This is a genomic window from Micromonospora sp. NPDC049048, from assembly GCF_043197615.1.
In the GTDB taxonomy this organism is placed as follows: domain Bacteria; phylum Actinomycetota; class Actinomycetes; order Mycobacteriales; family Micromonosporaceae; genus Micromonospora.
In genome coordinates, this window is the sequence record NZ_JBICTM010000002.1 from 1 (window position 1) to 225,304 (window position 225,304).

General features: G+C 73.1%; 208 protein-coding genes, 4 tRNA genes, 1 other RNA gene and 1 pseudogene (1 of these 214 cut by a window edge). 86 read left to right on the plus strand and 128 right to left on the minus strand.

Going from position 1 to position 225,304, the window contains the following annotated elements:
- Positions 1 to 374: 374 nt before the first annotated feature.
- Complete coding sequence (locus ACGFIG_RS05385; protein ID WP_392999485.1) at positions 375 to 1,607, minus strand: cytochrome P450; 1,233 nt, start codon at positions 1,605 to 1,607, stop codon at positions 375 to 377.
- Positions 1,608 to 1,846: 239 nt separating this feature from the next.
- On the opposite strand from ACGFIG_RS05385, the gene ACGFIG_RS05390 reads away from it, so the two are divergent.
- Together ACGFIG_RS05390 and ACGFIG_RS05395 are read left to right on the plus strand one after the other, a co-directional pair.
- Complete coding sequence (locus tag ACGFIG_RS05390; protein ID WP_392999487.1) at positions 1,847 to 2,710, plus strand: 3-hydroxybutyryl-CoA dehydrogenase; 864 nt, start codon at positions 1,847 to 1,849, stop codon at positions 2,708 to 2,710.
- A gap of 1 nt (position 2,711) precedes the next feature.
- Positions 2,712 to 3,197 carry a pyridoxamine 5'-phosphate oxidase family protein gene (locus ACGFIG_RS05395; protein ID WP_392999489.1) on the plus strand — a complete coding sequence of 162 codons (486 nt, stop codon included), beginning with the start codon at positions 2,712 to 2,714 and terminating at the stop codon, positions 3,195 to 3,197.
- Positions 3,198 to 3,225: 28 nt separating this feature from the next.
- Here ACGFIG_RS05395 and ACGFIG_RS05400 read toward each other — a convergent pair whose 3' ends face one another.
- The 7 genes from ACGFIG_RS05400 to ACGFIG_RS05430 form a co-directional block, all read right to left on the minus strand.
- Positions 3,226 to 3,858 carry a hypothetical protein gene (locus ACGFIG_RS05400; protein ID WP_392999491.1) on the minus strand — a complete coding sequence of 211 codons (633 nt, stop codon included), beginning with the start codon at positions 3,856 to 3,858 and terminating at the stop codon, positions 3,226 to 3,228.
- A 2-nt stretch (positions 3,859 to 3,860) separates the two neighbouring features.
- The gene (locus ACGFIG_RS05405; RefSeq protein ID WP_392999493.1) at positions 3,861 to 5,585 is read right to left on the minus strand and encodes an acyl-CoA dehydrogenase family protein; all 1,725 of its coding nucleotides are present in this window, start codon (positions 5,583 to 5,585) and stop codon (positions 3,861 to 3,863) included.
- 97 nt (positions 5,586 to 5,682) lie between these two features.
- The gene (locus tag ACGFIG_RS05410; RefSeq protein WP_392999495.1) at positions 5,683 to 6,732 is read right to left on the minus strand and encodes a methyltransferase; all 1,050 of its coding nucleotides are present in this window, start codon (positions 6,730 to 6,732) and stop codon (positions 5,683 to 5,685) included.
- Entirely contained in the window at positions 6,729 to 7,472 is a 744-nt protein-coding gene (locus ACGFIG_RS05415) for an N-acetyltransferase (protein WP_393001315.1), read from the minus strand. Before ACGFIG_RS05415 ends, ACGFIG_RS05410 begins: the two co-directional genes overlap by 4 nt.
- 19 nt (positions 7,473 to 7,491) lie before the next feature.
- A complete protein-coding gene (locus ACGFIG_RS05420; RefSeq protein ID WP_392999497.1) occupies positions 7,492 to 8,250 on the minus strand; it encodes a leucyl/phenylalanyl-tRNA--protein transferase in 759 nt (252 codons plus the stop codon).
- A complete protein-coding gene (locus tag ACGFIG_RS05425) occupies positions 8,250 to 11,264 on the minus strand; it encodes an amino acid adenylation domain-containing protein (protein ID WP_392999499.1) in 3,015 nt (1,004 codons plus the stop codon). Before ACGFIG_RS05425 ends, ACGFIG_RS05420 begins: the two co-directional genes overlap by 1 nt.
- A 244-nt stretch (positions 11,265 to 11,508) precedes the next feature.
- A complete protein-coding gene (locus ACGFIG_RS05430) occupies positions 11,509 to 12,420 on the minus strand; it encodes a LuxR C-terminal-related transcriptional regulator (protein WP_392999501.1) in 912 nt (303 codons plus the stop codon).
- A 166-nt stretch (positions 12,421 to 12,586) separates the two neighbouring features.
- On the opposite strand from ACGFIG_RS05430, the gene ACGFIG_RS05435 reads away from it, so the two are divergent.
- Complete coding sequence (locus tag ACGFIG_RS05435) at positions 12,587 to 13,528, plus strand: isopenicillin N synthase family dioxygenase (protein WP_392999503.1); 942 nt, start codon at positions 12,587 to 12,589, stop codon at positions 13,526 to 13,528.
- Between the two features lie 60 nt (positions 13,529 to 13,588).
- Here ACGFIG_RS05435 and ispH read toward each other — a convergent pair whose 3' ends face one another.
- Both ispH and ACGFIG_RS05445 read right to left on the minus strand, forming a co-directional pair.
- On the minus strand, positions 13,589 to 14,533 hold the full coding sequence (gene ispH / locus ACGFIG_RS05440) for a 4-hydroxy-3-methylbut-2-enyl diphosphate reductase (RefSeq protein WP_392999505.1): 945 nt from the start codon (positions 14,531 to 14,533) through the stop codon (positions 13,589 to 13,591).
- 232 nt (positions 14,534 to 14,765) lie between these two features.
- Positions 14,766 to 15,350 (minus strand): TetR/AcrR family transcriptional regulator, encoded by a 585-nt coding sequence (locus ACGFIG_RS05445; protein ID WP_392999507.1) that lies wholly within the window; start codon positions 15,348 to 15,350, stop codon positions 14,766 to 14,768.
- 93 nt (positions 15,351 to 15,443) lie between these two features.
- On the opposite strand from ACGFIG_RS05445, the gene ACGFIG_RS05450 reads away from it, so the two are divergent.
- Positions 15,444 to 16,835 (plus strand): MFS transporter, encoded by a 1,392-nt coding sequence (locus tag ACGFIG_RS05450; protein WP_392999509.1) that lies wholly within the window; start codon positions 15,444 to 15,446, stop codon positions 16,833 to 16,835.
- Between the two features lie 166 nt (positions 16,836 to 17,001).
- On the opposite strand, the gene ACGFIG_RS05455 is transcribed toward ACGFIG_RS05450, so the two are convergent.
- The 3 genes from ACGFIG_RS05455 to ACGFIG_RS05465 form a co-directional block, all read right to left on the minus strand.
- Positions 17,002 to 21,342, minus strand: coding sequence for a trypsin-like peptidase domain-containing protein (locus ACGFIG_RS05455; RefSeq protein ID WP_392999511.1), 4,341 nt, complete (start codon positions 21,340 to 21,342; stop codon positions 17,002 to 17,004).
- A 32-nt stretch (positions 21,343 to 21,374) separates the two neighbouring features.
- Complete coding sequence (locus ACGFIG_RS05460; protein ID WP_392999513.1) at positions 21,375 to 21,725, minus strand: CU044_2847 family protein; 351 nt, start codon at positions 21,723 to 21,725, stop codon at positions 21,375 to 21,377.
- Between the two features lie 515 nt (positions 21,726 to 22,240).
- Positions 22,241 to 22,316, minus strand: a tRNA-Lys gene (locus ACGFIG_RS05465).
- Positions 22,317 to 22,503: 187 nt separating this feature from the next.
- Here ACGFIG_RS05465 and ACGFIG_RS05470 point away from each other — a divergent pair.
- A complete protein-coding gene (locus ACGFIG_RS05470) occupies positions 22,504 to 23,778 on the plus strand; it encodes an Ig-like domain-containing protein (protein WP_392999515.1) in 1,275 nt (424 codons plus the stop codon).
- Between the two features lie 388 nt (positions 23,779 to 24,166).
- Positions 24,167 to 25,480: an Ig-like domain-containing protein gene (locus ACGFIG_RS05475; protein WP_392999517.1), complete on the plus strand. Its 1,314-nt coding sequence runs from the start codon at positions 24,167 to 24,169 to the stop codon at positions 25,478 to 25,480.
- Between the two features lie 51 nt (positions 25,481 to 25,531).
- On the opposite strand, the gene ACGFIG_RS05480 is transcribed toward ACGFIG_RS05475, so the two are convergent.
- Positions 25,532 to 25,604 (minus strand) — tRNA-His (locus ACGFIG_RS05480).
- Positions 25,605 to 25,716: 112 nt separating this feature from the next.
- Complete coding sequence (gene orn / locus ACGFIG_RS05485; RefSeq protein ID WP_392999519.1) at positions 25,717 to 26,307, minus strand: oligoribonuclease; 591 nt, start codon at positions 26,305 to 26,307, stop codon at positions 25,717 to 25,719.
- Positions 26,308 to 26,383: 76 nt separating this feature from the next.
- On the opposite strand from orn, the gene ACGFIG_RS05490 reads away from it, so the two are divergent.
- Positions 26,384 to 27,658: a glycosyltransferase 87 family protein gene (locus ACGFIG_RS05490; protein WP_392999521.1), complete on the plus strand. Its 1,275-nt coding sequence runs from the start codon at positions 26,384 to 26,386 to the stop codon at positions 27,656 to 27,658.
- A gap of 213 nt (positions 27,659 to 27,871) precedes the next feature.
- On the opposite strand, the gene ACGFIG_RS05495 is transcribed toward ACGFIG_RS05490, so the two are convergent.
- The 4 genes from ACGFIG_RS05495 to ACGFIG_RS05510 form a co-directional block, all read right to left on the minus strand.
- Entirely contained in the window at positions 27,872 to 28,945 is a 1,074-nt protein-coding gene (locus ACGFIG_RS05495; protein WP_392999523.1) for a hypothetical protein, read from the minus strand.
- 137 nt (positions 28,946 to 29,082) lie between these two features.
- Complete coding sequence (locus ACGFIG_RS05500) at positions 29,083 to 29,814, minus strand: YcnI family protein (protein WP_392999525.1); 732 nt, start codon at positions 29,812 to 29,814, stop codon at positions 29,083 to 29,085.
- A gap of 16 nt (positions 29,815 to 29,830) precedes the next feature.
- Complete coding sequence (locus ACGFIG_RS05505) at positions 29,831 to 31,495, minus strand: copper resistance CopC/CopD family protein (RefSeq protein WP_393001317.1); 1,665 nt, start codon at positions 31,493 to 31,495, stop codon at positions 29,831 to 29,833.
- A gap of 192 nt (positions 31,496 to 31,687) precedes the next feature.
- The gene (locus tag ACGFIG_RS05510; RefSeq protein WP_392999527.1) at positions 31,688 to 32,332 is read right to left on the minus strand and encodes a zf-HC2 domain-containing protein; all 645 of its coding nucleotides are present in this window, start codon (positions 32,330 to 32,332) and stop codon (positions 31,688 to 31,690) included.
- Between the two features lie 107 nt (positions 32,333 to 32,439).
- Between ACGFIG_RS05510 and ACGFIG_RS05515 the strand changes: the two genes are divergently transcribed.
- Genes ACGFIG_RS05515 through ACGFIG_RS05530 form a run of 4 tightly spaced genes read left to right on the plus strand, consistent with a single transcriptional unit; the run spans position 32,440 to position 35,464 of the window.
- A complete protein-coding gene (locus ACGFIG_RS05515) occupies positions 32,440 to 33,030 on the plus strand; it encodes a sigma factor-like helix-turn-helix DNA-binding protein (protein WP_392999529.1) in 591 nt (196 codons plus the stop codon).
- 31 nt (positions 33,031 to 33,061) lie between these two features.
- On the plus strand, positions 33,062 to 33,586 hold the full coding sequence (locus tag ACGFIG_RS05520; RefSeq protein ID WP_392999531.1) for a MauE/DoxX family redox-associated membrane protein: 525 nt from the start codon (positions 33,062 to 33,064) through the stop codon (positions 33,584 to 33,586).
- The gene (locus ACGFIG_RS05525; protein WP_392999533.1) at positions 33,579 to 34,295 is read left to right on the plus strand and encodes a DsbA family protein; all 717 of its coding nucleotides are present in this window, start codon (positions 33,579 to 33,581) and stop codon (positions 34,293 to 34,295) included. Before ACGFIG_RS05520 ends, ACGFIG_RS05525 begins: the two co-directional genes overlap by 8 nt.
- Positions 34,292 to 35,464, plus strand: coding sequence for a hypothetical protein (locus ACGFIG_RS05530; RefSeq protein WP_392999535.1), 1,173 nt, complete (start codon positions 34,292 to 34,294; stop codon positions 35,462 to 35,464). Before ACGFIG_RS05525 ends, ACGFIG_RS05530 begins: the two co-directional genes overlap by 4 nt.
- Before the next feature lie 38 nt (positions 35,465 to 35,502).
- On the opposite strand, the gene ACGFIG_RS05535 is transcribed toward ACGFIG_RS05530, so the two are convergent.
- From ACGFIG_RS05535 to ACGFIG_RS05550, 4 genes are read right to left on the minus strand one after another with little or no spacing between them, the layout of a single operon-like run.
- Positions 35,503 to 36,261 carry an energy-coupling factor ABC transporter ATP-binding protein gene (locus ACGFIG_RS05535; RefSeq protein ID WP_392999537.1) on the minus strand — a complete coding sequence of 253 codons (759 nt, stop codon included), beginning with the start codon at positions 36,259 to 36,261 and terminating at the stop codon, positions 35,503 to 35,505.
- The gene (gene cbiQ, locus ACGFIG_RS05540) at positions 36,258 to 37,028 is read right to left on the minus strand and encodes a cobalt ECF transporter T component CbiQ (RefSeq protein WP_392999539.1); all 771 of its coding nucleotides are present in this window, start codon (positions 37,026 to 37,028) and stop codon (positions 36,258 to 36,260) included. Before cbiQ ends, ACGFIG_RS05535 begins: the two co-directional genes overlap by 4 nt.
- Before the next feature lie 7 nt (positions 37,029 to 37,035).
- Positions 37,036 to 37,428 carry a PDGLE domain-containing protein gene (locus tag ACGFIG_RS05545; RefSeq protein WP_392999541.1) on the minus strand — a complete coding sequence of 131 codons (393 nt, stop codon included), beginning with the start codon at positions 37,426 to 37,428 and terminating at the stop codon, positions 37,036 to 37,038.
- On the minus strand, positions 37,425 to 38,141 hold the full coding sequence (locus tag ACGFIG_RS05550) for an energy-coupling factor ABC transporter permease (protein WP_392999543.1): 717 nt from the start codon (positions 38,139 to 38,141) through the stop codon (positions 37,425 to 37,427). Before ACGFIG_RS05550 ends, ACGFIG_RS05545 begins: the two co-directional genes overlap by 4 nt.
- A 157-nt stretch (positions 38,142 to 38,298) precedes the next feature.
- Here ACGFIG_RS05550 and bcp point away from each other — a divergent pair, with 157 nt between their 5' ends.
- The 3 genes from bcp to ACGFIG_RS05565 all read left to right on the plus strand — a co-directional run bounded on the left by bcp (position 38,299) and on the right by ACGFIG_RS05565 (position 39,554).
- The gene (gene bcp, locus ACGFIG_RS05555; protein WP_392999545.1) at positions 38,299 to 38,775 is read left to right on the plus strand and encodes a thioredoxin-dependent thiol peroxidase; all 477 of its coding nucleotides are present in this window, start codon (positions 38,299 to 38,301) and stop codon (positions 38,773 to 38,775) included.
- 100 nt (positions 38,776 to 38,875) lie between these two features.
- Positions 38,876 to 38,958: transfer RNA gene (locus ACGFIG_RS05560), tRNA-Leu, on the plus strand.
- A gap of 68 nt (positions 38,959 to 39,026) precedes the next feature.
- On the plus strand, positions 39,027 to 39,554 hold the full coding sequence (locus ACGFIG_RS05565) for a GNAT family N-acetyltransferase (RefSeq protein ID WP_392999547.1): 528 nt from the start codon (positions 39,027 to 39,029) through the stop codon (positions 39,552 to 39,554).
- A 239-nt stretch (positions 39,555 to 39,793) separates the two neighbouring features.
- Here ACGFIG_RS05565 and ACGFIG_RS05570 read toward each other — a convergent pair whose 3' ends face one another.
- A complete protein-coding gene (locus ACGFIG_RS05570) occupies positions 39,794 to 40,612 on the minus strand; it encodes an MOSC domain-containing protein (RefSeq protein WP_392999549.1) in 819 nt (272 codons plus the stop codon).
- 75 nt (positions 40,613 to 40,687) lie between these two features.
- On the minus strand, positions 40,688 to 41,521 hold the full coding sequence (locus tag ACGFIG_RS05575; RefSeq protein WP_392999551.1) for a class I SAM-dependent methyltransferase: 834 nt from the start codon (positions 41,519 to 41,521) through the stop codon (positions 40,688 to 40,690).
- A gap of 159 nt (positions 41,522 to 41,680) precedes the next feature.
- On the opposite strand from ACGFIG_RS05575, the gene ACGFIG_RS05580 reads away from it, so the two are divergent.
- Positions 41,681 to 42,730 carry an LCP family protein gene (locus ACGFIG_RS05580; protein WP_392999553.1) on the plus strand — a complete coding sequence of 350 codons (1,050 nt, stop codon included), beginning with the start codon at positions 41,681 to 41,683 and terminating at the stop codon, positions 42,728 to 42,730.
- Positions 42,731 to 42,806: 76 nt separating this feature from the next.
- Here ACGFIG_RS05580 and ACGFIG_RS05585 read toward each other — a convergent pair whose 3' ends face one another.
- Both ACGFIG_RS05585 and ACGFIG_RS05590 read right to left on the minus strand, forming a co-directional pair.
- On the minus strand, positions 42,807 to 44,270 hold the full coding sequence (locus ACGFIG_RS05585) for a sugar transferase (RefSeq protein WP_393001319.1): 1,464 nt from the start codon (positions 44,268 to 44,270) through the stop codon (positions 42,807 to 42,809).
- Between the two features lie 198 nt (positions 44,271 to 44,468).
- Positions 44,469 to 45,548, minus strand: a complete 1,080-nt coding sequence (locus ACGFIG_RS05590; protein ID WP_392999555.1) for an endo-1,4-beta-xylanase — start codon at positions 45,546 to 45,548, stop codon at positions 44,469 to 44,471.
- A gap of 255 nt (positions 45,549 to 45,803) precedes the next feature.
- On the opposite strand from ACGFIG_RS05590, the gene ACGFIG_RS05595 reads away from it, so the two are divergent.
- Genes ACGFIG_RS05595 through ACGFIG_RS05615 form a run of 5 tightly spaced genes read left to right on the plus strand, consistent with a single transcriptional unit; the run spans position 45,804 to position 50,990 of the window.
- Positions 45,804 to 47,261 carry a lipopolysaccharide biosynthesis protein gene (locus tag ACGFIG_RS05595; protein ID WP_392999557.1) on the plus strand — a complete coding sequence of 486 codons (1,458 nt, stop codon included), beginning with the start codon at positions 45,804 to 45,806 and terminating at the stop codon, positions 47,259 to 47,261.
- A 36-nt stretch (positions 47,262 to 47,297) separates the two neighbouring features.
- The gene (locus tag ACGFIG_RS05600; RefSeq protein ID WP_392999559.1) at positions 47,298 to 48,317 is read left to right on the plus strand and encodes a glycosyltransferase; all 1,020 of its coding nucleotides are present in this window, start codon (positions 47,298 to 47,300) and stop codon (positions 48,315 to 48,317) included.
- Positions 48,314 to 49,270 carry an NAD-dependent epimerase/dehydratase family protein gene (locus ACGFIG_RS05605; protein WP_392999561.1) on the plus strand — a complete coding sequence of 319 codons (957 nt, stop codon included), beginning with the start codon at positions 48,314 to 48,316 and terminating at the stop codon, positions 49,268 to 49,270. Before ACGFIG_RS05600 ends, ACGFIG_RS05605 begins: the two co-directional genes overlap by 4 nt.
- Complete coding sequence (locus ACGFIG_RS05610) at positions 49,267 to 50,283, plus strand: GDP-mannose 4,6-dehydratase (RefSeq protein WP_392999563.1); 1,017 nt, start codon at positions 49,267 to 49,269, stop codon at positions 50,281 to 50,283. The genes ACGFIG_RS05605 and ACGFIG_RS05610 overlap by 4 nt, the downstream gene beginning before the upstream one ends.
- Positions 50,280 to 50,990 carry an NDP-sugar synthase gene (locus tag ACGFIG_RS05615; RefSeq protein WP_392999565.1) on the plus strand — a complete coding sequence of 237 codons (711 nt, stop codon included), beginning with the start codon at positions 50,280 to 50,282 and terminating at the stop codon, positions 50,988 to 50,990. Before ACGFIG_RS05610 ends, ACGFIG_RS05615 begins: the two co-directional genes overlap by 4 nt.
- 37 nt (positions 50,991 to 51,027) lie before the next feature.
- Here the strand turns inward: ACGFIG_RS05615 and ACGFIG_RS05620 are convergent, their stop codons facing one another.
- The 3 genes from ACGFIG_RS05620 to ACGFIG_RS05630 form a co-directional block, all read right to left on the minus strand.
- Positions 51,028 to 51,888: a glycosyltransferase gene (locus ACGFIG_RS05620; protein WP_392999567.1), complete on the minus strand. Its 861-nt coding sequence runs from the start codon at positions 51,886 to 51,888 to the stop codon at positions 51,028 to 51,030.
- A gap of 318 nt (positions 51,889 to 52,206) precedes the next feature.
- A complete protein-coding gene (locus ACGFIG_RS05625; protein WP_392999569.1) occupies positions 52,207 to 53,976 on the minus strand; it encodes an O-antigen ligase family protein in 1,770 nt (589 codons plus the stop codon).
- Positions 53,976 to 55,238 (minus strand): trypsin-like peptidase domain-containing protein, encoded by a 1,263-nt coding sequence (locus ACGFIG_RS05630; protein WP_392999571.1) that lies wholly within the window; start codon positions 55,236 to 55,238, stop codon positions 53,976 to 53,978. Before ACGFIG_RS05630 ends, ACGFIG_RS05625 begins: the two co-directional genes overlap by 1 nt.
- A gap of 4 nt (positions 55,239 to 55,242) precedes the next feature.
- Between ACGFIG_RS05630 and ACGFIG_RS05635 the strand changes: the two genes are divergently transcribed.
- From ACGFIG_RS05635 to hutH, 7 genes are all read left to right on the plus strand, one after another.
- Positions 55,243 to 55,569: a hypothetical protein gene (locus ACGFIG_RS05635; RefSeq protein ID WP_392999573.1), complete on the plus strand. Its 327-nt coding sequence runs from the start codon at positions 55,243 to 55,245 to the stop codon at positions 55,567 to 55,569.
- 442 nt (positions 55,570 to 56,011) lie between these two features.
- Positions 56,012 to 56,863 (plus strand): MurR/RpiR family transcriptional regulator, encoded by an 852-nt coding sequence (locus ACGFIG_RS05640; RefSeq protein WP_392999575.1) that lies wholly within the window; start codon positions 56,012 to 56,014, stop codon positions 56,861 to 56,863.
- Between the two features lie 17 nt (positions 56,864 to 56,880).
- Positions 56,881 to 58,542 carry a urocanate hydratase gene (hutU, locus tag ACGFIG_RS05645; RefSeq protein WP_392999577.1) on the plus strand — a complete coding sequence of 554 codons (1,662 nt, stop codon included), beginning with the start codon at positions 56,881 to 56,883 and terminating at the stop codon, positions 58,540 to 58,542.
- A complete protein-coding gene (locus ACGFIG_RS05650; protein ID WP_392999579.1) occupies positions 58,539 to 59,738 on the plus strand; it encodes an allantoate amidohydrolase in 1,200 nt (399 codons plus the stop codon). The genes hutU and ACGFIG_RS05650 overlap by 4 nt, the downstream gene beginning before the upstream one ends.
- Positions 59,739 to 59,850: 112 nt before the next feature.
- On the plus strand, positions 59,851 to 61,209 hold the full coding sequence (locus ACGFIG_RS05655) for a formimidoylglutamate deiminase (RefSeq protein WP_392999581.1): 1,359 nt from the start codon (positions 59,851 to 59,853) through the stop codon (positions 61,207 to 61,209).
- The gene (hutI, locus tag ACGFIG_RS05660; protein ID WP_392999583.1) at positions 61,206 to 62,408 is read left to right on the plus strand and encodes an imidazolonepropionase; all 1,203 of its coding nucleotides are present in this window, start codon (positions 61,206 to 61,208) and stop codon (positions 62,406 to 62,408) included. The genes ACGFIG_RS05655 and hutI overlap by 4 nt, the downstream gene beginning before the upstream one ends.
- Positions 62,405 to 63,940: a histidine ammonia-lyase gene (gene hutH, locus ACGFIG_RS05665; RefSeq protein ID WP_392999585.1), complete on the plus strand. Its 1,536-nt coding sequence runs from the start codon at positions 62,405 to 62,407 to the stop codon at positions 63,938 to 63,940. Before hutI ends, hutH begins: the two co-directional genes overlap by 4 nt.
- Before the next feature lie 52 nt (positions 63,941 to 63,992).
- Here hutH and ACGFIG_RS05670 read toward each other — a convergent pair whose 3' ends face one another.
- From ACGFIG_RS05670 to ACGFIG_RS05715, 10 genes are all read right to left on the minus strand, one after another.
- A complete protein-coding gene (locus ACGFIG_RS05670; RefSeq protein ID WP_392999587.1) occupies positions 63,993 to 64,907 on the minus strand; it encodes an AEC family transporter in 915 nt (304 codons plus the stop codon).
- A 22-nt stretch (positions 64,908 to 64,929) separates the two neighbouring features.
- The gene (gene rdgB, locus ACGFIG_RS05675) at positions 64,930 to 65,547 is read right to left on the minus strand and encodes an RdgB/HAM1 family non-canonical purine NTP pyrophosphatase (protein ID WP_392999589.1); all 618 of its coding nucleotides are present in this window, start codon (positions 65,545 to 65,547) and stop codon (positions 64,930 to 64,932) included.
- Positions 65,544 to 66,272 (minus strand): ribonuclease PH, encoded by a 729-nt coding sequence (gene rph, locus ACGFIG_RS05680; protein WP_392999591.1) that lies wholly within the window; start codon positions 66,270 to 66,272, stop codon positions 65,544 to 65,546. Before rph ends, rdgB begins: the two co-directional genes overlap by 4 nt.
- A gap of 65 nt (positions 66,273 to 66,337) precedes the next feature.
- Positions 66,338 to 67,084, minus strand: a complete 747-nt coding sequence (locus ACGFIG_RS05685; protein WP_392999593.1) for an MBL fold metallo-hydrolase — start codon at positions 67,082 to 67,084, stop codon at positions 66,338 to 66,340.
- A 330-nt stretch (positions 67,085 to 67,414) separates the two neighbouring features.
- A complete protein-coding gene (locus tag ACGFIG_RS05690; protein ID WP_392999595.1) occupies positions 67,415 to 68,380 on the minus strand; it encodes a PLP-dependent cysteine synthase family protein in 966 nt (321 codons plus the stop codon).
- 14 nt (positions 68,381 to 68,394) lie between these two features.
- Positions 68,395 to 68,745 (minus strand): MoaD family protein, encoded by a 351-nt coding sequence (locus tag ACGFIG_RS05695; RefSeq protein ID WP_392999597.1) that lies wholly within the window; start codon positions 68,743 to 68,745, stop codon positions 68,395 to 68,397.
- 73 nt (positions 68,746 to 68,818) lie between these two features.
- Entirely contained in the window at positions 68,819 to 69,307 is a 489-nt protein-coding gene (locus ACGFIG_RS05700; RefSeq protein ID WP_392999598.1) for a Mov34/MPN/PAD-1 family protein, read from the minus strand.
- A 53-nt stretch (positions 69,308 to 69,360) separates the two neighbouring features.
- Positions 69,361 to 69,855, minus strand: coding sequence for a DUF2017 domain-containing protein (locus tag ACGFIG_RS05705; protein ID WP_393001321.1), 495 nt, complete (start codon positions 69,853 to 69,855; stop codon positions 69,361 to 69,363).
- A 2-nt stretch (positions 69,856 to 69,857) separates the two neighbouring features.
- Positions 69,858 to 70,148, minus strand: coding sequence for an ATP-dependent Clp protease adapter ClpS (gene clpS / locus ACGFIG_RS05710; protein ID WP_089001780.1), 291 nt, complete (start codon positions 70,146 to 70,148; stop codon positions 69,858 to 69,860).
- A gap of 148 nt (positions 70,149 to 70,296) precedes the next feature.
- Positions 70,297 to 71,841, minus strand: coding sequence for a hypothetical protein (locus ACGFIG_RS05715; RefSeq protein ID WP_392999600.1), 1,545 nt, complete (start codon positions 71,839 to 71,841; stop codon positions 70,297 to 70,299).
- 201 nt (positions 71,842 to 72,042) lie between these two features.
- On the opposite strand from ACGFIG_RS05715, the gene ACGFIG_RS05720 reads away from it, so the two are divergent.
- The 3 genes from ACGFIG_RS05720 to ACGFIG_RS05730 are packed head-to-tail and all read left to right on the plus strand — an operon-like array spanning position 72,043 to position 76,620.
- Positions 72,043 to 74,721: a LuxR C-terminal-related transcriptional regulator gene (locus ACGFIG_RS05720; protein ID WP_392999602.1), complete on the plus strand. Its 2,679-nt coding sequence runs from the start codon at positions 72,043 to 72,045 to the stop codon at positions 74,719 to 74,721.
- A 16-nt stretch (positions 74,722 to 74,737) separates the two neighbouring features.
- On the plus strand, positions 74,738 to 76,024 hold the full coding sequence (locus tag ACGFIG_RS05725) for a nicotinate phosphoribosyltransferase (protein WP_392999604.1): 1,287 nt from the start codon (positions 74,738 to 74,740) through the stop codon (positions 76,022 to 76,024).
- A 14-nt stretch (positions 76,025 to 76,038) separates the two neighbouring features.
- On the plus strand, positions 76,039 to 76,620 hold the full coding sequence (locus ACGFIG_RS05730) for an isochorismatase family protein (protein WP_392999606.1): 582 nt from the start codon (positions 76,039 to 76,041) through the stop codon (positions 76,618 to 76,620).
- Between the two features lie 166 nt (positions 76,621 to 76,786).
- On the opposite strand, the gene ctaD is transcribed toward ACGFIG_RS05730, so the two are convergent.
- On the minus strand, positions 76,787 to 78,547 hold the full coding sequence (ctaD, locus tag ACGFIG_RS05735) for a cytochrome c oxidase subunit I (RefSeq protein WP_392999608.1): 1,761 nt from the start codon (positions 78,545 to 78,547) through the stop codon (positions 76,787 to 76,789).
- 156 nt (positions 78,548 to 78,703) lie between these two features.
- Positions 78,704 to 79,813 (minus strand): FAD-dependent monooxygenase, encoded by a 1,110-nt coding sequence (locus tag ACGFIG_RS05740; protein ID WP_392999609.1) that lies wholly within the window; start codon positions 79,811 to 79,813, stop codon positions 78,704 to 78,706.
- Between the two features lie 304 nt (positions 79,814 to 80,117).
- Between ACGFIG_RS05740 and ACGFIG_RS05745 the strand changes: the two genes are divergently transcribed.
- A complete protein-coding gene (locus ACGFIG_RS05745) occupies positions 80,118 to 81,242 on the plus strand; it encodes a cellulose binding domain-containing protein (RefSeq protein ID WP_392999611.1) in 1,125 nt (374 codons plus the stop codon).
- A 98-nt stretch (positions 81,243 to 81,340) separates the two neighbouring features.
- Here the strand turns inward: ACGFIG_RS05745 and ACGFIG_RS05750 are convergent, their stop codons facing one another.
- Positions 81,341 to 82,303, minus strand: a complete 963-nt coding sequence (locus ACGFIG_RS05750; protein WP_392999613.1) for an N-acetylmuramoyl-L-alanine amidase — start codon at positions 82,301 to 82,303, stop codon at positions 81,341 to 81,343.
- 351 nt (positions 82,304 to 82,654) lie between these two features.
- A complete protein-coding gene (locus ACGFIG_RS05755) occupies positions 82,655 to 83,443 on the minus strand; it encodes an aldo/keto reductase (protein WP_392999615.1) in 789 nt (262 codons plus the stop codon).
- A 95-nt stretch (positions 83,444 to 83,538) separates the two neighbouring features.
- Between ACGFIG_RS05755 and ACGFIG_RS05760 the strand changes: the two genes are divergently transcribed.
- Together ACGFIG_RS05760 and ACGFIG_RS05765 are read left to right on the plus strand one after the other, a co-directional pair.
- Positions 83,539 to 84,603, plus strand: coding sequence for a DNA polymerase ligase N-terminal domain-containing protein (locus ACGFIG_RS05760; protein ID WP_392999617.1), 1,065 nt, complete (start codon positions 83,539 to 83,541; stop codon positions 84,601 to 84,603).
- A gap of 16 nt (positions 84,604 to 84,619) precedes the next feature.
- On the plus strand, positions 84,620 to 85,813 hold the full coding sequence (locus ACGFIG_RS05765; RefSeq protein WP_392999619.1) for a threonine synthase: 1,194 nt from the start codon (positions 84,620 to 84,622) through the stop codon (positions 85,811 to 85,813).
- 7 nt (positions 85,814 to 85,820) lie between these two features.
- Here ACGFIG_RS05765 and ACGFIG_RS05770 read toward each other — a convergent pair whose 3' ends face one another.
- The 4 genes from ACGFIG_RS05770 to ACGFIG_RS05785 form a co-directional block, all read right to left on the minus strand.
- A complete protein-coding gene (locus tag ACGFIG_RS05770; protein ID WP_392999621.1) occupies positions 85,821 to 87,617 on the minus strand; it encodes a glycoside hydrolase family 15 protein in 1,797 nt (598 codons plus the stop codon).
- Positions 87,618 to 87,667: 50 nt separating this feature from the next.
- Entirely contained in the window at positions 87,668 to 88,060 is a 393-nt protein-coding gene (locus ACGFIG_RS05775; RefSeq protein WP_089001794.1) for a cupin domain-containing protein, read from the minus strand.
- A gap of 343 nt (positions 88,061 to 88,403) precedes the next feature.
- Entirely contained in the window at positions 88,404 to 88,811 is a 408-nt protein-coding gene (locus tag ACGFIG_RS05780; protein ID WP_392999623.1) for a hypothetical protein, read from the minus strand.
- Positions 88,812 to 89,003: 192 nt separating this feature from the next.
- Positions 89,004 to 89,483, minus strand: a complete 480-nt coding sequence (locus ACGFIG_RS05785) for a septum formation initiator (protein WP_392999625.1) — start codon at positions 89,481 to 89,483, stop codon at positions 89,004 to 89,006.
- 101 nt (positions 89,484 to 89,584) lie between these two features.
- On the opposite strand from ACGFIG_RS05785, the gene ACGFIG_RS05790 reads away from it, so the two are divergent.
- From ACGFIG_RS05790 to ACGFIG_RS05805, 4 genes are all read left to right on the plus strand, one after another.
- Complete coding sequence (locus tag ACGFIG_RS05790; RefSeq protein WP_392999627.1) at positions 89,585 to 90,280, plus strand: response regulator transcription factor; 696 nt, start codon at positions 89,585 to 89,587, stop codon at positions 90,278 to 90,280.
- The gene (locus ACGFIG_RS05795; protein WP_392999629.1) at positions 90,277 to 91,551 is read left to right on the plus strand and encodes an ATP-binding protein; all 1,275 of its coding nucleotides are present in this window, start codon (positions 90,277 to 90,279) and stop codon (positions 91,549 to 91,551) included. Before ACGFIG_RS05790 ends, ACGFIG_RS05795 begins: the two co-directional genes overlap by 4 nt.
- Before the next feature lie 207 nt (positions 91,552 to 91,758).
- Positions 91,759 to 92,271, plus strand: a complete 513-nt coding sequence (locus ACGFIG_RS05800; RefSeq protein ID WP_392999631.1) for a PepSY domain-containing protein — start codon at positions 91,759 to 91,761, stop codon at positions 92,269 to 92,271.
- A 125-nt stretch (positions 92,272 to 92,396) separates the two neighbouring features.
- On the plus strand, positions 92,397 to 93,500 hold the full coding sequence (locus ACGFIG_RS05805; RefSeq protein ID WP_393001323.1) for a hypothetical protein: 1,104 nt from the start codon (positions 92,397 to 92,399) through the stop codon (positions 93,498 to 93,500).
- Positions 93,501 to 93,558: 58 nt separating this feature from the next.
- Here the strand turns inward: ACGFIG_RS05805 and ACGFIG_RS05810 are convergent, their stop codons facing one another.
- The gene (locus ACGFIG_RS05810; RefSeq protein WP_392999634.1) at positions 93,559 to 93,840 is read right to left on the minus strand and encodes an adhesin; all 282 of its coding nucleotides are present in this window, start codon (positions 93,838 to 93,840) and stop codon (positions 93,559 to 93,561) included.
- A 374-nt stretch (positions 93,841 to 94,214) separates the two neighbouring features.
- On the opposite strand from ACGFIG_RS05810, the gene dacB reads away from it, so the two are divergent.
- Positions 94,215 to 95,798 (plus strand): D-alanyl-D-alanine carboxypeptidase/D-alanyl-D-alanine-endopeptidase, encoded by a 1,584-nt coding sequence (gene dacB, locus ACGFIG_RS05815; RefSeq protein ID WP_392999636.1) that lies wholly within the window; start codon positions 94,215 to 94,217, stop codon positions 95,796 to 95,798.
- 37 nt (positions 95,799 to 95,835) lie between these two features.
- Here dacB and ACGFIG_RS05820 read toward each other — a convergent pair whose 3' ends face one another.
- The 4 genes from ACGFIG_RS05820 to ACGFIG_RS05835 form a co-directional block, all read right to left on the minus strand.
- On the minus strand, positions 95,836 to 96,150 hold the full coding sequence (locus ACGFIG_RS05820) for a hypothetical protein (RefSeq protein WP_392999638.1): 315 nt from the start codon (positions 96,148 to 96,150) through the stop codon (positions 95,836 to 95,838).
- Positions 96,151 to 96,302: 152 nt separating this feature from the next.
- Positions 96,303 to 96,647: a DUF1330 domain-containing protein gene (locus ACGFIG_RS05825; protein ID WP_392999640.1), complete on the minus strand. Its 345-nt coding sequence runs from the start codon at positions 96,645 to 96,647 to the stop codon at positions 96,303 to 96,305.
- A 102-nt stretch (positions 96,648 to 96,749) separates the two neighbouring features.
- Positions 96,750 to 97,697 (minus strand): hypothetical protein, encoded by a 948-nt coding sequence (locus tag ACGFIG_RS05830; protein WP_392999642.1) that lies wholly within the window; start codon positions 97,695 to 97,697, stop codon positions 96,750 to 96,752.
- A gap of 223 nt (positions 97,698 to 97,920) precedes the next feature.
- Entirely contained in the window at positions 97,921 to 98,514 is a 594-nt protein-coding gene (locus ACGFIG_RS05835) for a pentapeptide repeat-containing protein (protein ID WP_392999644.1), read from the minus strand.
- Between the two features lie 70 nt (positions 98,515 to 98,584).
- Here ACGFIG_RS05835 and ACGFIG_RS05840 point away from each other — a divergent pair, with 70 nt between their 5' ends.
- Together ACGFIG_RS05840 and ACGFIG_RS05845 are read left to right on the plus strand one after the other, a co-directional pair.
- On the plus strand, positions 98,585 to 99,817 hold the full coding sequence (locus ACGFIG_RS05840) for a serine hydrolase domain-containing protein (protein WP_392999646.1): 1,233 nt from the start codon (positions 98,585 to 98,587) through the stop codon (positions 99,815 to 99,817).
- Between the two features lie 133 nt (positions 99,818 to 99,950).
- Entirely contained in the window at positions 99,951 to 100,592 is a 642-nt protein-coding gene (locus ACGFIG_RS05845) for an NAD(P)-dependent oxidoreductase (protein WP_392999648.1), read from the plus strand.
- Between the two features lie 54 nt (positions 100,593 to 100,646).
- Here ACGFIG_RS05845 and ACGFIG_RS05850 read toward each other — a convergent pair whose 3' ends face one another.
- Complete coding sequence (locus tag ACGFIG_RS05850) at positions 100,647 to 101,111, minus strand: PPOX class F420-dependent oxidoreductase (RefSeq protein WP_392999650.1); 465 nt, start codon at positions 101,109 to 101,111, stop codon at positions 100,647 to 100,649.
- A 57-nt stretch (positions 101,112 to 101,168) separates the two neighbouring features.
- Positions 101,169 to 101,810: a DUF6642 family protein gene (locus ACGFIG_RS05855; protein ID WP_392999652.1), complete on the minus strand. Its 642-nt coding sequence runs from the start codon at positions 101,808 to 101,810 to the stop codon at positions 101,169 to 101,171.
- A 304-nt stretch (positions 101,811 to 102,114) separates the two neighbouring features.
- Here ACGFIG_RS05855 and ACGFIG_RS05860 point away from each other — a divergent pair, with 304 nt between their 5' ends.
- Positions 102,115 to 102,903, plus strand: a complete 789-nt coding sequence (locus ACGFIG_RS05860; protein ID WP_392999654.1) for a D-Ala-D-Ala carboxypeptidase family metallohydrolase — start codon at positions 102,115 to 102,117, stop codon at positions 102,901 to 102,903.
- A 148-nt stretch (positions 102,904 to 103,051) separates the two neighbouring features.
- Here ACGFIG_RS05860 and ACGFIG_RS05865 read toward each other — a convergent pair whose 3' ends face one another.
- From ACGFIG_RS05865 to ACGFIG_RS05875, 3 genes are all read right to left on the minus strand, one after another.
- Positions 103,052 to 103,495, minus strand: a complete 444-nt coding sequence (locus tag ACGFIG_RS05865; RefSeq protein ID WP_392999656.1) for a hypothetical protein — start codon at positions 103,493 to 103,495, stop codon at positions 103,052 to 103,054.
- A gap of 115 nt (positions 103,496 to 103,610) precedes the next feature.
- Complete coding sequence (locus ACGFIG_RS05870) at positions 103,611 to 104,342, minus strand: response regulator (RefSeq protein ID WP_392999658.1); 732 nt, start codon at positions 104,340 to 104,342, stop codon at positions 103,611 to 103,613.
- Positions 104,321 to 105,559, minus strand: a complete 1,239-nt coding sequence (locus tag ACGFIG_RS05875) for a sensor histidine kinase (RefSeq protein WP_392999660.1) — start codon at positions 105,557 to 105,559, stop codon at positions 104,321 to 104,323. The genes ACGFIG_RS05870 and ACGFIG_RS05875 overlap by 22 nt, the downstream gene beginning before the upstream one ends.
- A 132-nt stretch (positions 105,560 to 105,691) precedes the next feature.
- On the opposite strand from ACGFIG_RS05875, the gene ACGFIG_RS05880 reads away from it, so the two are divergent.
- Genes ACGFIG_RS05880 through ACGFIG_RS05890 form a run of 3 tightly spaced genes read left to right on the plus strand, consistent with a single transcriptional unit; the run spans position 105,692 to position 108,124 of the window.
- Complete coding sequence (locus tag ACGFIG_RS05880; protein WP_392999662.1) at positions 105,692 to 106,588, plus strand: ABC transporter ATP-binding protein; 897 nt, start codon at positions 105,692 to 105,694, stop codon at positions 106,586 to 106,588.
- Positions 106,585 to 107,379 (plus strand): ABC transporter permease, encoded by a 795-nt coding sequence (locus tag ACGFIG_RS05885; protein ID WP_392999664.1) that lies wholly within the window; start codon positions 106,585 to 106,587, stop codon positions 107,377 to 107,379. Before ACGFIG_RS05880 ends, ACGFIG_RS05885 begins: the two co-directional genes overlap by 4 nt.
- A 1-nt stretch (position 107,380) precedes the next feature.
- Positions 107,381 to 108,124, plus strand: coding sequence for a hypothetical protein (locus tag ACGFIG_RS05890; protein ID WP_392999666.1), 744 nt, complete (start codon positions 107,381 to 107,383; stop codon positions 108,122 to 108,124).
- Between the two features lie 66 nt (positions 108,125 to 108,190).
- Here the strand turns inward: ACGFIG_RS05890 and ACGFIG_RS05895 are convergent, their stop codons facing one another.
- The 7 genes from ACGFIG_RS05895 to ACGFIG_RS05925 form a co-directional block, all read right to left on the minus strand.
- Entirely contained in the window at positions 108,191 to 108,871 is a 681-nt protein-coding gene (locus ACGFIG_RS05895; protein ID WP_392999668.1) for a 4Fe-4S cluster-binding domain-containing protein, read from the minus strand.
- Entirely contained in the window at positions 108,864 to 109,883 is a 1,020-nt protein-coding gene (locus ACGFIG_RS05900) for a helix-hairpin-helix domain-containing protein (RefSeq protein ID WP_392999670.1), read from the minus strand. The genes ACGFIG_RS05895 and ACGFIG_RS05900 overlap by 8 nt, the downstream gene beginning before the upstream one ends.
- Positions 109,867 to 110,049, minus strand: a complete 183-nt coding sequence (locus ACGFIG_RS05905; protein WP_392999672.1) for a DUF2997 domain-containing protein — start codon at positions 110,047 to 110,049, stop codon at positions 109,867 to 109,869. The genes ACGFIG_RS05900 and ACGFIG_RS05905 overlap by 17 nt, the downstream gene beginning before the upstream one ends.
- A 29-nt stretch (positions 110,050 to 110,078) precedes the next feature.
- On the minus strand, positions 110,079 to 110,531 hold the full coding sequence (locus ACGFIG_RS05910; protein WP_392999674.1) for a hypothetical protein: 453 nt from the start codon (positions 110,529 to 110,531) through the stop codon (positions 110,079 to 110,081).
- Positions 110,532 to 110,561: 30 nt separating this feature from the next.
- Positions 110,562 to 112,205 carry an AAA family ATPase gene (locus ACGFIG_RS05915; protein ID WP_392999676.1) on the minus strand — a complete coding sequence of 548 codons (1,644 nt, stop codon included), beginning with the start codon at positions 112,203 to 112,205 and terminating at the stop codon, positions 110,562 to 110,564.
- 146 nt (positions 112,206 to 112,351) lie between these two features.
- Positions 112,352 to 113,824, minus strand: coding sequence for a serine hydrolase domain-containing protein (locus ACGFIG_RS05920; protein ID WP_392999678.1), 1,473 nt, complete (start codon positions 113,822 to 113,824; stop codon positions 112,352 to 112,354).
- 107 nt (positions 113,825 to 113,931) lie between these two features.
- Positions 113,932 to 114,444 (minus strand): ArsR/SmtB family transcription factor, encoded by a 513-nt coding sequence (locus ACGFIG_RS05925; RefSeq protein ID WP_392999680.1) that lies wholly within the window; start codon positions 114,442 to 114,444, stop codon positions 113,932 to 113,934.
- Positions 114,445 to 114,550: 106 nt separating this feature from the next.
- Here ACGFIG_RS05925 and ACGFIG_RS05930 point away from each other — a divergent pair, with 106 nt between their 5' ends.
- From ACGFIG_RS05930 to ACGFIG_RS05940, 3 genes are all read left to right on the plus strand, one after another.
- Positions 114,551 to 115,483, plus strand: coding sequence for a ParA family protein (locus tag ACGFIG_RS05930; RefSeq protein ID WP_392999682.1), 933 nt, complete (start codon positions 114,551 to 114,553; stop codon positions 115,481 to 115,483).
- The gene (locus tag ACGFIG_RS05935; RefSeq protein ID WP_392999684.1) at positions 115,480 to 115,905 is read left to right on the plus strand and encodes a Rho termination factor N-terminal domain-containing protein; all 426 of its coding nucleotides are present in this window, start codon (positions 115,480 to 115,482) and stop codon (positions 115,903 to 115,905) included. Before ACGFIG_RS05930 ends, ACGFIG_RS05935 begins: the two co-directional genes overlap by 4 nt.
- Before the next feature lie 62 nt (positions 115,906 to 115,967).
- Positions 115,968 to 116,504: a DUF1697 domain-containing protein gene (locus tag ACGFIG_RS05940; RefSeq protein WP_392999686.1), complete on the plus strand. Its 537-nt coding sequence runs from the start codon at positions 115,968 to 115,970 to the stop codon at positions 116,502 to 116,504.
- A gap of 39 nt (positions 116,505 to 116,543) precedes the next feature.
- On the opposite strand, the gene ACGFIG_RS05945 is transcribed toward ACGFIG_RS05940, so the two are convergent.
- Together ACGFIG_RS05945 and ACGFIG_RS05950 are read right to left on the minus strand one after the other, a co-directional pair.
- Positions 116,544 to 117,533 (minus strand): MBL fold metallo-hydrolase, encoded by a 990-nt coding sequence (locus ACGFIG_RS05945; protein WP_392999688.1) that lies wholly within the window; start codon positions 117,531 to 117,533, stop codon positions 116,544 to 116,546.
- 154 nt (positions 117,534 to 117,687) lie between these two features.
- Positions 117,688 to 118,722, minus strand: a complete 1,035-nt coding sequence (locus ACGFIG_RS05950) for a serine hydrolase (RefSeq protein WP_392999690.1) — start codon at positions 118,720 to 118,722, stop codon at positions 117,688 to 117,690.
- A 58-nt stretch (positions 118,723 to 118,780) separates the two neighbouring features.
- On the opposite strand from ACGFIG_RS05950, the gene ACGFIG_RS05955 reads away from it, so the two are divergent.
- The 4 genes from ACGFIG_RS05955 to ACGFIG_RS05970 all read left to right on the plus strand — a co-directional run bounded on the left by ACGFIG_RS05955 (position 118,781) and on the right by ACGFIG_RS05970 (position 122,104).
- Positions 118,781 to 119,737, plus strand: a complete 957-nt coding sequence (locus ACGFIG_RS05955; protein ID WP_392999692.1) for a LysR family transcriptional regulator — start codon at positions 118,781 to 118,783, stop codon at positions 119,735 to 119,737.
- Positions 119,738 to 119,891: 154 nt separating this feature from the next.
- On the plus strand, positions 119,892 to 120,107 hold the full coding sequence (locus tag ACGFIG_RS05960; protein WP_392999694.1) for an NADPH-dependent FMN reductase: 216 nt from the start codon (positions 119,892 to 119,894) through the stop codon (positions 120,105 to 120,107).
- Positions 120,108 to 120,245: 138 nt separating this feature from the next.
- On the plus strand, positions 120,246 to 121,256 hold the full coding sequence (locus tag ACGFIG_RS05965) for an ATP-binding cassette domain-containing protein (protein ID WP_392999696.1): 1,011 nt from the start codon (positions 120,246 to 120,248) through the stop codon (positions 121,254 to 121,256).
- Positions 121,253 to 122,104, plus strand: a complete 852-nt coding sequence (locus ACGFIG_RS05970; protein WP_392999698.1) for an ABC transporter permease — start codon at positions 121,253 to 121,255, stop codon at positions 122,102 to 122,104. The genes ACGFIG_RS05965 and ACGFIG_RS05970 overlap by 4 nt, the downstream gene beginning before the upstream one ends.
- Positions 122,105 to 122,164: 60 nt before the next feature.
- On the opposite strand, the gene ACGFIG_RS05975 is transcribed toward ACGFIG_RS05970, so the two are convergent.
- Together ACGFIG_RS05975 and ACGFIG_RS05980 are read right to left on the minus strand one after the other, a co-directional pair.
- A complete protein-coding gene (locus ACGFIG_RS05975; protein ID WP_392999700.1) occupies positions 122,165 to 123,463 on the minus strand; it encodes a hypothetical protein in 1,299 nt (432 codons plus the stop codon).
- Entirely contained in the window at positions 123,460 to 123,984 is a 525-nt protein-coding gene (locus tag ACGFIG_RS05980) for a SigE family RNA polymerase sigma factor (RefSeq protein WP_392999702.1), read from the minus strand. Before ACGFIG_RS05980 ends, ACGFIG_RS05975 begins: the two co-directional genes overlap by 4 nt.
- Before the next feature lie 716 nt (positions 123,985 to 124,700).
- On the opposite strand from ACGFIG_RS05980, the gene ACGFIG_RS05985 reads away from it, so the two are divergent.
- Complete coding sequence (locus ACGFIG_RS05985; protein ID WP_392999704.1) at positions 124,701 to 127,253, plus strand: hypothetical protein; 2,553 nt, start codon at positions 124,701 to 124,703, stop codon at positions 127,251 to 127,253.
- A 23-nt stretch (positions 127,254 to 127,276) separates the two neighbouring features.
- Here ACGFIG_RS05985 and ACGFIG_RS05990 read toward each other — a convergent pair whose 3' ends face one another.
- From ACGFIG_RS05990 to ACGFIG_RS06000, 3 genes are all read right to left on the minus strand, one after another.
- Positions 127,277 to 127,780: a hypothetical protein gene (locus ACGFIG_RS05990; RefSeq protein WP_392999706.1), complete on the minus strand. Its 504-nt coding sequence runs from the start codon at positions 127,778 to 127,780 to the stop codon at positions 127,277 to 127,279.
- Positions 127,781 to 128,121: 341 nt separating this feature from the next.
- Positions 128,122 to 129,498 carry a M23 family metallopeptidase gene (locus ACGFIG_RS05995; protein WP_392999708.1) on the minus strand — a complete coding sequence of 459 codons (1,377 nt, stop codon included), beginning with the start codon at positions 129,496 to 129,498 and terminating at the stop codon, positions 128,122 to 128,124.
- A gap of 178 nt (positions 129,499 to 129,676) precedes the next feature.
- The gene (locus tag ACGFIG_RS06000; RefSeq protein ID WP_392999710.1) at positions 129,677 to 131,005 is read right to left on the minus strand and encodes an AAA family ATPase; all 1,329 of its coding nucleotides are present in this window, start codon (positions 131,003 to 131,005) and stop codon (positions 129,677 to 129,679) included.
- A gap of 204 nt (positions 131,006 to 131,209) precedes the next feature.
- Between ACGFIG_RS06000 and ACGFIG_RS06005 the strand changes: the two genes are divergently transcribed.
- Genes ACGFIG_RS06005 through ACGFIG_RS06015 form a run of 3 tightly spaced genes read left to right on the plus strand, consistent with a single transcriptional unit; the run spans position 131,210 to position 136,374 of the window.
- Entirely contained in the window at positions 131,210 to 134,509 is a 3,300-nt protein-coding gene (locus ACGFIG_RS06005) for an NACHT domain-containing protein (RefSeq protein WP_392999712.1), read from the plus strand.
- A 33-nt stretch (positions 134,510 to 134,542) separates the two neighbouring features.
- Positions 134,543 to 135,715 carry a sensor histidine kinase gene (locus ACGFIG_RS06010; RefSeq protein ID WP_392999714.1) on the plus strand — a complete coding sequence of 391 codons (1,173 nt, stop codon included), beginning with the start codon at positions 134,543 to 134,545 and terminating at the stop codon, positions 135,713 to 135,715.
- Positions 135,712 to 136,374 (plus strand): response regulator, encoded by a 663-nt coding sequence (locus ACGFIG_RS06015; protein ID WP_392999716.1) that lies wholly within the window; start codon positions 135,712 to 135,714, stop codon positions 136,372 to 136,374. The genes ACGFIG_RS06010 and ACGFIG_RS06015 overlap by 4 nt, the downstream gene beginning before the upstream one ends.
- 51 nt (positions 136,375 to 136,425) lie before the next feature.
- Here the strand turns inward: ACGFIG_RS06015 and ACGFIG_RS06020 are convergent, their stop codons facing one another.
- Positions 136,426 to 136,773: a DUF6223 family protein gene (locus ACGFIG_RS06020; protein ID WP_392999718.1), complete on the minus strand. Its 348-nt coding sequence runs from the start codon at positions 136,771 to 136,773 to the stop codon at positions 136,426 to 136,428.
- 288 nt (positions 136,774 to 137,061) lie between these two features.
- Here ACGFIG_RS06020 and ACGFIG_RS06025 point away from each other — a divergent pair, with 288 nt between their 5' ends.
- On the plus strand, positions 137,062 to 137,382 hold the full coding sequence (locus tag ACGFIG_RS06025; protein WP_392999720.1) for a GYD domain-containing protein: 321 nt from the start codon (positions 137,062 to 137,064) through the stop codon (positions 137,380 to 137,382).
- Between the two features lie 46 nt (positions 137,383 to 137,428).
- Here ACGFIG_RS06025 and ACGFIG_RS06030 read toward each other — a convergent pair whose 3' ends face one another.
- From ACGFIG_RS06030 to ACGFIG_RS06055, 6 genes are all read right to left on the minus strand, one after another.
- Positions 137,429 to 139,162, minus strand: a complete 1,734-nt coding sequence (locus ACGFIG_RS06030; RefSeq protein ID WP_392999722.1) for an HNH endonuclease — start codon at positions 139,160 to 139,162, stop codon at positions 137,429 to 137,431.
- Positions 139,163 to 139,328: 166 nt separating this feature from the next.
- Positions 139,329 to 140,156 (minus strand): peptidase, encoded by an 828-nt coding sequence (locus ACGFIG_RS06035; protein WP_392999724.1) that lies wholly within the window; start codon positions 140,154 to 140,156, stop codon positions 139,329 to 139,331.
- Positions 140,153 to 141,463, minus strand: coding sequence for a VWA domain-containing protein (locus ACGFIG_RS06040; protein WP_393001325.1), 1,311 nt, complete (start codon positions 141,461 to 141,463; stop codon positions 140,153 to 140,155). The genes ACGFIG_RS06035 and ACGFIG_RS06040 overlap by 4 nt, the downstream gene beginning before the upstream one ends.
- Before the next feature lie 706 nt (positions 141,464 to 142,169).
- Positions 142,170 to 142,487, minus strand: coding sequence for an amphi-Trp domain-containing protein (locus ACGFIG_RS06045; RefSeq protein ID WP_392999726.1), 318 nt, complete (start codon positions 142,485 to 142,487; stop codon positions 142,170 to 142,172).
- 206 nt (positions 142,488 to 142,693) lie between these two features.
- Positions 142,694 to 143,773 carry an FAD-binding oxidoreductase gene (locus ACGFIG_RS06050; protein WP_392999728.1) on the minus strand — a complete coding sequence of 360 codons (1,080 nt, stop codon included), beginning with the start codon at positions 143,771 to 143,773 and terminating at the stop codon, positions 142,694 to 142,696.
- Positions 143,770 to 144,063: a hypothetical protein gene (locus ACGFIG_RS06055; RefSeq protein ID WP_392999730.1), complete on the minus strand. Its 294-nt coding sequence runs from the start codon at positions 144,061 to 144,063 to the stop codon at positions 143,770 to 143,772. Before ACGFIG_RS06055 ends, ACGFIG_RS06050 begins: the two co-directional genes overlap by 4 nt.
- A 318-nt stretch (positions 144,064 to 144,381) precedes the next feature.
- Between ACGFIG_RS06055 and ACGFIG_RS06060 the strand changes: the two genes are divergently transcribed.
- Positions 144,382 to 145,440: a DUF5919 domain-containing protein gene (locus ACGFIG_RS06060; RefSeq protein ID WP_392999732.1), complete on the plus strand. Its 1,059-nt coding sequence runs from the start codon at positions 144,382 to 144,384 to the stop codon at positions 145,438 to 145,440.
- Positions 145,437 to 146,240 (plus strand): inositol monophosphatase family protein, encoded by an 804-nt coding sequence (locus ACGFIG_RS06065; protein WP_392999734.1) that lies wholly within the window; start codon positions 145,437 to 145,439, stop codon positions 146,238 to 146,240. Before ACGFIG_RS06060 ends, ACGFIG_RS06065 begins: the two co-directional genes overlap by 4 nt.
- A 643-nt stretch (positions 146,241 to 146,883) precedes the next feature.
- Here the strand turns inward: ACGFIG_RS06065 and ACGFIG_RS06070 are convergent.
- Both ACGFIG_RS06070 and ACGFIG_RS06075 read right to left on the minus strand, forming a co-directional pair.
- Entirely contained in the window at positions 146,884 to 147,996 is a 1,113-nt protein-coding gene (locus tag ACGFIG_RS06070) for a DUF262 domain-containing protein (RefSeq protein ID WP_392999736.1), read from the minus strand.
- Positions 147,989 to 148,588 carry a hypothetical protein gene (locus ACGFIG_RS06075; RefSeq protein WP_392999738.1) on the minus strand — a complete coding sequence of 200 codons (600 nt, stop codon included), beginning with the start codon at positions 148,586 to 148,588 and terminating at the stop codon, positions 147,989 to 147,991. Before ACGFIG_RS06075 ends, ACGFIG_RS06070 begins: the two co-directional genes overlap by 8 nt.
- A 468-nt stretch (positions 148,589 to 149,056) precedes the next feature.
- Here ACGFIG_RS06075 and ACGFIG_RS06080 point away from each other — a divergent pair, with 468 nt between their 5' ends.
- Positions 149,057 to 152,131 carry a DUF3427 domain-containing protein gene (locus ACGFIG_RS06080; protein ID WP_392999740.1) on the plus strand — a complete coding sequence of 1,025 codons (3,075 nt, stop codon included), beginning with the start codon at positions 149,057 to 149,059 and terminating at the stop codon, positions 152,129 to 152,131.
- 21 nt (positions 152,132 to 152,152) lie between these two features.
- Here ACGFIG_RS06080 and ACGFIG_RS06085 read toward each other — a convergent pair whose 3' ends face one another.
- Positions 152,153 to 152,452 carry a multiprotein-bridging factor 1 family protein gene (locus ACGFIG_RS06085; protein ID WP_392999742.1) on the minus strand — a complete coding sequence of 100 codons (300 nt, stop codon included), beginning with the start codon at positions 152,450 to 152,452 and terminating at the stop codon, positions 152,153 to 152,155.
- A 134-nt stretch (positions 152,453 to 152,586) separates the two neighbouring features.
- Between ACGFIG_RS06085 and ACGFIG_RS06090 the strand changes: the two genes are divergently transcribed.
- Both ACGFIG_RS06090 and ACGFIG_RS06095 read left to right on the plus strand, forming a co-directional pair.
- On the plus strand, positions 152,587 to 152,979 hold the full coding sequence (locus tag ACGFIG_RS06090) for a macro domain-containing protein (protein WP_392999744.1): 393 nt from the start codon (positions 152,587 to 152,589) through the stop codon (positions 152,977 to 152,979).
- A gap of 204 nt (positions 152,980 to 153,183) precedes the next feature.
- Positions 153,184 to 153,678, plus strand: a complete 495-nt coding sequence (locus ACGFIG_RS06095; protein ID WP_392999746.1) for a hypothetical protein — start codon at positions 153,184 to 153,186, stop codon at positions 153,676 to 153,678.
- A 66-nt stretch (positions 153,679 to 153,744) separates the two neighbouring features.
- Here the strand turns inward: ACGFIG_RS06095 and ACGFIG_RS06100 are convergent, their stop codons facing one another.
- Complete coding sequence (locus ACGFIG_RS06100; protein WP_392999748.1) at positions 153,745 to 154,920, minus strand: aminoglycoside phosphotransferase family protein; 1,176 nt, start codon at positions 154,918 to 154,920, stop codon at positions 153,745 to 153,747.
- A 104-nt stretch (positions 154,921 to 155,024) separates the two neighbouring features.
- Complete coding sequence (locus tag ACGFIG_RS06105) at positions 155,025 to 156,257, minus strand: multidrug effflux MFS transporter (protein WP_392999750.1); 1,233 nt, start codon at positions 156,255 to 156,257, stop codon at positions 155,025 to 155,027.
- An 80-nt stretch (positions 156,258 to 156,337) separates the two neighbouring features.
- Here ACGFIG_RS06105 and ACGFIG_RS06110 point away from each other — a divergent pair, with 80 nt between their 5' ends.
- The 5 genes and pseudogenes from ACGFIG_RS06110 (at position 156,338) to ACGFIG_RS06130 (ending at position 159,022) form a co-directional block, all read left to right on the plus strand.
- Positions 156,338 to 156,781 carry a MarR family winged helix-turn-helix transcriptional regulator gene (locus ACGFIG_RS06110; protein WP_392999752.1) on the plus strand — a complete coding sequence of 148 codons (444 nt, stop codon included), beginning with the start codon at positions 156,338 to 156,340 and terminating at the stop codon, positions 156,779 to 156,781.
- A gap of 156 nt (positions 156,782 to 156,937) precedes the next feature.
- Complete coding sequence (locus tag ACGFIG_RS06115; protein WP_392999754.1) at positions 156,938 to 157,402, plus strand: VOC family protein; 465 nt, start codon at positions 156,938 to 156,940, stop codon at positions 157,400 to 157,402.
- Between the two features lie 62 nt (positions 157,403 to 157,464).
- A pseudogene (locus ACGFIG_RS06120) lies at positions 157,465 to 157,965 on the plus strand (DUF6244 family protein); the annotation flags it as partial.
- A gap of 189 nt (positions 157,966 to 158,154) precedes the next feature.
- A complete protein-coding gene (locus ACGFIG_RS06125) occupies positions 158,155 to 158,553 on the plus strand; it encodes a hypothetical protein (protein ID WP_393001327.1) in 399 nt (132 codons plus the stop codon).
- Positions 158,554 to 158,569: 16 nt separating this feature from the next.
- Positions 158,570 to 159,022, plus strand: a complete 453-nt coding sequence (locus tag ACGFIG_RS06130) for a SitI3 family protein (protein WP_392999756.1) — start codon at positions 158,570 to 158,572, stop codon at positions 159,020 to 159,022.
- A gap of 56 nt (positions 159,023 to 159,078) precedes the next feature.
- On the opposite strand, the gene ACGFIG_RS06135 is transcribed toward ACGFIG_RS06130, so the two are convergent.
- A complete protein-coding gene (locus ACGFIG_RS06135) occupies positions 159,079 to 159,567 on the minus strand; it encodes a hypothetical protein (RefSeq protein WP_392999758.1) in 489 nt (162 codons plus the stop codon).
- A gap of 176 nt (positions 159,568 to 159,743) precedes the next feature.
- The gene (yidD, locus tag ACGFIG_RS06140; RefSeq protein WP_392999760.1) at positions 159,744 to 160,175 is read right to left on the minus strand and encodes a membrane protein insertion efficiency factor YidD; all 432 of its coding nucleotides are present in this window, start codon (positions 160,173 to 160,175) and stop codon (positions 159,744 to 159,746) included.
- A gap of 125 nt (positions 160,176 to 160,300) precedes the next feature.
- On the opposite strand from yidD, the gene ACGFIG_RS06145 reads away from it, so the two are divergent.
- On the plus strand, positions 160,301 to 160,858 hold the full coding sequence (locus tag ACGFIG_RS06145; RefSeq protein WP_392999762.1) for a hypothetical protein: 558 nt from the start codon (positions 160,301 to 160,303) through the stop codon (positions 160,856 to 160,858).
- 74 nt (positions 160,859 to 160,932) lie between these two features.
- Here the strand turns inward: ACGFIG_RS06145 and ACGFIG_RS06150 are convergent, their stop codons facing one another.
- Positions 160,933 to 162,078, minus strand: a complete 1,146-nt coding sequence (locus tag ACGFIG_RS06150; RefSeq protein ID WP_392999764.1) for a hypothetical protein — start codon at positions 162,076 to 162,078, stop codon at positions 160,933 to 160,935.
- Positions 162,079 to 162,319: 241 nt separating this feature from the next.
- On the minus strand, positions 162,320 to 164,698 hold the full coding sequence (locus ACGFIG_RS06155; RefSeq protein WP_392999766.1) for an acylase: 2,379 nt from the start codon (positions 164,696 to 164,698) through the stop codon (positions 162,320 to 162,322).
- 171 nt (positions 164,699 to 164,869) lie between these two features.
- Here ACGFIG_RS06155 and ACGFIG_RS06160 point away from each other — a divergent pair, with 171 nt between their 5' ends.
- On the plus strand, positions 164,870 to 166,393 hold the full coding sequence (locus ACGFIG_RS06160) for a gluconokinase (RefSeq protein WP_392999768.1): 1,524 nt from the start codon (positions 164,870 to 164,872) through the stop codon (positions 166,391 to 166,393).
- Positions 166,394 to 166,406: 13 nt separating this feature from the next.
- Here the strand turns inward: ACGFIG_RS06160 and ACGFIG_RS06165 are convergent, their stop codons facing one another.
- From ACGFIG_RS06165 to ACGFIG_RS06190, 6 genes are all read right to left on the minus strand, one after another.
- Entirely contained in the window at positions 166,407 to 166,691 is a 285-nt protein-coding gene (locus ACGFIG_RS06165) for a putative quinol monooxygenase (protein ID WP_392999770.1), read from the minus strand.
- Positions 166,692 to 166,719: 28 nt separating this feature from the next.
- The gene (locus ACGFIG_RS06170; protein WP_392999772.1) at positions 166,720 to 167,478 is read right to left on the minus strand and encodes a MerR family transcriptional regulator; all 759 of its coding nucleotides are present in this window, start codon (positions 167,476 to 167,478) and stop codon (positions 166,720 to 166,722) included.
- Positions 167,479 to 168,076: 598 nt separating this feature from the next.
- Positions 168,077 to 169,684 (minus strand): hypothetical protein, encoded by a 1,608-nt coding sequence (locus tag ACGFIG_RS06175; RefSeq protein WP_392999774.1) that lies wholly within the window; start codon positions 169,682 to 169,684, stop codon positions 168,077 to 168,079.
- Complete coding sequence (locus ACGFIG_RS06180) at positions 169,681 to 170,790, minus strand: hypothetical protein (RefSeq protein WP_392999776.1); 1,110 nt, start codon at positions 170,788 to 170,790, stop codon at positions 169,681 to 169,683. The genes ACGFIG_RS06175 and ACGFIG_RS06180 overlap by 4 nt, the downstream gene beginning before the upstream one ends.
- Before the next feature lie 127 nt (positions 170,791 to 170,917).
- A complete protein-coding gene (locus tag ACGFIG_RS06185) occupies positions 170,918 to 171,391 on the minus strand; it encodes a hypothetical protein (protein WP_392999778.1) in 474 nt (157 codons plus the stop codon).
- A gap of 247 nt (positions 171,392 to 171,638) precedes the next feature.
- Positions 171,639 to 171,872: a zinc-ribbon domain-containing protein gene (locus ACGFIG_RS06190; RefSeq protein ID WP_392999780.1), complete on the minus strand. Its 234-nt coding sequence runs from the start codon at positions 171,870 to 171,872 to the stop codon at positions 171,639 to 171,641.
- Between the two features lie 98 nt (positions 171,873 to 171,970).
- On the opposite strand from ACGFIG_RS06190, the gene ACGFIG_RS06195 reads away from it, so the two are divergent.
- Positions 171,971 to 172,378: a hypothetical protein gene (locus ACGFIG_RS06195; RefSeq protein ID WP_392999782.1), complete on the plus strand. Its 408-nt coding sequence runs from the start codon at positions 171,971 to 171,973 to the stop codon at positions 172,376 to 172,378.
- A gap of 118 nt (positions 172,379 to 172,496) precedes the next feature.
- Here ACGFIG_RS06195 and ACGFIG_RS06200 read toward each other — a convergent pair whose 3' ends face one another.
- The 4 genes from ACGFIG_RS06200 to ACGFIG_RS06215 form a co-directional block, all read right to left on the minus strand.
- Positions 172,497 to 173,375, minus strand: a complete 879-nt coding sequence (locus ACGFIG_RS06200; protein WP_392999784.1) for an SRPBCC family protein — start codon at positions 173,373 to 173,375, stop codon at positions 172,497 to 172,499.
- On the minus strand, positions 173,368 to 173,925 hold the full coding sequence (locus ACGFIG_RS06205) for a helix-turn-helix domain-containing protein (protein WP_392999786.1): 558 nt from the start codon (positions 173,923 to 173,925) through the stop codon (positions 173,368 to 173,370). Before ACGFIG_RS06205 ends, ACGFIG_RS06200 begins: the two co-directional genes overlap by 8 nt.
- An 88-nt stretch (positions 173,926 to 174,013) precedes the next feature.
- Positions 174,014 to 175,357: a class I SAM-dependent methyltransferase gene (locus tag ACGFIG_RS06210; RefSeq protein ID WP_392999788.1), complete on the minus strand. Its 1,344-nt coding sequence runs from the start codon at positions 175,355 to 175,357 to the stop codon at positions 174,014 to 174,016.
- A complete protein-coding gene (locus ACGFIG_RS06215) occupies positions 175,354 to 176,754 on the minus strand; it encodes an FAD-binding oxidoreductase (protein ID WP_392999790.1) in 1,401 nt (466 codons plus the stop codon). The genes ACGFIG_RS06210 and ACGFIG_RS06215 overlap by 4 nt, the downstream gene beginning before the upstream one ends.
- Positions 176,755 to 176,863: 109 nt before the next feature.
- Here ACGFIG_RS06215 and ACGFIG_RS06220 point away from each other — a divergent pair, with 109 nt between their 5' ends.
- The gene (locus ACGFIG_RS06220; protein ID WP_392999792.1) at positions 176,864 to 177,148 is read left to right on the plus strand and encodes a DUF427 domain-containing protein; all 285 of its coding nucleotides are present in this window, start codon (positions 176,864 to 176,866) and stop codon (positions 177,146 to 177,148) included.
- Positions 177,149 to 177,202: 54 nt separating this feature from the next.
- Here ACGFIG_RS06220 and ACGFIG_RS06225 read toward each other — a convergent pair whose 3' ends face one another.
- The 8 genes from ACGFIG_RS06225 to ACGFIG_RS06260 form a co-directional block, all read right to left on the minus strand.
- A complete protein-coding gene (locus ACGFIG_RS06225; RefSeq protein ID WP_392999794.1) occupies positions 177,203 to 177,760 on the minus strand; it encodes a hypothetical protein in 558 nt (185 codons plus the stop codon).
- Between the two features lie 60 nt (positions 177,761 to 177,820).
- Positions 177,821 to 178,285, minus strand: coding sequence for a hypothetical protein (locus ACGFIG_RS06230; RefSeq protein WP_392999796.1), 465 nt, complete (start codon positions 178,283 to 178,285; stop codon positions 177,821 to 177,823).
- An 80-nt stretch (positions 178,286 to 178,365) separates the two neighbouring features.
- Positions 178,366 to 180,321, minus strand: coding sequence for a VWA domain-containing protein (locus ACGFIG_RS06235; RefSeq protein ID WP_392999798.1), 1,956 nt, complete (start codon positions 180,319 to 180,321; stop codon positions 178,366 to 178,368).
- 2 nt (positions 180,322 to 180,323) lie between these two features.
- Positions 180,324 to 181,778, minus strand: a complete 1,455-nt coding sequence (locus ACGFIG_RS06240; RefSeq protein ID WP_392999800.1) for a magnesium chelatase — start codon at positions 181,776 to 181,778, stop codon at positions 180,324 to 180,326.
- Between the two features lie 73 nt (positions 181,779 to 181,851).
- Positions 181,852 to 182,820: an aldo/keto reductase gene (locus tag ACGFIG_RS06245; RefSeq protein ID WP_392999802.1), complete on the minus strand. Its 969-nt coding sequence runs from the start codon at positions 182,818 to 182,820 to the stop codon at positions 181,852 to 181,854.
- A gap of 107 nt (positions 182,821 to 182,927) precedes the next feature.
- Positions 182,928 to 183,869: a phytanoyl-CoA dioxygenase family protein gene (locus ACGFIG_RS06250; RefSeq protein WP_392999804.1), complete on the minus strand. Its 942-nt coding sequence runs from the start codon at positions 183,867 to 183,869 to the stop codon at positions 182,928 to 182,930.
- A gap of 578 nt (positions 183,870 to 184,447) precedes the next feature.
- Positions 184,448 to 184,520: transfer RNA gene (locus ACGFIG_RS06255), tRNA-Ala, on the minus strand.
- Positions 184,521 to 184,607: 87 nt separating this feature from the next.
- On the minus strand, positions 184,608 to 185,198 hold the full coding sequence (locus ACGFIG_RS06260; RefSeq protein WP_392999806.1) for a YqgE/AlgH family protein: 591 nt from the start codon (positions 185,196 to 185,198) through the stop codon (positions 184,608 to 184,610).
- Between the two features lie 150 nt (positions 185,199 to 185,348).
- Between ACGFIG_RS06260 and ACGFIG_RS06265 the strand changes: the two genes are divergently transcribed.
- Positions 185,349 to 186,152 (plus strand): S-methyl-5'-thioadenosine phosphorylase, encoded by an 804-nt coding sequence (locus ACGFIG_RS06265; protein ID WP_392999808.1) that lies wholly within the window; start codon positions 185,349 to 185,351, stop codon positions 186,150 to 186,152.
- Positions 186,153 to 186,245: 93 nt separating this feature from the next.
- The gene (gene mdlC / locus ACGFIG_RS06270) at positions 186,246 to 187,841 is read left to right on the plus strand and encodes a benzoylformate decarboxylase (RefSeq protein WP_392999810.1); all 1,596 of its coding nucleotides are present in this window, start codon (positions 186,246 to 186,248) and stop codon (positions 187,839 to 187,841) included.
- Positions 187,842 to 187,868: 27 nt separating this feature from the next.
- Here the strand turns inward: mdlC and ACGFIG_RS06275 are convergent, their stop codons facing one another.
- The 10 genes from ACGFIG_RS06275 to pruA all read right to left on the minus strand — a co-directional run bounded on the left by ACGFIG_RS06275 (position 187,869) and on the right by pruA (position 196,949).
- Complete coding sequence (locus tag ACGFIG_RS06275) at positions 187,869 to 188,834, minus strand: hypothetical protein (protein WP_392999812.1); 966 nt, start codon at positions 188,832 to 188,834, stop codon at positions 187,869 to 187,871.
- Between the two features lie 40 nt (positions 188,835 to 188,874).
- Positions 188,875 to 189,363, minus strand: coding sequence for a hypothetical protein (locus tag ACGFIG_RS06280; protein WP_392999814.1), 489 nt, complete (start codon positions 189,361 to 189,363; stop codon positions 188,875 to 188,877).
- Between the two features lie 286 nt (positions 189,364 to 189,649).
- Positions 189,650 to 190,025: a transfer-messenger RNA gene (ssrA, locus tag ACGFIG_RS06285) on the minus strand.
- Between the two features lie 104 nt (positions 190,026 to 190,129).
- Positions 190,130 to 190,609, minus strand: a complete 480-nt coding sequence (smpB, locus tag ACGFIG_RS06290; RefSeq protein WP_357455108.1) for an SsrA-binding protein SmpB — start codon at positions 190,607 to 190,609, stop codon at positions 190,130 to 190,132.
- A gap of 133 nt (positions 190,610 to 190,742) precedes the next feature.
- Complete coding sequence (gene ftsX / locus ACGFIG_RS06295; protein WP_392999816.1) at positions 190,743 to 191,618, minus strand: permease-like cell division protein FtsX; 876 nt, start codon at positions 191,616 to 191,618, stop codon at positions 190,743 to 190,745.
- 65 nt (positions 191,619 to 191,683) lie between these two features.
- The gene (ftsE, locus tag ACGFIG_RS06300) at positions 191,684 to 192,364 is read right to left on the minus strand and encodes a cell division ATP-binding protein FtsE (protein ID WP_089001878.1); all 681 of its coding nucleotides are present in this window, start codon (positions 192,362 to 192,364) and stop codon (positions 191,684 to 191,686) included.
- Positions 192,365 to 192,482: 118 nt separating this feature from the next.
- A complete protein-coding gene (gene prfB, locus ACGFIG_RS06305) occupies positions 192,483 to 193,604 on the minus strand; it encodes a peptide chain release factor 2 (protein ID WP_392999818.1) in 1,122 nt (373 codons plus the stop codon).
- A 180-nt stretch (positions 193,605 to 193,784) separates the two neighbouring features.
- On the minus strand, positions 193,785 to 194,300 hold the full coding sequence (locus ACGFIG_RS06310; protein WP_392999820.1) for a helix-turn-helix transcriptional regulator: 516 nt from the start codon (positions 194,298 to 194,300) through the stop codon (positions 193,785 to 193,787).
- A 117-nt stretch (positions 194,301 to 194,417) separates the two neighbouring features.
- On the minus strand, positions 194,418 to 195,221 hold the full coding sequence (locus ACGFIG_RS06315) for a tryptophan 2,3-dioxygenase (RefSeq protein WP_392999822.1): 804 nt from the start codon (positions 195,219 to 195,221) through the stop codon (positions 194,418 to 194,420).
- A gap of 99 nt (positions 195,222 to 195,320) precedes the next feature.
- Positions 195,321 to 196,949 (minus strand): L-glutamate gamma-semialdehyde dehydrogenase, encoded by a 1,629-nt coding sequence (gene pruA, locus ACGFIG_RS06320; protein WP_392999824.1) that lies wholly within the window; start codon positions 196,947 to 196,949, stop codon positions 195,321 to 195,323.
- A gap of 333 nt (positions 196,950 to 197,282) precedes the next feature.
- Here pruA and ACGFIG_RS06325 point away from each other — a divergent pair, with 333 nt between their 5' ends.
- The gene (locus ACGFIG_RS06325) at positions 197,283 to 198,287 is read left to right on the plus strand and encodes a hypothetical protein (protein ID WP_392999826.1); all 1,005 of its coding nucleotides are present in this window, start codon (positions 197,283 to 197,285) and stop codon (positions 198,285 to 198,287) included.
- Between the two features lie 54 nt (positions 198,288 to 198,341).
- Here ACGFIG_RS06325 and ACGFIG_RS06330 read toward each other — a convergent pair whose 3' ends face one another.
- The gene (locus ACGFIG_RS06330; protein WP_392999828.1) at positions 198,342 to 198,851 is read right to left on the minus strand and encodes a DUF6912 family protein; all 510 of its coding nucleotides are present in this window, start codon (positions 198,849 to 198,851) and stop codon (positions 198,342 to 198,344) included.
- 215 nt (positions 198,852 to 199,066) lie between these two features.
- Here ACGFIG_RS06330 and ACGFIG_RS06335 point away from each other — a divergent pair, with 215 nt between their 5' ends.
- Positions 199,067 to 199,294 carry a helix-turn-helix domain-containing protein gene (locus ACGFIG_RS06335; protein ID WP_392999830.1) on the plus strand — a complete coding sequence of 76 codons (228 nt, stop codon included), beginning with the start codon at positions 199,067 to 199,069 and terminating at the stop codon, positions 199,292 to 199,294.
- Between the two features lie 103 nt (positions 199,295 to 199,397).
- Complete coding sequence (locus tag ACGFIG_RS06340; protein WP_392999832.1) at positions 199,398 to 199,994, plus strand: Rv3235 family protein; 597 nt, start codon at positions 199,398 to 199,400, stop codon at positions 199,992 to 199,994.
- Positions 199,995 to 200,068: 74 nt separating this feature from the next.
- Here ACGFIG_RS06340 and secA read toward each other — a convergent pair whose 3' ends face one another.
- Positions 200,069 to 202,981, minus strand: coding sequence for a preprotein translocase subunit SecA (secA, locus tag ACGFIG_RS06345; RefSeq protein WP_392999834.1), 2,913 nt, complete (start codon positions 202,979 to 202,981; stop codon positions 200,069 to 200,071).
- A gap of 160 nt (positions 202,982 to 203,141) precedes the next feature.
- Here secA and ACGFIG_RS06350 point away from each other — a divergent pair, with 160 nt between their 5' ends.
- Positions 203,142 to 204,305, plus strand: a complete 1,164-nt coding sequence (locus ACGFIG_RS06350; RefSeq protein ID WP_393001329.1) for a GNAT family N-acetyltransferase — start codon at positions 203,142 to 203,144, stop codon at positions 204,303 to 204,305.
- Positions 204,302 to 205,411 carry a GNAT family N-acetyltransferase gene (locus ACGFIG_RS06355; protein ID WP_392999836.1) on the plus strand — a complete coding sequence of 370 codons (1,110 nt, stop codon included), beginning with the start codon at positions 204,302 to 204,304 and terminating at the stop codon, positions 205,409 to 205,411. The genes ACGFIG_RS06350 and ACGFIG_RS06355 overlap by 4 nt, the downstream gene beginning before the upstream one ends.
- 169 nt (positions 205,412 to 205,580) lie before the next feature.
- Here the strand turns inward: ACGFIG_RS06355 and hpf are convergent, their stop codons facing one another.
- From hpf to mtrA, 5 genes are all read right to left on the minus strand, one after another.
- Positions 205,581 to 206,213: a ribosome hibernation-promoting factor, HPF/YfiA family gene (gene hpf, locus ACGFIG_RS06360; RefSeq protein ID WP_392999838.1), complete on the minus strand. Its 633-nt coding sequence runs from the start codon at positions 206,211 to 206,213 to the stop codon at positions 205,581 to 205,583.
- A 248-nt stretch (positions 206,214 to 206,461) separates the two neighbouring features.
- Positions 206,462 to 207,124 (minus strand): ComF family protein, encoded by a 663-nt coding sequence (locus ACGFIG_RS06365; RefSeq protein WP_393001331.1) that lies wholly within the window; start codon positions 207,122 to 207,124, stop codon positions 206,462 to 206,464.
- 47 nt (positions 207,125 to 207,171) lie between these two features.
- Positions 207,172 to 208,965, minus strand: a complete 1,794-nt coding sequence (locus ACGFIG_RS06370) for an LpqB family beta-propeller domain-containing protein (RefSeq protein ID WP_392999840.1) — start codon at positions 208,963 to 208,965, stop codon at positions 207,172 to 207,174.
- A complete protein-coding gene (gene mtrB, locus ACGFIG_RS06375; RefSeq protein WP_392999842.1) occupies positions 208,962 to 210,746 on the minus strand; it encodes an MtrAB system histidine kinase MtrB in 1,785 nt (594 codons plus the stop codon). The genes ACGFIG_RS06370 and mtrB overlap by 4 nt, the downstream gene beginning before the upstream one ends.
- 12 nt (positions 210,747 to 210,758) lie before the next feature.
- Entirely contained in the window at positions 210,759 to 211,448 is a 690-nt protein-coding gene (gene mtrA / locus ACGFIG_RS06380; RefSeq protein ID WP_089001893.1) for an MtrAB system response regulator MtrA, read from the minus strand.
- Positions 211,449 to 211,647: 199 nt separating this feature from the next.
- On the opposite strand from mtrA, the gene ACGFIG_RS06385 reads away from it, so the two are divergent.
- The 5 genes from ACGFIG_RS06385 to ACGFIG_RS06405 are packed head-to-tail and all read left to right on the plus strand — an operon-like array spanning position 211,648 to position 216,905.
- Entirely contained in the window at positions 211,648 to 212,490 is an 843-nt protein-coding gene (locus ACGFIG_RS06385) for a hypothetical protein (protein ID WP_392999844.1), read from the plus strand.
- The gene (locus tag ACGFIG_RS06390; RefSeq protein WP_392999846.1) at positions 212,487 to 213,053 is read left to right on the plus strand and encodes a DUF4129 domain-containing protein; all 567 of its coding nucleotides are present in this window, start codon (positions 212,487 to 212,489) and stop codon (positions 213,051 to 213,053) included. Before ACGFIG_RS06385 ends, ACGFIG_RS06390 begins: the two co-directional genes overlap by 4 nt.
- Positions 213,050 to 214,609 (plus strand): DUF4350 domain-containing protein, encoded by a 1,560-nt coding sequence (locus tag ACGFIG_RS06395; protein WP_392999848.1) that lies wholly within the window; start codon positions 213,050 to 213,052, stop codon positions 214,607 to 214,609. The genes ACGFIG_RS06390 and ACGFIG_RS06395 overlap by 4 nt, the downstream gene beginning before the upstream one ends.
- Positions 214,600 to 215,598, plus strand: a complete 999-nt coding sequence (locus tag ACGFIG_RS06400; protein WP_393001333.1) for an AAA family ATPase — start codon at positions 214,600 to 214,602, stop codon at positions 215,596 to 215,598. Before ACGFIG_RS06395 ends, ACGFIG_RS06400 begins: the two co-directional genes overlap by 10 nt.
- Positions 215,595 to 216,905, plus strand: a complete 1,311-nt coding sequence (locus ACGFIG_RS06405) for a DUF58 domain-containing protein (protein WP_392999850.1) — start codon at positions 215,595 to 215,597, stop codon at positions 216,903 to 216,905. The genes ACGFIG_RS06400 and ACGFIG_RS06405 overlap by 4 nt, the downstream gene beginning before the upstream one ends.
- 72 nt (positions 216,906 to 216,977) lie before the next feature.
- Here ACGFIG_RS06405 and ACGFIG_RS06410 read toward each other — a convergent pair whose 3' ends face one another.
- The gene (locus tag ACGFIG_RS06410) at positions 216,978 to 217,928 is read right to left on the minus strand and encodes a stage II sporulation protein M (protein ID WP_393001335.1); all 951 of its coding nucleotides are present in this window, start codon (positions 217,926 to 217,928) and stop codon (positions 216,978 to 216,980) included.
- Between the two features lie 39 nt (positions 217,929 to 217,967).
- Between ACGFIG_RS06410 and ACGFIG_RS06415 the strand changes: the two genes are divergently transcribed.
- The 4 genes from ACGFIG_RS06415 to ACGFIG_RS06430 all read left to right on the plus strand — a co-directional run bounded on the left by ACGFIG_RS06415 (position 217,968) and on the right by ACGFIG_RS06430 (position 220,699).
- Positions 217,968 to 219,119: an RDD family protein gene (locus ACGFIG_RS06415; RefSeq protein WP_392999852.1), complete on the plus strand. Its 1,152-nt coding sequence runs from the start codon at positions 217,968 to 217,970 to the stop codon at positions 219,117 to 219,119.
- 115 nt (positions 219,120 to 219,234) lie between these two features.
- Positions 219,235 to 219,681: a hypothetical protein gene (locus ACGFIG_RS06420; RefSeq protein ID WP_392999853.1), complete on the plus strand. Its 447-nt coding sequence runs from the start codon at positions 219,235 to 219,237 to the stop codon at positions 219,679 to 219,681.
- The gene (locus ACGFIG_RS06425; RefSeq protein ID WP_392999855.1) at positions 219,678 to 220,550 is read left to right on the plus strand and encodes a tetratricopeptide repeat protein; all 873 of its coding nucleotides are present in this window, start codon (positions 219,678 to 219,680) and stop codon (positions 220,548 to 220,550) included. Before ACGFIG_RS06420 ends, ACGFIG_RS06425 begins: the two co-directional genes overlap by 4 nt.
- Positions 220,538 to 220,699: a hypothetical protein gene (locus tag ACGFIG_RS06430; protein ID WP_392999857.1), complete on the plus strand. Its 162-nt coding sequence runs from the start codon at positions 220,538 to 220,540 to the stop codon at positions 220,697 to 220,699. Before ACGFIG_RS06425 ends, ACGFIG_RS06430 begins: the two co-directional genes overlap by 13 nt.
- Positions 220,700 to 220,876: 177 nt before the next feature.
- On the opposite strand, the gene ahcY is transcribed toward ACGFIG_RS06430, so the two are convergent.
- The 4 genes from ahcY to ACGFIG_RS06450 all read right to left on the minus strand — a co-directional run.
- Complete coding sequence (gene ahcY, locus ACGFIG_RS06435; RefSeq protein WP_392999859.1) at positions 220,877 to 222,376, minus strand: adenosylhomocysteinase; 1,500 nt, start codon at positions 222,374 to 222,376, stop codon at positions 220,877 to 220,879.
- A 353-nt stretch (positions 222,377 to 222,729) separates the two neighbouring features.
- On the minus strand, positions 222,730 to 223,893 hold the full coding sequence (gene manA / locus ACGFIG_RS06440) for a mannose-6-phosphate isomerase, class I (protein ID WP_392999861.1): 1,164 nt from the start codon (positions 223,891 to 223,893) through the stop codon (positions 222,730 to 222,732).
- 3 nt (positions 223,894 to 223,896) lie between these two features.
- The gene (locus ACGFIG_RS06445; RefSeq protein WP_392999862.1) at positions 223,897 to 224,898 is read right to left on the minus strand and encodes a cation diffusion facilitator family transporter; all 1,002 of its coding nucleotides are present in this window, start codon (positions 224,896 to 224,898) and stop codon (positions 223,897 to 223,899) included.
- Between the two features lie 76 nt (positions 224,899 to 224,974).
- Positions 224,975 to 225,304, minus strand: the 3' portion of a protein-coding gene (locus ACGFIG_RS06450) for an SIS domain-containing protein (RefSeq protein ID WP_392999864.1). It continues 867 nt past the right edge of the window; the window shows 330 of its 1,197 coding nt (coding positions 868-1,197); its start codon lies off the right edge, out of view; its stop codon occupies positions 224,975 to 224,977.

Below are 225,304 nucleotides of genomic sequence, written 5' to 3' on the forward strand. Positions count from 1 at the left end.
TCGGCCTCGAACCCGGCCGCGAACTCCAACAACTCCAACAACGCATCCTCGAACACGACGCCAAAATCCAGACACCCGTACTGGTCGGCTGAACCACCGGTTCCCCGGGAGCGGGCCCGCTCCTTCGACTACCGGTCGTGGCGGCCGGCGGTGAGTGGATTCGAACGCGATCAGGCGCAGTGGCTCCCGACGGTCTCGCCGACCGTCCGGGAGCCACTGCGCCTGTTCGTCACTGCGTTTGTCGTCGCCGCGCCTGTTGCCGCTGCGCGTACCGCCACTACGCCTGTTGTCACCGACGGCGGTCCCGGCAGCGACAATTGCGCGCACCGCTGCTGCCCGGCCCGCGATCCCGGGCCGGGCAGCGCGGGGTGCGCCTACCGGTGGTTCAGCAGCACCGGCAGCGACGCCACGTCGTTCGCCATGAACGAGCGCAGCGGCTCGATCTCCTCCGGCGACACGGCCAGCGCGAGCTGCGGGAAGCGCGCGAACAGCGCCGGCACCGCCACGGCCGCCTCCAGCCGCGCCAGCCGGGCCCCGGGGCAGAAGTGCGGGCCCGCCCCGAACGCGAGGTGCTCCTTGTTGTCCCGGTCGATGTCGAACACCTCCGGGTTCTCGTGCACGGCCGGGTCGCGGCCGTGCGCCAGGTAGCTGATGAGGATGGCGTCGCCCGCCCGGATGACGGTGCCCTCGCCGAGGTCGATGTCCTCCTTCGCCCAGCGCATCGGGAGCGCCGCCACCGGGCAGTGCGCCCGCAGCGCCTCCTCGATCGCGTCCGGCCAGCGGGCCGGGTCGGCGACGAGGGTGGCCAGCTGGTCCGGGTGGGCGAGCAACTCGCGGACGGTGTGGTCGATCAGCGTCACGGTCGTCTGGCTGCCGCCGCCGATGAGCAGCAGCAGCATGTCGACCAGCTCCTGCTCGGCGAGCGGCTCCTCGCCCTCCACCCGGGCCGCCATCAGGAAGCTCGTCAGGTCGTCGGACGGCTCGCGGCGCTTGAGGTCGATGAGCGTACGCATGGCGACGTTCATGTCGACGTAGACCGCGGCCGACTCCTCCTCCGGCACCTTGTCGGTGTTGAGCACCACCCGCAGGATGCGCAGCACCTCGGGCCGCAGGTCGTCCGGCACCCCGAACAGGTCGCAGATCACCCTGGTCGGCAACTGCTGGGAGTACGTGGTGTGCAGGTCGACCGGCTCGTCCGACGGATGCGTGGCCAGCTCGTCGAGCAGCCGTCGGGCGACGAGTTCCACGTGCGGACGCATGGCGTCGATCCGCTTCGGGGTCAATGCCGGCGCCACCATCTGCCGCAGGCGCTGGTGCTCGCGGCCCTCCGCGGTGGACATGGACTGGACGTCCACCCACGGTGCCAACCACTTGATCTCGCCGGGGGTGTAGCTGGGCACGTTCTTCGTGACGTTGCGCGAGACCCCGGGGTGGGTCAGCAGGCGCCGGACCACGTCGCCACGGGTGATCGACCAGGCCAGCATGCCTTCCGGCAGCTCTACGGCCACCGCGGGGCCGGCCGCGCGGAACTCGTCAATCTGCGCGTACAGGCACTTGCCGCCGCGACTGTCGATTTGGGCGGTGGGGGCAGCGCTGAAGTCGACCATAGTGCGCCTCCTACGATGATGTGGGAACGCAAAAAAAGGTAACTGTCGATCGGGAACTGCCGGGTAACGGCCCTCTCGCACCCGCCACGAATTCGACTGGACAAAGGCGCTGATCATTGCGTCGGACCGGTGGACCAGCCTATCGTCCTTCCACGGCACGTGTCAGGGAGCGGCGATCCCGCCCTACTCACCGAATTCCGCGGCAACCCATTTGTTAACGCGTGTGCGGAGGCAGAAACATGGACAGGATTCGTCGGGTCGGCGTCGTCGGGTGCGGAGTCATGGGCGCCGGGATCGCCGAGACGTGTGCGAGGGCCGGGTCGGACGTGCTCGTCGCGGTGTCGCGACCGGCCTCCCTCGCGGCGGGCCGGGCCCGGTTGACCGCGTCGTTGGACCGCGCGGTGGGCCGGGGCAAGCTGAGCGAGGAGGACAGGGACGCGGCACTGGCCCGGGTGTCCTTCACCGCCGACCTGGCGGACTTCGCCGACCGGCAGCTGGTGATCGAGGCCGCGTCGGAGCAGGAGTCGATCAAACTCGACCTGTTCGGCACGCTCGACAAGGTCGTCGAGGACGAGGACGCGATCCTCGGCTCCAACACGTCCTCCCTGCCGATCGTGAAGCTCGGCGGCGTCACCGCCAGACCCGAGCGGGTGGTCGGCATCCACTTCTTCAACCCCGCGCCGGTGCTCCCGCTCGTGGAGGTCGTCGGCTCGGTGCGTACCGACGCGCGGACCGTCGAGACGGTCGACGCGTTCGTCACCGACGTGCTCGGCAAGCAGGTGGTCCGCGCCAAGGACCGGGCGGGCTTCGTGGTGAACGCGTTGCTGATCCCGTACCTGCTCTCCGCCGTCCGGATGGTCGAGTCCGGGATGTCGACGGTGACCGACATCGACAAGGCCATGACGCTCGGCTGCGCGCACCCGATGGGCCCGCTGCGCCTCGTCGACCTGATCGGGCTCGACATCGTGGCCGCGATCAGCGAGTCGCTCTACCGGGAGTTCCGGGAGCCGCACTACTCGCCGCCGCCGCTGCTCGCCCGCATGGTGGCCGGCGGCATGCTCGGCAAGAAGTGCGGCCGGGGCTTCTACGAGTACGGGCGCTGAGATGGCGCTCGCGGACCGGCTGCACCGCGTCCTCGCCGACGCGAAGTACCTGTCCCTGTCCACCGTCTCCCCCGACCGTCGGCCGTGGACGTCCGTGCTCCAGTACGCGTGGCTGCCCGACCCGCTGCGGTTGCTGTTCGGCTCCGCGACGCAGTCCCGGCACAGCAGACACGTGGCGGCCCGCCCGGCGGTGAGCGGGGCGCTCTTCGTCACCGGCGGCGGGCTCACCGAGGTCGACGGCGCCCAGTTCACCGGCACCTGCCGGGAGCTGACCGCCGACGAGGTACGCGCACACCACGCCACGTTCTACGACGCCCTGCTGCCGGACGAGGCGAGCAGGGCGGAGTACACGCTGCCGGTGTCGGCCCTGCTGCCGCCGGCGGAGCACCGCGTCTACCAGGTCACGGTGGACCGCGTGTGGCTCGTCGACACCAGCACCTGGATCGAGGACCGGATCGACCGCCGGATCGAGGTGGACCTGCCCTGAGTGGGGCGGGTCCACCCCGGTCCCGGGGTCACTCGGTCATCGTCGCCCAGAACACCGCCTCGTAGGCGTGCACCATCCGCGCCACGCGCAGGAGCTCCACCGCGTCGTCGCCCGCCGCCAGGCCCCTCGACACCACCCCGGCCGCCTGCTCCAGCACCTCGTCCGGGGTCTCGGCGAAGTAGCGGAAGTGCGCGACCGCCTCGTCGGAGAAGCCGTACCGGCTCTGGAGGGCGTCGGCCATCCGGGCGTAGAAGCCGCCCGACTCCTCGACGTTGACCAGCAGGGCCAGCGGGATCGCCGAGCGCGGCCCGAACACGGCGGTCCGCACGATGAAGGAGGGGTACGCCTGGGCCAGGGGCCTCGGCTCGTACGCCCGCAGCTCCTTCTCCCCCATCCCCACCGCGGCGGCGAAGGCGGGCAGCAGCCCCAGCGCCTCCTCCTCGGCGCCCGCCATGCCCAGGAACAGCGGCTCGGGGAAGCGGGCCGCCAGGAACGCGAAGCTGCTCCGGTCGCTGGACACCAGGTGGTGCAGCTCGCCGGCCAGGGCGCGCAGCCGGTCGGCCGGCACCTCACCGCGCTCCAGCAGCTCCAGGAACCGGTTGGGCGCCAGCTCCAGCGACCGCCTGCCCTGTGCCACCAGCTCTGCCACGTGCTCGTCCATGGTCACCTCCTGATCGTGCGGTGCAGGTTCGGGCCGCTCGCCGGTCCCGGTGCGGGCTCGGCGATCCACGGCCCCTCGATGGACGCGTCGAGCACGCCCTCCTCCAGCCAGGTGAAGCTGCCGCCCAGCACCCGCCGGGCGAGCACGGCGTCGTCGCCGTCGGTGTTGTCCCGCAGCCGCCGGCGCAGCTCCGCCACCCGCTGGCGGGACTGGCGGCAGAACGCGTCGGCCAGCTCGGTCGCCGTACCGCCGAGCGCCCTGGCGTACACGCAGGCGGCGGTCATCGCGTACAGCTCGGCGGCCACGTCCACGACGCGGCCCAGGAACAACTGCCGCTGGGCCACCGCCTCGCCCCACCGCCGCCGGCCGTCGGCGAGGTGCCGGGCCAGCTCGACGCTCGTCGCGTCGACGAACGACAGGTGCCCGGCCAGGTCGCCGAAGCCGGGCGGCGGCGTGACGGGCGTGGGCCGTTCGGCCGGCTCCGCCTCGTCGGCCAGCGCGTCGGTGGCGACGAACACCCGCAGCGCCTCGCTGGAGCCGTCGAAGATCCGGCCGACGCGCAGGTCCCGGAACAGCTGCTCGACAGGGACGCCGCGCTCACCGCGGGCGGCGGCGGACTCCGCCGTCTCGTACCCGCGACCGCCCCGGATCTGCAGCAGCTCGTCGGCGATCCGCCACGCCTGCTCCGACGCGAACAGCTTCGCCAGCTCGGCCTCCGTGTGCGTGTCCAGCAGGCCCGCGTCGGCGTGCCGGCCGGACACCTCGACCATGGCCTCCAGGGCGAAGGCGGTCGCCGCGATGTACGCGATCTTGCCCGCCACCGCCTCGTGCTCGCCGATCGGCCGGTCCCACTGCACCCGGACGCCCGACCACTCGCGGGCGATCTTCAGGCTCCACTTGGCGGCGGCGGCGCAGACGGCGGGCATCGAGAGCCGGCCGGTGTCCTGCGCGGCGAGCGCCACCTGGAGCCCCTGCCCCTCCGGGCCGATCCGGCGGCTCTCGGGCACCCGGACCCCGTGCAGCCGGACGACCCCGTTCTCCAGCCCGCGCAGGCCCAGGAAGGAGCTGCGGTGCTCGACGGTGACCCCCGGCGCGTCGGCCTCCACCACGAACGCGGACATGCCTCCCGGGCCGCTCTCCGACGGCGGCACCAGGGCCATCACCACGATCAGGTGGGCGATGGTGCCGTTGGTCGTCCACAGCTTCACCCCGTCGAGCCGGTAGCCGCCGTCGCCCGTGGGGGTGGCGGCGGTCCGCATCCGGAACGGGTCGTTGCCGATGTCCGGCTCGGTGAGGGCGAAGGCGGAGATCTCGCGTACGCACCTCGGCAGCAGCTCGCGCCTCTGCGCGTCGGTGCCGAACAGCCGCAACGGCTGGATGAGGCCGATCGCCTGGTGGGCGCCGAGCAGCTCACCGAGCGAGGAGTGCGCGCTGCTGACGATCATCAGGGCGCGGTGGTAGCAGACCCCCGACAGGCCGAGCCCGCCGTACTCCCGGGGGAGCTTGATGGCGAACGCGCCGAGGTCGCGCAGGCCGTCGACCACCTCGTCGGGGATCCGGTCCTCGCGCTCGATGAGCCGCCCGTCCACCTTGTCCGTGCAGAACGCGCGCAGCCGCGCGAGGAACGCCTCGGCGTCGGCGTCGATCCCGGCGTCGGGCAGCGGGTCGAGCAGGTCGATCCGCAGCCTGCCGCGCAGCAGCTCGCTGCCGAAACTCGGTCTGGACATCGTTGCCTCCCCGGTCGACGGGTGCTCTGGTGCGGGACGCGGACGGGCCACGTCCGCCCGCCGCAGCGGTGCGGACGTGGTCCGTCGTACGGGGCGGTCAGCTCGCCGGCACGGCCTTGATCAGCGACAGTGGGCCCGCGGCGCCGTGCCCGCACCACTCGACGGTGAAGCCGGTCCCGGCGAGCAGGGCCCGGAACTCGCTCTCGGTACGCTCCCGGCCGCCGGCGGTGACCAGCATGTTGATGTCCGTGTAGAACATCACCGGGTTGTCGGTGTTCGCGGTGTCCGGCAGCACCGATCCGACGATCAGCAGGGTCGCGTGGGCGGGCATGTGCGCGCGTACCGTGCTCAGCAGCTCGCGGGCCTTCTCGTCGTTCCAGTCCTGGAAGACGCTCTTGATGATGTACAGGTCGCCGCCGCCCGGCACGGACGCGAAGAAGTCGCCCGCGACGATCTCGCAGCGCTCGGAGACCCCGGCGGCGGCGAGCACACCGGCGGCCTCGGCCACGCCCGCGGCGCTGTCGAAGCACACCCCCGCGAGGTGCGGGTGGGTGCCGAGGATCGCGGCGAGCAGCGTGCCGTCCCCGCCGCCGACGTCCACGACGGTACGGACGCCGGAGTAGTCGTACCCGTCGGCGACGAGCTGGGCGGACGCCCTCGACTCCTGTCCCATCGCCACGTTGAACAGCGCGGACAGCTCGGGGTGCTCGGCGAGGTGCACGTACGCGTTCCGGCCGTGCACGTGGTCGAAGGCGCACTCGCCGGTCTCGATGGTGTGCCGCACCTGCTGCCAGGACGAGAACAGCGCGGGATTGGTGAAGAACCGGGTGAACGCCCACAGCGAGTTCGGCGAGTCGGTGCGCAACTGCTCGCCCACCTCGGTCAGCCGGAACTCGCCCGGCGTCGGCTCGGTCAGCAGGCCGATGGCCGCGAGGGTGCGCAGCAGCCGGTGCAGCGACGGCGTGTGGGTGCCCGTCGCCTCGGCGAGCTGCGCGCTCGTGACGCGGCCGTCGTGGATGTGGTCGGCGAGCTTCAGCTCGGCGGCGAGCGCGAGCGACTGCGAGGCCATGTACCCGCCGATGATCTCGATCAGCGCGGCACGGTTGCGGATCTTGGAGGCCAGGGGGGCCGGAACGGTGCTGGTCATCGGTCATGCCTTTCCGCGAGAGGGTGTCGAACCCACACGTTGGGCTCGATGTAGACGGCGTGGTCGTGGTCGACGTTCACCGCGACCGGGGTCAGGGCACCCGGCACGACGACCGGTCCGCTGGTGTCGAACGGCAGCCCGGTCCAGGCGCGCCACTGCGCGAGGCTGCCGGAGATCGTCATGGAGGCCGGGCAGACCTGGAGGATCTGCCCGCCCGCCCGGGCGTGGACGCGCAGCCACGGGTCGACCGGCAGCCCGTCGTCGCGGGTCCGGGCGGCGTACCCCGTCATCGGCGCGTGCGGCTCGGCGTGCTTGCCGCTGGGCCGGACCGGCCCCACCACGTCGCGGAGGCCGTGCCGGCGGGCGTTGTCCTTGACCGCCGCCAGGATGCGCCCCGACATGTTCCGGGCCTGCATGCCCGGCACCACGGCTATCTCCAGCGCGCACAGGGCGGTGAGCTCGCGCCCGGCGGCGGTGTCGAGCATGCTCAACCCCAGCACCGCGTCCCAGCCGGTGTCGGGCAGGCTCGCCGCGTCGCCGTCCCAGGCGAACGGCACGCTGGCCGCGCGGGCGATCACCGTGTCGTCGGCGTCGAGCACGACGAGCTGGTGTTCCGGGTACCGGTCGAGGGCCCAGCCGACCACCATCGGCTCGGGCGGGATGTAGTCGGGCCAGGACGCCTCCATCTGGAGCATCCCGTCCCGCAGGTCCGGTCGCTCGGCGAGCGTCAGCACCCGCATCGTGGTCACCTCCGTCGCCTCAGGCGGCCAGGCTGCGCGCGGGCAGCGGGTCCGCGAACATGGCGCAGTTGTCGTCGGCGTGCTTGCGCAGCAGCGCCAGGTATTCGCCACGGGGCACCGCGACCGCACCGATGAGCTTCGCGTGGTCGCCGTCGTGCTGGACGTCGACCGCCACGCCGCCGCTGTCCGCGACGCGCCGCACCAGGCACGCGACCGCCACCTTCGCGGCGCCGCTGCGCAGGGCGAACTGGGAGTCGGCGCTGAACACGCCGCCCACCCGTACGCCGAACGTGCCGCCGACCAGCTCGTCGCCCTCCCACACCTCGACGCTGTGGGCGTACCCGGCCGCGTGCAGCTCGCGCAGCGTCGACACGAGCCGGTCGGTCAGCCACCGGGGCTCGCGGCCGGCGCGGCAGTGCTGCACCACCCGGTCGAAGCAGGCGTCGAGCGTCGTCGTCCACTCGACCTTGTTGCGCAGCTGCCGCCGCAGGCTGCGCTGGATCCGGGCCCGGTCGACGTGGATGACGGGACGCGGGTCCGGCGAGCACCAGGCCACGGCGTACGGGTCGCCGCTGCCGGCGAGGACCGCGATCCGGCCGGCCGCGACGTCCGCCTCGTAGGTGAACTCGCTGACGATCTTCCGTTCCTCGGTGTCGGCCGGGAACGGGAACAGCCCGTGCCGGTACGCGTCCAGCAGCGCCGGCGCGGACAGGTCGTCGCCGAACGCGACCGGCCCGTCGGCGGGGGCGTCGATGAGGTCGAGCGTCTCCCAGCCCATCACGCGGCCCGCAGGAACTCGGTGCGGGTCAGGTAGCCGATGTAGCGGTCGAGCATCCCGGCGTCCACCGTCGGGATCTCGATGCCGCTGCCGCGCAGCGCCTGCTCCACGTTGGTGCGGGAGAAGACCGGGAACGTCGTCTCCAGGTACATCTCCGCGACGCTCATCTGGCCGGTCGCGCAGCGGTCGATGAACAGCGGCGCGAAGGGGGTCATCGGATGGTCGGGCTGCTCCACCGCGACCCGCACCATCTCGTCGAGCCACTCGGCCCACGGCACCTCGCGGATGTCGTGCCCGTGCGCCCGCAGGCGCTCGACCAGCACCGAGATGTTGACCTTCCCCGGGTTGGTGAGGTGGTAGACCTCGCCGGCGGGCCGGGACGCCCGGGCGATGTGCGCGACCGCCGCGGCGAAGACGTCGACCGGCGTGTAGTCCAGCGGCAGCTCCGCGACCGGGGCGGTGCCGGTGTCCACCACGAACTTCTTCATCGCGCACATCTCGGTGGCGATGTTCCACGCGCCGTTGACCCGGTCGCCGGAGATGTCGGCGGCCCGGTAGATCGCCACCGGCAGCCCCTGCTCCGCCGCCCGGTGCAGCAGCGCCTCGGCCACCCACTTGCTCTCCACGTACCCGACGGAGAGGTGGTCGGCGTACGCCAGCGGGGTGTCCTCGTCGACGTGCCGGACGCCGGCGGTGCCGAAGCCCGCCACGACGGCCATGGTCGAGGTGTAGTGGATCGGGACGTTGCGGTGCCGGGCGGCCATCCGGATGATCTCGCGGGTGCCGTCCACGTTCGCCGGCCGCATGTGCGAGTACGGGTAGATGAAGTTGACGGTTCCGCCGGGGTGGTGGATGACGTCGACCGTACGCGCCAGCTCGTCGAACGCCGCCTCGGAGAGGCCGAGCCCGGGTGCCGCGAGGTCGCCGGGGACGGCGACGATCCGACCCGTCGCCTGGTGACCGGCGAGGTCCTCGCCGAAGTAGTGTCGCGCGTTGGCCTGGATGCGGGCCAGTCCCTGCTCCGGGCCGTCGGCGCGCACGAGGCAGTGCACCACGGCGTCCGTGCTGTCCAGCAGCTCCCGCAGCAGGTAGATGCCGAGGAAGCCGGTGGCGCCCGTGAGGAACACGTGGCGGGGGTCCCGCCAGCGCGGCTCGTCGGGCACGTCGCGCCGGATCTCCACGTCCAGCTCCGTCTCGGCGGCGAAGTCCACCCGCTTGCGCGTGTCGTCGCCGGCGAGCGTGCCGGCCCGCGCCTCGCGTACCGCCCGGGCCAGGCCGCGCGGCGTCGCGTCCTCCAGCAGAAGGCGGATCAGCGGGCGTACCTGGGTGATGAGCACCCCGAAGGAGCCACGGATCTTCGCGAGCAGCTCGGCGGCGAGGATCGAGTTGCCGCCCTGCGCGAAGAAGTTGTCGTCGGGCAGCACCCGGGGCACGCCGAGCACCTGCCCCCAGAGCCGGGCCACGCCGCGCTCCACCAGGTCGACGGGCGCGTCGTCCACGCTCTCCGCGACGACCGCCGTGGTGTGCGGCGAGGGCAGCGCGGCCAGGTCGACCTTGCCGTTCGCCTTCAACGGCAGCTCGTCGAGGGCGACGAACGCCGTCGGCACCATGTAGCGGGGCAGATAGCGGCCGACGAACTCGCGCAGCTCCGCGACGTCCAGGGGTCGTGGGCCGGTGTGGTACGCCACCAGGCGCCGCTGGCCGTCGTGCTCGTACGTGGTGACGGCGACCGTGTCGACGCCGTCGTGTGCCGCGAGGGTCGCCTCGATCTCGCCGGGCTCCACCCGGAAGCCACGGATCTTCACCTGCCGGTCGATGCGCCCGACCACCTCGAGGTTGCCATCGGTGGTCCAGGCGCCCAGGTCGCCGGTGCGGTACATCCGCGCGCCGGGCTCGGACGCGAACGGGTCGGGGCGGAAGCGCCCCGCGTCGTCCTCGGTCAGGTATCCGCGTGCCACGCCCCGACCGCCGATGTGGATCTCACCGCGCTCGCCGGGGGCGGCCGGTCGGCCCTGCTCGTCGAGGACGTACACGACGGTGCCGGGCAGCGGCCTGCCGACCGGCGCGGGGCCCCGGTCGGGCAGCACGTCGGCGGTCAGCTCCATCAGGCAGGAGGTGATCGTGGTCTCCGTGAGCCCGTAGGCGTTGACCAGCCGCACTCCGGGCATCAGCGCCAGCGCCGTACGGCAGTCCTCCGCGTTGACCGACTCGCCGCCCACGATCACCAGCCGGACGGGCAGGTCCCCGGCCTCCGCGCCGACCTCGGCGAGGAAGCGGCGCCAGTACGCCGGGGTCAGGTCCATCACGGTGATGCCGTGGTACCGCAGCCGCTCCGGCAGCTCGCTGGGCGCCCAGCCCACGTCGGGCAGCACGAGCGTCGCGCCGCCGAGCAGCGCGACCGTGATCTGTTCGATGGAGGTGTCGAAGGGGAGCGCGCCGAACTGCAACACCCGGTCGTCGGGGGTGACGCCGTAGCGGCCGGCCAGCTCCCCGCACAGGTAGCTCAGCGATTCGTGGTTCACCACGACGCCCTTCGGCGTACCGGTGGAGCCCGACGTGTAGATGACGTAGGCGGCGTCCCCACCGCCCACCGTCACGGCCGGGGCGGTGGCGGGTCCGTCGGCGACGCTCGCCGTGAGCGCCCGGACCGGCAGGCCGGCGAAGCGCGCCACGTCCCGCTCGTGGGTGACCACGGTGGTGCAGTCGGTCTCCTTCACGAACGCCTCGACGCGGCTGTCCGGCAGCCCCGGGTCCACGGGCAGGTAGGCCCCGCCCGCCTTCCAGCTGGCGAGCAGGCCGACGATGGCGTCGATGGAGCGTTCCAGGTGGACCATGACCACGGAGTCCGCGCCGACACCCTGGTCGACGAGGTGGCGGGCCAGGCGGTTGGCCCGGCGCTCCAGCTCCGCGTAACTGATGCACGCGTCGCCCTGCACGACCGCGGTCCGGTCGGGCTGCGACGCCGCGCGGGCGGCGATGAGTTCGTGGACACGCGGTTGCGTACGGATGATCATGTTTTCCCTCGGGTGTGAGCACGGTCGTACCCGTGGATTTACCTGCCGCTGAACCAACGAATTTCGATACGGGCGACACTACTGCCTCGCGGCGGTTCCCCCGACTACCAGAATGAGCACGGTCCGGAATGGACACTACTCATGAGAGTAGTCTTCGGGACGCGGTCCACCCTTCGCCGAATTCGGCTTCGAAGGCACCGGAAAATGCGACGTGACGGATATGGTCCGGAGGGTTCGGACGGCCCTACGCCGCCGAGGAGACCGGCACGTGGCGGACGAGTTCCGCCCGCGAGGAGATGCCCAGCCGGCGGAACAGGCCGCGCAGGTGGTAGTTGACGGTGTGCGGCGACAGCCGCACCCGGGTGGCGATCTGCCGGTTGGTCATGCCCTCGGCGACGAGTCGCGCGATGGCCCGCTCGACGCCGCTGAACGACTCCCACGCGCCGCCGGTGTCCTGGCCGTGTTCCCTGACGACGGCCGCGGAGCGCAGGCCGATCCTGCGCCGCAGGTCGGCGGGGGCCACGGGCTCCGCGGACGGGTCGGCGGCGCGGGGCGCACCGGTCACGGCCCGCCGCCGGCGCAGGCGGTCACGGTCGGCGCGGAGTGCCTGCCGCACCGCGGGCGGCAGCGCGTCGAGCACCGCCCACCACACCAGCTCGTACCGGAAGGTGAGGTCGTCGCCCACCCAGTGCAGCAATCCGGCGTCGAGGAGCGCGTCGAGGTCCGGCAGCATCTGGGCGGTGTTCCGGCCGGTCATCGCCGCCAGCTCCGTGAGCCGGCAGGACCGGCCGAGCACGGCGGCCACCCGCAGCAGCTGCCAGGACCCGGTCGGCGCGCCGCGCAGCGTGGCCCGGACCACCTCCTGGATCCGCCCCGGCGTCCGCGCCCGCCCGGGCCCGTCCGTGACGCCCTCGGCGTGGATCCCCTCGGTCAGGGCGGTCAGCAGCAGGCGGTTCCCCTCGGCGGCGGCGACGAGCACGCGTACGGCCGGGTCCACCACGGCTGCGTCCGGATCGGTGGCCCGCTCCGGGGGGCGCCGGAGAGCGGCCTCCGACGGGCCGGCGACGAGCCGGCTGACGACATCTTCGGAAAGCGGGCGGCCCGCATCGGCGAGCGGCCCGACCGGCTGCGTCAACTGCTCATCCTCGTACGCCACAACACAATCGTGCACATGAATGTATGCCGGTCTCAACATTGCCTTACCGTCAGGTGCGCCGAGCAATTACCCGCACGTGGGGGGAGCGGGACAACGGGCACTTCCCGATGGGTGACTTGCGATTGCTTCCATCAATGTATTGACGTCGCGAGAGAGGCGGGCAGTTGTGGAACCCGTTGTGGTCCAGGATTTCGTACCGACGATCGACCTGTCGGGCCGCACGACCGCCGAGGGACGCGCGGCCGTCGCGGCAGCCGTCGGCAAGGCGTGCGAGGGTTCGGGCTTCTTCACCGTCGTGGGGCACGGCGTACCCCAGGACCTGGTGAACCGCATGTACGCCACCACGAAGGCCTTCTTCACCCAGCCGGAGCAGGAGAAGGACCGGAGCGCGAACCGCGGCTCCGGGGTGTCGGGGCTGCGCCGCCCGGGCGGCCCGTACGAGGCGTTCGCCGCGCACGTGACGGGCGACCTGAGCGACGAGGAGCGTGCCCGGCTCGGTACGCACCCGGCCACCTGGAAGGCGGCGAACATCTGGCCGGACGACGACTTCAAGGCGGTCTGGCACGAGTACATCGCCGCCATGACCGACCTGTCGGCGGACATCATGCGGCTGTTCGCGATCGCGCTCGGGCTGCCGGAGGACTTCTTCGACAGCAAGTTCGACGAGCACGTGTCGCTGATCATCGCCAACTACTACTACCCGGCGCCGGACGACGACGTGCTGCGGCGGGAGATGCACACCGACTGGGGCAGCCTCACGGTGCTCTACGTGGAGGACGAACTGGCCGGCCTCCAGGTACGCCGGGACGACGACGACTGGATCGACGTGCCCGCCGTCCCCGGCAGCTTCGTGGTGAACATCGGTGACCTGATGGCCTTCTGGACCGGCGGCCGGTGGGCGTCGACCGTGCACCGGGTGGTCAACCCGGAGGGGACGGACGCGCCCTCCCGCGTCTCCATCCCCTTCTTCTACCTGCCCAACCACGACACCACCATCGAGCCCATGCGTCCGCTGGCGCAGGAGAGCGCCGAGGCCGGGCTCGACCGGGTGACCGTCGGCGAGTGGTTCTCGCACAAGATGCAGTCGACGTACCAGGCCTCCGCGTAGTCGACCCTTGCAGCGCCCGCCGGACCACCCCGCAGCGGTGGTCCGGCGGGCGCCCCGGTGTCAGAGGGAGCGCACCGCGCCCGGCATGGTGAACTCGATCGTCTCGCGGGCGACCTCGCGCTCCACCACCGTCACCGGCCCGCGCGCCCGCAACGCCTCGATGACGCCCGAGACCAGGCGCGGCGGGGCGGACGCGCCGGCGGTGACCCCGACCGTGGTGACCCCCGCCAACCACTCCGGCAGGATCTGCGCCGCGTCCTCGATGAGGTGGGCCGGGCGGCCGGTGCGGCGGGCCAGCTCGACGAGCCGTTGCGTGTTCGCCGAGTTGGTCGAGCCGACCACGAGCACGAGGTCGGACTCCTCGGCGACCGTACGCAGCGCCGCCTGCCGGTTGGTCGAGGCGTAGCAGATGTCGGCCGAGGACGGCCCGCGCAGGGCGGGGAACCGTTGGCGCAACACGTCGAGCACCTGGGCGGTCTCGTCGACGGCGAGCGTGGTCTGGGTCAGGTACGACACACGCTCCGGGTCGGACACCTCGACCGTGTGCGCGTCCTGGAGCGACTGCACGAGGACCATCTGGTCCGGCGCCTCGCCCAGGGTGCCCTCGGTCTCCTCGTGCCCCGCGTGCCCGACGAGGAGGACGGTGTCGCCCCGGTCGGCGTACCGGCGGGCCTCCGAGTGCACCTTCGCCACCAGCGGGCACGTCGCGTCGAACACCTCCAGGCCCAGCCGGGCGGCCTCGGCGCGCACCACGGGCGACACCCCGTGCGCCGAGAACACCACCGTCGCGCCGACGGGCACCTCGTCGAGTTCCTCGACGAACACGGCGCCGCGCGACTCCAGCTCGGCGACGACGTGCGCGTTGTGGACGATCTGTTTACGTACGTACACCGGGCTGCCCCGGCTGGCCAGCGCACGCTCGACGATCTCGATCGCACGCTCGACACCGGCGCAGAACGCACGCGGTGCCGCGAGCAGTACCGTTACGGACTCGGCTTCGGACATCGCGCACTCCTTCCCACGCATCTCCGCAGTATCGAGCCGCGTCCTCGCAATCCGGTGGGATCCGGGTGGAGGCCCAGCCCCGGCGTCCGGCCCCGAGCCCCGCCCCGGCCAAGCCGGCGGCCGGTCCACGTCCAACGGGCCGGTCCGTATCCAACGAGCCGGTCCACGTCCAGCGGGCCGGTCCAAGCCTGCGGCCCGGCCCCGGGGCCACCGGGCCGCGTGCGGGCGTCCGCTATCCGTCGACGCGGTAGGCGGCGAGGACCGTCTCGGAGATGAGGCGCGGGGCGTCCGCCCGGTCCACCTGTCCGCTGGCCACGTCGACGGCGGCGCCCTTCATGATCTGGTAGAGGACGCTGGTCAACCAGCTGGCCGGGAGGTCGACCCGGAACACCCCCTCGGCCTGGCCCCGGCGGATCAGCTGGTCGACGCGACGCGCCGGCTCGGCGTGCAGCTCGTGTACGCGCCCGGGCGGCAGCGACGCCTGCGCCGCCTCCAGCACGGCGCTCGACTGGGCGATCAGCAGCCAGCTCGACCGGATCAGGACGCGCAGCGCATCGCGCGGATCGCCGGTCAGGTCGAGGCCCGCCAGGAGTTCCTCGCCCTCGGCCAGCACCCGGGTCAGCGCCGCCTCGACCAGGGCGTCGCGCGACGGGAAGTGGCCGTAGAGGGTCACCCGGCCGACCCCCGCCGCCTGCGCGATCTCGCTGACGCTGGCGTCGGGGTCCCGGCTCAGGCAGTTCACCGCCGCCTCCAGGATCCTCTCCACGTTGTGTTGGGCGTCGGCGCGGCGGGTCGGCCTGGCGGATGGGCGAGTCATGGAACTTCCCCTAAGTCGAACAGAGGTGCATGAGTTAACGTGTCTCCGTAACTCGAACACTACCGTTCAACTTCGCGGAGGAGCCTGGCAGCCATGGCGGAACCTGTGACCGCAACCGAAACTCCCACGCCAGCCGGTCCGCACCCCGGGCGCTGGCGGATCCTGGGCCTCGTCGGCATCGCCCAGCTGATGCTGATCCTGGACGTCACCGTCGTCGCGATCGCCCTGCCGCACATGGGGGCGGACCTGGGGATGGACCGGGAAGCCCTGACGTGGGTGGTGAGTGGCTACACCCTCACCTTCGGCGGCCTGCTGCTGCTCGGTGGCCGCGCCGCGGACCTGTTCGGCGCCCGGCGCCTCGTCCTCGCGGGACTCCTGCTGTTCAGCGTCGCGTCCCTGACCGCCGGGCTGGCGACCAGCGGCCCCATGCTGCTGGGCGGTCGCATCGGCCAGGGCCTCGCGGCGGCGATCCTCTCCCCCGCCGCGTTGTCCCTCGTCGTCACGACGTTCGACGGCGACGAGCGCAACAAGGCGCTCGGCATCTGGTCGGCGCTCGGCGGCGGCGGCGCCGCCCTGGGCGTCCTCCTCGGTGGCCTGCTCACCGCAGGCCCGGGCTGGCCGTGGGTGTTCTTCGTCAACGTGCCGGTCGGGATCATCCTGCTGCTGGCCCTGCGGATGCAGCTCCCGCCCCAGGCGCCCACGGGCGCGACGGGCCGGCTCGACGTGCCCGGCGCGGTGCTGGTGACGGCGGCCACCGGCTCGCTCATCTACGCGCTGATCCGCGCCGGCGACGTCGGCTGGGGCAACCCGACGATCGTGCTGCTGCTGGTGGCCGCCGTGGCCCTCTACGCGGCGTTCGTCGTCCGCCAGCGCCTCGCCGCGAGCCCGCTGATGGACGTACGGCTCCTGCTCCGCCGGCCGGTGGCGACGGGGGCGCTGCTGATCCTCGTCGCGACCGCGCTGATGATCACCGTCTTCTTCCTGGGCACGTTCTACCTCCAGGACTACCAGGGCTACGGCGCCCTGCGCACCGGGCTGCTCTTCCTGCCCGTGGCCATCACCACCATGCTCGGCGCGAACGCCGCCGGCCGCGTCATCGGTCGGATCGGGGCGCGCACGCTCGGCGTCCTGGGCCTGCTCATCGCGGCGGCGGGCATGGCGGTCCCCGCCGTCGTGGACGGGACCCTGGCCCTCGTCGTCGGGGTCAGCGTCGCCGCCTCCGGCACCGGCGTCCTCTTCGTCGTGGCCTCCGCCGTCGCGCTCGGTCAGGTCGCGCCGCACGAGGCCGGTCTCGCGTCCGGCATCGTCAGCACCTTCCACGAGTTCGGCGCCTCGCTCGGCGCGGCCGTCGTGTCGAGCATGGCCGCGGCCAGCATCGCGGGCACCAGCACCGAAGGCTTCTCCCGCGGCTTCACCACCGGCGCCGTCATCGCCGTCGCCGCCGCGGTCCTGGCCTTCGTCCTCACCCCCAAGCCGGCCCACTGACCCCGGCCCGGTGGCCGGCGGGGGCCCGCCCGCCGGCCACCGGGTCGGATCCCACGCACACGCCGACCGTACGCCCGGCACCGGTCCCGGCCATTGCGGCCTGAGGGTTCGCTTGCGGGTCGACCCCGCGAGTCGCTACAGGTGGCGTAGGCAGGCCGGCCGTCGGTCAACAGGGCGAACCGGCACCGATAGGGTCGAGCACCTCCCGATCGACCTCGGTGACCCCGCCGTGTGTCCGGCACACCTGCTCGTGCCAACTCCGGGGATCGGCGCTGACGCGTCCCCACCCGGCGTTGTCGTAGGACACGAGCATCTCTCCGCCCTTCGGGGAGAGCTGCTCGGCGGTACCCGCCACCGGCAGGACGACCTGCGCCGCTCCGTTCCCACGCAGCCTGTCCCACAACGGCGCGGGCTCGGTGCGCTGCACCACGAGGCCTCCCGCCGCGGACAGCGCGATGCGGCCCGGCGTCGCGAGCCAGTGCGGGTTGGTCCCGTTCAACTCGAAGCGTCGAGTGTCCCGGCCGCCATCCGTGCTTTGCAGCAGTAGCGGGCCGTCGCTGTAGGTGATCGCCAGGCGGCTCCCGTCCGGGTGCAGGGCCAGGCCGTAAGCTGACCGCCCCCGATCATCAGCGAGCGGCTGCCAGCCCCCTTCCCGGCGGCCGGCGGCAAGGTTCCACGTCTCGATGGAGTTGTCCGGTCCCGTCAGGACGAACAACACCGGCCGCGTCGGATGGGGCACCGCGAGTACGTGGCTGTCCGCGATCCGGAACGGTGCACCGCGTGGCGCGCCGGTGCGGGCGTCCCACACCGAGGTCGTTCCATTGCAGATGACCACCAGGGTCGCCCCGGAATAGGCCCAGCTCAGTGAGGGCAGGTAACCGGAAAGCGCGGTCGTGGCGGCGCATTGCGGCACGGCGATCGTCGCCAGTCGCCGCATCGTCCGGGTCTCCCACAGCGCGAGCGAGCCAGGTGCGGTCCCCGGGGTGGCGACCAGGGTGCCGTCGCCGGTGAAGGCGAGTGACTTGCCCAGCTGCCAGCTGGTGGCCCAGCCCGGCGTCGCCCGCTCGGTGCTCACCGCCCGTCGTCGACCGGTACCTCTGTCCCACACGCTCAGTACCCCGTCCTGCCCCTGCACCACGACGAACGTGTCCGTCGGGTCGTACGCGGCGGCTCGGGCGGAGGCCAGTGCGAAGTCGACGGAGTCGGCTGCGGGGAACTCCAGCACCGCGATCCCTCCGTCGCTGTTCACGGTCAACACGCCGCTGCCGTCCGGGGCGGCCCGCAGCCGCAGGAGGGAGTCGGTGCCGTCGAAGTAGCTGACGGGTGCCGGGAACGCGGCGACCTGACGGCGGGCGCGGTGGTCCCATATCTCGACAGCCTCGTCCAGCAGGTGCAGGCGCTGGCCGCCTTCCTCGAACGGTCCGTTCTCGAGCAGGGCAGTGAACCCTTGTGCCAGATCCACCGCGGCGTAGGCACAGTAGCTCGGGTCCACGGATCTGGGTACGTCGGCGAGCAGGGGCCGCTCACGACCTGTCTCCAGGTTGAGCAGCAGATAGTCCACCCGCTGGACCGAGCCGCCGCGCCCTTTCCGGGGGCGGCACAGCACAAGCTCGGAGCCGTCCGGAAGGGAGCCGACGACCTGGGTGCCGGCTGCCATCGGGGTCACCGGCCCCTGGGACGGCCGGAAGAGTCCGTAGCGGATGCCGTTCCTGTCGTCGTACGTGACGACGCCGAGGCGGCCGTCCGGACCGAGGCGGAGCGACGCACCGTGCCGCGCCTGTGGCTGCACCGGCAGGCGGGACCGCTCGCCTCGGTCGGCGCCGGTAGCAGTGTCGATCACTCCTGCCGTGTCGCCCACGACGTACCCGAGGCTGGTGCCGGTGTGGTCGAGCGCGAGCCTGACCGGTCCGTCGGTGAAGAGGTCCGCCACCGGCCGGGCCAGCGGGCGCCGGGCCACCGCCTTCCCGTTGGTCGCGTCCCACAGGGTCATGACGTTGTCGGTCAGGGTCGCGACGGTGCGCCCGTCGCCACTGATGGCAGCGGCCTTGGCCCTCGTGGGCAGGACGACGGCCTGGGGCGGGCGGCCGGCGGTCAGGGTGTCCAGCCGCCACACCTCGACCCCGCCCCCGCCGCCGTCGTAGGCCAGTTGGGCCTCCTGGTTGGCGCTGGTGGTGAGCATCTCGTGTCCGGAGCGCCAGCTTCGCGCAGGTGGTGACACCGACCGTACGTAGCGGTAGCTGCGGTAGGCATCCGCCAGAGCCTCCCGGGTCCTGGGTGTGTCTGCCCGGGTGAACGCGTCAGCCGCCACCAGCGCGCCGGTACGCCCGCCCCGGGTGAACGACGCGCGCTCCAGTAGCCCGTGGGCCGCCCCGGCCGCAGCCTGCTGCTTACTCGTCCGGTCCCGCCACCACCACAGGCCGGTGGAGGCGACCACACCGGACAGCAGCACCAGGACGACCGTGAGGGCTGCGGCCACCATCATCCGGGCGGTGCGGCGTAGGCGGGTGCTCGCCAGGACGAACTCCCGCTCCGGCACGCTGAGGTCGCCGTGATCCGCGTTCATCAGCGCCTCGGCCCGGCGTAGCTCGGTGCCTTCGAGCAATGCGGGTCGGTCGTCGGTGCCACCAGCCCAGGCGAGGACCCGGTGGCGCACGTCGCTGCGCCACCGGAGCAACTCTTGCGATTCGGTCAGCCACCCGGCCAGACGGGGCCACTGGGCCATCAGGGCGTCGTGCGTGAATTCCACTGTCTCGTTGCCGTCCACCGCGACGCGGAGCACCAGCATCCGGGTGGTGGCCAGCACCTGGGCCAGTTCCCACTGGGTCACGTCGAGTTCTTCGCGGCGGGCGATGCGGCGGGCGTGCCCACCGTCCTCGAGCGGCAGGGCCAGGTGCAGAGCGAGACGCCTCGTCTGCTCGCGCTCCTGCGGACCGAGGTCACGGCTCCACACCTCGTCCAGGTGCTGGGCGATCGGGCCGGCGCCCTGCTGGCTCTGCTGGTAGGCCTCGTGGGTGAGCAGTCCGTCGGCGGTCTGCCGTTCCCACAGGTACGTCAGGGTGGCCTGGAGAACCGGAAGACAGTACGGCTGGTCGCGTAGATCGGCGATGATCCGCTCGGCCAGTGCCGGCTCGTATCGCACCGTCCCGGCGGCGCGCACCGGCTCGGTCACGACCCGGTGCAGTTCCTCGGTGTCCATGGGGTTGACGTCGATGACGGTGGGCGCCACACGGGCGAGCCCTTGCACGGCCGCGGAGCCGTCACCGTCCGGGGACGTGCCGGTGAGGTCGGCCAGCACATCGGTACGCGAGGCGATGACCAGCCGGACGTCCGGCGGTCGTTGGGACGCGCCGACCTCGGCCAGGCGCACCAGCATGGCGAGGAAGCGCCGGGCGGTCGTCGGATCCGCCGCCGACAACTCCTCGAACTGGTCGATGATGAGAACCAGGCAGCTGTACCGGAGTCGGTGGAGCACCCCGTGGACGTAGTCCTCGGGCGGTGCGTCCCTGAGTAACGCGGCGACCCTCCCCTCCGCCTCCAGCGCTTCCGCCGGCTCCCGCCCGGGGGCGACCAGCCGCTCCATCGCCGACGCGAGCGCCAGCCATGGATCGCTGCGGGCCGCCGGGCGAACCACGACCGGAAGGTACCCGTCCCGTCCGCGCAGGGCGGGCACGATGCCCGCGTGCAGCAGTGACGTCTTGCCGGCTCCGGACGCGCCTCTCACCAGGCAGACGCGACCGGCCGAGATGGCCGCGACCGTCCGGTCGATCAGGCGTTCGCGTCCGTGGAAGTTGCCGGCGTCGGACTCTTCGAACGGTGTGAGCATCCGGAACGGACAAGCGGCGCGGACGCGGTCGGCCAGCAGTGGCCATGCGGTGAGCACCGTGTCAGCGGGCAGAGCGAATCCCTCGACCGCCACACCGCGATGTCGCCGTACCGCGCGCACCAGGCCCACGACCTGCCCACGGTGGCGGTCCCAGAGTGGGGTGCCGCTGAACCCAGGCTCCACCCGTGGCGCGTCTGCGGTGGCGTCGGGTGCGAGTTGAAGCCAGCCGTGCCGGACGACGCCTCGAATCTCGCCGACGACCCACGTGCCGATGCCCACCGTGTCCCGCGCGGAGCTGCCGTAGGCCACGAATCCGTGGCCACTGACTTCGGCCGAGCGCGCCAACGGTGTGGGATGGACGCCCTCGGGCAGGGCGCCATACAGTCGCAGTCCCGCCACATCGCCTGATTCGTCTTCGGCGATCGGCTGCCAGATCTCGACCCGAGCGGTGAGAATACGGTCCTTGGTAAGGAGCGGGAACTCCAGCAGAACCGGGGCGTCAGGCACCGAGGCCGACGCCTCGGGAAACCGTTCCGGCAGTCCCAGTGCTCGCGCTACGACATGGGCGCACGTCACCACCTCGCGGGGACCGACCAGTAGGCCGAGTCCCATGCCGTTCCTGTCCGCGTCGAGGATACGGACGATCGACGCACGCAGCGGATACGCGGAAACGCCATCGAGCATGGGCAGGCGATCTTGCTCTGATGGGGGTCGGCTCACTCGTCGTCAGCCGATCCCCCCGGCGTGACTCCGCTCCGTTGCCATTCGAAAAGGACCTTCAACTGTCCCTCGACCCCGGTCTCGGCCAACACCAGTTTGCCCTTGGCAGTCACCTTGACACCCATCTCGATGGCCACCCGCTCGGGCGGGTGGGCCTGGTTCCACGCCTGCCGGACCACCCCGGCGGCCATCGTGCGGAACCGGGCGAAGGACTCCTCGAACGACTCGGTCACGCGACCCACGACGTCGCCCGCTCGACCTGCTGAAACAACTCCCTCCACCTGCTCGGTCACTTCAGCGAGCACGACCGAGCCGTCGGGCAGGGGTACTTCAACATAGAACGCCACTTGATCAGATCCCTCCGATGACCACCGAGTGTCCGAAGCTAGCATTGTCGACGGACGCAAGAATCCGAGCGGCCGCACGGAACTTCCCGGGTCGCAGGCCGCCCCGCGGCTGAACTTGCCCAGCCCTTTCCAGCTGCGAAGTCGCAGTGCGGATGCCGCCATCCGAAAGGCGGGCAGCTCACAGACCGCACCAGTAATCGTCCGGTCAGTCGCCAGCGTGGAACACCCCTTGGATCAACAGGGCATTCCGTCTGCTCACTGATACCGCTGAACGGTTCATCGAAGACGCGTTGTCGCGGCGGTGCGATTCGTGGTGACCCTCTGCACGGGCCCATCGACTCGATGCCGGGCAAGAGCCAGTGGTGTGCGACCGTCCGCGAGGCCTGCACCCGGTCCCCGCCAATGCCGGACGGGTCCAACGGCTCCCGAGCACCCACCGCGCGGACCACCCACCACCGGCGTACACGAAAAAGGCCCCGACCTGGTGTGAACCACCAGGCCGGAGCCTCTATTGCTGGTGCGCCGCCAGGGACTCGAACCCCGAACCCGCGGATTAAGAGTCCGCTGCTCTGCCAGTTGAGCTAGCGGCGCTCGTTGGCAACGGGGAGAACACTAGCACGCCCTCCGAGCGCCGTTCCAATCAGATACCCGGCTCCCCCCTTCGGTCGAGCTTAACGGGCAGACAGGGGCAAATTGCCCGGACGGACGACGACAGGGGGCGGACAAGGTGCGTCCATGCGGCACGATGTGCGCCAGGTACGCGAGAACAGAGGTGGGGATGGGCATGTTCGCGCGGGCCGGGGCGATGGTGGGCGTCCTCGGCCTGGTGGCGTCGCTGGCCTTGACGGGCTGCGACACGGAGCAGAAGAAGAACGCGGAGTTCGTCGGCGGCACCGCGCCGACCACGTCCGCCGTACCGGGCGCCACGGGCGCGGAGCCCGGCAGCGCCCCGGCCGCACCGAGTGGCCCGCCGTTGACGGTGAGCCCGGCCGACGGGGGGAAGAACAGGCCGGTCAGCTCCGAGATCAGCGCCGAGGTGCCCGGCGGCGGCAAGGTGTCCGGCGTCACGCTGACGACCGCCAACGGTAGCCAGGTCGAGGGCCGCCTGCGCGCCGACGGCTCGTCCTGGGTGCCGTCGAAGCCGCTGAAGTACGGCACCCGCTACACGGCCACGGTGACCGCCACCGGCCCCGACGGAGTGACCAGCCAGGGTACGAGCACCTTCACGACGATGGCGAAGCCCAAGTCGGTGATCAATTCCGGTCTCTACCTCTTCGACGACAAGACCTACGGCGTGGCGATGCCGGTGGTCGCCGAGTTCCACCCGGGGATCCCGAAGAAGGACCGGGCGGCGGTGCAGAAGCGCATGTTCGTGCAGACCGATCCGCCGCAGCCGGGCGCCTGGCACTGGGTGGAGAACGGCACCCAGGCCTACTACCGCGCGCCGGAGTACTGGAAGCCCGGCACCACCCTGACCGTCCGCATCGCGCTGGCCGGCATTCCGCTGAGCAACGGCCGCTACGGCAACGTCGACCGGGCGGCGACCGCCAAGATCGGTCGGGCCTTCGAGATGAAGGTGGACAACGCCACCAAGCAGATGACGGTGTACGAGGACGGCCAGGTGGTCCGCACCCTGCCGGTGAGCCTCGGCAAGAAGAAGACCCCCTCCTCCAGCGGCACGATGGTCGTCATGGAGAAGAAGGAGTCGACGGTCTTCGACACCCGCGACGATCCGGACCCGGCGAACCGCTACGTCACGGACATCGACTTCGCCCAGCGACTCACCTGGGGCGGCGAGTACATCCACGCGGCACCCTGGTCGGAGCACGTGCAGGGCCGGCAGAACGTCTCGCACGGCTGCGTCAACGTCTCCATGGCGAACGCGCGCTGGTTGTTCGGGAAGACCAAGGTGGGCGACCCGATCACCATCAAGGGCACCGAGCGCAGGCTGGCGCCGGGCAACGGCTGGACCGCGTGGAGCCTGAGCTGGTCCGAGTTCGTCAAGGGCAGCGCCGTGCCCGTGCCCGAGGCCGGCGAGAAGCCGGCCTTCTGAGGAACGGCCCACCGATGATCCGGCGACCGGCCCGCGACCGCGGGCCGGTCGCCGTCCTCGCCCCGGTCCGGCCGGGGCGCCGGCGACGCCCGGCTGCTGGTCGCGGCGGCAGAACTTGCCCACGACCTGGGCGCGCGACGTCCAGGTCGACACGCCGACGACGCACGGGAACCAGCGCCCGGCCAGGTGCGGAAGCGCGCGCCTGACAGGCCGGGCCAGGAGCCGCGCCCACCGGGCAGAGGCGAGCAGGATTCGGCAAGGCCGCGGATTTTATCAACATCCGGACATCCCGTACGGCGTGTTTCGGTTCACCCTGCGGAACGGGTACCTGTTCCGATGCGTCAGTGAGGGACGATGGGCAACCGGGGACCACAACTGTGAGGGAATCATGCGAGCTGTCCACAACCAGCTGATCCGGCGCGACGACGGCCGGCGGGGTGGCCGACGTCGCGGGCTCGCGGCGGGGGTGCTCGCCGTGACGCTCGCGCTGGCTTCCGGCTGCACCAGCGGTGGCGGAGACAAGCCCTCGGGCTGGCAGGACGGTGGCGGCCAGCCCGCCGCGCCGAAGGCGACGGCCACCATCGTCGAGCCCAAGGCCGACGCGAAGGACGTGCCCGCGTCGACCGGCATCACCTTCACCGCGACGGAGGCCGAGCAGACCAGCGTCGAGCTGAAGGACTCCGCCGGTGCGGCCGTCGAGGGCGAACTGGCCGCCGACGGGAAGAGCTGGCTGCCCGCCAGCGCGTTGAAGTACGCCGAGACGTACACCGCGACGGTGACCGCCACCGGCGACGACGGCAAGCCGGCCACGGCGACCAGCACGTTCACCACCATGGCGAAGCCCGGCAAGCAGGTGCGGATCAGCAGCTTCCTGGGCGACGACCAGGTCGTCGGCGTCGGCATGCCGCTGATCGTCAAGTTCAGCCGGGCCATCCCCGAGGACTACCGCGACGACGTGCAGAGCCGGATGACGGTCACCTCCTCGCCGGCGCAGGAGGGGATCTGGCACTGGGTCAGCCCGACCGAGATCCGCTACCGCCCCAAGCAGTTCTGGCAGGCGGACAGCAAGGTCTCCTACCGGGTCCAGGCCGGCGGCCTCCCGCTGGGCGACGGCTGGTACGGCCGGGCGGACCTCAGCGTCGACATCAAGATCGGCCCAGCGGTGGTCATGACGGTGGACAACAAGACCAAGCGGATGACGGTGACGAAGAACGGCTCCGTCATCAAGACCATCCCGGTCAGCCTCGGCAAGAAGAGCACCCCGTCGTCCAGCGGCACCATGGTGGTCATCGAGAAGCTGCGCAAGACGGTCTTCGACACCTTCGAGGAACTGGGCCCCGAGGAGGGCTACCGCACGAAGATCGACTACGCCCAGCGGCTGACCTGGGGCGGCGAGTTCATCCACGCCGCGCCCTGGTCCGAGGGGCAGCAGGGCCGGGTCAACGTCTCGCACGGCTGCGTGAACGTCTCGATGGCCAACGGCGCCTGGCTCTTCGCCAACACCCGCGTGGGCGACCCGATCACCGTCAAGGGCACCGAGCGCAGGCTGCAGAACGGCAACGGCTGGACCGACTGGAACATGAGCTGGGAGCAGTACGTCAAGGGCAGCGCCCTGCCGTACGAGCCGCCGACCGAGGCCACCCCGGAGCCCGGGGCCACCCCGGAGCAGAGCGGCGAGCCCACGGTCACGCCGACCACCTGAGCCCGCAACGCCGAAGGCCCCCTCCGCGAGGAGGGGGCCTTCTGGTAACCGGGTGACTGATGGGAATTGAACCCACGACAACCGGGACCACAACCCGGTGCTCTGCCAACTGAGCTACAGCCACCATGCCGTTCACACCCGATGGATCCGCGCCCGGTCGATCGCCCCGGGCGGGGTGCGGACCAATAATAGCCCCACCCCCGCCCGCCACGTCCAGCGGGTTCCGCCGGGCCGACTCAGAGCCCGGCAGCGATCGCCTTCGCGGTCTCCACGTCCGGGCCCGGCAGGGGCACGAAGACGGTCCGCCGGTAGTACTCCAGCTCCCGGATGCTCTCCCGGATGTCCGCCAGGGCCCGGTGCGCGAGGCCCTTCTGCGGTTGGCCGAAGTAGACGCGGGGGTACCAGCGCCGGCACAGCTCCTTGATCGACGAGACGTCGATCATCCGGTAGTGCAGGTGCGCGTCGAGGCGCGGCATGTCCCGGGTGATGAAGCCCCGGTCGGTGGCGATCGAGTTGCCGCAGAGCGGGGCGGTGCGCGGGTCCTTCACGTGGCTGGCGACGTACTCCAGCACCATGTCCTCGGCCTCGGCGAGGGTGACGGTCGAACGCCGCACCTCGTCGGTCAGCCCCGACTTGGCGTGCATCGTCGCCACGATCTCCGGCATCGCCTCCAGCGCCGCCTCGTCGGCGTGGATCACCACGTCGACGCCATCCCCGAGCACGTTGAGGTCGGGATCGGTGACGAGCGCGGCGACCTCGATCAGCTTGTCCCTGCCGAGGTCCAACCCGGTCATCTCACAGTCGATCCAGACGAGAAGATCAGCCACCGGGACAGCCTACGCGCAGCCCACCCGGCCGCGCGCCCGCGCACCGGGGCGGGCGGTGACCGCTAGGGTTTCCCCCGTGCCAGCAGAGCCCGCCGCACCGCCCGCCGTCACCGACGACGATCCCGGTGGCCGTACGGTCCGTCGGCTCGTCGCCGTGTTGGCGCTGGCCGCCGTGCTGCCGGCGCTCTACCTGCCCGGTCTGGTGCACGACTTCTTCGACCTGAAGATCTACATGCGGGCGATGGACTGGTGGTCGGCCGGGCACCCGCTCTACGACTACGCGCAGCCCGACCGGGTGCAGGGCGAGCTCTACTTCACCTACCCGCCGTTCAGCGCGCTGCTGCTGCGCCCGTTCGCGCTGCTGCCGCTGGGCGCCACGGTGGTGATCTTCACGGTCCTGACGGGACTGGCGGTGGTGGTCACCACCCGGTGGCTGCTCGCGCCGGTGATCGCCAGGCACGGGCTGCCGCGTGTGTTCAGCCTCACTGTGGCGGTCCTGCTCGTGCTGGCCGTCGAGAGCACCCGCGAGACGATCACCTTCGGTCAGATCAACATGCTGCTGGTCGTACTGATCCTGGCGGACCTGCTCTTCGCCGTACCCCGGGCGAGCCGGTGGGCCGGCGTGGGCGTCGGCCTGGCGACGGCGCTCAAGCTCTTCCCGGGCATCTTCATCGTGTACCTGCTGGCGACCCGCCGGTGGCGGGCGGCGGTGGTGGCGAGCGTGACGGCCGCGGTGGCGACCCTGCTCGCCGCGGCGGTCGCGCCGCGCGACTCGTGGCGGTTCTGGACCCACGAGCTGTGGGCGACCGACCGGGTCGGCCGCACCGACTACACCGGCAACCAGTCGCTGTTCGGCCTGCTCAGCCGCATCACCGCGCCGGAGAAGCCCAACCAGCTGATCTGGCTGCTGCTGGTCGCCCTCGTCGCGGGGTACGGGCTGTGGCGCGCCGCGCGGGCGGCCCGCGCGGGGGACACGCTCACCGGACTCGCCCTCACCGGGCTGGTCGGTGCGCTGGTCAGCCCCATCACCTGGACCCACCACATCTACTGGTTCATCCCGGCGGTCGTGGTGCTGGTGGACGCCGCGCTGAGCGCCGACCCCGCGACCGGCGAGGGCGCCCGCCTGCGGCGTCGGCTGATGGCGCTCGCCGTCGGCACCTCCGCCCTCGTCGTGTACGGGGTGGTGACCTTCCACGACTGGGGGATCGCCCCGGTGCGTACGGACTCGCCGGGGGAGTTCCTGGTGCGCAACACGTACGTGCTGCTGAGCCTGCTGCTGCTGGTGGGCCTGCCGGTGCGGCGCGAGAACGGCAAGTCGCGTCAATTGGACAGTCTTCCCAAGCAGCCCTGATCGTGGCTAATCTGGTCGCAACTACCTCGTGCGTCTCTCAGGTAGCACCGATCCCCCGGTGAGAGCGGCCCTCCGCGTCGGCAGCGCGGAGGGCCGTTCGCCGTCCCGCTTGAGTGCGCCGGGCGGAGCCGAGGCCAGTCGCCGGCCGAACGGGGGCTCGGCCGGAGCCGGGGTCGACCCGCCGGCCCGGCGAGGCGACGGGCGGAGCCGGGGTCAGCGCGGGTTCTCGGGCGACTGCGGGCCGGCGTCGGGAGCGGCGGGGCGGTGGCCCTGCGCGTCGACCGGGTTCGCCGTCTCCTCGGGCGCGGCGGGCGGCCAGGCCAGGGTGAGGTTCACCTCGGGCTGCCGGGGCGCGGGATCGTCCCCGGCGAGGTCGGCGAGCGTCGCGGGGCGGCGGGCGGGCACCGGCCCGAGCGCCGGTGCGGTCACCGGGGCGGCGGCGCCGACCGAGGCGAGCTGACGCCCGGCGACGTGGGACCGGTCGCTGTCGCGGGTCGGCTGCGCGCCGAGGCCGCTGAGCGAGGTCACGCCGAGGCGTCCGGCGAGCACCGGCACCTGGTCGGGCTCGACCACGAAGACCACCTCGCGGGGGCGTACCGGACGCAGCAGGAGCAGGGCCAGCGCCACGGCCAGCACCCCGCCGACCAGCAGCCCGGTGGTCGCCGGGGCGGTCCAGCCGGCCCGCAGCCCCGCCCGCAGTTCGAGGCTCAGGTCGGCCCGGCCGTCGGGGCGCATCACGACCAGGCTCAGCCCCCGGTCGGCCAGCTCGGCCGGGGTCCACTCCAGCCCGCCGATCCCCTCGCGTACCCAGAAGGGTTGCCCGATCGGCCCGGGTACGGCCGACGGTGCGGGCGCGGCGGACGGCCCGGCACCGGTCGACGGCGCGGGAACGGCCGACGGGGCGGCGCCGGCGGGCTGCAACCGGACCGGCAGCGGCCCGCGGGCCAGCGCCACCCGGCGTACCTCGGCGTGCGGCACCGGGTCGAGCCAGCGCCGCACCTCGTCGGCGGGGGCCAGCCCGACGAAGGCCGGGCCGTCGGGCGTCCGCGCGTCCAGCCGGAGCCGGGTCTGCCCGGCGCGGGCGAACGGCGCCTCGGTCCGCAGCAGCTCGTCGACGTCGCGGACGACGATCGCGTGGCCCGGCGTCTGCACGGTCTCGAACCGGGCGCTGAAGGCACCCCCGGGGTCGGCCTGCCGGGCGAGCAGCGCGAGCGCCCCGCCGGCGAGCAGCGCCGTGATCCCGACCGTCAGCAGCAGCATGGCGGCGAGCACCCGCACGTTGCGCATTCGCCTTGTCCCCCTCCGTAGCCGGATACCCGGCCGACCTTACCGACGTGGGGCGGCTGATCAGCGGATATCCACGGCACGGGCCCGGAAAGCAGCCGGCCCGCCGGAACGTCCGACGGGCCGGCCAGCGGTACGGGTCACTCCTGCGACGTCGGCGCCCGCCGCGTACGCGAGAACGCGAGGCCGCCGAGCACCAGGCCGCCCACGCCGGCGACCAGGCCCGCGACCGCGAGCCCGGTGGCCACGGAATCGCTCTCGGCGTCGTCATCGTCGTCGTCGGCCTGCGGCGCGGCGGCGCCGGTGGGGGCGGTCGACGGCGAGGCCGCCTTCAGCGTGAGCACCGGGGCGGGGTTCTCCGGCTCCTCGGCGCCGGGGACCGGCTCCTCGATCCACCGCTGCACGTTGCCGTCGGAGTAGGTCTGCAACGTCTTGAAGACCATCGTGTCGACCTGCGGCAGCGGCCCCATCGACACCGGGAACTCCTGGAACTGGCCGGGCTTGACGCCCGCGTCCCCGGTGGCCGTCCAGGTGAGCTTGGAGACGACCTCGCTGAGCTGGCTGCCGTGCACCTCGACCGGCGGGTCCACCTTGCGCTTCTCCACCGCCACCGTCCAGCCGGGCACGGGCATGGTCGACACGGAGCCGACGGGCGCGTTCTCCGGCAGCACCACCTCCACCTTGGTGGTGGAGGCCGTGTCGCTCTCGTTCGGCACCCGGAAGGCGAACCGGCCGTAGCCGCCCTGGGTCGCCTCCTGCGGGTTGACCGTGACGTGGGCCGAGGCGGGCGCCGCGAAGCCGAAGACGGCGGTGGCGACGGCGCCGAGCGCCAGGGCCGCGGCGGCGCTTGCGGTACGCCGGTGACGGATCATGGTGCGAGCCTTCCTGTTACCTGATCGGCACGGTGGCGGTCACCGTGGCCTGGTCGATGTCCGACGTGCGGACGGTGATGCGCAACTGCCACTCGCCCGCCGCCGGGAAGTTGATCTCTCCGGTGGCGTGGTTGTCGGTCAGCGGCAGCAGCGGGACCTGGATCGCCTCGATCCCCGCCGCCGGCAGGGCGGCCGTGGCCCGCCACTCCACCACCGGCTGGGGCCGGTTGTCCTTCGTGTACGCGTAGAAGTGCACGGTGTTGTTGCCCCGCCGGGCCGGGTCCAGCTCGACCTGGAGGGAATAGTTCGGGCTGGTCAGCGTCGTGGAGAAGTAGCCGTCCGTCGCGCCGGCCACGTCGGCGCCGGCGGTGCGGGCCGGGGTGGTCTGCACCAGGACCGCGGACAGGCCGAGGACCACCGCCGTGATCGCCAGCTCCGCCCAGACCGCCCGCCGCATCGGCGTCGGCCGGCCGGCGGCGGTGCGCCGGCGCACCAACTGCCGGGAGTACGCGGCCACCGCGATCACCAGCACGAAGAGCCCGATCTTGGCCAGCACCAGCCGCCCGTAGGTGGTGTCGACCAACGCGCGCGGGGTGGCCACCTCGATCAACGCCTGGACGATGCCGGCGAGCAGCAGCGCCGAGACGGCCAGCGCCGCCCAGCGCGACCAGATCGGCAGGATCGCGCCCAGCTCCCGCTCGTCGGCCCGGCGCAGCAGGAAGACGGCGAGCATCACCAGCCCGCCCAGCCAGACCGCCATGCCGCCGAGGTGGACGGCGTCGACGACCACGGAGACCGCCGGGGCGGGCGAGGCCGCCGGGTGCCCGGCCAGCGGCCAGGTCACCAGCGCCGCCGCCCCGAGCACGCCCAGGATGACCAGGTCGCTCCGCTCGACCGGCCCCGCCATCAGGGGCCGGAGCAGGAACGCCGCCGCGGCCAACAGGCCCAGCCGGACCAGGTGCGCGGCGCCGAAGGAGCTGCCCAGCACCTCGCTCAGCCCCTCGCCGGTCACGTCGAACACGCCGCCGCCGGCGGTGTAGGGCACCTGGAGCAGGAGGTTCGCCACCGTGGCGACCGCCAGCAGGCCGAGCCCCGCCCAGGCCAGCCGCGCCGGTCCCCGCCTCGGCAGTCGCCGGGGCCAGAGCGCGGCGAGCACCAGCGCCGGGCCGACCAGCAGCAGCAGGCCGGTGTAGCCGGCGTACTTGGCCACCTTGACCGCGTTGCCGACGACCGGGTCGGCCCGGCTGTCGTCGCCGCTGTCGACCGGCGGCGTCGAGGGGGCGCCGACGGAGTAGGTGAACGCGCCCGAGACGGGGTGGCTGTCGGCGGAGATCACCCGGTAGCTGACCAGGTAGGTGCCGCGCTCTCCGGCAGGATCGACCGGGATGGTGACCACGGTGCCCTCGAAGGCGGGTTCGCCCCGGTCCGCGCGGGAGCCGTCCGGCGCGATCACCCGGATCTTGCCCGGCACCTTGCGTACGGACTCGCTGAACGTCAGCACGACCTCCGCCGGCCCGTTCGACACCACCGCCGAGGCGATGGGACTGCTGCTCACCAGCACCGCGTGGGCACGGGCGGGGCCGGCGGGGGCGATCAGCAGGGCGACGACGGTGACCAGCAGGCCGGCGGTGGCGATCAGCCGGGCGCTCCAGCGGCGGTTGGCGACACTCATGCCGGCAATGCTCTCGAATCCGACCGCTCCGGCGCGACTCCAACCATGCGCCGGAATCCCGCACGCCGCCCCACCGGCGTGACCCCGGCCACGCCAGTCATCACCGGCATCCACCGCACATCCGCGACTCGGGCCACGCCCGGCACCGCCGGCACCGCCGGAACCGCCGGAACCGACCCGGCCGGCCCGGTCGGTGCGGCGTCAGCCATGACGGGCCAGGAGTGCCGCCGACGGCCGCCGGTCCGGCTCGTCGCTGACCCGGCCCAGCGCCCACAGCAGCCCCGCCTGCACCACGGCGGCCAGGTGGCCGACCTCGTGCACCAGGGCCGTCGTCGAGTTCGCGATGTCCACCGCGCTGGTGCCGGCCAGGCAGACCGCCAGCACCAGCGCCACCGGCACGAACGCGCGGGCCCGCTCGGGCCGCCACGCGGCCAGCGCGAAGCCGACGGCCAGCGCCACGTCGAAGGAGGCCATCTCGCGGCTGGTGTGCGGGTCGACGGTCACGCCCAGCCCGGCGAGCAGCACCGGCAGGGCGATCGACAGCTGGGCGACCGCGGCCACCGCAACCGCCACCCGCAGCACCTGCCGGCGGGCCGTACGGGCCGCCGCGCGGGCCCGCCCGGGCGCCAGCGGATCGGCGGCGACCGCCGCCAGCACCGACGCGGTCAGGTCCGGCACGGCCACCGCCCGCACCCGGACCAGGCGGGTCACCTGCTCGGCCCGGGCCAGCCAGGCCCGGCAGCCGGGGCAGCTCTCCGCGTGCGCGTCCAGCACCGCCGGCGCCGCCAGCGGATCCTCGCCGTCCAGCCGCGCCGACAGCGCCGCGCGTACGTCGTCGCATGTCATGTGGGGATAGTCGTGCGGCGCACCCGAATAGTTCCCGAGGTGGCGCAGGCCATGGAAGGGCCGAAGGACCCTCCCGGGCCCGTCCCCGCCGCGTAACCTGGACTGTCGTGATCCCCGCCCCGCGCGAGACCCCCGCCGCCAGTCCGACCGGTGCCGCAGGCGCCGCCGCGCGGGAGTCGGCGACCGAGTGGGCCCTCGCCGCCCGCGACGGGGACCCGGTCGCCCAGGCCGCGTTCGTCCGGCTGACCCAGGCCGAGGTGTGGCGCTTCACCGCCGCGGTGGTCGATCCGGACAGCGCCGACGACCTGACCCAGGAGACCTACCTGCGGGCGTTCCGGGCGCTGCCGGCGTTCGAGGGTCGCTCCAGCGCGCGCACCTGGCTGCTGGGCATCGCCCGCCGGGCCTGCGCCGACCACCTGCGTACGGTCGTCCGTCGCCGCCGGCTGCGCGAGCGGCTCGCCGCCCACGCCTGGACCGACCGGCCGCACCCCGACCCGGTCGGCCAGTTCGGCGCCGCCGACCTGGTGCGCCGGCTGCCCGCCGAGCGACGCGCGGCGTTCGTGCTCACCCAACTGCTCGGCCTGTCGTACGCCGAGGCCGCCGCCGTGGAGAACGTGCCGGTGGGCACCATCCGCTCCCGGGTGGCCCGGGCCCGCAACGACCTCGTCGAGGCGGTCGGCGACGCCCTCGCCGAATGACCGGGAACTTCCGCCGGGGACGGGACGACCAATGATCGTGACCGCACCGCACGCCCGGGCCGCCCGCTGGCCCGTCGTCCGCCCCTGGCTGGGCGTCGCCGTCCGGCTGGGCCTGGCCGCCGTGTGGCTGGTCGCGGGCGGCAGCAAGGTCGGTGACCTGGCCGCCTCCGGCCGCGCCGTCAACGCGTACCAGGTCATGCCGTACGACCTCACGACGGTGATCGGCGCGGCGCTGCCCTTCGTCGAGCTGGCCCTGGGCCTGCTGCTGCTCCTCGGCCTGGCCACCCGGCTCTCCGCCGGGGTCTCCGCGGCGCTGCTGGTGGTCTTCATCGTCGGCATCGTCTCGGCCTGGAGCCGGGGCCTCGCCATCGACTGCGGCTGCTTCGGCACCGGCGGGCAGCTCGCCGAGGGCCAGAGTCCGAGCTACCTCCCGGAGATCCTCCGGGACCTGGGATTCCTGGCGCTGGCCGGGTTCCTGCTGATCTGGCCCCGCACCCCCGTCTCGGTCGACGGCTGGCTGGCGGGGGACGCATCCGTGGAGGACGAGGATGAGTAGTCGCAAGGGGCAGAAGGACGCGGCCCGGGTGGTCCGCGAGCAGTTGGCCCGGGAACAGCGGCGCAAGCGGACGCTCTGGATCTCCGTGGCCGCCGTGGCCGTCCTGGTCGTCGCCGGCCTCATCGGCTGGAGCGTCTACTCCAGCCAGCGCTCCGACGACTTCACGGCGCCGACCGGCTCGACCGAGGCCGGCACCGGGGTCGTCTCCGGCTCCGGCCCGGTCACCGTCGACATCTACGAGGACTTCCTCTGCCCGGCCTGCAAGCAGTTCGAGCAGACCAGCGGCCCGACCATCGACCAGCTCATCAGCGAGGGCAAGATCCGGGTCGTCCACCACCCGGTGGCCTACCTGAACCGCTTCTCCAGCACCCAGTACTCGACCCGGTCGTCGGCCGCCTCCGGCTGCGCGGCGGAGGGCGGCCGGTACCGTGAGTACGCCAAGGCGCTGTTCGACCGGCAGCCGCCGGAGGGCGGCGCGGGGCTCAGCGACGCGGAACTGGTCGACATCGCGGCCGGCGTCGGCATCGACCGGGACGGCTTCGCCTCCTGCGTACGGGAGGGCACCTTCAAGCCGTGGACCGAGCACGTGACGCAGGAGGCCAGCAAGGCCAACATCACCGGCACCCCGACGATCCTGGTCGACGGCGAGCAGATCGCCGACCGCAGCCCGGAGGGGATCAAGGCGGCGGTGGAGGCGGCCAGCAGGTGATCATCCGCAATCTGGTGACCCGCGCCGGCCTGGTGCTCGTCGGCGCGCTGACCGCGACTGTCGCGCTCGCCGGCCCGGCCGCCGCGCACGGGGCGGACGCCCCCGACGGCACCGACTACCGCGCCGAGGTCAGTGCCGTCACCCCGGCCCGGCCGGGGCTGAGCGTACGGGTGATCGAGGCGGGCGCCCGGCTGGAGCTGACCAACACCGGCGACCAGCCCGTCGAGGTGCTCGGCTACTCCGGCGAGCCCTACCTGCGGGTCGGGCCCGACGGCGTGTACGAGAACGTCCGCTCCCCCGCCACGTACCTGAACCGGACCATCGCCGGGGAGACCCGGCTGCCCGCCGAGGCGGACCCGGCCGCCGCGCCGGACTGGCGGCGGCTCGACGGCTCCGCCACGGTGCGCTGGCACGACCAGCGGGTGCTCTGGCGGGAGTCGGCCCCGCCGCCGCAGGTGCGTGCCGCCCCCGACCGGGAGCACCGGGTGCGGGACTGGACGGTGCCGCTGCGCACCGGCACCGAGACCGGGGAGATCCGCGGCACCCTCGACTGGGTGCCGCCGCCGGACGCGTACGTCTGGTGGGTGGTCGCCACGGTCGGGCTGCTGGCCGTGGGGGCGCTCGGGTTGTTGCCGGCGCGGTCGCGGCCGGGTACGCGGGCGCTGGCCGGGCTCGGCGGGCTGCTGGTGCTCGGCGGGGTGGCCGCCGTCGTGTTCACGGTGGGCCGGGAGTTGGACGCCGGCGCGCGGGGCTTGGGCGGGGTGCTGATCGGCCTGCTCGGCGGGCAGGTCTGGGCGCTGCTCACCGGGCTCGGCGCCATCGCCGCCGGGGTCTTCGCGCTGGCCCGTCGGCCGGCCGCCGACTTCGCGCTGGCGCTGGCCGGGGCCTGCCTGGCGCTCTTCGCCGGGGTGGCCAACGCCGCCGTCTTCGCCCGCGCCGTCGCCCCCGTGCCCTGGCCGGCGACGACCGCCCGCGTCCTGATCGCCCTGATCCTCATCGCGGGCGCCGGAGCCACCGCCGCCGGCGCCCTCCGCCTCCACGCCACCTCCCGCCCCCAGACCCCCCAGACCCTCCAACCCCCACCCGCTCCCCCGCCCACTTCGCGCGTCGATCATGGAGTTGTGGTGGCGGACGAGACAGAGCAGGACCGGGCAGATCGGGCACCATGAGTGCATGATCGACGCCGCCGGGCGGGGCCCGGGGCGGGTCAGGGTGCGGGGGTGAAGCCCCGGGGGAGTTCCAGGCGGTGACGGGCCAGGAGGTCGGCGTCCGCCAGGAGGTCGGCCGTCGGGGCGTCGGCGACGACCCGGCCGGCGTCCAGGATGACCGAGCGGTCGCAGAGCTCCAGGGCGTACGGCAGGTCGTGGGTGACCATCAGCAGCGTCACCGGCAGGGTGCGCAGGATGCCGGCCAGCTCGCGGCGGGCCGCCGGGTCGAGGTTGGACGACGGCTCGTCGAGGACCAGGATCTCCGGGTGCATGGCGAGCACGGTGGCCACCGCCACCCGCCGGCGCTGCCCGAAGGAGAGGTGGTGCGGGGCCCGGTCCCGGTGCTCGCCCATGCCGACCGCGGCGAGGGCCTCGTCCACCCGGGCCGACAGCTCCGCCCCGCGCAGGCCCAGGTTGGCCGGCCCGAACGCCACGTCCTCGGCGACCGTGGGCAGGAAGAGCTGGTCGTCGGGGTCCTGGAAGACGATGCCCACCCGGCGGCGTACCTCGGCGAGCGTGGCCCGGTCCTGGCTGACGGTCAGCCCCCCGACGCTCACGCTCCCCTCGCTCGGGGTGAGGATGCCGTTGAGGTGCAGCACCAGCGTGGTCTTCCCGGCGCCGTTGGGGCCGAGCAGCGCCACCCGGTCGCCGCGCGGCACCGTCAGGTCCACCCCGTCCAGGGCGACGTGCCCGTCCGGGTACGCGTACCGGACGCCACGGACGTCCAGGGAGAGGGCGGTCTGCACGGCTCTGATCATGTCAGTACGACGGCGGTGGCGGCGATGCCGGCCGCCAGGACCGGCACGGTGGCCGCGACCAGCCACTGCCCGGCGGTCGCCGCGCCCGCGCCCTGCCACACCTCCGGCATCCGCCCCGTGTAGCCGCGCGACACCATCGCCAGGTAGACCCGCTCGCCACGTTCGAACGCGCGCAGGAAGAGCGCGCCGACGCCGGCCGCGAAGCCGCGCAGCTGCCACAGGAAACGCGGATCGTCGCCCCGGGACACCCGCGCCACCCGCATCCGCCGGGCCTCGCCGACCAGCACGTCCAGGTAGCGCAGCATGAACGTGGCGATCTGGGTGAGGATCTGCGGGCACCGCAACCGGTCCAGGCCGACGATCAGGTCCCGGGTCGTGGTCGTCGCGGCGAGCAGCAGCGAGGCCAGCACGCCCAGGGTGCCCTTGGCGACGATGTTCCACGCCCCCAGCAGCCCGTCGGACGACAGGCTCAGGCCGAGCACCTCGACCCGCTCACCGGCGCCGAGGAACGGCAGCGCCACCGCGAACAGCACGAACGGCAGCTCGATCAGCGACCGGCGCAGCAGCCAGCCGGGCCCCACCCGGGCCAGCGCCGCCACCACCGCGACCAGCAGGGCGTACGCGCCGAAGGCCCAGAACGCCTCGCGGGGGGTGCCGACCACGGCGAGGGTGAACGCCACCATCGCCGCGATCTTGACCTCGGGTGGGAGCCGGTGCACCGGTGACGCGGCGTCCCGGTACAGCACGTGCGCGTGCCCGGCGCCCATCCGGTCGCTACCCCCGACCCGACGCGCCGACGGGGGTGCGGGCGTCCCCGGCCGCGTCCTCGTCCCGGGGGTCGCGGCGGCGGACCAGCCAGAAGGCCCCGCCGGCCACCGCGAAGGTGAGCAGCACGCCGACGACGCCGGACAGGCCGGTGGAGAGGAACTCGTTGTCGATCCCCGCCACCCCGTAGTCGGCCAGCGGTCCGCCGACCTCGTGCTCCTTCTCCCGCTGGGCGGGGCAGTCGCCGCCGGTGATGTTGTCGTCGGCGTCGAAGGTGCAGCCCTCGCGCAGCGACGAGTCCAGCCCGTCCGGGTGGGACGAGGCGAAGTTGCTCACCACCCCGGCGAGGAGCAGGGCCACCAGCAGCCCGCCGACGACGAATCCCCAGGAACGTTTCCTCACCGGACACCTCCGACGGCCGGGACGGCGGGCGTGGACGCCGCGCGCAGCCCGCGCAGCGCGTAGACGAGATCGGGCCGTACCTTCGCGACGGTGACCACCGTGGTCGCGGTGATCAGGCCCTCGCCGATGCCGATCAGCAGGTGCGCGACGGCCATCGTGCCGGCCAGCCCGCCCAGGTTGCCGCCCAGGTCGGTGGTGCCGCCGAGCCAGTACTGGAACACGAAGCCCATCGACGCGACCACCACGCTCACCAGCGCGGAGACGAAGGCGGTCACGCCGAGGCCGGCGGGGGTGCGCGGCAGCACCCGCAGCAGCAACGCGATCAGCAGGTACGCCGCGGCGGTGCCGAGCACCGCCATGTTGGTGATGTTGAGCCCGAGCATGGCCACGCCGCCGTCGCCGAAGACGAGCGCCTGCACGACCAGCACCACGGCCACGCAGAGCGCGCCGACCCACGGGCCGACCAGCATCGCGGCGAGCGCCCCGCCGAGCAGGTGACCGCTGACGCCGGCGGTGAAGATCGGAAAGTTGAGCATCTGCACGGCGAAGATGAACGCCGCGACGAGCCCGGCCATCGGCGCCAGCCGGTCGTCCAGGTCGCGCCGGCCGCGCAGGACGCAGAACGTCATCGCGGCCAGCGCCACCGCCGCGAAGACCGCCGCCACGGGACCGTCGATGATTCCGTTCGAGATGTGCATCGCCAGGGTTTCCACGCGACCTCCCACGCGTCGGCCGGCCCCATCAGCCGTAGGCGTCAGCCTATTTCCTGACCACGGTTGTTGCCAATACATGGCAACTTGCCCCGCGTCCGTCCACGCGCGAGCGGCGTGCCGCCCGGGGCGGGGCGGGGGCGGCACGTAGGGTCGTGCCATGACCGCGCCCGACCGCCTCTCCCCCGGTGACCCCGCGCCGGAGTTCAGCCTCCCCACCGACACCGGCGAGGCCCTCTCGCTGGCCGACCTGCGTGGCCGCAAGGTCGTCCTGTACGCCTACCCGGCGGCCATGACGCCCGGCTGCACCAAGCAGGCCTGCGACTTCCGCGACTCGCTCGCCTCGCTCCAGGCGGCCGGCTACGAGGTCGTCGGCATCTCGCCCGACAAGCCGGAGAAGCTGGCGAAGTTCCGCGAGCGCGACGCCATCACCTTCCCGCTGGTCGCCGACACCGACCGGTCCGTGCTGGCGGCGTACGGCGCGTACGGCGAGAAGCAGTCGTACGGCAGGACGGTGACCGGCGTGATCCGCTCGACCTTCGTGATCGACGAGGACGGGAAGATCGAACGCGCGCTCTACAACGTCAGGGCCACCGGCCACGTCGCGAAGCTGCGCCGGGACCTCGGGCTCGACTGAGGTCCCCGCCGCGGGAGGCCCGCCTCCGGCCGTCGACGACCGCAGGCCGTGGGCCGGGCCCACCACCGAAGCGGCGCGACACTCTAGACTCAGCGGGTCGGCGGGAGTGGCGTAATGGCAGCCGCGGTAGGTTTAGGTCCTATTGTCCGAAAGGACGTGGGGGTTCGAATCCCCCCTCCCGCACACCGAGCACCCTGTCGGGCGCGTCACGATCCCAGGTCGCGGCGGTTCCGCAGGGTCAGTATTACCGGGTGAGCCTGCGCTTCGTCCTCGACCCCGAACTGACCCCCGAGCTGCGGGAACGGATCGTCGCCCTCTGGGTCGACGTGACCAACGCCGGCGGAGCGGTCGGTTTCGTGCCCCCGGTCTCCGCCGCCGACGTCCGGCGCACGGCGGAGCCCACCTTCGCCGGCATCGCCGAGGGCCCGGACCGCCTCCTCGTGGGGTACGCGGGCGAGCGGCCCGTCGCCGCGCTGATCTTCTGCGACAACCGGTTCGACCTGAAGGCGCACTGGTGTGTGCTGAAGCGGGTGATGGTCCACCCGGACACCCAGGGCAACGGCTACGGCGCCGCGCTGATGCGCGAGGCCGAGCGGATCGGCCGGGGGACGGGGTGGGAGGCGCTGCACGTGACCGTCCGGGACGGGCTGGGGCTGGACCGGTTCTACCGGCGCCTCGGCTACCGGGAGGTCGGTCGGCTGCCCGGCGCGCTGCGGGTCGCCCCCGGTGACGACCGCGACGAGATCCTCATGTGGCTGGACCTCACGCCGACGGGCTGAGCGGAGCCCGCGAGCGCCGACAGGTCGGGCCTCGGCCGGGTCGCGCAGCGGGGCCGGGACGGCGAGGAGGGCCGCGCAGCGGGGCCGGGACGGCGAGGAGGGCCGCGCAGCGGGGCCGGGACGGCGAGGAGGGCCGCGGCGGGACGGACGGCCGCCCCGCCCGGCGGTGGACCGGGCACTGTGCGCCTTCGCCGGACGCTAACGTGCCCGTCCTCGGTCACGACGGGTCTGCCCGCCGCTCAGTCCCGCAGCACCAGTTCGTCGCCGAGCGCGACCCTGCCCGTCCCCTCGGGGACCAGGTGCAGACCGAAGAGGAGCTTCTGGTTGACGTTGCGGTACCGGCCCAGGGTGCGCAGCGGTTCCTTGCCGCGTACCCCCGTCTCCTGGTCGGTGGTGGTGACCACGCAGCGGACGCACGGCCCGGCGGCGCGGAACCCGACGGCGCCGATGCGCAGCGGGCGGCCGGCCCAGCCGTCCTCGGCCCAGGCCGGCGTGCCCTCCACCACCAGGTTGGGGCGGAACCGCGCCATCGGCACGGGCTCCTCGCCGGCCTCGCCGAGCCAGCCGTTGAGCGCGTCGAGCGAGGCGGCGGTGGCCAGCAGCAGCGGGTAGGCGTCGGCGAAACTGACCTGGTCACCGGTGTCGTGCTCCCGGTCCCCAGGCGGGATGTGCCGGCTCGGCCGCGCGAGCCAGACCAGCCGGGCGGCGCGACCCAGGAACGCGCTGACCCAGGCGTCGGCCGCCGGCCCGGCGGGGAGCGCGGGCACCGGCAGCTTCCGGTTGCGGAACGTCCGCACCGCGACCGGCTCACCGCCGGCCGGCTCGGGCACGGCCAGGTCGGCGTGGCCCTCGCCGCGCAGCAGCAGGCCGCCGTCGTGGGGCGTGACGCGCAGGGCGACCAGGCGGGTGGTCTCCCGCTGGGTGACGCCGACGCCGTCCGCGTCGACGATCATCCAGCGCCGGTCGCCGGCCAGCCCCCACGGCTCGACGCCCGCGACGTCGTGGTCGAGGCGGTGACAACCCTTGACGGGGTACGTGTGGATGGCGCTCAACCGCATGCGGTCACCCTGCCACGGCCCACGGCCGGCCGGTGCCCCGTGGGACGCGGTGCCGCCCGACCCTGAGGGGAGACCTCACCAGGCCACGCCGATGCCGTCTCCCGGATACCAGTGGTTGGCGGGGGTCTCCCGGTAGGCGAGGAACCGCCGGCCAGTGCGTTCGGCGTGCTCGGCGAGGACGTTGGTGGCGGTGACGTTGTCGGTGAGCAGGAACGCGCCCGGGGCCAACCTGCCCTCGACCGCCTCGAACTCGCGCTTCTCGTGGGCCCGGCTGTGGTCGCTGTCGTGCAGGAACAGGTCGACCGGCCGGTCCAGCGCGGCGATCGAGGCGATGGAGTCGCCCACGACCAGGTCGACCACCTCGGACCAGGGCGCGGTGCGGGCGAGGTAGCCGGCCTCGGGGTTGATGTCCAGCGAGGTGACCCGGCCGGGGTGCCCGTCGGCGGCGTTGCGCAGCAGCGCGGCGGCCAGTACGCAGCTGCCGAGCCCCTTGTCGACGCCGGTCTCGACCACGTGCGAGGGTTTCCTGGCGCGCACGATGGCGTACCAGCCGATGCGGCGGGCGTAACGCACCTGCCTGTCGGCCAGCCCCCGGCGGGCGGCACCCGCGGTGGCGGACTCGATGTGCCGGCGCAGCACGTCGTCCGACTCGATCTCGGCGAAGTACGCGCGGACCTGCTTGACGGGCACGTCGCAGACGACGCTGACGAACCAGGCGAGGTGGTGGCGGCTCAGCTTGGTCAGCTCGTACGTGTAGTTGTGGTGCTCCCGCGAGGTGACCAGCCAGCGGGCCGAGGTACGCAGCACCTTGGCGTCGTGGCGGGCGACGCGGGCCAGGCGCTTGGGAAAGGCCGCGACGGGGGCGAGCCGGGTGCGGGCGATGGCCCGTCGGAGCTTCGTTGCGTCCACGAAAGGGTTCTACCAGCCGCGAGCCGTCAGGTGTAGTGGAAGTTTCGTTCCCGCAGCCCGCCCGCGTGGCAGCGCCATACGGATCGCGAACGAGCGGTGCGTCACCGTCAGCCGGACGAGGGTACCCGCGCGCGCGGACGGATCAGTAGCATCGCCGCCATGTCCACTCCACAGTCCGTCGAGCCGGAGCCGACGGCCGACGACCCCGCGTCCCCGGAGCCACCGGCTGGGAAGCCGCGCCGGCGCTGGCGGCGGATCGTTCTGGTGAGCCTGCTGGTGGTGGCGTTGCTGGGCGTGGGTGGCGTGGTGGCCGGTGGGCTCTACCTGCGGTCCGTGGAGTCGGACATCGAGCGGGTCGACGCCTTCACGGACGTGCCGGAGGAGTCCCGCCCGCAGGCCGTGACCAAGGGCGCCATGAACATCCTGATCCTGGGCAGCGACACCCGCGACCCGGAGAGCACGTCGGGATCGCGCACCGACACGATAATCCTGGCCCACCTGCCGAAGGACCGGTCGAGCGCCCAGCTCATCTCGATCCCCCGCGACACCTGGGTCGCCGTGCCCCGCTCCCGGGACGGCAACCACGGCGGCCGGGACGCGAAGGTCAACGCGGCCTACGCGTGGGGTGGCGTACCGCTGATGGTGCAGACCGTCGAGAAGTTCACCGGGGTCCGCGTCGACCACGTGGCGATGGTCGACTTCGCCGGCTTCAAGGAGATCATCGACGCGTTGGGTGGGGTCCGGATCACCGCGGAGAAGGAATTCACCTCGATCCACCCACCGTTCCGGACCTTCGCCCAGGGTACGCAGGAGATGGACGGCGAGGCCGCGCTCGACTACGCCCGCCAGCGCAAGCAGTTCGCGGACGGGGACTTCGCCCGGATCCGCCACCAGCAGCAGGTGATCAAGGCGATCCTCGACAAGGTCTCCTCGGGCGGCATCCTCACCAACCCCGGGAAGCTGAACTCCTTCCTCCAGGCCACCTCGGACTCCGTCTCCGTGGACAAGGAGCTGTCCCTGTTGGACATGGCCACCGAACTGCGCGGCCTGCGCAGCGGGAACCTGTTCTTCCTGACCAGCCCGACGAAAGGCACGGGACGGGTCGGTACCGAGAGCGTCGTCTTCGCCGACACCGGCCGGGTGAAGTCGTTCTACGACTCGGTGCGCCGGGACGCGGTGCAGGAGATCATCAGCGGGGGCAAGCGGTAGCGGCGCACGAGCCGCCCCGGGGCACCGGCGAGGTGGCCCACCGGACGGGCCGCCGCCCGCCCGGTGGGCGCCCGGATCAGTAGGCGCCGCGCCGCGCGAGCACCACGCTGAGCGTCTTCCAGAGGATGCCGAGGTCGTAGACGAGCGACCAGTTGTCGACGTAGTGCAGGTCGAGCCGGACCGCGTCCTCCCAGGTCAGGTCGGAGCGGCCGGAGATCTGCCAGAGCCCGGTGATGCCGGGCCGGACGAGCAGCCGCCGCCGGACGTCGCCGCGGTAGTCGTCGTCCTCGGTGGGGAGCGGGCGCGGGCCGACCAGCGACATCTGCCCCATCAGCACGTTGACCAACTGGGGCAGCTCGTCCAGGGACAGCGCGCGCAGGTGCCGGCCGATGGGCGTGACGCGGGGATCATCCTTGATCTTGAAGAGCAGGCCGTCGCTCTCGTTCCGGTCGCGCAACGCCTCCAGCCGCTGTTCGGCGTCGGTGTACATGGTGCGGAACTTCCAGACCTTGAAGGCCCGCCCCTCGTGGCCGATCCGCGTCTGCCGGAACAGCACCGGCCCCCGGTCGGTCGCCTTGATGGCCAGCGCGATCCCGGCCAGCAGCGGGCTCAGCAGGATCAGCCCGACCAACGCGGCGGTCCTGTCGAGGATGCTCTTGGCCAGCAGCGAGAGGCCGGAGATCGTCGGCTCCTCGACGTTGAGCAGGGGCAGGCCCTCGATCGGACGCACGTGGATGCGTGGGCCGGTGACGTCGGTGACCTGCGGCACCACCACGAGGTCGAGCCCGGTCCCCTCGAGCTGCCAGGCCAGCTTGCGCAGCTCGTACGACTCGAGGCTGGCCGGGCCGCAGACGGCGATGGTGTCCGCGCCGAGCTGCTGCACCAGCGGCACCAGGTCCCAACCGACGTAGACCGGCACCGGCGCCGTGACCCGCTCGCCGGGCCGCGGAGAGTGCGGCAGGTGGATGGCGACCGGGCGCAGCCCGGCACCCGGGTTACGGGTCACCACCTCGTGCACGGCCAGGGCGTCGGAGAGCCGTCCGACCAGCAGCACCCGCTGCGACGCCCGCTGGCTGACCCGGCGGATGCGGCGCAGCACCACCCGGGCGCCCGCCCGGGTCACCAGGGCGTAGAACAGCAGGCAGAGGATGATGGCGGCGACCGTCGCGCGGGACAGGTCCTTCTTGAAGCCGAGCGCCAGGAACGAGACGGTGGCGGCCATCGCGACGTTGGCCCGCACCACCCGCTTGAGTTCCTCGGTGCCGCGCCCGAGCGCCCGGCGGTCGTACGCGCCGGCACCGGCGAGGATCGTCATCCACATCAACGGCACGCCGAGGTTCGCCACCAGGGCGAACGCGCTGACCGTACCGCCGAACACCCGCTGGTCCCAGAAGCCGGCGTCGGCCGAGTCGAACAGCGCCACCACGGTCCGGCTCGCTGCCAGCGCGGCGACGAAGTCGATCAGGACGAGGCAGGCCACGTACCGCCGCCGCCATCTGACCCGTGGGGCGACCGGCCGGGCGAAGGCCGACCGTGGCATGCCGTTGGAGGGGGGTGTGATCACCCCGAGGTCGGGGTCGAACCTCGGTGACTGCTGTGGCGCGACAGTCGAGAGGAACTGGGTCTGCGCGGACACGACTTTCCTTTCCACATCGCCCAGACGGGAGATCGCGACGTGCACCTTATGCTCCGCACGGTGTCCTGCCTAGTGCCAAGCCGTGGCGCGGACAAGGCCCGATCAACGCGGGGAAGGGGCGACTCGGCGGCGCAACTCGTGCAGCAACGCGTCGCGTGCGGGCTTCGGTTTCATGTCGCTGTCATAGATGCAGGCAGCGCCGTATCCCGGGTAGTGCGAGGCGATCCAGCTACTGGCGTCGGTGAAGCCCCAGACCGTGAAGGATTCGCAGGTGGACACGGCGAGGCAGGCCTTGAGCATGTGCTGGTAGAGCAGTGCCTGGTCGAGCAGCTTCTTCGTGCTGACGGGCAACTGGATCCGGACGTCGAGCTCCGTGATGGCCACCGACACGCCCAACGCGGCGAAGCGCCGCAGGTTGCTCGTCGCATCGATGGGTGCGGTGTTCGAACGCAGATGGGCCTGGAAGCCGACGCCGTGCACCGGAACGCCCTGCGCCCGCAGCTCACGAACCAGCTTGAACAGCCCGTCGGCCTTGCGGGAGCGGCCCTCGACCCCGTAGTCGTTGACGAACAACCGGGCGTCGGGGTCGGCCTCGTGCGCCCACCGGAACGCATCCGCGATGTACGTGGGCCCGAGCTTGCGGAGCCAGATCGAGTCGCGCAGTTTGCCGTCTTCGGCCAGGACCTCGTTGACCACGTCCCACGCCCAGACCCTGCCCCGGTAGCGGGCGACCGTCGTCCGCACGTGGTGCCTCAGCGCCGAGCGCAACTGCTCGCGGGACCACGATTCCGACAGCCAGGACGGCACGCTGCTGTGCCAGACCAGCGTGTGACCGTACACCGCCTGCCCGTGGGACTGCGCGAGGGCGACCACCTGATCGCTCGCGGTCCAGTCGTACCTGCCCGGCTCCGGCTGCAGGTTCGCCCACTTCATCGCGTTCTCCGCGGTGACCGCGTTGAAGTCCGTGACGAGCGTGCTCCGGTACCGGTCGTCGGAGGCGTACAGGCGCCCGTCGACCGCCGCGCCGATCCGGATGTTGGCGGGCATCAGATCACGCAGGGCGGGACCGGCGGAGGCCTGCCCGGAGGGGGCCGTGCCGGGGCCGGCCTGCCCCACACCACGTTCTCCGCTCACGTATGCTGCGCACGCGGCGAGGACCACCACCACGACCGAGAGCAGCACAGTCGCCACCCGGACGGCTCGGCGTCCCGGACGCACGCGAGGAACCACGGACGGTCTGGTGTCCTGCCCGCCGTAGGTGCGGGCGGCGGTACCGACGGCACCGGTGTGGACCTCTTCGGCCATTACCACCCCAGACGAAAGTAGCGACGCCAGCGTGACAAGGTCCAACTGATGCGCCTGAAGGATCCTACGGCGTCCGAGGGCGGGACCCCATCCACGTCCGCACCGCCAGCACAGCCCACTCTAGGCGCGGCGGTGGGCCCGGCACGCGGCACGTCCGTCGTCCGGGCCGGGGCGCTGTCGATGCTCGCGCTGGTGGCGGTCGGCGGCACCCGGCTCGTACACGGATCACTCACCAGCCATGACACCGACCGCGGCACGTACGGCCTGGTCGGCATCATGCTGGCGGCCAGCCTGGTGGCCAGCCTGCTCCTGCCCGGTGGCCTCTCCAGCGGCCTCGCCAAGTTCGTCGCCTTCCATCGGGGAGCCGGTGACCCGGCCGCGGCCTGGGCAGTGCACCGGTTCCTGTCCCGGCAGGCCCTGGTGGCGTCGGTCGTGCTCGGTGCCGGCACGGCGTTCCTGGTCCAACGGCTGTACGACCTCGGACCGTGGGACACCGCGGCGCTGGGGCTACTCACCGTGACCTACTCGCTGTACACCACGGACAAGTCCGCGATGTACGGCCACGGCCTGGTCGCGCAGTACGCCCGGATCGAACTGGGCACCTCCCTGCTGGCCGTCGTCGCCACGGTGGCCGTCGTCGTCACCGGCCAGACCGGCTACCTGCTCCCGCTCTGCCTGGGCTACGGGTTGTTCGTGCTACTGAGCCGCCGCCGGCTGCGGCTGCATCGTCGGGCGGACGGGGCGCCCGCCGGAGGGCGGTTCCCCCGGCGCGAAGTAGTCATGTATGTCGTGCTCGGCAGCGTCGGCACGCTGGCCAGCGCCGGGTTCCTCCAGGGAACGCAGATGCTCGCCGGTCAGTTCGCCGAGCCCGCCGAGGTGGCGTACCTGGTTGCCGCCGTCGCGCTGATCGCACCGTTGTACTTCCTCCCCCGGGCCCTGGCCCTGGCGCTCTTCCCCGCCATGGCGAGCGCGCACGGCGCGGGCGATGCCGGGGCCGTACGCCGGCAGGTCGACGGCGCCACCCGGGCCCTGGCCGTGACGATGATCCCGGTGTTCCTGCTGGGCCTGCTGTTGGCACCGGTCGTCCTCGTCCTCTTCGGCGGCGGCCCGTACGCCGAAGGGGCGCCGGTGCTCCGTCTCATGTTGTGCGCCTCCTTCTTCGGCATCCTCCAGGTGCCGTCGGTGAACGCCCTCGCCAGCGGTCCACCCGGGCATGCCCGGATACCGGTCGCCTCCGCGGTGCTGGGCTGCCTGGTCGGTCTCGCCCTGGTGTGGCTGACAGCGCGACCGATGGGTGCGACCGGGGTGGCGCTCGGCTACCTGGTCGGTACGGCGGTGACCGCGACGATCCCGGTCGTCGTGGTCACGCGGTTCCACCGGCTGGCCTGGGCCCCTGCCCTTCTGCGCTGCGTGGCACTGCTCGCCGTCGGCGCGTTCGTGGCAAGCCTTGAATTCATGCAGAGCTGGTCGTGGGGGGCGGGCGTGCTCGGTGCGGGCGTGCTGTGCGTCGCCGCCGCTCTGCTGTACAACGACTCCCGTCGGATGCTCACCCTCGTTCGCGCCCGCTCCGGGCAGCGCCCGGTTTCTTAGGCCAGCGGGGCGATCAGCGTGTCACGAAAGGAAGCCGTGGAGGCAACGCCCGAACCAGGGTCGCCGGCTGGCGGCCTGCGGATCCTGGCCGTCACCAATCTCTGGCCCGAGAACGGCAGCTACCGGGGAATCTTCGTGCAGCGCCAGGTGGCGGCGCTGCGCTCCCGCGGTCACCACGTAGACGTGGAGGTCGTCGCCCAGTCCCGGGGCAAGCTGGACTACTTCGCCGCGGCCCCCCGTATCCGCCGGCGCGTCCGTTCCGGCAACTACGACGTCGTGCACGTGCATTACGGCATGACTGCGCCCGCCGCCCGCTTCGCCGGTCACCCGGTCCGGGTGCTGTCGCTCTACGGCAGTGACGTCAACGCCCCGCGGCAACGCGTGATGACCCGGCTGGGCTGGGGGGGCACGCGGGCGCGGATCTACGTCTCGCAGCGGCTCGCCGCGACGGCCGGGGACGCCGCCGGTCACGTGGTCGCGAACGGCGTGGACTTCCGGCTGTTCCGGCCCGGTGACCGGCTCGCCGCCCGGCAGGCACTCGGCATCCCGCCGACGGCCAGGGTGGTCCTTTTCGGCGCTGATCCGGCCCGACCGGTCAAGGGGTACGACGTGTTCCGCGCCGTGCTGGAAGAACTGACACGGCGCGACCCCTCCGTACGCGAACTCGTCCTGTCTGCGCCCGGCCAGCCGGAGGCCGACCTGGTACGGAAGTACGACGCCGCGGACGTGCTGCTGTTCACGTCCCGTCCGGGCAGTGAGGGCTCGCCCACCGTGGTCAAGGAGGCCACGGCGATGGGGCTGCCCGTCGTCTCCGTCGACGTCGGTGACGTCGCGGACGTCCTCGACGGAGTACGACCGGGCGCGGTCGTCCGGTTCCCGCCGGGACCGCTCGCCGGTCCTGCCCGGGTCGAACTGGTGCGGGAACTCGCCGACCGGGTGGGCGAGGTGCTCGACAGCGGCCAGCGGGCCGACGGCCGGGAGAAGAGTGCCTGGCTCGACGAGCATCTCGTGGCCGACCGCATCGCGGAGATCTACCGATCGGTCCTGCGCCCGTGACGACCGCCCTGGTCACCGGCTCGCACGGCTGGGTCGGCACTCACCTGCGGCACCTCCTGCGGTCGTACGGACACCAGGTGGTCGGGACGGGTCGACGGTCGCGTACGGCGCCCGACGGGGAGCGGTACCTGCCGGTCGACCTCCGGGACGCCAGGGCGACCTCGGCCCTGGTCGACGCCGTCCGACCCGAAGTCGTGTTCCACCTGGCCGCCACCCTGCCGCAGCGCGGGCCGGACACCGAGGACCTCGTCGCGGACACGGTCCTGACGACGTACAACGTGTGTCGGGCGTTGCGGGCCACCACCGGCTCCGCGCCGGCACGGCTGATCCTGGTCGGCTCGTCGGCCCAGTACGGTGCCGTGCCGCCGGAACAGAACCCGATCACCGAGCGGACCCCGCTCCGCCCGCTCGGGGCCTACGGCCATGCGAAGGCGGCCGCGGAGTCGCTTGCCTTCGCCATGGCAGCCGACGGTCGCATCCGGGTGACGGCGACGCGCCCGTTCAACCACGTCGGCCCGGGTGCGGACACCACCACCGTGGCAGGCGCCCTTGCCATGCGGGTGGCCGACGTGCTCGCGGGCCGCCGGGACCGGCTACGGGTGGCCGATCTCGACGCGGTACGGGACTTCACCGACGTCCGCGACATCGCCCGGGCCTACGTGAAACTGGCGCAGCCCCACCGGGCCGGCGGCATCTACAATGTCTGCTCGGGAGCCGGCGTGACGGTGCGGACGGTCCTCGAAACCCTGCTCGACCTGGCCGGGCTCGACGGTGCCACGGTGGAGGTGGCCGACGGCGGGAGCGACGTCCGGTGCCAGGTGGGCTCCGCCGCCAGGTTGGCCACCGAGGTCGGTTGGCAGCCGACCATTCCCCTCCGGGTGAGTCTCCGCGACCTGCTGGCCGAGATGATCGACGGCCACCGACCGCAGACCGATGAGGAAGGTGCGGCATGACCGGGCTGACGACGAACGAGGAATGGCAGGGGCGTCGCGTCCTCGTCACGGGAGCAGGCGGGTTCATCGGCTCCCACCTCACCGAACGCCTCGTTCGTGCCGGCGCCGACGTCCGTGCGATGGTCCGTTACACCGGTCGTTCCGAGCTCGGCATGCTCGCCGACGCCGCCCCGGAGGTGCGCCGGGCCGTCGAGATCGTGCACTCGGACGTCACCGACCCGTTCGCGGTACGTCGAAGCGTCGAGGGATGCGACACGGTCTTCCACCTGGCCGCCCTGATCGCCATCCCATACAGCTACATCGCCCCCGCGTCCTACGTGGCGACAAACGTCACCGGCACGCTGAACGTGCTGGAGGCGGCGCGTGACCTGGACGTCCGGCGGGTGGTGCACACCTCCACCTCGGAGACCTACGGCACGGCCCGATACACACCCATCGACGAGCAGCACCCGCTCCAGCCGCAGTCGCCGTACTCGGCGTCGAAGATGGGTGCGGACGCGATGGCCGAGTCGTTCCACCGCTCGTTCGGCCTGCCGGTTGCCGTGATCCGTCCGTTCAACACGTACGGGCCGCGGCAGAGCGCCCGCGCCGTCATCCCGACCGTCGCCGCGCAGGTGGTGGCAGGGCGGGACAGGATCGCGCTCGGCGATCTCCGACCGATCCGGGACCTGACCCATGTCGCGGACACGGTGTCCGGGTTCCTGGCGGTCGGCTCGGCCGACGCCTGCGTCGGGCAGGTCACGAACATCGGCAACGGGCGCGGAATCGCCATCGGCGACCTCGCCCGGCTGATCGCTGACGTCGCCGGCCGTCCGGACGTCGACATCGTCGAGGACGCCCAGCGTCTCCGGCCGGCACAGAGCGAGGTGTTCGAGCTGGTCGCCGGCATCGACCGGGCCAAGGAACGGTGCGGGTGGCAGCCCACGGTGTCCCTGCGCGACGGCCTGGCGGACGTCGTGGCATACGTCCGGGCGCACCTCGACCGCTTCGACGTGGACCGGTACGCGGTATGAGGGCCGTCGTCCTGGCGGGCGGCCGAGGAACCCGGCTGCGCCCGTTCACCACCAGCTTTCCCAAGCCGTTGATGCCGGTCGGCGACATGCCGATTCTGGAGATCCTGCTGCGCCAGTTGCGGTCGCACGGCGTGACCGAGGTGACACTGATGACCGGTCACCTGGCATACCTGTTGGAGGGCTACTTCGAGGATGGCCGCCGGTGGGGCCTGAGCATCGACTACATCCGCGAGGAGCGCCCGCTCGGCACCGCGGGTCCGCTACGAAGGCTCGCCGGGAACCTCGTCGACGACTTCTTCGTGATGAACGGCGACCTGCTCACCGATCTCGACTTCACCTCGTTGATGGCCCGGCACCGTGAGGCCGGCGCACCGGTCACCGTGAGCGTCTTCAGCCGACCGGAGAAGATCGAACTTGGCATCCTGCAGCTGGACGACGACGGCGGGGTGATCGGCTACGACGAGAAACCGACCCTCAAGCTGGACGTCTCCATGGGTGCCTACGCCATGTCGCCCACCGCGCTGACCGAGATCCCCGAAGGCCCGTACGACATGCCCCAGCTCATCCTCGACCTGCTCCGCGCGGGACGGCCGGTCAGCAGCTGGCGGCACGACGGCTTCTGGCTCGACATCGGTCGCGTCGACGACTACAGCCTCGCCAACAGGATGTTCGCCGAGAATCCCACCGGCTTCCTGCCGCCAGCGTGACGCCGGTTCCGACCACGGGCGGTCGAGGAGTCGGCGCCTAACGCCCGAGGGAGGCGACCAGCCACTTGCCGATCTCGCTCGCCGTACGCACGATCTTGACAACCAGCGCGAGACCCGGCACGCGGGGCTGGCGATAGTCGTCGATGAGCCGGAACCAGACTGCCAGTCCGGCGAAGCGCTGCCGGCTGATGCTGCCGCCGTGCCGGTGGAACCGGACGATCGGGTGGGAGAGGTGCTCGAGCCGGATGCCAATGGCGAGCGCGCGCAGGACGAGTTCGACATCCACCTTGATGGGAAGCTGGTCGTCGTAGCCGCCGAGTTTGACGAGCAGTTGGCGCTCGATCGACATGCCCGAGTGCTTGAACGGTAGTCGAGGCCGGGTCAGGACCGCCCAGAGCATCCGGCGCGGTGTGTCGTACGACGGCAACCGGATCGGCCTGACGCGGTCTCCGGCTATCTCCTCGTAATCGGTGTAGACCCAGGACGCGCCGGTGGCGGCGATGAACTCCCTTACCCGGGCAAGACCGTCCTGAGTCAACTCGTCGTCCGAGTCGAGCACGGTGATCCACCGGCCTCTGGCGATCCGCAACGCGGTGTTACGTGCCGCACTGATGCCCGACGCGCGCTGGCGTACCAGCCGGATACGCTCGTCGGCCAACAGGCCCGCTTCGGCCAGGCAGTCCTGGGCGGGAACGCTGGAACCGTCGTCGACGACAACGACCTCGAAATCGTCGAAGCTGCCGGCCAGCACGCTGCGGATCGACTTGACCAGGAGAGCCGGCCGGTCTCGGACGGCTATGCAGACGGAGATCGCCGGTGCGACCTCGCGCGCGGGTTCGAGGAAGGCCACCGTCGGCGCGTCCGCGGTCGGGCTGGTCGCGGACCGCGGACGGATCACCGACCGTGCCTCGCGACTCCGATGGACAGCTGCGGGACCCGGCGCCGGGCGATCGGTCATGGCGAGCAGTGGCCGCCCGCCGGAACAGCGCCGGAGCCGGCATCGGACAACAGCAGCGGGCACCTCTTCAGGTCACCCATGTCGGTCCACCCCCGTGGTCGCCGCACTCGACGGGCGATGGCGACGTGTTCCGAGACCGCCACGTCGACAGCCGCCGGCCGCAGTCGGTCCGGCGGCATGTGGATTGTAACCGTGGCCAGTAGGCCACACCACCATTCAGATCGGGACGCCCGGCAGTCACGACGGTCGTTGGCCTGGTCATCCGGGTTGGCGTGGCGCACGGGCGAGTCGGGCCTGGGCGAGAATCTCGTCCGTCGACAGGATCTGGGTGTCCACCTCTCCGTCGACCCGGTCGACGGAGTCGGGTTCCGGGCCGTCGGGCACCGGGGCGGTCGCGGGCCGGCCCGCCGCCCACCACGCCACGCCGATGATCGTCCAGAGCAGCGGTGGAAGGAGCGGATCCTCCATCGAGGGTGAGAGGAATCCGACGAGGCAGGCGAACACCATCGCCGCGACGCCCCACACCGTTGCCTCGTCAGGGGCCCTGGACATCCGTCTGTCCCGACGAATCCGAGACACGAGCGGCCAGGTGACCATCGCCAGCCACGCCAGATAGACCGTGAGGCCGACGAGACCGACCTCCATCACCAGGTGCAGCCAGAACGAGTCGACCTGCACGGCGTGGAACCCGTACCGGTTGAATCCCTCTGGGCCGAACTTCGGATTCTTGTGCCAGTTGGGATTGTCCTTCTCGGCCACGACGCCGCCGAACTGACCGATGCCGAAGCCGAGCAGCGGCTGCCGGGGCAGGATCTGTGCGGCCTGCTGGAGGTAGAGCACCCGGATCTCGCGAACCGGCGCCGCTGGCCGGGCAGCGGCCGGGGCGGGGGTGGTCGTGGCGGTCGGGCCGGAGGGCCGGGCTGCGACGGTCGGCCGAGGGGAGGCTTCGGGCCGAGGTGAGGCCGACGATCGAGGCGAGGCTGCGGACGAGGTCGCTGGAGTCGAGGTCGGTCGTCCGCCCGTTGACGCCGTGGGTTTCGGCGACGTGACCGGCGGCCCGGTGGAGCGGTTCGGTTCGCTACCCGCCGGATTCGTCAGACCGGAGAAGGCGTTGTCGATACGCCGCTCCCACTCGGCACGGTTGTCCGGCCGCACCGCGATCTGGCCGGCGGTGCAGAGCACCACGATCAGGCAGACGGTGAGGACGCGGCGGGCGGCACGGCGGACGAGCAACGCCACCACCACACCAGCGGCGAGCACGCCGATCAGCGACTCCCGGGACTGGGTCGCCGACATCGCGACGGCCACCACGGTGGCGAGGACCCACCAGAGCGGACGGACACGGTCCCGCACCGCGACCCAGGCCACGAACCCCAGCAGGGCGAGCCCGAGCAGGTGCCCGAGATGGTTGGGATGCGGTTGCAGGCCCTGCGCCCGGCTCTGTTCCGCCCAGGTGAGGTCCACCCATCCGAGCGCGCTGTGCGCGGATCGCCCGGCGATCATCTGGACCAGGGCGAGCACCACGTTGACGCCCACGACCACGCCCACCGGCACGAGCATCCGGCGTACCAGCGTGCGGTCGAGGTCCGCCGCGCGCAGCGCGTAGAAGACGAGGACGCCCCGGAAGTAGACGAAGAGCGCCTCCCCCATCAGAGTCGTCGACGAGTCGTTGACGAACCCGGCGAGCACCATCACCAGGCCGAGGACAAGCAGGGCCAGGTCGGCGACCGTGCAGAACCTCCGCCACTGCCGGTCCAGCGCGACCTTGACCACGGTGAGCAGGGCGAGCCCGAGGTAGAGGGCGGTCTTCAACTGCTTCGGCCACTGCGCCGCGTTCTCCAGGTTGACCCGGGGGTCGCGGCTGGTCGGCCCGCTGAGGACCTGCAGCCACGTCTCGAAGAGCACATGCACCAGCAGGAGGCCCACCACGAACACCAGCACGGCGGAGAGCAGCCGGGACATCGGCCGGGCTGGCGCACCCGTCGGGCCGACCGGCGACTCCCGGGGCAACCACGACAAGCCGGTCATCACGCTCTCCTACGCCGCGTCAGGCCCACCACGAGGACGATCAGGCCGGCGACCAGTGCCGCACCGAGGCCGGCGAGCAGCACCGCCGGCCACGCCGAGCCGCCGGGTCGCACGCCCTCGTTCTGCTGTCGTTCGATCGCGTTTTGCCGGTAGGCCCGCGCAAGCAGGTTGGCCGGCGCGTTCTGGGCCACCGTCTCGAGACGGCTGATCGCCGCCGCGTGCTCTCCGGCGAAGTACGCGTCAAGGCCGCTGCGGTAGAGCTTGTCCTGCTCGCCCAAGACGTTGCCGGCGCCGGATTCCTTCAACAGACCGGCGAGTGTGGACGCCGGCAGCACCACGCGGTTGGCGCGGTCCGGCCGCGCCTGATCCTGGTCGATCATGCCGGCGACGCGCCCGCTGGGATCCAGCGCGATACCGCCGTGGGAGGCGGTGCCGACATCCTCGTTGATCCGGTGGATCGCCACCGACCCGCGACGGCCGGTCCCGGTGACGGTCACCAGTCTGGACTGTGGACGGTAGGTGGCGGTACGGAAGTCGGTGTCGCTCGTGGCGAAGCCCAGCACGAGCAGGGACGATCCCTCCGCGAGAGCGGCCGACGGGTTGAGTTCCACGGCGGGCAGGTTCCCCCGGGCGAACTTGATCAACGCGGTGTTACCGGCCTCGGTGGTCAGTGCCCGGACGACCTGGGCCGGGATGGCCGGCTCGGTCGTCAGATTGCCCTTGGCGTCGTTGAGTTGGCCGTACACCTCACTGGTCGGCTGGGTGCCCACGTCGACGCCGGTGAACCGCACCTTGCTCAGGTTGGTCCGGACGTACTCGGCGACCTCGCCTTCGTTCAACGTCTTCTCCCGCACGAGCATCCGGGCCACCGCGTCGAGCGCGATCTGACGGGCGTTCTCCTCGCTCGGTTTGACGCAGGAACTGCTGGTGAGTGCGTGCCCGTCCGGGGTCACCAGAAAGGCGCTGCAGCGGCGGGTGAAGGTGATCGGCGAGGCACGCAGCAGGGCGTTCGTCCGCGCGTTGCGGACGTAGCCGGTGAAGACCGCTTCCACGAAGACCAATGACGGCGCCGCGACCGCCAGCGCACGCTCCTCCGGGCTGTACGGTGCGGCCTGGGCCCACGGCTTGAAACCGGGGTCGACGGCTGCTGCCGTGGGTAAGGCCGTGGAAGCGGCCGTGGGAAGGGTCTGTGGCGCCTCGGTCTCCCCTTTCGACACCACCCAGGCCACGGTGCCACCGGCGAGGGCCGCGACCAGGATCAAGGCGGTGGCGAGGATCCAGAAGCCGGTACGCCGTCTCGGCGGCGCGGAGGGCTGGATCCGACGGGCCTGGTCACCGAAGGGGCTCTGCGCCGACGTGTCGGTTGGTGACGGACCGGCCTGGGCCGGCGAGTGGGGTGCGACGACGACCGGCTCGGCCGAGACGGGCTGCGCCGAGACCGGCACCCCCGACACCGGACCGGCCATCGCCCACGGCATGGCGGGTGGTCCGGACGTCGGCTGGGGTACGCCCGAGACCGGCTGCGGCACGGCCGACTGCGGGACACCGGAGACGGGGCTTTCGGTCCTGGCATCGGCGGCGACCGGGTGGTAATCCACGCCGAGCGCGCGTAGCAGTGTCTCCGCCCCCGGGCCGGCCTCGGCCGAGTAGGCGACCCAGGGCGCGTCGGCCGAGAAGTCCGCGTACACGTAGGCCTGGCCTCCGGGTTGCAGGCCCAGCGAGTCCGCGATGGCGGCGAAGGCCTCCCGCCAGCGGGTGTCGGCGGCGACCGTGCTCTCCAGAACGGCGATCGTGGCGAACCGGCCCTGTGAGTCGATGGCTGCCCATGCCTTCCCGACGATGGACCCGCCAAGCATGTGGGTAAACCTGTACGGGCCAACCGGTTGCATGCCAACTCCTCTGCTCAACCGCCGTGCGGATCCTACAGAGCCGACGCTCAGCCATCCGCCTACCCGTCGCCGGTCGGACACCCGCCCGGGATGTCAACACGCAGGCACGGTTGCTCTTTGAAAGTTTTCATGCATACAGTCACGGCATGAATGAAGGAGCTGTCGTGGTGCCCACCGAGCGGGTGCTCGACCTGTTCCAGGGGGTCCGACTCACCCCCACCCAGCGCCGCATCGCGCACTGCCTCGTGCAGCACGCGCCGACCGTCGCGTACCTGTCGGCAGCCGAGGTCGCCGAGCTGGCGGGGGTCAGCCAGCCGTCGGTCACCCGGTTCGCGGTCGCGCTCGGCCACGACGGCTACCCCGCGTTGCGCCGCCGGCTCCGCGCGCTGACCGCCGGCGTCCCCGGTGACGCCGCCGACGCCGACAACGAGCTCCAACAGGCCGTACGCGCCGAGATCGGCAACCTCGACCGCCTCGCCGGGCAGCTCGCCGACCGGGACCGGATCGCCGAGACCGGGCGGCTGCTGGCCGCCAGCCGTCCCTTGCCGGTGCTCGGCCTGCGCGCCGCCGCCCCGCTGGCCGCCTACTTCGCCTACTTCGCCGCCAAGGTGCACCCCGACGTGCGGGTGCTCGACGACGGCGGCAGCCTGCTCACCGACCGCCTCGAACAGGCCGCCGAGGCCGGGGCCACTGCCGTGCTCGCCTTCGTCCTCCCCCGCTATCCCCGGGAGACCCTGGACGCGCTGCGCGAGGCCCGCGCCGCCGGCCTCACCGTGGTGGCCATCACCGACTCGCCGGTCAGCCCCGCCACCGAGCACGCCGACGTGGTGCTGCCCGCCGCGGTCGGCGCGCAGCTCGTCTTCGACCTGCACACCGCGCCGATGACCCTGGCCATGGTGCTGCTCCAGGCGATCTGCGACGCCGCCCCCGCCGACACCCAGCGCCGGCTGGAGGCCTTCGAGGCCTCCGCCGCCCGCCGCCAGTTGTTCCTCGGATGACCCGGAGGAGAGCCGAGATGACCCAGCCCGTCCGCGCCGCACGCGGCACCGAACGTACCGCCCGTGGGTGGCCCCAGGAGGCCGCGCTGCGGATGCTGATGAACAACCTCGACCCGCAGGTGGCGGAGCGCCCCGAGGACCTGGTGGTCTACGGCGGCACCGGGAAGGCGGCGCGGGACTGGCCGTCGTACCACGCGCTGGTGCGTACCCTGACCGACCTGCGCGACGACGAGACCATGCTGGTGCAGTCCGGCCGGCCGGTGGGCGTCATGCGTACGCACGAGTGGGCGCCCCGGGTGCTGCTGGCCAACTCGAACCTGGTGGGCGACTGGGCCACCTGGCCGGAGTTCCGCCGCCTCGAACAGCTCGGCCTCACCATGTACGGGCAGATGACCGCCGGCTCGTGGATCTACATCGGCACCCAGGGCATCCTCCAGGGCACCTACGAGACGTTCTCCGCCGTCGCCGCCGAGAGGTTCGGCGGCACCCTCGCGGGCACGCTGACGTTGACCGCCGGCTGCGGCGGGATGGGCGGGGCGCAGCCCCTCGCGGTCACCATGAACGGCGGCGTCTGCCTGATCGTCGACGTGGACCGCAGCCGGCTGGACCGGCGGATGCAGGACCGCTACCTCGACGAGGTCGCCGACTCCCTGGACGACGCCGTCGAGCGGGCGCTCGCCGCGAAGCGGGACCGGCGGGCGCTGAGCGTGGGCGTGGTCGGCAACGCGGCCACGGTCTTCCCCGAGCTGCTGCGCCGGGGCGTCGACATCGACATCGTCACCGACCAGACCAGCGCGCACGACCCGCTGTCGTACCTGCCGGAGGGGGTGGAGCTGGCCGACGCCCGGGACTACGCGGCGGCGAAGCCGGCCGAGTTCACCGACCGGGCGCGGGCGTCGATGGCGAAGCACGTCGAGGCGATGGTCGGGTTCCTCGACGCCGGCGCGGAGGTGTTCGACTACGGCAACTCGATCCGGGGCGAGGCGAAGCTCGGCGGGTTCGAGCGGGCCTTCGACTTCCCCGGCTTCGTGCCCGCGTACATCCGGCCGTTGTTCTGCGAGGGCAAGGGCCCGTTCCGGTGGGCGGCGCTCTCCGGCGACCCGGCCGACATCGCGGCCACGGACCGGGCGATCCTGGAGCTGTTCCCCGAGAACGAGTCCCTCGCCCGGTGGATCCGGATGGCCGGCGAGCGGGTCGCCTTCCAGGGCCTGCCGGCGCGGATCTGCTGGCTCGGCTACGGGGAGCGGGACAAGGCGGGTGTGCGGTTCAACGAGATGGTCGCCTCCGGCGAACTCTCCGCGCCCGTGGTGATCGGCCGGGACCACCTGGACTGCGGCAGCGTGGCCAGCCCGTACCGGGAGACCGAGGCGATGGCCGACGGCTCCGACGCGGTGGCCGACTGGCCGCTGCTCAACGCGCTGGTCAACACCGCCAGCGGGGCGTCCTGGGTGTCGATCCACCACGGCGGCGGGGTCGGCATCGGCCGCTCCATCCACGCCGGTCAGGTCTGCGTCGCCGACGGCACGGCGCTGGCCGGGCAGAAGATCGAGCGGGTGCTCACCAACGATCCGGCGATGGGCGTCATCCGGCACGTCGACGCCGGTTACGACGCTGCCCGCGAGGTCGCGCAGGCCACCGGCGTACGGGTGCCGATGGCGAACAACGGGGACACCGCATGAGCGACCTCGCCGGCCGGTTCCGGGCGCTGTGGGACGAGATCGCACCGGTCGGGCGCGACGAGGGCAGCGGCGGCTACCTGCGGTACGCGCTGACCGAGCCGGAGCTGCGGTTGCGGGAGTGGTTCCGCGAGCAGGCCGACCGCCGGGGCATGCCGGTCACCGACGACGGCAACGGCAACCTGTTCGCCCGGTGGGGCGAGCCCGGGGCCGGCGACGCGGTGCTGACCGGCAGCCACTTCGACTCGGTACCGCACGGCGGGGCGTACGACGGGCCGCTCGGCATCGTCAGCGCGTTCCTCGCCGTCGACGAGCTGCGCACGGCGGGCGTCGCGCCGGCCCGGCCCGTCGTGGTCGGCGCGTTCGTCGAGGAGGAGGGCGCGCGGTTCGGCGTACCGTGCCTGGGGTCGCGGCTGCTCGCCGGGGAGATCGCGGTGGACCGCGCGGCCGGGCTGCGCGACGCCGCCGGGGTGAGTTTCGCCGAGGCGCTGGGCGCCCGGCCGGCGGGCGCGCGGCCCGAGCTGCTCGGCGGCTTCGCCGCCTTCGTCGAGCTGCACGTCGAGCAGGGCCGCGCGATGGTCGACGCCGGCGCGCCGGTCGGGGTGGCCAGCGCGATCTGGCCGCACGGCCGCTGGCGCTTCGAGTTCACGGGCGAGGGCAACCACGCCGGTACGACCCGGATGGCCGACCGCCGCGACCCCATGCTGACGTACGCCTTCACGGTGCTGGCGGCCAACAAGGAGGCGCGGCTGCGCGGCGCGCACGCCACCGTCGGCCGGGTGGCGGTGGAGCCGAACGCCACCAACGCGATCCCGTCGAAGGTGACCGGCTGGCTGGACGCCCGGGCCGCCGAGCCCGAGACGCTGACGGGGCTGGTCGACGCGGTCCGCGCGAAGGCCGCCGAGCGGGCCCGCCGCGACGGTACGGAGGTGGCGCTCACGGAGGAGTCGGCCACCCCGCTGGTCGCGTTCGACGACGGGCTGGCGGGCCGGCTGGCGACCCTGCTGGACGCGCCGGTGCTGCCCACCGGTGCCGGGCACGACGCCGGGGTGCTCGCCGCGCACCTGCCCACGGCCATGCTCTTCGTGCGCAACCCGACGGGGGTCTCGCACTCCCCGGCCGAGTCGGCCAGCGACGCCGACTGCGCCGCCGGGGTGACCGCCCTCTCCCGGGTGCTGGAGGAGCTGACATGCCGCTGACCGGGGTCCGGTGCCGCCGTTGGTGGCCTGTCGAGCTGATGTCGCAGACGACTCGCCCCCTTGGTGATCGACTGATGTCGCAGACGATTCAGCTCGACAGGGGGCGAACCAGATGACCGCGACCCGCTGGCTGGCCGAGTACGCCTGGCTGCCCGACCACGCCGAACCGACCGCCGACGTGCTGATCGAGACCGCCGACGGGCGGATCAGCGCCGTCACGCCGCTGGCCGGCGGATCCGGCGTCGACACCGGCGTCGAGGTGCTCGACGACGCCGTGCGGCTGCCCGGGCTGACCCTGCCGGGGCTCGCCAACGCCCACTCGCACGCGTTCCACCGGGCGTTGCGCGGGCGCACCCACGGCGGGCGCGGCGACTTCTGGACCTGGCGCGACCGGATGTACGCGGTGGCGCAGCGGCTGGACCCGGACTCGTACCTGGCCCTGGCCCGGGCGGTCTACGCCGAGATGGCGCTGGCCGGTGTCACCTGCGTCGGCGAGTTCCACTACGTGCACCACAACCCGGACGGCACCCCGTACGCCGAGGCGAACGCGATGGGCGAGGCGCTGGTCGAGGCCGCCGCGCACGCCGGGATCCGGATCACCCTGCTGGACACCTGCTACCTCACCGCCACCGTCGACGGGGAGCCGCTCGCCGGCCCGCAGCGGCGCTTCGGCGACGGCGACGCGCTGCGCTGGGCGGAACGGATCGACGCGTACCGGCCCGACGACGACCACGTCCGGGTCGGGGCGGCCATCCACTCGGTGCGGGCGGTCCCGGCCGGGCAGCTCGCCACCGTGGCCGGCTGGGCGGACCGGCACGCGGCGCCCCTGCACGTGCACCTGTCCGAGCAGCCGGCCGAGAACGACGCCTGCCGGGCCGTGCACGGCTGCACCCCGGCCCGGCTGCTCGCCGACCGGGGGGCGCTCGGCCCGGCCACCACGGCCGTGCACGCCACCCACCTGACCAGCGGCGACCTCACCCTGCTCGGTGACGCCGGCACGGGCGTCTGCCTCTGCCCGACCACGGAGCGGGACCTGGCCGACGGGATCGGTCCGGCCCGGCGGATGGCCGACGTCGGCCTGCCGCTCAGCCTGGGCAGCGACAGCCACGCCGTGATCGACCTCTTCGAGGAGGCCCGTGCCGTGGAGCTGGACGAGCGGCTGCGCACCCGCCGGCGGGGCCACTTCAGCGCCGCCGAGCTGCGCGACGCCGTCACCGTGGGCGGTCACGCCGCGCTGGGCTGGCGCGACGCCGGGCGGCTCGCCGTGGGCGCGCGCGCCGACCTGGTGACCGTACGGCTCGACAGCCCGCGCACGGCCGGCGTACCGCCGGTGGGGGTGTGGTTCGCGGCGGGCGCGGCCGACGTCACGCACGTCGTGGTGGACGGCCGGACCGTGGTGCGCGACGGCCGGCACCTGACGGTCGACGTGCCGGCCGAGTTGACCGCGGCGATCGAGGAGGTGGCCTCTTGAGCAGTCTGCTGGTCGACGACATCGGCGAGCTGGTGACCAACGACCTCGGGGGCGAGGACGGGCCGTTGGGCATCCGGCGCGACGTCGCGCTGCTGGTCGAGGACGGGCGGGTGGCCTGGATCGGGCCGTCCCGCGACGCGCCGGCCGCCGACCGGCGCCTGGACGCGGGGGGTGCCGCCGTGCTCCCCGGCTTCGTGGACAGCCACGCCCACCTGGTCTTCGCCGGGGACCGGGCCGCCGAGTTCGCCGCCCGGATGGCCGGGCAGCCGTACACCGGCGGCGGGATCCGGACCACGGTCTGCGCGACCCGGGCGGCCAGCGACGACGAGCTGCGGGCCACCGTGCGGCGGCTGCGCGGCGAGGCGCTGCGGCAGGGCACCACCACCATCGAGATCAAGAGCGGGTACGGGCTCACCGTCGCCGACGAGGCCCGCTCGCTGCGGATCGCCGCCGAGGTCAGCGAGGAGACCACCTTCCTCGGCGCGCACGTGGTCCCCGCCGAGTACGCCGACCGTCCCGACGACTACGTGGGTCTGGTGTGCGGGCCCATGCTGGCCGCCGCCGCGCCGTACGCGCGCTGGATCGACGTCTTCTGCGAGCGGGGCGCGTTCGACGTGGACCACGCCCGCGCGATCCTCGCCTGCGGGCAGGCCGTCGGGCTGGGCGTGCGGGTGCACGCCAACCAGCTCGGCCCCGGGCCGGGCGTCCAGCTCGGCGTGGAGCTGGGCGCGGCCAGCGTCGACCACTGCACCCACCTCACCGACGCCGACGTCGACGCGCTGGCGTCCAGCCGGCACGACTGCATGTGCGCCGACAGCCTGCACACCATCACCGTCGCCACCCTGCTGCCCGGCGCCGAGTTCTCCACCCGGTCGCCCTACCCGGACGCCCGCCGGCTGCTCGACGCCGGCGTCACCGTGGCGCTGGCGACGGACTGCAACCCCGGTTCGTCGTACACGTCGTCGATGCCGTTCTGCGTCGCGCTCGCCGTACGCGAGATGCGGATGACCCCGGCGGAGGCCGTCTGGGCCGCGACCGCCGGCGGCGCGCGGGCGCTGCGCCGCGACGACATCGGGTGGCTCGGCGTGGGGGCGCGGGCCGACCTGATGATCCTCGACGCCCCGTCCCACCTGCACCTGGCCTACCGGCCGGGGGTGCCACTGATCCGCCAGGTTCTGCGCAACGGAGTGCCGCAATGACCGTGACCATCCTGCCCACCGGGATCTCCCCCGCCGACGTGCTCGCCGTGGCGCGCGGCACCGCCAAGGTCGTGCTCGACCCGGCCACCGTGGACGCCATGACGACCAGCCGGTCGATCGTCGACGGCATCGAGGCCGCCGGCCGGCCGGTCTACGGCGTCTCCACCGGCTTCGGCGCGCTGGCGAACACGTTCGTCGCGCCCGAGCGGCGGGCCGAACTCCAGCACGCGCTGATCCGCTCGCACGCCGCCGGGGTGGGCGCGCCGATGCCCCGCGAGGTGGTGCGGGCCATGATGCTGCTGCGGGTCCGCTCGCTGGCGCTCGGCCGCTCCGGGGTCCGGCCCCTGCTCGCCGAAGCGCTGGTCGACCTGCTCAACCACGACGTGACGCCGTGGGTGCCGGAGCACGGCTCGCTGGGCGCCTCCGGTGACCTGGCGCCGCTGGCGCACTGCGCGCTGGTGCTCCTCGGCGAGGGCTGGGTGCTCGGCCCGGCCGGCGAGCGGCTGCCCGCCGCCGACGCGCTGCGCCGGGCCGGGCTGGCGCCGGTCGGGCTGGCCGCCAAGGAGGGGCTGGCGCTGATCAACGGCACCGACGGCATGCTCGGCATGCTGCTGCTGGCGATCCACGACGCCGCGCACCTGTTCACGATGGCCGACGTCACCGCCGCCCTCGCCATCGAGGCGATGCTCGGCTCGGAGCGGCCGTTCCTGCCGGAGCTGCACGCCATCCGCCCGCACCCCGGGCAGTCGGCCTCGGCGGCGAACATCCACCGGCTGTTGCAGGACTCCCGGGTGATGGACTCGCACCGCGACGACCTGGCGCACGCGGTGCAGGACGCGTACTCGATGCGGTGCGCGCCGCAGGTCGCCGGGGCGGCCCGGGACACGCTGGACTTCGTCCGCACGGTGGCCGGCCGGGAGCTGGTCTCGGTCGTGGACAACCCCGTGGTGCTGCCCGACGGCCGCGTCGAGTCGACCGGGAACTTCCACGGCGCGCCGCTCGGCTTCGCCGCCGACTTCCTGGCCATCGCCGCCGCCGAGGTGGGCGCGATCGCCGAGCGCCGGGTGGACCGGCTGCTCGACGTCACCCGGTCCCGCGACCTGCCGGCGTTCCTCTCCCCCGACGCCGGGGTCAACTCCGGGCTGATGATCGCCCAGTACACGGCGGCGGGGATCGTCGCGGAGAACCGCCGGCTCGCCGCGCCCGCGTCGGTGGACTCGCTGCCGACCAGCGGGATGCAGGAGGACCACGTCTCGATGGGCTGGGCGGCGGCCAAGAAGCTGCGCACCGTCCTGGACAACCTGACCAGCCTGCTCGCCGTCGAGCTGCTCGCCGCCGTACGCGGACTCCAACTGCGCGCCCCGCTCGACCCGTCGCCGGCCGGCCGGGCGGCCGTCGCGGCGCTCGGCGGGATCGCCGGGGAACCCGGGCCGGACGTCTTCCTGGCCCCGCTGATGGAGGCCGCCCGGGCCGTGGTGGCCGGGCCGGACCTGCGCGCCGCCATCGAGGGCGAGATCGGCCTCCTGGACTGACGGCCGCCGCCGGGCCACCGTCGCGCCACGGTGGCCCGGGTGCCCGCCGGTGTCAGCCCGCCAGCACCGCCACCCCGATCAGCACGGGCACGGCGGTCACCGTCGACAGCAGGATCGAGTCGCGCGCCAGGACCGTGCCCCGGCCGTAGCGGACCGCGTACACGAAGACGTTCTGCGCCGTCGGCAGGGCGGCGGTGACCGTGCAGGCCAGCACCAGGGCGGCCGGCAGCCCCATCGCGAAGCGCGCGACGAGGTAGGCGACGGCGGGCTGGGCCACGGTCTTGAGGACGACCGCGAGGCGTACGTCCCGACCGGTGTCGCCGGAGCCGGGCCGCGGCGCGCCGTGCAGGGAGACGCCGTACGCGATCAGCGTGGCGGGAACCGCCATCGCCGCGACGAGTTCGATCGGCCGCAGCACCGGTTCCGGCGGCAGCCACCCCGTCAGGCTGGCCGCGACGCCCAGCGCGCACGCGACGGTGACCGGGTTCGTGAGCGGCTGGAGCACCACGGAGCCGGGCGACGGTCGTCTCTTCGCCGTGGCCGCCTCGAGGAGGGCGAACGCGACCGGCGTCACCACGACCAGCTGGAACATCAGGACGGGCGCGACGAACGAGGCGTCGCCGAGGACGTAGACGGCGACCGGGATGCCGATGTTCGCCGCGTTGACGTACGACGAGGCCAGCGCCCCGATCGTCGCCTCCGCGACGGAGCGGCGCCAGCAGAGCCGCGCGACGGCCACGTACAGCGACGCCACGGCGGTGGTGCTCGCCACCGTCACGACCAGGGCGGACGAGACGATCGCGGGCACGTCGGCCCGGGCCACCGTCTGGAACAGCAGCGCCGGGGTCGCCACGAAGAACGCGACCCGGGAGAGGACGGTGGCCGCCTCCGGCCCCAGCAGCCCGCCGCGGCCGAGCGCGTAGCCGACGGCGATGACGGTGGCGATGACGGCGAAGCCCGTCAGCACCCCTTCCACCGGGGCGGGGCCGTCAGCTCGCGGGCGGCAGCACCTTGGCGACCAGCTTGGCCAGCTCCCGTAGCGCCTTGCCCCGGTGGCTGACCGCGTCCTTCTCCTGGGGCGTCAGCTCCGCGTTGGTGCGGTCCTGCCCGTCGCCCAGGAAGATCGGGTCGTAGCCGAACCCGCCGTCGCCGCGCGGCGCCCGGAGCAGCCGGCCGCTCTGCCGGCCGTCGACCAGGTGCTCCTTGCCGCCCGGCAGCACCAGGGCCACGGTGCAGACGAAGGACGCGGCCCGGTGCTCGTCGGGCAGGTCCGCGATCTGGTCCAGCACCAGCTGGAGGTTCGCCTGGTCGTTGCCGTGCCGGCCGGCCCAGCGGGCGCTGAACACCCCGGGCATGCCGTTGAGGGCCTCGACGGCGATCCCGGAGTCGTCGGCGATCGTCGGCAGGCCGGTACGCCGGCAGCCCTCCCGCGCCTTGATCAGCGCGTTCTCGCCGAACGTCAGGCCGGTCTCGGGCAGCTCCGGGTACTCCTCGACGTCGTCCAGCCCGAGCAGGGCGACGCGGTGCGCGCCGAGCGCGCCGTCGAGGATCCGCTGGAGCTCGACGAGCTTCTTACGGTTACGGGTGGCGAGCAGCACCTTGTTCATGAGAGAAGCGCCTTTCGCTGGGCTTCGGCCAGGTCCACGCAGCCGGCGACGGCCAGGTCGAGCAGGGCGTCGAGCTGCTCGCGGGCGAAGACGCCCGCCTCCCCGGTGCCCTGCACCTCGACGAACTCGCCGGCGCCGGTGCACACCACGTTCATGTCGACCTCGGCGGTCACGTCCTCGGCGTAGTCGAGGTCCAGCCGGGGTTCGCCGTCGACGACCCCGACGCTGATCGCCGCCACCGAGCGGTGCATCACCTTCTCCGGCTTGCCGACCAGCGACTTACGCCCGGCCAGCCAGGTGACCGCGTCGTGCAGCGCCACGTACGCGCCCGTGATCGCGGCGGTGCGGGTGCCGCCGTCGGCCTGGAGCACGTCGCAGTCGAGCACGATCGAGTTCTCGCCGAGGGCCTTCAGGTCGATCGACGCCCGCAGGCTCCGGCCGATCAGCCGGGAGATCTCGTGCGTACGCCCGCCGACGCGGCCCTTCACGCTCTCCCGGTCGGAGCGGGTGTTGGTGGCCCGCGGCAGCATCGCGTACTCGGCGGTGACCCAGCCGAGCCCGGAGCCCTTGCGCCAGCGGGGCACGCCCTCGGTCACGCTGGCGGTGCAGAGCACCCGGGTGCCGCCGAACTCCACGAGCACCGAGCCCTCCGGATGGGTGCTCCAGCCCCGGGTCAACGTCACAGGTCGGAGTTCGTCGGGTCGCCGCCCGTCAGGTCGTGCCATCCCTGCACCCTATGTGGTGCTCCGATCGGTGCGCCCCGGGGTGTCCCGCCCCGGGTGCCGGCGGGTCAGATCTCGTAGCTGGCACCGGGCCGGACGACCTCGAGGGGCCCGTCGAAGGCGCTGCCGGCCGACTCCACGGTGTGCGCCTCGCTGCCCCAGGCGGTCACGAGGTGGGTGAGCAGCAGCCGGCTGACCCCCGCCTTCGTCGCCGCCTCGCCGGCCTCCCGGCCGGTCAGGTGCAGGTCCGGCGGGTTCTCCACGCCGTCGAGGTAGCTCGCCTCGCAGAGGAACGTGTCGGCGTCCTGGGCCAGCCGGAGCAGCGCGTCGCAGGGCGCGGTGTCCGAGGAGTAGCAGAACACCCGTCCGCCGTGCTCCAGCCGGACGCCGTACGTCTCGACGGGGTGGTTCACCCGGTCGACGGTGACCGTGAACGGGCCGATCGGGAAGGTGCCGGGTTCGAGGGCGTAGAACTGGTAGACGTCCTCGACCGTGCTGTCCTCCTGCCCGTACACGGCGGCCAGCCGGTCCGGTGCGCCGGCCGGGGCGTAGACCGGCAGCGACGGGTAGGGGCCGTCCGGGGCGTAGCGGCGGACCACCACGTACGAGGCGGCGTCGAGGATGTGGTCGCAGTGCAGGTGGGTGAGAATGATGGCGTCCGGTGCGTGCAGCCCGGCGTAGCGCTGGAGGTTGGACAGCGAGCCGGAGCCGAAGTCGACCAGCAGGCGGAAGCCGTCCGCCTCGACGAGGTAGGCCGAGCAGGGGGACTCGGGGCCGGGGAAACTGCCCGCGCAGCCCAGTACGGTCAGTCGCATCGAGTTATCTCACTATCACGATGCGTAGTATCCGCGCCGACGGTTCCAGTCCCGATGATCTCTGCCGACGCGTACGCCACGCAGGGGAGCCTACGCGCGCCCGCGCGGCGAGTAGAGTCATCCACCGGAAGTTGTCATGAACGTGACACCCGCCCGGACCTCCCCGTCCCGCCCCGTCCTCACCCCGTGACGAGATGACGTCCGGCGGTAGCGCTGGGTGAGCGGACGCACCGCCAACGACTCGACCGACGGCAGGCCGACCGGCCGCCTCGCGGGCCGGGACGGGACGGCCGGACCACCGACGCGGGTCGATGATCCGGCCGCGAGACGTCAGGCCCAGAGCTGACCTTCCAGGGCCTCCTCCGCGTCGGCGAGCGTGCCGCCGTAGGCCCCGGTGGAGAGGTACTTCCAGCCGCCGTCGCAGACCACGAAGGCGACGTCGGCCCGCTGCCCGGCGCGGACGGCCTCGTGCGCCACCGCCAGGGCGGCGTGCAGGATGGCGCCCGTGGAGAAACCGGCGAAGATGCCCTCCACCTCGACGAGCTGCCGGGTCCGCAGCACCGCGTCGCGGGTGCCGACGGAGAAGCGCCGGGACAGCACCGACGCGTCGTAGAGCTCCGGAACGTAGCCCTCGTCGATGTTGCGCAGCCCGTAGACCAGCTCGCCGTAGCGCGGCTCGGCCGCGACGACCTGGATGCCCTCGACCTTCTCGCGCAGGTAGCGCCCGGTGCCCATCAGCGTCCCGGTGGTGCCGAGGCCCGCCACGAAGTGCGTGATCGTGGGCAGGTCGTGCAGCAGCTCCGGACCGGTGGTCTCGTAGTGCGCCCGGGCGTTCGCCTCGTTGCCGTACTGGTAGAGCATGACCCAGTCGGGGTGCTCGGCCGAGATCTGCTTGGCGGTGGCCACCGCCTGGTTGGAGCCGCCCGCCGCCGGCGAGAAGATGATCTCCGCGCCGTACATCCGGAGCAGCTGCACCCGCTCGGTCGAGACGTTCTCCGGCATCACGCAGACGAGCCGGTAGCCGCGCAGCTTGGCCACCATGGCCAGCGAGATGCCGGTGTTGCCGCTGGTCGGTTCGAGGATGGTGTCGCCCGGCCGGAGCCGGCCCGCCTCCTCGGCCGCCCGGACCATGAACAGGGCCGCCCGGTCCTTGATGCTGCCGGTCGGGTTCCGGTCCTCCAGCTTCGCCCAGAGCCGCACCGGCGGCGCCCCGTCGGGCACCGTCGGCGAGAGCCGGGGCAGCCCGACCAGGGGCGTTCCCCCGCAGGCGTCGAGGAGGCTGTCGTACCGCGCCATGGTGACCGCCGCCGTCAGCGGGCGGCGGCGGCCGACCGGGCGGCGGCCCCGCCGTGCTGGGCGATCGCGGCGGCGGCGGCGAAGCCGAACGCGCCACCGGCCACGGCCGGCAGGATGGTCACGCTGTCGCCGTCGTTGAGCTTGGCGTCCAGCGCGCCGAGGAAGCGGACGTCCTCGTCGTTGACGTAGACGTTGACGAAGCGGTGCAGCGCGCCGGCGTCGGTGACCAGCCGGGCCTTCAGGCCGGCGTGCCGGGAGTCCAGGTCGGCGAGCAGGTCGCTCAGCGTGTCGCCGGTGCCCTCGACGATCTTCGCGCCGCCGGTGTAGCTACGCAGGATGGTGGGGATGCGAACTTCGATGGCCATGGTGTCGTGCTCCTCGATGATGGTCGGGCGTGCCGGAAGGTGACGGGACGTGAACGGGTGTGACGGCGCTGGATCAGCGGCCGGAACACTCGTAGTCGACCGTCGCCGGGCTCTGCCCGAACATGTAGGACTGCACGGCGTGCGGGTCCACCCCCGCCTCCACGATCCGGACGGGCTCCTCGGTCACCACGCCGTCGACGATCCGGAAGGAGCGGATCTCCTCCGAGTCGGGCTCGCGGGTGGAGACCAGCAGGTAGTGCGCGCCGGGCTCACCGGCGAAGGCGATGTCCGTCCGGGACGGGTAGGCCTCCGTGGCGGTGTGCGAGTGGTAGATGACGACGGGCTCCTCGTCCCGATCGTCCATCTCGCGCCACACCCGCAACTGCTCCATCGAGTCGAACTCGTAGAACGTCATGGAACGGGCGGCGTTGTCCATCGGGATGTGCCGGGTGGGGGTGTCGCTGCCGGCGGGACCGGCGACCACGCCGCACGCCTCGTCGGGGTGGTCCCGGCGGGCGTGGGCGACGATCGCGTCGACGATCGACCGGTCGATGCTCAGCACGTGCTCCAGCCTAACGCGTACCTGCCGCGACCTTAAGGTGGCGGCGGTCACGCCTAGTCGATCAGGGCGTTGAGCAGGGATTCCTGGAGATAGCCGAGGTACGCGTAGACCGACAGTTGGAACACCCGGCTGGAGGCCGGGTCGACGGCGACGGCGTCGTCGAGCTCCTCGCCGAGGTCGGTGCCGTCCTTGATCTCCAGCCGGACACCCATCGCGAGCCGGGCGTCGTTGAGCGCCCGCAGCCACGCCTCGGCCGCCTCCGCGTCAAGGCGCACCTCGCCCCCGCCGGAGTCGGGCAGCGCGGCGAGGATCGCGCCCGCCTGGTCGATCTTGGCGGTCTTGAGGTCGCCCTCGGTGTAGCGGCGGAACTCGGCGGTGTCGGACGGGTCCTCCGGGTAGACCTCGGGGAAGAGCCGGCCCACCACCGGGTCGCTGTGGTCGAAGCCGTCGGTGAGCAGCCCCACCACCTCGGATGCCACCTTCCGCAGCACCCGCACCTCGTCGACGGCGAAGCTGGCGACGTAACGGTCGCCCTGGCGACGGAACATGCTCACGAGCGGTCCACCGTCGCCCACAGTCCGTACGCGTGCAGCTGCGACGCGTCGTGCTCCATCCGCTCCCGGGCGCCGCTGGAGACCACGGCGCGGCCCTTGTGGTGCACGTCGAGCATGAGCTGTTCCGCCTTCTCCCGGCTGTAGCCGAAGAGCTTCTGAAAGACCCAGGTCACGTACGTCATGAGGTTGACCGGGTCGTCCCACACGATCGTCACCCAAGGCCGGTCGGACGCCGGCACCTCGTCGGTGTCCGGCGTCTCGACAGGTGCAACCTGCGGAGCCGCCATGCCCCCCATCGTGCCACCGGATCCGGCGAACCGAGGAACCGGAACACCGGCCCGGCGTTGATCATCGCGTCCGGCCTGGTCAAACGCGTCGGCGAGGGCGAGCGGCGCCGCCGGCGCGGGGCCGACGCCGCGAGCGACCGGAGCGCCGTCAGGCGAGCAGGATGCCGTGGTCGACAGCATCGGAGAGCACCCCGTCCAGCGAGAGGCGGAACACCTCGAACCGCCGGGACACCTCCCGGGACAGCTTGAGTTCGACCTCGCGCAACGCGCGCTGCGCCCAGGCCCGGGCGGCGTTGGCGTCGTGGTTGCCCGGGCTGCGCCAGTGCTGCCAGCAGCCGCCCGAGAGGGCCACGGCCACCGGCGGGAGCACCTCCGCGCGTTCCAGGCCCGGGTAGCTCGCCAGCGCGTCGGCCGCGCCGTCGCCGGTCAGGTCCGCGACGCCCCCGGTGCTGGTGACCAGCAGCACCCGGTCCAGCTCGTGCGCGCCCTGGTGGTCCGCCAGGCTCCAGCACAGCGGTGCGTGCAGTCGCCGGAGCACACCCGCCGGCAGCGGAGTGCCGAAGACCCGGCCGGCGGCCTCCTCCAGGAGCCCGCGCACCGCCTCGTCGCACTGGGCGGTGGCCAGCAGCGACAGCGCCTCCATCTCCCGGTCGAGCAGCTGCGGCAGGCCGGCGCAGCCGACCCCGAAGACGATGTCCTGCACCACGCGGAGGTGGATGTTCGCCAACTCCAGGGCGAGGTGCTGGCGGATGCGCCGCGAGCAGGACCGGGCCTGCCGGTCGAGCTGCTCCGACCATGCGCCCGGGTTGGCCACCACGGGCACCCTGCCATGCGCCCCGGGCAGCACGGGCGGTTCGGCGCTCGCCCGCCGCAGCCCCTCGTCGGCGGCCCAGCCGACCAGGGCGCGGCGCAGGTCGGCCCCGTCACCTGCCGCCTCGACCGGGAACCAACGGGCCTCGGCGAGCCCGGGAACGGCGGCCAGCAGGGCCGCCCGGTGCGCCTCCACGGTGACCTCGACCGGGTCCACCGGCGCGGAAGCCGACCCGACGGACGCCCCCGTGACCTCCGTCGTGGTCGTGCCCTCCGGCACCGGGGCCCAGCCGCTCGCGCCCGGGGTGACCGCGAAGACGACCCTGACGTCGGCGCGCGCCAGGTCGGCGAGCAGGTGCAGCTCGACGGCGGTGAAGGCCTGGTCGGCGGCGATCACGAAGAGCACCGCCCCGGACCGGCCCGCCGCGTCGAGCAGCAACCGGCCGCCGGCCAGCCCGAGGGCGCCGGTGTCGGGTGTGTCGATGAGGCTGAAGTGCCGCAGCAGGGGCTCGGGCAGGCTCAGCTCGACCCGGCGCGGCGGGCGCGCGAGCGCCGGCCCGGCGGCCAGCCGGTCGGCGCCGTAGGAGTGGGGCTGGCGGTAGCCGGGCACGTAGGCGGCCCGCGTCGGCACCTTGGAGTGGCGCACCACGAGCCAACTTCCGGCGGGCACGGCGAGCATGGCGGGATCGAGCTGGAGCAGGCGGGCGAGGACCTCGCGTCGCCCCGCACCGGCCGGGCCGAGGCCGATCACGGCCATCGGTTCCTCCGGGCGGGGCTCGGTCACCCCGAGCCTGGCGGGCAGCCGCTCCCGGCGGGGCAGGTCGCAGGGTGCGGCCAGGTCGCCGTCGCCCACGTCGACGGCGGGGAGAGGACCCGGCTTCATCGAAAGCGTCCTCCCGTGGCAGGCGACCGGCAGTGGCCGGCCGCGTGGAAACATCCGTGCGAGCACCCGGATGCCGGAAGAGTACGGCTGAGCGGACCCCCGAACCGAACACTTCGAATACTTAGGGGTAACCACCAGACTACTCAACTTCGGTGCGTGACGGCGTGCACGCGGACGGGTTCCGATCGATATGCTGCCCCGATGAGTCGGTGGAGTTTCGTCGGCCGAACGGATGAGCTCAACCGTCTGTTGTCGGCGGTGACCGGCGCGGAGGGGCGGGGCCTCTTCTTCAGCGGCGACGCCGGCATCGGCAAGAGCCGGCTGCTGCGCGAGGGGGTGACCGCCCTGCCCCGCGACGGGTACGCCGTCTGGTCGATCGCGGCCAGCGCGACCACCGCGGCGCTCCCCTTCGGTGGTCTGATCCAGGTGCTCCCGACCGAGCAGCCGCACGGGCTCTCCCCCGCCGGCATCCTGCGCTGGGCGGTCGACGTGCTGCAACAGCAGGCGGCGGGCCGCCGGATCGTGCTCGCGGTCGACGACGCGCACCTGCTCGACCCGCCGTCGGCGGCGCTGGTGCACCTCGTCGCCCGGGCCGACAACGCCACGGTCGTCGGCACGTTGCGCGACGGCGAGCAGCTCCCGCTGCCGATCCGGGCCCTGTGGACCGACGACCTGGTCGACCACGTCGAGCTGAAGCCGCTGGCGCCGGCCGACACCACGCGACTGCTCTCGGAGATCCTGAACGGACCGGTCGACGCGACCTCGGCCGACCGGCTCGGCCGGCTCTCCGAGGGCAATCCGCTGCTGCTGCGCGAGCTGGTCTTCGCCGTCGACCGCGAGGAACTGACCCGCACCTACGGGGTGTGGAAGTGGACCGGCCGGCTTGACCTGGCCCCCAACCTGGCCGACCTGATCGACATCCGGATCGGCCAGCTCACCTCGGGCGTACGCGGGGTGGTGGAGCTGGTCGCTCTCGGCGAACCGCTGGGCCTGCACCTGCTCAACCAGGCCGCCGACCCGGTCGACGTGGAGACCGCCGAGGAGCGCGGGCTGATCGCCGTGGAGCACGACGACCGGCGGACGAACGTGCGGCTGGCCCACCCGCTCTACGGCGAGGTGATGCGCCGCCGCTGCCCCGTCAGCCGGACGCGGCGGTTGCAGGCCCGCCTCGCCGAGCTGCTGGAGCTGGTCGGCAAGCGGCGCCGCGACGACCTGCTCCGGGTGGCCGTCTGGCGGCTCGACTCGGGCACCGCGCAGGACCCGGCCCTGCTGCTCGACGCGGCCGGGCAGGCGTTCGCCCGCTACGACGTACCGCTGGCGACCCGGCTGGCCCGCGCGGCGCTCGACGCGGGCGGCGGCTTCGACGCGGCGGAACTGCTGGCCACCATCCTGATGTTCGCCGACCGGCCGGACGAGGCGATCGAGGTGCTCGACGCGGTCTCCGCCGACATCGAGGGCGACCGGCGGCTGAGCCGTTGGCTGACGGTGCGGGGCATGGTCAGCTACTGGGGGCTGAGCCAGGAGTCCACGGTGGAGGAGATCGCGGCGCGCCGGTCGACCCTGCGGGACTCCGCCGACCAGGCGAGGGTGCTGGCCTTCGAGGGCATCATGCGGCTGCACCGGCTCGACACCGGCCTCGCGTTGCGGCTCGGGCAGACGGTGCTGGACCGGCCGGCCGCCAGCGTGGCCGCCCGGGAGCTGGCCCGCAGCACCATCGCCCACCTCCAGGCCGCGCAGGGACAGCTGCACCGCAGCACCACCGCGATCAACCAGGTGCAGGCCGAGGCGGGCCGGTGGCGGGCGGACATGCCGTACCTGCAACTGGCCCTGGAGCTGGCCCGGGGCACCCGGCTGGCACTCGCCGGCGACCTGGCCGGCATCGACGCGATCGTGGCCGACGAGTTCGCCGACCTGGCCGGGGCCGGGGACTTCCGGCTCGGCACGGGCTACCTGGCGATCCTCCAGGCGTACGCGGCCCGGCTGCGCGGCCAGAGCGACGCGGCGCTGCGCACCAGCCTCGGTGCCTGCGCGGTGCTCGCGACCAGCCGGGTCTACGCGGGCCTGGCCCAGGCCGAACGGGCCCAGGCGGCGGCGCTGCGGGGCGACGCCGCGCAGGCGGCGGAGGCGATGGCGGAGGCCGACCGCACCCACGCCCCCGGCATGGTCGTGCTCTATCCGTGGCTGGAGCAGGCCCGTGGCGCGGTGCTCGCCGCCGGTGGCGACGTGTCCGGCGCCGTCAAGCACCTGACCGGGCTGGCCGACCGGCTGCGCGCGGACGGCTTCGCCGGCCACGAGGTGCACGTGCTGCACGACCTGGTCCGGCTGGGTCAGGCGACCGCGGAGCTGGGTCCCACCTGCTCCGACGGCAGCCGCCGCACGGTCGCGCAGCGGCTCGCCGAGCTCTCCGAACGGGTCGACGGGGTGCTGCCTCCGCTGCTCGCCCGGCACGCCCGGGCCGCCGCGGGCGGCTCCGCCGACGACCTGCTGGCGGTCGCCGACGGCTTCGAGGCGTTGGACCTGGCCGTCTACGCGGTGGAGGCCACCGCCGCCGCCCTGGACCGGCTGCGCCAGCAGCGCTCCCCGGCGGCGGCGGGACCGGCCCGGGAACGCCTCGCGGCCCTGCTCGGCCGCTGCGACCTGATCCGTACGCCGGCGTTGCAGGCGGGCTGCCCGGCGCTGAGCGAACGCGAGTGGCAGGTGGCCCGGCTCGCGGCCGACGGGGTGACCAGCCGGGTCATCGCCGAGCGGCTCTTCCTCTCCGCCCGCACGGTGGAGAACCACCTCCAGCGGATCTACGGCAAGCTCGGCGTCGCCGGCCGGGCGGAGCTGCGGGCCGCCCTGCGGGCGATCCCGGGCCACGACGGCGGCGAGAGCGGGTGAACCCTAGGCTGGGGACGTGAGCACCCTTCGCCCCGCGCTGTTGACCGACCACTACGAGCTGACCATGGTCAGTGCCGCCCTGCGCGACGGCACCGCCGACCGCCGCTGCGTCTTCGAGGTGTTCAGCCGCCGGTTGCCCGCCGGCAGGCGCTACGGCGTGGTCGCCGGCACCGGCCGGCTGATCGAGCTGATCCGCGACTTCCGCTTCGACGCCGACGAGGTCGACTTCCTGCGGCGTACCGGGGTGGTCGACGAGCAGGCCGCCGCCTGGCTGCGCGACTACCGCTTCACCGGCGACGTCGAGGGCTACGCCGAGGGCGAGCTGTTCTTCCCCAGTTCCCCGATCCTCACCGTCTCCGGTGGCTTCGCCGAGTGCGTGGTGCTGGAGACGCTCATCCTCTCCGTGCTCAACCACGACAGCGCCGTGGCGGCGGCCGCCGCGCGGATGGTGACCGCGGCCCGGGGGCGGACCCTGATCGAGATGGGTTCCCGGCGGGCGCACGAGGAGGCGGCGGTGGCCGCGGCGCGGGCCGCGTACCTGGCCGGGTTCCGGTTCACCTCGAACCTGGCCGCCGGGCAGCGCTACGGCATCCCGACCGCCGGCACGGCCGCGCACGCGTTCACGCTGCTGCACACCGACGAGCGGGCCGCGTTCGCCTCGCAGGTCGCCACGCTGGGCAAGGAGACCACGCTGCTGGTCGACACGTACGACATCAGCCAGGGCATCCGTAACGCGATCGCGGTGGCCGGAACCGACCTGCGGGCGGTACGGATCGACTCGGGCGACCTGGCGGTGATCGCCCAGCAGTCCCGGGAGCTGCTCGACTCGCTGGGCGCCACCGAGACCAAGATCATCGTCTCCGGCGACCTCGACGAGCACGCCATCGCCTCGCTCGCCGCCGAGCCGGTCGACATGTACGGCGCCGGCACCGCCGTCGTCACGGGTTCCGGCGCCCCCACCGCCGGGCTGGTCTACAAGCTCGTCGAGGTCGAGGGCCGCCCGGTGGTCAAGCGCTCCGAGCACAAGGCCACCATCGGCGGTCGCAAGGTGGCCGTACGCCGGCACAAGCCGACGGGCACCGCCACCGAGGAGGTCGTCGTGCCGCAGGGCGTGCCGGACCCCCGGCCCAACGACCGGCTGCTCCAGCACTCGTTCCTGGCCGGCGGCGAGCCGGTCGACCGGCCCACCCTGGACGAGTCGCGGGAGCACCTGCGACAGTGCCTGATCTCCATCCCCTGGGAGGGCCTGAAGCTCTCCGCGGGCGACCCGGCCATCCCGGTCACGGTCGTCCCCGCCGACTGAGAAAGGAGCACCCGGTGAGCAACGCGTTGATCATCGTGGACGTGCAGAACGACTTCTGCGAGGGCGGCTCGCTGGCCGTCGGCGGCGGGGCGGGCGTGGCGGCCGGAATCACCCGGCTGCTCGCCGCCGAGCCCGACCGCTGGGACCACGTGGTGGCGACGAAGGACCACCACATCGACCCGGGCGCCCACTTCGGCGACCCGCCGGACTACGTGGAGTGCTGGCCGGCGCACTGCGTGGTGGGCACCCCCGGCTCGGAGTTCCACCCCGACCTGGCCACGGACCGGATCGAGACGGTCTTCCGCAAGGGCGAGTACGCCGCCGCGTACTCCGGCTTCGAGGGGCACGCCGAGGACGGCGAGTGCCTGGCCGACTGGCTGCGCCGGCACGGGGTGGACCGGGTCGACGTGGTCGGCATCGCCACCGACCACTGCGTACGGGCGACCGCCCTGGACGCCGCCCGCGAGGGCTTCGCCACCACCGTGCTGCTGGACCTGACCGCCGCGGTCGCCCCGGAAACCACCGACGTGGCGCTGCGCGCCCTGGAGGGCGCCGGCGTGACGATGCGCGGGGAACCCGTGATCAGGGCCGCATGAGGCGGTGATCCGCCGGCGGGACGGGCTCCGGGCGGCGCCGCGGACAGCGACGCCGCCCGGACGCACCTCCCGGGCGGACAGCGACGCCGCCCGCACGCACCTCCCGGCGACGCGAACGGGCGCCACCCCGGTTGGGGATGGCGCCCGTTCTACGTGGTGCGGAGCGTCAGCGCCGGTCGGCGTCGCTCGCGGTGTCCTCGCGGTAGCTGGCGCCACCGTCGGACTCGCTGGTCAGCGGCTTGGCGCCGCCCTCCGGCGGGCCGGCCAGGCTCTGGCTGCCCGCCGCCAGCTCCGGGAACTTGAGGTCGAACGCCGGCCGCTCGGAGCGGATCCGCGGCATCCGGTCGAAGTTGCGCAGCGGGGGCGGGGAGCTGGTCGCCCACTCCAGCGAGTTGCCGTGGCCCCAGGGGTCGTCGACCTCGACGACCGGCCCGGCCTTGTACGACTTCCAGCAGTTCCAGATGAACGGCAGGGTCGAGATACCGGTGATGAACGCGCCGATCGTGGAGATCATGTTCAGCGTGGTGAAGCCGTCGCCGGGCAGGTAGTCGGCGTACCGGCGCGGCATGCCCTCGTTGCCCAGCCAGTGCTGCACCAGGAACGTGGTGTGGAAGCCGATCATGGTCAGCCAGAAGTGCACCTTGCCCAGCCGCTCGTCGAGCATCCGGCCGAACATCTTCGGGAACCAGAAGTAGATGCCGGCGAAGACGGCGAACACGATCGTGCCGAAGAGCACGTAGTGGAAGTGGGCCACCACGAAGTACGAGTCGTGCAGGTGGAAGTCGATCGGCGGGCTGGCCAGCAGCACGCCGGTGAGGCCACCGAAGAGGAACGTCACCAGGAAGCCGATCGAGAAGAGCATCGGCGTCTCGAAGCTGATCTGGCCCCGCCACATGGTGCCGATCCAGTTGAAGAACTTCATACCGGTCGGCACGGCGATCAGGTAGCTCAGGAAGCTGAAGAACGGCAGCAGCACCTGGCCGGTGGAGAACATGTGGTGCGCCCAGACGCTCATCGACAGGCCGGCGATGGCGATGGTCGCGGCGACCAGGCCCTTGTAGCCGAAGATCGGCTTGCGGGAGAAGACCGGGATGATCTCGGAGATGATGCCGAAGAACGGCAGCGCGATGATGTACACCTCGGGGTGGCCGAAGAACCAGAAGAGGTGCTGGTAGAGCATCGGCCCGCCGGTCGCCGGGTCGTAGACGTGGGCGCCCATGAGCCGGTCGGCGGCCAGCGCCAGCAGCGCGGCGGCCAGCAGCGGGAAGACCAGGATCACCAGGAGACCGGTGACCAGGATGTTCCAGGTGAAGATCGGCATCCGGAACATCGTCATGCCGGGCGCGCGCAGGGTCAGGATCGTGGTGATCACGTTGACCGCGCCGAGGATCGAGCCCAGACCCGAGATGACCAGGCCGACGACCCACAGGTTCGCGCCCACGCCGGGCGAGTGCTCGACGGAGCTCAGCGGCGCGTAGGCGGTCCAGCCGAAGTCGGCCGCGCCACCCGGGGTGAGGAACCCGACCATGGTCATCGTGCCGCCGAAGAGGAACAGCCAGTAGGCGAAGCTGTTCAGTCGGGGGAACGCGACGTCGGGCGCGCCGATCTGCAGCGGCACCACGTAGTTCGCGAAGGCGAACACGATCGGCGTCGCGAAGAACAGCAGCATGACCGTGCCGTGCATGGTGAACAGCTGGTTGTACTGCTCGGGCGACAGGAACTGCAGCCCGGGTCGAGCCAGCTCGGCCCGCATGATCAGGGCCATCAGGCCACCGATCATGAAGAACACGAACGCGGTGACCATGTACATGATCCCGATCTGCTTCGCGTCCGTGGTACGCAGCAGCCGCGCGATGGCCGACCCCTTGACCGGCGTTCGGACCGGCCAGGGCCGGGTCACGACCGGCTTGGGTGCGACGGTGGTCACGAGTGGCCTCCGGTTCTGGGTTGTCCCGCTCGGCACACGCTGGTTATCTGCGGGCCGTCATCCGCAAGGAGGATAGTCCCCGGCAGGTGGCTGCGCCGCGTGGGGTGGTCGGGTAGCCTGCCGCACCCCGGCGCGGGGGCCTCCCGGAGCCTGCCGTCACAGCGGGCCGAGCAGCAGTCGGTAGTGCTCGCCGAAGATCCGGCCGCCGCGCCCACGCAGCAGCGGGTCGCGCAGCGCCGGGGGCACGTCCCGGGTCCGGTTGCGGTCCCGGGTCCGGTCCCGCACCCATCGCGTACGCGGGCGACGACGACTCTCGTACGCCGCCAGCGCCGCCTCCACGTCGGCCCCGGCCGCACGGAGGGACTCGGCGAGCACCACGGCGTCCTCCAGCGCCATCGCCGCACCCTGGGACAGCGTCGGCGCGGTGGCGTGCGCGGCGTCCCCGACGAGCAGCACCCGCCCTCGGGACCAGCACCCCAGCTCCACCTCCTCGGTGGTCGCGACGTGCACCCGGTCCAGCGCCTCCAGCACGGCCGGCACCGGTCCGCCGTAGCCGCCGAAGAGTTCGCGCAGGCGGGCCGTCGGGTCGGCCGGCAGGGTGGTGCCGGCCTCGTCGGCGTAGCAGTGCAGCCGCCCGGCGCCGATCGGCACGACGAGGAAGCCGGCGCGCTGACCGAGCAGGGCGGTCCACTCGGCCACGGGTGGCCCGTCGCGCACCACGGCGCGGTAGACGACCTGGCCGGCTCCCCGGGGTGGGCCGCCGAGCGCGGCCAGGGCCCGGATCGACGAGCGCGGCCCGTCGGCGCCGACGACGAGGTCGTACTCGGTGGCGGTGCCGTCGACGAAGGTGACGCCGACGGCGTCCGGCAGCAGGTCGAGGGTGCGCACCTCGGCGCCGTGCCGGACGGCGCCGCCCGCCCCGGTCAGCAGCACCCGGTGCAGCTCCGCCCGGGGCAGCGCCCGGCACTCGCCGACCCCGGCCCAGAGGGCGTCGAGGTCGACCTCGCACAGCGGCGCCCCGGTGGCGTCGAGGAACCGCTGGCGGTGGATGACCTGCCCGAGCGGGCGGACCGGCCCGTCGAGGTCGAGCCGACGCAGCGCCCGGGCCGCGTTGCCGGGCAGGTAGAGCCCGTTCTCCGCGTTCTCGCCCGGGGGCAGCTTCTCGGTGACGTCGGGTCGGAGACCCACCATCCGCAGCGCCCGGGCCACGGCCAGACCGGCGATGCCCGCGCCGACGACGAGGATGCGCAGGGGGGAGCCACCCATGGTGGTGTACGCCTCCGGAGGGGTTCGGCACGCGTTGGAGGCAAGACACTACTCGGCGCAATCGGCACACACCAGAGTCGATCGTCCCGGTGGAAACATTCCTCGGCGACCGCCGCCACTGCTTCGGGGGACCCGCCTGCCCACCGTGCGGCTCGGGCGTGACAAACCTCACTTACCTCTCCAATACCGCACCCCCGTTGCACAGCGGTTTCAGAGATGTAAATGTGTCGAAGGGTTGTGGGAGCGCTCCCGTCACGCCCCCGGCGACCCGCCCGACGTTCCGTGCCGAAGCCGAAGGAGCACCATGAAACGTCCACTCCGGGCCCTCGCGGCAGCCGCGCTGCTCGCCACCGGCTCGATCGTCGCCGTGGCCCTCGGGGGATCCGCCAGCGCCGACACCCAGATCTGCGAGCAGTACGGCTCCACCACCATCCAGGGCCGCTACGTGGTGCAGAACAACCGCTGGGGCACCACCGCCCAGCAGTGCATCAACGTCACCGACAGCGGCTTCGAGATCACCACCCAGAACGGCAGCAACCCCACCAACGGCGCGCCGACGGCGTACCCGTCGGTCTTCCTCGGCTGCCACTACACCAACTGCTCCCCCGGCACCAACCTGCCGATCCAGGTCAGCCAGATCAGCAGCGCCACCAGCAACATCTCCTACCGCTACGTCAGCAACGCCGTCTACAACGCCTCGTACGACATCTGGCTGGACCCGTCGCCGAAGCGGGACGGGGTGAACCAGATGGAGATCATGATCTGGCTCAACCGGCAGGGCCCGATCCAGCCCATCGGCTCCCCGGTCGGCACCGCCACCATCGACGGGCGCAGCTGGGAGGTCTGGCGCGGCAGCAACGGCTCCAACAACGTGATCTCGTACCTGGCGCCGTCGGCGATCAGCAGCGCGAACCTCAACCTGCTGGCGTTCATCAACGACACCCGCAACCGGGGTGCGATCACCAACTCCTGGTACCTGACCAGCATCCAGGCCGGCTTCGAGCCGTGGCAGGGCGGCGCCGGGCTGGCGGTCACCTCGTTCTCCGCCGCCGTCAACGGGGGCGGCAACCCGACCACCCCGCCGCCGACGACTCCCCCGCCGTCGGGCGGCTCGGGTTGCGCGGTGAAGTACACGCCGAACTCCTGGAACGACGGGTTCACGGCCGACGTGCAGATCACCAACACCGGGTCGGGCACGGTCAACGGCTGGACCCTGAACTACAACCTGCCCGCCGGGCAGCAGGTCACCAGCGCGTGGAACGCCACGGTCAGCCAGAGCGGCTCGGCGGTGACCGCGCGCAACATCAGCTGGAACGGCACGCTCGCCCCGGGCGGCACGGCCAGCTTCGGCTACCAGGGCACGCTGAGCGGGGCGTACTCGTCCCCGACGAGCTTCACCCTCAACGGGGTGACCTGCTCGCGGTCCTGACCTCTGGCCGGGGGCGACACCCCCGGCGAAACCGACGAACGCGACGTCCGCCAGGCCACCCCGGATCCTGGCGGACGTCGCGTACGAGGGCCGGACGATCAGACCCGGGTGAGCCGGACCGCGTCGGCGATGATCAGGCCGGAGGCGGAGCTCCACCGGCTGACCGCGACCCGGTTGGCGTCGCCCGCCGGCAGCGTGAAGGTGCCGAGGGTGCGCCACTGCCCACCGGTCGCCGCCTGGTTGACGACGACCGTCTGGTTGCCGGTGGTGGTGGACACGATGTACGGGGTCGCGGTGTTGTAGCCGCTGACGGCCGGCCACCACGCGTCGACCCGGTAGCTCGCGGTCGCCGGGACGTTGAACTTGTACCAGGCGGCGTCGCTGGCGGCGACCGGGTCCGCAAAGCGGTAGTCGGTGCCGTAGCGCTGGGCCGAGTACGTCGAGGTGCCCCAGTTGGCGCTCGCGGTGAAGCGGCCGGCGGTGGAGTTGTCCACCACGGAGCTCCAGGTGCTGCCGCCCGCCATCTTCGCGGCGACGTCGGCGCGCATCGTGTTCAGGTCGATGAAGGACGGGTCGATCTTGCCGGTGGTGCTCGTCTCGCGGTGGCCCCGGGCGTAGCTGGCGTCCTTGCCCAGCCGCTTGAGCACGGCGGCGGTGGCGGCGATCGACGCGTTGTACTGCGCCGCCGTCATCTCCTGGTTGACCCCGTTGTAGTCGATCTCCCAGCCGATCATCAGCGTGTTGCCGTCGCCGGCGGGGATCGGCCCGCTGCCGCGGCTGACGCCCGCGTGGTTGCAGCGGTTGGCGGAGATGACGTGGAAGACGCCGTGGTAGTCGACCAGCGCCTGGCAGAGCGGGCCGGGCAGGTCGGACCGGCCGTTGATGCAGATGTTGAGCGCCGGGTGCGGGTTGCTGGCGCTGGAGGTGGCGGCGGTGTGGTGCCAGAGCACACCGATCGGGTTGAACGAGCTGCCTGCCGACCGGTTGAGCCAGTCGCCCTCGACGACGACCTGGACGCCCGCCCCCCGCAGCACGTCCACCAGCCAGGGGATGCTAGCCATCAGGACTCCCCGAGCAGGTCGGCGAGGCACTCGGCCTTCGGCGCGGCGAGGGGCGCGGCGCTCGCCGCGGCGGGCTTGGCGGCGACGGCCACCGCGGTGACCAACAGAGCCGACATGCCCAGCACCCCCCGACGGGGAAGACGGGCGGGTCGTGACGCGTTCATGGCGCTCCTTCAGACAAGGGCGGAGGGGTTCCGACTCATCGATGAACTGGTGACGCGCACGGTATATCGTCACGAGCATCTATGTCGATACCCTTCATCTCCCCTATTCGGGCTGAAGGAATTTGGCAACGCGGTCCGGGTACGGCGCTGCGACCCGGTCACGATCCGGGTGGTGGGGAGGGGTCCGTCAGGGGTTGCCGAGGGCGTCGATGTCGCGCATCTCCTCCGCGGTCAGCGCGAAGTGGAAGACGTCGGCGTTGACGCGGATCCGCTCCGGGGTCACCGACTTGGGGATGACCACGATCTCGTGGTCGATGTGCCAGCGGAGCACCACCTGGGCCGGGGAGACGTCGTGCGCGGCGGCGACGCGGGTCAGCACCGGGTCGGCGAGGTCGCTGGTCTTGAACGGGCTGTAACCCTCCAGCACCACCCCGCGGTCCCGGTGCTCCCGGTGCCGCTGCCGGTCGTACAGCGAGGGGCTCCACCGGATCTGGTTGACGGCCGGGTTCTCCTCGGTCGCCTGGATCAGCTCGTCGATCTGCCCGGTGCCGTAGTTGCTCACCCCCACCGCGCGCGCGAGCCCCTCGTCGCGGGCGGCCAGCATCTCCCGCCAGACGGGGATGTTGTCCGTCGGGTTGGCCGGCGGCCAGTGGACCAGCCACAGGTCGACGTGATCGGTGCCGAGCGCGGTCAGGCTCGCCTCGATCGTCTCCCGCTCCCGCCCGACCCGCTCCGGCGGCAGCTTGGTGGTGAGGAAGACGTCCTCGCGGCGCAGCCCGCTCTCGCGTACCGCCCGGCCGACCTCCTCCTCGTTGCCGTACATCGTGGCGGTGTCGACGTGCCGGTAGCCGGCGTCGAGCGCGGCGAGCACCGCGTCGTACCCGGCCTCGCCGGTGGCCTGCCAGGTGCCGAAGCCCAGCAGGGGCATCCGCACCTCACCGGGGAGCGTGACGGTGGGCTGGTCGTCATTGTCCATGCGCGGGTCTTTACCCGTGCTGACCTGCCCCATGCCCGGCGAACCGGACACGCGGGCGGCCGGCGGTCCGGCGCGGATTGCCGGAGAATGCGGGTGTGGCTGACCCGCTGGAGGAGTACCGGCGCAGACGGGACGCGGCGCGCACCCCGGAGCCGGTGCCGAAGCGAACCCCGCGACGCGGGCGGCCCGCCGACGGCGAAGCCCGGTTCGTCATCCAGCAGCACCACGCCCGGAGCCTGCACTGGGACCTGCGGCTGGAGCACGAGGGGGTGCTGGCCTCCTGGGCGGTGCCGCGCGGGCTGCCCCGCGACACCGGCCGCAACCACCTCGCCGTGCACACCGAGGACCACCCGATGGAATACCTCGACTTCCACGGCGAGATCCCGGCCGGCGAGTACGGCGGCGGGCGGATGACCGTCCACGACCGGGGCACCTACCGCTGCGAGAAGTGGCGCGACGACGAGGTGATCGTGGTGCTCGACGGCGAACGCACCGCCGGGCGCTACGTCCTCTTCGCCACCGGCGGCAGGAGCGGGCGGGACTGGATGGTCCGCCGTACCGACCCGCCCCCGGAGGGCTGGACGAGCATGCCGGAGCTGATCCGCCCGATGCGGCCCACCCGCGCGGCGAAGCTGCCGGCGGACGAGGCGGAATGGGGCTACGAGCTGCGCTGGGACGGGGTGCGCGCGGTCGCGTACGTCTCCGGGGGGCGGCTGCGGCTGCTCGCCGAGGACGACGAGGACGTCTCCGGGGCGTACCCCTGGCTGCGGGAGCTGGCCGAGGAGCTGGCGCCCACGGAGGCCGTGCTGGACGGCGTCCTGGTGCGCATCGACACCGCCGGGCGGGTACGGCCGGCGCGCGGCGGCCGGCGGACACCCCCCGACGCCCAGTACCTGATCTTCGACCTGCTCTGGCTGGAGGGCATGACCAGCGTCGACCTGCCGTACGCGCAGCGCCGGGAGCTGCTCGACGGCCTGGCGCTGGCCGGCGGGCACTGGCAGACTCCGCCCTGGTTCCCCGGTGCCGGCCGGGAAGCGCTGCGGACCGGGCGGGAGCAGGGGCTGCCGGGGGTGGTGGCGAAGCGCCTGGACGCGGTCTACGAGCCGGGCCGGCGCAGCCGGCGCTGGCTGAGCATCGACGCGAGCCGGGACCCGGGCTGAGACGGCGAGGAGCATCGTGTACCTGACACACCTTGAGTGCCCACGCTGCGGGCGGGAGCACGACGCCGGCAGGCCGGCCAACCTCTGCGACTGCGGTTCCCCGCTGCTGGCCCGCTACGACCTGGCGGCGGTGGCGAAGGTGCTCACCCCGGAACGGTTCCCGCTGCGCCCCGCCGACCTGTGGCGCTACCGCGAGCTGCTGCCGGTGGCCGACCCCCGGCACGAGACCACGCTGGGCGAGGGCTGGACGCCGCTGCTGCGTACCCCCGACTACGGCGCGGAGATCGGCATCGCCGACCTGATGGTCAAGGACGAGGGGTTGACCCCGACCGGCTCGTTCAAGGCGCGCGGCGCGGCGGTGGGCGTCAGCCGGGCCCGCGAGCTGGGCGTACGGCACATCGCCATGCCGACCAACGGCAACGCGGGCGCGGCCTGGGCCACCTACGCCGCCCGGGCCGGGCTGGGCGCGACGATCGTCATGCCGCTGGACGCGCCGGCCAGCTGCCGGCGCGAGTGCGTGGCCGCCGGCGCCGACCTGCGCCTGGTCGACGGGCTGATCAGCGACGCCGGCCGGCACGTCGCGGGGCTGGTCGCCGGCTCCGGGGGCGCGATCTTCGACGCCGGCACGCTGCGGGAGCCGTACCGGCTCGAGGGCAAGAAGACGATGGGGTACGAGATCGTCGAGCAGCTCGGCTGGCAGGTGCCGGACGTGATCATCTATCCCACCGGCGGTGGGGTCGGCCTGATCGGCATCCACAAGGCGCTGCACGAGCTGCGCGAGCTGGGCTGGATCGAGGACCGGCTGCCCCGCCTGGTCGCGGTGCAGTCGACGGGCTGCGCGCCGATCGTCCGCGCCTTCGCCGCCGGTGAGCAGCGGGCGCGGCCCTGGGCCGACGCGCACACCGTGGCGTTCGGCATCACCGTGCCGGCGCCGCTCGGCGACGAGCTGATCCTCGACGCACTGCGCGCCAGCGCCGGCACCGCGATCGCCGTGGACGACGCCGAGATCCTCGCCGACCTGCGGGACTTCGCCGCCCGGGAGGGGCTGTTGCTCTGCCCCGAGGGGGCCGCCGGCCTGACCGCCGCCCGGCACCTGCGCGCCGGTGGTTGGATCCGGGCCGGGGAACGGGTCGTGGTGCTCAACACCGGCGCCGGCGTGAAGTACCCGGAGACGGTGGACGTGACCGGCGTACCGGTGCTGCCGGCCTGACCCGGCGTCACTCCGTGTCCGGGTCGGTCAGCCGCCAGGCGGCGCTGACCAGGCCGATGTGCGACAGCGCCTGCGGGGTGTTGCCGAGCTGCGCGCCGGTACGCGGGTCGATCTGCTCGCTGAACAGGCCCACGTCGTTGGCGTGCCCGAGCAGCCGCTCGAAGAGCGCCGCGGCCCGCTCCCGCTCGCCGGCCATCGCCAGGCACTCCACCAGCCAGTACGAGCAGAGCAGGAAGCCCGCCGGGTCGGTGTCCCAGCGACGGACGAGACCGTTCCCGGCGCCCAGCTCACGCTCGATCGCGCCGACGGTGGCGCGCATCCTCGGGTCGGTCGCCGGCAGGAACCCCACCAGCGGCAGCAGCAGCACGGAGGCGTCCAGCCCGGCCGAGCCGAACGCGCCGCAGAACGCGCCGATCCGCTCGTTCCAGCCCTCGCGCAGCACGGCGGCCCGGATCTCGTCGCGGATCGCCGCCCAGCGCCGGGGGTCGGCCCGGTCACCCAGCCGCGGCGCGAGCGTGACGGCCCGGTCCAGCGCCACCCAGCAGAGCACCTTCGACGTGAGGTAGTGGCGATCGTCGTCCCGGGTCTCCCAGATGCCCCGGTCGGGCAGGTGCCAGGTGGCGGCCACCTGCTCGGTCAGGCCGAGCACCATCTCGCGCAGTTCCGGGTCGAACACCTCGCCCAGGTAGTCCCGCAGCCGCCAGACCGCCGAGAGCACCTCGCCCGGCACGTCGAGCTGGCGCTGCCGCCAGGCGTCGTTGCCGATCCGCACCGGGCGGCTGCCGCCGTAGCCGCGCAGGTGGGCGCGCTCGTGTTCGGAGACGTCCCGCTCCCCCTCCAGGCCGAAGAGCACCGGCACGGGGTCGGGGCCGACCCGGCCGATCGAGCGGGCCGTCCAGGCGAAGAGCCGGGACGCCTCGGACGGGCAGGCGGCCACCCAGAGGGCGCGCAGGGTCATGGCGAAGTCGCGCAGCCACGAGTAGCGGTAGTCGTAGTTGCGGTCGCCGCCGAGGCGTTCCGGCAACGACGTGGTCAGGGCCGCGGCCACCGCGCCGCTACGCGCGTACGTGAGGCCGGTGAGCACCGTCGCGCTGTGCCGGACCTGCTCCGGGTAGCGGCCGTCGTAGTGGTGCGTCTCGCGGTACGCCTGCCAGGCCCGCACCGTCTCGTCGAGCGCGGCCACCGGATCGAGGCGCACCGGTGGCGTCCCGTACGCCTGCCCGTACGCCACGTCGAAGCCCAGCACCTGCCCCGCGGAGACCTCGAACTCCTGCCGGACGCGGTCCCGCTCGACGTGCGGCGCCGCCCCGCCCGTGTGCAGGTTCAGCACCACCGGGCCGGCCGCTGCCAGCACCCCGCCGTCGGGCTGCTCGTGCAGGTACGGGGTGAGCAGGCCGTACTCCGGGCGGGGGCGGAAGTCGAGCGACATCCGCACCCGCCCGGTCAGTCCCTCCACGACCCGCAGCAGCACGGCCGGGGAGTTCATCCCCAGTTGGTGGCCACGGGCGCCGGACTCGGCGGCGAGCGCGTCGGTGACCGCGACGCTTCCCTCGGGCGTGTGGTGCACGGTGCGCAGCACCAGCGTGTCGGGCACGTAGTCCCGTTCCACCCGGTGCCCGGGCAGCCCGGCGGCGGCCGGCGCCAGCCGCCAGTGCCCGGCGTCCGGGTCGAGCAGGCGGCCGAAGACCGACGCCGAGTCGAACCGGTCGGGGCACCACCAGTCGACCGAGCCGTCCCGACCGACCAGCGCGCCCGAACGGCAGTCGGAGAGGAACCCGTAGTCGGAGATCGCCAGCTGGTCCACCCGCCGCGGGTACCCCGTTCGGGCCGCCTCAGGCGGCAGCGGGCGCGCGGTCAGGAGGTGGGCGGCTCGTCCTCGCCGGCGGCCTCCGCGGCGTCGGCCTCCTCCTTGGTGCGGTGCACCGCCTGGTCGGCGTGCTCGGGCGGCCCGTAGACGGTGTAGAGCACCAGCGGGTTGGGGCCGGTGTTGACGAAGTTGTGCTTGGTGCCGGCCGGCACGACCACCAGGTCGCCCTGCACGACCTCGCGCTTCTCGCCCGCCACCCGGGCCTCGCCCGTACCGCTGACGAAGGTCAGGATCTGGTCGATGCCCTCGTGGACCTCCTCACCGATCTCGCCACCCGGCGGAATGGTCATGATCACCAGCTGGGTGTGCTCACCGGTCCACAGCACCCGCCGGAAGTCCGGGCTCTTCTCTGCGACGGTCGCGATCGTGAAATGCTCCATGCCGACGCACATACCCGCTGTGGCCCGCCGCCACGCCGGGTCTCGCAGATGGTGGAATTCGCCACTCGTCGAGGGTTTCGATCCCGCCGGGACGGGGATCGAGGAAGCAGCCGGCGCACGGTGGCCGGTCGAGCCAGGTCCCCGCCGGCGTACCGCCGTACGGCTGCGATGGTGGGAGACGGCCAGAGCGCGGCGACGTTCCGATCCCCGGATCCGAACGGCGCCGCGCGCTCGTGTCCGTCCCCGCCGCCCGACGGATCCCGGTGCGTCCGGCCAGCACCGGGTCGCGGCTCGGGCCAGCGCCGCGTCGGGGCGCGTCAGGCCAGCACCGCGTCGGGGCGCGTCAGGCCAGCACCGCCAGGTGGAACGGGCGGTCGGCCGGGCGGCCGTCGTTGGCGAAGGTGGAGACGAAGACGGCGTTCGGAATGCCGGTCCGCCCGGCGACCGCGATCTTCCCGCTGGGCGCGACACCCGAACTGCCGGGCAGGCCGACGGTGCCGACGTAGCCGGCGGCCGTGACGTCCTGGTCGAACACCACCTGGTACATCCCGGTCGCCAGCCGGCTGGCGGTGGCCACGCCCAGCCCGCGCGCCAGGCCGCCGGTGGCGTGCACCACCGCGAAGAGGACCCGCGCGGTCGCGGGGAGGCCGACGGTGGCGCAGGTGGTGGTCTCCGCGTCGGCCCGGGCCGCGTCGCCGTCCCGGTGCAGAGGCTGCGCCGCCGGCGTACGCCGGAATCTGAAGCTGGACATCTCGGTCCTCCCTCGTGCCCCCCGGACCGGAGCGGCGATGAGGCAGTTGTGGTGGCTGAGGGGGATCAGCGCCGATCGGCACCCTTTGTGGTCGAACGTATGCCCGAGCGGCGGCCGGAAACCACCTAGGCCGGGTGTCCGATCACGGACAGTCGACACCCACCACACCCCGCCTGACCTGCGCCGGAGCGCTCAGTCGTCGGCGACCGACACCGGCTCCGGACCCACGCAGCGCACCTTCAGCTCGACCTCGCCCGACGGGCCGACGAAGGTGACCTCCACGTCGTCGTCCGGCCCCGGCTCCGCGTCGGAGACCCGGTAGCCCGGCGCGGGTGTCCAGGAGACCAGCCGCACCCCGCCCGGCCCGCACTCGGCCACCGCGCTGCCACCCGCCGTGGCGAAGGCCCGACGCGCTCCCGCCGGGGACGAGCCGCCCGCCGCCGGCGTCGACGGCCCGCCGCTCCCGGTGGCCGTCGGTGACGGCCCGCCGGTCTGCGGGGCGGTGGGCCCCGGGGCGGCCAGGGCCCGCTCGACCTCCTCCTGGCTCAGCACCCCGCCCGGGGTGCCGGCGATGCTCTCCCCCACCAGTCGGATCGCGGCCACCCCGATCAGGGTGGCGACGGCGGCGGTGGCCAGCCACCCGGCGACGGCGAGGAACGAACGGCGACGCATCCCCCGAGTCTCCCCGACGCGAGGTTGCGCCGAGCCCTGGACGGGGCTAAGTGACGGTTAAGGTCGGCCGTCCGCGGCGCGGCGGCGGCTAGCCTGCCACTGTGGCCCGCCTGCTGCTCATCGAGGACGACCTGACGATCCGTACGCCGCTGCTGCGGGCACTGCGCGAACGGGGGCACGCGGTGGCCGCCGCCTCGACCGCGATGACCGGCCTGCGCGACGCGCTCGACGACCGGCCCGACCTGGTGGTGCTGGACCTGGGCCTGCCCGATCTGGACGGCCGGGAACTCCTGCGGATGCTCCGCGCGGTCAGCGCCGTGCCCGTCATCGTCGCCACCGCCCGCGACGACGAGACCGAGATCGTCCGGGTGCTCGACGCCGGGGCGGACGACTACGTGGTCAAGCCGTTCACCGCCGCGCAGCTCGACGCGCGGATCCGGGCGGTGCTGCGGCGCGGGACGGCCGCCGCGCCGGACGGGGACCCGGCGCTGGTGGTGGGCGGGCTGCGGGTCGATCCACGATCCCGCCAGGTCACCCTGGACGGTGCGCCCGTCGAGCTGACCCCGCGCGAGTTCGACCTGCTGCACCACCTCGCGGGGCGCCCCGGACAGGTGGTCACCAAACGGGAGCTGCTCGCCGAGGTGTGGCGGGTCCCGTACGGCGGCGCCGACAAGACCGTGGACGTGCACCTGTCCTGGCTGCGGCGCAAGCTCGGGGAGAACGCGCAGGCGCCCCGCTACCTGCACACCGTGCGGGGCGTCGGGGTCCGGCTCGAGGCGCCGGGGAGCGCCGGATGAGGGCCCGGCTGACCCTGCTGGTCGCCGCGGTCAGCGTGCTGACCCTGGTCGCCTTCCTGGTGCCGCTGGCGCTGCTGGTGCGTACCGTCGCGGCGGACCGGGCCACCGTACGGGCCACGGCGGACGCGCAGAGCCTCGTGACCGTCGTCGGTACCGCCGACGTCGCGACGATCCGGCTGACCGTCGAGCAGTTGGCCACGGAGTCCGAGCGGCCGCTCACGGTGTTCCTGCCCGACGGCACGGTGCTCGGTGCCCCGGCCCCGCGGACGGCCGCGGTGGCGCTGGCGGAGCGCGGGCAGAGCCTCACCGCCGAGTCCGGGCGGGGGCGGGAGGTGGTGATCGCCGTGCAGGGGCGCCCGGACGGCACCGGCGTCATCCGGACCGAGGTCCCGCCCGCCGAGCTGACCGCCGGGGTGACCCGGTCCTGGCTGGCCCTGGCCCTGCTCGGCGTACTGCTGGTGCTGATCGGGCTGGCCGTCGCCGACCGGCTGGCCCGCACCCTGGTCCGGCCGATCGGCGAGCTCTCCGCGGTGTCGCACCGGCTGGCGAACGCGGAACTGGACGCGCGCGTCACGCCCGCCGGGCCACCCGAGCTGCGTGAGGTGGCCGGCGCCCTCAACCACCTCGCCGGCCGGATCCAGGTGCTGCTGGTGCAGGAGCGCGAGGAGGTCGCCGACCTGTCGCACCGCCTGCGTACCCCGCTGACGGCGCTGCGCCTGGAGGCCGAGTCGCTGCGCGACCCGGAGGACGCGGCCCGGGTGACCGCGGCCGTGGACGGGCTGGAGCGGGCGGTCACCGGCCTGATCCGGCAGGCCCGGTGGCGGGTGCCGACGGCCGGGGCGGCCAGCGCCGACGCGGCGGCGGTCGTGGCCGAGCGGGTGGCGTTCTGGTCGGTGCTGGCCGAGGACACCGGGCGGGCCGTGACGCTCGACCTGGCGCCGGGACCGCTGCCGGTGGGTGTGCCCGCCGACGAGTTGGCGGCGGCGGTGGACGCCCTGCTCGGCAACGTCTTCGCGCACACGCCGGACGGCACCGCGTTCGCCGTCCGCCTGGTGGCGGAGGCGGACCGGGTGGCGCTCACCGTGGCGGACGAGGGGCCCGGCATGCCGCCGGGCACCATCGACCGGGGCGCGAGCACCGCCGGCTCGACCGGCCTTGGCCTGGACATCGCCCGCCGCGCCGCGCAGGCGAGCGGCGGCCGGCTCGTCCTGCGCGCCGCGCCCTCCGGAGGTGCGGAGGTACGCCTCGAACTCGGCCCGCCCCGGTCCTGATCCCCGTCCCCTCCCCGCCCCGGCGAGGCGCTCCCGCGACGGCCGGTCCTCCCCCTGCCCGCCCCGGCGAGGCGCTCGCGCGCGACAGCCCGGCCCTTCCCCCGGCGCACCCCGGCGGGGCTTAACCCGGCCTTAGCGTTCGGGCAGCGTGGCGCTATCGGGGCGGGGGTGATCCTGGGAACCAGCAACCGAGGAAGGGTGAACGACATGAAGCGCAAGTCCCTGATGCTGGCGTCGCTCGGAGGCGCGGCCGTGCTCGCCGTGACCGGGGCGGGCTTCGGCGTCGCGGCGGCCGACAACGGCGCGGCCCGGGCCACCACCCTGGCCGCCGCCACCACCGCCCCGACCGCCCCGGGCACCCCGGGCGGCACCGGGAGCGGCGCCCCAACGACGAGCGGCGCGCCGACCACCGGCACTCCGGCGGCGCCCGGCAGCCCGTCGGGCGGCAGCGCTCCGGCCACCGGCGACGACGCCGTCAGCGAGCAGCGGGCCCGCGAGATCGCGCTGGCCCGGGCCGGTGGCGGCGAGGTCGTCGAGGTCGAGCGCGAGGACGAGGACGGCAGGGCCGTGTGGAGCGTCGAGATCGTGGCCGGGCAGACCGAGCACGAGATCGACGTCGACCGGGGCGACGGCAGCGTGGTCAAGGCCGAGCAGGAGCCGGTCGACGACGACGATGACGACCGCGACGATGACGATGACGACGACCGCGACGACGACTGATCTGCCGCTGGTGCCGCCGCCGTCCCGCCACGCGGGGCGGCGGCGTCGCCGTTTCCGGTCGCCCGCCGGGGCAGGACGGGCCGATCGACCCTGTGACTGGCACCGATGCCTGGCTACATTGGGGTATGGTGCCCGCCCACCGGGGCGGGGCGGCGGAACCGGTCTACCGCCCCATCCTCGCCAACCGGCGGGGTGAGCTGGAGGCGCTCGGTCATCTCGACGACGTCGTCGTACCCCTGCTCGCCCCGGTCCTCCGGGTGTCCATCGTGGACCAGTTCACGCTCGACGTGCTTCGTAGGCTGCCCGAGGGGCTGCGCACCGCCGTCGACGTCACCGGCCTGCCCGACGCCCCCGAGACCGAGCTGGTCCGCTGGGGCGTACCGCTGGTGCCGGTGATCGGGCTCGCGGACAGTGACCGGCGCCTGATGGCGCACGGTGCGGCGGCCCGGGCCCACACCCGGGGGGCGGTCGTCCGGCTGCGGGTCGGCCACGACCGGGCCGGCCCCGACGCGGCCACGGCGGCGGCCGAGCGGGTCTGGCGGTTCACCGGTCTGGTGGCCGAGCAGTGCGACCTGCTCCTCGACGCGGGCGACGTGTGCTGCCGGGCCGACGTGCGGGTGGCCGAGCCCCGGATCCGGCGGCTGCTGGAGTGGGCCCGCCGGCACGCCTGGCGCTCGGTGAGCGTGGCGGCGGGCGGGATGCCCCCGGCGTTGTCCGCCCTGCCCACCGACGAGCCGGTACGCCTCGACCGCTGGGACTGGCAGCTCTGGCAGCGGCTGGCCGAGCCCGGCGTCGGCTACGGCGACTACGGTGTCGGCTCCGCCGTGCCCGGCGCGGACCAGGCGGGCGACCGGCTGCCCACGGTCCGCTACACCACCGACGGCGCCTGGTGGGTGTACCGCTGGTCGCGGCGGGGTGGCCGCGGCGACGACCGGTTCGCGGACCTGTGCCGCACCGTGGTCTCGGCGCCGCACTGGCCGGCGGCCGGGGCGGGCTTCTCCTGGGGCGACCACGAGATCCTCCGGCGTGCCCGCCGGGGCGCCGGCGCCGGATCCGCCAGCAACTGGGCGGCGTGGAGCACCTCGCACCACCTCGCGCACGTGCTGGCCACGCTGCCACACCCGGGGCGGGAGTCCCGTCCGGGGCCGTGGCGATCCGATCAGGCGCCCCCGGAGCGGGGCCGTCCCGCCCGGCCGCACCGCGGCGGGGAGCGCCGCCGGGCCGGTTGAGCACCGGGCCAGCGGCCCCCGGCCGAGCGGCGGCGCACCGCCGTCACTGCTTCTCGCGTCACTGCTTCTCGGTGAACCCGAACTGGATGACGCCCTCGTCGTCGACGCTGGCGTCCACCGAAGCGTCGCCGAGCAACTCGGCGGCGTCGGAGTCCAGGAAGATGCGCGCGCCCTGGTTGTCGACCACGTGGTCGCCCTCGACCGGTTCGGCGACCAGCTCGACGGTGAGCGAGCCAGCGTCGGTGTCGGCGGCGATCCGCACCCCGCCGTCCTCGGCGACGTCCTGCTGGTTGGCGAGGTCCCGGATGACCAGCACGGCGTTGTCGGTCATGGTGAGCATGGCGGAACTCCTCGTGGATTCTCGGATTCGCGGTGCGGGACCGGGCATCGGCCCGCGGACGAGCACACGTGGGAGGCGATGGGAAGGGCGACACGCACATCGCCGTCGCGCCTCGGGGCGATTCAGGGCCCCTCCACGGCCTACGGTGCCCCCTGCCGGGGGATCCGTCAAATAGAGCGGATTCAGTGCGCCGCAGGGGCGCCGCCTGGAAGCCGACCCGTCCGCGCCGCACGGACCGGCCCGTCAGACCGGCCGGTCCGTGGGGTGTGACCAGGTCGGGAACGGGTAATCCGGTCCGGCACGCCACGCCCGGCGGAAGATTTCTTTCCATCGACGGTCTTTTCTGGCAGATACCTGCATGGCAGCATCACCCCATGCATCGTCGTCTCTTCCCCCGGACGCTCGCGCTGGTGGCCCTGGTCGCCGCCGCGGCCACGGCGGGCGCGCCCACCGCCACCGCCGAGTCCCCCACCCCCGCGGCGATCCGCCTCAACGGCACCATCGACGCGATCCTCGCCGACAGCCGGCTGGCCGGGGCGCAGGCCGCCGTGGTGGTCAAGGACGCGACCACCGGGGAGACGGTCTACCACCGCAACGGCGACCGCCGGCTGATACCCGCCTCCAACACCAAGCTGCTGACCTCGGCGGCGGCGCTGGAACTGCTCGGGCCGGGCCACCGCTTCAGCACCGAGGTACGCACCAGCGGCGCCCGCCGCGCCGGCCTGGTGTCCGGCAACCTCTACCTGCGCGGCGGCGGCGACCCGACCATGCTGGCCGCCGACTACGACGCCCTGGCCGCGCAGGTCGCCGCCTCGGGCGTCCGGGTGGTCACCGGCAACCTGGTGGCCGACGACACCCGCTACGACAGCACCCGCCTCGGCCCGGACTGGACCTGGGACGACGAGCCGTACTACTACGCCGCACAGGTCTCCGCCCTGACGGTGGCGCCGGACACCGACTACGACGCGGGCACCGTCATCGTCCACGCCGCCCCCGGCGGGACCGCCGGTGCACGACCGGTCGTCACCACCACCCCGGCCACCCGGTACCTGAAGATCGACAACCAGGCCCAGACCGTCGCCGACGGGGAGACGTCGATCTCGTTCGAGCGGGCGCACGGCAGCAACACGGTCGTGGTCACCGGGCAGATCGCGCTCGGCGCCGGGCCGGCGAAGGACTGGGTCAGCGTCTGGGAGCCCACGGGCTACGCCGCCGACGTCTTCCGGGCGGCGCTGGGCCGGCACGGCGTACGGGTGCTCGGCAGGACGGTGCTCGGCCAGCCCACCCCGGAGGGTGCGGCGGAGGTGGGCCGGCACCGCTCGATGCCCCTGGCCGAGCTGGTGGTGCCGTTCCTCAAGCTGTCCAACAACGGGCACGCCGAGGTGCTGACCAAGGAGATCGGCCGCGTCCTCACCGGCGCCGGCACCTGGTCGGCCGGGCTGACGGCGATCAGCGAGTACGTCGCCGACGCCGGGATGGACACCGGCACCCTGCGCCAGCGGGACGGCTCCGGGCTCTCCCGGCGCAACCTGATCCCCGCCGACGAGTTCGTGGACCTGCTCACCGCCGTCCGCGCGGAGCCCTGGTTCGACACCTGGTACGCGGCCCTGCCCGTGGCCGGCGAGGCGGAGCGGTTCGTCGGCGGCACCCTGCGCAGCCGGATGCGGGGCACCCCGGCCGCCGGCAACGTGCACGCCAAGACCGGCAGCCTGACCGGCGTCTCCGGCCTCTCCGGCTACGTCACCGACGCCGACGGGCGGGTGTTGGCGTTCTCGATCCTGCTCAACAACTACCTGGCCTCCTCGGTGAAGACGCTGGAGGACCAGATCGCGATCGCCCTGGCCTCGTACACCGAGAAGGGCGTGACCGGCGCGCGGATCGCGCCCCCGGCGGCGCCCGACGCCCCCCGGGTCCCCGAGGGGCTGGAGTGCGCCTGGGTGAAGCCGAACGCCTGCTGACGGGCCGGCGGGGCCCGGTGCGGGGGCCCCGCCGGCGCTAGGCGCCGGGACGGTGCGGAAGCTCGGCCGCCGGGTCGCCGCGTTCGATGAGCGCGGCGATCTCGGCGGGACGCAGCCCGCGTTGCGCCAGCACCCGGGTGCCCCAGCGGTGCAGCCGGCACGGGTGCGGGCTGGCGTCGTTGCGGCAGACCGTCCCGCCGGACCAGATCCGGGGCGCGTGCACCACGACCGCCCGCACGGCGAACTGGGCGTCCTCCACGGTCACGTACGGCGGCAGCGGGATCTCCCGGAGCACCTCCCCGGCGCCCCGGGAGGCCCTCGGACGGACGGTGCGGGTGGTGGTGCTGCTCATCGGTGACGCCTCCACACAGGATGGTCGGACGTGGACAGCAGAAAGCTACGACAGGCGCGACGCGGCGCGACGGACAAACTGTCCCGAGGCGTGGACGCAGACCCGCTCGCCGTCGCCCGCGCGGCGCAGCGCCGTCGGGGCGGAGCGGCCGCTCAGCCGGCCGCCTGAGCCCGCAGCCGGGCGGCCGTCCGGCTGGCGTCGTAGTCGGGGGCCACGCCGTCGACGATCAGCGCCGCGCCCGGGATGTGCCGGGTGCGCAACGGCAGGATCTCCTGGTACGCCGGCGAGTCGTACCAGGCCCGGGCCCGGTCCGCGTCGGGGAACTCGATGATGACCACCGTGCCCGGCCACTCCCCCTCCCTGACCTCCACCGTGCCACCGTGCACCCGGAACCGGCCGCCGAACGGGTCCAGCGTGGCCTGGATCCGCTCGATGTAGGTGAGGATGTCCTCGTTGATCGGAACGTCGTGCAGATGGGCGAGTGCGAACGCAGGCATGGTGCCTCCCCGGGAGCCGGTCCGCCCGGTCGGACCACCGGGCGGTACGCCGAGTCTCGTGCCAATCCCCGCCCGGCGTCCATCACCCCTGAGGTAAGTCAGTCAGCGCAGGGCGACCGCCTGGAGCCCGACGTTGCCGCAGTCGTCGCTGAAGGCCTGTTCCACCGTCCAGGTCAGCACGAGCCGGCTGCCCTTCGGCGCCTGGAACCGGATGGTGAACTCGGTGGACCGGCTGGTGTGCCGGTCCTCGATCCAAAGGGTCCGGCTCGGGCCGCCGACGGAGAGGCGGGCGTCGAGCCGCCCCCGGGCCATCCACACCCCGGCATACACGCGCACGGTGCGCGCCCGGCCGTCGGCGCTCACCGCCAGCGTGAAGCCGCTGCCGGTGCCGCACCGGTAGACCCCGTGCGGCGAGCCACTCGCCGACGCCACCGGGCTGCCGTCGCGCCAGCTGAAGCTCTCCTGGTTGTCGTCCCAGCCGCCCCGCCGGCCGGTGCCGCCCTCGTCGCGGATCTCGCCGGAGCCGCCGCGCTTGCGGACCGTCGAGTCCGCGCCTCGCAGGCCCCAGTGGATCCAGTCGCGGCTGCCCACCGAGGTCAGGTCCACGTCGGCCGGCACCTCGGCCGTGCTGACGGCGAGCACCGCCGGCACCACGGGCGCCGCCGGGGTGGGCGTCGGCGGCGCCGGGGACGGGGACGGGCTCGGCGGACGCTGCCGGGGCCGCAGCCCGGGCGAGACCAGGCCGGCGTCGAAGTCGCGCCCCTCCAACCCCGGTACGCCGCTCGGGCGGCCTGCACCCGCCGGCAGGCCGCCGTCGGTCTCCCCGCCCGGGTCGGGATCGCCGGTGGTCAGGTACGACACGAGGGCGATCAGGCAGGCGAGCGCGGCGATCCCCTCGACGGCCCACCGGCGGCGTCGCCGCGCCCGGGCCAGCCGCCGCAGGTCGGTGCGGCTGCGTCCGGGCGCCGCAGTCAGCGGGTGGTGGGCCGCGGGCGGGTCGCCGTGCCGCCACGGCCGGATGCGCTGTCGGCTGAGGTCTTCCTCCGCCACCGCCCCTCCACTCCCCGCCGGCCCCGGCCGGACGCGAACGTCCGCTGTGGGCGGTCCCGGTCGGCACCGCCTCGTCCGTCGCGCCGGACGGACGGGCGTGTCCAGTTCGTCACCGGACCGTAGCGGACATCGACCAGGAACGTGGTCTCGGGTCCTGCGGCGCCCCCGGACGCAGTCCGCCGAGGGCCTGTCCAGCGGTCTAGGGGCCCAGCGGGCCCGCTGATCAGCGGATCTCGAAGCCGAGCGCCTGCGCGATCGCCATGGCCTGCGTGGCGTCGACGATCGCCCCGGCCCGCTCCACCGCCGTCGGGTCGAGCGCGCTGAGATCGCTGCCGCGCAGGTCGGCCCCCGAGAGCCGGGAACGGTGCAGCTGCGCGCCGGAGAGATCCACACCGGTGACCGTCGCCCCGGTCAGGTTGGCCCCGGTCAGGTCAGCCTCGCGCATCCGCGCGTCGGTGACGCGGACCCCGCGCAGGTCGGCGCCGGGCAGCCCCACGAACGACCAGTCGCCGCCGGTGACGGTCAGCGGTCGCAGGTCGCACTGGGCGAAGGTGCTGCCCACGAGCTTGCAGCCGGTGAACTCCGCCTCGAACAGGTTGCACCGCTGGAAGGTGCAGCGGGTGAAGGCCGAGTCGGTGTGCCGGGAGGAGTTGAAGCGCACGTTACCGAAGGTGCAGCCGTCGAAGACCGCGCCCCGGCTCACCGCCTCGGTCAGGTCGACGTCGAGGAACGTGCAGCGGACGAAGTGCCGCTCCACCAGCTCCTCGCCGTACCAGTCCTCGTTGCGGAAGGTCTCGTCCTCGGTCAGCTCCGGCATCAGGCCAGGCTACCGAGGGGGACGGCCAGACCCCTTCCACCGTGGCATACCGGCTAGTAGTTTCGGCGGCGTGAGTGTGGCACGCAGCATCGACCCGGACCAGATCGGCTTCGACCCGGCGCGGTTGGCGCGCATCGACGAGCACTTCGGCAGGTACGTCGACGACGGCCGCCTCGCCGGCTGGCAGGTGCTGGTCACCCGCCGTGGCGAGATCGCCCACTCGTCGACGTACGGGCTGCGCGACGTGGAGGCGGGCAGGCCCGTCGAGGCGGACACGCTGTGGCGCATCTACTCGATGACCAAGCCGGTCACCTCGGTCGCCGCGATGATCCTCTGGGAGGAGGGCCGCTTCGAGCTGACCGACGAGATCAGCCGGTGGCTGCCCGAGTTCGCCGACCTGCGCGTCTACTCCAAGGGCACGGCCCTCAAGCCGTACACGGTGCCGGCGGTCGAACCGATCCGGGTCTGGCACCTGCTCACCCACACCGCCGGCCTGACGTACGGCTTCATGCAGACCTCGGTGGTCGACACCATCTACCGGGCCGCCGGCTACGACCTTTACCCGCCCTCGGACGTCGACCTCGCCACGGCCTGCCAGGCGTTCGGCGAGCTGCCCCTGCTGTTCCAGCCCGGCACGGCGTGGGGCTACTCGGTCGCCACCGACGTGCTCGGCCGGCTCGTGGAGGTGGTCTCCGGGCAGAGCCTGGACGCCTTCTTCGCCGACCGGATCTTCCGCCCGCTGGGCATGACCGACACGCACTGGTGGGCCGAGGGCGACGCCGCCGACCGGCTCGGCGCCCTCTACGCGCCCGACCCGCGCACCGGCCGCGCGTTCCGCTTCGACAAGCTGGGCGCCCTAGCGTACGAGAAGCCGCTGCTGCTCTCCGGCGGCGGTGGCCTGATCTCCACCGCCGCCGACTACCACCGGTTCACCCAGATGCTGCTGCGCGGCGGCGAGCTGGACGGGACGCGCCTGCTGGGGCCGCGCACGGTGCGCTTCATGACCCGCAACCACCTGCCCGGCGGGCAGGACCTGGAGACCCTCTCGGCGGGCGGCTTCGCCGAGACCACCCTCGAGGGGATCGGTTTCGGGCTGGGCTTCGCCGTGGTCGACGACCCCGTGCCGAGCCGGGTGCCGAGCAGCCCCGGCGAGTACTACTGGGGCGGCGTGGCGAGCACGGCGTTCTGGGTCGACCCGGCCGAGGAGGTCACGGCCCTGTTCTTCACCCAGCTCATGCCGTCGAGCACCTACCCGATCCGGCCGCAGCTGCGGCAGCTCGTCTACTCCGCCCTGGTCGACTGAGCCGCCCGGCGGTGGTCGCACCGCGTCCACCGCCGCACCCGGTCGCCCCGGGATCACCGTTACGGCACCGGCCGGCCGGGGAGGTCAATAGCCTGGAGGCTGACCACGTCGGGCAGGACGGGAGGCGGTCGCGATGAGCAACATCGTCGTGTTCGGCGCGGGTGGCACCGCGGGGTCGCGGATCACCGCCGAGGCGGTCGGCCGGGGGCACCGGGTCACGGCGGCGGTGCGCCGCCCGGAGGCCACGTCGTACCTGCCGCCGGCCGTCACGGTCGTCACCGGGGACGCCACCAGCGAGCGGAGCGTACGCGAACTGGCGCCCGACACGGACGCCATGGTGGTGGCGATCGGCGGCGGCGAACACGACCTCTGGCTGGACGCGGCCCGCAACCTGGTCGGGGTGCTGCGTGGCATGCCGGCCGCGCCCCGGATCATCCACGTGGGCGGCGGCTCGACCCTGCTCACCCCGAAGGGCACCCGCTACCTCGACGAGCCGGACTTCCCCGAGGACTACCGCGACGCCGCGCGGGGGCAGGCCGACGCCCTCGACTTCTACCGCTCCTCGGCCGACGGGGTGACCTGGACGTACGTCTCCCCGCCGCCGCTGGAGTTCCACCCGGGCGAGCGCACCGGGCACTACCGCACCGGCGGCGACGAGCCGGTGACCGACCACGAGGGCCGCTCGGTGCTCAGCTACGAGGACCTGGCGGTGGCGATCGTCGACGAGATCGAGCAGCCGCGGCACGAGAACACCCGTTTCACCGCCGCGTACTGATGCGGTGAGCCCCGGCACGCCGGCGTGCACCGGTACGGCTCGGGCCGGGGCGGGTCAGTCGGCGAGGCGGGCGGGGAAGCCGCCGGTGGCGATCGGGCCCCAGGCGTCGATGGTGACCCGGATCAGCGACTTGCCCTGACGGACCATCGCCGCCCGGTACTCGTCCCAGTCCGGGTGCTCACCGGAGATGCGGCGGAAGTACTCCACGAGCGGTTCCAGCGCCTCCGGCAGGTCCAGCACCTCGGCGGTGCCGTCGAGGTGCACCCACGGGCCGTTCCAGTCGTCGGAGAGCACGCACGCCGACACCCGTGGGTCACGGCGGACGTTGGCGACCTTGGCCCGCTCCGGATAGGTGGAGATCACCAACCGTCCCTCGCCGTCCACCCCGGCGGTCACCGGGGACGACTGCGGCCGGCCGTCGGCGCGGGTGGTCATCAGCACCACCCGGTGCCGCGGCCGGAGGAACTCGGTCAGCTCGGCCCGGTCGACCCGGGTGTTCGTCGCGATGCTGCGTGCCATCGTTCGTTCCTACCAGGGCGCCCGCCGCCCGGCGACCGCACCAGGCCGCACGGGGCCTCACCGGGGTCGCGGGGCGGTGCGGCGCGCGGCGGGCTGGGCGGGCACCCGGGGGCGGACCGAGGGCCGCCAGGCGCGGCCGTTGGCGTAGATGACCCGGAAGCCGAGGTACGAGGCGAGCGGCGCCCAGTGCGCGGAGCCCATCCGCAGCTCGGCGGCGTTGTGGCGCTGGCCGTTGGCCAGCACGTCGAGCAGGACGGTCTCGAAGGCGGCCGACTCGACCCAGTCCACCTCGCGGGTGTATCCGCAGATCAGTGCCGCTCCGGTGGCGTCGAGGAAGTCCCGCAGCACCGCGTCGGAGGCGCGCAGCACCGAGCAGCTGCCGAAATAGAGCCGGCGGCCGTCGCAGCGGCCGGCCATCAGTTCGGCGACGTCGGCGAGCGCCACCGATTCCCAGTCGGTCAGGCAGAGCCGGCTCGGTTCGCCGTGCATGGCGAAGAAGCCGACCCGGTGGTCGGCGTACTGCTTGAGCAGCCAGCGGTCCACGAAGTAGAACAGCTCGTCGCGGGTGGCCGCGTCCTTGTGGATGAAGCGGATCTTTCCGAGCCGTTCGAGCAGTTCCAGCGTGGGCAGGACGGAACCGCGCTCGTTGAGGTCGCGGTGCCACTGACCCTCGATGCAGAAGACGCCGCCACGTGCCATGCCGCCCCTCCCCGGTCCCGCCGGGCGCTGACGTTACCGGGTCGGACCGGCGTAGGAACATCACCCTTCGTGTGCCGGGCTGCGGCTTTACGCATCATCCGCGCTTTCCCGGCGCCACTGCGCGCCATTGGGCGGTTCGCAATTCGCGTAATGCCCAGGGAACGCTCAGGAACGGTGAATCGTGAGGACAATTCTTGTTAATTGCCGCGAACCGCCCGTAGGCCTGCCAGGGTGGAAATCACGGGACGGGCAGGCCGATGTCCCGGGATGCCACCCCATTCACTCTCCTATCGGGAGGACTTCTGTGCGCGTTAACACCCTGAAACGGGCCGCTGTCGCATTCGCCCTGGCGTTGCCGGCAGCCGCTGTCGCCACGGTGGTCGCCGCGCCAGCGGCCCACGCCGACGGCTGCTACACGTGGAAGCGCAACCTCTACCAGGGGCGCTCCGGCGACGACGTCCGCCAGTTGCAGATCCGGGTCGCCGGTTGGGCCGGCAACCGGGACATCGTGGAGAACGACGGCCGTTACGGGCCGAAGACCGCCGCCGCGGTCAAGCGGTTCCAGTCCGCGTACGGGCTGCGCGTCGACGGCGTCGCCGGACCGCAGACGTACGCGAAGCTCTACGCCCTGCAGGACGACGACTGCACGCCCCGGCACTTCAGCTTCAGCGAGATGGACGACGGCTGCGGGCGTGGAGGCTGGACCGGCGGCCCGCTCTCCGCCGCGCAGACCCGGCAGAACGCGCTGCGCACGATGTGGAAGCTGGAGGCGTTGCGGCGCGGCCTCGGCGACAAGCCGTTGCACGTCAGCAGCGGCTTCCGCAGCCGCGCCTGCAACAACCAGGTCGGTGGGGCGTCGGACAGCCAGCACCTCTACGGCAACGCCGCCGACGTGGTGTCGGGCACCAGCTCGCTGTGCCAGATCGCCCGGGACGCGCGCAGCCGGGGCTTCAGCGGGATCTACGGTCCCGGCTACCCGGACCACGACGACCACGTGCACGTGGACTCGCGGCGCGAGAACGACCGGGACAACACCTCGAACACCACCAGCTGGTCCGCGCCGGACTGCGGCATCGGCGCCGGCAACGACTGAGCCGCCGGCAGGTCGAGCGGCGACGCCGGCCCGGACGGGGGTGGCAACCCCGCATCCGGGCCGACGTCGTGCGGCGGCGAACCGGCGACCACCACGGCGGCCGAGGCCGAGGAGCGCTGCCCCGGCGGGCCGGCGGGCGTACCCCCGCTCAGCTCGCCCGGGGCCAGCGCGGCGCGGTGGCGGGGGGAGCCACCGGCCGGTCCAGGCCGGCGGACCGGCCGCCGGGCGTGACCGCCCGGGGCCGGCCGGGATGGCCGGCGGGGGTGCGTGGCGCCTGGCCGGCCGGCGCGGGGCCGGTCACCGTGAACGGGAACGGCACCTGCACGAAGGGGTTGCCGTGCCGCACCAGGGCGTCGATCTGCCGCTCGTTGAGCCCGTGCCGCTCCAGCACCCGCCGACCCCAGCGGTGCAGCCGGCACGGGTACGTCGCCCCGTCGTTGCGGCACAACGGCCCGGCCGGCCACTCCTCGGCGGCGTGCACCACCACGGCCCGCACCGCGAGCCGGACGTCCTCGGGGGTCAGCGACGCCGGCACCGGCATCTCACCCAGGATCTGGTCGATGGGATCCGTCGACTGCTCACCAAATCGCACGGCAGGCCTCCCGCGGCTCCGGCAGCGGTACGGCCCACCCGCACCACGTCCTCGGCGACTGGTACGGCCGCCGGCCCCGAAAGGTTCAGACCGGGCCCGACGGGTTCAGACCGGCTCAGACGAGTCCGGCGTCGTGGACCAGCAGGGCGACCTGGACCCGGTTGTTCAGGTCGAGCTTCACCAACAGCCGCGACACGTACGCCTTGACGGTCGCGACGCTCATGAACAGCTCGGCGGCGATCTCCGCGTTCGTCCGGCCCTGCCCGAGCGCGACGGCGACCTCGTGCTCCCGCTCGCTGAGCCCGGCGAGCCTCCGCCGCGCCCGCTCCCGGCGCGGCTCGGGCCCCGGCACGCCCGGCCCGGTCACGTGGTCGATCAGCCGGCGGGTGACCGCCGGGGAGAGTGTCGCCTCCCCCGCCGCCACCCGGTGCACCGCCCGCACGATCTCGGCCGGCGGGGTGTCCTTGAGCAGGAAGCCACCGGCCCCGGCCCGCAGCGCCCGGAGCACCTGCTCGTCGGCGTCGAAGGTGGTCAGCACCAGCACCTCGGGCGGGTCGGGCGTCGCGCGCAGCGCCTCGGTAGCCGCGAGACCGTCGAGGCGGGGCATCCGGATGTCCATCAGCACCACGTCCGGCGCGCAGGCGGCCACGGCGGCGGGCACCTCGCTGCCGTCGGCGGCCTCCCCCACCACGAGCAGGTCCGGCACCCCACCGAGGATCATCGACAGCCCGGCCCGGACGAGCGCGTCGTCGTCGACGATCAGCACCCGCACCGGCCGCCCGGGGCCCGGCCCGTCCGCCGTCGGCCCGCCCGGCACCGGCCCGGTCACGCCGGCCACGGCAGCCACGCGGCCAGCCGGAAGTCGCCCGATTCGTCCCGCCCGTACGCGAGCCGGCCGCCCGCCAGGCTGACCCGTTCGGCGATGCCCACCAGGCCGGTGCCGGTGCCGGGGATCTCCGGGTTGGTGCCACCGCCGACCGGCCACCGGTTACGGATCTCCACGCTCAGCCCGTCGCCCGGGCCACCGCTCACGTCCACCGTGACGACGGCGCCGGCGGCGTGCTTGCGGGCGTTGGTCAGCCCCTCCTGCACGATCCGGTAGACGCTGCGCCCCACCGCCACGGGCACCCGCTCGACCGCCGACACCACGTCGCGGACCGTCACCCGCACCCCGGCCGCCCGGGACTCCTCGATGAGCGCGGGCAGGTCGCCCAGGGTGGGCTGCGGGCGTTCCGGCTCCTCCTCGGCGGGGGTCTCCGCGCGGAGCACCCCGATCACCGCGCGCAGGTCCTGCAACGCGGCGTGGGCGTTGTCCCGGATCACGCCCGCCGCCTTCGCCACCTCCTGCGGCGCGGCGTCCGGCCGGAACTCCAGCGCGCCCGCGTGCAGGCTGAGCAGCGAGATGCGGTGTGCCAGCACGTCGTGCATCTCCCGGGCGATGCGGGTGCGCTCCAGGTGCCGGGCCTGGGTCACCCGCAGCTGCTGCTCCGCCTCGGCCCGCTCGGCGCGCTCCCGCAGCGACACGACCAACTGCCGTCGCGCCCGGACGAACATCCCCCACGCCAGCACGAAGAGACTGATCAACGCACCCCAGATGGTCGTCTCCCAGTACGACAGGTGCGGGTCCGGACGCAGGTAGCTGAAGGCGAAGTTGGTGGTCAGCCCGCCGGCGGTAATCGCCAGCGCGACGGCCGTACGGCGGTGCACCACCACGGTGAAGTAGAAGATCAGCAGCGGCACCGCCGCCGCCATCGAGAACACGGTCAGCGGCAGGGTCGCGACGGCCAACCCCAGCGGCCACCGGCGACGCGCCCAGACCAGCCCGCAGCAGACGACCCCGACCAGGGCGTCGGCCGGCACCATCCAGCGCTGCGGCAGCGGGGTCGCGAACTCCGGGTCCGCCGCGACCGCGTCGGCCGTGGCGAGCAGGACCCAGCCGAGGGAGAGCAGGAAGCAGAGGCCGTCGACCAACCAGTCGCGGGTGGTCCGCCGGGTCCGCCCGACCGCCTCGGCGAGGGCCCCCGGCAGCAGCCAGGGGTGCTCGGGCAAGGCGGCGCTGGTCACGCCGCCATGCTAGGCACCCGCCCGGGACGGCGGCCAGCTACCAAAGTCGACACCTCGGGTCGACCAAGGTAGCCGCCGGACGAGACCGCCGGCCGCTGCGGCCAGCCGACCGGCGCGGGCACGCTGACCGGCATGATCGACGTGGCACACCTCACCAAACGGTACGGGCGGCACACCGCCGTCGACGACGTGTCGTTCCGCTGCGAGCCGGGCACCGTCACCGGCTTCCTCGGGCCCAACGGCGCCGGCAAGTCCACCACCATGCGGATGATCTGCGGCCTCACCCCGCCCAGCGGCGGCGGTGCCACGGTCGGCGGGCTGCGGTACCGGGACCTGCCCAACCCGGGTCGGGAGATCGGGGTGCTGCTGGACGCCTCGGCCCAGCACGCCGGGCGCACCGGGCGGGAGGCGCTGACCGTCGCCGCCGCCACGCTGGGCGTGCCCCGCCGGGAGGTGGTCGCCAAGCTCGACCTCGTCGGGCTGAACGAGGTCGCGGCGAAGCGCCGTGTCCGGGCCTACTCGTTGGGCATGCGGCAGCGGCTCGGCCTGGCGCTGGCGCTGCTGGGCGACCCGCGCGTGCTGGTCCTCGACGAGCCGGCCAACGGCCTGGACCCGGAGGGGATCTTCTGGATGCGCGGCCTGCTGCGCGACTTCGCGGACCGGGGCGGCACGGTGCTGCTCTCCTCCCACCTGCTGCGCGAGGTAGAGGCGGTCGCGGACCGGCTGGTGGTCATCGGGGGCGGCCGGATCGTGGCCCAGGGCGACAAGGACGAGTTGCTGGCCGGCGGCGGCACCCTGGTCCGGGCGCGGAACGCGGCGGCGCTGCGCGGCGCGCTCGACCGGGCGGGGCTGACCGTCACCGACGGCACCGACGGGCTGCTGGTCCGTGCCGACGCGGAGACGGTCGGGCAGGCCGCCGCCGACGCCGGCGTCGCGCTCACCGAACTGCGGCCCGCCGGCAGCGGCGGCCTCGAACAGCTCTTCCTCACCCTGACCGCCGGCGCGTCGACCCGGGAGGCCGTCCGATGACCACCACCACCGCCACCACCTCGCCCGCCACCGCCCCGCACCGCCAGCCCGACCTGCGCCGGCCGTCGTTGTTCCGGCTCACCGGCGTCGAGCTGCGCAAGCTCGTCGACACCCGGGCCGGCCTGTGGTTGCTGATCGCCATCGGGCTGCTCGCCGCCGCCCTCGTGGTCGTCCAGTTGATCTGGACTGACGCCGCCGACCAGGACTTCGCCAACTTCTTCCTCCCGACGCTGCTGCCGGTCGGCCTGCTGCTGCCGGTGCTGGGCATCCTGTCGGTCACCGGGGAGTGGTCGCAGCGCACCGCGCTGACCACGTTCGCCCTGGTGCCCCGGCGGGGCCGGGTGATCGCCGCGAAGCTGGCCGCGACGGTGCTGGCGGCCGTGGCGTCGGTCCTCGTCGGCCTCGCCGTGGCCGCCGTCGGCACGCTGGTCGCCGGGGCCACCGGCGGCGCGGGCACGTGGCGGTTCGAGGGGACGTTGCTGCTGCACGCGATCGTGTTCCAGGTGATCAACGTGCTGATGGGCGTCGGCTTCGGGCTGCTGCTGCTCAACACGCCGCTGGCCATCGTCGGCTACCTGCTGCTGCCGACGATCTGGTCGATCCTCGGTGGCATGATCCGGTCGCTGGAGGGCCCGGCGCGCTGGCTGGACACCGGCCGGACCATGGAACCGTTGTTGACCCCCGACGTCACCGCCGGGCAGTGGGGGCGGCTCGGGGTGTCGCTGCTGGTCTGGCTGGGCGTTCCGCTGGTCGCCGGGCTGATCCGTACGCTGCGCCGCGAGGTGTCCTGACGTGGCCGGCCACGGCACCCCCACCGTCGTCGACGGCGGCACGGCCGAGCTGGCACTGCTCTGGGGCGGCTTCCCGGTGCTCGGCGCCGGCGCCGGATGGCTGTTGGCCAGGAGCGCGGGATGGATCGGCGAGCTGCCCTGGGCACCGTTCCAGAGGCTGTTCGAGCTGGTCGCCGGGCTCCCCGAGGCGCAGGCCGGCCTCGGCGGGGCGGCGCTCGGGGTGCTGGGCGGCCTGGTGGTCGCCGCCATCGGCACCGCCGAGCGGCTCACCATCGCCGTCGACAGCGAGCGGGCACGGCTGCGCCGCGGCAGCACCACGCGGGAGGTCGGGCGGCGGCAGGTGCACGCGGTGTTCCCCGACGGCGGGCACCTGGTGCTGCTCGGCCGGGACGGCGACGAGTTGGCCCGGGAAAAGTCGGACCTGTCCGCCGCACGGTTGGCCGCCGCCTTCCGCGCGCACGGCTGGCCGTGGACGGACGCCGACCCGCACCGGGACGCGTACCGGCGGTGGGTGCCGGACCTGCCCGGGCTGCCGCCGGGGGCGGACGCGCTGCTGCGGGCCCGGCAGCGGGCGCTCGACAAGGACAGGACCGGCGAGGCGCGGGAACTGCGCGCCGAGCTGGCCCGCACCGGGGTGGTGGTCCGCGACGACCACACACGGCAGTACTGGCGGCTGACCCGCGCCGCCCCGGGCCCCGTACCGCCCGACACGACCTCCGCTGAGCGTACGGGCGACGGCCGGTAGCCCTCGCCGGCCGGGCCTCTCGGCCGGGCCGATCGTTCTGCCGGGCCTCGGAGCCGGGCCGGTCGGTCAACGGGGTCGGGCCGCGTTCCGGCGGGGCTGCGGGCCGGTCACCGACGCCAGGAGTTCGTCGAGGGCGTCGGCCTCGGCCCAGCCGTTCACCGCGACGCGGCCAGTGGCGTCGACGGTCACCTCGACCCGGTCCGGGCTGCGTGACACCTCGTCGAGCAGGCCCGGGAAGCGGTCGTCGAGCAGCACGAACTCCTGGTTGGTGGAGCCCACCCAGGGCCGCCGGGTGTCGATCCGGTCGGCCAGGAAGGGACCGGCGACGAGCAGGTCCGTCGCCGCGAGCAGCGCCGCGACGTCGTCCCGGCCCGCGTCGACCGCGCGGTGCAGCCGGGCCGTGGTGTAGCCGGTGAAGGTCATCACCGAGCGGCCGGCGGCGCGCACCCCGGCGGCGACGGCCGCCAGCGGGGCGGCCTGGTCGAAGGGCTCGCCGCCGAGCAGCGTCAGCCCCTCGGTGCCGGCGTCGAGCACCCGGCGCACCAGGTCGGCGGGGGCGACCTCTTCCCCGCCCCGGAAGCTCCACAGGTGCGGGTTGAAGCAGCCGGGGCAGCGGATCTCGCAGCCCTGCACCCAGACGGCGGTCCGCTCGCCCGGCCCCTCGGCCCGGGTGGCGGCCAGGAACCGGGCCACCGCCACCGTCTCCGCCCCGGTCGGCGGGCGGGGCCCGGGACCGTCGTCAGACATCGAGGACCCGGCCGGGCGGCGGCTGCCCGGGTGCCGGCCCGGCGGGCGGGACGCAGTCCAGGCTGTCGCGCAGGCGGGCGTACTCGTGGGGGGCCAGGTTGGCGGCGGCGGCGAACTCGGCCAGGCTGCCGAAGGAGCCGCGCCGCTCCCGCTCGGCCAGCACCTGGCGTACGCGCTGCGGGTCGAAGCCGGGCAGCGCCGCGAGCGCCTCCGGCCCGGCCGTGTTGACGTCGACCCTCCCGGACTCCCCGTCGGCCCACGGGTCCGACGGCGGCGCGAGCGGCTCGGACCCGAGGGAATCGACGGGCTGGTACGGCGCCATCGTCGGGTCGGCCGGCAGCGGCGGACGACCCACCGGCGCGTTCGGCTGTCCCCCCGGCGACCCGGGCGGATAGGACGGCGGCGCGGGCGGATACGCGGGCGCACCGAACGGATACGCCGGCGACGGGTACCCGGACGGCGAAGGATGCGCCGGGGACCCGGGCGGGTACCCCGTGTGCGAGGCGGGCGGGTACCCCGTCGGTGACGCGGGCGGATACGCCGTCAGCGCGCCGGACGGACAGCTCATGCCCGGGTAGGGGGTGGGCAGCGGGCCGGCGGGAGTCGCCCGGGGGAGCGGAGCCAGCGGGTACGCGCCGGACCGCGCCGCCGCCGTCCTGGCCTGGCGGTCGGCCAGCCAGCGTAGCCACGCCGAGTTGATCAGCGAGGCGTGCATGATGCCGGCGATCCACACGGCGAGCAGCGCGCCGACCGCCCAGTCGCTGACGGTGCTCTCCTTGTCCGTCTCGCCGACGATGATGAACGTCGTCCAGCCGAGCACGGAGTAGACGATGCCGGGGACCCACCACGCCGCGCGGCCGGCCCGCAGCCCCACGTAGATGAACCCGAAGCCGCCGAGGCAACTGCACCCGAGGACGGGCAGCAGCAGCCACCAGCTCTGCAACACCTGCCACAGGGCGCTCGGCCGCGGGACGGCCGGGGGCGGCCAGCCGGGGCTAGGCGCGTTCGACATCGTGCTCCTCCTGCCGCGCGGGCGCGGCGGCACGGGCGTGGTCGGCGGTGTACGTGCTGTGCACCGTACGGGCCGCCAGCAGGTCCTCCAGCACGGCGATGTAGTCGAGGCAGCCGTCGCCGAGCACGTCCCTGGTCTCGGCGCTCACCACGCCCTCGCTGGTCACGGTGACCACGATCCGTGGCTGCCCGCCCGTCACGACCGGCCCTCGACGGCGAACACCAGGCGGACGCTCGCGTCCTCGGCGACCTCCTCGGACTCCAGCCGCAGCCCGGCGGCGGGGGCCTGCTCGCGCAGCCGTTCCAGCACGGCCCGCTGGACCTGCCGCCCGTACGCGGTGTCGATGGCCCGGACCGCCTCGACGGCCCGCTGCTCGTCGACCTCGCCCGTGAAGTGGGCCGACCAGATGCCGTCCTCGCCGCGCCGGAAGCCGGCCCGTACCCCGGCCCAGTCCGCGATGATCGCGTCCGCCTCGGTGGTCACCGCCGCGCCGGTGTCGCGCAGCGCGGCGACGAGCAGCGTCTCGTCCCGCATCCGGGTCTGCACCTGGCAGACGACGCGGCCCTCCCCGTCCCGCCCGGCGGTGGCGGCGTGGGTCGCGGCGACGGCGGCGACGGCCAGCGGCAGGAGTATCAGTGAGACGCTCATCGAGCCCATCCCTTCGTGTCGAGGCCCACCCTAGAACTCGACCGCTCGCCCGCCGTGTCCCCGCTGCGGCCCCGGGCCGCCCGGACGCGGGCCGCCGGGAGCGCCGGAACGACCGCCGAGGTCCCAGTCCTCGGCGGCGGTGGCGGCGACGGCACGGGCGTCGGCCCAGGAGCGTACGGCATCGATGCGTTCCGCCTGGGTGACGCTGAGCGGCACCATGCTGACCAGGGCCCGGACCAGGTCGTCGCGGCGCAGCGGTCGCCGTTCGGCGAAGGCGTCGAAGAGCCCGCCGACGACGGCCTGCTCGATCTCCGCGCCCGAGTAGCCCTCGCTGAGCCCGGCAAGCTCGCCGAGCAGGTCGTCGTCGCAGGTCAGGGCACCGGCTGCGGCCGGGTTGCGCAGCCGCCGGGCGAGGTGGACCCGCCAGATCGACGCCCGCTCCGCCCGCGTCGGCAGGTCGACGAAGAAGATCTCGTCGAAGCGCCCCTTGCGCAGCGGCTCCGGGGGCAGCCGTTCGAAGTCGTTGGCGGTCGCGATGACGAAGACGGGCCTGGCCTTCTCCTGCATCCAGGTCAGGAAGGAGCCGAACACCCGGGCCGAGGTGCCGGAGTCGCCGGTCCCGCCGACGAAGCCCTTCTCGATCTCGTCGACCCACAGCACGCAGGGCGCGGTCGCCTCGGCGGTCCGGATCGCGGTACGCATGTTCTGCTCGCTCGATCCGACGAGCCCGGCGAAGACCCGGCCGACGTCCAGCCGCAGCAGCGGCAGGTTCCACGCCGAGGCGATGGCCTTCGCCGTGAGCGACTTGCCGCAGCCGGGCACGCCGGTGATCAGCACGCCCCGGGGCGCGGGCAGCCCGTACGCCGCCGCCTCGGCCAGCCAGGAGCCGTTCCGCTTGGCCAGCCAGCGCTTCAGGTTCTCCAGCCCGCCGACGTCGGCGAGGTCCACGGCGGCGTCGACGAACTCCAGCAGCCCCGACTTGCGTACGGTCTGCCGCTTCTCCTCGTGCACGACCGCGAGGTCGCCGCCGTCGAGCACACCGTCGTTGACCATGGCGCGGGCGAACGCGTTCTCCGCCTCGTGCAGGGTGAGCCCGAGGGCCGCCTTGGCGAGCCGTTCCCGGCCGAGGTCGTCCAGCGCGATCCGGATCCGGCCACCGGCGGAGTTGGCGGCGATCATGCCGTCCAGCACCCGCCGGATCTCCGGTTCGGTGGGCAGCGGGAAGTCGACGATCGTCACGTCCTTCTCCAGCTCGACCGGGATGTGCAGCACCGGCGAGACCAGGACGAGGGTGCGCGGCACCGGGCCGGACTTGAACGCCGCCACCACGTCGCGCAGCCGGCGGACCACCCCGGGGTTGCCCGGCCGGTCGCCGCTGCCGTGGGCGGGGTGCAGGTCCTTGAAGATCAGCACGCTGGGATGTTCGACGCGCAGCGCCGCCGCCAGCGCGTCGTCGGGATCGGTGGTGCCCTTGCGGGCGACGCCGTCGGGCTGCACGAGCCCCGTCGTCAGCGACCAGGTCCACACCGCCCGGGGCGTACGGACGAGGTTGGCGTCCTGGGCGACGGCGCAGACCTCGGCGATCACCCGCTGTTCCTCGGACGACTCGACGTAGAGGACCGGGAAGCGTGCCTTGAGCATCTGCGACAACGCGTCGCGGAACGGCACCGCCACCGTCGCTTCCTTCCGCCGGGACCCGAAGAGCGACGCGACTCTAACAGTCCACCCGCTCCCGGCCCCGGCGTCGATCACGAGGTCGGCGGCGGCATCTCCCGCCGCCGACCTCGTGACCGCCGTGCATCCCTTCCGTGAGCGGGGGTTCAGGGGCGGGCGATGATCATCACGGCCAGGACCGCCAGGAGCGCCGAGAACGCCGCCGAGGCCAGCCGTCGCCACGGCGGGGCGCCGGCCAGCGGCGGCAGCCCCCGCCAGCGGTACGCGGCCAGGACGGTCCCGGCCGCCGAGAGGCCGACGCCGAGCGTCCAGAGCCAGCCGGGCACCACCGACCAGTTGCCCAGCCGGTGCCCGAGGCCGAGGTAGAGCACCGCCCAGGCGACGGCGGGCGCCAGGGTCAGCCGGTCGGGAGCCCGGCGGACGGCGCCGAGCAGGCTCAACCCGCCGAGGAAGGTGAGCACCACCGCGAGCCCCGCGGTGATCCAGACGGGCAGCGGCGGGCCGTCGCCGTCGGCGTCCCGCGCCGGTACGCCGAGCAGCCGCAGGGCGATCGGCTCGACGCCCTTGTCGGTGTTGCCGAGCACCACCACGCCCCGCCCGGTCGCCCGCTCGAAGCCGAGGTAGGTGCGGAAGCCGCCGGTACCGCCGTTGTGCCAGACGATCTCGCGGTCGCCGTACCGGGTGGTGAACCATCCGTAGCCGACCCGGTTGCGGTCGTCCTCGGTGAAGCGCGGGGTGGCGGCGTCGGCGCCCGGGGCGCTGCCGGCGAGCGTCGCACCGAGCAGCCGGGCCAGGTCCCCGGCGGTCGACCAGGGGCCGACGCCGGCCGGCGCGTAGCCGTCGGCGACCCAGGGCGCGGCCGGGCGACCGCCGGCCGTCGAGCCCTCGGCGTGCCCGGGCGGCAGGGCGTCGGCGTCGGTCGCCACCACGGTCGAGGTCATGCCGAGCGGTCGCAGCAGTTCCCGGTCGAGCAGCTCCGGGTACGAGGTGCCGGCCCGGGTGGCGAGCGCCTGCCCGAGCAGGGCCATCCCCAGGTTGGAGTAGTGGACCTCGCCGCGCCCGTCGCCGGGCTCCGCCCTGCCGGCGGCGTCGACGAGCCGACGCGCGTCCCGACCGGCGTACGGGTTGCCGCCGGTGACGTTCGCCCACCAGGTGTCGACCACGTCCCCGACCGAGGTGACCCCGAGCCGGGGCAGGCCGGAGCGGTGGCTGGCCAGCTCCGCGAGGGTGATCCCGCGGGCGGGCCCGGTCAGCGCGGGCAGCAGGGCGCCGACCGGCTCGTCGGGGCGTACCGCGTTGGTCGCGACCTGCCGGGCGAGGAGCATCCCGGTCATCGCCTTGGTGATCGAGCCGATCTCGAACGGGGTGCCCGGCTCCACCGGCCGACCGGCCGGGTCGCGGTCGCCGAGGCCGGCGGTGCGGACGAGGCCGTTCTCCAGCACGGCGACGGCGAGGCCCCGGTGGCCCTCCGGGTCGGGCACCGCCGCGCGGACGTCGGCGGCCAGCGCGGCGTCGCCGGTGCTCTGCCCGCCCAGCCGGGGCGCGCGCGGCATGATCCCGATGGCCGCGACGGCGGCGACGAGGCCGACGACCAGGGCGAGGACGGTTGGCTTGCGCATGCGGCATCCCTCCGGCGGGGGCTTTCGGTGGGCGGCGTCCACCGGCCCGGCGAGGCGTCAACCGGGCGGCGGGCGGATGGTCGACGGCGGGCGACGGACGCGGCGGGTCAGCGGCGGGCGGCGGTGAGGATGGCCAGCAGCGGCACGACCCGCTCGGCCGGGACGGCGTAGCGGCCCCTGCCGGCGCTGTGCAGCCAGCCGGCGGCGGTGAGCTGGCGCAGGTGGTGGTGCAGCTGGCCGGTGGTGCCCAGGCCCTCGATCTCGGCCAGTTCGCCGGTGCCGTGCCGGCCGCCGAGGATCTCCCGCAGCAGGCGCAGCCGTACCGGGTGCGCCAGGGCGCTCAGCACGCCGGCCAGCTCCGTCCAGTCGCCGGCGAGCACGTCGTCGACCATGCGCCCGTACTGCCAGTCGTAACGCTGGTCGTCGAGACGGACGGTGCCGGTGTAGAGCACCGCGCCGCCACCGTCGGCCGGGATCCGTTGCTTCAGCCCGTCGAGCGCCCAGAAGACGTCGCCGGCCGCCGGCGCCGCCTCGGCCGGGGGCGTCGCCGGCCCGAGGCGCTCCGTCAGGGCGGCGACCTGCGCCTCCAGCGCACACAGCCGGTCTTCGATCTCCGTCATGCATCGATAATACGAACATACGTAGTTACGAGCAAGGGCGGATCGCCGGAGCGGGTGCCGCGCCGATCCGCCGGCCCGCTACCGTTCCCGGTCTGGGGAGGTGCCGGTGTACGTCGTGTCCGTGATCAACTACAAGGGCGGGGTCGGTAAGACCACCGTGACCGCCAACCTCGGTGCCGAACTGGCCAACCGGGGGATGCAGGTGCTGCTCATCGACCTCGATCCGCAGGCCAGCCTCACGTTCGGCTTCTACGACCCCGACGACTGGCGGGACCGGCTGCGCGACGGCCGGACGGTGAAGCGCTGGTACGACGGCCTGCGCGGGGACACCCCCGCGACGACCCTGGGCGAGCTGGTCGTCTCCCCCGGCCCGGCGAACGCGCGGCTCACCGGCACGGGCCGGCTCGACCTGATCGCGTCCCACCTCCAGCTCGTCGACATCGACCTGGCGCTGGCGCGGGCCGTGGCCGACGGCGACGAGTACGACGCCGAACTGTTCCGGGTGCGCGGCTCCCTGGCCGAGGGGCTGCACGACGACGCCCTCGGCGGCTACGACATGGTGCTCATCGACTGTCCGCCGAACTTCAACGTGGTCACCCAGTCGGCCATCATCGCCAGCGACCACCTGCTCATCCCGGCAAAGGCCGACTACCTGTCCACCCTGGGCATCGACTACCTGCACGGCAACGTCCGGGAGCTGGTGGACCAGTACAACGCCGACGCCCGGCGGTTCGCCACCACCCGCCGGCACCACAAGGTCGCGCCCGACGTCGCCGGCGTGGTCTTCACGATGATCCAGCTCATGGCGCAGCGGCCGATCGCCGCCCACCAGGGCTACATGGACCAGGTCCGGGCGCTCGGCCTGCCCGTCTTCCCGACCCCGCTGCGGGAGAACGTCACCGCGTTCGCCACGAACGCCCCGCGCGGCGTGCCGGTGGTGCTCCGCGACCGGATCGCCACCCCGGCGGTCCGCGACGAGCTGCGCCAGCTCGCCACCGAGTTCCTCGACCACCTCCAGCCCGAACGGGTCGGGGCGTGAGCGACCCGGCCCGCGACGTCGCCGACCTGGTGGCCGCGCTGCTCCGGGCGCTGCCCGCCGCCGACCTCGCCGCGCTGACCGAGGGTCGGGCCCGGCTCGCGGTGGTGCCGCTCGACGCGGCCCCACCCGCCGACCGGACCATCCCCACCGGGCGCCCGGCCGCCGCCCCCGCGCGCCCGTCGACCCGGCGGGCGGCGTCCGCGCCGGACCCGGCGGCGGCCCGGGCCGCGCTGGAGACCATGTCCCGCCGCGACGACGGTACGGCGTACCTGTCCGGCTGGACCGCCCGCGACCTGCGGGTGCTCGCCGCGAGCCTGGAGCTGCGCGGCGTCGCCGGGCTGCGGAAGGCGGACCTGGTCGAGCGGATCGTCGACCGCACCATCGGCTTCCGCCTCGCCTCCGCCGCCATCCGCCGGCTCTGACCCGGCTGGTTGTGTCGGTGCGCGCGCCTAGGCTGGGCCGTACCGGCGGTTCGGGAGGTCACGTGGACAGGTGGGTCGCGCTGTTGCGGGGAGTCAACGTCGGCGGGGCGACGGTCGCGATGGCCGACCTGCGCCGGCTGGTCGCCGACCTCGGCCACCACGACGTGAAGACGTACCTGCGCAGCGGCAACGTGGTCTTCGGCAGCACCGTACGCGACGCCGAAGCGCTGGCGCGGGGCGTCGAGCGGGCCATCGCCGACGAGCTGGGGCTGACGGTGCCGGTGCTGGTGCGCAGCGGCCGGGAGCTGGCGGCGGTGGCCGGCGGCAACCCGTACGCCGATCGGGAGGACGACCCGACGCGGCTGCTGGTGGGCTTCCTCGCGACCGCGCCCGCGAAGTCCGCCGTGGCCGCGCTGACCGTGCCCGACGGCGAGAACGTCGCGTTCACGGTCACCGGTCGCGAGATCTACCTGCACTATCCCGACGGCGGCTACGGCCGGTCGACGTTCGCCACCAAGCTGGAGAAGCAGCTCGGTGTGGTGACGACCACCCGCAACTGGCGGTCGGTGCGGGCCCTCACGGAGCTGACGACGAGCTGACGGGTCGCGGGTGGCGTCCCGCGACCCGTCGTGCCGTCCTCAGAAGTGGTACGCGGTGTGGTACTCGGGCACGACGACCCGGCTGCGCGGGGAGACCCGGCGCACGGCCACGACGAGCGCGTCGAGCCGCTCGCGGTCCGCCGGCGCGACGGGCACGGGGTTGCGCAGCTCGGTCTCGAAGTTGTCGAAGTGCACCGGCACCACGACCTTCGGCCGGTCGAGGGCGTCCAGCAGCCGCTCGGCGTAGTCGGCGGTGGCGGTGCTGCTCGGCAGCGCCACCATGGCCACGTCGGGGGCCAGGCCGGTCAGGTTCCGCTCGGCGAAGTCGCTCGCGCCCATGAGGAACACCGACGGGCCGCCGGCCACCCGCAGCTGGTAGGCGAGGGTGTCGCCCTCGGGCAGGTCGGCGATGGTCTCCGGCCTCGCCGGCGGGCTGACCCGTACGCCGGGGAACGCCATCGAGTACGACCTGTTGCGGCTGTGCAGGGAGCTGACGACCTCCACGGTGTACGCGCCGAAGTCCAGCACCTCCCCGCCCTTGACCGGGCTCAGCTTCTCCGACGGCAGCCCGTACGCCAGCCCGAGGTGGTAGGCGGTGAGCGTGCCGAGGACCCGGGCGCCGGTGCGCTCGACGATGCGCGGCGTGTCCATGTAGTGGTCCCAGTGGGTGTGCGTGACGAGCACCGTCTCGGCCCGGTCCACCAGGGAGTCGACGACGTCGGTGCGAACCGCCAGCCTGGTGGCCGGGTCGAATGCGCCCCTGAACAGCCCGGTGTCGATCCGGCTGAGGAAGGGGTCCACCAGGACGGTCCGGTCGCCGATGTCGATACGCCAGGCCGACGTACCCCACCAGCGGAAGCTGACCGGGCCGCTGCGGCGGCCGGCCGGGGCGGCGGCGACCGGCGCGGTGACCGGCGGCGCGGCGTGCGCGGGGGCGGTGCGGGTGGCGCCGGCGAGTCCGCCGGCGGTGACCAGCGCGGTGCTGGCGGCGGCGTCGCGCAGGAAGCGGCGACGGTCGATGTTGGGCATGCGGAGATCTCCCCGTCGTGGTGCTGATCGGTCGGCGCCGAGCCAACCAGCACGAACCCCGCCCGGTCCAAGATCGGACTCCGACACGGTCGATATCCGCTGGCGTATCGGGCCAGCTCAGCGGGGTCGCCGGCGGCCCGTCGCGGCGGAAAACTCAGCCGGCGCCAGCCGGCCCGCCGGCGCGCAGGGCCTCGACGGCGACCCGGGCGGCCTCGCCCATCGCCAGGTCCACGTCGATGCGGCGGGTGGCGAGCTGCTCGGCGCGGACGAAGACGGCGACGGCGTACCGGCCGCCGTCGGGGTACTCGGCCACGCCGGCCTCCAGGTGCAGGCCCGGCAGGCTGCCGGTCTTGCCCGCCACCCGCACGCCGGGCGGGAAGCCGGCGGCCAGCCGCGTCCAGAACAGCTGCCGGGCCATCCAGCCACGGACCATCGCGCACGCCTCGGGCGGGCCGGCCTCGTCGCGCCAGATGAGGCCGAGCAGCCGGGTGATCTCCCGGGCGGTGCTCGACGTGGTGTGCGCCGGGTCGAACATCCGCATCGCGCGGACCCGCTCCGGCGGCAGGGTGGGGAAGATCCGGGCGAAGTCCGCCTCGGTACGCGCGCCGACGTCGGCGAGCATCGTCTCGACCAGCTGCCGGGGGCCGCCGACGATCCGGGTACGCGCCAGCCCCAGCTCGGCGGCGAGCATCGGCAGCACGTCCGCCCCGACCCGGCGCAGCAGCAGGTCGGCGGCCGTGTTGTCGCTGACCGACATGGCGAAGTAGGCGAGGTCCCGCAGCGACACCTCGGCGTCGTCGGCGCAGCCGGCGATCCCCCACCCGCCGAGCCGGTCGTCGGCGGTGACGAGGACCCGCTCCCGGGGGTCGAGCTGGCCCGCGACGACCTGCCGGGCGAATTCCAGCACCAGCAGCACCTTGAAGATCGAGGCGATCACCACCTGCTCGTCGGCCCGCAGGGCCACCTCCCACCGGCCGCCGGGCCGCCCCGGCCCCGCGTCCTCGGACCCTCCCGGTCCCCCGCCCTCGGGCCCTCCCGCGTCCCCGGCCCATCCCGGTCCCCCGCCCTCGCCGACCGCGGCGAGGCTCCCGCCGGGCGCGTCGCGGCCGGCCGCGTCGAGGTCGACGGCGTGCAGGCAGCCGGCGACACCGGCCCGTTCGAAGATCTCACCAATGTGTTCCGTCGCCACCAGCGCACGGTAGCCGCCGCCCGCTGCCGGCGTCGGGGCGCTGGCGTAGGGTCCGGCCGTGGACCTGCTCCGGCACCTGCGGCACTTCGTGGTGGTCGCCCAGGAGCTGCACTTCGGGCGGGCCGCCGAGCTGCTCGGCATCGCCCAGCCGCCGCTGAGCCAGTCGGTGCAACGGCTGGAACGGGAGCTGGCGGTGGAGCTGTTCGACCGCTCCCGCCGGCAGGTACGGCTGACCACCGCCGGTCAGCTGCTGCTCGGCGAGGCCGAGGAGCTGCTCGCCGGGGAGGGCCGGCTGCGCAACCTGATGCGCCAGGTACGCGACGGGGTGTCCGGGGTGCTCCGGGCGGGCGTACCGCCGGAGACGCCGGCGGTGACCCTGCGCGAGCTGCTCGACCGGCTGACCGGGCGCGCCCCCGGGCTCGACGTGGACCTGCACGAGCTGACCAGCGGCGAGCAGGAGCGGATGCTGGGCGAGGGGCGGCTGGACGTCGGCCTGCTCCATCACCCCGTCACTGACGACGGGCTGCGCCTCGGCGCCGCCGTCGACGTACCGCTGGGGGTGCTGCTGCCGCGCGCCTCGGCGCTGGCCCGGGGCCGGGAGGTCGAACTGGCGGCGCTGGCCGGCCTGGACCTGGTGACCGCGCCCCGGGCCACCGCGCCCGGCTGGCACGACCACCTGCTGGCGGTCTGCCGCCGGCACGGGTTCGCGCCGGGACGGGTCCGCCCGGCGCGGAACCCGGAGTTCCTCTTCGGGCTGGTCCTGGCGGGCAACGGGGTCGCCGTCGAGCCGGCGGCGACGGCCCGCCGGGAGCCCCGGATCGCCTGGCGGCCGATCGTCGGGTCACCGCTGGTCCGGCGCACCTCGGCGGCGTGGCCGCGCCGGGCGGCGCACCCGGCCGCGCCGATGTTCGGACAGCTCGCGGCGGAGGTGCTCGCCGACGGATCGGAGCCGCCGGCGCCGCCGCCCGCGCCGGCGCCCCGTCCCTGGCCGGTCCTCTTCGACGAGCCGGCCTGAGCGGCCGGCCACCGGCACGGGCCTTCCGCGAGTCGGGCCGTCTCCCGCCGGCGCGGGCCCGTGCGGCGGCGCGGCCCCTCTCGCTCCCCGCGAGCTGTCCGGCGGAGCCGGGCCCGCGATCGGGTCGTTCGTCGCGCGGGCGGAGGCGTTCGTCGTGGTCACCCCCGGGTACAACCACAGCTTCCCGGGCTCGTTGAAACAGGCGATCGACCACGCGTACGACGAGTGGCAGGCAGAGCCGGTCGGCTTTGTGTCGTACGGGTGCGGTTCCATCGGCCTGACGCGGTCGACCAGCTCCGGACGGTCCGCACCGCGCCGCACGCCGTCACGGGTGCACGACGGCGTCGGTGTCGACCTGCTCGACGGGTGAGCCGTCGCCCCTGACGGCCGACCGGTGCGGGCGGACCGCCGACGTCCCGCTGGACCAGCTCCGCTGGTGGGGCCTGGCCCTGCGCGCCGCACGCCCGTACGTCTGCTGAACGTGTGACACATGAGGAAGGCAGGGAGCATGACACGTACCATCGGCCTGGCCATCGAGGCCGAAGGCCTGACCCGGTCGTTCGGGGCCACCCGGGCGCTCGCCGGCATGGACCTCCAGGTCCCCGCCGGCACCGTCTACGGGCTGCTCGGCCCCAACGGCGCCGGCAAGACCACAGCGGTACGGGTGCTGGCGACGCTGCTGCGCCCCGACGGCGGCCGGGCCCGCGTCTTCGGGCACGACGTCGTCACCGAGGCCGACGCCGTACGCGCCCGGATGAGCCTGACCGGCCAGTACGCCTCCGTGGACGAGGACCTGACCGGGCTGGAGAACCTGGTGCTCCTCGCCCGCCTACTCGGGCACGGCAAACCGGCCGCCCGGGCGCGGGCGGAGGGCATGCTCGCCGCGTTCGGTCTGACGGAGGCGGGCGACCGGCAGGTGAAGAAGTACTCGGGCGGCATGCGGCGGCGCATCGACATCGCGGCGAGCATCCTCAACACCCCCGACCTGCTGTTCCTCGACGAGCCGACGACGGGGCTGGACCCGCGCAGCCGCAACCAGGTGTGGGAGATCGTCCGGGCCGTCGTGGCGCACGGCACGACGGTGCTGCTCACCACGCAGTACCTGGACGAGGCCGACCAGCTCGCCGGCCGCATCGCGGTGGTGGACCACGGCCGGGTGATCGCGGAGGGCACCCCGGGCGAGCTGAAGTCGTCGGTCGGTTCCGGCACCGTCCACCTGCGGCTGCGCGATCCCGGGCAGCGGCCGGACGCGGAGAAGCTGCTCCAGGTGGCCCTCGGCGTGCCGGTGCAGCTCGAACCCGATCCGGTCGCGCTGACCGCGCGGGTCGGCGGGGACGGCAGCGACCTCGACGCCAGCGCGCAGGCCGCCCGCGCGCTCGGGGACCTGGCGCGCGCCGGCATCGTCGTCGACGACTTCTCCCTCGGTCAGCCGAGCCTCGACGAGGTCTTCCTGGCCCTGACCGACCATCCCGCCGTCGCCGCCGACGAGCGGGACGACCAGCTGGAGGCAGCCCGATGAGCAACGCCACCACGACCGGGCGCGCCCCGTCCGTCTACGTACCGTCGGCGGAGGCGCTCGCCACCGTCCTGGCGCCCGGCGCGCGACCGCCCCGGCCGAACGCGCTGTCGGCGTCGCTCACCTTCGGCTGGCGCGCGCTGCTGAAGATCAAGCACGTGCCGGAGCAGCTGTTCGACGTGACGGCGTTCCCGATCATCATGGTGCTGATGTTCACGTACCTGTTCGGCGGCGCCCTGGCCGACAGCCCGCGCGACTACCTCCAGTTCTTCCTGCCCGGCATCATGGTGACGAGCGTCGTGATGATCACCATGTACACGGGCGTCGGGCTGAACACCGACATCGAGAAGGGCGTCTTCGACCGGTTCCGGACGCTGTCGGTCTGGCGGCCGGCCCCGCTGGTCGGCATGATCTTCGGCGACGTGCTGCGGTACGTGCTGGCGGCCGTGGTCATCCTCGGCGTCGGGCTGGTGCTGGGGTTCCGGCCCGACGGCGGGCCGGCCGGCGTACTGGGCGGGATCGGCCTGCTGGTGGTCTTCTCGTTCGCGTTCTCCTGGGTCTGGACGTTCTTCGGCCTCGTCCTGCGCAGCGAGAAGTCCGTGATGGGCGTGAGCATGATGGTGCTGTTCCCGCTGACGTTCCTCAGCAACGTCTTCGTCGAGCCCACCACGATGCCCGGCTGGCTCCAGGCGTTCGTCAAGGTCAACCCGATCACGCAGCTGGTGGCCTCGGTGCGCGCGATGATGTCGGGGACGTCGGACGCGTCGGCCACCATGTGGATGCTGCTGTGGAGCGCCGGCTTCGTGCTGGTCTTCGGCACGCTCACCATGTACCGCTACAACCGCCGCTGAACCTGCCGGCGACGGGCACCGCCACGGAGGTGGTGGTGCCCGTCGCTGTCCGGTGGCTGCCTAGGGGTCGACCTGGACGGTGCTGACCGTGCCGCCGGTGGCGGTGACGCGTACCTCGGTGGCGTCGGCGGGTAGCAGCGCCGCGCCGCGCCCGGCGTCGTGCCATTCCCCGGCACCGACCCGGTAGCTCAGCGCCGCGCCTTCGGCGGCGACGAGGACACCCTGCCCGTCGGGCAGCCGCAGCCGCACCGGCAGCGGCGCGTTCCAGTCGATGAACCCGCTGGCCACCGGCCGGAAGGGCGCGCCGGCATGGGCGAGCAGGGCGATCGCGCGTGCGGGATCGTCGTCGTACTGGACGCTCTCAAGCAGCAACTGCCGGCCGTCGGGGGTCGCCCCGTAGACGATCAGGTGGGGAGAAGCCCCGGCCCGGTGCATGCCGCCGTGATCGACGTAGGCGGCGAGCGCGTTCTCGTAGACGTTGCCGACCTGCGCGGCGGGGGTGTCGCCCCACACCCGTTCCGCACCGGGCAACGTGTAGGTGACCGACCGCGGCTGCGGAGTGGCCTTCCGGTCGGCGAAGAGGAGGTGGGCCGCGTTGGCGACGTGGACGATGGTCGTCGCGCTGGCCGCCGTCCTGACCAGGGCGACCGTCACCCTGTCGCGCTGCGGCGGCACCGACAGCACAGCGGCCCCGTCCCGGAAGACCACCGGCAGGAAGGTGCGCTCGATCCGGCCGTCCGCGGCGTACCGGAACGTCGGTGAGAACTCCACCTGGTGTCCGGCGTCGAGCACGACCAGCACGTCGCGGCGCGGCCCGAGCAGCACGGCCGACGAATTGCCGTCGTTGGTGTCGGTCACGGTCTCCCACTTCATGACCCGCGGCCCCTCGGCGGTGGGCTCGACGAACGCGGCATAGCCGATCATCCGGTCGCCGGCTGGCGACACCTCGGGGGTGACGGTGGTCCGCTGCGCGACGTACGCGGCAGGCCCGGCCGGGGTGTTTCCCGCCCAGACCACGTGCGGATCGCCTTCGACGCCGGAGCCGGCGTCCCTCGCCCCGTCCCGCCACGCCTGCCGGACCTGCCGCAGATATCCTCCGTCGCCGGCCAGGTCGCCGCGGGTGGGTTCGTCGAACAGCGGCGAGGCGACCTTGACCGCGGCCCTGTCGTCCGCGAGGTGGAGCGCACCGCCGACGGGTACCGCCACCACGGCCGCGCACACCACGGCCAGGACGGCTCGACGTCGACGCAACCGGCGACGCCCACCCCGTCGCACGTCCTCAAGCAGAGTCGGCGGGTTGACGAGGTCATCGGTCACCCGACGCAGGACACCCTGCACGTCACTCTCTTCGATGGTCATCGCGCACTCCCGGTGTCGCTCGGGACGGACAGGACGAGACTCGATCCGGCCAGCGCCTCCCGAAGGTGGGCGAGGCCCCGGGAGGCGTGGCTCTTCACGGTGCCCTCGGAGCAGCGCAGCGCCCCGGCGACGTCGGCGACCGACAGGTCCTCCAGGTAGCGCAGCACGACGGCGGCGCGCTGCCGGGGCGGCAGGGTACGCAGCGCCGCGACGACCGTCTGGCGCAACGCGATGTCCTCGGCGTGGTCCCGGGCAACCCCGTCGTTGTCCCCCAACGCCTGCTCCGGCCGCCGGGCCCGCCGCCGCCACCGGTTGATCGACCGGTTGACCAGGGCCCGCCGGGCGTACGCCTCCGGGGAGATGCGCACCCGACGCCACCGCACGTACACCTGCTCCAGTACCTCCTGAAGCAGATCCTCGGCCGCGTGTCGGTCGCCGGTCAGCAGATAGGCCACCCGCAACAGCGCCACCGACCGGGTACGGACGAAGTCGTCGAACTCCGCGCCATGCGCGTCTCGCATCTGGCCCTCCTGGTCCCTCAGCCAGCAAGACACCGCAAGGAGCTGCGGGGTTTACCGGCTCTCGATGTCGACTGCCGACCGGCAGCCGAAGGCTAGAGGCGGGGCAGCGGCGCGGGCGGGAGACAGCGGCAGGTGCTGCCCGCGGAGAGGGTGTCGCGCAGCAGGGCGCCGCGGTGACCACGCCGTCGCGCAGATGGCGTACGCGGGGCGCTGGTCCAGTTGCCGGCGAACGTGTTGGCGGGGCGCCGGTCACGTGATCAGGACGCCATGGACCCCTCCCGGCAGCCTTGAGGTCCATGGCGCCCTGATCACGGCTGGGCCCACCGACTTCCCGACACGCCGAGGGAGTCACCTCTTCCGCCGTCTCGCGCCGACACCGCGCGCCCAGGTCAATCGACCGCCACGGCACATCCCGTCGACGGGCCGGCGGTGCCGCCACGGACCACATCGGGCTCCTGAGCTGGGGATCAGTGGACCGAGTCACGGATCAGCCAATGCATCGAGATCAATGCCAGGTGGCAGCCAGTGCTTGCACCCGAAATGCGGCCAGTTGGTTACCTACGAGTAGGTATGATCCATGTCGTGAACATGTGGCGCGTTCGCCCTGAAAACTGAGGTACCTTGGCCTGCGCGCCTCACCGGCGGCAGCCCTGAACGGACGACCACCCCCGCTCGTCCGCCCGCTTTCACTCCTCGTGGAAGGTCCAACGACGGACATGGGTGACGGTCTCGACGACCTCAGAAACTACGTGCTGGATACGACAACCGAGGCGGCTCTGGACGAGTTCGCCAGCGGCCGGGGCGCCACGTGGCGGATGTCCCTGAACGGCAAGCGGCATCGCGGGCGCGGTGGGGCCCACCTCGTACGCGTCGTCGTCGCCGGGGCCCGAGGTCACGACGCGGAGGAGCTCTACGTCAAGGTGCTGCCGGACCAGCGGTCCGCCGAGGAGACGGCTCGGCACCAGGCGGCGATCGACGCCGATCCCGAGTTCGCGGAGCGCCACCTCGTCCGGCAGCCGTACCCCCGCTACCCGGTCGGCGACGGCCGATTCCTCATGTTCCAGGACGTCGCCCGTGGCGCGGAGCACGTGCTCTCCCTCGCCGAAGTGCCGGACGCCCAGCTCGTCGAGGCCTACCGGACCCTCGTCCACAGGTTCCTCAACGTCTGGTGTCGCCGGGAGCAGCGGACGAGCCGCACCACCGTCCACGAGTTCGTGTGGCGGGAGCTGGACGACGCAGGCGCGTGGCGGGAGGTCCTGGAGTCGGTCAGGACGCTGGCTCTGGTCGACCCCGACGCGGACTGGTTCCGGGTGGCGGGGCACGACCAGCCGCTACCCAACCCGCTGCGCCTCGCCGCGTCGAACTCGCCCCTCGGGGACGCCGAACTGGACCAGCGGTGCGGGGCCTCGCACGGCGACCCGCACCGCGACAGCGTCCTCTATCCCGCCACCCGCCAGAGCCTGGTCCGGGTCGACGAGTTCTGCCTCGTGGACCTCCCCCGCTTCGCCACGAACGCGCCCCTCACCCGCGACCTGGTGATCCTGCTGCTGGACGCCGTCCTGCCCGAGGTGGCGGAAGGCCTCGTCGGCGTACGGGCCGACGCGCTGCGGGCCCTGCTGATCGACCCGGCGCCGGAGCCCTCGGGGCGGCTGCCCCTGCTGCTGACCGAGGTGATCAGGTCCTGCTACGCGGTCGGCACGACCTACGCGAAGGACGGTAGCTGGCGCGCGAACTGGCGGGCGCAGTACCTGCTCTCCCTGGTGAGCCAGGCGCTGATCAGCTGCACCTACGAGAACGCCGGGCCGGTGGGGCGCGCGTGGTACTTCCGCCTGGCCGCCGAAGCGGCCGAGGCGTACCGACGGGAGTTCCAGGACCAGGTCGCCCCGCCACAGCAGGTGCCCGTACCGGCGGCACCGGTTCCCGGGGCGCGCGGCCACGATGTCCCCTCCGGGCCCACGGGACCGGACGGCGGGGGGTCCGGACCGATCGACGCCACGGCCCGGCGACCGCATCCGCCTGCCCGTCCCGCCACGCCCGACACCGCGTGGCCGGAGCATCCCGGGCTGCCCGGCGACCCCGCGCCGCCGGTGTGGACGTACGGGGTGGTGCCCATACCCGAGTGGCAGTCGTCCGGGTCCGCCCAGCACGGCCGGCACGGGGCCGCGACCGATCTGCGCCTACCGCACGAGTGGAGCGGCGCGGCGGAGTTCCACGGCCACGTCCCGGCGACCCGCGAACCGCTCGTCACGATCACCGATCACCGGGGCGACGCCGCCCGCGCCGCAGGGCCCCGCCATGCCCGGCGCGATCCGGCGCGCACGCTCCGCGGGGCCCCGCCCCCACCCCCGGGGCGTACGGCGTTCGAGGCGGACGGCATACCGCGCCCACGCCGCCCGCTCGCGCCCGATTCCGTCGCGCCCCGACCGACGCGCCGCCGTACGCGCTCGCTGTGGCCCTCGGCACGCGCGCTGAAGGCGGTGCTGATCGGCGGCGTGTCCCTGGTCTCGGTGGTCGTCGGCGGAGTCGCCGTACTCGTCGTACGCGACGAGCCGGCCACCGGGTTGTACCGGCGTGCCGTGGCCCCGTCGGCCGGCGACGCGAGCGCACAACTCGCCGCTCTCGCGCTCACGGTCGCCGCCCGCCCGTCGCCAGCGGCCAAGGGTCCGTACACCTCGATCTGTCTACGGGTCTGGTCGCCTCCGGCGAACCTCGCGTCCGGGGTCGATCTCGACAGCCACCACGACGAGCAGCTCTGGTGGACCAGCAAGCGCTCCGGCCGGCGGGTCGTCACCCCCGTGGTGGCCGGCCAGCGCTCCGAGCCGCAGGAGTCGCGGTACCAGGAGGGAGAGCTGACGGAGATCCCGCCCGAGCCGTCGGCCGACCCGGCCGAGCTGAGTGAGCAGCTCTCGGCGCAGCTGGACGAGCTGCCGCCGGAGCTGCGCAACGCCGCCGGCCTGATGGAGCTGATCAGCCGCTACCACCGGTATCACCTCCTCGAGCCGGGACAGCACTCCGTCATGCTCCACAAGCTCGGGACGACACCGGGGATCACGGCCCGGGGCAGCTACCTGGACTGGGCCGACCGGCCGGGGCTGGCGTACAGCACCGACGACGGCCAGGGACGGCGGGTGACGCTCCAGTTCGATCGGAACAGCGGGGAACTGCTCAGCCACCAGACGACGAGCGTCGCCGAGAACCTGACCCTCAGCTACCTGCTCTTCCTGGCCAACACCCGCACCGACTCCAGCACCGGCGCCCGGTGCGGGTGACACCGGTACGGCCCGCCGTACCGTCAGCAGCGACGGTCGACGTAGTTGGCCCAGTTCCGGTAGGGGCTCGCGTCGCTGCGGACCCGGTTCGCGGCACCGACGTCGAACAGCCAGGTGCCGTGGTAGTAGAACGAGACGGATCCGCTGGCGAGGTTGTAGTGGGCCGACTCGACGCGGAACTGCCAGTCCCAGGTGGACAGGCTCTGCCGTCCGCAGTCGGAGAGGCGGCCACGAGGGTAGCCGTAGCTGGGCCGGTCGTAGAAGCAGTACCAGCCCTGCGGACAGTCGGCCACGCCATACGTGCCGACCGGGGCGCGGAGGGTGACGACGAACGCGCCATCGCCGTAGCTGATCTCGTTGTCGTTGATCGGCGTGCCGCCGGGGTGCGTCGACAGGTACCGCCGCAACTCCTCGCGGGCGGCCCGGTCGCCTACGTCTGCCCAGGCCGGCGTGGACCCGGTCACCAGGACCAGGGCGCAGGTGACCACCGCCGCGACGGTGGCACGGAAACGGATTGCACTGACCATTCGACACCTCGCGATGTGGGCGCGCAGGGGGCGAGCGACAAGGCCGCCGGCCAGATGGGCCGGCAGGCCACGGGTCGGGCTACGACGATCGGTAGCGCCGTGGCCAGGATAGGAATCGCCGTCGAGTGATCGCCATCGATGTTACGACAGCAATTGCGCACCATTTTGACAACACCCATTTGGAGGGATAACAAAAGGCCGCACATTGCCGTCCGCAAATTACCCGCCACCGCTTGCATGGCCCTCGTCGAACAGGTGCGGGTCGGGTGGGACCGCCCGGCGATCCCGGGGCCGGCGGGAGGGCCGGGTGCGGATCGCCGGGCGGTCCGGCCAGGATGAGGTCAGACGGTGTAGAGGATCTTCACCCCGGTGAGGTTGGTCGCCGAGACGCCCGTGCCCCGGACGCCGGAGTTGAGGTTGCGCCAGCCGGCGTTGCTGGCCGCCTCGTGCACCATGCCCCCGGCCACGGTGTAGACGTACTTGACGCCGTCCATGCTCGTCGCCGCCAACGCGTCCGGGCTGACGCCGGAGATGCCCGAGTTCAGGTTGCGCCAACCGGCGTTGCTGGCCGCCTCGTGCACCGTGCCCCCGACCACCGTGTAGACGATCTTCACCCCGTTGTGGTTGATCGCCGCCAACGCGTTCGGGCTCACCCCGGAGATGCCCGAGTTCAGGTTGCGCCAACCGTTGTTGCTCGCCGCCTCGTGCACCATGCCCCCGACCACGGTGTAGACGTACTTCACACCGCCGACCGCGATCGCCGCCAACGCGTTCGCGCTCACCCCGGAGATGCCCGAGTTCAGGTTGCGCCAACCGTTGTTGCTCGCCGCCTCGTGCACCGTGCCCCCGACCACGGTGTAGATGTACTTCACGCCGTCGACGTTGATCACGGCGAGGGCGTTGTTGCTGACCCCCGAGATGCCCGTCCACAGGTTGCGCCAGCCGGTGTCGCTGGACGCCTCGTACACCCGGCCGTCGTTGACCGTGTAGAGCAGCTTGTTGGTGCCCATGACCATCGACGCGGTGGCCGAGCCGGTGATGCTGTTGACCGGCAGCATCTGCCAGCCGCTGTGGCTGCCGGACTCGTACACCTGGCGGTTGGAGCTGACCTGCCCACAGTTCTGGCTGGTCATGTTCCGGGCCGGCGAGGTGGGGCCGGAGACGTAGAGCGGCCCGGTGTTCGGGCTGCCGTCGGAGGTGATGCCGGAGGGCACGCCGTTGAAGTACGCCTCGGTCTTGACGCCGTCGCGCGTCTGCTCGTAGTGCAGGTGCGGGCCGGTCGAGTTCCCGGTGCTGCCGACCCGGCCGATCTGCTGGCCGGTCGACACCCACTGCCCGGCGCGCACCGGCGGAGACTCGATCATGTGCAGGTAGAGGGTCTTCCAGCCGCCGCCGTGGTCGATCACCACGTACCAGCCGCCGCCGTTGCCCCAGCCGGCGAACGTGACGGTGCCGGCGTACGAGGCGAGGATCGGCCGGCCGTTGCTGGCCCCGCCCGTGAAGGTCATGTCGATGTCGTAGTCGTCGTGCCCGTAGTAGGTGGCCAGCCGCCAGGTCTCGCCGCAGGGGAACGGCATCTGGAAGTTCGGCCGGGGGCCGGCGGCCTGGGCCGGTGCGGCCACGACGGCGATGGCGCCCACCGCGGCGAGCAGCGCGGCGCCCAGGCCGGCGAGCGCCAGCCGGGCCGGGGCGAGGAAGCGGGCGAATGGACCCGTCATAGGGAGTTCCCTCCGAAGCCGGAATTTGATGTTGATGGATGTTAGGACAGCCATCGACATCCGGCGAGAGGGCGGACGCTCCAGCGCGGTCCGGCCCCGGCGGCGGCGCGGCCGGACGGATGACGCGCGGCCGGGGCGGCAGGTGGCGAGCGGCCGGGGCGGTGCGCGCGCGGCCGGGTCAGGCGGGCACCGTCGTCGTGGCCGCGAGCAGGGCGAGGATCGTCTGGTTCGCCTCCCAGCCGTCCGGGAACTTCACCGGCACGTCTAGGTGCACGGTCTCCGTCGACGGGTGGGCGTCCAGCAGCTCGCCGATCCCGGCGCGCGCCACCACGACGCACGCGTGGCGGTGCCGCGACGTCAGCACGCAGAGCCGCCCCGACTCCAGGTGGAACGCGGTCGCGTCGCGCCGGCCCGACAGCGGGTGCAGCACGATCGTCACGTCGTACTCCCGGCCCTGGAGCCGGTTGGCGGTGTCGACGGTGATGCCCGCCCCGGCCTCGCCCAGGTGTGCCCGGATGGCCGCGACCTGGTCGCGGTGTGCGGCCCCGACGGCGATCCGGTCGGCGGTGACCGGCGCGCCGCCCGGCGCGTGCTCGCTGACGGCGACCGCGCCCCGCTGGAGCACCCGCAGCGCCAGCGCCGCGCAGGCCGAGGCGGCCTCCCCATCGGTACGCAGGGTGTGCCGGGCCGGCAGCTCGTGCAGCGCCCAGCCGGTGGACGCCGCCAGCTCCACCACCCGGTCCAGCGCGTCGCCCCGCCCCGGCTCCGTGAAGCTCAGTGCCCGGTCGGCGGTGGACGTGCCGGCGCGGAAGCCGGTGAACGGGTAGAACGCCGCCGCCACCACGGGCGCCGCCGAGGCGGGCAGCCGCCACGACACCGGCAGGCGGTGCACCGGCAGCTCCGGGTTGTGCCGCAGCAGCACCGCCACCGCCGACTGCATCGGATCCCAGGTCAGGCCCGTCCAGCGCCCCGTCTCCACGGTCGAGAACGGGTCGAGCTGGCCGGGATCGCCGACGAACAGCGCCCGCTCGAACCGCCCGGCCACGCGCAGCAGGGCGTCGGAGCGCATCTGGTACGCCTCGTCCACGATCGCCCACGGCCAGGAGCCCTCGGCGACCGTGGCCCACTTGGCGGCCGTACCGATGATGACGGCCGGACCGCCGAGGTCGGCGACCTTCGCGGCGACCCGGACCGTCTCGTGGCCCCTGACCCGCTCGGACGGCCGGTAGTCGGCGGCGGAGAGCCGACCGATGCGCAGCTCGGGCGCCTTACGCGCCAGGCGGTCGATGAGGTCGTCGACCTGCTCGTTGGTCTGCGCGACGATGATCAGCGGCTCCCCGGCGGCGGCCAGCTCGACGGCGGCACGCACCACCAGCGTCGACTTGCCGGCGCCCGGCGGCGAGTCGACCACGACGCCGCGATGGTCGCCGGAGCGCAGGTCGGCCAGTACGGCGGCGATGACCCGCTCCGCCTCGACCGCCGGCGGCACCTCCAGCCTGGTACGCACGCCCCCACCTCCCACCGATCACCGGGACACTACGCCTGCCCCACCGCCGAGCGGTGACGCCGTGCCCCGGCCGGCCGCCCGCACGGGCGCGGCACCGGCGTGGGCGGGCCGCGACGGAATGCCGAAACCGGGCTCCCACCTGCGGGAACGGCACTAACGTGAACGTGCGGGGGAGGCGGGCGGGCCTCCGTCCGGTAACCGGCCATGTCGAGCATGGGGGTGACCGTGGACGGGCCGAAACGTGGTCCGGTCTGGGCGGCCCAGCTGTGGCTACGCCAGCGCCGGCGCCGGTGGCGCACCCGCCGGGAACGCCGGACGGAGCGGGACCGCCGCCGCCGCTCCGACGAGCGGGCCGGCAACCGGGTCAGGTGGCGGTACCGCCGCTGGCTCCGGTGGACGATCGTCGCCGTCGCCTGGACGCTCCTCGCGTGGACCCTGCTGTCCCTGGTCCTGACGGTCCTCGACACCGAGCCGCGGCTCCTGCCGGTGACCAGGTGGTGCCAGGGAGACCAGCCGAGGGCGTACTACTGCGGGCAGGTGCAGGGCTTCGTCAAGCCCCTGATGGTCGCGGCGCTGGGGCTCGCGTTCTTCTACTACTGGCGGTACGTCCCCGTCCGCCGCTGGTACCGGCGCAACGTGCTGCGCAACAGCCGGATGGTGCTGCCCAGCGCCGAGCGGGGCCTCGACCCGAGTGACGTCGTCGGCCGCGACGAGCTGTGCGAGCTGCTGATCCAGCGGCTCCGGGACCGGGCGACCCGGCGGCCCCTGCTGCTGGTGGGCGGCATCGGCACCGGCAAGACCGCGACCCTGGCGCGACTCGCCGAGATGCTGATGGCCGCCGACGTCGTACCGGTCGGGGTCGACCTGCGGAGTGTCACCGATCCGGAGAAGCTCAACTTCCGCCAGCTCGCCCTCGAACAGTTCGAGCGCACCATCGACACCCGGCTGCGCGCCGCGGGCGAGGCCGACCGGATCTGGCGGCGGCTCTGGCTGGAGAACCGCCTCGTGGTGCTCGCCGACGGGCTGGAGGAGAGCCTCGCCGACGCCGCGCAGCCCGCCGACCGGGACAGCGTGCTGCGCGACGCCATCCGGGCCGCCGTCCGCGAGCGGCTCCCCCTGGTGGTCGCCTCGCGGCCCGACGATCCGCTGCGTGGGCTGGACGCGCTGCTGCTGCAACTGGAGCCGCTCGCCCAGGGCCCCGCCCTCGAATACGTACGGGCCCGCAGCCGCCGCTCGGAAGCGGGCCTCCGGTGGGACCGCGTCACGGAACTGGTCAAGGCCGCCGACGTCGCGGACTCGCCGTTCTACCTGCGGATCATCGGACAGCTCTACGAGGTCGACCGGCTGGACCGCGTCGAGCCGGTGGGCCCGGGCAGGGCCGCGCTGCGGTGGTGCCTGCTGGAGGAGTGGCGCGACGCCACCGTCGCCGGTGACCTGTACGAGGACTACGGCCTGCCGCAGGTCGAACGGTCCGACGCGATCGAGGTGCTCTCCGCCCTCGCCTGCATCGGGCTGCGCGACAACCGGCTGTCGGTGCGGACGACGGAACTCACCGACGGCGACGCCACCGACGCCGGCCAGCGGTGGATCCTGACCGAGCTGCGCAACCGGCTGCGCAAGCTCGACGCCGGCAACGCGCAGGACGTCGGGCTGGCCGAGACCACCGGGGACGCGCTGAACATCGTGGTGAAGCGGCAGGACGGGGTGCGTTTCCAACACGGGGTCATCCAGGCGTACCTCGGCTCGCGCTTCCTCACCGCCGCCATGCGCGATCCCGGCTTCCTCGATCGGGCCTTCGCACACCACGACGGCCCCGGGCGGGAACTGCTGGCCGCCCTCACCCTGTACACCCGCAGCGCGGGCGCGTTCGAGCAACTCGACGGGCGGCGGCAGCCGACCGCGCGGGCCGGGAACCTGCCCCGCCTCGGCGACGCCGTCCGGCAGAAGATGGGACTGCCCACCGGAGGCCGGTACGCGAAGGCCGCCCGGAGCCGCTCCGTCGCTCTCCTGCGGCGGCTCTGCGACGAGGCGGTACGCACCCGCAACCGCACCCGGGCGCTGGAGATGTTCGCCGCCGCGCTCGAGATGGACGCCGCCACCGGGCACACCTCGCACGAGCGGCTGGCCCGGTCCATCCGCGACGCCTGGTGCCGCTACCAGGGCGACGGCTCCGTCACCGACCGCCCCCTCGAAGACGCCAAGATCGCCCTCGTGCACCGCTACGGCGACGCCGCCCGGCAGCTCGTGGACCGGCCGCCCGATCCCGCCGGACTCCGGTCGCAGCGACCCGCCCCGCAGTACGACCAACTGTTCCGCATGATGGCCGACGAGACGTCGTACCTTCCTCGGCTCGCCGCGGCCCGCGAGATCGCCGCCGGCGGCACCGCGGCCGTACGCGCGCTGCGCGACCTGCTCATCGAGCCGCCGCAGGCGAACGAGCCACCGGACCGGGAACGCCTCGACGAGGTGCGGACCTGGCTGACGCCGTCGCTGTTCCTCTACGCCGACGACGCGCACGCCCCCGGCGAACCGAACTGGCGGCAGGAGGCCCACCGGACCCTGCAACACCGGGTGCACCGCCTGGCCGCCGACGCCACCGACGGAGCCCGCGTCCATGAGCTCACGCTCGCCCAGGGGTTCCGCCTCGCGGCGAACTGCCGGGTCTACCCGACGCACCGCAGCCTGCTGGTCGAGGAGGCCGAGAAGGCGCTGCGGCACTCCCGGTTCTGGTACTCCCACCTGGTGCTCATCCAGGCGCTGACCCTGCTGGCCCTGCCCCGCGACCCCGGCGAGACGCTGCGCGAACGGGGTCACGGCTCGGACCCGCGCGGGCTGGTCGACTACTGGACCTCGATCGCCGGCGGCGGCGACCGCGCCCCGTACCGGCACAGCGGCACCCAGCACCCGCTGGTCCGTCGGGTCGCGGACCTGTGCGTCGAGTCGCTCGTCGACCGGCACCCCGAGCGACACTGCTGGATAGACGAGCGGGAGATCGTCGGACGGGTGGGGACGGTCAGCCCACAGCCCGGCATCCGCCGGCTCCAGGACTCCTGGCTGCCGACCTCGCACGGCTGGGCCGTCCTGGAGCCGCGCGCCCAACGGCTGCTCGCCGACGTGATGCTGCTGCTCAACCTCGCCGACCGGGGCCGGGACGGCACCGAACGGGCCCGCCGGCTCACCCGGGCCAGCCGACCCGAGCTGCCGCCGTGCCTGACCATCGACCGCACCGCCATGCGGGTCACCCTCAGCCGTCGCCAGGCGCACGACGTCCAGCCGGGCTCCACCTGCATCGACGACTGCCCGTTCCGGCTGTGCCCGCTGCCGCCCAAGGGCGACGAGCTGCCGTACCAGATGGAGGAGGTCTTCTGCGCCCACCAGATCGACCTCGTCGGGCAGTGGTTCCGCCCCGGCGCGCGGGCGGACTGGCAGGCGGTCAACCGGAAGGACCTGCGTACGTTCTGGCGCGAGATGTCCGAACGGATGGCCCCCGCCTGGCGCAAGTGAGCCGTACGGGCATCCGGCACTAGGCTTCGGCGCATGTGGACGTCGCGGTGGCACGGCCTGGCGACGAAGGCGGCCCTGGTGCCGCTGGTCGGCCTGGTGGCCGTCGTCGGCCTGGTGGTGCAGGCGTCCGGCATCGACACCGACGCCGAACGGGCGGCGCTGTTTGCGGTGCTGGCCGCCTCCGGCGCGCTCTACCTCCGCCGCCGCCACCCGGTGGCGGTGGGCGTGGTGGCGCTGGCTGCCGTCAGCGCGTACGGAGTGCTGCTGCACCGGCCCGGGCCGATCATGCTGGTGTTCGTCGTGGCGCTCTACACCGTCGTCGACGAGGGGCATCTCGGGGTCGCCGTCGGGCTCGGTCTCGCCTCGGTGGTCGCCTTCGCCGTCGCGGACAGCTACCACCGGACAGCCGAGAGTGTGAACGGGGCGACGCTGCTGCACGCCGGTTGGCTCGTCGCGGTCATCGTGGGCGTGACCCGCAACCGCCGGGCCTACCTCGCCGAGGCGCAGGCCCGGGTGCTGGCCGCGGAGCAGGGCAAGGAGGAGGAGGCCCGGCGACGGGCCACCGAGGAACGGCTGCGCATCGCCCGTGAGCTGCACGACGTGCTCGGTCACCATCTCTCACTGATCAACGTGCAGGCCAGCGCCGCGCTGCACCGGCCGGATCCCGACCGGTCCGCGCAGGCGCTCGCCGCGATCAAGCAGACGAGCAGGGAGACGCTGCGGGAGCTGCGCACGACGCTCGGCATCCTGCGGCGCGAGGATGCCGAGCCGGCCGTGCCCACACCCGGCCTCGACCGCCTGTACGAGCTGGTCACGACGGCCGGGCGGTCCGGGTTGGAGATCCGCACCGAGCTGGCGGAGACCCGGGCGCTGCCACCGGAGGTCGACCTGGCGGCGTACCGGATCGTCCAGGAGGCGCTCACCAACGTGACCCGGCACGCCGGCGCGACCGCCGTGGTGATCCGCGTCCGACCGGACCGCGACGACGTGCTGCTGGAGGTCGAGGACGACGGCGTCGGCGCGGCGGGGCAGCCCGGCAACGGGATCCTGGGCATGGGCGAGCGGGCCCGGGCACTGGGCGGTTCGCTGACCACGGGCCCCGGCGTGGACGGCGGCTTCCGGGTACGCGCCCGCCTTCCGGTACCGCCCGTCGCGGTGCCGGCAGGCCCTCCCGCGCCTCGGCCGGAGCCGGGGGACATGGCGTGATCCGGGTGCTGCTCGCCGACGACCAGACCCTGGTGCGCGCCGGGTTCGGGTCCATCCTGGGCGGTGAGGGCGACATCGAGGTGGTCGGCGAGGCCGCCGACGGTGCCGAGGCGGTACGGCTCGCCCGGCAGCTACGGCCCGACGTCGTCCTCATGGACATCCGGATGCCCCGGCTGGACGGCCTGGCCGCCACCAGGGAGATCGCCACGAGTTCCGACGTCCGCGTGATCATTCTGACCACGTTCGACCTGGACGAGTACGTCTACGGCGCGCTGCGGGCCGGCGCGAGCGGTTTCCTGGTCAAGGACACCGAGCCGGCGGAGCTCATCCACGGGGTGCGGGTGGTGGCGCGTGGTGATGCGCTCATCGCGCCGTCGATCACCCGCCGACTGATCTCCGAGTTCGCCGCCCGGGCCACGCACCCGGATCCGGGGCCACGGCTGAGCGCGCTGACGGAGCGGGAGCGTGAGGTGATGGCGCTGGTCGCCGCCGGCCTGTCCAACGACGAGATCGCGGCGCGGCTGGTGCTGAGCCCCGCCACCGCGAAGACGCACGTCAGCCGGATCATGACCAAGACCCGGGTCCGGGACCGGGCCCAGTTGGTGATCCTCGCGTACGAGTCCGGCCTGACCGTTCCCGGCTGGCTCGCCCGCTCCTGACGGCAACCTCCACGGCACCGCACCCACCCGGTGCCCCTGGCCGGTCGCTGATCAGACGATGCGCCGGGAACGCACCAGAGCCAGCCCGCCGAGGACCACGGCGATCAGCCCCACCACCAGGGCCACGTAGCCCCCGCCCCGCCCGTTTCCGGTGCCGATACCGCTGTCGGAGGTGGCCACGACCAGCCCGCCGAGGGCGATGCCGATCAGCCCCGCCACCAGGGCCACGGTGGCCCCGAGCCGGCCGGAGCCGGTGCCGATACGACTGGCGGGGCGGGCCAGGGCCAGCCCGCCGATGATCACGCCGGCCAGCCCCAGCAGGGCAGCGACGCTGGACCCGAGTCGCCCGGCGCTCATGGTGTAGGCGCTGGTGGCGGCAAGCAGGTGACGGACGTACATCGAGGACTCCTTCGCTCGCATGACGAGTACGCCGGCAGCGTATGTACCGGCGTGGTCACGGGTCGTCATGCCGGAGTTGGCGATGGGCCTACCACCCGGGTTGCGCACCCTCGGAGGGTCGTACTCCCCTGGGCGTCTCGGACTGGCCGTCCGGCCGGGCGAGAAGGCAACGGGCATGTGGTGCGCCCGAGCGGCAGGGCAGAACCTTGGCACGTCGTCACCCTCGTCGGGAGGACTAGACACCGGCACACCGGGTACGCGCGGCCGGAACCTGGAGGTGGTGCCCGGATGGCGAGGTTCCTGTTCACGGCGACCTACACGGTCGAGGGGATCAACGGGTTGATGCAGGACGGCGCAGCGAGACGCGTCGAGGTGATCCGGGCGTTGGTCGAGAACACCGGTGGCCGGATGGAATCGCTCCACTTCGGGCTCGGCCCGTACGACGCGTACGTGATCTGCGACCTTCCCGACCAGCAGACCGCCATCGCCCTGGCCATCACGATCCGGGCGGCCGGCGGCCTGGAAACCCGGATCAACCCGCTGCTGACCCCCGAGGAAGTGGACGAGGCGCTCCGGGTGAACACGACCTACCGGTCGCCGGGAGCCTGACCCGCCGACCCGGCCGCCACGAGAGTCAATGTGGCGGCCGAGGGCGTCACAGCATTCCGGCCACCTTCCGGCGGTGGGCGCGCAGCGCTGCGGCGTCGGGATGATCCGCCCTACGTGCCGGCAGGCGCAGCTTCTCGCCGCTCCGGCGGCTGTAGTGCGCGGCCTCCGCCTTGACCTGGATGCGGAGCTGGTCGTCGATCCAGATCAGGCCACGGTCGAAGAGGTTGTGCACGTCGGCCCGGAGCAGCAGACCGTTGGTCACCCTGTTCGTGGCGGGTCCGTCGTACGGCGAGATGTGGGCGGCCTGGAGGGCGGCCTCGGTGTCGCAGCCGGTGATCGCGCAGCAGCCTCCGTACGCCTCGATGAGCCGGCGCCGGAAGTCTGCCTGCCCCTGACGGGCGGTGACCTCCGCGAGCCGGCGGCGACGGCCCTCCGCCAGCGCCTCGGGCTCCGGCGCCCTGCTCGCCTCCAGCACGTCGACGAGCCGGTCGAACTCGGGCGCGCTCATTCCGCGTACGCCACGCACCGGACCGGGCGGCAGCACCGGCAGGTCCTCCTCGCTGCCGCGGAGGTGCCGGGTCAGCTCAGCGTCCCAGCGGACCGCCACCCGCCACTCCAACCCGCCCTCCGTGGCCCGCTGGGACGGCTCGCCACATACGACGCCCGCCGCGACGAGGTGGGCGGGTGGCTCGGTGGCGTAGGCCCAGATCCGGTCGCCGGCGGCGATCTGGTGGTAGCCGGCGGGCAGCTGCCAGTCGACCACGGTGTCGCTGTGGAAGTACTCCCAGACGCCGCCGGCTTCCCCCGACGAGCCATCGCCCACGTCCACCGGGTAGATCCAGTCGGTGTGCTCGTGTCGCCCGAGCACCGCGTCCGCGAGTCGCTGGTTGTGTCCGCGAGCGTGCAGGGTCCGCGACCGGAGCAGCGGTTCGGCGAGAGCGCGGGCGGCGAGGACGATGCGCTCGTCCCCGAACGCCGCGATCAGGTCCTCGACGTCACCGCCGAGGCACTCCTGGTCGGGTCCGGCATCGACGTAGTCCGACGACCACCTCATGATGGCGGGGTGGGCCGCCCGGAACCCCGTCGGCGTCCAGTGCCGGTCGAGCACCGACTTGCGGACGACCACGAAGCCCTCGGCCCGGGCATTGGCACCCCGATCGGTCGGCTCGTGCAGCACGAACGTCTCCATCGTCTTCATGGAGACCGCTGACAGCCGTGGCGGGTTCGTCCGGGTGCCGGGCAGGCAGGAGAGCGCCCAGTACTCCCGCTCGGTGGTCGCCGCGTCCGGCACGACCGCGTCGAGGTAGGCCCGGTTTGCCGCCACCACCGAGTCGAAGTACCGGCCTTGCGCCAACCGCTCGAAGCGGCCCACCGGATCCGTGGACGCGGCCCGTTGCCCGGGCAACAGCCGGTTGAACCGTGGCGCGACCCGGGTGAGCAGTGCCTTCTTCAGCGCCTTCGGGTCGTCAGTCACCCGCCACCGGATCTCGCACCGGCCAAGCCACGCGGCGATCTCGGCTGTGGTCGCCTGCCGGCCGAGTTCGCGGTCGAGCAGCTCGCCGACCTGCTTGTGCAACACCGACGAGCCCCGGTTGCCCCGCAGGTGCGTCCCGAGCCGTTCCCGAAGGGTGCGCCCCGTCTCGCCGACGTAGACGATGTCACCGTCGAGGACGACGACGTGTGCCCCCGGCGCGAGCGGTGCCTGGGCGACCGTGTCCCGGGTGAATGGCCTCGGTTCGGTGAACGAGTCGAGCAGACCGTCGAGAGTGGAGTCAGGCATCCCGGGAGGCTACCGGCCCCCGGCTCGACCAGTTGGCGCAGTGGCGGCCCGGCTGGTCGCGGGGCGGGCGTGGCCCGTTCGGTCATGCCCGCCCCGCTGTCACCGTCGCTCTGCTACTTTCTCCGGTGCGCCGGCTGTCGCGCCGTGCCCCGAACCGCGCTTGCGGTCAGCCGACGCGCTGGCGGGGGCGGGTCAGGGCGAAGCCGACCACACCCGCGACAGCGGCCAGGATGCCGCCCGCGATGGTCCAGTACCAGCGGGACGACAGGCTCGGCCAGCGAACCCAGTCGAACCAGCCGTCCTCCTCGTCACCGGCCGCCGCCGGGTCCGGCGTGCTGGTGGTCGGGTCGCCGGCGAGCACCTTGCCCGGGTTGACCGCCGGGACCAGCGGCTCCTTCAGGTCGCCGCCCTCCGGCTTGGTGTCGCCGTCGGACTCCACCCCGACCAGCAGGCTCACCTCGATCGGCAGGCCCAACTCCTGCTCCGGCAGCTCGATGCCGGACAGCCGGACGTAGTACGTGCCCGGCAGCGGGTCACCCGACCACGGCTCGGCCCACGAGCGCACCTGGCGCAGCTCGCAGTCGAGTTCGACGGTGGCGGCGCTCTTCGAGGCCACCGGGGTCTGCGCCCCGGCGACGCACGCCTGTCGGCGGCGCAGCCCGTCGAAGACCTCGACGGTCCAGGTGGAGTCGCCCTTCCTGCTCGCCGCAGCGGGCAGCGACACGGTGGCCGCCACGTGGTGGGTGTCCCCCGCCGCAGCCGTGAACGACCAGTACAGGTAGTCGCCCACGGAGGCGCCGACCCGTACCGGCTGGCCGGGGCTGATCCCGGCGGCGGTGAGGAACGAGGTGCCGGCCTTGTTGATGGTGGCGGCCCCCGGTGACGGGGTGGGCGTGTCCGCGCTGGCGGCGGCCGGCAGCGCGACGGCGATACCGGTGGCGGCGAGCAGCACCGCCGCCCGGCGGGCCGGGATCGGAGCGTTGCGCGTCCTCATCTGGTCCTCCAGACCGCTACCCACCAACGGGTCAGCCAACCAACGATCAGCCCACTGAGCAGACCCGCGAGGGTCAGTACGCCCAGCAGCACCCAACCCCGGCCGAGACCCGGGTTGTTCGGGGCGGGCGACGCGTCGACCAGGTCGATGGTCAGTTCGAGCGGCATGCCCGGCGCCGCGGCGGCACCCGCCTTGGCGGAGAAGGAGTTGCTGACCACCAGGCAGACGACGGTGGGCTCGGGCGCCTTCTCGGTCGAGTCGGAGAAGACCCCGCCCTTGTCGTCGTTCTCTTCCGCCTCCTCGTCCTCGTCGTCCGCCGCCGACCAGCGCACGCCGGTCGACAGCACGTCGGTACGACCACTGCCGGCGTCGTTGCCCCGGACCAGTTCCCGCCCGTCGGTGGCGGTGGCCCGCAGCAGTACGCCGTAGTCCCGGTTCAACGGCCGGTCCAGGCCGATGCTCACCGAGGCCCGCAGCTCCTGCCCCGGCTGGACCGGGATCCGGTACCACCGGTGCTCCTCGAACCGCTCCCGGTCGGTGTAGACGCCGGGGGTGAGCACGGGCGCCTTGGCGCAGACGTCGGTGCCGGTGACCTTCGCGGGCGTCTTGGCGTGCGTGTCCTTGGCCCGCTCCACGAGCTGCTTGATCCGCCGGGTCAGGTCGTCCTTGCTCTGCGCCGAGGTGTACGTGCCCCCGGTCGCCGAGGCGATGCAGACGAGCTGCTTGCGTACCTTCTCGTCGGGGATGAGACCGAGCGTGTCGACCACCAGGTGGGTGCCCTGGGCGGCCAGTTCCCGGGCCACCTCGCAGGGGTCCGGCGGCGCGCAGGTGTCCTCACCGTCGGTGATGAGCACGATGCGTCGGGTGGTCTCGCCGCTGCCGAGGTCCTTGGCCGCCTCGCGCAGGGCCAACCCGACCGGGGTGAAGCCGGTCGGACGCAGGGTGGCGATGGCGTTCTTGGCCTTCACCCGGTCGACCGGGCCGACCGGTACGAGCTGCTGCGTGTCCTGGCAGCCGAGCTTCTTGTCGTCGCCACCGTAGGTCGCGCCGAGGACGCGGATGCCCAGATCCGTCGTCTCGGGCAGCGCGTCCACGACGTCGTTGAACGCCTCCTGCGCGACCGCGATACGGGTACGCCCGCCGATGTCCTTGGCGCGCATCGAACCACTCACGTCGAGCACCAGCTCCACCTTGGGCGGCTCGACGGGTTCGGTCTCGTGCTCGTCGGCGTAGGCGGGGGGCACGCCCAGTGTCGGGAAGGCCACCAACAGTCCTAAGAGGACTGCCGGGAGCCGTCGTTTGATCATCACGGCGCCGATCCTAGTGATCTCCGTGATCGTCGCTGACCCGACGCGGCAGCGTCAGTCAGCCGCACAGGTGAGCGGGCAAGCTGCGCGCTGCGCGGTAGGCGGGCGACCTTCGCGGTGCGCGGTGCGCAGTGAATCTTGGAAAGAGAAGGCCCCCGGAGGGGCACTTGCTTTCCAAGATTCACCGCACCCAATGCGAGGGCGCAGTGCACCTCGACGGCCGGGCTTCAGGGGACCATGATCGTCGGCTGGCGGCAGTCGCTGCTTACCAAGCAGCGTGCGGACTCCTGCGGCTGCCGGGGAGGGAGAACGATGCCGAACAGGTCGTGCAGGCCAGCATCGCGCAGCTCGCTCCCAGCACGCGGACGGCCGGTCCAGACCTCCTCTCCGCACACGGAGCACTGCTGCTCCTGGCTGCCGTGATCGCCGCCGGCCATGGAAAGCAATGACCGGCTCCGCAGCGCTGGGCCTGGCATGGCTGGCCGAGGGCACCCTCTAGCGCGTCCAGCGGGCAAGCGCCGCAACACCGGCGACGACGGCTGCTCCGCCGAGCAGGGAGCAGGCCGGACGGTGACGAGCGGGCGTGGTGACCGGTGGGGCCATGAGCGAGATGAGCCTTGGCCCGGGGGGTAATCCCAGGCCAAGGCGTTCGCTACCCCAGGTACGTAATCACATGCGTGGGCTTTCGGAGCGCCGTCGCACCACGCTATTCGGCGGTGGAACTCTCCGCCGTATCCGGTGCTTCCGTCTTCGCCTCGGTCTCCTGGGCGGCCCCCGTCTCGACGGCGGGCTCGACCGCCTCAACGGTCCTCGGGTTGACCCAGGAGAACTCGATCTCGACCGAGAATTCGTCCTTGCCCTCCTGCTCGACCTCCAGTTCGCACCGCACCTGGTCGGCGACGGCGATCGCACCCGCAGCGCCGTAGAAAAGGTGCCCGGTGGTCTCCAGTTGGCCCGCCAACTGGCGAAGCCAGGCCGCCAGATCCGCCCGAGACACGGTCCGGGCGTCCTCGTAGATATCCATGCCGCCATGCTCTCATTCCACAAAGGACGGCCTGAGTGAGGGGCGTTCCGATCGACCAGTGGCGGTGGAGAAGTGGCCGACCTGTGGCAGAGCCCGGCGGATCGCGGCCAGGTGGGTCAGGCAGGGTCGCGGGTGCGTGACCCCGCTCATCGGCCGGCCCGCTGGGCCTGCACCTACCTTCGGCTTCGAGTTGCGGTAGACGGTCATCAGGGCACCATCGCCGACGGTAGGTGGATGCGGTCGGCGGGCACCCCGGCGGCGAGCAGCCGCAGCCGCGCGCCGGCGAGCATCGGGGGCGGGCCGCAGACGTACACGTCGTCCTCGGGGTGACGATGGTCGAGGGCGATGGTCAGGGCGTCGCCCTGCTCGGCGGGCTCGGCGGCGGGGTCGTGGCTGAAGGCGGGCACGACGGTCAGCCAGTCGTGGGCACGCTGGAGCTTGTCGAGGGCGGGCGCGTCGTACAGGTCCGCGAAGGCGCGCACGCCGACGACCAGGGTCACCCGCCGACCGTCGGGCGCGGCGGCGACCTGCTCGACCAGGGCGCGCAGCGGCGCCAGCCCGGTGCCGCCGGCCGCGAGCAGCAGGTCCCGCGCGGACGGGTCCAGGCGCAGGCCGGCGTCGCGCGGCGGGCCGAGATGGAGCAGCTCGCCGGGGCGTACGTCGTGGACGAGGCGGTGGGCGACGACCCCGGCGGCGACGGCGCGGACGTGCAGCTCGACGGTGCCGTCGGGGCGCGGGGCGTTGGCCGGGGAGAGCCAGCGCCAGCGGCCGGGCCGGCGCGGCGTGCAGACCGGGACCGCCTGTCCGGGCCGGAAGGGCAGGCGCTGCCAGGGGCGTACGGTCAGGATGGCGACCGTGTCGCACGGCCGGTCGTGGCCGATCACCTCGGCGGGGCACCAGGCCGGGCCATCCTCGGCGCGAGCGGCGGCGCGGCGCACGGCCTCGTCGGCGCGGCGGCCGGCGCGCTCCCAGGCGTCGGCGAGCCGCGACGTCCACAGCGGTCGCGCGTGCCGGGCGACGGCGGCGAGCAGCGCGTCGCCGATCGTGGCGGCGTGCGGCAGCAGGCCATGCCGACGGTACGCGCGGCCGAGCACCGCCAGCAGCGCCGCCCGCCCGGCCGGGTCGTCGCCGCCGACCGTGAGGCGGCCGAGCGCGGCGAAGAGCAGCGGCGCGTCCCGCTCAGGCAGCAGGCCGGGGCGGCGGTCCGCCAGCGTGCACCAGAAGTCGTCCGCGCCCCGCTCGACGCCCTTGTCGACGACCGCCTCCCAGGCGGCGACGATGCTCACGCGCCCACCTCGCCCGCGAAGGCCCGCCGGGCACGGTCGATCCGCTCGTCGGGCAGGTCGAGCGCCCAGAGCACCCCCGCCAGGTAGTCGACGACACGCCGGTGCTGCTCCTCCGACAGGCCGAACCCGCGCCACGGGTCCGTCGCCGGCTGGCCTTCGACGGCCGCGGCGAGGCCCGCCGCCAGGTGCGCGCCGAGCCGCTCCACGTCGACCCCGATGAGGTACGGCGACAGCTCCGCGTCCGCCACCACGAGCCGCAGCCACTGCCCGACCACCTCCTGCACGCTCATGCCCGACCACCCAGCTCGACGTGGAACGGGAGTGGGCACCGGGAATCGTCGACGGAGGTGGGCATGCCGGCTCCTCAAGGATGTCAGGGAGGTGCCCTCGCTCGCGGATCCAACAGCGGAAGGGCCCTTGGCAACGGTTGGCGTGGCACCGGGGCGGGCGGGAGCGGAGCTGTGTCGTGGGGGAATCGCCGCAGTTCCGAAAGCCAGCACCCGCCCCAGGCCATGCGTCGACCCTCTCCGAGCTGCACGAAGAGCAGAACGACCACACACTGCACTTGGCCAGTAACTGAACTGCACTTGCTGCCGGTAAGGTGCACGATGACCGTTCTCGACGTGATCGAAGGCGGCACGATGACACCCGTGCAGCGATGGACCGGCCGGGAGACGAAGGCACTGCGCCACGCGCTCCGCATGAGCATCCGCGACTTCGCCGTGCACCTGGGCGTGGCCGAACGGACCGTCTCGAAGTGGGAAGCCGGCGGCACGGGCGTGGTTCCCCGCCCGGAGATGCAGTCGGCCCTGGATACTGCTCTCACTCACGCTGCCCACGAAGCCCAACACCGGTTCGCGGCAGCGCTCCCCCAGGCAAGCCTGCCAGCTCCCGTTTCTGGGAGTAGTCCCGACCTCGGAGCAGCCGCGCGCGAGCAGGTTACGCGGGCTCGTCAGGCCCTCGGACTGAGCGTCGGAGACTTTGCCGCCGTGCTGGCCCGGACGCTGACCTGGCGACCTACCGGTGACGACATCACCAACTGGGAGACGAGCACCGTCCCGCCCGGCGACGTGGTCTTCGCGCTATCCGCGATTCTCGACTCGTCCTCCCCTGCCAGCCGGGGCAAGGATCGGTTCGGTGACCTCGTTGCCGTCCACACGAACCGCTCCGAGTTCTCGGCCAGCCTTCCGCCCGATCAACTGCTCAGCGGTGCAAGCACCGTGCGGGCCGTTGGCCTGTCGCTCAACCTGCTGTCCCAGGGCTATCCGGACCGCCGCTGGCACGACCTGGTCAAGGCTGGCGCGCACGTTCGCCTTCTGTTCCTCGATCCGGCCGGGCAGGCTGTTCAAGCACGCGAGACGGAGGAAGGCTTCCCGACGGGGCAACTGTCCGGCCTGACGAAGCTCAACATCGAAACTCTCACGCGCGTGCGTGACCGGCTACCTGCCGGACTCCAGGACCGGATGGAACTGGGGGTATACGACGACACGCTGCGCTTCAACGTGATCCTGGTCGATGATCTCTGCGTCGCGCAGCCGTACCTCGCGGAGAGCCGAGGAGTCGACTCCCCCGCGTTCGTCGCCCGACGAAGGCAGGATCCGGGCGGGCTCTACCCGGTCTTTGAGCAGTACTTCGAGACGCAGTGGCGACGGAGGCAACAGGTATGAGCGGCTACGCCGAACTACTGCCTGTCGCGATTGAGGCGGTTGCGCGGGCAGCCGAAAACATGCGCCGCAAGCCGCCCGGTGCACTCACTGCCAAGGGTGACCGCGACATGGCGTCCGCACTGGACTACGAGATCGAGCGCGACGTCCGCGCCCTCCTCCACGCCGCAACTCCCGACATCGGATTCCTCGGCGAGGAGGACGGCGTCAGCGGGTCGGGAGAGATGCAGTGGGTGCTCGACCCCATCGACGGCACGGCCAACTTCGTGCGAGGCATCCCGCTCTGCGCGGTGTCGCTCGGGCTGCTGCACCACGGCGAGGCGGTCCTCGGGGTCATCGAGTTGCCCTTCCTCGGCAACCGTTACGCCGCCGCCCAAGGCGACGGCGCAACGGTCGACGGCAGCCCGATTCAGGTGAGCCAGACGAGCCGCTTGAGCGAGGCGATCGTGGCCATCGGCGACTACGCCGTGGGCAAGGACGCAGCGGCCAAGAACCGACTCCGGCTCGCACTGACCGCCCGGCTCGCGGAGTCCGTGCAGCGGGTGCGAATGACGGGTTCAGCGGCGCTCGACTTGGCCTGGTTGGCCGAGGGAAAAATCGATGCGGCGCTCACGCTGTCCAACCATCCTTGGGACATGACTGCGGGAGTAGCTATCGCACGAGAGGCAGGAGCTCGGATGGTAGACCGCGACGGCAGCCATCACGACATGAACTCATCCGCAACTCTTGGCGTCGCACCAGCTCTGTTGGCAGACACGCTCGACCTCCTTCTTAACACGACGAGGTGGCGCACGCATGATTGAAGGCTTGAAGCTGCGGCACCATACTGCTGCGCAGGCCGCCGGGCTCATCGATCGGCTCGTCGGTCTCTACCTGCTGGTGTACGCGGACGGCGGCCGAGTTCCACAGCGAAGAGCGGTACCGCCGCCAGCTTGACAGCCACATGCAGCGCGACAGCTGGGACCTCGTCACCGCCGCGGTGGATGGTGAGCTAGTCGGCTACATCTACGCATTCCCGCTGCCCGCCGAGACCAGGTGGGGCGGCATCCACGAGCCCATCCCGGCTGGGTTTATCGACGAGGATGGGAAACGGCCTTCGCCATCAGCGAGCTGATGGTGGCCTATGACTGGCGCCGCCGCGGAATCGCCAAGTCGCTGCACGACGAGCTACTCCCTAGCCGTACCGAGGAACGGGCCACCCTCCTGGCTAACCCGGACAGCTCCTCCGCGCAAGCCCGCGTATCGAAGTTGGGGCTGGTAGAAGACCACCAAACTCCAGCCCAGCTGGAGTAACGCGCCCACACTTGACGTCATGGGGAAACAGACTTCGCCGAGCAGCTCACCTTCCCGCTAACTGACGAAGAGGAGGCCGATAAACGCACGCACCCGCCTCCGACAATCCGCACGCCGCCACCGACTATACTGAAGTCAGCTACAGTGGTTCCTTTATCCTTCAAACTTCCTCAGGAGCAAATACCCCAGCTGCTGAGAGCGGATTCTCCGCGACCCCAAGTCTGAAGAGTTCCGAATGCCCGACATGTATCCTTCAACAGCCTTGACAACCTCCTCTGGCGACATTTCCAGAATCACGGAAAGGGATGCGGTAAGGCTGGCCCCCTCACCGTTATCGCCATTTCTCTTCTTGGCTGAGACTGCTCGCTGAAACAAGTCTAGGATGTCCCGGATTTGCTCTATCTGGACCGGATCCGCATTGTCAAACTTCTCGCGCAGCCCCCAAGAAACATGCAGCAGCGTGAACATATCGACAATATTCGACCATCTGGTTCGACCGGCCCACTTAATCGTATTTTTTAGGAACGTTAGCAGCGCAAGGAACTCCGCCGAGCGGTCCTGATAGTCTTCGAAATCCGAGGAGATTTTGTCGTAGCGCTCGTCGAGTTCGGTTTTTTTGTTAGACAATCCAAATATGCAGGTTCCGAAAACCTCGGCATAAAACTCCAGGTCACCACCCCGCTTGCGTCGCTCACCACTAAAAACTCCGGATACAGCACTTATTGGATGTGCGGCACAATCCTTCAAAAAATCATTAAAGGGACCGGGCAGGAGAGCATTCCTGAGCTCTTGCTCAGTTAGCACCATATTAACCCTGTTGACGCGAGCGAAGACTGCGCGCACAAACTCATCGGCAAGGTTCGAGAGTCGCCTAATCGGAAACCGATACTGAAAGAACTCTTGACGCACCTCGTCGGGGAGCTCCGTGAAGAACAGCCCCTCAAACTTTTCCTTCAGCTTCTCGTCCTCTAGCCCATCCAGCGGGAACTTGTTGTTTAAAAATCCAAGCAGAGAGGTCAAGCGCTGCTGACCGTCAACAACGGAAGCCTTCTGCTCACCTTCCGGCGAGGTCTCGTAGGCGAGGTAGATCTCTGGGATAGGATATCCAAGGAGGATAGTCTCCATCAAGGAAACCTTTGCCCGTTCGGGCCAAACTGCCTGTCGCTGATATTCGGGCTGAAGAATAAGCTCGCCAGACTTATTCAGCGACCGGAACTCGGCTACAGTTTTCGACTCGATCTCGAACTTGAGCCCGTGATCAGTCATTGTGCACGCCCTCCTCGATCGCACGATTCCGTGCGATATTCACGCTCTTCACCTGATAGGCTCTGAGTGACTTATGATTGCGGTAAAGTCGATAATTTACTTCGCAATTGATGAAGGCTTCCCCGAGGTCTTCGATGAAGCGATCTCGCGACCGCGACCACCGCTCACCAAAGGATAAGCGAGGCAGTATAACATCGAGGGCAATGCACTCTTCAAAAACCAGCTTCCGAAGATAGTTCTTCTTGTTTGCAAAGAACTCGTCCTCGATGATGTCCCGAAGCTCGCTCCATGCCCGGTCGAACAACTCCGGCGAGATCACCGCGATGTCCAAGTCCGAACTCTGATGGAACTTCCTAAAGTTTTTTCTTGGGTTAAGCGAATAGCCCAAACGAGCACTTCCAACTAACTGGACCGCCATCGGGTCGACGCCAAGTTCGGTGGCAACCCGATGTCGCCACTTGACGTAGTTGAGTTCGTGAGGCCACGCTGCAGGCGTCCCGTCGAACAGGCGGGCAGTGACAAAATAGTCAACCTCCTTCCCTAGAGAACAAAACTCCTCCCAGAATTCGGACAATCCCGAAATCTCGTTCATGCTCTCCCTAGCGAACATCAAGCCAAGCGAGTAGGCCACCCGTCCGCCATCCCCATTTGCCGTAGACGCGTTCCGAGCCCAAGAACGCGCGCCAAAGGTAACCGAGCCTTCGTCGGGCTAGGCCAACTCGCGACGGGTTTTCGAATCTCCGCCTCCATTTCTAAGATGACTGCGAACAGAAAATTGCTTACCTGGCGACAGTCGCACGATATTACCCGCTTGATCCAGGCAAGGGGAACGGCACATGACGCCACCTATCCACGACCTTCGGCCGTTCAGCCTGTGTGAGGTCCAGGAGCAGCAGTTGAAATCGCTAAGCGCAAGCGAGGCACTCAATGTTTTTGCTGGTCAGCCTGTCGTAGCCCGACGCTGGCATTCCATGACACCACATCTCCTGTCACATCCGAGTAAGCCGAGATTGTCAGGGACCCGACACCACTCAACGAGTGGTATGGCTACCTTGCCCTGGTGACGGATCTTGAGCAGGGCGTCTACGAGCACCTGATCACCGGTGAGCTGGCCGGCCGCCTCCAGCACGTCGATCCCGCCCTCGTCCAGCACCACAAGCTCGACCCCGCCGACGCCCCCGACGCCCTCGCCCGTCACATCGCCGCCCTGGCTCACCGCGCCCTGCACGCCATCCCCAACAGCGACGACAAGCTCCACCGTCAAATCGAGCTAGCCAACCGCATCGCCGACGCCATCGCCGCCGAGAGCCCGCAGGCATCGACGGCACAAGACCAGGTCACCGACGCCAGGCACCTCCTGCACGCCATCGCCGCCCCACCCACCCCACCCGCGCAACCAGCATTCCCTCAGCGCCCCACCACCCCGCTCTCCACCGGCGCACTCCTGGTCAACGGCCGCCACCAGCCCCGCATCGGCCACGAGGTCACTCACGAAATGGCGTCGGCGGAGCAGGTCGACCTGCTCTGCGCGTTCATCAAGTGGTACGGCCTGCGCATCGTCGAGCCGGCCATCCGCGAGCTGATCGCCCGGAGCGGCAAGCTGCGCGTCATCACCACGACCTACCTGGGCGCGACCGATCAGCGGGCCCTCGACCGGCTCGCCGAGCTGGGCGCCGAAATCAAGGTGTCCTACGAGACCAGGACCACCCGGCTGCACGCCAAGGCGTGGCTGTTTCGCCGCCACAACGGCATGAGCACCGCGTACGTCGGATCATCGAACCTGTCGAAAGCCGCGCTGATCGACGGCGTGGAGTGGAACGTGCGCGTCTCCAATGTCGAGCAGCCGCACGTCATCGACACATTCACCGCCACGTTCGAGGACTACTGGAACGACCCGGCGTTCGAGGACTACGACGCCACCAGGGACGCCGAGCGGCTACGGAACGCCCTCAGCGGGGAGCGGCGCGAGGACTCGCCGACGCAGATCGCCAACCTGGATGTGCGGCCGTACCCGTACCAGGCGGAGATCCTCGCCGACCTGGACGCCGAGCGGCAGGTGCACGGCCGGCACCGGAACCTGGTGGTGATGGCGACCGGCACCGGCAAAACGGTCGTCGCGGCGCTGGACTTCCGCCGACTGCACCGCAACGGCCAGGTCGATTCGCTGCTCTTCGTCGCCCACCAGGAACAGATCCTCACCCAGAGCCTGGCGACGTTCCGGCAGGTCATGCTCGACGGCAGCTTCGGCGAAACGCTGGTCGGGGGCAAGACCCCGACCATGTGGCGGCACGTCTTCGCCTCCGTCCAGTCGCTACACCGGCGGGAGATCGACCCCGAGGCGTACGACATGGTGATCGTCGACGAGTTCCATCATGCGGAGGCACCGACGTACGCCCGGCTGTTGGGGCGGCTTCGGCCGCGCGTACTGCTGGGGCTGACGGCGACCCCCGACCGGGCCGACGGCCGCGACGTGCGGCGGTGGTTCGACGGCTGCGTGGCGGTGGAGCTGCACCTGTGGGAGGCGTTGGAGCGGCAGTTGCTCGCGCCGTTCCAGTATTTCGGGCTGCACGACGACGTGGACCTGTCGCACCTGCGCTGGAAGCGCGGCCAGGGCTACGACCTGGGCGAACTGAGCGGCCTCTACACCGGCAACGACGCGCGGGCGCGGCTGGTGCTGAAGGCGGTACGCGACACGGTCGACGTGGACCGGATGCGGGCGCTCGGGTTCTGCGTGAGCATCGCCCACGCCCGGTTCATGGCGGAGTGGTTCACGCGGCACGGCGTGCCGGCGGCGGCGGTGACCTCTCACGTGGATCGACTCGCCCAGCATGATCTGCTGCGGGAGTTCAAGGCCGGCAAGCTGCGGATCCTCTTCACCGTGGACCTGTTCAACGAGGGCGTCGACCTGCCGATGGTCGACACGGTCCTGATGCTGCGGCCCACCGAGAGCGCCACTATCTTCCTCCAGCAGCTCGGCCGGGGCCTGCGCCTGGACGACGACAAGCCATGCCTGACGGTGCTCGACTTCATCGGCGGGCAGCACGCCAACTTCCGCTTCGACCTGCGCTGGCGGGCGCTGACCGGGGTCAGCCGCAGGGAGATCAGGGACGCCGTCGAGCAGGATTTCCCGTCGCTGCCCAGCGGATGCCACATTCAGTTGGACCCGGTCGCCCGCAAGGTCGTGCTCGACAACCTGCGTACCGTCATGCCGACGTCGAAGAACGGCCTGTTGGCGGAGCTGCGGCACCTCGGGGACGTCAGCCTCGCCGGGTTCCTGCGGGAGACCGGCGTGGAGATCGAGGACGTGTACCGGTCGGCGACCATCGGCGGGTGGACAGGGCTGCGCCGGCTCGCCGGGCTGGAGTCGTCGATGCCGGGGGCGTACGACCGGGAGTTGGGCCGGGCTATCGGGCGGATGCTGCACATCGACGACCCGGACCGCCTCGATCTGCTGACCCGGGTGGCGGCAGGTGAGCGGCCGGACGCCGGGCGGCTCTGGGACATGCTGCACTTCGACCTGTGGGGTCCGAACGCGCCGCTGGCCTCCCGGGACGAGCGGCTGGCGCGGCTCTGGGCGGAGCCGGCCCGCTGCGCCGAGCTGCGGCAGGTGGCCGAGGTGCTACGCGAACGCATCCACCGGGTCACACCGAGCCCGCTGTCGGCGGAGGTGCCGCTGCGGGTGCACGCCCGCTACAGCCGCAACGAGGCGTGCGCGGCCTTCGGGATGCCAAACCCGGGATCGCTGCGGGAGGGGGTGAAGTGGCTGCCCGATGCCCAGGCTGACCTCTTCTTCGTCACCCTGGTCAAGTCGGAGGCGCACTACTCCCCCACCACCCTGTACGCCGACCGGGCCATCACCGACAGCCTGTTCCAGTGGGAGTCGCAGAGCACCACGTCGTCGGCCTCGGCGACCGGCCAGCGCTACATCCACCACGCTTCGCGCGGCTCGACGGTGCACCTCTTCGTACGCGAGACCCGCGTCGCGGACCGGGACCTGGGCGCGCCGGCCTACCTCTACGCCGGCCCGATGACCTATCGAGAGCACACCGGCGACCGGCCCATGCGCATCATCTGGCGACTGGTGCACGCCCTCCCCGCCGACGTGTACGCCACCGCCCGAACCATCGCCGCATGAGTACCCGGCAAAAGGGAGCGTTCAGGCAGCGTCGGCGTCCGGAGCGAATCTGACGTCCAATTTCATGCTGAGCGCCCGTGCGAGACGCTCCAGCACCGGCAGGGTTGGCACGGTGCCGCCAGCCTCGAACCGGGCCACGGCAGACTGAGTCATTTCGGCGGACCTTGCCAACTGGCTCTGGCTCCAGCCCTTGTGTTCCCGCAGGAGCCGCACCTCCTGCCCGAGCTCGAAGGCGATGCGCGTCGCCTCGTACGCCTCGGCGGCTCCTGGCTCCACCATCCGGCGATCACGTAGGTCGTTCCAGTCAACGCGATCGTCCATCGCTCCACCCCTCATTTCGCGCCGTTAGGCAATAGCAGCGATGCTATGACCGCTCCCTCCGCATGTCTCGCTGACAGTCCGACGCACTTCTATTGCCGAACCCGTTGTCACAGCCGAGTGGTAGCAACAGCTTCGTGATCAGCATTCGGCACGGCGGCCTGCTCGACGCGGACGTCGAGGCGCTCGTCAACCCGGTCAACACCGTCGGGGTGATGGGCAAGGGGCTCGCGCTGGCCTTCAAGAGGGCCCACCCCGGGAACTTCACCGCATACCGCGCCGCCTGCGCCGCCGGCACCGTCCGACTCGGGCAGATGTTCGTGTACGACTCGGGCACGCCGGGCCGGCACCACTACGTCATCAACTTCCCGACCAAGGGTCACTGGCGCTCGTCGTCCCGCCTCGCCGACGTCAAGCCGGGCTACCCGATCTGGTACGCGTCCTGCGCGACAACCGCATCGCCTCGGTGGCGGTGCCGGCGCTCGGCTGCGGCAACGGCGGCCTCGACTGGGCCGAGGTCCGGCCCCTGATCGAGGCGGCTCTCGCCGAACTGCCGAGCGTGCAGACGTTTCTTTACGAGCCCGGATGATCTGTCAGAGACCACCCGTGACGCCATGCGCCCTAACGGCAGCTGGTGCTGGCTGCGGCGCCGCCGGTCTCGTCGCGGACTGACGACTGCCGTACCAGGTTGGTGTTGCTTGCGTCTGGAGGCCTCGGCGTCGGACAGTGCCCCCATGTCCTGGTTTCGCCGCCGCCGCTACTCCGTGCCGGGCGTGTCGCCGAGCAGCTCCCACAACGGCTGGGACGAGTACGACGGCTCTCGGCTGGCCGGCCGCCCGGCGGTCGCCTCGGCGCTGGAACGTGCGCCACGGCGGTTCGCCGACCTCGTCTCCTCCCCTGGTGACCCGGAGATGGCGCTCAGTCGCGAGGAGTTCCTGGCGGGCGTGACGGTGGGCACCGCCGACGGATCGTCGTGGACCGTGAGCCTCGCCGAGGAGTTGACGGCCGTGGTCGACACCGGGCCGGACGTCGTCGACGAGGACATTCTCCTGGCGGCGCTCTCCGGCCGACCCGAGGTGTCCGAGGCGCAGCACCCGGACCGGGAGGTCTTCGAGGTGGCTCTCGCCAGACCGTTGCGGGCCGACGAGGTGCTCGCCCTGGTCGTGGACGCCCTCTCGGCGGCACATCGGCAGCTCGCCCAGCATCTGCGCATCGAGCCGCCCGGCTGAGGGTTCCTGCCCGGGACCGCCTGCCCGACTACCGCCGGGGCCCGGCTGGCACAGCAGGAGAGGGCCTCAGGGGGCTGCGGGCGCGAGTGCCTGCGCGAAGTAGGTGTCGACGTCGGTGGCGTGGTAGACCCGCTCGCTGGCCTCGATCCCGTCGAGGAACATCGCGTACACGGCCGCCAGCCGCAGCGCCGCGACCGGCCGCAGCAGCTCCACGGCCCGCTCCGGCTCGCAGCCGGGCACCTCGGCCCGCCACCGCGCGCACCACTCGGCGAGGACCGGGGCGGCGACGTCGTCCGCGAGCCCCTCGACCAGCCGCAGCGCGTCGAACGCCGGGTGTCCCACGAACGCGTCGCCCCAGTCGATGATCACGTGCCGTCCGGCGTCGGCGCGTACGTTGCCGGGGTGCAGGTCGCCGTGCACGAGGGTGTCCGGCAGCCCGCACCCGCGTACCTCGTCGAGCCGTTCCTCCAGGCCCGCCAGCAGCGACTGCACCGGCGAGGTGTCGTGGCCGACCAGCCGGTCCCGGACCCAGCCTGGCAGGGCGTCGGCGCGCAGGTCGGGTACGCCCGCCGCGACCATGCTCGCCACGTCGGGGACGGATCGCACCTGCACCGGGTGGAAGTCGGCGGCCATCGCCAGCCGCTCCTCGACGGGCGCGCCGTAGCGATCCTCGCCGGGTACGTGCTCGATCAGCATCCGGCCGTCGCCGTCGTCGGCGAGCAGCGTGGACGTCTTGCCGGGCGCTGCCCGGCCGAGCCAGCGCAGCACGGCGGCCTCGTGCCGGAAGAACACCGGCACCTGCTTCAGCCAGGCCGTGCCGCCCGGGCCGTCGAGCCGCCACACCGCCGACAGGTTCCAGGTGCGCTGCTGGACGACGGTCTCCGCCGGTCGGCCGAGCCGCCGCAGCTCGGCCGTCGCCCACGCGAGGCTGCGCGCCGGGCCGCCGGGCTCGGCGTAGGGGGCGCGCAGCGGGTCCGCCGACAGGTCGAGCTTCGCCGGTACGAGCGGCGCGGCGGGCGGCCCGTCGACCTGTGCGAGGTACGTGACCGTGCCGCCCATCGGCAGCGGCGCGTCGCCGGTCAGCAGGCGGAGTACGGCCACCTCGACGCCGTACCGCCGGTGGGCCTCGGCCACGACGGGGCCGACCTCCTGCCACCAGGACGACGGGACGTCGAACGGCGGCAGGGCGCCCAGCGGGTCGCCGGCGGAGTCGACCAGGACGAGGGTGACGGTGCGGGACACGCCGGCACGCTACCGCCGGCCGCCACACTCCGGCGAGGGGTTAACCGCGGGGCCGGGCGAGGCTGCCAGTGCCGGCGGAGGCAGCGAGGCAATAAAGAGGGCCGTCAGGGGCGGCGGGTGCGGGCCAGGGTGCCGACGACGGTGAGGGAGGCGACCGCCGCCCCCGCCACCACCACGGCCATCGGGACGGCGCTGCCCTCGCCCCCCAGCCCGACCAGCGGCACGGCCGACGCCGCCACCAGGGACTGGATGGTGCCGACCAGTGCGGCGGCCGTACCGGCGTGGGCCGGGTGCCGGTCCAGGGCGAGCGCGGTGCCGTTCGGCATCACCATGCCGAGCGAGCCGACGAAGACGAAGAGCGCCACCGCCACCAGCGGCAGGCTGCCGAGCAGCGCGCCGGCGAGCAGGACGGCGGTGGCCAGCAGGCCCACGCCCAGCGAACGCATCAGCAGGGTACGTGGCGGGAAGCGGTCCAGCAGGCGCGCGTTGAGCTGACCGGCGGCGACCAGGGCGAGCGCGTTGACGCCGAAGACGAGGCTGTACGCGCCGGCCGAGACGCCGAAGACGTCCTGGAAGACGAAGGACGACCCGGAGATATAGGCGAACAGCGCGGCGAAGGCGAGGCCCTGCGCCAGCGCGTACCCCAGGAAGATCCGGTCGGTGAGGAGCGAGCGGCCGGCGGCGGCCGTGGCGGCGATGCCGCCGGTGCTGCGCCGCGCGGCGGGCAGCGTCTCGGGCAGCCGCCACGCCACGGCGGCGGCGAGCAGCGCGCCGATCACGGCGAGGGCGACGAAGATGGCACGCCAGTCCCCGACGCGCAGCACCAGGCTGCCGAGGGCGGGCGCGGCCATCGGGGCGACGCCGAAGACGAGGGTGAGCCGGGAGAAGTACTTGGCGGCCTCGCGGCCGGAGTAGAGGTCGCGGACGACGGCGCGGGCGACGACCACGCCCATGCCGCCGGCGAAGCCCTGCGCGAGCCGCGCCGCGGCCAGGGTCTCGGCCGTCGGCACGGCCGCGCACACCAGCGACAGCAGGGTGTACGCGGCGACGCCCACCAGCACGGGCCGGCGCCGCCCGAAGCGGTCGCTGAGCGGGCCGGTGACGAACTGGCCGAGAGCCATGCCGATGAGGCATGCGGTCAGCGAGAGCTGGATCTGCGCCTGGCTGGCGGAGAGGTCGCCGGTCATCGCCGGGAACGCCGGCAGGTAGGTGTCCAGGGAGAGCGGCCCGACCGAGGTGAGCACGCCGAGCAGCACCAGCAGGACGACGGCGGCCCGCCCGGTGGGCGGGGCGACGCGCTCGTCCGGGCGGACGGGCGGTGCGGTGGCGTACGGCATGCTGCTCCCTGGGCTGACGGCTCGGCCCGGATACGGTAGCTCTGACTACAGAGCTATTGCACGGACGAAGGGGCCTGCCTGTGACGGACGAGACAGTCGACCAGCTCGGCGGAGCGCTCGGCGACCTGCACCGGATGCTGCGCCGGGCCGCCATGCAGCGGGTCGGCCGCGTCGCCCTGCCGGACGCCCAGGTGGAGGTGCTGCGGCTCGTGGAGCGGTGGCCGGGAATCGGCGTCCGGGAGGCCGCCGAGCGGCTCGGCACCGCGCCGAACACGGTCAGCACCCTCGTCGGCGAGCTGACCGCCGCCGGCCTGCTGCACCGGGAACGCGACCCGGCCGACCGGCGCATCGTCCGGCTGGAGCTGACCGACGCGGCCCGGGAGCGGATTGCCGCGTACGGGCGGCACCGGCGCGACCTGCTCGCCGCCGCGCTGGCCGACCTGGACGGCACGGACCGCGAGACGCTGCTCGCCACCGCCCCCGCCCTGCGCCGCCTCGCCGACCGCATGACGGGCCGCACCTGAGTCACCTGAGCGGGTCCGGGGCCCGCCCGGAGCACGGGCGGGGCTCGGCTGCCGGAGCCGGTACGGGACTCGGCCACCGGAGCCCGGACGGGACTCGGCGTCGACGCTACGGTGGCGGTGAGCGGTGCCGGGTCGCACGTGGAGGGTCGTCGGGTGATGGAACAGCGGATCAGCCTCGTGACGCTCGGCGTCGCCGACGTGGCCCGGGCACGCGCCTTCTACGAGCGGCTCGGCTGGCGCGGCCAGGAGGTCGAGGAGACGGTCTTCTTCCAGGCGGGCGGCCTGGCGCTGGTGTTGTGGAGCCGGGAGAAGCTGGCCGCCGACGCGGGCGTGCACGACCGGGGCGCGGGCGGGTTCGGCGGGCTGACGCTCGCGCAGAACGTCCGCTCCCGGGGCGAGGTCGACGACCTGCTGACGGCGGCGGCCGACGCCGGGGCGCAGGTGACCGTGCCGGCGCGCGAGACCTTCTACGGCGGCTACGCCGGCTGCTTCGCCGACCCCGACGGCCACGTCTGGGAGATCGCCTGGAACCCGGGCTTCCCCCTCGGCCCCGACGGCTCACTCACCGTCCCCGACTTCGACCCGCCTGGGAATAGGAAGAGTGACAGCGATACACATTGATGCGGGCTTGCACCTCAGCCGTCTGGCACCTTGACCGCCTTCGATCGGAGGGCACCAGCCGCATGCCACACATCGAGAAGATCAACGGCGAGTTCCGTGCGCTGTTGGCGGGCGTCGAGCGAGCGCGAGGGCTGGCAGCCGCCGCCGACAGGAGGGCGCAGGAAGTCGGTCTGCGGGCCGCGGGTAGCGGCTTCACCACCGTGGCGGCAGGCACCGCCCGCGTACGCGACAGGATCAAGGAACTTCACGACGCCCTGGCGGATTTCGCCGACTCGATCACTGCTGCGGCGGGAGCCTCCGCAGCCGTGCCCCGCGAGGCCACGCCCGCGGAGGCGGCTGCCCTACTGCAAACCGTACTGAGCGAGATCGACCGGGCCCGCAGCGCCACGGTCGAGGCCATCGCCCACATCCAGGGGGCGCAGCAGATTGTCGCCGTGATCCTGCACGGCGGCCAGCCTGGGCCACTGCTGCACGCCCTGGACGGCATCAAGCAGGTCCTGCTACCAGTGGCGCAGCGCACCAGCGCCGCCCGGCAGGTCGTCGAATCGGCAATCGCCGAGGTGCGACAGTTCGGGGCCACACCGGTGAGCCCCGTTTCTGCCGTCACCACCCCCCGACCTTCAGCCGCTACCGGTGAGACCGCCCGCACCGGCCTCGGCCCAGCTTCGTCCTGGGACAGAAGACCGACAGGAGTCGTCGGCGGATCGCCGACGGGAGCACCGACCAGGATTCCTCCGAAGTCGGATGACGAGGTGCGACGTTCACTGGAACTGGAGAACGAGTGCGCCGACACGATCGCCGACCGGGGTTATCGGGTCCACCAGAACCCCACCCGGTTGGAGATCGCAGCAGGCAGGTTCAGCGCTGGCGACACGGGAGATCCGCAGAAGACTCCGGATTACCTGATCGAAGGCCACGTGTTCGACTGTTATTCTCCCACTCCCCCGAAGACGGTGCGCGGCATCTGGGCCGTGGTCTCGGAGAAGGTCGAGAAGGGGCAGACTCAACGCGTGGTGCTGAACCTGGAGGACTGGACCGGGGACCTCGCCGCCCTTCAGAAGCAGTTCGACGACTGGCCCGTGCCCAGACTGAAGGAACTCGTGGCGGTGCAGCGGAGTGGTGCGATCGTGCAGATCGTCCGGCGGAACTGAGGGAGTGACTGCGAGGATGGCCATTGAGTTCCAGTTGACGCTGGCAGGTGAGATTCCCCTCGACGAGGTGGCCCTGCTCGCCGCACCGAACGCCGTCGAGACGCGCACCGCGTCCGGGAACCGCATGCTCACCTCGGCCCTCAACGAGGAATGCGGCTTCGTCGTCGACATCACCGGGGGCACCCACGGCTACTACGAGGCTGAAGACGACGACGGTTCGCTGTGGGTGTGGGAGCCGGACACGTACGTCGACATCGGTTTCTACATGCGCAAGGACGTCCTGGGCGACAAGGGGATCCCCAGCATGCTCGCGACCACCGCCCGGGTCCTGAGCGAACGGACCGAAGACGCGGCCCTGCTGTTCAACCATGACCAGCTGCTACTGACCCGCGTCGCGGGGAGCCTGCGCAAACACCGTCCGACGTGGTGGAGCCACCACGAGGCGGACGACCAGATCGTCCGGCCGTAGCCGCCGCGCCGGGCGGCGGAAGGGCCCACACACCGCCGCCCCCGGGCCGGCGGCGATCAGGAGGCGACGCGGCGGGGGTACGCGTCGGCCTCGCGCGCCCACTGCTCGGCGGCCATGGAGAGCGCGTCGGCGGAGACGATGAGCGTCAGCGGGTAGACCGCGCTGGGCGGCTGCCGTCGCATCCACGGAGGCAGGGACTCGTACGAGAACTCGACCGTCAACGCCAGTCGGCGGCGGCGCAGCACGCGGGTGCGGAACGCCAGGTTGGGCTCGGTGAAGCGGGCCACCGCCGAGGGCTCCGCCGGGTCGCCGGTCGTCTCGGCCTGCTGCCGCAACCAGCCCGCCAGCGCGTACGCCTCGGCCACCGTCAGGCAGGGATCGAGGTGCGACCATGCCTGCCCGTCGGCGGTGCGGGCGTCGGTCTCGACGAGCAGCCAGTCGTCCCACTCCGCCGCCTCGTCCGGGTCGTCCGGCGGCCCGACCCCGGGCTGGTAGCCCACCGGCCGGATCCTCACCCGGGCGCCGTCGTCGGAGCGGATCTCCATCCTGCCATCATGACCGATCACAGGGGCGCGGATGGCGGCATCCGCGCAGCCCACCCCGCTTGGCCGGCAGCGCCTCGGGGCCCTCGGCGGCCCGGTCAGCGCCGGCAGCGCCTCGGGGCCCTCGGCGGCCCGGTCAGCGCACCGGAGCGTCGGCCCGGAGCGGCGCCGGCCGCCGGTCAGCGCAGCGGGTCGTGAGTGCCGCGCGGCACGTCGGGCCGGCAGCGGCGCAGCCGGTCGGCGGCCATCCGCCCGCCGACGGCCAGGCCGTGCCGCTCCACGGCGGCGAGCCCGTACGCGCTGCACGTCGGGGTGTAGCGGCACTGCCCGGGCCAGCGGTGCGACAGCCAGCGCCGGTAGCCGAGGATCGCGGCGCGTCCCGCGCGGTCCACCAGCGGCGTGCGTGCGGCGGCAGCGGCGGGTCGCGCCGACGCCCCGCCGGGCGCAGGCCTCGCCCCGCTGGGCGCGACGAGCCGGGCGAGCAGCGCGCCGAGGGTGAGCAGGAACGAGAAGAGCCCCAGGTCGCAGCAGGGCACGTCGCAGTCGCAGACGTCGCAGTTGTCGAAGCGGCTCTTCTTCTTGCGACGCCGGTCGCCCTTCAGCTTGATCACAGGGAACATGATGCGACGACCGCGCCACCCCGAACCCCCCGGGTGGCGCTCCGGGGTGACCGGTCGGGGGCCGGTACGGGAAGTCCCCGATGGAGCACCGTGGGCCGGGCGACGACGCTGGACACATGACCGACACCGATGCGCGATCGTCGATAGGAATCGTGCCGGCGGCCGCCGTCGGCGGCCCGGCGTTCCTACTGCTCTACGGCCTGCTCCGCCTCGTCGACGGCCTCGACGGCGACCGGGGCGATGGCTGGGCCTGGGACGTCGGCCACACCTTCTTCCTCGTCGGGATCCTGCTCTTCGGCGCGCTGGTCCTCGGGCTGCGCCGGCTGCTGCTCGCCGCCACGCCCCGGCGGCGGGCGCTCACGGAGACGGCGACCGTGCTGGGCCTGATCGGCGTGGCCGCCTTCGTCTGGGTGATCCTCGGCGACCTGTTCCCGGGTCTCGCCGACGCCGCGCCGCTGCCCGAGCCGGTCATGATGCTGGGGCCGCTGCTGTTCCAGGTCGGCCTCCTCACCCTGCTGGTGCAGGCGGGGACCACCCGGCCTCGGCTGCTGCCGCTGTGGGTGCCCGCGCCGGTCCTGCTCGGGTTCCTGGGCATCGCCGTGAGCCTGGACCTGCTGCCGCTGGCCGCCGCGCTGATCCTCGCCGGCCTGCTCCCTCTGCAACGCCTCCGCTGAGCGCCCGCTCCCACGCGATCGGGGTGACACGGCGATCTCCGCACCCCCGGTCGGCACAGCGGGGCGCCGAGGGGTCAGCGCCAGACGGTGCGGCGCACGCCGTCGTGGGCGGCGCAGGCGTCGCGCCGTCCGCCGGTGAGGCTGACCGAGCCGTCCCCGCACTGCACGAGGTAGCCCCGGCCGGCCCAGAAGTCGGGTACGCAGTCGAACCAGTCGCAGACCTCGACGGCCGGCTGGCGGATGCGGTCGCCGCCGCAGAAGTCGTACCCCATCGGGTTGGCGGGGGCGCCGCAGCGCCGCTCGCGGGCGGGCGTCGGCGTGGGCGAGGTCGTGCCGCGTCGCGGTTTCGACGCGGCGGGCGGCGCCTTCGGCGGTGCGGCCGGGAGGACGACCGGTGGGGCGGCGGAGGTCGGCGCGGGGGTGGCGGCGACGGCGACCTCGGGGCCGGTCGGGTCGGAGGGGTCGGTGTCCAGCAGCGCGGCGGGCACCAGCAGGGCGATGCCGGCGGCGACAGCCACGGTGCGCCGGCCGCCGGGCACGAACGCGAGGGGCCTGGCCTGCGCCGGGGTGGCGATCTGCGGCCGGAACGGCTTGAGCTGGGCGTGTTCGGCGATCGCCTCGTCGAGCTGGTCGAGCACCGCGTCGCGCTGCTCGATGGCGTCGGCGAAGGCAAGGGTCAGCTTGAACCGGAAGTCGGCGGCGACGTCGGCGGGAAGCATCAGGCCGGAGGTGCGCCGCCGGTCCAGCACCTGCATCAGGGTGACCGGCGCGTGCGGGTCGTGGGCCAGGCCGGTCATCTTCCCGTACGCCCAGTCGCGCCGGCCGCGACCGCCGAGCAGCACCAGCCGCCGGTTGGTGATCACCGCCATGCCGGCGTCGGCGATCCGGATGCCGTCGGGCCTGCGGGGCCGCAGCGGCGCGGCCGTCGGGGCGACGGTCAGGTCGGGTGCGGGCAGCACGGTGGTGTGCCGGACCTCCACCAGTTGCGCGGCGGGCAGCACCCAGAAGACCGCCTCGTCGGGCGCGAGTTCCAGGGGCAGGCCGATGCCCGCCGTCGCGGAGCCCCGGAACTCCTCGGCGAGGGTACGCAGGCGGCGCAGTTCGTCGTCGCGTCGTCGCCATGCCCTGTCGGCGCTGCGGAACTCCTGCCGCCGCCGTTCGTTCTGCCGGTGCACCCACCGGTACCGCCACGTGGAACCCGTCGAATCAGTCCTTGCCATGCCGACTCCTTCGCCGCGCAGGCCACCAATCGGGGTGTCACCGGGATCAACTGTGACAACGGCCGGCGGGGACACGAAGCAACGGGGCAAAATGGCCGAACGACGACCCAAATCGGACGATAGTCGGATTTCGCCGGGCCGGAGCAGGCCCACCGGGCGTGTCGCAGCGGCGGTGGCGGAGCGCGGGTACGGGCGCGCCCGCCCGGTCAGCGGCGGCCGGGCGGGCGCGACGGGCGGCGGGTCAGTGGCGGCGGCCCTCCCCCACCCGGTAGGTGCGCAGGTTCGGGTCGGCCTTGATCTGCGCCTCCGTGTACTTGATGGTGTCCCAGCCCTTGCCCGAGTAGAGCCGGGTCTGGTCGCCGTACCAGGGCGAGTTCGGGTTGCTCGACTGGGAGTAGGTGAGGATCTGCCGCCCCGATGGGCCGTTCGGGCCCAGCTCGACGGCCATCACGAAGGACGAGCCGTGCACCACCTTCGGGTAGCCGACGCCGGGCGCCAGCGGGCCGATGATCATGTTGAACACGCCCGCCTCGGCACGTCCACCGTGGATCGGGATGCGCCGGTCGCCGCGCGGCTCGGTCTGGATGTCGCCCAGACGCGCGTCGAGCGGGATGCCGGCGAGCTTACGGACGGCGTCGGCGAGCGCGGTGAGCACGCGCGGGTCGGCGGTGTTCAGCCGGCTCGGCGTACGCACCGGGTCGGTGGCGTCGAACGCGTCGGCGAACCGGATGCCGCCGGACAGGGCGAACTCGGTGAACAGGTGCGCGCCCCGGCTGTCCAGGTCGACCCGCAGGTCCCAGCCCTGCAACGCCGCGCACGCCCCGCGCAGGTCGACGGTCGTCCCGTCCGACGCGGTCGCGGTGGGCCGGGCCGTGCACAGCGCCACCAGGTCGTCGCGGACGAGTTCGCCGCCGTACGCGCGGTTGCCGAAGACGGTCTGCCAGAGCCGGGACGTCGTGTAGCCCCGCCCGGGCAGCCCGTCGGTGCCGGCGAGCCGCTCCCGCACCTGCTCCACGCCGAGGCGCGTACGCAGGCTGCGCTCGGTGCGCTCGTTGCCGATGATCCGCGGGTAGCCCTCCAGCGGCGCCTCGGGGTTGGCCAGCCAGTGGCTGTCGTTGGAGTTGGTCACGTAGTCGGCGCGGAACCGGATCGGCAGCTTCGCCGGCCCGAGGATGCCGGGCACCGCCGCGTCGGGGTCCCGCCCCAGCGCGCAGGCCGACCGGGAGCCGTCGAGGACCGCTTGGCCGCTGGACGCGTAGAGCGGCTGGAACGGCGCGGGGATGCAGGCGGCGGCCAGCTCGTCGGTGACCCGGGGCACCACCGAGTGGTCGGCGTAGAGCGCCTCACCACGGGCGTCGGCGGCGATCACGTTGACCCAGGGCAGGAACTGGTACCGGTCGAGGACCTGCTTCAGCTCGCGTACCGTCTTCGCCCGGCCCATCTCCAGCCAGCCGTCGAAGGCCCGGTTGTTGGTGGCGTTGACGTCGGTGATCGCGTACGCGGCGGTGGTGGTCCAGTCGAAGGTGCCGGGAACGACGACCACCGGCCCGAAGTGGGTGTCGTGGAAGGTGCGGCTGACCGGCACCGTGCCGCCGCCCGGGGCGGGCACCTGGACGGTGACCGTGCGGGTCGTCATCTTCCGGGCCCGGCCGTCCACGTAGTACGAGGTCGGGTCGCCGGGGACCAGCGCGAGGCGGTGCCAGACGAAGCGGCGGGCGGTCGAGACGGTGTGGCTCCAGGCGAGGGTCCGGTTGTGCCCGATCTCGATGATCGGGTCGCCGATCAGGGCCGCGCCCGCCACGTCGTAGCGGCCGGGGACCTTCAGGTGCATCCGGTAGAAGCGTTCCGCCCCGTCCCACGGGAAGTGCGGGTTGGCCAGCACCATCCCGCCGCCGTGCGTGGTGGCCCGCGCGCCCAGCGCGTACGCGTTGCTGCCGACGCCGGCGGGCGCGCCGTCGCTGGCGGCGACGACCGCCTCGGCCCCCGGCGCGTCGAGGACGGCGGCCGGGCCGGTGGCGGCGGGCGGGGCGGCGGCCACGATCCCGTCGAGCACCGCCCGGGATCCGGCCCGCACCATGCTGGCCCAGCTCGCCCGCCACATGTCCAGCTCGGTCAGCGGGCGCACCCACGGCTTGCCCCGGCACGCCGGGTCGGTGAGGTTCGCCGCGCCGGTGCGGCGCAGGTAGCTGTTGTAACCGGCCACGAAGCCGCGGATCTGGTCGCGGACCTCGTTCGACGGGGAGTGCACGCCGTCGCGGGGCCCCTGCAGCAGCCGCTCGGCCGTGCGGTCGTCGATCGCCTTGCGGTGGAACAGGTCGCTGCGCACGTTCGCGTCCGTGGGGCTCGCGGCCCCGAAGTAGCGGGACCGCTCGCCGTTGACCGTGACGACCTTCTCCGCGATGACGCAGATGTTGTCCTCGGCCTGCACGTGGCCGACGCCGAAGCCGAGGCTGGCGAAGTTGCGGGCGGTGATGTGCGGGACACCGTACGACGCGCGGCGGATCTCCGCCGAGTAGCCGCCGTCGCGGTGCTGCGCGGCGGCGGGCGGTACGCCCGTGACCACTGTGGTGGTGACCGTGGCGAGGGCGGTGACCAGTGCGCAGAGCGGCCTTGGTCTCATCGGGACTTCCTCCCGTCGGGTGGACGTGTGAGAGATTCACACCGATCGGATTCTCGCCGCGCGCGGGCGTGCCGAGGAAGACCCGAGCCGGAAACGGGTTGTTCCCCCTACGGGCCGCCCCGACGCTGGGTAACGTCGGCGGCACCCAGGGTCGGCGAGGGGGTGGGACCGGTGGACGACGCGCGACGCCCGGTGGTGATCGGCGTCGACATCGGCACCACCAGCACCAAGGCGGCGGCGTACGACGCGAGTGGTGCGCGGCTCGCCCACCACTCGGTGGGCTATCCGCTCGACGAGCCGCACCCCGGCTACGCGGAGCAGGACGCGCGGCACATCCACGCGGCGGTGCTGGAGACGATCCGCACGGTCGTGGCGGAGCTGGACCGGCCGGTCGCCGGGCTCTCCTTCAGCACGGCCATGCACAGCCTGATGGGCCTGGACCCGGACGGTCGTCCGCTCACCCCGTCGGTCACCTGGGCGGACTCGCGGGCCAGCCGGCAGGCCGAGCGGCTGCGCGCCGCCCCGTCCGGGCTGGCGCTGCACCGCCGCACCGGCACCCCGGTCCACCCGATGGCCCCGCTGCCCAAGCTGCTCTGGTTCGCCGAGCAGCAGCCGGTGCTGTTCGGGCGGGTGGCGTACTGGGTGGGCATCAAGGACTGGGTGCTGCTGCGGCTGTGCGACACGCTGGTGACCGACCACTCGGTCGCCTCCGCGACCGGGCTGCTGGACCTGCGCCAGCTGTCCTGGGACGAGGAGGCGTTGGGCATCGCCGAGATCACCGCCGAGCAGTTACCGCAGCTGGTGTCCACCACCACCGTGCTGCCCGGCCTCACCGCCGAGACGGCCGAGGCGACCGGGCTGCCCCGGGACACGAGGGTGGTCGTCGGCGCCGGGGACGGCCCGCTGGCCAACCTCGGGCTCGGCGCGGTCGCCCCGGGCGTAATGGCCTGCTCGATCGGCACCAGCGGCGCGATGCGGGTGATGGTGGAACGCCCCGGCGTCGACCCGCTCGGCGGGGTGTTCTGCTACGCGCTGACCGAGAATCGCTGGGCGGTCGGCGGGGCGATCAACAACGGCGGCATCGTGCTGGAGTGGGCTGGCGAGGCGCTCGCCCCGGAACTGGGCGAGGACCCCGAGGAGGAACTGCTGGCGCTGGCCGCCCAGGCGCCGGTCGGCTCCGGCGGGCTGATCATGTTGCCGTACCTGCTGCACGAGCGTGCCCCGCACTGGAGTGCGCTGCCGCGCGGGGCGTACGTGGGGCTGACCAACGGGCACCGCCGCGCGCACCTGGTGCGGGCCGCGTTGGAGGGCGTCTGCCAGCAGTTGGCGCTGGTGCTGGCCTCGGTACGGGCCGCCGGCAACGAGGTCCGGGAGATCCACGCCGGCGGTGGCTTCTCGCGCAGCCCGCTGTGGCGGCAGATGCTCGCCGACGTGCTCGGCATGCCGGTGCACTTCCCCGCCGGCCACGAGGGCTCGGGGTTCGGCGCGGCGCTGCTCGGCATGCAGGCGCTGGGGCTGATTCCTTCCATCGACGTCGCCGCCGACCTGGTACGCATCGAGCAGACGGCCCGCCCCGACCCGGCCGCCGCCGCCGCGTACGCCGCCCTGCTGCCGCTGTTCGGCCAGCTCTACGACGCGCTGCTCCCCACGTTCACCTCGCTGCGCCGCCTCGCTCCGGGGTTGTCGCCGGACTGACCCGGCCCTCCGGTCAGGGAGCTTCGACGCCGGAGATGAGATACCGGTGCACCTCCGCGCCGCGGATCGCCACCGCCTGTTCCTCGGCGGGCCCGGAGCCCCGGAAGTCGAGCAGTTGCTCCTCGGACTCCCAGCGCTCGTAGACGTTGATCCGTCCCGGCTCGACCAGGTCCGCCCCGATCGCGAAGTCGACGCAGCCCGGCGCGGAACGCGCCTGCCCGACGACCTCCACACAGTCGGCGAGATACGCGTCCCGCTGGTCCGGATCGACGTAGAGACTGCCGGCGACGATGAGCACTGCTGACCTCCGGGGACGGCGTGCGCCCTCAGGCGCGGGTGATCGCGTTGGCGTGGATGGCCTCGCCCAGGTACTCGGCCATCCCAGGCCTGATCTTCTCGAAGTACGCGGTAAACCGCTCGTCCGCCACGTACATGTCGGCCAGCCCGGTGTGGATCTCGTACGAGCACTCGTAGAACCAGCGGCTGATCAGCTGCCGGTGCTCCTCGGCCAGGTCCATGGCCGCCGGGCTGTCCGCCGGCGCGCCGGAGGCCATCACCTCGGCGAACCTGCGCCCCCAGTCCTCGTTCTCGGCCCTGTTACGCAGCCAGTCGTCCTTGCTGTAGCGCGACGCGCGCCGGTTCGACTCCCGGTACGCCTCGCTGCCGCCCCAGCGCTGCTCGGCCTCCTCGGCGTGCGCGTCCGGGTCGAAGTCGCCGAAGACCTCGAACCGTTCCTGCGGCGTGAGTGGGATGTTCAACTTGCTCGCCTCCATCGCGAACTCGATCGCCGTGACCATCTCCTGGAGCCTCGTGATCCGGGCGGTCAGCAGCCCGTGCTGGCGGCGCAGGTGCGCCACCGGGTCACTGGCCGGATCGTCGAGGATCGCGGCGATCTCCTCGAGGGAAAACCCCAGCTCCCGGTAGTAGCGGATGTGCTGCAACCGCTCCAGGTCGGCGTCGTCGTAGCGCCGGTAGCCGGTGCCGCTGCGCCCGCTGGGCGAGAGCAGCCCGATCTCGTCGTAGTGGTGCAGCGTCCGCACGGTCACGCCGGCCGCCTTCGCCACCTGTCCCACCGTATGAGCCATGGTCTCCCTCCTTTCCGCCCACCAGGCTTCCGCCTGCCGTTACGTGAGGGTCAAGCCCGATTCTGGACCGGCCGGTCACACGCCTTGCTGCCCACGGGGCACTCCGGCCAACGGCAGCTGCCCGAGGGCTGAGGACAGGGTTGTCGGAGCAGATTGACTCGCCCGTCGAAACTCACTCAGCGCAACCCATCCGGAACATCACCCAGGGTCACCGCACCTTGGCGCACCGCAGCCTCTCCACTCGCCCTTTGCTCTGCAGCCACCACCGCACCACGTAGCCCTACCTGCCAATTCTCATTCAGGCATCAGATCGCGGCACTTACTCAGCGTGCCTGTTGCGTCGGTGGCTGCAGAGCAAAGGGCGCGGAAGACTGGCCCTGACGGGTCAAGAAATGCTACCGACAGTGATACTCGGCGTAGCTGTCAGGGCACGTCGGCCCGCAGGTCAGGCGCTTGCACGGCTGAAGGAGTGGCGAAGGCCAAGGCTCGCGGGGCACGCGGCACGGGCACACGGCACGGGCACGAGGGCATGGGGCACGAGGGCATGGGGCACGAGACCGCAGGGCACGAAGGAAGCCGCAGGGCACGTGAGCAGCCGTCAGGCCCACTCCTCGTCCGGGTCTCCAGCCCCGGCGAACAGCGGGGTCGTGGCGGGCGCGGCGCGCGCGAACGGCACAGGCACAGGCACACGCGCGAAAGGCGGGGCCGGGGCTGGCTCGGCGGACGGTTCCGGCGTCGCGGGGGTGGCAGCCGGTGGGCCGCCGTGGGTCCAGGGCGTCTCCTCGACGGCGGGGAACGCCCCCGCCGGCATGAAGGCGTCCGCCAGGGTGGTGTAGCAGAGCCGCTCGCCCACCTCGGGCACGCTGCCCGGCGGCGCGGTCAGCCCTCGGCCCATCCCGCCCGAGAGTTCCAGCACCACCTCGGTCTTGCCGTCGGCCGCCGGGGTGACGAAGACGACCCGGGCCTTCTGCGCCGGCCGGGCCGGCGAGTACAGCGTCGCGCCGAGCGGCATCGGCACCTGCTCGGTGGTGACCAGCTGGATCCGGGGGCGCAGCACCGGGCGCTTGCCGGTGTCGTCCACCCGCTTCGGGTCCGCCAGGGTGACCTCGCCGACGAACGCCTCCCCGGTCAGCCGGTGCTCCGCCATGACCAGCGGGTCGTCGTAGGCGCGCTGCACGGCGTAGGTGGCCAGGGCCCGTTCCAGCCGGTGCAGCCGCTGGGCGGCGGCGACCGCCCCGTCGCGGCGGGGCTGCGGTGCCCCGCCGGCGTCGACGTGTTCGGCGTAGCTGGTGAAGGCGTCCTTGTCGCCGTCCCACCGGCCGGCCACCCGGGCGCCGGGCGGCAGGCCGCGCAGCAGCCCCACACCGCGCCACATCAGCTCCCAGGTGGGCGCGAGCTGGTCGCGCAGCAGCCTCTCCAGCTCCGCGTACGCCCGGGCGCGCGCGACGGGGTCGTCCTCGGCATCCGCGTACGCGGCGATGGCCGGGGCGAGCAGGTGGTTGTCGAAGTCGGGGTCGGTGGCCGGGCCGGCGGGCGGGCAGGTGGCCGGGTCCTCGGCCCGGGCCGCCGCCTCGGCGCCGGTGAGCCCGACGGGCGGGTCGATCCAGCCGAGCAGCGCCGGCAGGTGCAGGTCCTCCACCACGCTCTGGCCGGTGGCCCAGTGCAGGGTCAGCGCGTCGGTCATCGCCAGCAGCGCCGACGAACCGGGATGCTCGGCCCGCTCGGCGAAGAACGTCAGCCAGCGCCCGAGCACCGGCACCGACGGGTGCACCGGATACTCCCCGTCGGGGCGGCGGAAGCGGGTGGAACGGCCGAGCAGCCGCAGGAAGGTGATCCCGGCGGAGTTCGGCACGAGCAGTTGCGGGGCGTCGACGTGGCGGTAGCGCACGTCCCGGCCCCGGTCGACCGGCACCGCCTCGGAGACGCCCCGGAAGCCGTCCAGGTAGGGCAGCACGATCCCGGCCAGCTCGGCCGCGAACGCGAACCGCTGGTCGCGGTTGCGCGGCTGCGGCACGATCAGCAGCCGTGCCGAGTCGGGCGTGTCGCCGACCATCGCCGCGAGCGGCGCGTTCGCCTCGCCGGCCATCGCCAGCGGCACCAGCACCAGCGGGCGCTCGCCCAGGTGCAGGTGCCGGACGGTCGCCACCGGCTGGGCCACCCCGGCGGCGAGCGCCTGGGCCCGGGCGAACGCGCGCAGCGTACTCATGCGGGGGTTCCCGCGAGGGCGTCGGCGCGCAGCCGGGCGGCGGCCCGCAGCAGCGCGGCGGCCTCCTCCTGCCCGGGCTCCGGAGCGCGCTCGCCGGCGGCCAGCGCCAGCACCTCGTCGACCTGCGCGATGCCGCCCAGCGCCTCCCGGACGGGCCGGCCCAGCGCCCCGGTGTGCCCGCGCGCCTCGTGCCGGCAGAAGTACGCCAGCTCGCAGGTCGCCAGGCAGTCGGGCGCGTAGCGCGCCTCCACCCGCGACAGCGCGGCCAGCAGCGCCGCGGGTTCGGTCGTGAGGTCCACGGTGAAGTCCTCGGGTACGGCGGCCAGCAGCGCGTCGAGCCGGGCCATCCGGTCGAGCTGACGACGCAGCACCAGCAGCTGTTTGCGCACGTCGACCAGGCTGGCCACCGGCTGGTTGGCGAAGTCGCGCGGGCAGACCAGTACCGCGTCGTGCGACACCAGCTCCGGGTCGTGCCCGGCGGCGGCGAGCAGCTCGCGCAGGGCCAGCACGTAGACGGCGGACTGGATCGCGGCGGCGGACACCTTGGCGGGGTCGGCCTGGCCGTCGACCACCGGGAACGACTTGATCTCGACGACGTGGAACCGGCCGGCGAGCCGGGCCGCCACGAGGTCCGGTTCCAGGTGCACCCGGCGTCCGGCGACGTCCAGCCCGAGCAGCGGGTGGTCGAACAGCGCGGCGGTGTCGTCCGGCGAGCCGGGGGCGGCGCCGGTCAGCAGCGCGGCGGAGCGCCGGTGCCGGGCGGCCGTGTCGTCCGCGACGCCGTCGCCGAGGTCCGTCCAGCTCGCCGCCGCCGGCACCGGTACGCCCAACCGCTCGGCGACCAGCCGCAGCAGCTCGGCCCCGCCGTCGGCCTTGACCTGTGCCTCGAACGCGTTGCCCCGGGTGATGGCGAAGCGGGACTGCCCGAACCGGGCGGGGAACCCGATCCGCTGGGCCAGCTTCGGCTTGTCCACCCCGGCGCCGTCCAGCACGGCCCGGCGGGTGCAGCCCGGGTTGCCGGTCAGGGCGGCGATGGTGCGCGCGTTGTGCCGCTTCGGCGGCACCTCGCCACGGATCGCGGCCAGTCGCTCCTCGCTGCTCGTCACGATCCGCCACGATAGGCGGTCCCGGCGACGGCCGCCGGGCGCCGCCCCGGCGGGGCGCTCCGCGCCGCCCGGTCCGGCCGGCCTGGTCCACCGGCGTCCGCCGGTCGGGCGCCGGCGAGCGGGCCGGTCAGATCGAGGCGAAGATCGGGCTGAACAGGCCGCAGCAGACGACCCCGAACACGGCGAGCGCGACCAGCGCGATGCTGTAGTTCGACCACATCCCGAACTTCGTCACGTCGGTGCCGTGCGCGTCGTGGACGCGGTTGCGCCAGCCACCGAAGCGGAAGGACAGATGGTGCATGGCGTTGGGGTAGGCCATCATCGCGGTGGTGATCAGCGGGAGGCCCATGAAGTCCGTGTAACGCACGTCGTGCGCCCCGGGGGAGATCACCACGTACCAGGTGCCCTCGCCGGGAATCGGCACGGGCACGGCGTCGATCTTGAGTTTGCTCGTGGTGGGTGCGGGCACGATGTACGGGCCTCGGTTCACCGTGATGCCGAGCACCGCGTAGCCCGGCGGGGGCGCGATCGGGTGGGGGTACACCAGCGGCGTGACGGCACCGGGTACCGGCGGGTACGGCGGATGAGGGGGGTACGACACCGCCACATCCTGGCACGGCCCGACCAGTCTGCCGAGAGCTGGAAGATCACGAACCGCCTCAGCGCCCGGCGGAACGGTTCCAGGGCGAACGGGGCAGGGCGGTGCCGGCCAGCGGCCGACGCTCCCGGCGACGGCGGCGACGCCCGGGGGTGCACGGCGGCCGGGAGACGGTGTGCACGGGCGCGGGCGCAGGTACGACGGGCTGCCGGCCGATCAACCAGCAGAGGAAGCGGGCCATCGGCGGGGCTCAGCCGACCGGGAGGCGCTCGGCCTCGGCGCGGGAGATGTCGTACTGGGCGCCGCAGAAGGTGCACTGCTGCACGTAGCGGGTGCGGATCGGGATGATCGGCACGAAGAACAGGCTGAACCTCGTCGACCGGCGCGTGATCACCTGTGCGGCGTGGTTGCGACAGTTGCGGCAGACCTGCTGCACCACGCCCGACTGGGTGACCTTGGTGCGGAGGCCGAAGATGAGGAACATCGCCCGTCAGTACCCACCCGGAGCCCGAATATCACCTCGACGGGCCATTGCCGCCGGGCTGTACCTTGCCCGGAGCACTCGTCCATGGGGAGGCACGCATGAGGGCACGTCACATCGGGGTGGTCGTCGCGCTGGTCGTCGCGTTGGCCGGCTGCGGCGACGAGAGGGACCCTTCGATACCGGCCCCGAAGACGGACTCGCAGCGGGTGGTCGACAACGTCGCGGCGCAGTGGCCGCTCCCCAATCCCCGTGACACGTCCAGCGACTGCAAGGATTCGGAGGGCGACGTCGGGGCCCGCTGCGGGTCGCAGGTCACCACCGACGCGGTCACCGTGACGCAGTACGCGGACGCGCAGACCGCGCAGCGGGCCGCGGAGCGGTTGCGGACGCTGGTGGGGGTGACCAGCGTCCAGGCGGCCGGCCGGTTCGTGCTGTCGTGGCGGGAGGGCCAGGAGATGACCGAGGAGGCGCGAGCCCTCCTGGTCTCCGTCGCTTCGTCGGGGTAGCCGGTCAGGACCCCGGCGTCGAGCTGTCCCCGGCGGGGGAGCCGGGCGGCCCCGCCACCATCGCCGGAAGGTGCCCGGCCGCTCCGTGCGGCCGGGCACCTTCCGGCGCCCCCGTACGTCAGCGCGTCGTCGTGGCGGGCGCGGGTTCCAGGCCCGGCACCTCGGCGGGGAGCCAGATCGGCTGCCAGTTCTCCATCTCGTGGAAGCGGCGCAGCTCGAACAGCCCCGCGAGCGACCCGGCCCAGGCCCCGTACGGCGGGTTCTGCTCGTCGAAGCCGGACTGCACGAAGGTCAGCTTCGTCTTGCCCCGCGACTCGGTGAGCTCCCAGGTGCTGACGCCCGTGGGTCCCCAGTCGACCGACATCTTCCGGCCCGGCTCCAGGTCGACGACCTTGGCCGCGTAGCCGTGCTCGAAGCCGCCCATGGCGTAGCGGCCGCCGACCCACGGCTCGATGCCGATCGGGTAGCCGAACCAGGCGCTGGCCTGCTCGGAGTCGGTCAGCGACTCGAACACCTTCGCCAACGGCGCGTCGATCAGCAGCTCGCCGCGCAGGTCGGCGGAGGTGAAGTCGACCTTCGGCAGCAGCGGCTGCCCCTCCAGGTGGGCGGCCAGGTTGGCGATCGACAGGCTCCAGAACGTCTGGAGCACGCCCCGAATGGTGCTGCCGCTCATCGCCTCGGCGAAGTCGAAGTGGCTCTGGGTCAGCGTCAGCACCGTGGTGTCGGGGCCCTCCGCGCGCAGGGTGAACTCGGCGGTGGTCTCCACCCCGTCGAGCAACCAGGCGAAGCGCAGCGTGTCGTCGTCGACGTGCAGCAGCCGTTGGTGCGGCGCGTCGCCCTCCGGGATGTACCGGCCCCAGAACTCGTACCGTCGCGGCAGCTCGACCTCGGCGTGCTCGGCGAGCCAGACGCGCAGCTCGGCCGGGTCGGTCAGGGCACGGCGGACGGCCTCGGCCGGCGCGGCGAGACGGACGGGCAGCCTCATCGGTTCAGTCACGTTCTTTCCCCTTCGGATAGCAGGCCACGGCGAGCTTGAAGGCGTCGCCCTCGGCGCCCCCGTAGCGGGTGAAAAGGTCCTGCAGAGTGCTCTGCAGGTCGTGCAGGAACTGCTGGCGGAGCTCGGCCGGCACCCGGATCTCGCCGGCGACCCCGATCGAGGGGAGCTCGGGGGCGGCGCGGTCCAGCCCGGCGATGTCCTCCTGGACCTCCTCCATCAGGTCCAGCAGGTAGCCGAGGCTCAGCTCGTCGCGGGCCCGGCGCAGGCCGATCCGCCCGACCAGCCGGGGGGACAGCCAGTAGGAGCGGGCGGCGGCCTGGTAGATGCCCTCCGTGATGCCCCGGACCTTGCGCTCGTTGACCAGCTCGACCAGCCCGGCGGCGACGAGCTGCTTGACGTGGTAGTAGACGCGCTGCGGCGTCTGCTCCAGCCGGGTGGCGACCTCGGTGCAGGTGCGGGGCTCGGCCAGTTGCCGCAGCACCTCGACGCGCTGCGGCTTGAGCAGCACCTCGGCCTGCTCGATCTGCTCCAGGTACAGGACGTCTCTCATGGCAAAATCAGTTTGTACGTACAAAATTTGTTTGTCAATGGCTTCCGCGACAGCCGCGCCGATGCTCGGCGCGGCTGTCGGACGCGGATCAGGCCAGCCAGTCGGGGCGCAGCGGGTAGCCGCTCGCCCCCTCCGGGCCGTTGCGGGTGGCCAGCACCTGGTGCAGCTGGATGCCGTTGCGCTCGAAGGCCAGCCGGGAGCCGGCCATGTAGAGACCCCAGACCCGGGCCGTGCCCGTGCCCACTTCGGCGACGCACGCGTCCCAGTGGGTCACCAGGTTGCGGCACCAGGCGGCCAGGGTCAGCGCGTAGTGCAGCCGCAGGTTCTCCTCGTGCTGCACCTCCAACCCGACGTCGTGGATCTCGCCGATGAGGCGCCCCGGACCGGCCAACTCCCCGTCGGGGAAGACGTAGCGGTCGATGAACGCGCCCGACCGGTGCGGCGCGCGGTTGTCGGCCCGCGTGATGCAGTGGTTGAGCAGCCGGCCGTCCGGCCGTAGCCGGCCGGCCAGCGCCCCGAAGTAGGCCGGGTAGTTGCGCACCCCGATGTGCTCGGTCAGCCCGATCGAGGAGACCGCGTCGAACTGCTCACGTGGCGCGTCCCGGTAGTCGAGGTGGCGCACCTCGGCCAGGCCGGTCAACCCCTCCCGTTCGATCGCCGCCCGCGCCCACTCGGCCTGCGCCCGGGACAGGGTCACCCCGAGCGCCCGCACGCCGTACTCGCGGGCCGCGTGCCGGACCATGCCGCCCCAACCGCAGCCCACGTCGAGCAGCCGCATCCCCGCCTTGAGCGCCAGCTTCTGCGCCACCAGGTCGTACTTGGCGGCCTGCGCCTGCTCCAGCGTGTCGTCGGGCGAGCGGAAGAGCGCGCAGGTGTACGTCATCGACGGGCCGAGCACCTTCTCGTAGAAGGCGTTCGAGACGTCGTAGTGGTGCGAGATCGCGGTGCTGTCCCGCACCCGGGAATGCCGCAGCCCGTTCATCAGGCGCTTCCAGCGCGGCTGCGCCTCCTGCGGCGGGGGCGGCGGGGGCATCAGCCGCTCCCAGCCCAGCCCGCGCACGAGGGCCAGCCCCTCGGCCAGCGACGGCGTACGCAGCCGCAGCTCGTCCTTGAGCACCCGCAACGCCTCGTACGGGTCGCCCGGGTGCACCCCCTGCAACGCCAGGTCGCCGCCGACGTACGCCCGGGCCATGCCCAGGTCGCCCGGGGCGGTGAGCAGGTAGGTCAGGCCCCGCTCGGAACGGATCGACAGGGTGATCCCGGCGTCGGCCGGGCCCACCGCACTGCCGTCGTACCCGGTGACCCGCACCGGGAGGGCCCCGGTGGTCAACGCGCGGACGACGTCCGCCACGGTCGGACCCGGACGCCGGCTCCCCGCCGGCGGGCTGGCGGGAGCGCTCGCCGCCCCCTGGTCTCGATCGGTCAGGCTCATGCTCGTGCTACCGCCTTCTCGTACAGTCCGGTGAGCCGGTGGTCCGGGTCGTAGCGATCCCTCACCGCGCGCCACGTCGCGCCGCCGTAGAGCCGGTCGAAGGATTCCCGGTCGTAGTACGCGTCGGAGTAGAGCGACTTGTGGCCGCCCAACTTCGACACCATGCGCTCGATCGCGCGGTTGACGTCGCCGTCGGCGGCGCCTGCCGCGATCGGCACGCTGCCCCAGAAGCCGACGTTCACATAGTTCTGTCCGGCCCGGAGCGGATAGAGCGGCCACGCCCGACCCGATCCGGGACCGGCCGGCTCGCGCAGCCGCAGCGGACACAGCCACACCGGGGTCATCCCGACGGCCCCGGCGAACCAGCGCAGGAACTCCGCCGTGCGCTCCAGCGGGATCTCCACGTCCTGCACCACCCGCTCGCGCGCCGGCTGGCCACGCAGGCGGTCGATCCGGGCCGCCACGCCGTGCCGGTGCTCCAGGCGGACCAGCCGGTGGTAGACGTCGCTGCGCCGCCACCGCGCCGGCCAGACCCGCCGGACGACCGGGTGCTGCACGCCGAAGGCCGCCGAGCACCAGAACCAGTCGGTGTCCCAGCGCCAGAGATAGTCGTACGTGGTCAGTGCGTCGTGCGTGCGCCGGCGCAGCGACCGGTAGTAGATGCCCTGACCCGTGTAGTCGCTGGGCGGCGGCGCGTCGTCGGTGAAGGTGCCCAGCACGAGGTACGCCTCGCCGGGGCTGAACATCACCCCGTCCATCGCGTCCACGGCCTCGCCCGCCCAGGAGCGGGTCGCGGCGACCTCGGCGAACGCGTCGGCGAGGGCCTCCAGCCGGGTGAACCGCACGTTGCGCAGGGCCACGAAGCGGCGTACGGGCTGAAGCTCGATGCGCAGCCGGGTGGCGTAGCCGAGGCTGCCCAGCGAGTTGGGGAACGCCGCGAAGAGGTCGGCGTGCCGCCCCTCGGGACGGGCGGTGACGAGGTCGCCGGCCCCGGTGAGCACGTCCATCTCGACCACCGACTCGTGCGGCAGGCCGTTGCGGAACGAGGTCGACTCGATGCCGAGGCCGGTCACCGCCCCGCCGAGGGTGATCGTGCGCAACTGCGGCACGACCAGCGGCATCAGCCCGTGCGGCAGGGTCGCGTCGACCAGGTCCTCATAGGTGCACATGCCCTGCACGTCGGCCGTGCGGGCGACCGGGTCCACGGCGAGCACGCCGGTGAGCCCGCTGACGTCCAGGCCCGGCACGCGCGGGGCGGACCGGGGGCGGAACAGGTTGGAGGTGCGCTTGGCGAGCCGCACCGGCGCGCCCGCGGGCACCGCCGCGTACGACCGGCGCAACCGGGCCACCGCTCCGTCATGGTCGACCGGATGATGATCCACACGGATCGCACACATGCGATCACTTTACGTCCCGAGTCGCCCTCGGAGTGGGACGTACCCCGACGCGTCGGCGACGCGGCCGGGCGACTGGCCGCCGCCGGCCGGCCGGCATAGCGTGGGTCTCATGCCGAAAGCTGTCTGGAACGACCTGGTCGTGGCCGAGAGCGACGACACCGTGCTGGTCGAGGGGAACCACTACTTCCCACGCGCCGCCCTGCGCGACGACCTGATCCGCGAGTCCGACACGCACACCGTCTGCCCGTGGAAGGGCACCGCGTCCTACTACACGCTGGAGCACGACGGCCGGAGCAGCGCCGACGCGGTCTGGTACTACCCCGAGCCGAAGCCGGACGCGGAGGCGGTCCGCGACCGGGTCGCCTTCTGGAAGGACGTCCGGGTCGTCGACTGACACCTGTCGCCGGGGACGCGGGGCCTCGCGTCCCCGGGCGGGGACAGACACGGCTCACCGTCGGCGCCGCCGCATCCGCAGCCGGGCGGGCGGCTTGGCCGACCGCGGTCGACGGCGGGTAGCCGGGGCCCTGGCCGGCCGGCCCTCGTCCGGAGAGGTCCACACCCCGAGGACCACCGTCGCCAGGAAGAGGCAGAAGACCCCGCCGATCAGGGCCGCCTGCCACCCGTCCCCCGGCGGCCACGCGCTCGACGAGCCCGCCCCGCTCACCCGGGCGGCGTGGTCGACCGGCTCCCCCGCGGTCCGGGGGTCGTCGTCGAAGCTCTCCTCGTACGCGACACCGTCGATCCGTACGGTGCCGTCGGCGGAGACGAACGTGCCCTCGCACCGCCACGGGTCACCCCTGGCCCAGTCGTCGACCGCACATCGGGAGAGGCTGACGGTCCCGCCGACGCCCCATCTCTCGGCCCGTAACTGGTCGATGCCGTCGCCGAGCGGCATCAGGGCCAGCCAGAGGAAGAAACCGACCAGCGCCGCCCCGAACAGGTTGGCCCAACCGAGTTCCCACACGTGGTCGACCCGCCGCAGCACCGCCTGTCGCAACCGCGCCATGCCGCGAGGGTAGGCGGCCGCCACCACGCCCACCCTCGCCCGGCACGGCGTGCCGTCCGGTCAGCCGGCGCGCAGCATCCGCAACTGGGCCAGGTGCTTCGGCAGGTGGACGCGGGCGTGCAGGTCGAGGGTGCGGGCCCAGGGCAGCGGCTCGTCCACGACCAGGTCGAAGCCCTCGCGCAGGTGGGTCTCCACCGGGGTCTGGGCCGCCGGGCCGAGCCGGTCGGTCAGGGCGCAGAGCTTCTGGCTGGTGGCCCGCAGCAGGGTGGCCAGCCCGTCCAGCCCACCGCACTCGGCGACCAGCGCGTCCACCTGGGGACGGTGGACGGTCTCCAGGTCGTAGTACGCGAACGGCGAGCCGGCGAGGACCGCCTCGGTCGCCTCCGTCATCAACTCGTCGTTGGCGGCAAGGTGCGCGACGATCTGCTCGGCGCTCAACTGCCCGGCCGGCGGCGCCCCGAACCCACCCGCCTCGACCTCCGCCAGCACCTCCGCGTACGCCCCTCGCAACGACCCGCTGTCCATGCCCCCAGTCAATCCCGGCCCGCGCCGCCCGACCTGCCGTTCCGTCGACCGGTTCACCCGGACGGGGCTCGTCGAGCGGGTCAGCGGCGGCGGGGCTGGCGGGCGCGGAGGTAGTCGGATACCACGTACTCGCCGAGGTCCTCCAGGTCGGGGGTGAACATCCGGCCCTTCGAGCGGCGGGCCACGGCGTCGACGAAGCGGCGCAGCCCGGGATCGTCGCCGAGCATGAAGAGGTTGAGCGTGGCACCGGCACGGGTGAGCCGGTCCATCTCGCGTACGGTCGCCTCGATCGTCTCCGGCAGCGGCGGCCAGTGGAACAGCGCCTCCCCGTCGTCCGGGTCCAGGTGGGCGGTCGGCTCCCCGTCGGTGACCACCAGCACCACCGGCTCGGCGTCCGGGTGCCGCCGCAGGTGCCGGGCGGCCAGCCGCAGCGCGTGCTGGAGGTTCGTGCCCTGCCGCAGGTCGGGCTCGACGGCGGCCAGCTCCTGCTGGGTCAGCGGCGTAGCCTCCAGGCCGAAGCCGACGATCTGCAACGCGTCCTGGGGGAACCGGGTGGCCATCAGGTGCGCCAGCGCCAGCGCCGTCTGCTTCATCGGGCCCCACCGGCCCTGCGAGATCATCGAGTAGGAGAGGTCGACGCAGAGCACCACGGCGGCCGAGGCCCGCCGCTCGGTCTCCACCACCTCGAAGTCCTCGACGGCCAGCTGCACCGGCACGCCGGAGCCGGCGCGGCGGACCGCCCGGGTCAGCGTCCGCACCACGTCGAGGGGCTGCTCGTCGCCGTACGCCCACGGGCGGGAACCGCCGCTGACCTCGCCGGCGGCGCCCGCCGCGCGCAGGTCGTGCTGGCCGCGCGGTCCGGCGGTCAGGTCGGCGAAGACCCGCCGCAGCGCCGTGCCGCCGAGCCGGCGCAGCGCCTTCGGGCTCAGGGTCAGCCCGCCGGCGTCCCGGCTCACCCAACCCTGCCGGCGCAGCTCCCGCTCCAGCTCCCGCAGCCGGCGTACGTCGTCGGCGGCGTCGCGGCCCAGCGTCCGGGCCACCGCGTCGACGTCGACGTCGTCCAGGGTGGCGCCCGGGTGGTCCTGGTCGAGCTGGTCCAGCAGCTCGTCCAGCTCGGCGATCTCGCCGAGCGCACCGGCGGCCTCGCCGTAGCCGAGCGGTCGCTCGCCCCGTACCCGCTCGCCCGGGCCCCGGTGCAGGTCGGGGCGGAGCGCGCGGAGGTTGGCGTCCAGCGCGGACAGCTCCCCGGCGAGCCGGTCGCCGAGCGACTGCCGCATCAGGCCGGCCAGTTCCTCGCGCTGGCGGTCGGAGAGCGAGCGCATCAGCCGCTCGCCGGCGGCCGACCGGCGGGCCAGCACGTCGACCAGCTCGTCGACGTCGGCCGGCTGCTCCGGGAAGAACTCGCCGTGCCGGCGCATGAACTCGGCGAAGGCGTCCGTGGTGTCCTCCGACCGGGCGTGCCGGGCGAGCAGGTCGTTCAGGTCGTGCATCATCTCGGCCAGCCGCCGCTGCGCGGCCGGGTCCGCCGAGGCGCGCACCGCGTCGCGCAGCCCGGCGAAACGCTGGCCGAGCACGTCGTCGCGCAGCCCGTCGAGGATCCGCTGGTACGTCCGGCGGGCCTCGTCGCTGGCCCACCGGTAGCCGGCCAGCTCCTGCACGGCGCGGGCCGTCGAGCGGGGCAGGTTGTCGAGCACCGCCTCGGCGAACCGCGCGTCGTCGTCGCCGCGCCCCCGCAGCTCGTCCCGCTCGGCGGCGAGCGCCTGGTCGAGCAGGGCCCGGGCCCGGGTGACCGCCCCGTCCAGGTCGCCCCGGCGCAGCGCCTCCCGGCGCAGCCGCCGGGCCCGGGCGGCGAGGTCGTCGAGGCCGCCGCGCCCCTGGGGCCCGTGCCGCAGCAGGCCACGCAGCGCCTCCCGGAGGCTGCCCCCGGCCAGCACCTCGGCGCCGACCGCGTCCACCGCCCCCCGCACGTCGTACGGGGGCGCGAGCGGGTCGGGGCCGCCCCGCCACTGCCCGTACCGGAACCGGTTGCCGGCCATGCTCAGGCCCGGCCGCCGTAGCGGGTCCGGCCGGAGTCGGTGACGTCCTTGCCGAGCCGGCGGGTCAGATGCAGCCCCTCCAGGACGAACTCGACGCCGGCCGCCGCCTGCTCCGGGGTGGGCGCGTCGCCCAGCCCCAGCCGGTCCAGCGCCTTGGCCAGCCCGGGAACGGTGCCCACCTGGCGCAGCAGCTCGGCCGAGCCGACCAGCTCCCCGGTCTCGACCACCGCGTCCTCGTCGACGAGGGCGGTGAACCCGGAAAGATCCAGCCCGGCCAGCCGCGCCCGGAACGTCTCGGCGGTCGCGGTGCGCAGCAGGTGGCCGAGGATCTCGACCTCCCGCCCCTCCTCGCCGCTCTCGAACTCGACCTTGCCGCGCAGGGTCGACGTCACCGACACCGCGTCCCCCACCCGCGCCACCGGCGCCTCGGGGCGTACGCCCTCGGCGGTTTCGGCGGCGGCCAGCAGGCCGGAGCGGCGCAGCGCGGCGGCGGCGACCGTCTCGGCGGCGGCGACGGCGAACCGGGCGGAGACCCCGGATCGCGGGTCCACCGACGGCGACTCGCGCACCGCGCGGGCGAACCGCGCGAGGACCTCCAGCACGTGCTCCGGCACCTCGGCGACCAGGTCGGTCTCCTGCCGGATCAGGGCCAGCTCCAGGTCGAGGTCGAGCGGATAGTGGGTACGGACCTCGGCGCCGAACCGGTCCTTCAGCGGGGTGATGATCCGGCCCCGGTTGGTGTAGTCCTCCGGGTTGGCGCTGGCCACCAGGAACAGGTCCAGCGGCAGCCGCAGCTGGTAGCCGCGGACCTGGATGTCGCGCTCCTCCAGCACGTTGAGCAGCGCCACCTGGATCCGCTCGGCCAGGTCGGGCAGCTCGTTGACGGCGAAGATGCCCCGGTTCGTACGCGGGACGAGCCCGAAGTGGATGGTCTCCGGATCACCGAGGGTGCGCCCCTGGGCGATGCGGATCGGGTCGACGTCGCCGATCAGGTCACCGACGCTGGTGTCGGGGGTCGCCAGTTTCTCGCCGTAGCGCATCGAGCGGTGCAGCCACGCCACCGGCAGCGCGTCGCCGGCCTCGGCGACCAGCGCCCGGGAACCCGGGGTGAGCGGGTGCAGCGGATGCTCGTTGAGCACCGAGCCGGCGATCACCGGGGTCCACTCGTCGAGCAGGCCGACCAGGGTACGGATGAGTCGGGTCTTGCCCTGGCCCCGTTCGCCGAGCAGCACCATGTCGTGCCCGGCGAGCAGGGCCCGCTCGACCTCGGGCAGCACCGTGTCGTCGTAGCCGACGATGCCGGGGAAGCGGTCGGCGCCGGAACGCATCCGGGCCATGAGGTTGTCGCGGAGTTCCTGCTTGACCGTGCGGTACGCGTGGCCGGCCGCCCGCAGCTCGCCGAGCGTGCCGGGCAGGTCGGCCGGTGGGGCCGGGACAACCGGGGAGGGCGCAGTCACCCCAACCACGCTAGCTCACGAGGCCGGGGACGCCAGGGGCGTCTTGCTCGGGTCCGCTCGGCGGGTGCCGGGGTCACCGGCCGGCCCTGGCCCGCAGCAGGCGGGGCGCCGCCGCGAGACCGGTGATGGGGCGGAACTCCTTCGCCGCGCGGACCAGCGCGGCGTACTCGTCGTCGGCCAGGTCGATGTCGGCTGCCGCCGCGTTGCGTTCGACCTGCTCCACGCCGGAGGCGCCCGGGATGGCCAGCACGTTGGGGTGACGCAGCAGGTAGGCCAGGGCGATCTGGCTGGGAGTGGCGTCGTGCGCGTCGGCCACCTGCCGCAGGGTCTCGATCAGGGTCGCGCCGCGTTCCAGGTTCTCCGGCAGGAAGTACGGGTTGGCCCGGCGCACCGCCCCGCTCGGCGGGTTCTTCGCGTCGTACCGGCCTGACAGGAAGCCCTGGGCGAGCGGGCTGTACGCGATGACCACGCGTCCGGCCTGCTTCGCGTACGGCAGCAGGTCGTGCTCGGGTCCCCGGTCGACCATGCTGTAGCGGACCTGGTTGCTCAGCACCCGCCGGCCGAGCGCCGCCTCGGCGACCTGCCAGCGGCGCAGCCCGTAGTTGCTGACCCCGACCTCGCCGACGAGCCCGACGTCCTGCAACGCGCGCATGCCCCGCATGGTCGTGTGGTCGGCGACCAGCGGGTTGGCCTGGTGCACCTGGTAGAGGTCGAGGTGGGTGACGCCGAGCCGGGCGGCCGAGGCGACGGCCCGCTGCTGCACCACCGGGGCGACCGGCAGGATCGGGAAGATCTTGGTGGCGAGCACGACCTTCTGCCGGTCGTCGCCGAGCGCCTCGCCGAGGATCCGCTCGCTGCGCCCGAAGCCGTACAGCTCGGCGGTGTCGAAGACGGTGATCCCGAGGTCGACGGCGCGGCGGACGATGTCGGCGGCCCGACGCTCGTACTCGGGGCCGTAGCCCCACTCCTTCGATCCGAACTGCCAGGTGCCGAGGCCGATCTTGGACAGGGGCTTGGGGGTGTCGAGCGGGACGAAACGCATGGCCCCGAAACTACCCCGGTGCCCGCTGCGGCAGGCCTGTTCGCCGCGGACACCCGCGATCGGCGGGGATGGGCTCGGTCACCGTGACCTACCTCGCCGCGGCGTCCTCAGTAGATGTCGGCGTACGGCGACGCCCGGGAGAACGCCCTGAGCGCGTCGAGGTCGTAGCCCTCCTCGAAGTTCGTCAGCTCCGTCAGCAGGTCCTCCGGCTCGTACCGGTACCGGCCGGCCCAGGTCTCGAACGACTCGACCTGTGCCGGGTCGGCGGCGCTGAAGCAGCGGTAGCCGCGCGGCGAGTTCCCGATCACCTCGTCGACCGCCGGGGCGAACCGGATGTCGATGTTCCACCGGATGCGGTCCGACACGTTGGGCGTCGAGCGGTGCAGCGTGGTGTCCGTGAAGATCACCACGTCGCCGGGCTCCATCCGGGCCGTGCTGACGGGGCCGTCCCCGACGGCCTCGTCCGACGTGCCGTACTCGCCGTTGGGCAGGCGGTCGCGGGGAATCCAGCCCCGGGTGTGCGAGCCGGTGACGAACTGGAGGCAGGCGGTGTCCTCGTCGACGGGCACCAGCGGGATCCACACCGACAGCAGCGGCCCGACCGAGGCGTCCCAACCCTTGTAGTAGTAGGCGTCCTGATGCCAGGCGACCTGCTGGGTGCGCCCGTGGGGGTCGCGCGGCCGGGCGTTCCAGACGCCGTGCGCGTAGACCTCGTCGCCGATCAGGCTGCGCACCGGGCCGAGCAGCTCGGGGGTGCGCCACAGGTCGTACACCGGCCGTCCCACCAGGATCCGCCGCCAGGCGGCCGGTACGCGGACCTGACTGGACTCGATCAGGCGCAGGTAGCGCTGGTCGTACGGCAGGTCGGCGAAGGTCTCGGTGATCACTCCCCGCTGCTGCCACTGCCGGGCGAGGTGGTCGACGACGCGGCTGAACGAGCCGTGCAGCGCGTCCAGCGTCGCGGTGGGGAGCACGCCCCGCAGGATCAGGTGCCCGTCGCGCCGGAACTGCTCAGACTGCTCGGCTGTCAACGCGTGGGGGTGGTCCACCATCGGCTCCTTCGCTGGCCGCACGGGATTGAGCCCCACCACCGGACGGGGAGGGGCCTCCAGTGCGGCGATCGTGGCAGAAGGTCCGGTGTGCGACAACGCCTCATTTGTGCGACAGACCCCTATTTCCGGGAGGCCCTCGCCGACCGGTGGCAGGGGGCACTCGGCAAACCTGCGCCGTCCACTTCGTGCGCCTCCAGCGGGACAAGGCCGACTACGTCATCCCGTCCGACGCCATCCCCCTACTCAAGGGGAAGCCATCAGGTCGGCGGCAGGATCGCCTCGTGGCCACGGGTCATCTGGTCCGTGGGGGACGAGTCGATCACCTGCGGCATGTGCCCGATCATGCCAGCAGTCCGTGCCGGGTGTAACCCCGATGAGCAGGCGTTCGCCGCCATCGGGTGGCATGTGCCGGGGGCATCACGCCACATTCGCCGGCGACCACGCCGCCGGTGGGCGCCCAGCCGCTGGGCCGCGCACGAAGCAGGCGGGCGAAGCGATGGGACGGACGAGCCCGAAACACATCAGCGGCCTGGTCGGATCACTCTCGACCAAGCCGCTGACCTGCAAAACAAGGGTGGAGCCGAGGGGACTCGAACCCCTGACCCCCACACTGCCAGTGTGGTGCGCTACCAGCTGCGCCACGGCCCCTTGCTTTGTCCCGGTCACCCGGGCACGAGAGAACTATACACAGCGCCCGCCGCATGGTCATCTCGCGGGGCCCCACCCGTGTGCGGCTCAGTTGAGCGCCACGTCCGGCGGGAAGTGCGCGACGGCCGCCATCATGCCGCCCTGGCGGCGCAGCACCATCGGCCACAGGTCGTCCGGCCGGTCGACGAAGGCGTCACCCGGCAGCGCGTCCAGCACGAACCAGGAGCCGTCCTCGACCTCCTGCTCCAACTGTCCCGTGCCCCAGCCGGAGTAGCCGGCGAAGACCCTGATGCCGGTGATGCCCTCCCGCAGCGGCCCCGGGTCGACGGAGAGGTCGAGGGTGCCGACCGCCCCGGAGACCTGGTGGAACCCCCTGAGCCGCCGCACCGGGTGGCGCATCCGGGCCAGGCAGATCGCCGAGTCCGGCTGCACGGGGCCGCCCTCGAACAGCACCGCCGGGTCGCGGGCCAGGTCGCTCCAGTCGCCGAGCACGTCGGCGACCGGCACCTCGGTGGCCCGGTTGAGCACCACGCCGAGGGCGCCGCCGGGCTCGTGCGCCACCAGCAGCACCACCGTACGGTCGAAGTTCGGGTCCTTCAGCGCCGGCGTCGCGACCAGCAGCCGCCCGGTCATCGACCCCGTCGCCCGCCCGCCGATCGCCTGCCCCTCTCCCTGCATGCCGGACACCCGTCAGACCGACCGGACCGGGACGCCCGGGGGCACCGGTGTCATCCGCGCAGTGAACGCCATGCCTGGCACCTTAGCCTGCCTCCGGGGCGGTGGCTAAGGTCTGACGGTCGGTTGATCGACGGACACGAGGGAGGGCCGATGGGTCCCACGGCGGAACTCGCGGTGATCGGTGGTTCAGGGCTCTACGCGCTGCTCGACGGCGCGACCGAGCATGAGGTGGAAACGCCGTACGGGCCGCCGTCCGACGCCGTCACCATCGCGGAGTTGGCGGGCCGGCGGGTGGCGTTCCTGCCCCGCCACGGCCGCGACCACCGGTACCCGCCGCACCTGATCCCCTACCGGGCCAATCTCTGGGCGCTGCGCTCCCTCGGCGTACGGCAGGTGCTCGCCCCCTGTGCCGTGGGCGGCCTGCGGCCGGAGCTCGGGCCGGGCACGTTCGTGGTGCCCGACCAGCTCATCGACCGCACCAGCGGGCGGGCGCAGACCTACTACGACCGGGGCGCCGTGCACGTCTCCTTCGCCGACCCGTACTGCCCCGAGGGCCGGCGTACGCTGCTCGCCGCCGCGGCCGGCCGGGACGTGCCGGCGGTGGACGGCGGGACGGTGGTGGTGGTCGAGGGCCCGCGCTTCTCCACCCGGGCCGAGTCGCGGTGGTACGCCTCGATCGGCGGCACCGTGGTCAACATGACGGGCCACCCGGAGGCGGTGCTGGCCCGCGAGCTGGCCCTCTGCTACTCCTCGATCGCGCTGGTGACCGACCTGGACGCGGGCGTGGAGGGCGGCGAGGCGGTCACGCACGAGGAGGTGTTCCGGGTCTTCGGGGAGAACCTCGACCGGCTGCGGGGTCTGCTGCTGGCGGCCGTCGCCGCGCTGCCGGCGGAGCGGAACTGCGCCTGCGGACGCGCACTGGACGGCATCACTCTCCCCTTCTCCCTCCCCTAGGGCGTTCTTTGTGTGGGAAGGGCCCCTTCCGCACACCAGGTGCAGCGGCGAAAAGCCCGAGATGCGTGAGCCATCCGGATAGATTCAGAGGCGATGGCTACGGTCCGCGACACCACCTACGACCTGCTCCGTGCCCTCGGCCTGACGACCGTCTTCGGCAACCCGGGCTCCACCGAGGAGCCGTTCCTGCGGGACTTCCCGGACGACTTCCGGTACGTGCTCGCCCTGCACGAGGCGTCGGCGGTCGGCATGGCGGACGGCTACGCGCAGGCCACCGGCCGTCCCGCCCACGTCAACCTGCACACCGCCCCCGGCACGGGCAACGGCATGGGCAACCTGGTCACCGCCTGGCACAACCGGACCCCGCTGATCGTCACCGCCGGCCAGCAGACCCGGGAGATGCTGCTGGCCGAGCCCCGGCTGACCAGCCGACGGGCCGCCGAACTGCCCCAGCCGTACGTGAAGTGGAGCCACGAGCCCGTCCGGGCGCAGGACGTCCCGGCGGCGCTCATGCGGGCGTACGCGACGGCCGTGCAGCCACCCGCCGGGCCGGTCTTCCTGTCGCTGCCGCTCGACGACTGGGCGCAGCGGGCCGACCCGCCGCCGCAGGTGCGGACGGTGGCCACCCGGTTCGCGCCCGACCCGCGCCGGCTGGGCGAGTTCGCCGACGTGCTGGCCGCCAGCCGGGCGCCCGTACTGGTGCTCGGCGCGGCCGTGGACCGGGCCGACGGCTGGCCCGCCGCCGTGGCGCTGGCGGAGCGGCTCGCCGCGCCGGTCTGGTCGGCCCCCGCCCCGGAGCGGGCCGTCTTCCCCGAGGACCACCCGCACTACCGGGGGGTGCTCCCCTTCGCGATCGGACCGCTGTCGGCGGCGCTGGACGGGCACGACACCGTGCTGGTGGTGGGGGCGCCGGTGTTCCGCTACTACCCGCACGTGCCGGGCGACCACCTGCCCGCCGGGACGCGCCTGCTGCACGTGACCGACGACCCGGACGAGGCGGCCCGGGCCCCCGTGGGCGACAGCCTGCTCGGCGACGCCGGGCTGGCCCTGACCGCCCTGATCGACCTGCTCCCGCCGTCGGGCCGACCGGCGCCGCCGGCACGCCCCGACCCGCCCCCGCCACCGGACGGGCTGCCGCTGGCCCCGGACGCCCTCTTCGCTGCCCTGGCCGCGCACTGGCCCGCCGACGGCATCCTGGTCCAGGAGTCGCCGTCGACCCTCCCGGCGCTGCGTCGCCGGCTGCGCAGCACCCGCCCGGGTTCATACCTCACGATGGCCAGCGGCGGCCTCGGGTACGGCCTGCCGGCGGCGGTCGGCGTCGCGCTCGCGCAGCGCGACACCGGCCGGGGACGCCCGGTGCTGGCGGTCGTCGGGGACGGCTCGTTCCACTACTCCGTGCAGGCGCTCTGGACCGCCGCGCGGCTGCGCCTGCCTTTGGTCGTCGTGGTGCCGGTCAACCAGCAGTACGCCATCCTGAAGTCCTTCGCCGACTTCAAGGACACCCCGGGGGTCCCCGGGCTGGACCTGCCCGGACTGGACATCACCGCCATCGCCCGTGGCTACGGCTGTGCGACCGGCGTCGCGCAGACGCCGGAGCAGTTCGGCGCGGCCCTGACCGCCGGGCTGGCCGCCGACGGCCCGACGGTGCTGCCGGTGCCGGTCAGCACCGAGGTGCCCCCGCTGCTGTGAGCCGCCGCGCCGGGCGGCACGCTCCCGTCAGCTCGATGCGAGCCGCAGTGGCGCTCCGGTGAGCGCGTCGAGGACCGGCCGGTCGCCCAGCGGCGCCTTCAGCCTGGCGGTGACCGGTTCGAGCTTCAGCATCGCGTTGCAGACACCGGTGGCGGTGATCACGCTGCCGCCCACCACCACGACGTTGTCGCGCTCCTGCACCAACGGCGTGATCCCGGTGTCGCAGCTGCCCACGCCGAGCCGCCAGGTCAGCTCGGTGCCGTCGACGGACTGGACGTCCTGCGCGCTGACCAGGCCCTTGGGGGCCGGGTCGGCCGGCGGGGCCGGCTCGGGCGGGGCGGTGACGGCCTGCGGCGCCACGGCCAGCCGGGCCACGGGCACGGCGAGTTCCTCGACGGTGAACAGCCACGCCGGCACCTGCGCCTCGCCCCGGCTGGTGCGCACCGGCGCGGTGCCCAGCTTCACGGCTGTGACGGTGAGCGGTACGCAGGCGGTCTGCGCGTTGCTGCTCACCGGACCGTCGGGTCCTGGCTCGATGGTCGGTCCGCCCCCGGGGAGCTTCGGCTCGGTGGGCGCCTTCGGGCGGCCGTCGCACGGCGGCGGGTCGCCCTGGTCGAGCTGCCCGTAGGCGGTTGCCGCGGGAACCAGCGGGACGGTCAACGTGCCGTCCGGGAACCGGATGGTGCTGTCGGCGGGCTTCGCGGTCGGCAGCTCGATCTGGTCGCGGTACCAACCGTTGCTGAAGGCGATCTTGGTCTCCCCGGTGAACCGGGGGTCGCCGACGAGCACCGTCGGGTCCTGCAACGGCACGTAGCCGGACTTCCACGCGGGAGGCGGTCGCCACGCGTCGGCCACCTCGGTGGCGCGCTGGACGAAGGCGTCCTGGCGCGGGTCGGTGCCGGGCGCGTCGACGGCGGGGTCGGAGCCGGCCGGCGCGCACCCGGCGACGATCATCAGAAGCGGAAGGCCCAGCAGGGCGGCGGTACGGCGCATGTCGGTTTGACGCCGGTACGCCCACGCCGGTTCCCGCGGATCAGGTCTCCCCGCCGAGATCCGTCTCGTACGCCGCCCAGAGCAGGTCCGCGCCGCGCTGCCGGTGCCCGTCGAGCGCCCGCAGCAGGTGCACGGCCCGGTCGAGCAGGTCGCCGACCGGGGCGTCCGGTGCCTCCGCCGCCTGCTGGAAGGCGCTCAGCGCGGTGGTGATGGCGACGTGTTCGCGGTCCAGCAGGCGCACCGCCCCTGCCAGCCGGGGCGCCTGGCCGATCAGTTCCGCGTAGAGGCCGGTGGGCCCCCCGGTGACCCGGACGTGCTCCGCGAAGCCCCGCCGCACGTTGCCCAGCCCGCCGAGGAGGTGTTCCCGCCAGCGTGGTTCGGCCGGCGCGGCGGCCAGGGCCCGGGCGAGCGGGTGCAGGTCCCCGAGCGGGGTGGCGGCCGGCCGGCGCGGATCAGTTGGCCGGCGTGGGTCGGGCGGCCGGGTGTTCCCGGCGAGGGTGGGCGGCTGCTGGATCGGACCGGTGACCATGGGCACCTCCCGCGTTCGCGTCTGACCGCGTACAGCGATGGTGGCCCCAGCGCCTCGGCCCTGTCCAGAGGGCCGGCCGCCTCATCCGTCCCAGCGGACACGGCCGTCCCAACTGCCACAACGGCCACGGCCGCTGACCGCGTCCGCGGGCCACTGGCCGCCGACCGTGCGGGGCGGCGGGGCCGTCCCGCCACGGTTGGCCGGTCGGGCAGCCCGTCGGGCGGGACGAGCGGCTGCCGGATACGGCGATGCGCCCCGGTCCGGTGGACCGGGGCGCATCGTCTGGTGGTGGAGGTGCCGGGAATCGAACCCGGGTCCTTCGCCGGTTTGTCAGGGCTTCTCCGAGCGCAGCTCGCTGTGCCTCTACTCGGCCCCTCCGATCACGCGAGCGAGTCGGTGTGACGGGCCCAGTCGCTGATTAATCTCGCCGCACGGACCCCGCGACCGGGTCCGGTTGGCCAGCCTTCTAGCTGATGCCGGCTAACTGGGTCGAAGGCGCTCCCAGGCCGACAGACTCACTACTCGCCTCAGGCGGCGAGAGCGAAGTCAGCGCGATTGTTCTTGGCGCTTATTGGTTTCCGACGACCGATTCTCGAGACGACGTCGGCTTCCTCGGCTCGCTTCCCCTGTCGCTGCGTACGAAGTCGAAACCAGTCACCCCCTCGACAGGCCGCCGATGTGGCGGCACTGACAAGCGTAACGCCTGCCGCAACGGGTTTCATCCCGAGCCCCCGGCGGGCGCGCCGAACCGGACAGGACGGACACCTCAGTCATCCATGCCCTTACCGCGCCGGCCGGCGGCCCGGGCGATCTCCCGGTCCGCGTCCCGCTTGGCGAGGTCCTGCCGCTTGTCGTACGACTTCTTGCCCTTCGCCAGGGCGATCTCCACCTTCGCCCAGCCGTCGGAGAAGTAGACCTGCAACGGCACCATGGTCAGGCCGCCCTCGCGGGTCTTGCCGATCAGCCGGTCGATCTCCAGCCGCTTGAGCAGCAGCTTGCGGGTCCGCCGGGGCTCGTGATTGGTCCACGTGCCCTGCGTGTACTCCGGGATGTGCATCCCGTGCAGGTAGAGCTCGCCGTTGCGCTCCTGCGCGAACGCGTCGACCAGCGACGCGCGCCCGGCCCGCAGCGACTTGACCTCGGTGCCGGTCAACGCCATGCCCGCCTCGTAGGTGTCGAGGATCGAGTAGTCGTGCCGGGCCTTCTTGTTGGAGGCGACGACCTTGCGTCCCTTTTCCCGTGGCATCGGCGCCACCCCCTCTGCGGTGATCCGCGCCGGACGTGACCGGCCGCGGGGCGGAGATCATGCTACCCGAACGACAAGGACCCTCCCGCGCCGTTTATTCCGGCGCGGAAGGGCCCCGTCGAGCCGTACGGCGTCAGACCCGCAGGTAGAAGCGGAGCGTGACCCAGGCGGTGACCGCGCTGACCAGGCCGCCGACGCCGGCCATCAGCGGGAACATGAACAGGATGTCGCCCCAGCTCACCGGGGAGAGCAGACCCTGCAGCGCCTGGAGCGACCCGTCGAACAGCAGGTACTTGGCGGCGATCAGGGCCACCAGGCCGAGCAGCGAGCCGATCAGGCCGGCGACCACGGCCTCCAGCACGAACGGCGCCTGGATGAACCAGTTCGACGCGCCGACCAGCTTCATGACCGCGACCTCACGCCGCTTGCTGTACGCCGCCACCTGGATCGTGTTGGCGACCAGGAGCAGCGCGGCGATGGCCATCACGACCGCGGCGGCGAGGGCGATGTTCTGGATCGACGTGAGGATGTCGAAGATCTTGTCCAGCAGCCGGCTCTGGTCGACGATTTCGTCGACGCCCTCCGTGTCCTTGTACTGGTCGTAGATGCTCTTGTACTGCTCCGGGTTGTTCAGCGTGAGCCGGAACGACTCGGGCAGGCTGTCCGCCTTCACGGCGCTGAGCAGGTCCGGGGCGTCCTGGAACATCTCCTGGAAGCGCTTGTACGCCTCGTCCTTGTTGACGAAGATGCTCTCCTTGACCAGCGGGTCGCCCTCCAGCTTGGCGGCCAGCGCGTCACGCTGCTCGGGGCTCACCTCCTGGTCGAGGAAGATGGAGACCTGGATGTTCTTGTAGTACAGGTCTTTCATGTCGTCGACCTGGCGGTACATCAGACCGCTGGCGCCGAGCATGGTGAGCGACACCGCCATCGTGATGATCATCGCGATGGTCATTGTCACGTTGCGCCACAGTCCGACCAGTACCTCGGACAGGACGTATTTCATGCGCATCGGGTTTTCCTCCGGGTCTCCGGCATGAAGTGTTCGTCGTCAGGCTGCGCAGGGGTGGCGTCGGCTCAGCCGTAGACGCCGCGGGCCTGGTCGCGCACGATGCGGCCGCTCTCGATCTCGATGACCCGACGACGCATCTGGTTCACGATGTTGGAGTCGTGCGTGACCATCACGACGGTCGTGCCGGTGCGGTTGATCCGGTCCAGCAGGCGCATGATCTCGATCGAGGTGTCCGGGTCCAGGTTTCCGGTCGGCTCGTCCGCGAGCAGGATCAGCGGACGGTTCACGAACGCCCGGGCGACGGCGACCCGCTGCTGCTCACCACCGGAGAGCTCGTGCGGGTAGCGGTGCTCCTTGCCACCGAGCCCCACCAGCTCCAGAACCTCCGGCACGACCCGGCGGGCGACCGCCTTGGTCTTGCCGATCACCTCGAGGGCGAACGCCACGTTCTCGTACGCGGTGCGGTTCGGCAGCAGCCGGAAGTCCTGGAACACGCAGCCGATGGAACGCCGGAAGTGGGGTCGCTTCCAGGAGCGCATCGACGTGACGTCCTTGCTGTTGACGACGACCCGACCCTTGTTGGGCGAGACCTCGTGCAGCAGCAACTTGATGATGGTGGACTTGCCGGAGCCGGATGGACCGATGAAGAAGACGAACTCGCCCTTCTCGATCGAGACGGACACGTTGTCGAGCGAAGGCCGGGACGCCTTCGGGTACGTCTTCGTCACTTGCTCAAGCTGAATCACGGGTGGTGAGTCTACGCGGTGTAACCGAGGAGCCAAGCCCCGCGCCCCGCCGTTGCGCGTCGCGTCATCCAATTCGGGCGTACCGGGAAGATCGATGACGCGCTCCGCCCACGGTCGATCACGCAGCGTCGCCGGCCAACTGCTGCTGCTTACGCCACCGGATGCCCGCCTCGAGGAACTTGTCCAGATCCCCGTCGAAGACCGCCGTCGGGTTGCCCGTCTCCTGCTCCGTCCGGAGATCCTTCACCATCTGATACGGGTGCAGGACGTACGAGCGCATCTGGTCGCCCCACGAGCCGGCCGCGTCCGTCTTCAGGCCCTGAAGCTTGGCCTGCTCCTCCTGGCGCTTGCGCTCCAGCAGTCGCGCCTGGAGCACCCGCAGCGCGGACGCCTTGTTCTGCAACTGGGACTTCTCGTTCTGGCAGGTGACCACGATGCCGGTCGGGATGTGCGTGATCCGCACGGCCGAGTCGGTGGTGTTGACGCTCTGCCCGCCCGGGCCGGAGGAGCGGTAGACGTCGACCCGCATCTCGTTCTCGGGAATCTCGATGCTGTCGGTCTGCTCCACGACCGGCAGCACCTCGACGCCGGCGAAGCTGGTCTGGCGGCGGCCCTGGTTGTCGAAGGGGCTGATCCGGACGAGCCGGTGGGTGCCGGACTCGACGCTGAGCGTGCCGTACGCGTAGGGCACCTTGACGGTGAAGGTGGCCGACTTGAGGCCCGCCTCCTCGGCGTAGGAGGTCTCGTAGACCTCCGTCGGGTAGCCGTGCCGCTCCGCCCAGCGCAGGTACATCCGCAGCAGCATCTCGGCGAAGTCCGCCGCGTCCACGCCCCCGGCGCCGGCCCGGATGGCGACGAGCGCCTCCCGGGAGTCGTACTCGCCGGAGAGCAGGGTGCGGACCTCCATCTCCTCGATGGCCTTGCTCAGCCCGGCGATCTCCGTCTCGACCTCGGCGAGCACCCCCGGGTCGGACTCCGCCTCGGCCAGCTCCAGCAGCACCTTGGCGTCGTCGAGCTGGGAGCGGAGGCTGCCGAGCTTGTTGATCTCGCCGTTGACGTACGACAACTGGGAGGTCACCTGCTGGGCCTTCGCCTGGTCGTCCCACAGGTCGGGCGCGGAGGCCTCCTGCTCCAGGCGGTCCTTGTCCGCGCGCAGCCGGTCGATGTCGAGCACCGCCTCGATGTTGCGCAGGGTGGCGTCGAGGTCCTTGAGCTGTTCGGCGTAATCGGCAGCGGTCACGACAGACAAGGGTACTGCTCGTGCGAGGAGTGAGCTTGCGAGCCCCACAGTCACGAGCCGAAAAGATGCCGCTCGTGCGAGGAGTGAGCTTGCGAGCCCCGCAGTCACGAGCCGAAAGATGCCGCTCGTGCGAGGAGCGACCCTGCCAGCCCACAGTCACGAGCCGAAAAGGTGCCGGCGTCAGCCGACCGGGGCGCTCTTCAGCCAGGAGAGGGCGGCCTTGTGGTAGGCGACGGCGAACTCCAACGCGCTGGCGTCGTACGTGTCGCCTTCCTTCTTGGCGTTCTTGACCTGCTCCCGGACCTTGGCCAGGGCCTCGGTGTGGTAGTCGTTGGCGGCGGCCTGGAGGTTCTTGAGCTGGCTGGCCGAGTGCAGCTCGCCGAAGGCGATGCGCAGGGCGATCGGGTTACGGATGGTGTCCCGCCCCGGTTCCTCCGCCAGCCAGCGGGAGAATGTCCGTTTTCCGGCCGCTGTGAGCGCGTACGGTTGGCTGGAGCGCGGGCCGGGCTTGCCCATCCGGACCAGGCCCCGCTCGGCCAGCACCGGCAGTTCCCGGTAGACCTGACTGCGCGTCATCGACCAGTACGGCGCCAGCCGGCGCTCAGCGGCGGCCATCAACTGGCCGCCTGTCATGGGGCCCTCGTGGAGCAGCCCGAGCAGGGCCGCCGCCGTGGGGTTGACTCCCGAATCCGCCATGCCCCTTACGCTGCCACTTTGCCGACGCGGCGTCCAGGATTTGCCATTTTCACCACCCGGTCGGGTTCCTATGTGCACTGTCGGCGCGAGACAGTGCGCCGGGGAGGCGCCGGACGGTCACAGTCGGCTACGCAGCTCCCACAGTTCCGGGTAGAACCGGGTCTCCACCCGGGAGCGCAGGTACGCCCCGCCGGCCGAGCCTCCGGTGCCGGGCTTCGTGCCGATCTGCCGCTCGGCCATCAGCACGTGCCGGGCCCGCCACAGCGAGCACGCCTGGTCGTGGGCCACCAGCGCCTCCGCGAGGTCCCACAGCGGCCCGAACCGCTCCCGGTCGCCGGCGATCGTGGCGTACGCCGCGAAGCGCGACTCCTCCTCGGCGACGTCGAAGCCGGCCTTGCCGAGCACGGCCAGGAAGCCGTCCCAGAGGCTCGGCTCGGCCAGCCGCCGTTCCAGGCGCTCCCGCTCGGCGTCGGGCAGCCCCCGGAAGCGGCGCAGGTAGCCCGGGTCCTTGAGGCCGGAGAGGAACTCGATCTCCCGGAACTGGGCCGACTGGAAGCCCGAGGCCGGGGCGAGCTTGGTGCGGAAGGCCAGGAAGTCCTGCGGGGTCATCGTGTCGATCACGTCGACCTGGCCGATCAGCACCCGCTCCACCACGTGGCAGCGCTCCAGCCGCACCCGGGGGAGGTAGGTCTCGCCGGCCAGCATCCGGTCCCGGGCGTCGGTCAGCTCGGCGAGCAGCAGCTTGAACCACAGCTCGTAGACCTGGTGGATGGTGATGAACAGCAGTTCGTCGTGGGACGCGGGATCGGACTCCGGCACCTGGGCGGCCAGCAGGTCGGCCAGCCGGAGGTATTCGGTGTAGGTGAGCAGGCCACCCTGCTCGCCGAAGTGGGGATCCTGCGCGGGGGTGGGGTGGGTCACAGCGGCCACCGTACCGCCGCCGCTCCACCCCCGCCCGTCGGCGAGGAAGGGACCCTTTCCCCACGCCCGAGGCGTCCGGAAGGGTCCCTTCCACACACCTCAGCCCATGTGGGGGTACGTGTGGTCGGTCGGCGCGACGAAGGTCTCCTTGATCGTCCGGGGCGACATCCACCGGACGAGGTTGTGCCAGGAGCCGGCCTTGTCGTTGGTGCCGCTGGCCCGGGCGCCGCCGAAGGGCTGCTGCCCGACCACCGCGCCGGTCGGCTTGTCGTTGATGTAGAAGTTGCCGGCGGCGTACCGCATCTTCTCGGCCACCGCGTCGACCACCCGGCGGTCCGTCGCGAAGATCGACCCGGTCAGGGCGTACGGCGCGACCGACTCGGCCTGGGTGACCACGTCGTCGAAGCGGCCGTCGTCGAAGACGTGCACGCCGAGGATCGGCCCGAAGTACTCGGTGGTGAACGTCTCGTGCGCCCCGTCGGTGCACTCGAAGAGCGTCGGCCGGACGAACCAGCCCACCGAGTCGTCGGCGGTGCCGCCGGCGAGGACCCGGCAGGCGTCGTCGCCGGCGATCAGCTCCAGCGCGGCCGTGTGCCGGTCGAACGCCCTGGCGTCGATCACCGCGCCGCCGAAGTGGCTGAGGTCGGTGACGTCGCCGTAGGTGAGGGACTCCGTGGTGGCGGCCAGCCGGTCGCGCAGCCCGCCCTCCCACAGCGAGCGCGGCACGTACGCCCGGGAGGCCGCCGAGCACTTCTGGCCCTGGTACTCGAAGGCGCCACGGATCAGGGCGGTGTGCAGGGCGTCGACGTCGGCGCTGGTGTGCGCGACGACGAAGTCCTTGCCGCCGGTCTCGCCGACCAGCCGGGGGTAGCCCCGGTAGCGGGAGATGTTCTCGCCGACGGTCCGCCACAGGTGCTGGAAGACCTTCGTGGAGCCGGTGAAGTGGATGCCGGCCAGGTCCGGGTCGGCGAGCACGACGTCGGAGACCTCCTCGCCGCGCCCGGTGACCATGTTGATCACGCCCGGGGGCAGACCGGCCGCCTCGAACAGCCGCATGGTGAAGTGCGCCGCGAACTGCTGGGTGGGGCCCGGCTTCCAGACCACGGTGTTGCCCAGCAGGGCCGGCGCCGAGGGCAGGTTGCCGGCGATGGCGGTGAAGTTGAACGGGGTGACCGCGTAGACGAAGCCCTCCAGCGGGCGGTGGTCGAAGCGGTTCCACACCCCCGGCGACGACATCGGCTGCGCCTCGAGCAGCTCCCGCGCGAAGTGCACGTTGAACCGGAGGAAGTCGATGAACTCGCAGGCCGCGTCGATCTCGGCCTGGATCGCGGTCTTCGACTGGCCGAGCATGGTGGCCGCGTTCAGCGTGTCCCGCCAGGGGCCGGCGAGCAGCTCGGCGGCACGCAGGAAGATCGCCGCGCGCTCCTCGAACGGCAGGGCCCGCCACATCGGGGCGGCGTCCTTGGCGGCCTTCACCGCGGCGCGGGCGTCGTCGTGGGTGGCGTGCGCGGTGACGCCGAGCACGTGCGCGTGCCTGTGCGGCTGCACCACGTCGATCGACTCGCCGCCGGCCATCCGCTGCTCGCCGGCGATGGTCATCGGCAGGTCGATCCGCTCGGCGGCCAGCTCGGTGAGCCGCCGCTGGAGCCGTTCCCGGTCGGTGCTGCCCGGCTCGTAGTTGCGTACCGGCTCGTTGCGCGGCTCGGGTACGGAGAACACGGCGTCCATCAAGGCTCCTGGCGATCTCGGCAGCGGTGGCGAAACCGGACCCACGGGCACCGGCCGGACGACCGGCGCCGACGCCGCGCCGGGTTGGCCGGACGGGCTGTGGGACCTTCCGCGATTCTTCCACGCCCCGCCCCCAGCGGCGCCCGCCGCGTGGCCGCCCTCCCCGCCCGCGCCCGGGTTCGTCGATCGGCCGTCCGCTCGGACCCGACCGGACCGCCGTCGAGCGCGGGCCGGGCGTGGGGCGGGCGGCGGGGGCGGGGCGTGTGGACGCGTACGCTGGGTGGCCGGTGAACTGCCGGCCCACCGGGGTCGGCGTCCGTCGGAGGGAAGACGATGACCAAGCAGCCCGGCAGCTCCGCCGCCGCGGAGTCGGACCGGTCGGTGCCGACCGCCGACGTGCAGGACGCGACGACGGGGGTGCTCGCCCCCGGGGCGCCGGTGCTCGCGCTTTTGGCGCTCGGTTGGTTGGCCGCGATGCTCTGGTCGACCCGCGAGGTGATCAACTCGGCGGCTGCCGGGCTCACCGCCATCAGCCTCTCCGCGTTCGCCCTGCCGGGGGTGATCTCGGCCGCGCTGGTCGCCGGTGCCGGCTTCGCCCTCTTCGGCGTCGACCTGCTCGCCCGCCGGGGCAACGACCGGGTCACCCTGCGCTTCGTGGCGGCGATCGCCACGGGCCTGCTCGTCGGGCTCGCCGCCGCGTTCGCGATCAACCTGACGTACGCCGACAACGCGACCACCAACGTGATCGCCGCGACCACCGCCGCCGCCGCGACCATCGGCGGGGCCGTCGCCGGCGCCCGCAGCGGGCCCGTGGTCGGGGCCGTGGTGGCCGCCGCCCTCGGCACGCTGATCTTCGTGGTGGCCTTCAGCCAGGCCCGCGACCCGCTCTTCGACCTGTTCGGCAGCGGCGACGGCCAGGAGTCGCTGCTGAGTGCGGCCAAGTGGGTCTCGCGCACCGAGTCCCTGCTCGCCGGCCTGGTGGCCGGGCTGTTGGCCTTCGGATACCTGACCCTGGCCCGCCGGCGGGCCGCCCGGCTCGACGCGGCGGCGCCCGCGCCCCGCTGGCCCGCCTACCTGCTGGCCGGGGCCGGCCCGGGCCTGCTCCTGCTCGTGGCCGAGGTGATCATCCGGGTCGGCGGGCGGTCCCTGCTCGACCTGGCCGGCGCGCTGAGCGAGGCGGACGCGGTCGCGCAGACCGCGCTGGGCACCTCCCGGATCGACAACGCCATCTGGGTGCTCTTCGTCGGCGCCCTGACCGCGATGATCGCCTTCGGCCGCACCCTGGGGCCGGCTCACGCCGACGACGACGAGCCGACCGAGGCCGCCCCCGCTGACTGACCTCGACGCCGGCCGGGCCGCGCGGCGTGCGCTCGCGCCGGCGGCGCGCGGGGGTCAGGACGTGGCGCGGAGCAGCAGGTCCAGCTCGCTGACGTCGTACCACTCCAGCTCGTGGTCCTCGGCACCGTCGACCGTGAACTGCGCGTCCGCGTCGCCGGCCAGGGCCTCGGTGACCACCTCCGCCGCGGCGGAGACGTCCTCGACCGCGTCGGCGCCGTCCACGTGGACGGCCGCGACGGCACCGACCGGCACGGGGCCGGTCAGCTCGACCGCGCTGGAGCCCAGCTCGCTGTCGCCCCGGCCCACCGTCGAGGCGGGCAGGTCCACCGAGACGACGACCCGGCGGCGGGGCGCGTCGGGGTCGGCCCGGAGCAGCTGCAACGCGTCCTGGGCGGCCCGGGTGAAGGCGACGTACTCCAACTCCTCCTCGTCGCCCTCGGCGTACCACTCGCGCAGCGTGGGGGTGACCGCGTGCGCGGCGGCCACCGGCAACCCCGAGCCGCGCAGGAGGGTCAGCATCGGGACGGTCGCCGGCACGTACACCCGGACAAGCTCCTCGGTCACCGCTCGTCTCCCCCGCTCAGGTCCTGCGCCGGCCTCCGCCGGTCCTGGCCGATCATGCCCTATGCCGTGACCGTCATACACCGCGCACCTGCCGGGCGGAAGCGTCCCGCCGGTGTGTCCGGGGAGGCGTGTCGCCGCAGGTCGCGCCCGCCGGCTGGGCCGTGTCGGCGGTCGGTGGCAAACTGAACCAAACGACGCCAACCCCGGGGGTTCTCGTGGAGCCGAGGTTCCTGCTGCTCTCCGACGTGGCCGCCGAGCTGAACGTGTCGGACTCGCAGGTCTACCACATGGTGCGCAGCGGCGAACTGCCCGCGATCAAGATCGGTGGCCGCGGCCAGTGGCGCGTGGAGCGCGCCCGGCTGGAGGAGTACATCGAGCGGAAGTACACCGAGACGGCCGAGTGGGTGCGGAGCAACCCGCTGGCCGAGCGCGACCCGGAGTAACCGGACCGACCCGAAGGGCATTGACCGGGGGCTCTGCCGTGCCCGAGAATGAAGCCTGTCGGAGGCAAACGAAGGCAAACGCAGGAATCTGGGAGGTTCACGAATGGCCGACCCCCGTCGTCCCGGGCCTGCGCGGCCCCCCGTCCGGCTGCGCCCCGCGCCCTCGTTCGAGCCGCCGTTCACCGACGACGACGCCGCCCACTGGCCGGCCCCGGGCCACGCCCAGCTCGTGCTCGACCTCTTCGAGCCGGCCCGACGCGAGGGCGACCGGCCGCCCGGCCGACGGCAGCGGCCGGTGCCGACCGGCCCCGGTCGGCACCCCACCGCCCCGCTGCCGCTGGACGCGCTGGTGACCGCCACCCCCGAGGCGACCCGGGCCGCGCACCGCTTCGTCTGCACCTGCCTGGAGGTGCTCAACGGCTACCGCCCGCCCAACCAGCTCAGGCCCCTGCTCGACCCGGCGCGGGCGGCCGGGCTGCTGCCCGAGCTGGCCCGCGCCACCGCCCGCTCGGGTCCGGTCCGCCGCCGCTCGACCCGGCCGGCCGTACGGCTGCGTCGGCTGCGGGTCTGCGAGCCGCGCGACGCCGCCGTCGAGGTGGCCGCGGTCCTCGCCGGCACGGGCGGGCGCACCTGGGCGATGGCCCTGCGCCTGGAGCACCGCCGGGGCGGCTGGCTCTGCACGGCCCTACAGGTGCTCTGAGACGAGATCGAGCCGTGGTCCACGAGGACCACGGCTCGACTGCTCAGGCGGGCGCGGGCCCGCTCAACCGATTCTCACGCGCCGCCGTTGGGGGAGCCGTGGCAGCGCTTGTACTTCCGGCCGGACCCGCACGGGCACGGCGCGTTGCGGGACGGGCCGTTGCCGGCGTCCGCCTGCCCCGGCGCCACCCGCCGGCTGCTGGCCGCCGGGACGCCCGGGCCGCGCAGGCCGGACGCCGGGCGCTGCGGCGCCGCCGGGGCGGTCGTCCCCGGGGCGGCCGGAGCCGAGCCACCGACCCCCAGCGCGGGGGCCTGCTGCTCGGCACGCTCCACGGCCACCGCGCCGGCACCGGCCTCGCCGTCGATCGTCGGCGCGGAGTATTGCAGGCCCTGCTGCTGCGGCGCCCGGCCCAGGCCCTTGGCCCGGATCTCGACCGGCTTCTCGAGCAGCTGGACCTCCTCGGCCTCGGGCTCCGGCTCGTTGACCTGGACCTCGAGGTTGTAGAGGAAGCCGACCGTCTCCTCCTTGATGCCGTCCATCATGTTCGCGAACATGTCGAAGCCCTCGCGCTGGTATTCCACCACCGGGTCGCGCTGGGCGTACGCCCGCAGGCTGATGCCCTCCTGGAGGTAGTCCATCTCGTAGAGGTGCTCGCGCCACTTGCGGTCGATGACCTGGAGCAGGACCATCCGCTCCAGCTGGCGGACGCCCTCCTCGCCGAGCTGCTCCTCGCGCCGGTCGTACGCGGCGTGCGCGTCATCCTTGAGGCGGGAGAGCAGGAAGTCCGCGTCGATGCCGGCCCGGGAGCCGCCCGCCTCCTCCTCCAGTTCCTCGATCGTCACGCCCACCGGGTAGAGCTGCTTGAGGCTGGCCCAGAGCTGCTCCAGGTCCCAGTCCTCGGCGTAGCCGTCGGCGGTGGCCCCCTGCACGTACGCGCCGACGACGTCGTCGATCATGTTGCGGACCTGGTCGGAGAGGTCCTCGCCGTTGAGCACCCGCAGCCGCTCGGCGTAGATCACCTGGCGCTGCTTGTTCATGACCTCGTCGTACTTGAGGACGTTCTTGCGGATCTCGGCGTTCTGGCCCTCGATCTGGGCCTGCGCGCTCTTGATCTGCTTGGTGACCATCTTCGACTCGATGGGCACGTCCTCCGGGATGTTGAAGCGCTCCATGACCGCCTCGACGGCGCCGGAGCGGAAGCGCTTCATCAGCTCGTCCTGGAGGGAGAGGTAGAAGCGGGACTCGCCCGGGTCACCCTGCCGGCCCGACCGGCCGCGCAGCTGGTTGTCGATGCGGCGGGACTCGTGCCGCTCGGTGCCCAGCACGTAGAGGCCACCGGCGGCGGCCACCTCCTCCGCCTCGGCGTCGCAGGCCTGCTTCCACTGGGGCAGGACCTCCTCCATCGCCTTGGCGTACTCCTCCTCCTGCTCGGCCGGGTCGAGACCCCGCTGGCGCAGCTCGTTGGCGGCGAGGAACTCGGGGTTGCCGCCGAGCAGGATGTCGGTGCCGCGGCCGGCCATGTTGGTGGCGACGGTGACGGCGCCCTTGCGGCCGGCCTGGGCGACGATCTCGGCCTCGCGGGCGTGGAACTTGGCGTTCAGCACGGAGTGCGGGATGCCGCGTCGACGCAGCAGCTGGGAGATGATCTCGGAATTCTCCACCGAGACGGTGCCGACGAGCACCGGCTGGCCCAGGGCGTGCCGCTCGGCGATGTCCTCGACGACGGCGTGGAACTTGGCCTTCTCGGTCTTGTAGATCACGTCCGGCCGGTCCTGCCGGACCATCGGCCGGTGCGTCGGGATGGTCACGACGCCGACCTTGTAGACCTTGTTGAACTCGCCCGCCTCGGTCTGGGCCGTGCCGGTCATGCCGGAGAGCTTCGAGTAGAGGCGGAAGTAGTTCTGGAGGGTGATGGTGGCCAGGGTCTGGTTCTCCTGCTTGATCTCCACCCCCTCCTTGGCCTCGATCGCCTGGTGCATGCCCTCGTTGTAGCGGCGGCCGTGCAGGATGCGGCCGGTGAACTCGTCGACGATCAGGACCTCACCGTCGCTGACGATGTAGTCCTTGTCGCGCTTGTAGAGCTCCTTGGCCTTGATGGCGTTGTTGAGGTAGCCCACCAGCGGGGTGTTGACCGACTCGTAGAGGTTGTCGATGCCCAGCCGGTCCTCGACCTTGGCCACGCCGCGCTCGGTGACCGCGATGGTGCGCTTGGAGTGGTCGACCTCGTAGTCGCCCTCGCCGTCCTTGCCGGGCTGGAGCCGGGCCACGACGGCCGCGAACTCGCCGTACCAGCGGGCGGAGTGCTCGGCCGGGCCGGAGATGATCAGCGGGGTGCGGGCCTCGTCGATGAGGATCGAGTCGACCTCGTCGACCACGGCGAAGTTGTGGCCGCGCTGGACCAGCTCCTCCTTCGACCACGCCATGTTGTCGCGCAGGTAGTCGAAGCCGAACTCGTTGTTGGTGCCGTAGGTGATGTCGCACTCGTAGGCGGCCCGGTGCTCGCTGGCCGGCCGGTTGGGCAGCACCACGCCGACGGTGAGGCCGAGGAACTCGTGCACCCGGCCCATCCAGCCGGCGTCGCGCTGGGCCAGGTAGTCGTTGACGGTGATGACGTGCACGCCGTCGCCGGAGAGCGCGTTGAGGTAGACCGGCATGACCGAGGTCAGGGTCTTGCCCTCACCGGTCTTCATCTCGGCGATGTTGCCGAAGTGCAGCGCCGCGCCGCCCATCACCTGGACGTCGTACGGCCGCTGGCCGAGCACCCGGGCGGCTGCCTCCCGGCAGACCGCGAACGCCTCCGGCAGCAGGTCGTCGAGGGTCTCGCCGTCGGCGAGCCGCTCCTTGAACTGGTCGGTCATGGCGCGCAGCTCGTCGTCGGTGAGGTTGACGTAGTCGTCCTCGATCGAGTTGACGGCGGCGGCGATGGCCTTGAGCCGGCGCACCATACGGCCCTCGCCCGCGCGGAGGACCTTTTCCAGAATCGACACGGATCAACGCTCCCCTAGACAGTCTCGACCCATCGTAGGCGCTTCATCGGCGCGATGGTCACTGGTGGCGGCCCTCCGCGTTGGCGAAACCGACATAACACGCCCGACTCGCGCCGCCCCGCCGAAATCCGGTTACGCCGTGCGCGAACGTTCCGGCACGATGGCTCGGGTGAAGCCTGTGGAGATCGTCGAAGACGGCCTGTTGCTGCGCCCCTGGCAGGCGGACGACGCCGACGCGGTGCTCCGGGCGTGCCAGGACCCGGACATCCAGCGCTGGACCACCGTACCGCGCCCGTACCTGCCCGGACACGCCCACGGTTTCGTGACCGAGGCGGCCCCGGCGGACTGGTCGGCGGGCACCGGAGCGCCGTTCGCCGTCTGCGACGCCGCCACCGGCGAGCTGCTCGGCTCCTGCGGGCTCGTCTCGATCGACGCCGGCCTGCGCTCCGGCGAGATCGGCTACTGGACCGCGCCCTGGGCCCGTGGCGCGGGCGTGAGCGTCCGGGCCACCCGGGCCGTCGCCCGCTGGGCCTTCGACGCGTTGGCGCTGCGCCGGCTGATCTGGCAGGCCGAGGTGGGCAACCACGCGTCCCGGCTGGCCGCGCTCCGGGCTGGCTTCCGCGTCGAGGGCCGGCTGCGGCTCGCCGACCCGGCGCCGGGTGGCAGCCCGGAAGGCTGGATCGGCTCGCTGCTCCCCGGCGAGGTGCCCGCGCCCGGCGAGACCGGCCCCGCCGGTCCCGGCACGCTGGAGGCCCGCCGCGCCGCCGTCTTCGGCCGGCCCCAGCCCGTCCTCTTCGCCACCGTCGCCGGCACCGAGCTGCGGCTGCGTCCCATGGACGAGCGCGACCTCGCGGCGGTCGTCGACACCTGCCGGGACCCGGAGACCATCCGGTGGACCACCGTGCCCGACCCCTACGAGCGGGCCGACGCCGAGTCCTACGTGACCTACACCCGGGGCACCTGGGCCAGCGGCACCAGCGCCTGCTACGTGGTCGCCGACGCCGACGACCGGTACCTCGGCTCGATCGACCTCCGGTTGTCCCCCGCCGACCCGCTGCTCGCCGACGTCGGCTTCATGACCGCGCCGTACGCCCGGGGGCGTGGCGTCATGCCGGCCGCGCTGACCACGCTCAGCACCTGGGGCTTCACCACGCTGGGCCTGGCCCGGATCGAGTGGAAGGCCAACGTCGGCAACACCGCCTCCCGCCGGGTGGCCGAGAAGGCCGGTTTCACGGTCGAGGGCACCCTCCGCGCCGGGCTTTCCCACCGGGGCCGGCGGGTGGACGCCTGGCTCGGCGCGCTGCTCCCCGGCGACCTGGCGTGACACCCGAGGTGATCGAGGCCGACGGGGTGCGGCTGCGGCAGTTCCGCCCCGCCGACGTCGCCGACCTCGCCGCCGGCTGCGGCGACCCGCTCAACCTGCGGTTCAACCCCGGCATGCCGCAGCCGTACACCGAGGCCGACGCGCGCTGGTGGGTCACCGAGGGCGCCCCGGCGGCCTGGGCGAACGGCGGGGCCGCGTACGCCATCGCCGACGGCGCCACCGACCGCCTGGTCGGCGGCGCGGGCGTCGGCCAGGTCGTGCCACCGCGCCGGCAGGCGGAGGTGGGCTACTGGGTCGCGCCGTGGGCGCGCCGGCGCGGGGTCGCCAGCGCCGCGACGCGGGCCCTGGCCGACTCCGCGCTGCGCCACGGGTTCGACCGGCTGGAGCTGATGACCCACGCCGAGAACCCGGCCAGCCAGCGGGTGGCGCTCGCCGCCGGTTTCCGCCACGAGGGCGTACGCCGGGCGGCCGGCCAACTGCGCGGCGGCGGCCGGGCGGACCTGCTGGCGTGGGTACGGCTCGCCGACGACCCGCCCGGTCCCGTCCCCCGGATCCTGCCGGACCTGCCCGACGGCCGGCTCACCGACGGCGTGGTGACCCTGCACGGGCTCGGCCCGGACGACGTCGACCTGATGTACCGCCTGCACACCCGGCCGGAGGTGGTGGCGAACCAGGCCCCGCCGGTGCCGCCGACCCGGGCGGCCATCGAGCGGCGCTGCCTGCTGGCCGAGAGCGCGTGGCTCACCGGCACCATCGCCCGGCTGGTGATCCTCGACGCGGTCACCGGCGAACCGGCGGGCAGCTGCGGGCTGAGCATCTCCGACGCGGCGGCCGGCGAAGGCTCGGTCGGCTACGCGCTGCTGCCCGACCAACGGGGACGCGGACTGGCCACGAGGGCCGTACGGCTACTGGCCGGCTGGGCGTTCGGCCCGGCGGGGCTGGCCCGGCTGGTCGCCGGCACCGTGCCCGACAACACCGCCTCGCACGGGGTGCTGGAGCGGGTCGGATTCCGCCGCGAGGGCCTGCTGCGCGGGCGCCTGCCGGGACTGCCCGGCACCCGGTTCGACGACCTGGTCTTCGGGCTGCTCCCCGACGACCTGCGCTGAGCGGCTACGACCCGGGCGCTGGCTGCGGGCACGGGCGCTTAGCCGCAGCGACCCGGGCGCTGCGCGGCTGCGGCACGGGAGGCGCACCCGGCGTCGGTGTCGCCGGCCGCCCGGAGGCCGGCCCGGGGCCGTGGTGGTGGCGGCCCGGGCCGCCACCACCACGCCGGAGTCAGACGGCGAGGGAGATGATTCCGTAGTCGTAGGCGTGCCGCCGGTAGACGACGCTCGGGCGGCCGGACTCCTTGTCCTGGAACAGGTAGAAGTCGTGGCCGACGAGTTCCATCTGGAACAGGGCGTCGTCGACGGTCATCGGCTCGGCGGGGTGCACCTTCTCCCGCGCGATGTGCCAGGGCTGGTCGTGCTCCTCCTCCTCGACCCGTTCGGCGACGGCGGTGGCGGTGCCGGAGCCGTCGGGGGCGGCGCCCAGCGGCGTGTCGAGGCCGGCGACCGGCAGGCCCGCGGTGGCGGCGGCGACGGAGAGCGGCGCGTGCCGGCCCCGGTGGACGCGACGGCGGTCGGCCGCCCGACGCAGCCGGGTGTCCAGCTTCGCGATGGCCGCGTCGAGCGCGCTGTAGAAGTCGTTCGTGCAGGCCTCCGCCCGGATCACCGGGCCACGGGAAACGCAGGTGATTTCGACGCGCTGGCAGTGGTCCGCCTGGCGCGGATTGCGCTCGTGAAAAAGCTCTACATCGACACGAATAAGTTTGTGGTCGTAGCGTTCGATCTTCGCGAGTTTCTCCGCCACGTGCACCCGGTAATGATCCGGCACTTCGACGTTACGGCCCTTGACCACGATGTCCATGTGACCTCCCTAGTTCGGACGGTCGTGCGTTCCGGCATCCGGTCGCGCGCCCCGGGGGAGGCCCCACTCGGCGTCGACCGGTCAGTGCGGCTACGCCTCCTTTCACCGCCGGGGGCGGGTGGGAAGAACTCCTACCCCCGACACGAAAACGCTAACTCTTGTTCGCTCGGCAGTCACCCCCGGTCGCGGAGGAGGCTCGAGATTTTTCACACCTCATACACCAACGGGTGAAACGGAAACACGATCGGTTACGAACGGTGCCGTTTCTCGGTCGCGGCGAGCACCGCGGCGACCGTGGGTGACAGCCCGCTCGCGGTCAGCGCCCGCCCCACCGCGGCGAGGGTGGCCCCCGTGGTCAGGATGTCGTCGAGCACCACCACCGCGGTCCCGTCGGGCCCCGACGGGACCCGCTGGCGGACCCGGAACGCGGATTCGGCCGCCGCCGCCCGACCGGCGCTGTCCAGCGTCACCGAGTCCGGACGGGGCAGGGCCCGCAGGGGGTGCCGCACCCGCACCGGCCAGCCGGCCCGGCGCAGCCGGTCCGCGCAGTGCCGGGTCAGCCGGCCCAGGTGGTCGCCGTAGCGGGCGCGGGCCGCCGCCGCGGTGTCCGGCACCGGCACCAACGTCACCGGGCGGGCCTCGCCCACCGCCGCCGCCACGACCTCGGCGAGCAGCGCACCCAGCGGCCGGGCCAGCCCGTGCCGCCCATGGTCCTTGTACGCCAGCAGCGCCTCCCGCAGCGGGCCGGCGTACGGGCCGAGGGCGGCGCAGGGCGGCAGGTCGGGCGGGGCGGGAGTGGGGCGTACGGCCCTGGGGCGCAGCGCGCCGAGAGCCGCCACGCACTCCGGGCAGACGCCGTGGCGCAGCCCCGGCCGGCGTTCCCGGCAGCCGGCGCAGTCCACGGGCAGCACGAGGTCGGTGAGGTCCGCCCAGAGCCCGCCGAGATCCCGCACGCGGATCAGTAGAGGAAGAAGGGGGCGGTCGGGTTGCCCTCGCGTGCCCCGGTCGACGGCGGCGCGACCTCCTGCACCTGCTCGGGCTGGATGCGCTCGAACGGGCCACTGCGGTACGCGACCCCGTTCGCCTCGTACATGGCGGCGCCGAGACGCCCCACGCTCGCCGGGTACGCGGCGAGGTGCGTCACCCGGGCGCCGATCTTGTCCTCCAGCCGGCTCTCCCGGGCGCCGTCCACGCTGACCTCGTAGACCGCCGAGCGGCCGACCGCGCCTGCGAGGAGCAGGGTGTTCTCGCCGTACCAGTCGACGGCCGACAGGCTGGTCAGCCGGGTGTGCAGCCGACGGGCCGGGCCGAGGGTGGCCCCCGCGCCGTCGGGGCTGAGGGCGGCCACGTAGAGCGCACCACCGGCGATGACGGCGATCCGGTACCCGTCCAGCGAGGCCGCCACGGCGGTCACCGGGCCGGGTACGCCCAGCGACAGGGCGGTGAGCTGCGCCTGGGCGTCGAAGCGGTAGAGGCTGCCGTCGGCGACCACCAGCCCGGCCGGCTGCCCCCGGTACGTCGAGCGCAGCCAGACCGGCCGGCTCATGGCCGCGTAGCCCTTGGCGCCGCGGGTGAGTACGGACACCGGACCGGTGCCGGTGCCGACGGAGAGCCACTGCCGGTCGGCGTCGGTGACCACCAGCGCCGCCAGGATCTGGTTGTCGGCGCGGCTGAGCCCGGCGGAGACGACGTTCCGGTTCACCCTGGCGTCCACGGGCACCGGGCCGCTCGGCTCTCCCGGGTAGGCCAACGGGTGGACGGCGCCCTCGTAGACGCAGAATCGCTGAGGGTTCTCCGTGAGCTGGTACACCGGCCGCTCCATGCGGCGCCGCTCCAGGTCGGGGATGAACTCCTGGGACTGGTTACGGACCTTGATGTCGAGCGGCCCGTCGAGGTCCGACAGCGACCAGGCGAGCTGCGTGCCGAGCTGCTCCAGCCGGGCCTTGTCCTCCGGCATCTCCAGGTCGACCTCCCAGCGGCCGTCCGTCCGGGTGGCGTTGTTGATCAGACGGGTGCCGTCCGGCAACCTGCTCACGGCGGTGCCGAGCCACGCCGAGGGGCCGGCGGTCAGCCACTTGACCACCTCGCTCACCCGCCGCTCGTCGGGCACGGCGAGCGGCAGGTAGCGCTGGTCGGGGACCAGCCGGGTGCGGTCGTTGTTCCAGAAGTAGATCGTCCGGCTCTGGTAGTACGTCTCCAGCGCCTCCACGCTGAGCAGCAGCGCGGTCGGCGGGTTCGCCACGTACAGCCCGCCGTCCGTCAGGCCCTCCGGCCCGGGCTGGCTGCGCAGTTCGAACGTGTACGCCGTGGTGCTCGTCTCCGGCGGGGCCAGCGTGCCGTCCGTACGCAGCTGCCCGACCTGCTGCACCTTGAGGGTGACCTCGGTCCGGTCCGGGGCGTAGACGATGGCCGGCTCCTCGGTGAGCCGGACGACGGTCAGCGCCACCGCGCTGCCCTGCTTCACCTGGAGGCGGTCCCGGTCGGTCGACACGATGAACTGCCGGACCCGCTCGTAGGCCCGGTCCGGCTCGCCGGCCGCAGCGGAGAGGAAGTTCTCGACGAACTGTTCGGCGTCGCTGCCGCTCGCGCTCCGGCTCGGGGGCTCGCCCCGGCTGCCGCTGGTCGAGCCGCCCTCCCCCGCCGGCCCCGGCCCCTTCACCCGGACCTCGGTGTTCTCCGGGATGCCGCAACCGGCCGCGCCGCCCAGCAGCAGCACGCCGCCGAGCAGTCCGGCGAGCAGCCGGCGCATCACGACCCCACCTCCGCGTGCCCGCTGCCCGGACGCCCCGGGCCGACGGTCAGCGCGTCGTCGGCGCCCGGGCCGATCGCGAGCGCGCCCCCCGTGCCGGGGCTGATGGCCAGCAGCCCGCCCGAGCGCGGCCCACCGAAGGGCAGCGCGGCGTCGGCCGGGACCAACCGCAGCGGCGAGGTGGTCAGCCGGTCGCCGGCCCGCGACGGCAGGGTGAGCCGGAACTGGGCGCCCTGCCCCGGCGCGCCCCATGCCTCCAGCCAGCCGCCGTGCAGCCGGGCGTCCTCCAGGCTGATCGACAGGCCCAGCCCGGTGCCGCCGGTCTGCCGGGCCCGGGACGGGTCGGCCCGCCAGAAGCGGTTGAACACCAGCTTCTCCTCGCCCGGCTTGAGCCCCACCCCGTGGTCGCGGACGGTGATCGCCACCGCCGTGTCGTCCGCCCCGAGCGTGATCCGCACCGGCTTCGCCTCGCCGTGCTCGACGGCGTTGCCGACCAGGTTGCGCAGCACCCGTTCCACCCGCCGGGGGTCCACCTCGGCGATCACCGGGGTGGCGGGGACGTCCAGCTCGATGGCCACGCCGACGCGCTCGGCGAGGCCCGCCAGCCGGTCGGCCACCCGGTGCACGACCGGCACCAGGTCGGTGGGCTCGGAGTCCAGCATGGCGAAGCCGGCGTCGAACCGGCTGATCTCCAGCAGGTCGGTCAGCAACTCCTCGAACCGGTCCAGCTCGGCCTGGAGCAGCTCGGCGCTGCGCGCCACCGCCGGGTCGAACTCGTCGCGCTCCGCGAAGATCAGATCGGCGGCCATCCGGACCGTGGTCAGCGGGGTGCGCAGCTCGTGCGAGACGTCGGAGGTGAAGCGGCGTTGCAGCCGGGACATCTCCTCCAGCCGCAGGATCTGCCGTTGCAGGTTGGTCGCCATCTGGTTGAACGACGCCGCGAGCAGGGCGAGGTCGTCCTCGCCGTTGACCACCATCCGCTGGTCGAGCAGGCCGGCGGAGAGCCGCTGGGCCGTACGGGCGGCCACCCGCACCGGGGTCACCACCAGCCGGGTGACCAGGCCCGCGAGCAGGGCGAGCAGGAGCACCAGGGCCGCCCCGGTGGCGATCACGGTGTCCCGGGCGTCGGCGGCCGTGGCGTCCTGCCGGGCCAGCGGCACGAGGTAGTAGAGCTCCACCTGACCGAACTTCGTGGGCACCGGCGAGCCGTAGACCAGGTATTTCGTGCGCTCCTCGCCCAGCCGGCCGGTGCGGATCTGGCTGGCGACCTTGCCCCCGGCGACCGTCTCGCGCAGCTCGGGACTGATCAGCGGACGGACGTTGACCGCGGGCGACGAGCGGGGCTGGATGGCGTCGGTGTGGTTGTCGGCGGCGATCGCCACGATCACGCCGGTGGTCTGCTGGGGGTCACCGCCGGCCAGGTAGTTGACCGTGCCCTCGATCGTGTCCTGGAGCTGTGCCTCCTGCGGCTGGTTGTAGAGGCCGAACTGCCTGCGCGCGTACTCCGCGCCGTTGCCCAGCCGCAGCCGCACGTCGGTCTCGACGTTCTCCACCAGGATGCCGGTGATCTTGTCGGCGATCAGGTAGGCGAAACCGCCCACCAGCAGGCTGGACACGACCAGTGTGATGGTCACCACCCGCAGCTGGAGCGACCGCCGCCAGGCCTGGCGCAGCCCGGAGAGCAGGCGCGCGGCCCGGCCGCTCGTCGCACGCCACAGCTCCCGCGCGGCGGCACGCCGGCGCGGGACTGCCGTCGGGAGGTCCGGAATCGGGGAGGTGGCCACAGTGTGACCAGGCTATCCGGTGCCCGCCTTGTAGCCCACGCCCCGCACGGTGAGGATGATTTCCGGCCGCTCGGGATCCGGCTCGATCTTGGCCCGCAGCCGCTGCACGTGCACGTTGACCAGCCGCGTGTCGGCCGCGTGCCGGTAGCCCCAGACCTGCTCCAGCAGCACCTCGCGGGTGAAGACCTGACGCGGCTTGCGGGCGAGCGCGACCAGCAGGTCGAACTCCAGCGGCGTCAGCTTCACCTCCTCGCCGTTGCGGCTGACGGTGTGCGCCGGCACGTCGATGGTGATCTGGTTGCCGGGCGGCCCGATGGTCAGCATCTCCGGGGCGACGTCCTCGCCCCGGCGCAGCCGCGCCCGCATCCGGGCGACCAGCTCCTTGGGCTTGAACGGCTTGACCACGTAGTCGTCGGCCCCGGACTCCAGGCCGAGGACCACGTCGACGGTGTCGCTCTTGGCGGTCAGCATGACGATCGGCACGCCCGACTCGGCCCGGATCGACCGGGCCACGTCGATCCCGCTCATGCCGGGGAGCATGAGGTCGAGCAGGACGATGTCGGGGCGGTTCTCGCGGAACGCGGCCAGCGCCCGCTCCCCGTCCGCGACGAAGGAGGGCAGGAAGCCCTCACTGCGCAGGACGATGCCGAGCATCTCGGCGAGCGCGGGGTCGTCGTCGACCACCAGTACCCGGGCTCTCATGGGGTTAATGTTTCCATCCCCTTCAGTTCGTGGGATCCGCGTCACCCGGCACGCTACTGCCGCAGGACGTCGCCGCACCAGCAACCGGTGCCCGGCGTCGCCGCCCCCACGTGCGGGTCCACCCGATGGGAGCGGGCGTGTCACCATGATCCCCGCGTGCGCCGTCACGCGCCACCGCCGTCCGTCTACAGGAGTACGCGTGCCCGACGCCGGCCCGATCGCTGTGCTCCCGCGCCGCCCCCTCACGGTCGGCGAGCTGCTGGACTCCGCGGTGCTGCTGCTGCGCGGGCAGGCCCGGGTGCTGCTGCCGGTCGCCCTCGTACTGGCCGTGGGCGAGCAACTCCTGTTGTACCCGCTGCGGCTCGCCGCCGGCGCGGGGCCACCCGCCTGGCTTCCGGAGTTCGGGCGGTTCGGCGTGTACTGGCTGCTGCTGGCGGTGGGCGCCGCGACCGAGGCGGTGATCGTCCTGCTGCTCGGCAACCCGGCCGCCCGCGCCGCCGGGGCCGCCCTGTTCGGCCGTACGGTCGGCCCCCGGGAGCTGCTCCGCCCCGCCGGCGCGCGCTGGGGCGCCACGGCGCTGCTCGCCGCCCTGGTCGGCGTGGTGATGTGCGCGCTCGCGCTGTTCGGGCCGGCGTGGATCATCGGCTTCGCCCTGCTCGGCGCCGTGGCACCGGCGCTGGTCGTCGACCGGGTGCACCCGCTGCGTGCCCCGCTGCGCTCCGCCGCCCTGGCCGTACGGGGTGCCGGCCGGGCCGGCTGGATCCGGCTGCTCGGCTACCTGGTCTGGTGGATCGTCCGCCTGGGCCTCGGCATCGGCGTCTACCTCGGGCTGGACTCGTTGGACCTGGTCGACCGGGCCTGGGCCGGGTGGCTGTCGCTGGCCGTGTGGGCGGGCGTGAACAGCGTCGCCTACCCGGCCCTGGCCTGCCTGGACGCGGTGCTGCACCTGGAGACCCGGATGCGTACCGAGGGACTGGACATCCGGCTCTCCCGGGCCCGGGCCGGCACGCCCGAGGCCGTCCTGCTGGCGGCCGGGCGATGAGCTTCAGCCGGTGGTGGACCGAGACCACGGCGGCGCTTGGCGACCGGGTGCCGCTGCCCCTGGTCGCGCTGCTGCTGGTGCTCGCCGCGGTGCTGGTCGCGGTCGGCTGGTACACGTTTCCGGCCTGGGTCCCCCGACGGCTGCCCCGGCTGCGCCCGCGCCGCCGCAAGCGCCCGCCACCGGAAACCCCGCAGCCGGTCGTCCCCGCTCCCCGCGAGCCGGAGCTGCCGGCCGCCACGTACGTCTCCCTCGCGGACCGGTACGCCGCCGAGGGCCGGTACGCCGAGGCCGTCCGGGAGCGGCTGCGCGCGATGGTCCGGGAGCTGGCCGCCCGCCACGTGGTGCAGCCGCAGCCAGGCCTGACCGTCGTCGAGCTGGTGCGGACCGCGACGGACGCCCGGCCGCAGGTCGGCCCGCCGCTGGACGCCGCCGGGGCGATCTTCTCCGAGCTCTGGTACGGCGGGCGCCGCGCCTCCGCCGAGCACGACCACCGGATGCGGGAGCACGCCGCCGAGCTGGACCGCGTGCTGACCGGCCGACCCGAGGACGGGCCACGACCATGAGCGCACCGACCACCGCCGCCCCACCGGCCGCACGGCCCGACGCGGGCCCCCGGCGCCGACGCCGCCACCGGGTGCTGATCCCGCTGGGCCTGGCCGCGTTGCTGCTGACCACCACCCTGCTCACCCACGCGGCCGACCAGCCCGACCCCGGCGACCCGGGGTTCCTCTCCCCCGTCGCGACCGGGGACGACGGTGGCAGCCGCCTCGCCGACGCGCTGCGCGAGCGGGGCGTCACCGTACAGCGGGAGACGGACACGCTGCGGGCGCTGCTGGCCGTGCGCGACGGGGCGGCCACGCTCTTCGTGCCCGCGCCGGCCCTGCTGCATCCGGACACGGTGGGCGCGTTGGACTCGCTGCCCTCGGCCACCCGGCTGGTGCTGGTCGACCCGTCGCGACGGGTGCTGGAGTCGATCCGGATGCCGGTGCAGCCGACCGGCCGCCGGTGGGCCGCGCAGGCGGTGGGGCCGGACGCGCGGGGCCTGCCCTGCCCGTTGCCCGAGCTGCGCCAGCTCGGGCGGGCGGCGGTCGGGCTGCAACGCTACGCGGTCGCCCCGGGCGGGTCGGCGCCCGTGCAGTTCTGCTTCGCCGACGGGCTCGCCCTGCTGTCCCGGATCCCGGAGAGCATGGTGGTGGTGGGGGCCAGCGATCCGTTCCGCAACGACCGGATCGACGAGTGGGACAACCGGGCCTTCGCCACCGCGCTGCTCGGCGGGACCGGTCGGGTGGTGTGGCTCGACCTGGACGGCCCCGCACCCCCGCCGGTCTTCGGCGACGGCAGCACCGGCAGCCCCGCCTGGTCGCCGACGCCGGGCGGCTCCACCGGATACGGCGGACCGGGCAGCGGCACCGGGACCGGCAGGGGCGACGGCACCGGAGACGGCCGCCCGGGTGCGGAGACCGGCGGGGACAGCGACGACGGCGAGAGCCCCGACGACCCACGGGCCGACCGGCCCGACCCGCCGAACCCGCTCTGGTCCGCCTTCCCCGGTTGGCTGTGGGCGCTGCTGGCCCAGCTCGCCGTGGCCGCCCTGTTGGCCGCGCTCTGGCGGGCCCGCCGGCTCGGCCCGCCGGCCCCGGAGCCGCTGCCGGTGACGGTCCGCTCGGCGGAGACGGTGCTGGGTCGGGCCCGGCTCTACGAGAAGGCCGGGGCCCGGGACGCCGCCGCGCGGACGCTGCGCGCCGCCGCCCTCGACCGCTTGACGCCCCGGCTGCACCTGCCGCCGACCGCGCCGCCGACCGACGTGGCCGCCGCGGTCGCCGCCCGCACCGGCGACGACCCCCGGTGGACCGACGAGGTGCTGCACGGCGCCGAGCCCGGGAACGACCAGGAACTACTCGACCTGGCCCGCGCGCTGGACCGGCTGACCCGCGTCGTCGCCCCGCCCGCCGCCGACGGGCCGCCCCCGGCCACCGACAGCCCGCCCCCGGCCACCGAGGCCCCGCCGCCGGCCGCCGTGCCGCCCCACGCGGGGCCACCGCCGGCCGCCGCACCGCCCGACGTGGGGCCGCCGCCCGACGCACCGCACCCGTACCGAGCCGAAGGAGAATCCCGGTGACCCGACCCGCCGGTACCGCCGAGCCGCCGACCATCGACCCCGTCGACCCCCGCGCCGCCCTGCACCGGCTGCGCGCCGAGGTCGCCAAGGCGGTCGTCGGGCAGGACGCGGTCGTCACCGGTCTGGTGATCGCCCTGCTCTGCCGCGGGCACGTGCTGCTGGAGGGCGTGCCGGGCGTGGCCAAGACCCTGCTGATCCGTACGGTGGCCACCGCCCTCGACCTGGGATCCAAGCGGGTGCAGTTCACCCCCGACCTGATGCCGGGCGACGTCACGGGCTCGCTGATCTTCGACCCGCACACCGCCGCCTTCACGTTCCGCGAAGGGCCGGTCTTCACCAACCTGCTGCTCGCCGACGAGATCAACCGGACGCCGCCGAAGACCCAGTCGGCGCTGCTGGAGGTGATGGAGGAGCGGCAGGTCTCGGTCGAGGGCGAGCGGCGACCGCTGCCCGACCCGTTCATCGTCGCCGCCACCCAGAACCCGATCGAGTACGAGGGCACCTATCCGCTGCCGGAGGCGCAGCTCGACCGGTTCCTGCTCAAGCTCACCGTGCCGCTGCCCAGTCGGGAGGAGGAGCTGGGCGTGCTCCGGGCGCACCACGCCGGCTTCGACCCGCGCGACCTGACCGCAGCCGGCGTACGGCCGGTGGCCAGCGCGGCCGACCTGGCGGCGGCCCGGGCGGCGGTCGGCCGGGTGCACGTGGCCGAGCCGCTCCTCGGCTACATCGTCGACCTCTGCCGGGCCACCCGGAACACCCCCGCGCTGGAGCTGGGCGCCTCGCCCCGGGGCGCCACCGCACTGCTCAACACGGCCAAGGCGTGGGCCTGGCTGGCCGGCCGCGACCACGTCGTACCGGACGACGTGAAGGCGGTCGCCCGGCCGACCCTGCGCCACCGGCTGCGGCTGCGCCCCGAGGTGGAGCTGGAGGGCGTCGGCGTGGAGGCGGTGCTGGACACGGTGCTCGCCACCGTGCCGACGCCGCGATGACCTGGCGGGCGGCGCTCCTGCTGGCGGTCGGCGCGCTGACCCTGCCGGCCTGGCCGGCGCCGTTCGCCGGGCTGCTGGTGATGACCGGGGCGGTGCTGCTGCTGGTGCTGCTCGACCGGGCGCTGGCCGCGCCGCCGGGCGCGCTCACCGCCGCCCGGCAGGGGGACCGCGTGGTCCGGCTCGGCGGCACCGCCACCGTCGCGCTGCTGCTGCACAACCCCTCCGGCCGTACGCTGCGGGCCAGGGTCCGCGACGCCTGGGTGCCGTCCGCCGGCGCCCGCCCCGACGTGCCCCCGTCGCGGCTGGTACGCGTCGAGCCGGGCGCCACCGTGGCGCTGCCCAGCCGGCTGACCCCGCTGCGGCGGGGCGACCGGCCGGCGGTGGCCCTGACGGTGCGCTCGTTCGGGCCGCTGGGGCTGGGGTTCCGGCAGCGCTCCGGCCGGCCCGCCACCCCACCGTGGACGGTACGGGTGCTGCCCCGCTTCGACTCCCGCCGGCACCTGCCGGAGAAGCTGTCCCGGCTGCGGGTCATCGACGGCACCCAGGTCAGTCGCGGCCGGGGCCAGGGCACCGAGTTCGACACCCTCCGCGAGTACGTGGTCGGCGACGACGTGCGCTCGATCGACTGGCGGGCCAGCGCGCGCCGGGCCGACGTGCTGGTGCGTACGTGGCGGCCGGAGCGGGACCGCCGGCTGCTGTGCGTGCTGGACACCGGGCGTACCTCCGCGGTGCGGATCGGCGACGAGCCCCGGCTGGACACCGCCATCGACGCCGCGCTGCTGCTCACCGCCCTCGCCGCCCGCGCGGGCGACCGGGTCGACGTGCTCGCCGCCGACACGGCGGTCCGGGCCACGGTCACCGGCACCGGCGGGTCGGCCCTGCTCCCCCGCGTGGTGCACGCCCTCGCCCCGCTCCAGCCGAGGCTGGCGGAGACGGACTTCGACCTGATCGCCGGCGAGCTGCTGCGCCGGCAGCGCCAGCGCAGCCTGGTGGTGCTCTTCACCGCGCTGGAGGCGGGCGCCCTCGGCGAGGGACTGCTGCCGGTGCTGCCCCGGCTGGCCGCCCGGCACCGGGTGGTGATCGCGGCGACGCACGATCCGGTGCTGACCGCCCTCACCACCGCCGTTCCGCAGCGTCCCGGGGACGCCTACGCCGCCGCGGCCGCCTGGCGGGCCCTAGCCGAACGCGACCGCGTCCGCACCGCCCTGGCGAGGCACGGCGTCACGGTGGTCGACGCCCCGGCGGGCCGCCTGGCCCCCACCCTGGCCGACACCTACCTCCGCCTGAAGGCCCTGGCCCAACTCTGACCCGCCCCCAACTCCCCGTGATCATGCAGTTGTTGCCCGTCCGCCCGGCGTGTCATGGCAACAACTTCATGATCAACGCGGGTCTGCGCGGGTTGCTCGGCGGCCCAGGAGCAGCACGTACGCCAGGAAGGCGAGCCAGACGGCGGCGCCCACGGCGACGCGGAGCGCGATCGGCACGGGCGCGGGGGTCACGAACGCCTCGATGACGGCGGAGACCGCGAAGAGTCCCACCAGCCCGACGGCGACCAGGACGCCCTCGCGGCCCGCCCGGGCCACCGCCTGCCCCCGGGTCAACTGCGTCGGCGGGGCGATCCAGGCCCACCCGATGCGCAGGCCCACCCCGGCGGCCACGAAGACCCCGGTGAGCTCCAGCAGCCCGTGCGGGGTGATCAGGCCGAAGAAGACGTCGGCGCGGCCGTAGGCGACCATCACCCCGCCGACCACGCCGATGTTGAGGGCGTTCTGCCAGAGCAGGTAGAGCACCGGGACGATCAGCACCCCGGCGGCGAGACACTGGGCGGCGAGCCAGGCGTTGTGCGTCCACAGGTGGAAGGCGAACGTCGGCGCGGCGAACTCGGTGTAGTAGCCGGCGAAGCCGGACTCGACCAGGTCGGCGGCCGCCGCCTCGCCGATGAAGGCCGCCGCCGTCTGCGGGTTGCCGGCCACGTACCAGATCAGGAAGAGGCTGAGCAGGGTGAACCCCGTCGCCACCCCGCACCACCAGGGCCAAGCACGGTAGACCGCGGCGGGGAAGCCGGCCACGAGGAACCTTCCGACCGCCGCCCACGACGGGCGCGGGCGGCCGGTGAGTCGGGCCCGGGCGCGCAGCACCACCTGGGAGAGCTGGCTGACCAGCGCCGGGTCGGGTGAGCGGCTGCGCAGCACCGACAGCTGGGTGGTCGCCCGCTGGTAGAGGGCGACCAACTCGTCGACCTCGGCGGCGTCGAGCCGGGCGCGTCCGGAGAGCTGCTCCAGCCGTCGCCACTGCCCGCTGTGTTCCGCGACGTACGCGTCGAGATCCACCGTCACCCCCGTCCGGGGATCATAGTGTTCACTGTCGGGGTGAGAGCACAACCACGACCCGCCCCCTGGGGGGACGCCGGGCTGGTCAGCGGGGAGGCCGTGGAGCTGGACGTCCGGGCCGCCCGGATCGGTTCCCGGGTGCTCGCGTTGCTGCTCGACGTCCTGGCCCAGGCGGCCCTCATGCTGGCGCTGTCCCTGAGCGTCGGCGCCGCGCTCCTCGGCCTGCCGGACGGGCTGGTCGACGCGGCCCTGGCCGGCGGGCTCGCGACGGTGGGCCTGATCCTGGTGCTGGTCGGCTACCCGGTGCTGTGTGAACGCTTCAACCACGGCCGCACGCTGGGCAAGCTGGCCGTCGGCCTGCGCGTGGTCAGCGCCGACGGCGCTCCGGTCGGCGCACGGCAGTCACTGATCCGGGCGCTGGTCGGCGTGGCCGTGGAGTGGCCCGGCCTGGTGCTGCCGCTGGTGAGCTGGGTGGCCGGGGTGGCCGTGATGGTGACCGACCGGCGCGGGCGTCGGCTGGGCGACCTGGTGGCGGGCACGCTGGTCGTGCACACCCGGGCGGCGACCGTCTGGCGGCCCGTCCCCACGGCCGTGCCCGCGCTGGCCGGCTGGGCGTGCACCGTGGACCTGAGCCGGCTGGACGACGGCCTGGCACTGGCCGCCCGGCAGTACCTGGCGCGGGTGCACCAGCTCGCGGAGCCGGCGCGCGGACGGCTGGGGCGCGGGCTGTGGACCGAGGTCTCCGCGGTGATCGCTCCACTCCCGCCTGCGGGGATGCCCGAGTCGGTCTACCTGGCCGCGGTCCTCGGGGAGCGGCACCGGCGGGCGCGGTACCGGCTGGAACGCGACCGGACGGCCGCCGCGACGCTCTGGCCGGAGCTGACGCCCCATCCGCCCGCGCGATCCCACGCGCTCCCGGCCGCCGCCGAGCCAGCTCAGCCGCACGAGATTTCGGCCGCCGCCGGGCCAGCACAGCCCCACGCGGTCCCGGCCGCCGCCGGGCCAGCGCCGTCCCACCCGGTCCCGGCCGCCACCGGGTCCGAGGTCGCCGCGCCGCCCCGCGCGATCCGCCCGGCGGTGCCCACCGGGGCGCCGGCCGCCGTGCCGGCGCAGCCCGTTGCGGCGGTACGGCCGGCGGTCCCCCCGTCGGCACCGGCGGGCGGCGTGCCCATGCCCGACGCCGGCACCTGACCGAGGGGGACCGCGAACACGTCGCGGCCTGGTTGCCCGCTTCATCGAGGAGTGCCGTCGGTCATCCGGCTGTGGCAGGATCCGGCTCGCTCGCCCCTACCGAGACGGGAACATCGTGGCCGACGATCTGTTCACCCCCACCATCACGCCGGCGGCGTACGAGACGCGACGCCGGCCGTGGCGACCACAGTCGCTGATCTTCCCCGCCGTCTTCGCCGGCCCCCTGGCGGCCACCGTGCTGGCCCTGGTCAACGGGCACCGGTTGGGCCTGCCCCGCCGGACGAACCTGATGGTGCTCGGCGTCGGGCTGGCCGCGCTGGCGGCCCGGCTGGCGCTCACGCTCGCCGTCATCGACGACTGGGGCGACCGACCCGTCCGGCTGATCACGGCGCTGGCCGGCGCCGGAGTCTGGCTCGCCGCCTCCGTCACGCAGAAACGTCCGTTCCGGGCCTACGAGCTGCGCGGCGACGAGCCGGCGTCGCTGTGGCTGCCCGGCCTCGGGGCGGTGCTCCTGTTCGGCGTCGTCGAGGCCCTGCTGTTCCTGCTGCTGGCCGCCGCATGACCGCCCCGGAGCCCCAGCTCGCCCGGGTGGCGCACCTGCTCGAACTGAACCGCGCGGAGCAGGCCCTCGGCGAACTCGACCGGCTCCCGGCCGCGCTGGCCGTCAGCCCGGCGGCGTTCCGGCTGCGGGCGTACGCGCTGGCGTCGCTGGAGCGCTGGGACGACCTGGTCACCGTCGCCCGTCGGGGGCTCGCCGAGACCGGCCCGGATCCCGAACTGCTCGGCCGGCTCAGCATCGCGCTGCGCCACCGCCGCGAGTACCCCGCCGCCGAGCGGGCACTGCTCGACGCGCTCGCCATCGAGCCGGTGAACCCCTGGCTGCTCTGCCAGTACGCCCGCCTCTGCTCGGCCGTGGGTCAGCTCGACAAGGCGGAACGCCTGATCGCCCGGGCCGCCGCGATCAGCCCGGAGGAACCGGCCGTCTTCGCGGGCCGCATCCAGCTCGCCTACGCCCGGGGGGACGACCGGTCGGCCGACCGCATCGCCAAGGAGTTCCTCGGGGCGTGGCCGGACAACCCGGCGGCGCTCGCCCTGCACGGCGCCGCCGCGGCCCGGCGTGGACGGTTGGGCACCGCGCACCGCGCGTTCGGCCAGGCGGTGGCGCACGACCCGACCGACCCCGACTACGCCGAGGGGGCCTGGGAGACGCGGGTGTACGCACACCCGCTGCTGCTGCCGCTGCGCCCGCTCCACCGGCTGGGTACCTTCCGCACCTGGCTGCTCGCGGTCGGCGTGATCGTGCTGCTCGGCGTCGCCGGCCTGGACGTGCTCGCCGGCGTGTTCGCGCTGGCCTGGGTGCTCTTCTGCGTCTGGTCGTGGATCGCTCCGCCGCTGGTCCGCCGGATGGTGCTCGGCCGGTGGCGGTCGTGAGGGCGTTCGGGCCGTGGCTGGCCGTCCTCGCCCTGGTGCTGCTGCTCGACGCGCTGCGGCTGGGCGCGCTGGCCGCCGTGGTCTCGGTGGCGTGGCTCGTCTGGTGCGTGTGGAGCTGGATCCGGCCCGCGCGCAAACGCCGGGACTGACCGTGCCGAGCAGGGCCCGAGGCCCGAGCGGCGGTTGGTCGCCCGGTCCCCGTCACCGGCGCGGGACTGCCCGCGCGGGCACGCGGTCAGGTCGCCGGTCGTCGGCGAGCCCACATGAAACGCCGACCGGGCCGGCCGCTCAGGAGCGAGCGGTCGGCCCGGTCGGCGCGGCCGTCGTCAGTACCGGTAGTGCTCCGGCTTGAACGGGCCCTCCACGGAGATGCCGAGGTAGGCGGCCTGCTCCTTGGTGAGGGTGCTCAGCTTGGCGCCGAGCGCCTCCAGGTGCAGCCGGGCGACCTTCTCGTCGAGGTGCTTGGGCAGCACGTAGACGCCGATCGGGTATTCCTCGGTCTTGGTGAACAGCTCGATCTGGGCGATCGTCTGGTTGGCGAACGAGTTCGACATCACGAAGCTCGGGTGGCCGGTGGCGTTGCCCAGGTTCAGCAGGCGGCCCTCCGACAGCACGATGATGGCGTGGCCGTCGGCGAACTTCCAGAGGTCGACCTGCGGCTTGATGTTGACCCGCTCGACGTCGGAACGCTTCGCCAGGCCGGCCATGTCGATCTCGTTGTCGAAGTGGCCGATGTTGCCGACGATGGCCTGGTGCTTCATCCGGGCCATGTGCTCGTTGGTGATGACGTCGAAGCAGCCGGTGGCGGTGATGAAGATGTCGGCCTGCTCGACCACGTCGTCCAGGGTGGCGACCTGGTAGCCGTCCATGGCGGCCTGGAGCGCGCAGATCGGGTCGACCTCGGTCACCACGACGCGGGCGCCCTGGCCGCGCAGCGACTCGGCGCAGCCCTTGCCGACGTCGCCGTAGCCGAGGACCACCGCCATCTTGCCGCCGATCAGCACGTCGGTGGCGCGGTTGATGCCGTCGATCAGCGAGTGGCGGCAGCCGTACTTGTTGTCGAACTTGCTCTTCGTCACCGAGTCGTTGACGTTGATGGCGGGGAAGAGCAGGGTGCCGGCGCGGTGCATCTCGTAGAGCCGGTGCACGCCGGTGGTGGTCTCCTCGGTCACGCCCTTGATGCCGGCGGCGATCCGGGTCCACCGCTGGCCGTCGGCGGCGAGCGAGCGGTGCAGTACGCCGAGGATGACCGCGTACTCCTCCGAGTCGGCGGACTCGACCGGCGGGACGGTGCCGGTCTTCTCGAACTCGACGCCCTTGTGCACCAGCAGGGTGGCGTCGCCGCCGTCGTCGAGGATCATGTTCGGGCCCTGCCCGCCGGGCCAGTCGAGCACCTGCTCGGTGCACCACCAGTACTCTTCCAGGCTCTCGCCCTTCCAGGCGTAGACCGGGACGCCGGCCGGGGCCTCGGGGGTGCCGTTCGGGCCGACCACGATCGCGGCGGCGGCGTGGTCCTGGGTGGAGAAGATGTTGCAGGACGCCCAGCGGACCTGCGCGCCGAGCGCGACGAGGGTCTCGATCAGGACGGCGGTCTGGATGGTCATGTGCAGCGACCCGGTGATCCGGGCACCGGCGAGCGGCTGGGCGTCGGCGAACTCGCGACGGATCGCCATCAGGCCGGGCATCTCGTGCTCGGCGAGCTGGATCTCCTTGCGCCCGAACTCGGCGAGCGACAGATCCGCCACCTTGTAGTCGCCCTCGGCGAGAGTGCTCGGCCGGGCCTCGGACGGCGTGCCGCTGGCGGACGCCGGGAGGGTGCTGGTCATGAAATCTCCTGTCGGACGATGTGCTGCGCGACCATTCACCTTACGCGCGCGAGCCGCCGCCGGGAGGACCGGCCGGGTGAAGAGAGCACGAAGACATCGGCGGACAGCGCACGGGGCGGTCGGTCGTGGACGGAGTCCGTCCACCAGCCGTCCGCCCCGTGCATCCCCCCGGTTTGGTTTCCCCCGCGCGTTCCGGACCATCGTCGCGATAACGCTGCGTACCCATAGAGTCACACTCGGCTAGAGCAACGTCAAGCTATTCCGGAAAAGTCGGACTCGTGGCGTGGTGCTACCGCCCTCCGCGCACGCGGTGCTCCGGGTGCCCCCGCACGCACGCCGCAGGTCTGGCGTCCTCAGCGCGCGCCGCAGCTCGCGACGTACGCCTCGCCCGCGCCGGCTAGGCGCAGCGGCCCGGCGGCGGCGCTGCCGATCGCGGCCCGCCCGGGCCCCAACGTCACCACGCCGGCCCCGTCGTCGGCCGAGACCTCGCCGGAGCAGCAGAGCACCACCCGGGGGCCCGGCACCTCGACCGTCACCTCCGGCAGCCCCACCCGCACCGTCACCCGGTGCAGCGCGAAGTCCTCCACCGGCACCGGCCAGGTGACCACGCCCGGTGCCACCTCCATCGGCCGCACCACCGGGTCGCGGAGCACCTCGAAGCGCAGCACACGCAGCAGTTCCTCGACGTCCACCCGCTTCGGCGTCAGCCCGCCGCGCAGCACGTTGTCGCTGGCCGCCATGATCTCCACGCCGGTGCCGCGCAAATAGGCGTGCAGGTTGCCGGCCGGCATCCAGATCGCCTCGCCGGGCGCCAGCCGCACCCGGTTGAGCAGCATCGCCACCAGCACCCCGGGGTCGCCCGGATAGGCGGCGGCCAGGTCCCGGGCCAGCTCCGCGTCCGGCCCCGCGACCGGCGCCGACGCCACGGCCGTCACCAGCGCGTCGCGCCGGTCGGCGGGCCAGGTCAGCAGCAGCCGTACGGCGTCACGCAGTCCCGCCGGCCCGGTACGCAACGCCGCCAGCACCGGCTCCAGCGCGGGTACGCCGAAGTCGGCCAGCGCCGCCGCCGAGGTGCCCGGGTCCCGGAAACCACAGAGCGCCTCCATGGGCGACAGCGCGACCAGCAGCTCCGGCTTGTGGTACGGGTCGACGTAGTTGCGCTGCCCGTCGGGGCGGTCGGCGTCGGCGGCGTGCCCGGCGCGGGCCTGCTCGGCGTCCGGGTGCGCCTGGAGGCTCAGCGGGGCGTCCGCCGCGAGCACCTTGAGCAGGAACGGCAGCCGGGTGCCGAACCGGCCGACCAGCCGCTCGCCGAGCCAGTGGTCAGGCTCGGCGAGCAGCAGGTCGGTCAGGCTCACCCGGTTGCCGTCGCGGTCGACCGCGGCCGGGCCGCCCGGGTGGGCGCCCAGCCACAGCTCGGCCTCCGGTCCGTCGCTCGGCACCGGCCGCCCCTGCAACTCGGCGATCGCCGAGCGGGAACCCCAGGCGTAGTCGCGGATCGGTCCGTGCAGCAGTTCCACCGGTCAGCTCCCGGGCCGCCCGGTGGTCTCGCCCGGCTCGGACGCCGGCACGGCGGCGGGCGCCGCGCTCCCGGTACCCGCCCGCTCGGCGGTGACGCTGTAGATGTCCGGCTCCAGGTAGATCACCCGCGCGGTCGGCACGGCGGCGCGGATCCGGGCCTCGACGGCGTTGATGCCCCGGGCCAGGTCCTCGGCGCTCTCGCAGGCCGGCACGCCGACCTTGGCGGCCACCAGCAGTTCCTCGGGGCCGAGGTAGAGCGTCTTCATGTGGATGATCCGCTCGAACTCGGGGCCGTCGGCGACCGCCTTCTCGATCGCGGCGACCTCGTGCGCCTCGGCGCCCTCGCCCAGCAGCAGGCTCTTGGTCTCGATGGCGAGGATGATCGCGATGGTCACCAGCAGCACACCGATCATCGCGGTGCCGATCGCGTCCCAGCGGCCGTCGCCGGTGATCAGCGTCATACCGACGCCGAAGAGCGCGAACACCAGACCGACCAGCGCGCCCAGGTCCTCCAGCAGCACCACCGGCAGCTCGGGCGCCTTGGCCCGCCGCACGAACCTCACCCAGGACTGGTTGCCCCGGATCAGGTTGGACTCCACGATGGCGGTACGGAAGGAGAACGACTCCATGACGATCGCGACCACCAGCACGGTGACCGGCACCCACTGCCAGCTCGTGATCGGCTCCGGGTGCGAGAACTTGTGGTACGCCTCGTAGAGGGCGAACAGGCCACCGACGCTGAACAGCACGATGGACACGATGAACGCGTAGATGTAGCGCTCGCGGCCGTAGCCGAAGGGGTGCTGCGGGGTGGCCGCGCGCTTGGCCCGCCGCCCACCGAGCAGCAGCAGCCCCTGGTTGCCGGAGTCGGCGACCGAGTGGATCGACTCCGCCAGCATCGACGACGATCCGGTCAGCAGGAACGCGACGAACTTGGTGACGGCGATGCCGGCGTTGGCCAGCAGGGCGGCGACGATCGCCTTCGTACCACCGTTGGCGCTCACGCCGTCGCCCCGCAGGGTCGCGCGGCACCACCGGGCGTCGGCGCGACGCGCGGCCCGACCCGTTCCCAGCTATCGCTCACTGGTTTGCCAGCTCCTTCATCTCGGTGATGGCCGGCACGGCCATCGGGTCCAGTCCGTGTGCCAGGGACAGGTAGATCGACGCGAAGTCCGGCACGGCGACCAGCGAGGCGAGCCGCTCCAGCGCGGAGCCGCCCTCGGCCGTCACCACGTCGCAGCGCACGCCCCGCCGCTCGGCGAGGGTCTGCACGGCGTCCGCGCGGCGCTCCTCGACGTCGAGCGGCTCGTCGGCGTCGTCCTCCGGATTCAGCCCGCCGTCGCGCAGCAGCACCAGCCGCAGCCGGGTGCCCGACGGCGCCTCGTCGTCGGGGTCGGCGAAGATGTCCCG

Coding starts and splice junctions, on each gene's coding strand:
- ACGFIG_RS05385 (WP_392999485.1), bottom strand. CDS start 1,607: ATGGTCGACTTCAGCGCTGCCCCCACCGCCCAAATCGACAGTCGCGGC.
- ACGFIG_RS05390 (WP_392999487.1), top strand. CDS start 1,847: ATGGACAGGATTCGTCGGGTCGGCGTCGTCGGGTGCGGAGTCATGGGC.
- ACGFIG_RS05395 (WP_392999489.1), top strand. CDS start 2,712: ATGGCGCTCGCGGACCGGCTGCACCGCGTCCTCGCCGACGCGAAGTAC.
- ACGFIG_RS05400 (WP_392999491.1), bottom strand. CDS start 3,858: ATGGACGAGCACGTGGCAGAGCTGGTGGCACAGGGCAGGCGGTCGCTG.
- ACGFIG_RS05405 (WP_392999493.1), bottom strand. CDS start 5,585: ATGTCCAGACCGAGTTTCGGCAGCGAGCTGCTGCGCGGCAGGCTGCGG.
- ACGFIG_RS05410 (WP_392999495.1), bottom strand. CDS start 6,732: ATGACCAGCACCGTTCCGGCCCCCCTGGCCTCCAAGATCCGCAACCGT.
- ACGFIG_RS05415 (WP_393001315.1), bottom strand. CDS start 7,472: ATGCGGGTGCTGACGCTCGCCGAGCGACCGGACCTGCGGGACGGGATG.
- ACGFIG_RS05420 (WP_392999497.1), bottom strand. CDS start 8,250: ATGGGCTGGGAGACGCTCGACCTCATCGACGCCCCCGCCGACGGGCCG.
- ACGFIG_RS05425 (WP_392999499.1), bottom strand. CDS start 11,264: ATGATCATCCGTACGCAACCGCGTGTCCACGAACTCATCGCCGCCCGC.
- ispH (WP_392999505.1), bottom strand. CDS start 14,533: ATGTCCGAAGCCGAGTCCGTAACGGTACTGCTCGCGGCACCGCGTGCG.
- ACGFIG_RS05445 (WP_392999507.1), bottom strand. CDS start 15,350: ATGACTCGCCCATCCGCCAGGCCGACCCGCCGCGCCGACGCCCAACAC.
- ACGFIG_RS05450 (WP_392999509.1), top strand. CDS start 15,444: ATGGCGGAACCTGTGACCGCAACCGAAACTCCCACGCCAGCCGGTCCG.
- ACGFIG_RS05455 (WP_392999511.1), bottom strand. CDS start 21,342: ATGCTCGATGGCGTTTCCGCGTATCCGCTGCGTGCGTCGATCGTCCGT.
- ACGFIG_RS05470 (WP_392999515.1), top strand. CDS start 22,504: ATGGGCATGTTCGCGCGGGCCGGGGCGATGGTGGGCGTCCTCGGCCTG.
- ACGFIG_RS05475 (WP_392999517.1), top strand. CDS start 24,167: ATGCGAGCTGTCCACAACCAGCTGATCCGGCGCGACGACGGCCGGCGG.
- ACGFIG_RS05495 (WP_392999523.1), bottom strand. CDS start 28,945: ATGCGCAACGTGCGGGTGCTCGCCGCCATGCTGCTGCTGACGGTCGGG.
- ACGFIG_RS05500 (WP_392999525.1), bottom strand. CDS start 29,814: ATGATCCGTCACCGGCGTACCGCAAGCGCCGCCGCGGCCCTGGCGCTC.
- ACGFIG_RS05510 (WP_392999527.1), bottom strand. CDS start 32,332: ATGACATGCGACGACGTACGCGCGGCGCTGTCGGCGCGGCTGGACGGC.
- ACGFIG_RS05520 (WP_392999531.1), top strand. CDS start 33,062: ATGATCGTGACCGCACCGCACGCCCGGGCCGCCCGCTGGCCCGTCGTC.
- ACGFIG_RS05525 (WP_392999533.1), top strand. CDS start 33,579: ATGAGTAGTCGCAAGGGGCAGAAGGACGCGGCCCGGGTGGTCCGCGAG.
- ACGFIG_RS05535 (WP_392999537.1), bottom strand. CDS start 36,261: ATGATCAGAGCCGTGCAGACCGCCCTCTCCCTGGACGTCCGTGGCGTC.
- cbiQ (WP_392999539.1), bottom strand. CDS start 37,028: ATGGGCGCCGGGCACGCGCACGTGCTGTACCGGGACGCCGCGTCACCG.
- bcp (WP_392999545.1), top strand. CDS start 38,299: ATGACCGCGCCCGACCGCCTCTCCCCCGGTGACCCCGCGCCGGAGTTC.
- ACGFIG_RS05570 (WP_392999549.1), bottom strand. CDS start 40,612: ATGCGGTTGAGCGCCATCCACACGTACCCCGTCAAGGGTTGTCACCGC.
- ACGFIG_RS05580 (WP_392999553.1), top strand. CDS start 41,681: ATGTCCACTCCACAGTCCGTCGAGCCGGAGCCGACGGCCGACGACCCC.
- ACGFIG_RS05585 (WP_393001319.1), bottom strand. CDS start 44,270: ATGCCACGGTCGGCCTTCGCCCGGCCGGTCGCCCCACGGGTCAGATGG.
- ACGFIG_RS05610 (WP_392999563.1), top strand. CDS start 49,267: ATGACCGGGCTGACGACGAACGAGGAATGGCAGGGGCGTCGCGTCCTC.
- ACGFIG_RS05615 (WP_392999565.1), top strand. CDS start 50,280: ATGAGGGCCGTCGTCCTGGCGGGCGGCCGAGGAACCCGGCTGCGCCCG.
- ACGFIG_RS05625 (WP_392999569.1), bottom strand. CDS start 53,976: ATGACCGGCTTGTCGTGGTTGCCCCGGGAGTCGCCGGTCGGCCCGACG.
- ACGFIG_RS05640 (WP_392999575.1), top strand. CDS start 56,012: ATGAATGAAGGAGCTGTCGTGGTGCCCACCGAGCGGGTGCTCGACCTG.
- hutU (WP_392999577.1), top strand. CDS start 56,881: ATGACCCAGCCCGTCCGCGCCGCACGCGGCACCGAACGTACCGCCCGT.
- ACGFIG_RS05650 (WP_392999579.1), top strand. CDS start 58,539: ATGAGCGACCTCGCCGGCCGGTTCCGGGCGCTGTGGGACGAGATCGCA.
- ACGFIG_RS05655 (WP_392999581.1), top strand. CDS start 59,851: ATGACCGCGACCCGCTGGCTGGCCGAGTACGCCTGGCTGCCCGACCAC.
- hutH (WP_392999585.1), top strand. CDS start 62,405: ATGACCGTGACCATCCTGCCCACCGGGATCTCCCCCGCCGACGTGCTC.
- rdgB (WP_392999589.1), bottom strand. CDS start 65,547: ATGAACAAGGTGCTGCTCGCCACCCGTAACCGTAAGAAGCTCGTCGAG.
- rph (WP_392999591.1), bottom strand. CDS start 66,272: ATGGCACGACCTGACGGGCGGCGACCCGACGAACTCCGACCTGTGACG.
- ACGFIG_RS05685 (WP_392999593.1), bottom strand. CDS start 67,084: ATGCGACTGACCGTACTGGGCTGCGCGGGCAGTTTCCCCGGCCCCGAG.
- ACGFIG_RS05690 (WP_392999595.1), bottom strand. CDS start 68,380: ATGGCGCGGTACGACAGCCTCCTCGACGCCTGCGGGGGAACGCCCCTG.
- ACGFIG_RS05695 (WP_392999597.1), bottom strand. CDS start 68,745: ATGGCCATCGAAGTTCGCATCCCCACCATCCTGCGTAGCTACACCGGC.
- ACGFIG_RS05705 (WP_393001321.1), bottom strand. CDS start 69,855: ATGTTCCGTCGCCAGGGCGACCGTTACGTCGCCAGCTTCGCCGTCGAC.
- clpS (WP_089001780.1), bottom strand. CDS start 70,148: ATGGCGGCTCCGCAGGTTGCACCTGTCGAGACGCCGGACACCGACGAG.
- ACGFIG_RS05715 (WP_392999600.1), bottom strand. CDS start 71,841: ATGAAGCCGGGTCCTCTCCCCGCCGTCGACGTGGGCGACGGCGACCTG.
- ACGFIG_RS05720 (WP_392999602.1), top strand. CDS start 72,043: ATGAGTCGGTGGAGTTTCGTCGGCCGAACGGATGAGCTCAACCGTCTG.
- ACGFIG_RS05740 (WP_392999609.1), bottom strand. CDS start 79,813: ATGGGTGGCTCCCCCCTGCGCATCCTCGTCGTCGGCGCGGGCATCGCC.
- ACGFIG_RS05745 (WP_392999611.1), top strand. CDS start 80,118: ATGAAACGTCCACTCCGGGCCCTCGCGGCAGCCGCGCTGCTCGCCACC.
- ACGFIG_RS05750 (WP_392999613.1), bottom strand. CDS start 82,303: ATGGCTAGCATCCCCTGGCTGGTGGACGTGCTGCGGGGGGCGGGCGTC.
- ACGFIG_RS05755 (WP_392999615.1), bottom strand. CDS start 83,443: ATGGACAATGACGACCAGCCCACCGTCACGCTCCCCGGTGAGGTGCGG.
- ACGFIG_RS05775 (WP_089001794.1), bottom strand. CDS start 88,060: ATGGAGCATTTCACGATCGCGACCGTCGCAGAGAAGAGCCCGGACTTC.
- ACGFIG_RS05780 (WP_392999623.1), bottom strand. CDS start 88,811: ATGTCCAGCTTCAGATTCCGGCGTACGCCGGCGGCGCAGCCTCTGCAC.
- ACGFIG_RS05785 (WP_392999625.1), bottom strand. CDS start 89,483: ATGCGTCGCCGTTCGTTCCTCGCCGTCGCCGGGTGGCTGGCCACCGCC.
- ACGFIG_RS05795 (WP_392999629.1), top strand. CDS start 90,277: ATGAGGGCCCGGCTGACCCTGCTGGTCGCCGCGGTCAGCGTGCTGACC.
- ACGFIG_RS05800 (WP_392999631.1), top strand. CDS start 91,759: ATGAAGCGCAAGTCCCTGATGCTGGCGTCGCTCGGAGGCGCGGCCGTG.
- ACGFIG_RS05805 (WP_393001323.1), top strand. CDS start 92,397: ATGGTGCCCGCCCACCGGGGCGGGGCGGCGGAACCGGTCTACCGCCCC.
- ACGFIG_RS05810 (WP_392999634.1), bottom strand. CDS start 93,840: ATGCTCACCATGACCGACAACGCCGTGCTGGTCATCCGGGACCTCGCC.
- dacB (WP_392999636.1), top strand. CDS start 94,215: ATGCATCGTCGTCTCTTCCCCCGGACGCTCGCGCTGGTGGCCCTGGTC.
- ACGFIG_RS05820 (WP_392999638.1), bottom strand. CDS start 96,150: ATGAGCAGCACCACCACCCGCACCGTCCGTCCGAGGGCCTCCCGGGGC.
- ACGFIG_RS05825 (WP_392999640.1), bottom strand. CDS start 96,647: ATGCCTGCGTTCGCACTCGCCCATCTGCACGACGTTCCGATCAACGAG.
- ACGFIG_RS05835 (WP_392999644.1), bottom strand. CDS start 98,514: ATGCCGGAGCTGACCGAGGACGAGACCTTCCGCAACGAGGACTGGTAC.
- ACGFIG_RS05845 (WP_392999648.1), top strand. CDS start 99,951: ATGAGCAACATCGTCGTGTTCGGCGCGGGTGGCACCGCGGGGTCGCGG.
- ACGFIG_RS05850 (WP_392999650.1), bottom strand. CDS start 101,111: ATGGCACGCAGCATCGCGACGAACACCCGGGTCGACCGGGCCGAGCTG.
- ACGFIG_RS05855 (WP_392999652.1), bottom strand. CDS start 101,810: ATGGCACGTGGCGGCGTCTTCTGCATCGAGGGTCAGTGGCACCGCGAC.
- ACGFIG_RS05880 (WP_392999662.1), top strand. CDS start 105,692: ATGATCGACGTGGCACACCTCACCAAACGGTACGGGCGGCACACCGCC.
- ACGFIG_RS05885 (WP_392999664.1), top strand. CDS start 106,585: ATGACCACCACCACCGCCACCACCTCGCCCGCCACCGCCCCGCACCGC.
- ACGFIG_RS05895 (WP_392999668.1), bottom strand. CDS start 108,871: ATGTCTGACGACGGTCCCGGGCCCCGCCCGCCGACCGGGGCGGAGACG.
- ACGFIG_RS05900 (WP_392999670.1), bottom strand. CDS start 109,883: ATGTCGAACGCGCCTAGCCCCGGCTGGCCGCCCCCGGCCGTCCCGCGG.
- ACGFIG_RS05910 (WP_392999674.1), bottom strand. CDS start 110,531: ATGAGCGTCTCACTGATACTCCTGCCGCTGGCCGTCGCCGCCGTCGCC.
- ACGFIG_RS05920 (WP_392999678.1), bottom strand. CDS start 113,824: ATGCGCAAGCCAACCGTCCTCGCCCTGGTCGTCGGCCTCGTCGCCGCC.
- ACGFIG_RS05925 (WP_392999680.1), bottom strand. CDS start 114,444: ATGACGGAGATCGAAGACCGGCTGTGTGCGCTGGAGGCGCAGGTCGCC.
- ACGFIG_RS05945 (WP_392999688.1), bottom strand. CDS start 117,533: ATGCCCAACATCGACCGTCGCCGCTTCCTGCGCGACGCCGCCGCCAGC.
- ACGFIG_RS05965 (WP_392999696.1), top strand. CDS start 120,246: ATGACACGTACCATCGGCCTGGCCATCGAGGCCGAAGGCCTGACCCGG.
- ACGFIG_RS05970 (WP_392999698.1), top strand. CDS start 121,253: ATGAGCAACGCCACCACGACCGGGCGCGCCCCGTCCGTCTACGTACCG.
- ACGFIG_RS05975 (WP_392999700.1), bottom strand. CDS start 123,463: ATGACCATCGAAGAGAGTGACGTGCAGGGTGTCCTGCGTCGGGTGACC.
- ACGFIG_RS05980 (WP_392999702.1), bottom strand. CDS start 123,984: ATGCGAGACGCGCATGGCGCGGAGTTCGACGACTTCGTCCGTACCCGG.
- ACGFIG_RS05985 (WP_392999704.1), top strand. CDS start 124,701: ATGGGTGACGGTCTCGACGACCTCAGAAACTACGTGCTGGATACGACA.
- ACGFIG_RS05990 (WP_392999706.1), bottom strand. CDS start 127,780: ATGGTCAGTGCAATCCGTTTCCGTGCCACCGTCGCGGCGGTGGTCACC.
- ACGFIG_RS05995 (WP_392999708.1), bottom strand. CDS start 129,498: ATGACGGGTCCATTCGCCCGCTTCCTCGCCCCGGCCCGGCTGGCGCTC.
- ACGFIG_RS06005 (WP_392999712.1), top strand. CDS start 131,210: ATGTCGAGCATGGGGGTGACCGTGGACGGGCCGAAACGTGGTCCGGTC.
- ACGFIG_RS06010 (WP_392999714.1), top strand. CDS start 134,543: ATGTGGACGTCGCGGTGGCACGGCCTGGCGACGAAGGCGGCCCTGGTG.
- ACGFIG_RS06020 (WP_392999718.1), bottom strand. CDS start 136,773: ATGTACGTCCGTCACCTGCTTGCCGCCACCAGCGCCTACACCATGAGC.
- ACGFIG_RS06025 (WP_392999720.1), top strand. CDS start 137,062: ATGGCGAGGTTCCTGTTCACGGCGACCTACACGGTCGAGGGGATCAAC.
- ACGFIG_RS06030 (WP_392999722.1), bottom strand. CDS start 139,162: ATGCCTGACTCCACTCTCGACGGTCTGCTCGACTCGTTCACCGAACCG.
- ACGFIG_RS06035 (WP_392999724.1), bottom strand. CDS start 140,156: ATGAGGACGCGCAACGCTCCGATCCCGGCCCGCCGGGCGGCGGTGCTG.
- ACGFIG_RS06040 (WP_393001325.1), bottom strand. CDS start 141,463: ATGATCAAACGACGGCTCCCGGCAGTCCTCTTAGGACTGTTGGTGGCC.
- ACGFIG_RS06045 (WP_392999726.1), bottom strand. CDS start 142,487: ATGGATATCTACGAGGACGCCCGGACCGTGTCTCGGGCGGATCTGGCG.
- ACGFIG_RS06055 (WP_392999730.1), bottom strand. CDS start 144,063: ATGAGCGTGCAGGAGGTGGTCGGGCAGTGGCTGCGGCTCGTGGTGGCG.
- ACGFIG_RS06060 (WP_392999732.1), top strand. CDS start 144,382: ATGACCGTTCTCGACGTGATCGAAGGCGGCACGATGACACCCGTGCAG.
- ACGFIG_RS06065 (WP_392999734.1), top strand. CDS start 145,437: ATGAGCGGCTACGCCGAACTACTGCCTGTCGCGATTGAGGCGGTTGCG.
- ACGFIG_RS06070 (WP_392999736.1), bottom strand. CDS start 147,996: ATGACTGATCACGGGCTCAAGTTCGAGATCGAGTCGAAAACTGTAGCC.
- ACGFIG_RS06075 (WP_392999738.1), bottom strand. CDS start 148,588: ATGAACGAGATTTCGGGATTGTCCGAATTCTGGGAGGAGTTTTGTTCT.
- ACGFIG_RS06085 (WP_392999742.1), bottom strand. CDS start 152,452: ATGGACGATCGCGTTGACTGGAACGACCTACGTGATCGCCGGATGGTG.
- ACGFIG_RS06095 (WP_392999746.1), top strand. CDS start 153,184: ATGTCCTGGTTTCGCCGCCGCCGCTACTCCGTGCCGGGCGTGTCGCCG.
- ACGFIG_RS06105 (WP_392999750.1), bottom strand. CDS start 156,257: ATGCCGTACGCCACCGCACCGCCCGTCCGCCCGGACGAGCGCGTCGCC.
- ACGFIG_RS06115 (WP_392999754.1), top strand. CDS start 156,938: ATGGAACAGCGGATCAGCCTCGTGACGCTCGGCGTCGCCGACGTGGCC.
- ACGFIG_RS06130 (WP_392999756.1), top strand. CDS start 158,570: ATGGCCATTGAGTTCCAGTTGACGCTGGCAGGTGAGATTCCCCTCGAC.
- ACGFIG_RS06135 (WP_392999758.1), bottom strand. CDS start 159,567: ATGGAGATCCGCTCCGACGACGGCGCCCGGGTGAGGATCCGGCCGGTG.
- ACGFIG_RS06145 (WP_392999762.1), top strand. CDS start 160,301: ATGACCGACACCGATGCGCGATCGTCGATAGGAATCGTGCCGGCGGCC.
- ACGFIG_RS06150 (WP_392999764.1), bottom strand. CDS start 162,078: ATGGCAAGGACTGATTCGACGGGTTCCACGTGGCGGTACCGGTGGGTG.
- ACGFIG_RS06155 (WP_392999766.1), bottom strand. CDS start 164,698: ATGAGACCAAGGCCGCTCTGCGCACTGGTCACCGCCCTCGCCACGGTC.
- ACGFIG_RS06170 (WP_392999772.1), bottom strand. CDS start 167,478: ATGGCTCATACGGTGGGACAGGTGGCGAAGGCGGCCGGCGTGACCGTG.
- ACGFIG_RS06175 (WP_392999774.1), bottom strand. CDS start 169,684: ATGAGTACGCTGCGCGCGTTCGCCCGGGCCCAGGCGCTCGCCGCCGGG.
- ACGFIG_RS06190 (WP_392999780.1), bottom strand. CDS start 171,872: ATGTTCCTCATCTTCGGCCTCCGCACCAAGGTCACCCAGTCGGGCGTG.
- ACGFIG_RS06195 (WP_392999782.1), top strand. CDS start 171,971: ATGAGGGCACGTCACATCGGGGTGGTCGTCGCGCTGGTCGTCGCGTTG.
- ACGFIG_RS06205 (WP_392999786.1), bottom strand. CDS start 173,925: ATGAGAGACGTCCTGTACCTGGAGCAGATCGAGCAGGCCGAGGTGCTG.
- ACGFIG_RS06210 (WP_392999788.1), bottom strand. CDS start 175,357: ATGAGCCTGACCGATCGAGACCAGGGGGCGGCGAGCGCTCCCGCCAGC.
- ACGFIG_RS06215 (WP_392999790.1), bottom strand. CDS start 176,754: ATGTGTGCGATCCGTGTGGATCATCATCCGGTCGACCATGACGGAGCG.
- ACGFIG_RS06220 (WP_392999792.1), top strand. CDS start 176,864: ATGCCGAAAGCTGTCTGGAACGACCTGGTCGTGGCCGAGAGCGACGAC.
- ACGFIG_RS06225 (WP_392999794.1), bottom strand. CDS start 177,760: ATGGCGCGGTTGCGACAGGCGGTGCTGCGGCGGGTCGACCACGTGTGG.
- ACGFIG_RS06230 (WP_392999796.1), bottom strand. CDS start 178,285: ATGGACAGCGGGTCGTTGCGAGGGGCGTACGCGGAGGTGCTGGCGGAG.
- ACGFIG_RS06235 (WP_392999798.1), bottom strand. CDS start 180,321: ATGGCCGGCAACCGGTTCCGGTACGGGCAGTGGCGGGGCGGCCCCGAC.
- ACGFIG_RS06245 (WP_392999802.1), bottom strand. CDS start 182,820: ATGCGTTTCGTCCCGCTCGACACCCCCAAGCCCCTGTCCAAGATCGGC.
- ACGFIG_RS06260 (WP_392999806.1), bottom strand. CDS start 185,198: ATGCAGGGAGAGGGGCAGGCGATCGGCGGGCGGGCGACGGGGTCGATG.
- ACGFIG_RS06265 (WP_392999808.1), top strand. CDS start 185,349: ATGGGTCCCACGGCGGAACTCGCGGTGATCGGTGGTTCAGGGCTCTAC.
- mdlC (WP_392999810.1), top strand. CDS start 186,246: ATGGCTACGGTCCGCGACACCACCTACGACCTGCTCCGTGCCCTCGGC.
- ACGFIG_RS06275 (WP_392999812.1), bottom strand. CDS start 188,834: ATGCGCCGTACCGCCGCCCTGCTGGGCCTTCCGCTTCTGATGATCGTC.
- ACGFIG_RS06280 (WP_392999814.1), bottom strand. CDS start 189,363: ATGGTCACCGGTCCGATCCAGCAGCCGCCCACCCTCGCCGGGAACACC.
- smpB (WP_357455108.1), bottom strand. CDS start 190,609: ATGCCACGGGAAAAGGGACGCAAGGTCGTCGCCTCCAACAAGAAGGCC.
- ftsX (WP_392999816.1), bottom strand. CDS start 191,618: ATGCGCATGAAATACGTCCTGTCCGAGGTACTGGTCGGACTGTGGCGC.
- ACGFIG_RS06310 (WP_392999820.1), bottom strand. CDS start 194,300: ATGGCGGATTCGGGAGTCAACCCCACGGCGGCGGCCCTGCTCGGGCTG.
- pruA (WP_392999824.1), bottom strand. CDS start 196,949: ATGGACGCCGTGTTCTCCGTACCCGAGCCGCGCAACGAGCCGGTACGC.
- ACGFIG_RS06325 (WP_392999826.1), top strand. CDS start 197,283: ATGACCAAGCAGCCCGGCAGCTCCGCCGCCGCGGAGTCGGACCGGTCG.
- ACGFIG_RS06340 (WP_392999832.1), top strand. CDS start 199,398: ATGGCCGACCCCCGTCGTCCCGGGCCTGCGCGGCCCCCCGTCCGGCTG.
- ACGFIG_RS06350 (WP_393001329.1), top strand. CDS start 203,142: ATGGCTCGGGTGAAGCCTGTGGAGATCGTCGAAGACGGCCTGTTGCTG.
- hpf (WP_392999838.1), bottom strand. CDS start 206,213: ATGGACATCGTGGTCAAGGGCCGTAACGTCGAAGTGCCGGATCATTAC.
- mtrA (WP_089001893.1), bottom strand. CDS start 211,448: ATGAGAGCCCGGGTACTGGTGGTCGACGACGACCCCGCGCTCGCCGAG.
- ACGFIG_RS06390 (WP_392999846.1), top strand. CDS start 212,487: ATGAGCTTCAGCCGGTGGTGGACCGAGACCACGGCGGCGCTTGGCGAC.
- ACGFIG_RS06395 (WP_392999848.1), top strand. CDS start 213,050: ATGAGCGCACCGACCACCGCCGCCCCACCGGCCGCACGGCCCGACGCG.
- ACGFIG_RS06405 (WP_392999850.1), top strand. CDS start 215,595: ATGACCTGGCGGGCGGCGCTCCTGCTGGCGGTCGGCGCGCTGACCCTG.
- ACGFIG_RS06425 (WP_392999855.1), top strand. CDS start 219,678: ATGACCGCCCCGGAGCCCCAGCTCGCCCGGGTGGCGCACCTGCTCGAA.
- ahcY (WP_392999859.1), bottom strand. CDS start 222,376: ATGACCAGCACCCTCCCGGCGTCCGCCAGCGGCACGCCGTCCGAGGCC.